Source organism: Streptomyces sp. NPDC048254 (genome assembly GCF_043201895.1).
Taxonomy (GTDB): Bacteria; Actinomycetota; Actinomycetes; order Streptomycetales; family Streptomycetaceae; genus Streptomyces.
The window spans coordinates 57672-283530 of sequence record NZ_JBICZJ010000001.1 but is presented as its reverse complement, the minus strand read 5'-3'; the positions used below and the strand labels follow the sequence as shown (position 1 = coordinate 283530).

Genomic DNA, 225859 nt, shown 5'->3' with positions numbered 1-225859 from the left:
CCGCTCGCCATCTGCTACCGCAAGGACCTCTTCCAGAAGGCCGGTCTGCCCACCGACCGCGACGCGGTGGGCAAGCTCTGGGCGGGCAGCTGGGACAAGTTCGTCCAGGTCGGCGAGAACTACAAGAAGAAGGCGCCCTCCGGAACCACCTTCATGGACTCCCCCGGTGGTCTCCTGAACGCGATCCTGTCCAGTGAGAGCACCAAGTTCTACGACTCCTCCGGCAAGATCATCTACAAGACGAACCCGGCCGTGAAGACCGCGTTCGACCAGACCGCGAAGGCCGCGCAGGACGGGCTGGTCCAGGCGCAGACCCAGTTCCAGCCGTCGTGGAACACCACAATCGCCAAAAGCAAGTTCGCGGCGATGTCCTGCCCGCCGTGGATGCTCGGCTACATCAAGGGCCAGTCGAAGGCGGACGCGGCCGGCAAGTGGGACGTGGCCCAGGCGCCGAAGGCCGGCAACTGGGGCGGCTCCTTCCTGACCGTGCCCAAGAGCGGCAAGAACGTCACGGAGGCCGAGAAGCTGGTCGCCTGGCTGACCGCGCCCGAACAGCAGGCCAAGCTCTTCAGCGTGCAGGGCTCCTTCCCGAGCGCGCCGTCGACGTACACCTCGGCGGCGGTGACCGGCGCCAAGAACGACATGACCGGTGACGCCCCGATCGGCACGATCTTCGCCGCGGCCGCCAAGAGCAGCCCGGTGCAGGTCATCGGCGCGAAGGACCAGATCATCCAGGACAGTCTGACCAACAACGGCGTCATCTTGGTGACCAAGGGCAAGTCCCCTGAGGAGGCCTGGACCACGGCCACCAAGACGATCGACAACAGCCTGGACAATTGAGCCCTCCCCCTGCCGAAGCAAGGGGATTCCTGGCTCACGCCGCTCGGCCGCTCAGCAAGCGAGCGAGTCTTACGCGATCAACACCAGCCGGGTTGGAACCAGCCCGGTTCACATCGAGATCAAGGATCCAGCCGCATGCCTGGTTCTCGCAGCGCATCGAGCACAGTTCACCCGATCGTGTGGACGGCGCCCGGACTCCGGCCAGAAGGTCGGCGCCTCCCCGGAGGCCTCAGGTGACCGGAACGGCGCCTCAGCACGACATCGCCGCGCCCCCCGAAAAGGAGGGGGGCGCGGCCCCGGTCCACCCGCCCGCCGCTCCCACGGAGGCGGAGCTGCGGCGCCGCACCCGTCTCTCGCGCCGCTGGCAGCGGGACATCAAGTGGAGCCCGTACGGCTTCATCTCGCCGTTCTTCCTGCTCTTCGTCGCCTTCGGGCTCTTCCCGCTGATCTACACGGGCTGGGCCTCGCTGCACACGGTGGAGCTGACCGCGCCCACCGACATGCAGTGGGCCGGGCTGCACAACTACACCCGGATCTTCGGCGACGACTTCTTCTGGAACGCGGCCCGGAACACCCTGACCATCGGGATCATCTCGACGGTTCCGCAGCTGCTGATGGCGATGGGGCTCGCCCACATCCTCAACTACCGGCTGCGCGCCTCGATCTTCTACCGGGTCGTGATGCTGGCGCCGTACGCCACGTCGATCGCGGCCGCCTCGCTGGTCTTCGTGCTGCTGTTCGGCCGCGACTACGGCATGATCAACTGGGCGCTGCACTTCTTCGGCGTCGGCCACATCGACTGGCAGAACGACAAGTGGCCGTCCCAGATAGCGGTGTCGACGATCGTGATCTGGCGCTGGACCGGCTACAACGCGCTGATCTACCTGGCCGCGATGCAGGCGATCCCGCAGGACCTGTACGAGTCGGCGGCCCTGGACGGCGCCTCGCGCTGGCAGCAGTTCTTCCATGTGACGCTGCCGCAGCTGCGCCCGACGATCCTGTTCACCTGTGTCGTCTCCACCATCGGGGCAAGCCAGGTGTTCGGCGAGCCGCTGATCTTCGACGCGAACAAGGGGGCGTCGGGCGGTGCGGAGCACCAGTTCCAGACGCTCGGCCTGTACCTGTACGAGCAGGGCTGGGTGAACCAGCACCTGGGCCGTGCCTCCGCCATCGCCTGGACGATGTTCCTGATCCTCATCGTGATCGGGCTCGTCAACTACGTCATCTCGCGCCGGCTGCGCGCCAGTAGTTAGGAGACCGGCCGTGACGACGACAACCCTGACCACCACCCCGTCCGACGCCGAACCCAAGCGCGCGCGGCGCTCGAAGTCCGCGCGCGCCGGCGGCACCATGCACGCGGGCCCGATCGCCTACACGGTCCTCGTGCTGTTCTCCATCGGCTCGCTGTTCCCGCTGGTGTGGACGGCGATCGCCGCCTCCCGGAACAACAACCGGCTGGCGGAGACCCCGCCGCCGTTCTGGTTCGGCGGGAACCTCTTCCACAACCTCGACGTCGCCTGGACCGAGGCCAATCTCGGCAAGGCGTTCCTCAACACCACGATCGTGGCCGGGACCTCGGCGGTGACCATCGTCGCGCTGTCGACGATCGCCGGGTTCGCCTTCGCCAAGCTGCGCTTCCGGGGCCGTAACATCCTGATGCTGATGGTGATCGGCACGATGATGGTGCCGCCGCAGCTCAGCATCATCCCGCTCTACATGATGGTCGCCAAGCTGAACTGGGCGGACCAGTTGCAGGCGGTCATCTTCCCGTCCCTGGTGAGTGCGTTCGGCGTGTTCTTCATGCGGCAGTACCTCATCCAGGCGCTGCCGGACGAGCTGATCGAGGCGGCCCGAGTGGACGGCGCGAGCAGCTGGCGGGTGGTGTGGCACGTGGTGTTCCCGGCGGCGCGCCCGGCGATGGCGGTGCTCGGCATGCTGACGTTCGTCCAGGCCTGGAACGACTTCCTGTGGCCGTTCCTGGTGCTGACGCAGACCGGCAACCCGACCGTGCAGGTCGCCCTGGCGGGCCTGGGCCGCGGTTACACCCCCGACCAGTCCCTGATCATGGCGGGCGCGCTGCTGGGCACGCTGCCGTTGCTGCTCGTCTTCGCGATCTTCGGCAAGCAGATCGTGGGCGGCATCATGCAGGGCGCGGTGAAGGGCTGACCGCCCGCGGAACGACGGGGGCCGGGTCACCGCCGTCCCGGCCCCTCCCGTCTCTCCCGCCCCTTCTTCTCTCCTCATCTACCCGTCGGTCTCCACGACCTCCTATGGGAGCGCTTCCATGCCTGAACCCATGACTTCCGTGACCTTTCCTCCCGCCTTCCTCTGGGGCGCCGCGACCTCCGCGTACCAGATCGAGGGGGCGGTGCGGGAGGACGGCCGCACCCCCTCGATCTGGGACACCTTCAGTCATACGCCGGGCAGGACGGCCGGCGGCGAGACCGGTGACATCGCTGTCGACCACTACCACCGCTATCGCGACGACGTGGCGCTGATGGCGGACCTCGGCCTGAACGCCTACCGGTTCTCGGTCTCCTGGTCGCGCGTCCAGCCGACCGGACGCGGCCCGGCGGTCCAGGTCGGCCTGGACTTCTACCGCCGACTGGTCGACGAGCTGCTGGCCAAGGGCATCAAGCCCGCCGTCACCCTCTACCACTGGGACCTGCCGCAGGAGCTGGAGGACGCGGGCGGCTGGCCGGAGCGGGACACGGCGTATCGGTTCGCCGAGTACGCCCAGATCCTCGGCGAGGCGCTCGGCGACCGTGTCGAGCAGTGGATCACCCTCAACGAGCCCTGGTGCAGCGCCTTTCTGGGCTACGGCTCCGGGGTGCACGCCCCCGGCCGTACCGACCCGGCGGCCACCCTGCGCGCCGCACACCACCTCAACCTCGCGCACGGCCTGGCCACTTCGGCGCTGCGCACGGCGATGCCGGCCCGCAACCAGATCGCGATCAGCCTCAACTCCTCTGTCGTACGGCCGCTTTCGCAGGACCCGGCCGACCTGGCGGCGGTCCGGACCATCGACGACCTGGCCAACGGCGTCTTCCACGGCCCGATCCTGCACGGCTCCTACCCCCGGTCGCTGTTCGCGGCGACGGCGTCGGTGACCGACTGGTCGCACGTCCTGGACGGTGACCTCGCCGCCATCCAGCAGCCGCTGGACGCCCTCGGGCTGAACTACTACACGCCCACCCTGGTGTCGGCGGGGTCCGGCGCGGTGGCCGGCCCGCGGTCGGACGGCCACGGGGCGAGCGCCCACTCCCCCTGGCCGGGCGCCGACGACATCGCCTTCCACCAGACCCCCGGCGAGCGCACCGAGATGGGCTGGACCATCGACCCGACGGGCCTGCACGACCTGATCATGCGGTACACCGCCGAGGCCCCGGGTCTGCCCCTCTACATCACCGAGAACGGCGCGGCCTACGACGACAAGCCCGACCCGGACGGCCGGGTCCACGACCCGGAGCGCATCGCCTACCTGCACGGCCACCTCTCGGCGGTGCGCCGCGCGATCACCGACGGCGCGGACGTGCGGGGCTACTACCTGTGGTCCCTGATGGACAACTTCGAGTGGGCGTACGGCTACGGCAAGAGGTTCGGGGCGGTGTACGTCGACTACGCGACCCTCGCCCGCACCCCGAAGTCGAGCGCCCACTGGTACGCGGAGGCGGCGCGCACGGGAACACTCCCGCCGGCCCGGCCGGCGGCCTGAGACCGGGGGGCCTGAGACCGGGGGCGCGGTCCAGGGGTACCGCGCCCCCCTTCGCTTTCGCAGAAGCCGCTCAGTCAGTGATCAGCGGCCCGGCGGCTTCTGAGCCGGGCTTCAGAGGACCTTCACTCGTCCGCGAACAACTCTTGTCCGCTCGCGGCGGTGACGGCCCGGTCGAACCAGGTACCCAAGGTTTCGAGGTCCGCACAGGCCGTGATGCGCTCACGGTCCACATCGGCCACCTCGATGCCCCGGAGATCGAGGATGCGCAGGATGTCCTCGGCACGCCCCTCGGCACGCCCCTTGGCCTCGCCTTCGATGAGGGTCTCCTCGATGAGCGTGCCGCTGCCCGGGAACCGGGGAGTGTACGTGGCCATCAGGTGCCTCCACAGTGCACGGGCCCGGGTGTCTCCCAGACCGATCTCGGTAAACTCCGCCCAGCGTTTCCCGGCCTCGTCGCCGGCGTTGACCACTGCCGCCGCCAGTGCGTCCAGTATCGCAGGGAGTACTGGATCCTTGGCGTGGGCGAGCGCGGTGAAGACGGCAAGCGGCAGGTCTTCGGCGGCCTCGTCCGGGTCGGTGACGGCGGGAACGTTGCCCGGGCCCAGGACGAGCGGGAAGACCACCATGCTGGTGTGGACGGACACTCCGACCCGGATCGGCTCCGCCGCCCAGGACTCGGTGGCCTTGTCCTTGCAGACGACCAACAGGATCGGTGGCAGCGCGTACTTGGCGTGGAGGTGCGCGAGGTAGTACGTCCAACTGCTCCACTTGTCCTGGTCCGGCTTGCCCTGGGCTTCGACAGCGAGGAGGAAACTGCCCTCCTCCGCGGTGTCGACGCGCAGCAGGGTGTCCACGCGGCGGTCCAGTGGTCTGATCTCGTTGAATCCTCCCCTCCCTGAAGGGAGGGGATTCCTGGCTCAGGCCGCCTCCTGGAGCAGCGCTCCCGGAGGTCTTGCGCCATCGGCACCAGCCGGGTTGAGACCAGCCCGGACGAGCATCACGTGTGCGGAGTTCTTGTCCCGTGGGGAGAGGGTCTTGCACACGGTGCAGGTGTAGGTGCGCTCACCCAGCGGCTGGGGGTCCCCCCACGCCTTTAAGGCAGTGGGGGAGCGTGCTTGGCTCTCGCTCCGCAGTGCGCGCAGTCCATCGTGGTGTACGCGGGGTGTACGAGGCGGATGTCCCGCCCGTGTTTGCGGCCCATCTCGATCAGAGCCGTCCTGGTGGCGCCGATGGCGGCGTCAGCGGCCTTGCGGGCCATGGTGGTCCTGGCCAGGAACTTCGGCTTGAAGTCCTCGACGGCGACAGCGTCATGGTCGCGGACAACCTTCCTGGCCCACTTACGGCCAGTGTCCTGCCTCTGCCGGGCAACCTTCTTGTACGCCTTCGCACGCAGTCTCCTCGCCTCGCGGTAGCCCTTCGAGGCGGGCCGGCCCTTGTCCGGCCTGCGGCGGGCCATCATACGGTCGTACCGGGTCAGCTTTGTCTGAGCCTTCCTGCCATGCCCGGCGTGAGGCAGATCATGGTCGTCGGACGTGGTGGTGGCAGTCTCCTTCACGCCCCAGTCCACGCCGACCACGCGGCCGGTCTCCGGCAGCGGCTGCTCCTGGGCGGAGACGACGAACGAGGCGTACCAGTGCCCCAGGCTGTCCTGGTACACGCGCACCGAGGACGGCCCGGCCGGCAGCTCCCGCGACCACACCACCCTCACCACGATGCCACCCGCCAGATGCAGACAGCCGTCCTTCAGCCGGAAGCCACGCTTGGTGTAGTTGAGGCTCGCCGGCGCCTCGCGCTTCTTCTTGTGCTTGGGCATCCCGGCCCGGCGCGCCATCGGCAACCGCTCCCGGATGTCCTTGTGCGCCTTGGCGCGGGAGCGGCCGAAGTCGCGGATGATCTGCTGCTGGGGAACCGACGAGCCCTCACGCAGCCACGGCGTGCGAGCGCGGGCTTGGGTCAGCATCCTGTCGAGCTGGGCCGGGCCGCACGTGGCCTTCTGCCCGGTGGCCTTGTTGTGCAGGTGTACGGCCCTGGACTTGGCGACGCATTCGTTCCAGGTCCACCGGCACCGGTCCCACTCCGCCGACAGGGCACTGCGGGCAGCAGACGACACACGCAGCCGGTAGGTGCACCGGGCATGGCCCACGCCATCAGTCCCCGCCGCTTCCGCCACGCCGACACCCCGCTCTCGTTCCCGTCACCCGCCCTGCCCCCGCACGACCGTACGGGCGAGATTCGCACACTCACACCCAACTCCCGCCACGATCACCCCCATCAGCGAACGCAGGCACACACGTTCGCCTTCACCCGGCTCCGCCGGGCGAGCGCGGTGGCGCTCCGCGCCCACGGGCCGGATACGGCGACGCTCCGCGTCGCTGTCACGGGATGCGGTTCCTCCCCGGCGTGAACGCCGGGGCCTCCTCACAAGGCACCAGGTGAGATCGGTGTCCAGATGCTCGATCGCCACGGGCTCGGGGAAGGGGATTCCCGCCCGTGGCAGGGCCCGGGCGAACAGGCCCGGGTCCTCGCGGAAGATCTGATGCATCGCCTCATGCGGTGAACTGACCATGTGCCGGAACGTAGCCGGATGGCGGCGTCCGGGGAGGCCGGAGGCGGTGGGTTCAGCCGTGTGGGTGAACATGCCTCCGGCCTATGCCCCCTGGCGCAGGCGGAGCAGACGCCCGGTCGAGCGACAGGTCAGCCGATCGTCGCGAATGCCTTCGAGAAGGCGTACTTGTCCTGGGCGATCGAGCTGCACGTGGCGTCGGCGGTGGGCTTGGTGCCGCCCGCGCACTGCTGGTCGCGGGTGGCGGACCACATCGACAGGCCGCCGAGGCCCGTGGACTTGGCGAAGTCGACGAGCTGGGTGGCGTCGTCCACCTTGAAGACCTCGGCGGAGACGTCGTTGACGCCGATCATCGGGGTGACGGCGACCGTCTTCCAGGCGGCCTGCTCGGAGAGCCCGAGCACGCTCTTTACCTGGGCCTGGGTGGCGGTGGCGGCCTGGGTGGCGTAGGTGCCCATGTCGCCGTTGTACGAGGGGCCGTAGTCCATCGCCATGATGTTGACGGTGCTGATCTTCACGCCGTTGGCCTTGGCGTCGGAGAGCAGGTTCACGCCGTCCTGGGTGAGGCCCTCCGGCATGACCGGGAGGGTGAAGGAGACGTCCAGGTCCGGGTGGCTCGCCTGGAGCTTGGCGATGGCCTTCGCGCGGTTGGTGTTCGCCGTGGTGTTGGGCAGCGCGCCGCCCTCCACGTCGAAGTCGACCTTGGTCAGGTCGTAGGCGTCCACGGCCTTGCCGTATGCCGTCGCCAGCGCGTCCGCCGAGGAGCAGGTGGTCGCGAGTTCCGAGCCGGAGGCGCCGCCGAAGGAGACCCGGACGTCACCGCCCTTTGCGCGCAGGGCGCCGATCTGGGCTGCCACGCCGTCACTGGCCAGGTCCGTCACGCCGCCCCACTTGGGCGTGCAGCCGCCACCGTCGGTGACGAAGGCGAGGTTGTAGTTCTTCACTCCGGTCGCGTCGGCGGCCGCGAGGAGGTCGAACGCCGGGTAGAGGGAGGTGTCGACGTACGGGGCGAAGCCGGCGGCGATGGTGGTGCCGCTGCTCTGGGTGGGGGACGCGGTGGGGGTGGCCGTCGCGGTGGGGGTGGAGGTGGCCGTGGCCGTCGGGGCCGTCGGGGTCGCGGTCGGCGTGGTGGACTGCGTCGGGCGGCCGCTGGGCTCCGGGGTCGCCGTGCCGTCCGCCGAACAGCTCGCGTTGTCGATACGGCAACCGGTCGGGTCCCCGCTGCCGTTGACCACGAAGCCGACGGTGACCGACTCGTCGGCCGCGAGGCCGTCCGTGTCCCACTTCGGCGGCTTCACGGTGACGTGCTGCCCGCTGACCGTGGACTCGGCGTTCCACAGCGAGCTGAGCTTCGCACCGGCCGGCAGGTCGAACTCCAGCGTCCAGTCCTTCTCCGTGGCACCGCTGTTGTTCGTGACGACGTACTGCGCGGTGTACCCGCTCGACCAGTCGCTGGTCTTGGTGTACGCGGCGCCGACCCCGGCCGCCTGCGCGATACCGGTGAACAGGATCGCCCCGCCACCGACCACGGCCGCCGCGACCAGACCGCCTATCGCCTTGTTCCTGCCACTGATGCTGCGCCGGTGCGTGCTCATGCGCGTGCCTGCCTTCGCCTGCCGAATGGGGGGTGCGGCAGCACGCTAGCGACCAGGAATCGGACAAACGGCCTGATAGGGACGGGTGTTGGGGATCTTAGGGTGCGCTTAAGGAAGGGATCGGGACCGATTAAAGGTCGAGACCAATTTTCTTGGTCTCCCCGGTTCCCCTCCTGCCCGGCTCCCCCGACTGCCTGCGCGAACGGCGTCTGCGCACCGACCCCCGATGCCCCTTCCGCTCCGGTTTCCCGCCGTCCAGCTGGATCCAGATCCGCACCTCGGTGCCGCCCAGCACCGACGAGCCGATCCGCACGTCCCCGCCGGTCGACTCGGCGAGCCGGCGCACGATGTCCAGGCCGAGCCCGGTCGACCCGGCCGCCCCCGAACCCCGCCCCCGGGCCATCGCCGCCTCCGGGTCCCGGATGCCCTGCCCGGCGTCGGAGACCAGCACGATGACCGCGTCGTCCCCGTTGTGCACGTCGACCGCGAAGGCGGTGCCCTCGGCGGTGTGCCGGAACACGTTGCCGAGCAGCGCGTCCAGCGCGGCGGCCAGATCGGCGCGGGCCACGGGTATGCGTACCGGCCGGTCGACGCCGGCCACCCGCCACTTGCGGCCCTCGTCCTCCGCGAGCGCCGACCAGAACCCCATCCGCTCCCGCACCACCTCGGCCGCGTCGCACCCGGCGCCCGGCCCGGCGGCCGCCGTCTGCGGCTTGGCCTCCCGGGCGGTCCGGATGATGGTGTCGACCTCGCGCTCCAGCTGGGCGACGGCGGCCCGGGTCTGCTCGGCGGCGGGCCCGTCCCCGAGCGAGGCCGCGTTGAGCCGCAGCACGGTGAGCGGGGTGCGCAGCCGATGTGACAGATCGGCGGCCAGCTCCCTCTCGTTCGCCAGGAGTTGTACGACCTGATCGGCCATCGAGTTGAACGCGGCGGCCGCCAGCCGCAGTTCGGTCGGCCCTTCCTCGGGCACCCGCGACCCCAGCTTGCCCTCCCCCAGTTCGTGCGCGCCCTCGACCAGCCGCTGGGCGGGCTGCACCATCCGTACGCCCAGCCGGTCGGCGACGGCGACCGAGCCGACGATCAGCGCCAGGCCGACGGCGGCGAGCACCGCCCAGGCCGTGGAGAGGCCGTTGGTCACCTCGGACTCGGGGACGTACACCTCGACGACCGCGATGGCACCGGAGCCGAGCGCCACGGGCTGCAACAGGGTCGAGCCGCCCGCCACCCCGGTCGTGGAGGCACGCCCCAGCTTCCGCACGGTCGCGATGTCCCGGTCGGCGGCGCGCTGCCGCCCGATGTCGACGGCGGCGCCGTCTCCGGAGGCGGGTATGTGCACGGCCATGCCCCGGTCGGCGCCGGCCGAGGCCACCACCCGCTCCAGCTTGTCCCGGTCGGTGGTGATGGACAGGGCGGGGGCGACGGCGGCCGCCTCCCGCTCGGCGTTGGAGAAGGCGCGGTCCCGGGCCATCTCCTTGACGACCAGGCCGAGCGGGACCGCGAAGGCGACCACGACCATCGCGGTGACCGCCAGACAGACCTTGACCAGTGCCCATCTCATCCGACCGGCCTCGCTTCCCCGCCCGGCGGCTCCAGCTTCACACCGACCCCCCGAAGTGTGTGCAGATAACGCGGCCGGGCCGCCGTCTCCCCCAACTTCCGCCGCAGCCACGACAGATGCACGTCGATGGTCTGGTCGTCCCCGTAGGACTGCTGCCACACCTCCGCCAGCAGCTCCCTGCGCGGTACGACGACCCCGGGCCGCCCGGCCAGAAACGCCAGCAGATCGAACTCGCGCCGGGTGAGATCCAGCCGCACCCCGTCCAACTCGGCCTGCCGGCGCAGCGGATCGACGGTCAGCCCGCCGACCCGCAGCACACTGGACGGCGCCACCTCGCCCCCGGCCGACCGCGCCCGGCGCAGCACGGCGGACATCCGTGCCGACAGATGCTCGACGGAGAACGGCTTGGTCAGATAGTCGTCCGCACCGGCGTTGAGCAGCCGGACGATCTCCGTCTCGTCGTCCCGGGCGGTGGCGATGATCACCGGCACGTCGGTGATCCCGCGCAGCATCTTCAGGGCCTCGGAGCCGTCCAGGTCCGGCAGACCGAGGTCCAGGACGACCACGTCGAAACGGAAATGGGCGACCTCGCGCAGCGCCTCCAGTGCCGTACCGACGCTGCGCACGGTGTGCGAGGCGTCGGTGAGATGCCGGATCAGCGCCGAGCGTACGAACTGGTCGTCCTCGACCACGAGCACACTTGCCATGCGCCGCACCGTACGCCATGCGGCAGGCGCCGGCCGGAGCCTGTGGATAACTCGGGTCGAGTGCGCACCGCGGTGCCCCTGAGGCAGTATGGCCCGCGATGCGCAGAGGACTCGTACACGTACTGGCTTGGCTGCTCGCCACGAGCGCGGCGGTCACGCTGTCGTGGTGGGGTGTCCACACGGTGATGGCGGGCACGGCCTACGACCCGCCGCGCGCCCTGCCCATCACGGCGGCGGACGACGACCCGACGACGCAGGGTTCCAAGCCGCTGGCGTCGGCCACGTCCCGCCCGCCGAGCCCCTCGCCCACCGCCTTCCCACGCCCGTCGGCGACTGCCGCCCCGACGCCCTCCCGCACCCCGACGCCCACCCCGACCCCGTCCGCCGCCGCGACCGGCGCGGTCAAGGCCTACGACACCGACGGCGGCCGGGCGGTCTTCGACCTGGGCGACACGAGCGCGACCCTCGTCTCGGCGACACCGGGCACGGGCTGGTCGATGCAGGTCTGGAAGACGGAGTCCTGGATCCGCATCGAGTTCAGCAGGAGCACGGACCGGGTGTCGGTCTTCTGCACCTGGCACGACGGCCCGCCGCAGGTGCAGGTCGAGACTTACTGAAGGCTTCAGCGAAATACAGACGGCGGCGGAGAAGGCGAAGCCACAGCCACCGCGTCCGTCACGGCGACCGCCCCACCGGTGAAGTCCCGCAACGCCCGCCCATACTCAACCCGCCCAGGGTGAGAGTCGGATGCACAGCGTCGGGTCAGCTCTGCGACAGGCAGCTGTACGTCGGCCGCCACCAGCACCGCGTTGCCGAACCGCCTCCCCCGCCACACCCCCGCGTCCGCCACCACCGCGACCTCCGCGAACCGCGCCGCCGCCGTGGCGATCTGCCCCCTGAGGTGCGCGAGCGGAGGCCCGTCCGCGAGGTTCGCCGCGTAGGCACCGCCCGGCCGCAGGACTCTCCGGACCTCGTCCAGGAACTCCGTGGACGTCAGGTGCGCCGGCGTGCGCGCCCCGCTGAACACATCCGCTATGACCAGGTCCGCCCATCCCTCCGGCACCTTGGCCAGCCCTTCCCGGGCGTCCAGGGACCGCACCCGTATTCGCGCGTTCGGATCCAGCGGCAGCTCCCGCCGGACCAGTTGGACGAGGGCCGCGTCCCGTTCGACGATCTGCTGCGTGGACCGGGGCCGGGTCGCCGCGACGTACCGCGCCAGCGTGAACGCCCCGCCCCCGAGGTGCAGCACCTGCACCGGCCTGCCCGGTGGTGCGACCAGGTCGATCACATGGCCGAGGCGGCGCTGGTACTCGAAGGAGAGGTACGCGGGATCGTCGAGGTCGACGTGTGACTGCGGGGCGCCGTCGATGAGCAGGGTCCAGGCGCGGTCGCGCTCGGGGTCGGGTATGAGCTGGGCGAGGCCGCCGTCGACGGCCTCGACAACGGCAGCCGACCGGCGCCGTGAGTTCCTGGACTTGCCCATTCCGCCATTTTCGCAGGCGGCGGCCGTACCGGGAATTCAGCAGCAGCTGTCCGCTGCCTTGATCAGCCTCGCCGCCTCCCCGAGCGCCCGGCGCAGCACCGCCGGGTCCGTCGCGAGATCGGCCTCGCCGGGCGGCAGCAGCCAGTCGGAGCCCTCGACCGGCGGCTCGGGGTTGAGCCGCAGTCCGCGCCCGTCGGTGCCGGTGCAGGTGCTGCCGGGGACGTCCCAGCCCTCCGCCGTACCGGCCGGCACCACGAAGCCGAGGGTGTCGCCCCCGTCGTCGTGGAGCACCGGCCCCACCGCCTCCCCGGCCCCCCGGCGCAGGATGTCGACCGCCTCCAGGCCCTGCCGGGCCGGCACCGTCACGAGATCGCATCCCGCATCGTCTGCCGCCGAAGTCGTCGACGGCGTACAAGGATCGTTGCTCTGGCTGGTCTCCATCCCGGCCTCCACCGCGCAGCCCTCTTGCAGTCCATGACGTCCAACGCGCCACCGCGTCAACGGCTACGGCGGAAGTCAGCCGCAAAGGATGGCAGTTCATGGCAGATCGTGCATGAGATATCCGGTTTGTAGCCAAACCCAGCGTCACGAGTCCGACACAGCAGGTACGTTCTTGCCCGCCGGAATCAAGGGTCCACTCGGACAACTCACCACGAGTCCGGCATGGTTCGACGGTTCGCACGAGAGGACCCGGCCATGGCGTCGTCAACCACGACCCCGTCGCAGCCCGATCGGCCGGTACGGCCGAACCTCGCCTTCCGGCAACTGCGCGGCCGGCACTCGCCGGCCGAGTTCGCCGCGCTGGTTCGGCGTGCCGCCCGCGAGATCGGCGAGCGGGTGAGCTGTGACGCGCGCTACATCGGCCGGGTCGAGGCGGGTGAGATCCGCTGCCCGAACTACGCGTACGAACGGGTGTTCCTGCACATGTTCCCCGGTCGCACGCTCGCCGACCTCGGCTTCGCGCCCCGCTCGTCCGTCCGCGGACGCGGGGCACGGCCGGCCGAGGACACGCCCCTCGCACTCGTGAGTTGTGAGGCGCAGGGGGCCGTAGAGCCGTATGACCCGCCGGACGGGTTTCAACCGCCGGACATGAATCACCCGCAGGACACGTACGAGACGCACGACAACTACGAGGAGAGCGACGTGCTGCGTCGCCTATTCATGACCGGCGGAGGCGCCACGGTGGCCGCCGCCACGCTGGGCCCGCTGGGGTCCACCATCGACGCCGTGGCGGCGGACCGGCCGGTACGCCGTGCCGGGTCCTCGCACGCGGCCGCCCTGGAGGAGGCCGTACGCCGGATCCGCCTGCTCGACGACCGGCACGGCGCGGACGGACTGTACCGGCGCGCGGCGGCTCCGCTGCGCGCGGCGTACGCGCTGCTGGACGCCGGCGCGACCCGGCAGACGACCGCCGACCGCCTGCACTCGGGCGCCGGTGAACTGGCCATCTCGGTGGGCTGGCTGGCCCACGACTCCGGCCGCTTCGACGACGCCCGCTCGCACTACGCGGAGGCACTGGCGACGGCGCGGATGACCGGGGACCCGGGGCTGGAGGCGCACGCCTTCTGCAACACGGCGTTCCTCGCCCGGGACGCGGGGCGGCCGAGGGAGGCGGTGCGCGCGGCGCAGGCCGCACAGCGGGTCGGCCGGCCGCTGGGCTCGGCCCGCCTGATGTCCCTGCTCGCGCTGCGCGAGGCGGGCGGCTGGGCGGGGCTCGCCGACCGGACCGGCTGCGAGCAGGCCCTGGTCCGGGCGCAGGCCCTCTTCGAGCGAGGCCACTCGGACGCCGACCCCGAGTGGATGAGCTTCTACGGAGAGGCCGAGCTGGAGGGCCTGGAGGCGCAGTGCTGGTCCACGCTGGGCGACTGGCGGCGGGCCTCGCGGCATGCGCGCCGGGCCGCCGAGCTGCAGGATCCGCACTTCACGAGGAACATCGCGCTGTACACGGCGGAGCTCGCGGACGACCTCGCACGTGGGGGGCGTCCCGACGAGGCGGCGATGGCGGGACTGCGGGTGCTGGACCTGCTGGGCCAGGTCCAGTCGTCCCGGATCCAGGGGATGCTGGCGGGCACGGCGCGGGTGCTGTTGCCGCATCGGCGGGCGAGCGGGGTCCAGGAGTTCCTGGACCGGCACGCGTCGACTCCGCGGGTTGTGTAGGGCCGAGGGGGGCCACAGGTGGTCGTGCGGCTGCGGGTGCGTGGGGGCTGGTCGCGCCCGCGCGGCGGAGCCGCACATCGACACAGCCCCGCGCCCCTGACGGGGCGCTGCCCTCACGCCGGCTACCCAGCCGCGTAACGGCAGCCCCCGCCGGTCAGCCGGCCAGGTGCCCCAAGTCGTTCCAGCTCTCGATCGCGGGCTCCCCGTAGGCCCACCCGAGCACCGACAGCGACGTCGGGTTCAGCCGGATCCGTGCCGCGAAGTCCAGCGGCAGGCCCAGCCACCGCGCCCCGATCGACCGCAGGATGTGCCCGTGGGCGAACACCAGTACGTCCCGGTCGGCCGAGCGGGCCCAGGCGACGGTCTCGTCCGCCCGCGCGGTCACCTCCGCCAGGGACTCGCCCCCGGGCACGCCGTCCCGCCAGATCAACCAGCCGGGGCGGACGGACTGGATCTCGGCGGGGGTCAGGCCCTCGTACGCCCCGTAGTCCCACTCCATCAGCGTGTCCCACCGCTCGGCCCGCTCGCCGAACCCGGCGAGTTCGCACGTCTCACGCGCGCGTGCCAGCGGGCTGGTGCGTATCTCGGCGTCCGCGAGACCGTCGTACGGCGGCCGGTGCAGACGCTCGCCCAGCAGCTTGGCGCCCCGCCGGCCCTCCTCCAGGAGCGGTACGTCGGTCCTGCCGGTGTGCTTGCCGGACAGCGACCACTCCGTCTGTCCGTGCCGGGCCAGCAGGATGCGCGGTGCCATGACGGGTGAACCTTTCGGGAGAAATTCGGAAGCGGGACACCTCCATCATCACCCACCCTGGGAACGCGCCGGGAACGGGCAACCCGGCGGGCGGTCTCCGCGTCTTTGAGGGCTGAGCGCCCTGCATGGGCGGGATTGCGCGCAACGTAAAGTGTCACGGTCGGCCAGCCGGGTGCCGCGCAGACAGGGACGAGAAGGGGGAGGCAGTCGGATGCCGCAGACCGAGAAAACGGGCACCGAGGTGGCTGCGCCAACCCGACTGCGCTGGTGGACCGAGTTGCCGCTGATCCTGCTGGTGTACGGCTGCTACACGGCCGGCCGCCTGCTCGCGCGCGGCGACACCTCGACCGCCGTCGACCACGGCCTGGCGATCCTGCGCATCGAGAAGGCCCTGCACCTCAACGCCGAGCACCCGCTCAACCGCCTGTTCACCCGCGAGGCATGGCTCGGCGTGCCGGCCGACTTCTGGTACGCCTCGCTGCACTACCTGGTCACCCCGCTGATCCTGGTGTTCCTGTTCCGCAAGCGCGCCGAGGTCTACCGGCGGGCCCGCACCTGGCTGATGACATCCACGTTCATAGGCCTGATCGGCTTCACCCTGCTGCCCACCTGCCCGCCCCGGCTGCTCGACGCGAAGTACGGCTTCGTCGACACGATGGCGCAGTACAGCTCGTACGGCTGGTGGGGCGGCGACGCCAGCGCCCCGCGCGGTCTCGGCGGCATGACCAACCAGTACGCGGCGATGCCGAGCCTGCACTGCGGCTGGGCGCTGTGGTGCGGGGTCATGCTCTGGCGCCACGGCGGCAACCGCCTGACCAGGGTCCTCGGCGTGGCCTACCCGCTGCTGACCGCGATCGTGGTCATGGGTACCGCCAACCACTACTTCCTGGACGCGGTCGCGGGCGTGTTCGTGATGGGCGTCGGCTACCTGGTCGCGCCGTACGTGACGCGGGCCGCGGACTTCGTCCGGGTCCGGGTGACCCGGGGCACCTCACTGGTCGCAGCACGCTCCGGCGGCGCAGTTTCCCCGATTGTCAGTGGCGGATGCCAGACTTCGCCGGGTGAGCGCATTCCATCGCAGCGCGAGTCCCGGCTCGCCTCCGGAGCCGAACCGGACGCCTCCCCCAGCGACGCGGGGGACGGCGCTCCGGCACCAGCTCGCTGAGCTGCGCGGCCCCGACGTCCCCGCCAAGGCCCTCGACGCGCGCGCCCTCGCGGCGCTCGCCGCCAACCCGGGGTGCCGAAGGCGGGCGATCCTGGACGGCGCCGGGGTGGACAAGACCGCGCTGGCCAGCGCCCTCGGCGCACCGTCGGCCTTCGGCCAGTCCCAGTTCGCGCTGACCCGGGGCAACGCCTTCGAGGCCAAGGTGAAGGCGGACGGCGGGGCGGAGTTGCTGCGGCTGGTGCGCAAGCACCTCGATCCGGGCGCCGAGCCGGCCGAGCGGGCCGCCGTGCCCGACCTGTCCGCGATCGGCCCCGAGGGGCGGACGGCCCGTACGGCACTGGCACTGCGCGAGACGGGCGAGGCGGGCGGCTGGGTTCTTCTCGACCATCCGATGCTGGCCCTCCAGGTGGCCGGTTCCCCGGCGTTCCTGGAGCCGGACGCGGTGGTCGTGCACCCCGACGGCAGCTGGACGGTCGTGGAGATCAAGTCCTTCCCGATGCTGGACGGTTCGGCGGACCCGGCGAAGGTGGGGGCGGCGGCCCGGCAGGCGGCGGTGTACGTACTGGCCCTCGAGGAGGTCGCGGCCCGGCTCGACCCCGCCCCGCGGGTGCGGCACGACGTGCTGCTGGTCTGCCCCAAGGACTTCTCCAACCTGCCCACCGCCGCCGCCGTCGACGTCCGCAAGCAGCGCGCGGTCACCGCCCGCCAGCTGACCCGGCTCACCCGCATCCAGGACATCGCCGACACCCTCCCGGAAGGCACCTGCTTCGCCCCCGGCCTGCCCGCCGAGCAGCTGACGGCGGCCGTCGAGGCGGTCCCGGCGGCCTACGCGCCCGAGTGCCTGTCCGCCTGCGAACTCGCCTTCCACTGCCGGCAGCGCTCCCGCGCGGCCGACGAGGTCACCACGCTCGGCCGCGCGGTCCGGGCCGAGCTGGGCGGGCTGACCACCGTCGAGGACGTGCTGTCGGCGGCGCGCGGCGAGAGCGGCGACCCGGACGATCCGGCGGTGGCGGCCCTGCGCCGTGCGGCGGCCCTGCGCGCCGAAGCGCTGAGCGCCCAGGGGGCCAGGTGTCCCTGATCACCACCCTGGCCCGTCTCGAAGCCGTGAGCACGGGCACCGCCCAGCCCGCCGCGACCGTCCGCCACCGGCACCTGTCCGGGCACCCCCTCGTCTTCGTGCCGCTCACCACCTCGGGTGAGGCGGGTGCGCCCCTCGGCGCCCTGGTCGGCACCGACCGGGACGCCCCGCGCCTGCTGGTCGTACCGCAGCCGCGCGACCGTGACCTGCGGTTCGCGTTCCTCGCCGAGCTCGCCGACGTCGTCCTGCCGTACCTGGACTCCTACGCCGGCTCGGTCGAGGCCGCCGAGCGCACCGAGACCGACCCGGAGACCGGCAAGCGGGTCAAGGTCGAGGTGGAACTGTGCGCGGACGCACCCCAGTTGATCGTCCCGGGCCGCACCGGCATCGAGTACGTACGGCTGCTGGGGCGGTCGATGCGTTTCCGCCGCACGGCGGAGCAGGACCCGGAGGCGCCCTATCCGGCCCTGCCCCGGGTGCCGTTGCTCGGCCGCTGGCTCACCCACTTCGGCGAGCGCGCCCGCGTCCCCGGCTCCTCCCTCCTCCTCGCCATGACGGACCTGCTCTCCCGGCACTGGGCGACCGGACAGTCCGGCGTCGAGGACCAGCACCTGGGCGCACTGCTCGCCTGGATCAGCCCTCCGGACGGCAGCACGGGCGCGGCGGCGGCGCGCGTGGCCGAGCTGGCCCGGGACGGCGAGGGGCAGTTGCTGTGCCCGCCGGCCGGCCCGGCCACCGACCCGGCGTTCGACAACAAGCTGCTGGCCCCCGCCTTCGAGCGGTACGACCGTGCCCGCACCGCCCTGGCCGGCGCCCAGGACGGCCTCCAGGCCGACACCCGGCTGGCGATCCTCACCGCCGCCGAGCAGGAGATCCGCGACCTCGTCGCGAGCCGGACCCGGCCCGCCTGGGACGCGGTCTGGCGCGGGCTCGACCTGCTGCACGGGCTGCCGGAGGGCGCCCGGGTCGAGGAGCGGTGGACCCGCGACCGCTGGTCGTTCACCGGCCACCGGGACCGGGTGCTGGCCGGTGAGCCGCCACAGCCGCGCCGCGACGACGCGGTCACCGCCGCCAACAAACTGGCCACCCGCGAGCGCGAACAGGCCCGGCTGGACGCCCAGGAGGCACTCGACGACCCGCTGGTGATGGCGGGGCGGCGGCTGACCGGGGAGGCGTTCGCGGGCGAGGTCCTCGATGTCGTCATGGCGTACAGCGAGGGCAAGCGGCCCAGCCCGCGCCCGCTGGTGACCCTGCGAACAGAGGACCGGCCGCATCTCGGGGAGCGCGCGAAGGCGTACCGCTCGCTGGGCGGCAAGCCGCAGTCCATGGAGTTCGTCGGGCACGAGGCCGAGGGGGTCCTGGTGCTCCGGGTCCTGGACAAGATGGGCCGGGGCAAGGAGCCGGAGACGGGGTCGGTCCCGGAGAAGGGCGACCTGCTCACGTTCACCCTGTTCGAACACGAGCAGCGCGGCGGGGCGAAGCTGCCCGACCCGGAGGCGACCCCGTGGACCCACGGCGGCCCGCCCGGCGAGGCCGCGTCGGAGGCGGCCGACACGGTGACCGAGGAGGACGTGCTGTGACGGCCGACGTCGACTTCGACCCGGGTGCGGCCGCCACCCGCGCCACCGACGCGATCCTCCACGACACCCTGCACGGCACCGACCGGGGCGTGGTCGTGGACTCCCCGCCGGGCGCGGGCAAGTCCACGCTGGTGGTCCGCGCGGCCCTCGAACTCGCCGCCGCGGGCCGCCCGCTGATGGTGGTCGCGCAGACGAACGCGCAGGTCGACGACCTGGTCCTCAGACTCGCCGAGCAGAACCCGGAGCTGCCCGTCGGCCGACTGCACAGCAGTGACGCCGACCCGTACGACAAGGCGCTGGACGACCTGCCGAACGTCCGCAAGTCGGCGAAGGCGGCCGACCTGCGGGAGGCGCCGGTGGTGCTGTCCACCGCCGCGAAGTGGGCGCATGTCACGGTGGACGAGCCCTGGCGGCACGCGATCGTCGACGAGGCGTACCAGATGCGCTCGGACTCGCTGCTCGCCGTGGCCGGGCTGTTCGAACGGGCGCTGTTCGTGGGCGACCCCGGCCAGCTGGACCCGTTCGCGACGGTGGGCAGCGAGCAGTGGGCGGGCCTGTCGTACGACCCCTCGGCGTCGGCGGTCTCCACCCTCCTCGCCCACAACCCGGGCCTCCCGCAGCACCGCCTCCCGGTCTCCTGGCGCCTCCCCGCGTCCGCCGCCCCGCTCGTCTCGGGCGCGTTCTACCCGTACACCCCGTTCCGCAGCGGCACCGACCACGGCGACCGCCGGCTGGCCTTCGCCGTGCCCTCCGACGGCTCCGGACCCGACCGGGTGATCGACGAGGCGGCGGAGTCCGGCTGGGGCCTGCTGGAACTGCCCGCCGGGCACACCCCGCGCACCGACCCGGAGGCGGTCCGGGCGGTGGCGACGGTGGTACGACGACTCCTCGACCGGGGCGGAGCGGCTCTCTCCGAGCGCTCGCCCGATCCGTCCCCCCTCACCGCCGACCGGATCGCCGTCGGCACGGCCCACCGGGACCAGGCGGCGGCGGTCCGCGCGGCCCTGGCGGAGCTGGGCGTGACGGACATCACCGTCGACACCGCGAATCGCCTCCAGGGCCGCGAGTACGACGTGACGGTCGTCCTCCACCCGCTCTCCGGCCGCCCCGACGCCACCGCCTTCCACCTGGAGACGGGCCGCCTGTGCGTCCTGGCCTCCCGGCACCGCCAGGCCTGCATCGTGATCTGCCGAGCCGGCGTGACCGACCTCCTGGACGACTACCCGTCGACAGAACCGGTCCAGCTGGGCACACTCGTCAAATTTCCCGACGGCTGGGAGGCGAACCACGCGGTACTGGCCCACCTGGCCGAACACCGGATCAGCTGGCGGCCCTGACGAGAACCCCGCCCACCGCCCCACCCGCCGCACGGAGCCCGGCACGCCGCCGCAGGCGGCCGATGACCACAGCCCGGACGACTGGGGGGCGAGCCACGAGGTACTGGCCCACCTGGCCGAACACCGGGTCAGCCGGTGGCCCTGACGGAGGTGCCGGTGAGCGCAGCGTCATCCGGCGGCCTTGGGGTGGGCTTGCGCGGGCGCGAGAGAATGGACGGTGGCCATCGAACCGTAGGCACCGAACCGTACGAGGAGGACCAGACATGGCGGAGCCCACGCCGCGTCGGAACGAACCGCGGCTACGCCCCGCGCACCTGCTCTTCGAGCCGGTCGCAGCGGTCGCCGACCCGGAGCACTTCTTCGGCCTGGAGTCGATCGACGACCCCGCGGCGCTGCTGGCGCGCGCGACCGAGCTGACCCAGGCGTTCCGTGTGGCCACCGACCGCGCGGTGGAGTTCCAGGCCATGGCCGCCGCCCAGCTCGCCGACCCGCGCCGCTTCGACCGTCTGACCCCGGCCGACATCGCCGCGCGGGCCGAGTGGACCGAGGACTACGCGAAGAAGATGGTCGAGTTCGGCCGGGACCTGCTGAAGGGCAGCGAGGACGCGGAGCCGGCGGAGCCCCTCTAGCGGTCTCCGCGGAGCGGGGTACCGCACGCGGCATATGCCAGGCGGGTGCCAGGCGGGCAAGATACCCCCTCCGCTCCCTCCCGTCCCGGTTTTCCGCAACTCACGGCGAGCGTCGGCTCACGATAGGTATCAATTCCCTATGAGCAGCACACCGCACGAGACGCCCCTCCACGGCCCCGGCGACCGTTCCGACGCCGCCGGGGTCACCTCCGACGGAGCCGCCTGGCTCGCCTCCGCAGGAACGTATCCGCGGAGCACGCTCGCCCTGTGGGAGGAGCGGCCGGACGCCCCGGTCGTCCTGCCCTGCGGCTCGGTGTTCGACGTGGTGAACGCCCCGGCGGTGTTCGGCCGCCGCATGCTGGACCGGTTGTGGGACGAGGGGCCGGGCTCCGGGCCGGTCGCGGCGTTCCGGGGCCGGATGCTCCTGTTCGCCGCCCCCGGCACCGCCGCCCGGCTGCCGTCGCTGCTGGGCTGGGAGGAGTGGGGCGGCCGTGGCCAGGCCGTTCCGCCGCTGCTGTGCCACGGCACCGGCGACGCGGTGACCGTCCCCGCGCTCAACGGCGACCACTCCCCGGCCCCGGCCGGCGCGCGCTGGCTGGTCGGCCCGGACACCCGGCAGCCCTGGCTCCCCGGACCGGAAATCCTGCTCTGGGCGGCGGTGCGGGCGGCCCGCTCGGCCGTGCGGATATCGATTTTTCCTCCCGCCGATCAGGGTGCTAAGGTCTACGACGTCAGCAGGCGCCGCTAGCTCAGTTGGTTAGAGCAGCTGACTCTTAATCAGCGGGTCCGGGGTTCGAGTCCCTGGCGGCGCACGCGAAGTAGGCGAAAGGCCAAGCTCCTGTGAGCTTGGCCTTTCGTGTTTCCGACCCGCCACCTTCCGGCTCCGCCGCCCGCGTGTCAGTCCAGCTCCCCCGGCGTGATCTTCACGTTCCACGCGCCGGACGCCGTCCGCCCCTCCACCTCGACCCGCACGCCGTCCCCCGGGACGGTGAAGCTCTCGCCGAGGGCGACCGGGGCGTCGGCGAGCGGCGGGTAGACGGAGTTCTCCCAGCAGGCCTCGGTGCGCGGATGGGCGTCGACCACCTCGATCGGGCCGCCGCCGGAGGCCGTCTCGTCGCGGACCCGGTAGACGAGGATGCCCTGCCGGCAGGCCGCGCTGTCGTTCCCGGACGCGCCCCGCGCCTCGAAGGCCAGCACGCTGTCGGGCCCGGTGCGGACCACCGCCAGCTTGGTGCCGTCGCCGAGCCCGAAGGCCGGCGCGCCCGCGGCGCCCACCTCCGGCACCCCCGGCCCGGCCGACAGCGGCTCCAGGGTCAACCGGGTCGGCCGGGTCCCCCGTACGCACACCACCTGGCGCGGATTCAGCCACCCGAGCTTCCACTTGTGCCAGGCGAAGAGGTCCGGGGACAGACCGAACTGGCTGCCCATCAGATCCCAGTCGCCGACATAGGTGTCCCAGTCGCCCTTGCCGTCCACCGGGCGGTGGTAGAGGTCGGGGAGGTCGAAGACATGCCCGGTCTCATGGGCGAGAACCAGCCGGTCCGGCGGATGCCTCTCGAAGACGGTGACGACCCGGCGGAGGTCCGTGCCGTCGACGTGCACCGGGACGTCCAGGTTGACCACCTTCGTGGCGTCGGAGTCGACGCCCGGCGCGTCCGGATCGGCCACCAGGTACACGACGTCGTAGCGCGAGAAGTCGACCTGGGGATCGGCCGCCGCGAACGCGTCCCGCAGGTAGGCGGCCCGCAGCAGCAGGTTCCAGTCGCGCTTCATGCCGTAGGCGACCGAGGGCCGGGGCATCCGCAGCCAGTGCGTCAGCGGGTGCGGCCGGATGGTGAACTTCCCGTAGGAGGCCTGCTCGAAGTAGCGGCTGGTGGCCGGGAAGTGGTCGGCGGCCAGCTCCGCGGGGGTGGTGCGCGGGGGCGCGTCCGGGAAGGACAGGAACACCATCACGGCCGAGAGCGGGTGGGTGGGGCGGGTGTAGCCGGCGTTCCAGGTGTCGACGCCCTCGGAGTGGTGCGCGTCGGTGCGGTGCAGGGCACAGGGAGCCGTGGAGAACGGCTCGGCGGCCGACGGTCCGGTCAGGATCGTCGTCGCGACGAGCGCCGACATCGTGGTGAACACGGCGGCGGTGCTGCGCAGCAGGAGACGCGGCACGGAAGGACCTCCGGGGCGGTTCGCGGGACACCGCCACCCAGCCTGTGCGAGTTTGCCACCATATGACCTGTTTACCTGCACCAGAAGGGTGAGGTACCCGAACGGCCGACACCCCGGGAAACTCACGGAACGTCACAAGTGGCCAGGTGGCTCAAGAACCCGTCCAGGTGCGGGCAGAAACGATCTGTCAGAACCGGTGCTTCATCGTGGACACTGGACAGTGGCTGGAAGGCCCTTGGGCCAGCCTCTATGATCGGCACACTTTCCTGCACGGACAGAGATCGAGTGCACTGCGGGAGCGAGCGGTGAGCGGAACGTCCGAAGGGCCGACGCCCGCGGCAGACCTCGACCGGTCCGCCGTCACAGAGAGTGACAATATCTGTCGGAAGTCGTACAACGAGACGGCCGACACGAAGACAGGCGAGACAGCAGACACAACACAGACCACACAACCGGTACAGCTGACACAGCCGGCACAGCCGACAGGCCGGACGCCGGATCCGAACACGTACGAGCACGCCTTCACGGCCGCCGCGCTGCCCCTGGCCGTCGTCGACCGCGAAGGCCTGGTCAGCACCGCCAACGCGGCGTTCGGCACCCTGATCGGCGCCGACCCGGCCGGCCTGACCGGGCGGATCGCCGCGGATCTGGTGGACCTGGCCTCCGACGCCCGTACCTGGCACGCCTATCGCGAGGTACTGCGCGGCCGGCAGGCCAAGTTGCGCTGCACCCGCCGGCTCAAGCACCCCGACGGGCACTCGCTCTGGGTCCAGGTCACCGTCTCCCCGCTGGCGAGGGACACCCCGGGCGTGCTGCTGTCGGTCTCCGACATCAGTGCGCGCCGCGAACTCCAGGCCCGGCTACGGCACTTGCAGATGCATGACCCGGTGACCCGGCTGCCCAACCGGTCGTTGTTCTTCGAGCGCCTCTCGGCCGCGCTGGAGGCGGAGTCGTACGAGCAGGGCGGTACCGGCCGAATCGGCCTGTGCTACCTGGACCTTGACGGTTTCAAGGCGGTCAACGACACCCTCGGCCACCGGGTGGGCGACCGGCTGCTGGCCGCCGTCGCCGAACGGCTGACCCGGGTCGCCGGCGAGGCCGGCTTCGCGCGGGCCGGGGCGCCGCTGGTGGCCCGGCTCGGCGGCGACGAGTTCGCCCTGCTGGTCGAGGACTCGACGGGCACGGAACAGCTGGCCGATCTGGCCGAGTCGGCGCTGGCGGCTCTCCAGGCGCCGTTCGACCTGGCCGGCCAGCGGCTCTCCCTGTCGGCCTCGATCGGGGTGGTGGAGCGCCATGCGGCGGGTACGACGGCCACCGGTCTGATGCAGGCCGCCGACACGACCCTCTACTGGGCGAAGGCCGACGGCAAGTCCCGCTGGACGCTCTTCGACCCGGAGCGCAACGCCCACCTGGTCACCCGCCAGGCGCTCTCCTCCACCCTCCGCCCGGCCATCGAGCGCGGCGAGTTCGTGCTCGAGTACCAGCCGCTGGTGGGCATGGAGGACGGGCGGCTGAGCGGGGTCGAAGCCCTGGTCCGATGGAATCATCCGCAGTTCGGCACACTAGCGCCGAATCGGTTCATCGGATTGGCGGAGGAGGACGGTTCCATCGTCCCGCTCGGCCGCTGGGCCCTGACCACCGCCTGCCGGCAGGCCCGCCGGTGGCAGCTGGACCACCCCGGCGAGCCGCCGATCTTCGTGAGCGTGAACGTGGCCGTGCGCCAGGTCTGGGACTCCGACCTGGTCGCGGACGTGGCACAGACCCTCGCCGAGACTGGCCTGGCGCCGCATCTGCTCCAACTGGAGCTGACCGAGTCGGCGGTGATGGGCTCGGCGGGCCGTCCGCTGCAGGCCCTTCAGGCCCTGAGCGACATGGGGGTCCGCATCGCCATCGACGACTTCGGCACCGGCTACTCCAACCTCGCCTACCTCAGCCGGCTCCCGGTCTCGGTCCTCAAGCTGGACGGTTCCTTCGTCCGGGGCTTCCAGTACGACGACCCGGGCGACCGCCCGAACCCGGCCGACGAGGTCGTCGTGGAGGCGATGATCCAGCTGGCCCACCGGCTCGGCCTCACCGTCACCGCCGAATGCGTCGAGACCTCGGCGCAGGCCTCCCGGCTGCGTCACATCGGCTGCGACACCGGCCAGGGGTGGCTGTACTCCAGGCCGGTGACGCCGGACCGTATCTCCGAGCTGCTGTGCACCCGGACCTACGCGGACACCCCGGTCGGCAAACCGTAGGCGTCGGCGATCAGTTCGTAGGAGCGCAGGCGCAGCTCGCCGCGGTGGGCGTGGGTGGTGAGCATCAGCTCGTCGGCGCCGGTGCGCTTCTGGAGGTCGTCGAGACCCGCGCGCACCTCGTCGGCGGTGCCGTGCACGATGTTGGCGGTCCAGGAGTGCACGAACTCCTCCTCCATCGGGGAGAACTCGTGCTTCTCGACGTCGTCCGGGTCCGGGAACAGACCGGGCCGCCCGGTGCGCAGCCGCAGCATGTTCACCGCGCCGGCCCGCACCTGGCGCCGTGCCTCGCGCTCCTCGTCCACGGCGAGCGTGGAGACGCCGATGAGGGCGTACGGCTCGTCGAGGACGGCGGAGGGGCTGAAGGACTCGCGGTAGAGGTCGAGGGCCGGGACGGTGTTCTGCGCGGAGAAGTGGTGCGCGAAGGCGAACGGCAGCCCGAGCATGCCGGCGAGCCGGGCGCTGAAGCCGGAGGAGCCGAGCAGCCAGACGACCGGCCGGTGCGGGGACTGCACACCGCCGGGGCTGGTGCTCTGGACGGGGCCGGGGATGGCGTGGATCCGGCGGTACGGGTGGCCGTCGGGGAAGTCGTCGTCCAGGAACCGGGTGAGCTCGGCGAGCTGCTGGGGGAAGTCGTCGGCGCCCTCGTTGAGGGTCTGGGTTCGGCGGAGGGCGGCCGCGGTGGCCCCGTCCGTGCCCGGCGCCCGGCCGAGGCCCAGGTCGATCCGCCCCGGGGCCATGGCCTCCAGCGTGCCGAACTGCTCCGCGATGACGAGCGGGGCGTGGTTGGGCAGCATGACACCGCCCGAACCCAGCCGGATGCGCTCCGTGTGGGCGGCGAGGTGGGCGAGGATCACGGCGGGCGACGAGGAGGCCACCCCGGGCATGGAGTGGTGCTCGGCGACCCAGAACCGCTGGAAACCGCGGGCCTCGGTGAGCCGCGCGAGCTCCACGCTGGTGCGCAGGGCGTCGGTGGCGGTACTGCCGGTGCCCACGGTCACCAGGTCCAGTACGGAGAGGGGGACGGGGGCGGTCCCGTGCGTGATGCCCCGGATCTCGTCTGCCGACACGGTGAGAGCCTCCTGTTTGCGACCATGAGCTGTACTAGTGGGCGGTAACAGGAGGATGGCTCCGCTTATTCCTGACGCCGCTGGGCGGGAGCCCCCTGGTGCGGGGGGTCAGGCCTGGATGATCGGTTGGCGGGTGAACAGGGTGCCCAGCGCCGGCTCGTTCACCCGGCGGTCGGCCAGCCTCAGGCCCTCCCACACGGTCACCTGGTTCGCCGTGAGCACCGGCTTGGACAGCGCCTTCTCCAGGAGCGGAAGATGCGCCGCCGTGTGCAGCGCCGTGTCCGGGAGGAGTACCGCCTCCGCGCCGGAGGCGTCCGCGGTCCGCGCCAGGGTGAGCACCTCCTCCTCCCCCCACGTCCCCACCTCCGCCGCCGTGACGATCCCCGACGCGCGGACCCCGGTGACCTCCAGGCCCCCGGCCCGCAGGAAGTCCGCGAAGAGCTGCGCCACGTCGTCCGGGTAGGTCGCGCCGACCGCCACCCGCCGTACCCCGAGCTCCCGCGCCGCGTGCACGAACGCGAAGGACGCGGACGACGCCGGCAGCCCGGCCGCCTGGGCGAGGTCCCGGATCTGCTGGTGGGCGCCCTCCCAGCCGTACACGAAGCTGCCGCTGGTGCACGCCCACACCACCGCGTCCGCGCCCGCGAGCCGTAGTTCGTCCACCGCGGCCGCCAGCCGCCGGGCCGATCCCATCTCCAGCAGCGCGTCCACCCGGTGCGCGTCCTCGCCGATGTCGGTGTGGACGACGTCCACCCGGATGTCGCTGCCGAGGAGCTGTTCCATGCGCGGGTAGTCGTCTTCCGCGGAGTGCCCCGGATAGAGGATTCCGAGCGCTGTCATGTCCACCCTTCCTGCTGTTCTTCCGGCAGTACGGGCCACTCCCGCGGCGCCGATCCGTCCGGATGACCGATCAGCGTCTGATAGGGCCCAACGGCTCGGGTACCCAGCCTGCGCAGCGCCGCCCACATCGTGACCTGGTTGGCCGACAGAACGGGGACGCGCAGTTCGGCCTCCAGCTGGGGGATGACGTCGTAGGTGGGCAGGTTGGTGCAGGAGATGAACAGGGCGTCGGCGGCCCCGGGCCGTACCGCCTGCCGGGCCATGGCGACCACGTCCCGGTACGGCACCTGCCAGATGTGCCGGGTCAGCCCCATGAACGCGACCCCGGCGACCTGGACGCCCGCCTCCGCGACGTACTCCTCGAGCACCCGCGTCACCGAGACCGTGTACGGCGTGACCAGCGCGAGCCGCCGTACGCCCAGCTCGGTCAGCGCGTCGAGCAGCGCACCGGAGGTGGTGAGCGCGGGCAGCGCGCCGGAGCGGGTCATCGCCTCGCACATCGCGCGCTCCCCGGCGATGCCGCCGACGAAGCTGCCGGAGGTGCAGGCGTAGGCGACCACCTCGGGTGCGACGGCGGTCAGCGCGCGCACCGCCTCGCCGAGTGTCTCGTGCTCGCTGACCAGCCGGGCCAGGTCGAGGCTGACCTCGACCGGCACGAACGGCGTCCTGGTCAGGTGCAGGGACACGTCGTCGGGCACCCAGCGCCACAGTTCGCGGTCCAGAGCGAAGTCGAAGGGCGCCACGACTCCGACACCGCGCTGGGGACGGGGTCCGCCCAGAAAGGAGACGTCCATGGGGAGTCACCGGCCTCACGCTGGAAGTCGAGGGGCAACGGTCGGGTCACGCCCGTGTTGACGAAGGTAGGTTCGGGTGCGAGCGTGGTCAATCCGCGCATCTCAGACGCTCGATCCGCCCATGTCAGACGCTGCCGGACGCCGGGAGACCGCCCCGAATGACGCCGCCCGTCCCCACCCTGCTGGTCCTCGACGCCGACCCGCCCCCGCGGCTCGGCCGGCTCACCGGCCGCGCCCGGATCGTGCACACGGACGCGGCGGGTCTGGCGGCCCGGCTGCCTGCGGCCGACGCCCTCCTGATCTGGGACTTCGCCTCGCACGCCGTCCGCGACGCCTGGCCGGGCGAGGGGCCGCGGCCGCGCTGGGTGCACACGGCGAGCGCGGGCGTCGACCATCTGATGTGCCCCGAACTGGCCGCGTCCGACACGGTCGTCACCAACGCGCGCGGGGTCTTCGACCGGCCCATCGCCGAGTACGTGGCCGCGCTGGTCCTCGCGATCGCCAAGGACCTGCCGGAAACCCTCGGCCTCCAGCGGGAGCGGACCTGGCGGCACCGCGAGGCGCGCCGGGTCGGCGGCACCCGCGCGTGCGTGGTGGGCTCCGGCCCGATCGGCCGGGCCATCGTCCGCACCCTCAAGGCGCTCGACATCACCACCGCGCTGGTCGGCCGCGTCCCGCGCACCGGCATCCACGGCCCCGACGACCTCGATCGGCTGATGTCCCGCGCGGACTGGGTGATCGCGGCCGCGCCGCTGACCGAGCAGACGCGGGGCATGTTCGACGCGCACCGTTTCGACGTGATGCAGCCGTCGGCCTGCTTCATCAACGTCGGCCGGGGCCAGCTGGTCGACGAGGACGCGCTGGTGCGGGCGCTGACCCGGCGCTGGATCGCCGCCGCGGCCCTGGACGTCTTCACCACCGAGCCGCTCCCTGCCGACAGCCCGTTGTGGGACGTGCCCGGCCTCATCGTCTCGCCGCACATGAGCGGGGACACGATCGGCTGGCGGGACGAACTGGGCACTCAGTTCGTGGAGTTGTACGAGCGGTGGGCGGCGGGCAGATCTCTGCTGAACGTGGTCGACAAGAAGCGCGGTTACGTGCCCGGTCACTGACTCCCGGGAGGGTGCCCCTCATGCAGCTCACCGACCTCACCGGCCTCACCGCCCGACAGCTCCTCGACGGCTACCGCACGGGCGGGTTCGGCCCGGTGGAGGCCACCCGGGCGGTCCTGGAACGGGCGGCCCGGATCCAGCCGGAGGTCAACGCCTTCGTCCGCCTCACCGAGGAGGACGCACTGGCCCAGGCACGGGAGTCGGCGGAACGGTGGCGGCGGGGCGAGCCGAAGGGCCTGCTCGACGGCGTCCCGGTGACGGTGAAGGACATCTTGCTGATGCGCGGTCATCCGACCCTGCGCGGCTCCAGGACGGTGTCCGCCGACGGGAGTTGGGACGAGGACGCGCCCTCCGTCGCCCGGCTGCGCGAGCACGGCGCGGTGTTCATCGGCAAGACCACCACCCCCGAGCACGGCTGGAAGGGCGTGACCGACTCCCCGCTCTCCGGGATCACCCGCAACCCGTACGACCCGTCCCGCACCGCGGGCGGTTCGAGCGGCGGCAGCGCGGCGGCCGTCGCCCTGGGCGCCGGGCCCCTGTCGCTGGGCACGGACGGCGGCGGCAGCGTGCGCATCCCGGCGGCCTTCTGCGGGATCTTCGCCCTGAAACCGACGTACGGCCGCGTCCCGCTCTACCCCGCGAGCGCCTTCGGCACGCTGTCGCACGTGGGCCCGATGACCCGGGACGCGGCCGACGCGGCACTGCTGCTGGACGTGATCGGCACCCCGGACGCCCGGGACTGGTCGGCGCTGGGTCCCGCCCCGGGGTCTTTCACGGCCGGCCTCTCCGGGGGCGTGCGCGGACTGCGGGTGGCGTTCTCACCGACGCTGGGCGGCCAGGTGGCGGTCCGGCCGGGGGTCGCGGCGGCGGTACGGCGGGCGGTGACGCGGCTGGCCGGGCTGGGCGCGTACGTCGAGGAGACCGACCCGGACTTCAGCGATCCGGTGGAGGCGTTCCACGCGCTGTGGTTCGCGGGGGCGGCCCGGGTGACCCAGCGTCTCTCCCCGGAGCAGCGGGCGTCGCTCGACCCGGGGCTGCGGGAGATCTGCGGGCGGGGGGCCGGGCTGAGCGCGCTGGAGTATCTGGCGGCGGTGGACGTCCGGATGGACCTGGGGCGCCGCATGGGCCTCTTCCACGAGCGGTACGACCTGCTGGTCACGCCGACGCTGCCGCTCACCGCGTTCGAGGCGGGGGCGGAGATGCCGAGGAACTCGGGTTTCCGTCGCTGGACGGGGTGGACGCCGTTCACGTACCCCTTCAACCTGACCCAGCAGCCGGCCGCGACCGTGCCGGTGGGGCTGGACGGGGACGGGCTGCCGGTGGGGTTGCAGCTCGTGGCCGCCCGCCACCGGGACGATCTGGTGCTGCGGGCGGCCCATGCGCTGTACGAGGCGGGGGCGGCTTCGGTACCGCCGGTCAGCGCCGTCGCGGTCTGACGCGTCAGCCGGTCACCTGGACCACCGCCGTCCGTCCCGCCCGTACCGTCGGAGTCGCGTACGTGTACGTCACGCCGTCGACCTTCTTGGTGCGGACCCGCTGGGGGACGCCGTCGACCTCGATCCGCTTGTGCACGCCGGGGAAGCGGGCCTCCCAACGGTAGGAAGTCTCACGGGAGTTGTTCGTCAGCGTGGTCTTCGTCGCGCCGTCGTGCCGCACGGTGACGGTGGCCGTGCCGATGGGGACGTCCGCCGCCTGGAGCCACTTCATGCCGGACGGCAGCCGCGACTGGGTGGTCACCTTGTGGTCCGGGGCGTCCGGCGTGATGCCCATCAGGCCCTGGACGGTCTGGCTGACCAGGGTGAACGACACCTCGGGGTAGTCGCCGTCGGGCCCCTGGCTGGAGTTGACGTGCTGGGTCTCCCGCTCGCCGTAGATCTTCTGCATCCACTGCCAGGCGGTGTCGTTGCGGTTGTTCTTGAAGAACATGTCGGGCAGGTAGGTCGTCGACTCGATGTTGGGCGACCCCTCCGGCCCCAGCTCCTGCTGCTCGATGTAGTCGAGGTAGGCGTCGTTGCGCGGGCCGGGGTCGATGATCTGCTTCATCGGCATGAAGACGCTGTTCTCCTTGCCCCAGCCGGTGACCGGGGTGCCGGAGAGGGTGTAGGCGCGGACCATGTCGGCGCCGGTTCCGGTGCCGCTCCACTCGTCGTTGAAGTACGTCTTCAGGTCCGCGGCCTTCTTGTCGTACGTCTTGGCGAGTTTGGTGTCGCCCTTGCCGCGGGCGAGGACCGCCATCGCCAGGTACGCCTGGTACTCGGAGGCGATGCCGTCCCCGGCCTCGGCGAGGCCGTCGCCGTCCTGCTCGTTGTAGCTGGCGGCGCCCTGGAAGATGCCGTTGCCGGTGCCCTCGGCGACCTTGACCTTGCCGTTGTCCTTGGCGGAGTTGTGCAGGTCGATGAACTGCTCGGTGGCGTGCCGGTAGAAGTCCCACAGCACCGGGTCGTCGACGTATCTGCGGTCGCCGGTCCAGAGGTAGGCCTGGGCCGCCTTCTCGACGAGTTCGAAGGTGGCCGGCACCTCGCGCACGAAGTTGTCCGGGCTCTTGTAGTCGATGCTCAGGTACGTCCTGGCGTCGAAGTTGAGGGACCACACCGGGAAGTACTTGTGTTCGGCGGTGGCCGACTGCGCGTAGGAGCGGAGCATGGTCTCGTTCTCGGCGTCGAGGCCGATGAGGTGGGCGCCGGCGAGCTGGTGGGTCATGTCGCGGGAGTAGTAGGCGCTGCGGTTGGCGTATCCGGCCCAGTAGGTGGGCTCGTACGACGCGGTGCCGGTGCCGCCGGTCTGGTTCTCGTCGACGTTGACGGGGCCTGTCGTGCCGGGCAGTTGGACCCAGCTGTTGGCCTTCTTCTGGGCCCACGCGAACATCTCGGCGATCTCGGGGTCGGACGAGGTGACCTTGGGGTCGGCGGGCGCGGCGGGCGAGATCATCAGGTCGTCGGCGTTGACCCAGGCGGTGCCGGAGCCGAAGGCGATCCCCAGCCGGTCGCCGGTCCTCAACGTGACGCCGCTGATGGTGTACCGGGCGTAGCCGGGGTGCTGCGGCAGAGTGATCGTTTCGACGGTCTCGCCGTTGCGCCGGACCGTGTACGTGCCGCCGGTGCCGGCGCTGCCGATCCACGCGGAGAAGTCGTAACTGCCGTCGCGGGGCGCGACGACGGTGAGTTCCGCGCTCTTGCCGGCTCCGGCGTCGAGGTAGAGGAAGCGCTCGCCGCCGTGCCTGTTGCCGGTGCCGACGCCGGCGCCCGAGGTGAAGGTCCAGCCCGTGCCGCCGTTCTCGAAGCCGGGGTCGGGGATGGTGAGTTGGGGGCGGGGGCCCGGTGCCGCCTCGGCCGACACGGCGGGGGCCATCGGTGCGAGCAGGGCAACGGCGGTGAGCAGCATGAGCCTTGAGGGCTTCATCGGGTCTCCGGTCTCGATCACTGCGGTCGGGCGGGTGGGGCGGCCGAGCGGTGGCCGCAAGCTAACAGGGCCCGGAGAGGCGCTTCAATGGTCATGCAGAAGAAACATGCAAGACACGCAGAGCCATTGCCGTTTTCCATGGCATGATGCGCTGAAAGTTTTCATCGTTTTCGTGCAAGCGAGGTAGGGCGGGAACCGCTATGAAGGTCGGCATCACCGAGGTCGCGGAGCGGGCGCAGGTGAGCGAGGCCACCGTCAGCCGGGTCATCAACCGGCGTCAGGGTGTGGCGCGCAAGACCCGCGAGGCGGTCGAGCAGGCGATGGCCGACCTCGGGTACGAGCGGCAGACCCGGGGGCAGCTCATCGCGGTCATCACCGAGTTCGTCTCCAACCCGTTCTTCGCCGACGTCTGCGAACGGATCGAGTCCACGCTCGCCCCGCACGGCCTGAAGACGGTCCTGTGCCCGTGTTTCCCCGGCGGGGTGCAGGAGCTGGACTTCGTGACCTCCCTCGCCGACCGGGGCGTCGCCGCCGTGGTCTTCCTGTCGGCCAGCAACACGATCGAGGGCGCGGACCCGGCGGCGTACGAACTGCTGCGCTCCCGCCGGATCCCGTTCGTCGGGGTCAACGGCGAGTTCGAGGGCGTGGGCGATGTGCCGGTCTTCTCCACCGACGACCTGCTGGCCGCCGAACTCGCCGTGGACCACCTGCACCGCCTCGGCCACCGCCGGATCGGGATGGCGTCGGGCCCGGTCGGCAACCGCCCGGCGGACCGCCGGGTCAGCGGCTTCGTCTCCTCGCTCGCCCGGCGCGGGGTCGAGGATCCGGAGCAGTGGGTGGTCCGGCAGTCCTACACCGTCGAGGGCGGCCAGTCCGCCGCGATCTCGCTGCTCGGCCGGGGCGCCACGGCCATCGTGGCCGCCAGCGACTACATGGCCCTGGGCGCGATCCGCGGCGCGCGCCGCCAGGGGTACGACGTCCCGGGCGACGTGTCGGTCGTCGGCTACGACGGCGCCATGATCATGGACTTCGTCGACCCTCCGCTCACCACCGTCCGCCAGCCGGCCGACCGCCTGGCCGCGGAGGTGGCCCGCAGCGTCCTCGCCCTGGTGGGCAACCGCGAGGTCCCGGTCGGCGAGCTCCTCTTCGACCCCGAGCTGGTGATCCGCGCCAGCACGGCGGCGGTGGCACCTGGTCGACCGGACCATTGACCTAGACATCGGATCTATGCAGACTCTGCACGGAGATCCGGCCGGATCATCGGCGGTAACTCCCGCTATTCATCGGGTATTTCATCGCTCATGCATGCTCCGGAGGGACTATGCCCATGTCTCGGTTCGCGTTTCTCGGGGTGGCGCTCGCGCTGCTCGGCGGCGGGGCGGCCGCTCCTGTCGCCGCGGCGCCGAAGGCGGCACCGGTGGTGGTCGACGTGGACGACTACGGAGCCGACCCCACCGGCCGGACGGACTCGGCGCCCGCCGTCACCGCGGCGCTGCGGCACGCCAGGAGCCTCGACCGGCCGGTCAGGATCGTCTTCTCGAAGGGGACCTACCAGCTCTATCCCGAGCGGGCCGAGACACGTGAGCTGTACGTGTCCAACACCGTGGGCGCCGACCAGCGTTACCGGGACAAGAAGATCGGACTGCTCGTCGAGGACATGCACGACGTCACCGTCGACGGCGGCGGGGCCAAGCTCGAATACCACGGCCTCCAGACGGCGTTCGCGTCGATCCGCTCGACGAACGTGACCTTCACGAACTTCTCCTTCGACTACGCGGCCCCCGAGGTCATCGACGCGACCGTCGCCGAGACCGGCGTGCGCGACGGTCGCGCCTACCGCGTCCTGTCGATCCCGGCCGGCAGCCCGTACCGGGTGGACGGCACGCACATCACCTGGCTCGGCGAGACCAGTCCGGCCACCGGGCAGCCGTACTGGTCGGGGGTCGACGGACTCCAGTACACCCAGATCCACGACCCCGAGGCGCAACGGACCTGGCGCGGAGACAACCCTCTCTTCAACGACGTCGGCGCGGTCACCGACCTCGGCGGCCGCCGGATCCGCATCGACTACACCACCGCGTCGCAGCCGGCGGACGCCGGGCTCGTCTACCAGATGCGGCTCATCGAGCGGACCGAGCCGGGCGCCTTCATCTGGGAGTCCAAGAACGTCACGATGCGCTCGATGAACGCCTACTACCTGCAGTCCTTCGGTGTGGTGGGGCAGTTCAGCGAGAACATCTCCATCGACAAGGTGAACTTCGCCCCCGATCCGAAGTCCGGCCGCTCCACGGCCTCGTTCGCGGACTTCGTGCAGATGTCCGGCGTCAAGGGGAAGGTATCGATCACCCGGAGTCTCTTCGACGGCCCGCACGACGACCCGATCAACATCCACGGCACCTACCTGGAAGTCGTCGGGAAACCCGGGCCGAACACCCTCACCCTCGCCTACGAGCACCCGCAGACCGCCGGATTCCCGCAGTTCGCCCCGGGCGACGAGGTCGAGTTCACCGCCAAGCGCACGATGACCCGGCTGACCCCGGCGCACGCGAAGGTCACCGCGGTCGACGGGCCGAGCGGGACGGACCACGAGAAGCCGCTGACCACGATGACCGTCAGCTTCGACCGGCCGGTCCCCGCCGGGACCGAGATCGGCGGCACGGTCGTCGAGAACATCACGGCCACCCCGTCGGTCGTCATCTCCGGCAACGTGTTCCGCAACGTGCCGACCCGCGGCATCCTGGTCACCACCCGCAAGCCCGTCCTGATCACCGGCAACCGGTTCGACGCGATGTCCATGGCCAGCATCTACGTCTCCGCGGACGCCTACCAGTGGTACGAGTCCGGGCCGGTCTCCCACCTCACCATCCGCGACAACTCGTTCACGCGGCCCAGCGGCCCGGTCATCTTCGTGGAGCCGACCAACCAGGTCGTCGACCCGGCGAACCCGGTGCATCACAACATCTCGGTCGAGCACAACTCGTTCGACATCGGTGACGTGACCGTGGTCAACGCCAAGAGCGTCGGCGGGTTCACCTTCACCGGCAACACCGTCCGCCGGCTGGACGGGTCGGACCAACCGCCGTACACCTCACCGCTGTTCGTCTTCCACGGCAGCTCGGACATCCGGATCGCTCACAACCACTACGCCAAGGGCCTCAACACGTCCGTGGTCGCCGACTGAAACAGGGCGTCCGGGGTGGCTAGGCCCTGCGGAAAGCCAGGGACTCCCCCGCCGCTCCCGTCCGCCACAGGTCGTTGCAGGCCTCGGCCAGGTCCGGCAGGCCCCGCACCACCTCGCCCCACACGATCCCCGGCACCCAGCCCACATCGCCGTTGAGCAGCAGGTTGTTGCGTTCGTAGAAGAGGGCCAGGTCGACGACCGTGGTGCCGGGGCGCACCTCGCGGTCGTAGCCGTAGGCCTTCGTGCCCAACTCCGCGCCGGCGAAGGAGAAGTAGCAGAGGTCGCCGGGGATGGGGGTGACGGTCGGGTTCTCCAGGGGCGGTTCCGTCGCCGCGAATGGCGGGAAAAGAGCGTAGATCTCGTTGCGGGCGTACTTCGCGTGGTAGACGTCGCCGGCGAGCGGCAGGGCGCCCCAGACGGCGGCACAGGTCACCGGGGCCCGGTCGTCCAGCAGCCGGGCCGTGGCACTGACCCCGCGGGTGACCAGCGAGACTTCGATGAATCGATCGGCCATGCCTTCCATGATGCATAAGTCGATTGGCCCCGGGTAGCCGCGCCGCCATGGCTCCACCACTTGGGAACGAGACAGACACATCTGGGTATGAATCCAGACAAACTCGGCGTGCGGTGCTCGCGGGTGCCGCCGCCATCGGCGCGCTCGCCGCCGCCGGCTGCACCCGCGTGGCCACCGCGGCCGGCACCGACGGCGGTGACCTGCTGCAACGGCTGCGCGCCCAGGGTGTCGTACGGCTCGGGATCGCCGGTGAGATCCCCTTCGGGTACATCGACAAGGACGGGCAGCTCACCGGTGAGGCACCGGAGCTGGCGAAGGCGATCTTCAAGCGGCTCGGGGTCGACAAGGTGCAGCCGGTGCCGACCGAGTTCGGTTCGCTGATCCCGGGGCTGAACTCGCAGCAGTTCGACGTCGTGGCCGCCGGGATGTACGTCAACCCCGAGCGCTGCGAGCAGGTGATCTTCGCCGATCCCGACTACCAGATGCTCGACTCGTTCGTCGTACGCAAGGGGAACCCCAAGGGGCTGCACGACTACAAGGACGTCGTCGCCAAGAAGGCCAAGTTCGCCACCGGGACCGGGTACGCGGAGATCCAGTACGCGGTCGAGGCAGGGTACAAGGAGAGCGACATCCTGATCGTGCCGGACCAGGTCGCGGGGCTGAACGCCGTGGAGGCCGGGCGCGTGGACGTCTTCGCCGGGACCGCGGTCACCGTCCGCGAGGTGGTCAAGAAGTCCGCCAAGGCCGAGGCCACCAAGCCCTTCGCACCGCTCGTCGACGGCAAGCCGCACGTGGACGGGGGCGCGTTCGCGTTCCGGTCGGCCGAGACGAAGCTGCGGGACGCCTTCAACGTGGAGCTGCGCAAGCTCAGGAAGAGCGGCGAACTGCTCCGGATCCTGCGGCCGTTCGGCTTCACCCAGGCCGAGATGACCGACCTGACGGCCAAGGAGCTGTGCGGGGGAGGCAAGAGCGGATGACCTCGGGACTGTGGGACCTCGTACTCAAGGGCGTCTGGACCACCGTCCAGCTGCTCGTGCTGAGCGGGCTGCTGATGACCGCGGTGGCCTTCGTGGTGGGCGTGGCACGGACGAGCCGGCACTGGTTCGTCCGGTTCCTCGCCGGCTTCTACACCGAGGTGTTCCGTGGCACCTCGGCGCTGGTGATGATCTTCTGGGTGTTCTTCGTGCTGCCGGTCGCCTTCGGCTGGCAGCTGGTGCCGCTGTGGGCGGGCACCCTCGCACTCGGGCTGACCTACGGCGCGTACGGCACGGAGATCGTGCGCGGGGCGCTGAACGCGGTCGACCCGGCACAGCAGGAGGGCGGAATCGCGCTCAGCTTCACGCCCTGGCAGCGGCTGCGGCTGATCCTGCTGCCGCAGGCGGTACCGGAGATGATCCCCTCCTTCTGCAACCTGCTGGTCGAACTGCTCAAGGGCACCGCGCTGGTGTCGATCACCGGCATGGGCGACCTGGCGTTCAGCGGGAACCTGGTGCGCCTGGCATTGCAGGAGAGCGCGCACATCTACACGTACCTGCTGCTGATCTACTTCGTGATCGCGTTCGTCATCACCCGGCTGATGCGCGGCCTGGAGAAGCGCCTGCGGGCCGGAATCGGCAAGGCTCCGGGGACGGAGCAGGAGGCGCGTACGCGTAAGCGCGCCGAGGCGACCGGGGTCGGTGGTGTCGCGTGAAGTGGGACTGGAGTGCCGTCAGCGAGTTCATGCCGCACTTCTGGGACGGCCTGCTGGTCACCCTTGAGGCGCTGGTCCTCGGCTCGCTGATCTCGTTCTCGCTGGGGCTGGTGTGGACGCTGCTGATGCGGACGCCGACCAGGTGGGTGCGCTGGCCGGTGGGCGTGGTGACCGAGTTCGTCCGCAACACCCCGCTGCTGGTGCAGCTGTTCTTCCTGTTCTACGTGCTGCCCGAGTGGGGACTGACGTTCTCCGCGCTGACCACCGGTGTCCTCGCGATCGGCCTGCACTACTCGACGTACACCATGCAGGTCTACCGGGCCGGCATCGAGGCCGTGCCGGTCGGCCAGTGGGAGGCGGCGACGGCGCTGAACCTGCCGGCGCGGCGGACCTGGACGGTGGTGATCCTGCCGCAGGCGCTGCGCCGGGTCGTGCCGCCGCTCGGCAACTACGTGATCTCGATGCTCAAGGACACACCGATCCTGATGTCGATCACCGTCCTGGAGATGCTCGGGCAGGCGCGGCTCTTCTCCCAGCAGCACTTCCAGTTCACCGAGCCGGTGACGGTGATCGGCGTCGCCTTCATCGTCATCTCCTACCTCGCCTCCCTTCTTCTGCGCACCCTGGAGCGTCGCCTTGTCCGTTGAGACCAGCAAGCAGCCGAGTACCGCCGATACGACGCCCACCGAGCTGATCCGCATCGAGGGGGTGACCAAGCGGTTCGGGGACAACACCGTCCTCGACGGGCTCGACCTCACCGTGCAGGCCGGCCGGCACGTCACCCTGATCGGGCCCTCCGGCTCCGGCAAGACCACGATCCTGCGGATGCTGATGACCCTGACCAAGCCGGACGCCGGCACCATCACCGTCGACGGGCAGCGGCTCTTCCCGGCGCCGGAGAAGGAGCTGCGGGAGGTCCGCAAGCAGATCGGGATGGTCTTCCAGCAGTTCAACCTGTTCCCGAACATGACCGTGCTGCGCAACCTCACCGAGGCCCCGGTGACCGTGCTCGGCCTCTCCAAGGACGAGGCGGAGGCGCGCGCCCGGGAGCTGCTCGACCTGGTGGGCCTCGCCGACAAGTGCGACGCCCGGCCGACCCAGCTCTCCGGCGGCCAGCAGCAGCGGGTGGCGATCGCCCGGGCCCTGGCCATGCGGCCGAAGGTGCTGCTCCTCGACGAGGTGACCTCGGCGCTCGACCCCGAGCTGGTCGCGGGCGTCCTCGACCTGCTCAGGGACATCGCCCGCACCACCGACATCACGATGCTCTGTGTGACCCACGAGATGAACTTCGCCCGGGACATCTCCGACCAGGTCCTGATGTTCGACGCGGGCCGGATCATCGAGGCGGGCCCGCCGGAGCGGATCTTCAGCGAGCCCGAGCACGAGCGGACCCGGGAGTTCCTCAGCGCGGTGCTGTAAGCGTCTCCGCGCAAACCGTCGTAAAAGATTCCCCGCGCGATGTCATGATTACATGAAGTGAACGCTCGATCACCCGAGGTCCGGCGCTCAGCTCATTCCGCTGACATATGCCAACGGGTCTTCGTCGCAGCTGGGAGGGCCGGAATCTCGCCAACACCCCCTCCGTTTCCGGCTGCTGCCCGTTATCGTGGAGAGGATCCGTTGCCCGGATCACGGCCCAAGCAGTGCTGCCGAAGGCAGCGTCGCCGAGCGAGCGCAGGGGGATTCACCGTGGCGCTGAAGCACGAGCCGACCGCCCCGTACCACTCCGCCCAGGACGCGCTGCGCGTCCTGGAGACGGTGGCGGGGCACGCCGACGGCGTCACCGACACCGAACTGGCCCGCCGGACCGGTCTCGAACCCGAGCGGCTGACCACGCTGCTGCGCATGCTGCGCCGCGAGGGCTATGTCGAGCAGGTCGCCGACGGCGCCTACGTCACCGGCGAGACCCTGCGCCGCCTCGGCTCCGCGCACGACCGGGAGCGCGCCCTCGGCGAGCAGCTCCAGCTGGTCCTCGACCGGCTGCGCGACTCGGTCGGCGCGGCGGTCTACCTCAGCCGGTACGTCGACGGCGAGGTGCGGATCGGCCCGTACGCGGCCGGCCCGGGCACCCCCGCGGTCAACGAGTGGGTGGACTTCCGGTCCTCCGCGCACGCCACCGCGATCGGCAAGAGCCTGCTCACCCAGCTCGACCACAACGGCCGCCGCGACCATCTCTCCCGGCACAAGATGGCCCGCCTCACCTCGCGCACCATCACCAGCGACAAGCTGCTGCTCTCCCGGCTGGCCGCCCAGCCGCCGACGGTGCCGGTCCTGGACCTCCAGGAATACGCGATCGGCACGGTGTGCGCGGCGGTGCCGATCACCGCGGGCTCGTCGGTGGGCTGCCTGGCCCTGTCCCTGCCGGTCGAGCACGCGCACCGGCTCCGGCAGGCCGCCGACGCGCTGAACCGCAGCGCGGCCCCGGTACTGCTCTCCCTCGCCATCTGAGCCGGCGGCTTCCCTCCGAGGCTGGTCGGAAGCACCCCCGCGGACCAGGTAGTATTTTCTTCGTCGCCAGCCGCGAGACAGAGATCGGACGGTTCGGCGAGAGTCATGCGCCGCTAGCTCAGTTGGTTAGAGCAGCTGACTCTTAATCAGCGGGTCCGGGGTTCGAGTCCCTGGCGGCGCACGATGACGAGGGCGAGCCTTGTCCGCGGAAAGCGCGGACGCTGCTCGCCCTCTCTTTATTGCGCGTCCTCGGCGGTCAGTCTGCGGTAGGTCTGCTCGCCCGGCGGCCGCCACCACACCGGGTCGGCGCACCGCACCCCTTCCCTGCGCAGTGCGGCCCGCTGGATCTTGTTGGTCGCCGTCACCGGCATCCGCTCCACCACCCGCACGAACCGGGGCGCCATCTTCGTCCCCAGGTCGGGCTGGGCCAGCAGGAACTCGGCGAAGTCCAACGGCTCGAATCGCCCGGCGACGGTCGCCATCACCTGGTCCCCGGTCACCGGGTCCGGCACCCCGTAGACGGCGACGGCATCCGCGCCCTCGTACCGTGCCACGATGTTCTCGATCATCGCGGCGGCCAGGTTCTCCCCGTCCACCCGGATCCGGTCATCGGTGCGGCCCGCGAAGTACAGAAAGCCGTCTTCGTCCCGGTAGAAGAGATCCCCGGTCCAGTACCACCCTCCGCGGCGCCGCTCGGCCTCCGCCTCCGGGTTGCGCCAGTACCCCTCGAAGGGGTTCGGCGCCCGGTTCACCAGCTCTCCTATGGCCTGCTCCCCGTTGAGCAGCCGACCCCCGGCGTCGAAGACCGCGGCCGGGCACTCCGCCCCCGTCTCCTGGTCGAGTACGACGAGACCGGGCGCCGCCCGCCCCACCGCCCCGCCGGGCGTCCCCGGCGACCACTGGATCGCGGCCCCGCCCTCCGACGAGCCGTACCCCTCGACCAGCCGCACCCCGAACCGCTCCTCGAAGGCGGCCGCGTCCACCGCGCCGGCCTCCGTGCCGAAGCCGAGCCGCAGCGGATTGTCCCGGTCGTGGGCGCGCGGCTCGGTGGCCAGGATGTACTGCACGGCACGGCCGACATAGGTGAAGTAGGTCGCCCGGTAGCGCCGGACGTCCGGGAGGAATCCCGACGCCGAGAACCGCCGCCGCAGCGCCACCCCGGCGCCCGCCGTCAGCGCGGGCGCCCAGTCGGCGATCACCGCGTTGCCGTGGAACATCGGCATGCAGATGTAGTGCACGTCCTCGGGTCCGACCCCGAACTGCCCGGCGAGCGACCGCCCGGCCGCCGCGAGCCTGCCCTGGGAGCAGAGGGCGGCCTTGGGGGCGCCGGTGGAACCGGAGGTGAAGTAGAGCAGGATCCGGTCACCGGGGGCGGCCCGCGAGGCGTCCGGGAAGGCGCCGAGATAGGGCGCGAGCAGCGCGCCGTACGCCGGATCGTCGGTGACGAGGACGCGCACTCCGGGCAGCTCCAGCCCGTCGAGCAACGGCAGATGGGCCCGCTCGGTGACGAGGACCGGGCACTCGGCATGCCGGATGTCCCGCGCGAGCTCGGCCCCGCGCCGGGTCGGATTGACCCCGGCGACGGCCGCCCCGGCGAGCGCGGCGGCCCCCAGCCAGAGCGGGAACTCCGGGGTGTTGTCGAGCAGCACGCCCACATGGGGCACGGCACCGGACGGCAGCAGATCCCTCAGCAGAGCCGCACGGGCGGCGGCCCCGCCGGCCACCTCGTGATGCGTCAGCACCTGCTCCTCGAACCACAGTCCCGGCCGGTGGTCACCCCACCGGGCGGCGACGGCTTCAGCGACGGTGCGCACTTCGAAGGCCATGAAGAGGCAGATTAATTGACACCCCGTCAGATAAATACCCAAGGGGCGCGGGGAACTGCGCGATCAACCACGACGAACCCGCAGCGCCTCGCTCACAGATCGCGGCACTCACGGAGCAAACCCGTCCGCCACCGAGAAGAAGGAGTGCACCACCCCCATGAAGGTCAGGGCGAACCCGATGAACACCGCGAAGAACGCCACCGTGCACCCGGTCCCCGCGGCCAGCTTCCCCGGGGCGGGCGGCCGCGCCGTGGCCCCCTCCGGGTTCTCCGGCAGGTAGTACACCGTGACGAAGTCACCCTCGACGACGGTGGACCGCCCGTTGCTCTCGTCGATGCGGACAGTCCGCCCCTCGGCCGTCGTGAACTCGTACACATGGTGCAGCGTGGTCGTCACGGACGTGTCCCCGCCGCCGCTGGTCGTGGTGTACGACCGCAGACAGCGCGCCTCGGCCGTACGGCCGTGCCGCCACGTCCGGCTGATCTGGCGGGACCGCTTCACCGTTCTGATCACCCCGTACACCCCGCCGACGACGAAGATGCCGGGAATGATGTAGAAGAACGCTTGCAGCAGGCCCATGGCAGTCCCCCGGATGACGAACACCGGTCCGACTGACCGATGTGGCGGGAACGTACCCCTGCGACCTGCCGCAGGTCCTCAAGCGAAGCTCAGATCAGCCGGATGTTACCCAGTCGTCGAACGGCGCCGGTCAGAACGTGACGTCTGAGCAGGCGTAGAACGCGTTGCCCGTGTCGGCGATCGTCCAGACCGCCAGGATCACGTGGTGACCGCTCAGCCCCGACGGCAGGGTGCCGCTGTGGCTGACGGTGCTCGGCGGGCGCTGGCCGTTGTAGGGGACGGTGAGGAAGGGGGTGGTGTTGAGGTCCGAACGGGCGAGGGCGTGGTTCTGGTTCCAGCCCGACTTGGTGACGTAGTACTTGAAGTCGGTCGTGGCGTGCATCGCCGTGAACTGCCAGCGGAAGGTGTACGACTGGCCGCCCGTCACCTTCGTCGTCGGCCAGGCGCCGCCGGACGGCGTGGTGGGCGAGCTGAGCTGGGCGAACCGGCTCAGCCCGCCGTTGCAGAGCTGGCCGTCGGCGGGGCCGGCCGCCGGGAAGCCCTTCGGGCCCTCGACGCTCTGCGGTTCCCACTGGATGTCACCGCAGTTGGTCACGGTGCCGTTGGCGCAGAGCTTCTGCCTGCTGATGGGGAGGTCGGTGTAGCCGTGCCCGCTGGCGCCGCCGGTGGAGAGCGCGAAGGCTCCGGCGGTCGCCACACCGAGCACGACGGCCGAGATCTTGGTCCGTTTACGCATGCTGCCGCTCCTGGAGAACGTGGGGAGGTTCTGTGAGCCGTGCAGGTCTAGACCAAGTCCCAGATTATTGCCATCAGTTGACCGTGTCCATATCAACGACCCATCACCTCCCGTCAGGGTGCGGAGTCGGAGCGCCCCGAGCAGAACGCCACCGTCAGGTCCCGCACCAGCACCTTGCGCTCGTAGTCGTCGAGTTCGACCAGGCCGCGCATGGTCAGCCGGGTCACCGTGTCCTCGACGGAGTCCACGACGGAGGCGAGCATCCCGGCCCGCTGCTGGGCGTCGAGCGCGGCGATCCGGCGGCGGTGCATGGCCGCGGCGACCTCCGGGGCGTACTCCACCCGGACCGGCTGCACGGAGAACACCTCCAGGCCGATCCCGGCCGCGTCCGTCGCCACCAGCCGGGTCAGCGCGTCGGTGGCCATCTCGACCGAACCCCGCATCCGGCCCGGCACCTCCACCGGAACCCGGGCTAGCGCGGCCTCCACGCACTCGCGCAGGTACGTCTCGTGGTCGTCGACACCGAGCACCGCCCGCGCGGTGTCCCGCATCCGCCACACCACCAGGACGACGACCCGCAGCGCGACCCCGTTGCCGTCCGCCGCCGGCATCTCCTCGCTGCGCCAGTGCCGCAGCCGGACGTCGACGCGGCGGCGCAGCAGCAGCGGGTTGACCCAGAGCAGGCCGGTGCGCCGTACCGTCCCCCGGTAGCGGCCGAACAGGCCGAGCACCCAGGCCCGTCCGGTCGCCCCGCGCGCGAGCCCGGCGAAGCCGAACAGGCCGAGCGCGCCGGCTCCGGCGTACGCGGCCCACTGCGCCGGGCCGAGTCCCGCGCCCGCGTACGCCGGAAGGCGCAGCGCGTGCACCGCGAGCGGGGGCAGCACTCCAGCCCACCAGGAAGTGGCGAGGCCTCCGGCCATCCCGCCCAGCCCGGCGGCCACCCCGGCCGCGCCGGGCAGCACCCGGGCGGGGCGCTCCACCAGTTCGGGGTCGACGGCGGCGACGGGCCGGGGCTTGGCCGGGGCCGGGCGGCGCAGCCGGGGCTGTTCGCCGGTGCCCTGCCGGCGGCCGACCACGGCGGGCCGCAGCGGGACCGACACCGGGTCGGGGTCGTCGCGGAACAGCAGATGGACGGGGATCTCGGTGGTGGCCTCGTTCTGGATCAGCCGGGGGACCGGACGGGAGGGCGGCCCGCCGTCCGGGGGGTCGTCCGATTCAGGGGTGTGTGCGGTCGTCGTACTCATGCCTGCCTCCAGCCTCCGCGCCAGATGCGTCACGTGATCGTCGGGTCGTTACAGGAACAGGCGGCGCCAGGTCTCCGGCCCCGGGTAGCCGTCGGCCGCGCCGCCGCGCCAGCCCTGGGTGCGCTGGAACGCCTCGACGGCCCTGCGGTCCGCCTCGCCCCAGGCCCGGCCCGGACCGTCGGTGTAGAAACGGCCGAAGCCCTTCTTGACCAGCTGCCTGCCGAGCTGAGCGACGTAGTCGTTGGTGGCGCCCGGACGGAAGTGGTTCTTGCCGGGGTAGCCCGCGACCCCGTGCGAGGCGGGGGCGGGCGTGGCCGTGGTGGCGGGCTTGATGTTCCTGCCCTTGCCGGTGGCGAGGAGTTCCCAGGTACGCGGGCCGGGCAGACCGTCGGCGGCGGCGCCGGTCCAGCCCTGGGCGAGCTGGAAGGCCCGGGTGGCCCGCTGGTCCGAGGTGTCCCAGACCGGGCCCGCGCCCTTGGGGTAGTGGCCGGCACCGCCCCGGGCGATCAGCAGCCGGCCGAGCAGGGTGACGTACTTGTTGTCGGCGCCGGGACCGAAGTAGGCCGCGCCGGGGAACGGCACCGCCGTCCTCCCGGCCTGGGCGCCGGCCGCGCCCGGGTCCGCGATCAGGCCCTTGTAGCGGTAGGGGACGTACTTGGCGGAGTTGCTCCAGTAGGCGTAGGGCGTGGACTGGCGGCGGGCATGCGGGGGTGTCTGCTCGTACGCCGTGTAAGCGGTCTGCGTGTAGTCCGTCCAGCCCCCGAAGATCACGACGTGCGAGCCCTTCTCCGGGTTGTCCGGGTTGTGGAAGAGCAGGATGTCGCCGGGCTGGAGCTCCGCCTTGGTGATCTTCGTGCCGAACTGGTCGAGGCTGCCCGTCCACTCGTTCCCGGTCAGCCCCCAGGCCATCGAGACATAGCCGGAGCAGTCCTGCCGGTACCCGTCGGTCCAGTAGAGGGACATGCTGTACGGCACCTGGGCGGCGACCCAGATCTTCGCCCGGTTGATGATCTCCGTACGGGTGATGGGGGGCGTGGTGACCGGGCCGTGGACGGGTTTGCCGCCGGGGCCGTGCAGGGGCGACTTGGCGCCCTGCGGGGTGTCGGGCTCGCCGTCCGCGGGGACGGCGGGCCGGTGGGGGGCGGGCGGGGTGCTGTGGGCGGCGGCCGTCGGGGCGCTCGTGGCGAGGGCGGCGGACGCGGCGGCGGCCACGACCAGGACGCCCCGGGCGGCCGGGTGCCCGCCGAAACGCCCGGGCAGCGGGTACGGGCCGACCCGCCGCCAGTGGACGCAGCCGGGGCATTCGCAGTCGTTCGCGGGGTCGAATTCCTCGAATACCGGGGCCGGCATGCGATTCCCCTCACGCTTCGGGTGGATATGTCCGGGACTGTGCACATTGATCAGTTTCCCAACTGTCGCCTCGGTGCGCATGCTGACGGTCCGAATGATGTACAGCAGGGGTTGGACGGGGGTCCCCCCGGTGGCCGCAGGTCGGGAGCACCGCCCTCCGTCGGGTAGAGTTCTCGCTGTCAGCACGCGCCGCTAGCTCAGTTGGTTAGAGCAGCTGACTCTTAATCAGCGGGTCCGGGGTTCGAGTCCCTGGCGGCGCACAGACACCCAGAAGGCCCTCCGCAGCAGCGGGGGGCCTTCTGGCGTACACCCCACCGGCCACACCAGGGCGCTTCGGCACCATGTGCCCCTTTATGTCAACTACCGACACGGTCGATCCACACAATCACCACAGGTTCCACAATGAACAGCTATGACCGGTAAACACCGCGTTTCGCTCTTGCGATCATGCTCGGCACCGTAGAACCCTGGATGTCCAAAGTGCTGATGATTCGGGGCACTTGGGGGGTAGGTAACCGGTTGCCAGATCTGCGGGGTGAGGGACCCCGGTCATGAATCGATGCCGAGGGGGGCATCATGCAACCGGACGGTCACGGTCCGTGTCCATATCTGTGGAACGACCGTGCCCCGCCATTGACGCGCCCGGCCTGATCGAGGGGGATCCGACCGGGCGGTGGGACCGACAGACACGCGCCGATCTGCGCGTGTGGGGGGATGACTCATGACGTCGACGCCGACGGGCGCCCGGCAGGAACAGGACCACGACCCGTCACAGACATACGACCCGTCACAGACCACACAGCTCCGCGTACCCGCACACCGAAGCACCACCGGCGCCCTGCGCCGGATCAAGAAGACACTCCCGAGATACGACTACGAGCACTACAGCAGGCTCGCGGGCCCCCTCACCCAGCCCGATCCGAGCAAGCCCTACAAGGTGCAGTACCGCTCACTGCTCTCCCAGGAACCGCACCGCCTGCGCGCCGCCCTGATGCTGGGCGCGGCCCCGCTGCTCTCGCTGGTGCTGCTGACCTGGCTGCTGCAGCCCGAGCACTGGACCCAGCGCGACTACCCGGCCTACGACTTCCTGCCGGCCCTCGACATCGTGATGCTGGTGTCGATCGGCCTGATCGAGTTCTTCCGCTGCATGAACGTGCTGTCCAACGCGCACGCCACCCTGGTGGCCCGCGACCCGGTCCCGGTGGTCCCGGAGACCGGCACCCGGGTCGCGTTCATCACCACGTTCGTGCCCGGCAAGGAACCCCTCGACATGGTCACCCGGACCCTGGAGGCGGCGGTCCGGCTGCGCCATCGCGGCCTGCTGCACATCTGGCTGCTCGACGAGGGCGACGATCCGGAGGTGAAGCAGGTCTGCGCGCGCCTGGGCGTGCACCACTTCACCCGCAAGGGCGTCGAGAAGTGGAACCAGCCCAAGGGCCCGCACCGCGCCAAGACCAAGCACGGCAACTACAACGCCTGGCTGGAGGCGCACGGCGACGAGTACGACTTCTTCGCCTCCGTCGACACCGACCACGTCCCGCTGCCCAACTACCTGGAGCGGATGCTGGGTTACTTCCGTGACCCGGACGTCGGCTTCGTCATCGGCCCGCAGGTGTACGGCAACTACGACAACCCCATCACCAAGGCCGCCGAGTCCCAGCAGTTCCTCTTCCACGCCCTGATCCAGCGCGCCGGCAACCGCTACGGCGCCCCGATGTTCGTCGGCACGTCCAACGCCGTACGCATCAGGGCGATCAAGCAGATCGGCGGCCTGTACGACTCGATCACCGAGGACATGGCGACCGGCTTCGAGATCCACCGGGCGAAGAACCCGGCCACGGGGCGGAAGTGGCGCTCGGTGTACACCCCGGACGTGCTCGCGGTCGGCGAGGGCCCCAACGCCTGGACCGACTTCTTCACCCAGCAGCTGCGCTGGTCCCGGGGGACCTACGAGACGATCCTCAAGCAGTACTGGAGAGGCCTGTTCACGCTGTCGCCGGGCAAGTTCTTCAACTACACGATGATGATCATCTTCTACCCGATGTCCGCCCTCAACTGGATCCTGGCCGCGCTGAGTTGTGCGCTGTTCCTGGGCCTGGGCGCCTCGGGTGTGAACATCGACCCCACCGTGTGGCTGATGCTCTACGGCAACGCCTCCGCGCTCCAGATCGGCCTGTACATCTGGAACCGGCGGCACAACGTCTCCCCGCACGAACCGGAGGGCTCCGGCGGGGTGGCCGGCATGGTGATGTCGGCGCTGTCCGCGCCGATCTACGCCCGCTCGCTGATGGACGCCGTGCTGCGCCGCAAGAGCAAGTTCGTGGTCACGCCCAAGGGCGAGTCGGCCAGCCCGGACACGCTGTTCGGCACGTTCCGGATCCACTGGTTCTTCATCCTGGTCTTCGGCGGCTCGCTCGCCGCCGGCTTCGCCGGCGGCCACTCGCACCCGGCGATGCTCACCTGGGCGACGCTGGCGCTGCTCATCACGGCGGCCCCGATCCTCGCCTGGCGGTACACGCTGCGCAAGGAGAGCAGGACGCCCGTGGTCGCCGCCGAGCCGGAGGACGCGGTGCCGCCCGGATACACCCGCGCGGCGCACGCCCCGCAGCAGCGGCCCAGCTGGACGCCCGCGGGCAGCGGCGGGAACCCGGAGGAGACCATGCGGATCGCGCTCGGCGGGCTGGGGGGACGTAAGGAATGACCGACAGCGCCGGCGGCCGCCGGGCTCGTCGTCTCGCGATCGGCACGGCGGTCGTTCTCGTCCTGGCCGGGATGAACGGGCCATGGGTGTACCGCTTCGGGACCGAGCAATACCACCAGTACAAGATCAACAGACCCGAGTACAAGGCGGAGAACGGCCACTGGGACGTCATCGAGTTCCCGAAGGAGTACCGCCAGGACACCATCCACGCGGCACTCCTGCACACCGGAAAGGTGCTGCTGGTCGCGGGCTCGGGCAACAACCAGGACAACTTCGACGCGAAGATCTACGACAGCCGGATCTGGGACCCGGTCAAGGGCACCGTCAAGAAGGTGCCCACCCCGGCCGACCTGTTCTGCACCGGGCACACCCAGCTCGCCGACGGCAACATCCTGATCGCCGGCGGCACCAAGCAGTACGAGAAGCTCAAGGGTGACGTCAAGAAGGCCGGCGGCGTCATGATCCTCTACAACGAGAACCCCGACAAACCGATGACCCTGCCCAAGGGCACCCGGTTCACCGGCAAGGGGAACGGCAAGTCGTTCCTCTCCGACGACTCGGTGCTGATCCCGCGTGCGACGAAGGTCTTCGACAAGAAGACCGGCAAGTTCCTGCGGAACAACCCCGGTTACGCACGGATCGTCGTCGAGGCCCCGAAGGAGGGCACCCAGTACGAGACCGGCACCCAGGACAACTACGGCATCGAGGGACTGACCGGCGCCGACGCCCGCAACACCTACGGCATCGCCAACAAACTCGGCATGGACAAGCGGGACTTCGAAGGCATCAAGAACGCCTACGAATTCGATCCGGTCGCCGAGAAGTACATCAAGGTCGACCCGATGAACGAGGCCCGCTGGTATCCGACGCTCACCACGCTGTCGGACGGCAAGGTCCTCAGTGTCTCCGGGCTCGACGACATCGGGCAGCTGGTGCCGGGCAAGAACGAGGTCTTCGACCCGGCGACGAAGAAATGGACGTACACCAAGTACAAGCGCCAGTTCCCGACCTATCCCGCGCTGTTCCTCCTGCAGAACGGCAAGCTCTTCTACTCGGGCTCCAACGCCGGGTACGGGCCGGACGACGTCGGGCGCGACCCCGGGATCTGGGACGTGGACACCAACCGGTTCACCAAGCTGCCCGGGCTCAGCGACCCGAACATTCTGGAGACCTCGGGGACCGTGCTGTTGCCTCCGGCGCAGGACGAGAAGTACCTGGTCGTCGGCGGCGGCGGGGTCGGCGAGTCCAAGCTGTCGACGAACAGGACACGGCTCATCGACCTGAAGGACGCCGCGCCGAAGTTCGTGGACGGGCCCTCGCTGGAGAAGGGGACGCGGTATCCGCAGATCTCGGTACTGCCGGACGACTCCGTACTGGTGTCGGGCGGCTCCGAGGACTACCGGGGACGCGGCGACTCCGACATCCGACAGGCGCGGATCTACGACACCGCCACGAACTCCTTCCGGAAGGTGGCCGATCCGCTGGTGGGGCGGAACTACCACTCCGGGTCGATCCTGCTGCCCGACGGCCGGGTCATGTTCTTCGGGTCAAACCCGCTGTACGCGGACAAGGCCAACACCAAACCGGGGGTTTTCGAGCAGCGGATCGAGATCTACACGCCGCCGTATCTCTACCGGGACTCACGGCCGTCCCTGAGCGGCGGGCCGGCGACCATCGCCCGGGGCGGGTCGGGGACGTTCACGTCCCAGCACGCTTCGACGATCAAGAAGGTGCGGTTGATCCGGCCGAGTGCGACCACGCATGTCACGGACGTGGACCAGCGCTCGGTCGCGCTGGACTTCAGGACGTCCGGGAACCGGATCACGGTGACGGTACCGAAGAACCGGAACCTGGTGCCGTCGGGGTGGTACATGGTGTTCGTGGACGACGATCAGGGGACGCCGAGTGAGGCTCGGTGGGTGAAGGTGCCGTAGTTTTTGTGCCACAACGCTCCCGCATGCAGTTCTTTGCGTGCGGGAGCGTTGCGGCTGGTCGCGCCCACGCGGCGGAGCCGCATATGGACAACGCCTCGCGCCCCTAGGTTTTTGACCCTTGCGCCAGTTTCAGAGCGTAGGTCGGCCACCAATTGCCCGCCTGGGGCCCGCCCTTGCAGGTGCCGTCTGATTCGCCGGGGCGTTTGACCCACAGGTAGGCGTCCACCAGGGCGTCTGCCGTCTTCTTCGTCGGCGTTTCTCCCAAGGCCCGGCCCGGTGGGTTGCACCAGCGTTCGTCCGGGTCGCCGCCCGCGTAGGGGCCGTTGCCGTTTCTGCTGGTGTCGATGACGAAGTGTTTGTCGCCCACCTTCTCCGAGAGCTGCTTGCCGTAGGTGATGGAGTCCTCGGTGGAGTAGAAGTTGGAGACGTTGACCGCGAAGCCGTCCGCCTCGGTGATGCCCGCCTGTCGGAGGGGCTGGTAGATCTGGTCGGGGTGGCCCCAGCCGGCGTTCCCGGCGTCCAGGTACACCTTCGTGTTCTTCAGGGACCCGAGCTTGGTGATCGCGTCGCGCAGCAGGTCGTAGCGTTCCTCGGCGAACTGGGCCTGGGTGCAGCCGTCGACGAGGTGCAGTACGGCGTCCGGTTCCAGGATCACCGTGGCGGGGCGGTCCTGGATGCCCCGGGCGACCCCGTCGATCCACGCCCGGTACGCGTCGCCGTCGGCCGCGCCGCCCTGGCTGTACTGACCGCAGTCGCGGTGCGGGATGTTGTAGAGGACCAGCAGGGCCGTACGGTCGGACTTCTGCGCGGCCTCGGTGAATCCGCGCGCCTCCTGCTCCGGGTTCTCCGGGCCGATCCACTCGCCGGTCGGCTGCTGCGCTATCTTGCGGATCTGCTCGGCGTCGGTGTCCTTGCCGGCCTTCGCGTAGGCCTTCACCTGGCGGGCCGCGTTGGAGTCGGGGTTCACCCAGAACGGGTCCGCCCCCTTGGGCTGTTGGGTGATCGCCGCGCCCGGATCCGCGGTGTCCGGCCGGTCGTCGCCGCCCCCGCCCGAGGAGCAGCCGGCGAGCAGCAGTGCCGCTCCCAGTGCCCACGTCCAGGCCGGCGGCCGGGCCCCCCTGCTGTCGTACATCCAATTCCCCCCTGGGTGCACTTGGCCAGGCCCCAATCGTGACATACCCACCGCACTCGCCACGAGATCGCCCGGTCTTGTCGGTGAGCTGTTACAGCCCGGGTTGACGGCGCGGAGGAGGCCGGGCGAGCGCGAACCTAGGCCCGGGCGCGGGTTCCCCTCTAGAGTCGCTTGCGGGCGGCCCGGCCCCCGGCCGTGCCTTCCCAGCCTCCCGCGCCCGTCCCCGGGTTACTCCCGCAGCCCGAGCGCGCGCGGTCGAGGACCGGCCCGGCCGGCGGTCTCAGGGGAGCGGACCGTCGACCGGGCCAGGTGAGTCCGGTACGGCTTCTACACGGCGGTTCCGGTGAGGTACGCGGAGACGACCACGTTCGCCGTGTAGCTGTGGGTGCTCCGGTCGAAGGTGCCGCCGCAGGTGATCAGCCGGAGTTCGGCGCGGCCCGACTCGCGGGTGCCGTAGGCCTGTTGGGCGTCGAAGTGGTCGCGGGGCAGGACCTGTACGTCGTCGATGGTGAACTCGGCGACCGTGCCGTCGGTACGGACCACGCGGATCGTCTCGCCCGGGCGCAGGGCGCTGATCTTGTAGAAGACCGCGGGCCGGGTCTCGGTGTCGACGTGTCCGACCAGGATCGCGGTGCCGGCGGCTCCCGGTTCGGTCCCGGAGCCGTACCAGCCGACCACGCCGGGCTGGTCGAAGGGCGGTGGGTCGATCCCGCCCTTGCCGTCGAGGCCGCGGGCGACCACGGGGGCCTGCACGCCCAGGTCCGGGATGTCGATGCGCTCGGGCGGGGCCGAGTCCAACGGCTTGGCGGCGGGCGGGAGTTCGGCGTCGGCAGGGCGGCCGACGGCGGCCACGTCACCCGTGGTGGGGCCGGATATGCCGTCGGGTACCTCGGTCACCCCGCGGCCCCACAGCCACAGCCCGAGCAGCAGGATCGCCCAGGCCACGCCGGTCAGCAGCCGCCCGGTGCCGGCGGATCGTTCGGTTTCGTCGTCGGACATCGTCGTGCTGTCTCCTCAGCGTGGGCCGCGGCTCCGCCGGGCGCCGAGCAGCCCGACGGCGGCCGCGGCGAATCCGGCGAGGACGAGACCGGTGACCGCCTGCGCGGTGTCGGGACCGGTCGAGCGGGGCTCGACCGAGGCGAGCGGGGTGGTGCCGCCGCCGCCCGCGTGCACGGGTGCGACCGGCGTGGCGGGCAGGACGCCGGATCCGTCCGGCTGCCCGGCCCCCGACTGCGCGAGGGGCGACTGTCCTACGACGGTGACGGTGCCGCCGACGACGGAGCCGGCGCAGGTGACCTTCACGTCGTAGGTGCCGGCGCCGATCGTGGAGCGGACCTGGCTCTGGCCGGTCAGGGTGCCGTCGTAGCCGCTGAGGCGGGTGTCCGAGACGAAGGCCGCCGAGGAGGCGGCGCCGGTCGTGCCGGAGCAACCGCTCACCCGCAGCGCCACGACCGAGCCCGGGGCCGGGGAGGCCGGGGTCACGGTGACCCCCTGGCCGTCCGCCGCGTGGGCGGCCGCCGGGGAGAGGCCGGCGGCGCAGGCCAGCAGTCCGGAACAGAGAGTGAGGCGAAGTGAGCCCATCGTGAACCTCCAGATATCTGGAGGCTCCCCCGCACCCGGCGCCCCCGCATCCTCGGGGGGCGCCTTGTTGCTCCGTACGAGTGAGATCAGGTTTGGTGCCGGACCGCTGGGACGCCGTTCGGTCCGCGGTTCGGTCCGTGGTTCAGATCCGGTCGACGAGGTCCGCGATCGAGTCCACGACCTGGGAGGGTCGGAACGGGTAGCGGTCGACGTCGTCCGGCTGGGTGACGCCGGACAGCACCAGGAAGGTGCGCATCCCGGCCTCCAGGCCGGCGAGGACGTCGGTGTCCATCCGGTCGCCGATCATCGCGGAGGTCTCCGAGTGGCCGCCGATCGCGTTCAGCCCGGCCCGCATCATCAGCGGGTTGGGCTTGCCGACGAAGTACGGCTCCTTGCCGGTCGCGGCGGTGATCAGCGCGGCGACCGAGCCGGTCGCGGGCAGGTCGCCCTCGACGGACGGGCCGACGTTGTCGGGGTTGGTGGCGATGAACCGGGCGCCGTCGTTGATCAGGCGCACGGCCTTGGTGAGCGCCTCGAAGGAGTAGGTGCGGGTCTCGCCGAGGATCACGAAGTCGGGTTCGTGGTCGGTGAGGATGTACCCGATGTCGTGCAGCGCGGTGGTCAGGCCGGCCTCGCCGATGACGTAGGCGCTGCCGCCGGGCCGCTGGTCGTCAAGGAACTGGGCGGTGGCCAGGGCCGAGGTCCAGATGTTGTCCACCGGCACGTCCAGGCCCATCCGGCGCAGCCGTGCGTGCAGGTCACGGGCGGTGTAGATGGAGTTGTTGGTGAGGACCAGGAAGGGCTTCTCGGAGTCCCGCAGCTTCTTCAGGAACGCGTCCGCTCCGGGGATCGGGACGCCCTCGTGGATGAGAACCCCGTCCATGTCGGTGAGCCATGACTCGATGGGCTTGCGGTCTGCCATGTGGTGCGTCTCCTGGCGTGCGGATGGCGTACATGCGGTCATGTGCGAGCGGGGGGCGCCGGAACCACGGCGTACCGACGCCCCCAGCCTAGTCAGGACTGCGTGCACGCGACCCCGTCCGTCACCTCGGACGGGGTGGCTCAGCTGCCGGTGGCGGACTGGGCGTAGTTCATCTGCACGTCGCCGTTGGCGACCAGCAGTTCGCCCTTGTCCACCTTGGGGGCGAGCTTGCCGGTCGAGGCGGACGGGCCGACGTTGTTGGCCTGGAGCTTGCCGAGGTAGTCCAGCGCCTGCTTCTCCCCGCCGAAGTCGTGGATCGCCTTGATCAGTACGGCGGTTCCGTCACCGGCGACACCGGGCGTGGAGTACTGGAGCTTGTTCTTGTACGAGCCGTCGAGCAGTTCCTCCCACGTCGTCGGCGCCTGCGAGCGCGAGCAGACTCGCGGTGACGGCGGTGACGAGGCTGGTGGTGAGCGCCTGGAGGGCGTCACCGCGGGTGGCGGAACGGAAGTTGCCGGTGGTCGGCCCCGAGGGCAGGGCGCCGGACCCGTGGGTGGCGAAGGAGGCGCCGAGGACGAGGGACACCGCCCACCTGCCAGACGGGCTCGCCGCGTTCGAGGCCGGTCTCGTCGGCGAGGGCGGCCGGGCAGGGGAAGCGGTCGAGGGTGACCAGACTGCGGCCGGGGGTGCACCCCTGGCGTCGTACGCCTTCGGTGTAGCTGGCGAGGGAGAGCGGCTGCGCCAGTTTGGGCCCGGCGACGACCGTGCCGCGGCCCTGCCGGCGCAGCTTGCCCTCCAGCACCAGCTCGCGCAGCGCCTGCCGGACGGTCTCGCGGGCGACGCCGTACGCCTCCGACAGATCGCGCTCGGTGGGGATGACGTTGCCCTCCCCCAGATCGCCGACGAGATCATCGATCCGCGCCTTCACCGCGTAGTACTTCGGGATGCGGCCGTGCTCCGGGATGCCGGAGCGGACGGGGGCGCCGGGGGCCTGGTCGTTCGGGTAGTCCACGCAGGGATGTTCGCAGACGGCGCCTCCGTCGTCGGGCAGGGCCGTGGGCACCGCTCAGCGCCGTCTGCGGGCCAGCAGGAACACGCTGCCGCCCACGGCGAGCAGGGCGACGGCGGCCGCGAGCAGCCCGTGGGCCAGGCCGAGGCCGGTGCCGGCGAGTTCGCGGGCGCGTTCTCCGGCCTCCTCAGCCGCCTCTGCGAAGGGCAGGGCAATGCCCGGGGAGGCGGTGGGGGTGCCCTCAGGGGTGACCTCGGGGGTCGCCTTCGGACTGACGCCGGAGCCGGTGCCGGAGCTGGTGCCGGGGCTGGCGTGCGGGCCGGTCCCCGCGGAGGTCCCGGGGGAGATCCCGGGGGAGGTCCCGGGGCCGACCTCCGCGCCGATGGAGGGGACGGCGGGGGCGGCGCTCGCGGGCGGCGGTTCGCCGCCGATGCCGAAACGGTAGTCGTCCGACTCCCCCACCCAGTCGCCGTCCGACCCACGCCGCTGTACGACGGCCGCGTTGGCCGTGACCGCGTTCGGTACGGCGTCGGAGGCGACGGCGAGTCTGACCTTCACCGAGACGGTCGCCCCGGGTGCCACGGTGAGCCCCGGGAAGCCGTCCCCGTCGAACACGCCGACCAGCTCGGACTCGTCGGTCTCCGTGAGCTGCACCGGGCGGGTGCGCGGGCCGTCGTAGAACTCCAGCTCGGCCTGGGACGGCTTGAGGGCCCGCTTGTCGTCGACGAGGACGACGACCGGGTGGACGTCGGTGCAGGTGCGGTCGGTGGTGTTGGTGAGGTCCAGGTACCAGGTGCCGTAACCGCCGCCGGCCTCGTAGGACGAGGGGCCGTCGTGGATGCGGGTGGCGAGGGGGAAGCCCTGCTCGTCGGCGCCCGCGCAGGACGCGTCGGCGGGGGCGGTGGTCTCCGACGACGACAGGGGCGCGACGGTCGCCGACGGCACGGGGGCGAGAACGGCGGCTGCGGCCACGCAGAGGGACAGGGACGTGCTCAGTCGCATGATCATGTGATCATGCCGGGCACCGCCGGGATCGGACCGGTGCCACTCCGCGAGGGCACACCAACTCCGCTCGATCAGCCCCCTGCGCCGCCCTGCCGTCAGCCGTCAGCCGTCAGCCGTCAGCCGTCAGCCGTCAGCCGTCCGCGCGGCCGAACAGCGGAGCGAGCAGCAGCTGGGCCGCGCCCTCCGCGACCCGCCGGTCGCTGCCGGGGGCGAGCCGGACGGGGACGGTCGTACCGAGGCTGCCCTCCCGGCGGGCGCGGGCGTCGAGGACGGCGGCGACGCCGTGGACGAAGGTCTCCGGGGCGGCCGCGATCGTGCGGCCGCCGAGCAGCACGAGGTCGATGTCGAGCAGCGCGGCCAGGTTCGCGGCCCCGGCGCCCAGCACCCGCGCCGCCTCGTCCGGATCCGCGCGGCCCACCGCCGCCAGGCACAGCGCCTCGATGCAGCCCCGGTTGCCGCAGTGGCACAGGGGGCCGTCCAGCTGGATGACCTGATGCCCGAACTCCCCCGCCCCGGTCCGCGCCCCCCGGTGCACGCTGCCGCCGATCACCAGTCCGGCGCCGAGCCCCGTACCGAGGTGCAGATAGGCGAAGGAGCCGCCCTCGCCGCCGACGGCGAGTCCGAGGGCGGCCGCGTTGCTGTCCTTGTCGACGACGACCGGCACCCCGAGCCGCTCCGCGAGCGCGTCCCGCAGCGGGAAGCCGTCCCACTCGGGGAACCCGGTGACCCGGTGCAGCACACCGTGGATGTGGTCGAGCGGCCCGGGCGCCGCGACGCCGACCCCGAGGACCTCTCCGGGCGCCTCCGCGCGCAGCTCCCCGACCAGCTCGGCGGCGGCCCCCAGCACGGCCGCCGCCCCCGCCCCCAGGTCCAGCTCCCCGTGCCGTGCGCCGACGACCGTGCCGTCGAGGTCGACCAGGACGGCACGCAGTTCGTCCCGGTCGAGCTGCAGCCCGACCGCGTGCCCGGCCTCCGGCACCAGCCGCAGTACGGTGGCCGGCTTGCCCCCCGTGGACGCGCGCCGCCCGGCCTCCGCCGCGAGGCCCTCCTCGCGCAGCCGGGCGGTGATCTTGCTGACCGCCTGCGGGGTGAGGCCCGTCCGCTCGGCCAGTTCGAGCCGGCTGATGCCGTCCTCCCCCGCCGTGCGCAGCAGATCCAGCACCAGCGCGGTGTTGTGACTGCGCATGGCCGGCAGATTCGCTCCGGCCGCACCCGGTCGCCCGCTCCTCGTCCTGTTCACGCCACCCATTCTCCCCACCGCTTGCGCTTTGGCAACAGCGTTGCCAAAGTGGGAGGCATGACAGCTGCCACTCCCCTCCGCGTCGGCCTCATCGGCTACGGCCTCGCCGGATCCGTCTTCCACGCCCCCCTGATCGCCGCCACCGAGGGCCTCGCCCTGGACACGGTGGTCACCTCGAACCCCGAGCGGCAGGCGCAGGCGAAGGCCGAGTTCCCCGAGGTCCGGACCGTCGCCGCCCCCGACGAGCTGTTCGACCGCGCCGACGCCCTCGACCTGGTCGTCATCGCCTCCCCGAACAGGACGCATGTCCCGCTGGCGACGACCGCCCTCAAGGCGGGACTGCCGGTCGTGGTCGACAAGCCGGTGGCCGGCACCGCGGCCGAGGCCCGCGAGCTGGCCGCCCTGGCCGAGGAGCGCGGCCTGCTGCTCTCGGTCTTCCAGAACCGCCGCTGGGACAACGACTTCCTCACCCTGCGCGGCCTCCTCGAGCAGGGCGAACTCGGCGACCCCTGGCGCTTCGAGTCCCGCTTCGAACGCTGGCGCCCGGAGCCCAAGGGCGGCTGGCGCGAGTCCGGCGACCCGGCAGAGATCGGAGGTCTCCTGTACGACCTCGGCAGCCATGTCGTCGACCAGGCCCTGGTCCTCTTCGGCCCGGCCACCGAGGTGTACGCGGAGTCGGTCATCCGCCGGGACGGTGCCGAGACCGACGACGACACCTTCATCGCCGTCACCCACGCGAGCGGCGTCCGCTCCCACCTCTACGCCTCGGCGACGGCGGCCCAGCTCGGCCCGCGTTTCCGGGTGCTGGGCTCGAAGGCGGGCTACGTCAAGTACGGCCTGGACCCGCAGGAGGCCGCGCTGCGCGAGGGCGAGCGCCCGGGCCCCGGATGGGGCGTCGAGCCGGAGTCCCTGTACGGCAGGATCGGCGCCGGGGAGTCCCCGGTGACCGGCGCCGGCCGTGCCGTTCCCACCCTGCCCGGCGACTACCCCGCGTACTACGCGGCCGTGGCCCGGGCCCTGCGGGGCGCAGGCCCCAACCCGGTGACCGCGCTGGAGGCGGCCGCCGCCCTGGACGTACTGGAAGCAGCCCGCCGCTCGGCGCGAGACAAGGTGACGGTGGCCCTCTGATGCACCACCCGCAGATCACCCCCCGGTCCACTCCCGAACTCACCCCGTCGGTGGAGGAGCTGGAGAAGCAGGAACGCCTCCTGGTCTTCCGGCAGTTCACCAACGACGACGCATGGGCCCTCGGCTCCCTGCTGGTGGAGATGGCACGGGAGCGGCAGGCCCCGGTGGCCATCGACATCCACCGCGCCGGCCAGCAGCTCTTCCACGCGGCCCTGCCCGGCTCCGCCCCCGACAACGACGCCTGGATCACCCGCAAGCGCCGGGTGGTGGAGCGGTACGGCTCCGCGTCCTACCTGGTGGGAGCCCGCTTCCGGGCCAAGGGCACGACGTTCGAGGAGTCCTCCCGCCTGGACCCCGACGCGTACGCGGCCCACGGCGGCTCCTTCCCGCTCACCGTGGAGAACGTGGGCGTGATCGGCTCGGTGACGGTCTCCGGCCTCCCCCAACTCCAGGACCACCGCTTCGTGGTGGAAGCGCTGGAGCGATTTCTGGAGGCGTAGCCGACAGAAAAGGGGCGCGGGGAACTGCGCGAGCAACCACCACGAAGCCGCACCCGCCCGCGCAGAGCACCCCTCGCCCCTTAGGCGTCTTTGAACTCCTGGCGCTGACGACCAAGCCCGCCGATCTCCAGCTCCACCACGTCCCCGCCCCGCAGGAACGGCTTCGGCTCGGGCGCCCCCAGCGCGACCCCCGCCGGCGTCCCCGTGTTGATGACGTCACCGGGGTAGAGGACCATGAACCGGCTGACGTACCGCACGACTTCCGCGACCGAGAAGATCTGCTCGCCGGTGGTCCCGTCCTGCTTCAGCTCCCCGTTGACCCAGAGCTTCAGCGACAGTGCCTGCGGATCCCCGACCTCGTCCGCCGTGACCAGCCACGGCCCGAGCGGGTTGAACGTCTCGCAGTTCTTCCCCTTGTCCCAGGTCCCGCCCCGCTCGATCTGGAACTCCCGCTCGGACACGTCGTGCGCGACCGCGTACCCGGCGACGTACGCCAGCGGATCCTCGTCGTCGGCCAGATAACGCGCCGTACGCCCGATGACGACCGCCAGCTCCACCTCCCAGTCGGTCTTCACGGACCCGCGGGGGACCAGCACCGTGTCGTGCGGCCCCACGACCGTGTCCGCGGCCTTGAAGAAGATGACCGGCTCGGCCGGCGGCTCGGCGCCCGTCTCGCGGGCGTGGTCGTGGTAGTTGAGCCCGATGCACACGATCTTGCCGATCCGCCCCAGCGGCGGCCCGACCCGCAGCCCGGTCGCGTCGAGCGCGGGCAGTTCCCCGGCCTCGGCGGCGGCGCGGACCCGGCCGAGCGCGCCCTCGTCGGCGAGCAGGGCGCCGTCGATGTCGTCGACGATCCCCGACAGGTCCCGCAGGACCCCCTCGGCGTCGAGCAGCGCGGGCCGCTCCGCCCCCGCCGTACCGACTCGCAGCAGCTTCATGGTCGTCACCATCTCCCTTGATAGCGGGCGCCCGGCCGATGGGTGCAGCCATCGGAGGACTGGTCGATCCTCCGAGAAGAACTTGCAGCGGGCAATACCCTGTTCACGTACTGGACCGTACCCCCGGCCTCATCGGTACAGCACGGCACGCTCGACGGCACTCCACGCCGTACTGGTCACCACGTACAGCGCGGCGGCCAGCGGCACCACGGCCACCGTGAACAGAGTGAAGTACGACAGGTAGGGCGTGACCTTGGTGACCGCGCCAAGACCCGGCACCTGCTCGCCTTCCACGCCGCTCACGACCGCCGCGGCCGTCGTCCGCCTGGTGCGCAGGAAGGTGAAGGTGGCGACCGCGGCCACAAGGACGAACAGCCCCAGGTAGACAAGGCCGGCGCCCCCGGCCCCGCTGCCGAGCACGTCGACCCCCCGCCCGCCGAGCGGGGCGCCCAGCAGCGAATGGTTCAGCAGGCTGTTGTCCTGGCCGCCGATCGTGGAGCTGGAGAAGAGGTGGTACAGCAGGAAGAACGCGGGCAGTTGCAGCAGCCCGGGCAGACAGCCGGACAGCGGTGACACCTTCTCCTCCGCGTGCAGCTCCAGCACGGCCTTCTGCAGCGCCTCCTGGTCCTTGCCGTGCTTCTTCCTCAGCTCGGCGATTCTCGGCTGGAGCGCGGCCCGGGCACGCTGGCCACGGGCGGCGGCGCGGGACAGGGGATGCACGAGCAGTCGTACGAGCGCGGTGAACAGGACGATCGCGGCGGCGGCCGCCGAGGCGTGGAAGAACGGCTGGAGCAGGTCGGCGAGTTGCTCGACCAGGGCAGCGAAAACGGACATGGGTGGGAGCCCTCCGGGGGTCTCGTCGTGCCGTGGATGAAGAGGTGAAACGGCATGACGACCCGCGCGGGGTCACCCGGAACGGACTCTCGGGTGCCTTACGCGGTGGTCGCCGGGAGGGCGTGTCCGGGGGCTCGGGGGCGGCTGCGGCCCTTGGCGTCCGGGTCGCGCTGCGGCAGGAAGGCCGTACGCCGGGCCCGGTCGCGGATCGCCGTACGGATCCGGGTGGGCGGCACGGCGGGCGCGGAGCGGGCGGCGAGCACGGAGGAGACCGCGAGGGCCGAGCCGACGGCGGCGGTCGCGGCGAGCGCGACGGTGGTGAAGAGGCTGCCGGAGTCGAGCAGCAGGAGATCGAGCAGCACGAGCAGCAGGAAGGCGACGGGACGCGACAGCACGGCCGACCAGCGATTCACGCGCGCCCCTCCCCCTTCGCTACTGCTTTGACTGCTGCTTATTGCTGTTTATACATGATCGGTTTCCAGCGGCTCCAGGAGCCTCTTGGGCTTCAGGAGCGCCCGGCTGACCGGATCCGCCGGGTCGGGGTCGAGTCCCGGTCCCGGCGTAATAACAACGTCGGCGACGGGCACGACGGTTCCGCACGCGGGACATTCGCCGTACGACCCGAGTTCGGTGCCGCAGTCCACGTGCCGGAAGTAGCGCAGCCGGCAGTCCATGAGGTTCTCGCGCCCCCAGACGGCGAGGGCGCGCAGGGTGGGCCACAGTTCGGTCCCGCGCTCGGTGATGACGTACTCGTCCCGGGGCGGCGACTCCTGGTACCGGCGCTTCTCCAGGATGCCCTCCTCGGTGAGCGTCTTGAGGCGGGCCGACAGGACGGCGCGCGGGATGCCGAGATGGACGAGGAAGTCGTTGTAGCGCCGGACGCCGTAGAGCGCGTCGCGGATGACGAGCAGCGTCCAGCGCTCGCCGACGACCTCCAGCGCGCGGGCGATGGAGCACTCCTGCGTCACATAGTCCTTGCCCAGTGCCATGGGGACCACCTTAGCCAATTTCCCTGTCTCAGGTTCAATGAACGAACCAATGCTGCTACGGTACTGCCATGACTAGGTTCAATGAAAGAACCATGAAGCGGGCGAGCCCGTCGCCGACGACTGCGCCCCCGGCCCCGAGCGGCCGCCCCACCCTGGCGCTGACCAGCGCCGCGACCGCCGTGGCCCTGATGACGTACACGGCCCCGATGATCACGCTCCCGGACACGGCCGCCGCCCTGCACACCCCTCTCTCCACACAGGCCTGGCTGCTGAACGGCACCCCGCTCGGCCTCGCCGCGCTGCTGCTGGTGGCGGGCAGCCTGGCCGACGACTACGGCCGCCGCCGGATCTTCGTCGCCGACACCCTCGCCCTCGGCCTGACCACCGTCCTCGGCGGCCTCACGACCTCCACCTGGGCCTTCACCCTCGCCCGGGTGGCGCAGGGCGCGGCCAGCGCGGCGATCCTGGCGAGCAGCCTGGGCCTGCTGGTCGCCGCGTTCCCGACCCCGCGCGGCCGGCTGCACGCGACGGGCGTGTGGGGCGCATTCGTGAGCGGCGGCATCGCGCTCGGCCCGCTGGTCGCCGGGGCGATACCCAACTGGCGGGCGGCGTACGGCGTCCTGGGCGTGGCCGCGCTGCTGGTGGCCGGACTCTCCTCCCGCGCGCTCACGGAGTCCCGCTCACCGCGAGGCGGCCGTCCGGACGTGGCCGGAGCCCTGGCCTTCGGCCTGGCCCTGGTGGCGCTGGTGGCGGCGCTGACCCTGGGCCGGGACGGCTGGCTGCGCGCACCGGTGGGCCTGCTGCTGGCGGCGACGGTGGTCCTGCTGGCGGCCTTCGCCCTCATCGAGCGCCGCTTCTCGTCCACCCCGATGATCGACCTGTCCCTCCTGCGCAGCCCCCGCTTCCTGTCCTCCTCCGCCGGCGGCCTGTTCACGGGCCTGGCGGTGATAGGCCTGTTCAGCTACCTGCCGGCGCTGCTCCAGCGGACACTGGGGATGTCCGCGATGGACACGGCGTGGCTGGTCCTGCTCTGGTCCGGCCTGTCGTTCACGGTGGCGTTGCAGGCGAAGCGGCTCGCGGGCCGGGTGTCACCGCGCTGGCAGCTCGCCGCCGGTTTCCTGCTGCACGCGGGCGGAGTACTGACGATGCTGGGCGCCCTGGACGCGGGCTCGTGGCCCCGCCTGCTGCCCGGCCTGATCCTCAGCGGCGTGGGCAGCGGCCTCCTGAACGCCGCGCTCCCGCTCCTCGCGGTGGAGTCGGTCCCACCCGCCCGCGCGGCGATGGGCTCGGGCGCCCAACAGACGTTCCGCTACATCGGCTCCTGCGCGGGCGTGGCCCTGACGATCGCCCTGGCCACCTCGTCCGGCGCCGGCCTGGCGCACGGGGCGGACGTGGCGATGGCCGTGTCGGCGGGGGTGGCGGTGCTGGGGGCGGCGAGCGTGGTGGCGCTGCGGGAGCGGGGGTGAGCGGTCCGCCCTGCCGTCAGTGAAGACTGACGCGCTGTTCATGGGCCACAGAAACGGACCGCCGACGGACCTCCGGCCGGCCCGGGAGGCGCACGCCTTTCCACCCGTTCGCAGCGATATCCATAAAGGCGCGAAAACGCACATCTACGACTTTTCCTATTCACCCGCCGCCGGAGAGTAGAAGCCCGATCGGAACCGCAACCACCTCCCGTCGAAGCCCTTGACAGCCTTCTCGAACCAATAAGATGATGTTGCGTACACGGAAGATTCAGAAACACCACAGAGAATTCACAGAATCAAAGGGCGAACCGTCCGTCCGAAATAGCGTCTTGAGTAAGTAAAAGATTGCCGATCCATCGGTAAAATCTCTCCGCAGTCCGGCCTGTCAGTACGTAGCCCTTCTCCTCCTCTTCCGCCATGTCGACCTGGGCATATCGGTCAATGACGTCGCTCTCCTGGGCCTTTCCGTGTTCTGCTCCGCCACGCCCTGCCGCTTTTCCTTTTCCCGGGGCCCCGTCGGCCTGCCCTCCTGCCGCTGCCGCGCGGCCGGGCCGGCCCGGCGGGCCCGTCGTACCCGCGTGAAAGAAGGGGCTCCATGGACCAGAAGGTCCTCGAAGCGCAGCAATGGGTGAACGCGACCTACGGCAGCCTGTCCGGCTACGTCGCCTGCCCGGAAGACGGCAACACCGGCTGGTCCACCATGTACTCCCTGACCATGGGGCTACAGCACGAGCTGGGCATCACGACACTGTCCGCCAACTTCGGGCCCACCACTCTGGCCGACCTGGCCCTGCACGGCGACATCGGGCCGTCCGAGACCAACAAGAACCTGGTCGACATCGTCCAGTACGGCCTGTTCTGCAAGGGCTACTGGGGTGGTGACGGAGACGGGGTCTACGGCACGCTCACCACCGAGGGCGTCCTCAGCCTCAAGTCGGACGCCGGCCTGGGCGGGGACGGGTCCGTACAGCCGAAGGTGCTCAAGGCGATCCTCACCATGGACGCCTACGTGCTCCTGGCGGGCGGATCGAGCACCGTCCGCAGTATCCAGCAGTGGCTGAACGGCAGGTACTTCGCGAGCCGCGACAACTTCTACCTGATCCCCTGCGACGGCCACTTCTCGCGGGGCGTCCAGACCGCGCTCATGCAGGCCATCCAGTACGAGCTGGGCGTCCCCACCGACTCGGCCACCGGCAACTTCGGCCCGACCACCCAGGCCGGACTGCGGGCCACACCCCTGGCGAACGGCTCGACGGGGGTGTTCGTCCAGCTGTTCTCCGCGGCCATGGTGTGCAACGGCGCCAGCTCCGATTTCACCAGCACCTTCGGCTCCGGCCTGGCAGACGACGTCCGCAGCTTCCAGAAGTTCTCCGGTCTCGACCAGAACGGAACCGCCGACTACGAGACCTGGTGCCAACTCCTCGTCTCCATGGGCGACGCCGACCGTCCGGGAACCGCCTGCGACTGCATCACCACGATCACCGACGACCGCGCCCAGGCACTGAAGGCCGCCGGATACAGCATCGTCGGGCGCTATCTCGACGAGAGACCCTCGGACAAATACCTGAACAAGCGGATACAACCCGGCGAACTGGACACCATATTCCAGAACGGAATGCGGGTTTTCCCGATCTCGCAGTACAACGGCGGCTCGGCCGGCTACTTCACCTACCCGCAGGGATACACCGACGCGCTGGGGGCCCATACGGCGGCCGTCGGCTACGGATTCGACCCCGGCACCGTCATCTATTTCTCCGTCGACTTCGACGCCACCGACGACGATATCTCCAACCATGTCATCGACTACTTCCTCGGGGTGTCCAGCGGTCTGGCATCGCAGGGAAAGCGTTACATATACGGGGTCTACGGCTCCCGCAACGTCTGCTCCCGGGTGACCGACGAGGCATACGCGGCGCACTCGTTCGTCTCCGGAATGTCCTGGGGATACTCCGGGAACCTGGGCTACCCGCTGCCGGCGAACTGGGCCTTCAACCAGATCCAGACGCTCTCCGTCGGATCCGGCACGGGCGCGATCGGCATCGACAAGGACGTGCACCGCGCGGGCGCCGACAGCGGGGTCAACAAGGTCAACTCGCCCGACAGCCCGCTCGACACCTACCTGCAATACGTCTCCGACCTCTACGAGACGGCCGTCGCCTGGGGTCAGGGAGACCCGAACATCCGGGTTCTGGAGTACATGCGGTACCCGACGTACGCGGGGGTGACCTCCGGCTGGACGCAGATCATCTCCGACCCTGACGACGACTGGATCGCTTACGCCGACGCCAACGGCCCGGCGCGGGTGCCCACCTACACGGACCCGGTGGCCGGCATCTCCATCAACGTGAACCACTTCGCCGCCACCGCGAACGGCGTCGCCGTACGGGGCCAGGGCTCCGGCTCCACCACCAACCTCGGCGACTTCGCCGGCTGGGGCGGCGACCTGAGCACCTTCTACGGGGAGTGGCGGCGGGACTCCGACACCACCGCGTCGGGCTACACCTACTGCATGGACCGCCTGGCGAAGATCAACACGACGTCGACCTTCATGATGGACGACCTGATCGAGGACGCGGACGGCTATCTCATCGGCATGCAGCTCAGCGACGGCAGCGGGACCACTGTCGTGGACGCCGTCAAGAACATGCTCCAGGGCGGGGGCGCCCTCAGCAGGTTCCGGCGCTTCTTCGACGCCCGCTACGGCGGCAACGGCAGCACCGTCTACGACACCGCCCTGGACATGCTCACCAACCCTGGGATCATGGCCGACCTGCGGATCGCCGCCATCGTGAAGATGGCGGGGGTGGATACCCTCCAGCCCGCCATGCTCCCCGACGACCTGCTCGACCCGTTCGTGCAGGGCTACGTGGACACCCTGGTCGCGATCGTGGGCCAGGAGAACGCCTGACCCAGCCGGCCTGACCCTCGGACCGCACCTGCCGGAACCTGGAACGACATGACACAGACACCGCGCCACCCCGGCAGTCCCGTTCCCCGTCCGGCCTCTCCCGGGCCGGCATGGCGAGGGGCGACGGGCAGGGCCCGGCATTGGCTCACCCGCGACCACACCGCGCTGGGGATCTGGACCTGCCTGCTGGGCATGTGCGGCAGTCTGGTCGCCGCCGCCCGGGCCGCGCTCGCGTTCAGCGGCGTGCCCGATCCCGGCGACCAGTGCGGGGCGCTCGGCGCCGACACCGACTTCGTACGGGTCGCCATCCGCGTCTTCCCCCCGTCGGCCCGCTGTGTCTTCCGGCAGCACCCGTCCTTCGAACTCGTCCCCCCGTGGGTGTCCCCCGTACTGATCGTCTGCTTGGTGGCGACGGTGTTGGGGGGAGTCGCTGCGATCCACAGCGCCCTGCGCACCTGGATGTCCACCCGACGGCGGACCCGTCGGCGGACCTGAAAACGCACCCGAGAACGCACCTGGCAACGGACCTGAAAACGGAGAGTGCCCGACGATGCGTGAAGACACGACCGAAGCAGGACCGAGCGGTACCCGGCCGACCCGCCGCGCGGTCCTGGCCACCGGCGTCGGCCTGGCCGGCGCACTCTGGATCACCGGCACCGCCGCCGGTACGGCGCAGGCGGCGACGGACTCCGGTACCTGGGACCGCTCCACCTCGCAGAACGGCTGGAAGGTGGCCCCCTCCGCCGGATCCGGGATCAAGACCCTTCGGATCGAGGGCAGCGACGTCTCGGTGGCCCTGCGGGAGGGCGCCTCCGCGGCCCTCCTGCTGCACGTGGCCCGGCGCTTCCACTACGAGATCCACCCCTTGTCGAGCGGTGATGTGACCGGGCACTCGACCCACCGGAAGGTCGGTGCGGCCTTCGAGAGCAACTACCTCTCCGGCACTGCCCTCGCCATCCGTCCCCTGCTCTACCCGGCCGGCGTCAAGGGCGGCTTCTTCCCCAACGAACTGATCGTCCTGCGGGACATCCTCGCCGACTGCGAGGGCGCGGTCCGCTGGGGAGGCGACGAACGCGGGGTGGTCAAGGAGAGCCACTTCCAGATAGACGTCAAGCCCGGCAACGCACTACTCCGGAAGGTCGCCGCGAAGATCGACACCTGGGCAGTCACCCCGGGCGCCGGCGCCGGAGCCATCGACCCCTTCGTCTCGGCCAGGCGCAAGGCCGCCCGCGCGCTGGAACGCCGCCAGGCAGCCTGACGGAACTGCCCCGCCCGTCGGAAGACGGCCTCGATGTCCAGGGGGCGGGGAGGAGTGGTGTGGGGCATGAGCGTCCTTGGCAGCGAAAGCGGTGTCAGCGGGGAAGTGCCGGGATGCGGCTGCGGATGCGGCTGCGGGTGCGGCTGCGGGTGCGGCTGCGGGTGCGGCTGCGGGTGCGCCAAGAGGTTGTTTCCTATGGTGCGTCTGAACATGCACGCTGGAGGGAAGCGAAAGCCGCGTCCGCGGAGTCGGCAGGGAACAGCAGCAGGAGGGTGGCCCGGTCCGGCGTCGTGATGACGTAGTACCGCGCCAGGTAGGAGAGATGTCCCCTGCACGAGATGCGGCCACGTCCTTATGCGCGCCCATGCCCGAGAAAGCTAGTCATAGCCCTTGTCACCGTGCAGCTTGGCAGGCCGCCGACGGCGCGGTCATCCATGCCGCCCACCCCCGAACTTCACTCTGTGCACATGCCAACCCAAGAGGCTGTGGAGAGCGGTTACGCTGGAGGTATGGGCGAGCCCAAAGACCGGCGAAAACCGGCACGGGCGCACCGGCAACAGGACGGCGCCAGGACCGAAGTCATCGAAGTCCCGGACACGGCGGCTACGCCCGCGGCCGCATCGACACCAGCTTCCCCCACACCACCATCCGGTACCGCGAGGTGAACTCGGGCGTGCAGGTGGTGAGGGTGATGTAGTAGCCGGGCTCCTTGTACCCGTACGACGGCTTCACGATCGACCGCGGTACGGCCCGGATGACCCCGGAGTCACGGGAGGAGGTCTGCGGCAGGATCTGGTCCACGGTGTACGTGTAGGTCGCCGACCTGGTCTCGACCTCGACGGTGTCCTCGCGCCGGAGCCGGGGAAGATACCGGAACGGCTCCCCGTGGGTGTTCCGGTGCCCGGCGAGTGCGAAGTTGCCCGCCTGGCCCGGCTGTTGGGTGCCGGGGTAGTGACCGACGTACCCGTGGTTGAGCACGTTCGGCTTGCTGACGCCCTCCGCGACCGGGACACGGAGGCCGAGCCGGGGAATGACGAGGATCGCGTAGGCCTGGGAGGCGACGACCCGGGTGGTGTACGACGTCTGCTGCCGCCCGGCGCCGGAACGGGCGGACGGCGCGGACGGGGCGGAGCCGGTGGCACCGGAACCGCTCTTCGCCTCACCGCTCGAGTCCCCGGACCCGCCGGAGTCGCCCCACTCCCGCTCCAGCGCCTCCACCTTCCGCTCGGCCCCCTGCCTGGCCTCCCGGTTGGTCCACCACAGTTGGTGCACGACGAGGAGCATCAGCACCACACCCACGGTGACGAGGAGTTCACCCCCGCTCCACAGGACCCGCCGGCGCCGGGCCCGCCACCGCCGGTCGCCGTGCCCCACCACTCGCACCGCGCACACACCTCCCGCCGACCCGGCCGGTGCCGCACGCCGGCCGGTGCCGCACGATAAGGCGAACACCGCCAAGTCACCAGAGCCGTAGGGATTCCCGCCCCTCCCCTCTCCACGACCCCTCACCACGACCCCCCGCCGCGCCCCTTCCCCGCGCCCCTCCCCACAATCACTTCCTACACGGGTTTTAGAAACCGCTGTCGCAACCCTCGACAACCTCACACGCCACACCCGATGCTTCGTGTGGCATGCGGGGGGACGAGTCAACGCCGGTCCGGGAACCGGTGCTTGAGCCGCAACGGAGAGGTTGAGAAGCAGCCATGATCCGACGCAGAACACTCCTGGCCGCCGCGGGAGGCGGCCTCCTGGGCAGCGCCCTGGCCACCGGCACGGCACGCGCCGACGCCACCATCGCCGTCAGCCCGTCGACGTCGTACGGCACCTGGGAGGGCTGGGGCACCTCGCTGGCCTGGTGGGGCAACGTCTTCGGCACCCGCGACGACTTCGCCGACATCTTCTTCACCACCAAGTCGACGACGTACAACAGCACTTCGCTCCCCGGCCTCGGCCTGAACATCGCCCGCTACAACCTGGGCGGGTGCAGCTGGAACACCGTGAACGGCGAGAGCATGGTGGCCTCGGCCAACATCCCCGCGTACAAGCAGATCGAGGGCTACTGGCAGGACTGGAACAACGAGGACCCCACCTCCTCGGCCTGGGACTGGACCGCGGACGCCACCCAGCGCGCGATGCTCGTGAAGGCGGTGAACCGCGGCGCGACGGCCGAGCTCTTCGCCAACTCCCCCATGTGGTGGATGTGCCTCAACCACAACCCGTCCGGCGCGTCCGGCGGCGGCAACAACCTCCAGTCCTGGAACTACCGCCAGCACGCCTCCCACCTGGCCGCCGTCGCCCTCTACGCCAAGAACAACTGGGGCGTGAACTTCGCGACGGTCGAGGCCTTCAACGAGCCCTCGTCCTCCTGGTGGACGGCGACCGGCACCCAGGAGGGCTGCCACATGGACGCCACCGTCCAGTCGGCCGTACTCCCCTACCTGCGCAGCGAGTTGAACACCCGAGGCCTGACAAGCACCAAGATCTCGGCCTCGGACGAGACCAGCTACGACCTGGCCCGCACCACCTGGAGTGCCTTCTCCTCCACCACGAAGGGCTACGTGGACCGCGTGAACGTCCACGGCTACCAGGGCTCGGGCGGCCGTAGGGACCTGCTCTACACGGACGTCGTGACGACGGCCGGCAAGGCCCTCTGGAACTCCGAGACCGGCGACAACGACGGCACCGGCTACACCCTCGCCTTCAACCTCCTCTACGACTTCCGCTGGCTGCACCCCACCGCCTGGGTCTACTGGCAGGTCATGGACCCGTCCTCGAACTGGGCGATGATCGCGTACGACGCGAACACCCTGGCGGCGGGCGCCGTCACCACCAAGTACTACGTGATGGCGCAGTTCAGCCGTCACATCCGCCCCGGGATGAAGATCCTGGACACGGGCGTGAGCAACGCGGTCGCCGCCTACGACTCGTCGGCGAAGCGCCTGGTGATAGTCGCCCTCAACACCGCCACCGCCGCCCAGACCTTCACCTTCAACCTCTCCGGCTTCACCACGGTGACCGGCGGCTCCGGCGGCCTGGTCCCGCGCTGGAACACGGTGACGACGGGCGGCGACCTGTACAAGTCCTACTCGGACACGTACGTCTCAGGGAAGACGGTGGCGGTGTCGGTCCCGGCGAAGGCGGTACAGACGCTGCAGATCGACGGGGTGACGATCTAGGAGCCCCCGGCGCCGGGGGCAGGCAGCCCACTTTCCCCCTCCCCCGGCGCCACTACCGCAACCGAACCCGCATCTCCACACCCACCTCATCCCCCGCCCCCAGCCCCTGCGGCTTGCGCACGGCGTTCTTGAGCGGCAGCAGATACCCGCCGTCCCGGGGAAACAGGGAGGTCTCGAAGGCCACCCCGCCGACCGCCGCCCGGACGGGAATGACGCCCCACCCGTACGAGGCCATGGCGGCCACCTCCCGAATCTCCCCGGACTCCTCCTCCGGTACGGGAACGAAGTAGTACGGCGCGGGCCCCCGCCACTCGACGACGCGCCCTCGGAACGCGAACTCCACGGAACGACTCCCCTCGCAACCGACTGCCCCCCATCTCTATCTCTTCTTTGACACCGACGGGCAGTACGGTGTCGTTCATGCGCCCCGACACGCCTGCCGAGAACGTCGACCACTCCGCCGAAGCGGCACGCCTGGAGCGGACCGCCGGCCTCTACCCCGAGGACGCCGAGGCCCTGCTGCTCCAGGCCGCGGCCCACCTGGAACTGTCCGACGCCCGCCCCGCCGCGACCGCGCTCTACGACCGCCTGCTGTCCACGCCGGACAGCCTGGAGAACGCGCCGCTGGTCCGAGCCCTCAAAGCCTCGAACCTGTGGGAGTACGACCACGAGGCAGAGGCCCGCGCGATCATCGACGGCATCCGCACCACGGCTCCCCGGGACCCGGCCCCCTGGGTGATCGTGGCCGAATCCCTCGAATCCCACGACGAGCTGGAAGCGGCGCACGACACGTTCACGGAGGCGGCCACCCTCCTCCTCACGGACGTGACGGAACCCCCCTACGCCACGCACCCCCTTCTCTTCGGCCGCCACCGGGTCCGCCGCATGCTGGGCCTCCCCCACGACGACTGGGACGCCCAGGCCGACACCCTGCACTCGTCCTCGGTCTCCCTGGACGAACTCCACGACCCCAAGCGCGTGTGGTCCCTCGGCTCCGACAACCCTGCGGAACTGGAAGCGGAAATCTCCCGCCTCCGAGCAGAACTGGGCACCTACCGCGAGGCCCTCTCCCGCCCCTTCCCGGTAGCGGTCCTGCACTGGCCGGCGGGCGAACTGACGGAACTCCTGTCGGCGTACCCGGACCTGTCGACGGAGTACCCGTCCCACCCCGAGCACCTCGCGACCATAGAGTCCTCACTCCGCGAACTGTCGGCATCGGGCACCCCTAACCTGGGAATCGTGACGGGCACGGTCCCGTCGTACGAGGCCTTCGCGGCCTCGGAGGGCTCATCGCCGGGCGACACGACGCTGCTCCCGCAGTACGCGACGACGCTGGCGGCGCGGGGGCGGGCGGTGGTTTGGCCGCCGCAGCGAACATCGGAGTGCTGGTGCGGCGAGACACAGCCGTACGACGCGTGCCACGGCTCGTAACCCACCCACCACCACGCACGCCGCCGAACCATCCCGGCGTGCCCCCACCCACCCGACGCGCCCCAACCCCGGCCGCGATCGCAACCCACCCAGGACCCACCCCGGCAAGCCGCCCACTTTCCCCGGGCCGCCCGCTCGCTTCTACCCCGTGCTGGAGCGGCCCGGGTCAAGGGTGGCCCGAAGGGCCATCGGCGCAGCCGACGCGGACGCGCAGCGCAGCGGAGCGGGAGCGCCCTTGAGGCGGGGCGCGGAGGCACGAGACTGACCTGGAAGCGGGCGGCCCAACTACACCGTCCCAACATCGTTTAGAAAACGAACTCTCGGAGGGATTGTGTCTCGCGGCCAACCCCTCGCCACCGGAACGCTCCGACGGAGGCTTCTCTACGGGGACAACGTCGGCCAGAAGGCGTTGTGTCGCTCACTTCGGGACTTTCGCAGGTGGTCAAACGATGGGTTGCTCGCATTCAACACAGGCGAGATTCGGCATGCCATACAAATACAGACACACACCCCAAGTTAGGATAAACTCGGCTAAATTGGCGTGACCGTCCGTCAACCGACATCGGCTTCTAACAAACCCACAAGTCGACCTCCCGACTGGAGCGCCACTCAGCATGGGAGGCTTCACGCGAATGCCTCCTAAGATGTAGCTTCTACCGTAACGTCAACCGCGTGAGGCGGGATGGCTACACCTGAATGATGCCTATAAACAAGGCTTTTACTGTTGCGCAAGATTGCCGACGTGGTCGATTGAACGAGGTGGCCCCTATTGAGCCCCGCAAACGATAGCGAGCTCGAAATCTCGATCGGGCGCGCGCTAGTCGATTTCCGGGAAGGACTCAAGAGACACGATAACCCCCTGGCCGTGGTTCGCGAGTTCATAACACACGGGCCTTGTGTGGCAATCGACCGCACAGCACATGCTGCACTACGCGAGGCAGTAGCGAGCGCCCTTGACGTTCACCCCAATCGAGATGTTTACACGGTGGGATCGGCGAAGCTGGGATTCAGCATAAAGCCGAAAGCGCGATATCGCCCTTTCACTGACACCTCGGACGTTGATATCGCAGTGGTTTCACCGGAGATTTACAGCAATCTCTGGCGGCAGGTGCGATCATTTCAATCGGCAAAGGGGATATGGAGGCCTGATCAGGAGCACATGTTCAAACTGCGCCACTTCTGGGGGTCTCTCCATCTTTCCGATATCCCCCGATCGCCCATTATCCCAATTCAGGAAAATCTATGGGAGCTCGGGAGGTCACTGCAACGAAGCAGACTTGCCGGCCCTTATCGAGTTACCTTCGCAATCTGGAATGAGATGGAATCTCTAGAGACTTATCAGAGTCGCGCGGTAGCAGCATGTCAGGAGAATAACCGACTATGAAAACCACTGCAACGAACAAAAAAATTCGCCAACTCTTGACAGCAATAAGCGACGGAAGCCTGATTCTTAGGCCCGAGTTTCAGCGTCGACTCGTATGGACCGACAAGCACAAGCAGGAGTTCGTTCGGACAGTTATTGACGGGCTCCCGTTTCCTGAGATCTTCTTGTGTGACGGCGATGTCGACTTGACTACCGGCCGAGGAAACCAGCAGGTTGTCGACGGCCAGCAGCGACTCACGACGCTATATCAATACTTCAACGCTTCGAGGGATTTGAAGCTGGGCTCTCTCGCCCCTTATGAAAGTCTCGATGATAGCGTGAAGCTTTCTTTTCTTAACTATGATGTCGTCGTTCGAGATCTCGGCGAACTGACGGAGCAAGAGGTTCGCAACGTCTTCACCCGGATGAACTCTACGAATTATGGCCTCAATGCAATGGAGGTGAACAACGCCCGTTTCGACGGGGCCCTCAAACGTGCCGCACAGAAGGTGAGCGAGTGGGAATTCTTTGATGCACATCGTGTCTTCAACGCCGTCGATATTCGACGAATGAACGATATCAGATGGTGCTTGACTCTCATCATTACCATGATCTCCGGCTATTTTAGCCGCGATGTCGAACATGAGACATATCTTGAGCAGTACAATGATGAGTTCCCGGAGTGGGATGAAGTCAAGGGGAGGTTGGAACTAACATCCAACCTGATCGAAAGCCTTAGTGTCGACGGTTCAAGTCGCATGTGGCAGAAGAACGACCTCTTCACACTCATGGTGGAACTCTCTGATCTGGGGTCAGAGAACTGCACCGACGTTGCCGCTCTCGGCAGCAAGCTAGCTACCTTCTATGCAGAGGTAGACGGAATCTCTGAAGGTACGAGCCCGAGGGAATTCGGCCAAAGTGCCGAGCAGTATCGCGTTGATGTCATCTCAGGAACGAACGAACGAGCCCGCAGGATTAGACGAGGGGGCGTTATTCGCGACATCGCCAAGCCATTCTTCTCTTCCACCAGCTCATCCTGACTGGGTTGGCATCGATCCCGGAGGAAAATGGCGAGACTGTCCGGGCCATCACCAGCGAGGTCCACTCCGAACTCTCCAACAAGGAGACTCTCGAAAATCCGCGCGACTAACGAGTTCAGGATTGGTGTACAAACCGTCCCGGAAAAGCACCAGTGTCAAGCTTGGCAGTAGCAGAGCAAACGGCGTGACGCATAAAAGGGATCCTCAGCATCGTCATGGAGCACGGTCCCGAGCCCTGGACCTATCACTTAACATCGCCGAGGACGCTTGGGGCCGCACACCCGACAGCCCGTCGCTATCGGAGGAATCACCATGGTGGTGTCCAAGCATTCCGATGAGCTGAGCTTCAAAGAGTTAGTGCAGAAGCTCAAGCGCCAAGGCCAGCCACTTCTTTCAAGGCCAAGATCCTGGCCATCGCTCGCCGCCAAGAATACTCACGCCGGCGACGCCAAGGGCCGCCTCAAGGCTGCTCACTTGGCGATTCCCTCCACCTTGAACGCTAACCGCCGCGTCAATCGAGCTCCCGTCCCAAACGCCATCGAGTAGCCCCAGCTGGAACGGTCTCCCGATTCTTACCACGCTACGAGGCACCACGCCTCCTCACGCCCAGCTGGCAAAGCCGGGCAGAGTGGGCATCCGACTATTAACGCCCCCACCAATCCCGGTGGTACTCGATAAAATGCATGTGCACTTTGTGCTTCCTATGCATTTTGAGCTTCACTCGCAGATTCTCTTCGAACATGCCGGCGCGCGCGACGATCGACCAATCCTCTTCGATGAGCACTGCCCCGATATCCAATCGAACGTGGCAGTTAGGGCACAGACAGAGGATGTTGCGCTCCACGTCGGGGCCGTGGTGCGGCTTACCCAGAGGCTTGATGTGAGCACCCTCGCTGTATGGCTTCCCATCGGGGCCAACCAAGCGTAGGCCGCACATCTGACATTCATGGTCATATAGCACCTTGATCCGCTGCACGGTGGCTGGGTCACGCACAATGCGCTGTACGCGGGTGACCCGTGTAGCGGGAGGCTTTGCTTCCCCATCCTTGACAGCGGTCTGTCCGTTGCTCTCCCCATCGACAACCGCCGCCTCGATGTCCAGCAGTTCCTCCTGCTGCACAAGCACTTCAGCGATCTGGCGCTCAGCAGGGGTGAGTTCCTGCTCCGGGTCAGACAAGCGTTCCAAAATAAACTGACAAATCTTGATCGGCGCACCGTCGGGAGCCAGCGACTTTGCTGTCGCGTCACGGGCGGCCGTGATCTTGTACAGGCCGTCGTACCGGTAGCTGTTGGGTAGCGAGTATCGTCGGTCACCCTTGGGTCCTCGGAAGATTCGAACCGGATGCCCACGGTCAAAGCTCAGCTTCAGCGCCGCATTGTCCCGATATTCCCAGGACTGACTCTTCAGGAGCTTGGTGCCGTCCTTTTCATCGTCCGGTGACGCCCCTGTGTATCGGACCGTCGTCCAGTCATCGTCGTCGTCTTCGTACCCTCCGTTGAGCACGATGGCGTCAGCGATGTAGCTGCCGTCCGAGTCCTTCAATCGCGAGATGCCCCGTCTCACGTCACTGTGCAGATTGGCGTGCTTCATATCCACGCGTGAGGCGAAGGCTTCACCAGGTATGACGCCGTCTATGTGACCGATGGCCTGCTGTCCCATCGCACCATACTGACCGAAGGCGATCGCTTGTGTCACATCACTTTCACCATCGGATCGTTCCGATGGCGTCCTAGGACTCCACCTTCGCTTGTACGCGGCCCCTGTTAGAACTGTGCGCAGCGAAGCGAGCGAACGAGGGGGGCTGACGTGAGTCAGTCAGGGGACCTGTCACAGCCTGTCGCAGGTGTGTACGAGGAGCTCATCACCGAAGGCATGCAGGCGCAGATCAATCAGCTGAACGCTGCCGGTTGGAAGCCGATCCAGACGGAGGTGAGCGCCGAGTCGTCTCCGCATGTACTGGCTCGCTTCATTGGCGAGGCCGTTGGGCGCAGGCTGAGTCAACTACCCCATGACAAGCAGGTCGCCGCGGCCAACCACATCATGCGGTCGCTCATCAGCAGCGTGCCGGATCCGGATGTAGACGAGTCGATGACGGCCATCGCCGATGGTCCCCGCCAACTCCTTGCCTTGGCGGAACAGGAAGCTCCCGGCGTCTACGCCATCCGCCCCTTGACCCCCCTGTCAGAGACCGCGCTCATCACGAACGCACCCGATGACCCGAGTCTAGGAGCGGAGCTGCGGGCAGAGCTCGCCACCGCCGACCGCGTCGACCTGCTGTGCGCCTTCGTAAAGTGGTACGGGATAAGGATCCTTGAGGACTCCCTCCGCTCAGCGAAGGAACGCCGCATTCCGATCCGAGTCATCACGACCACCTACATCGGTGCCACAGACCGCAATGCCTTGGACCGACTGGTGCGCGAGTTCGGCGCTGAAGTGAAGGTCAACTACGAGATCAGGTCAACCCGTTTGCACGCGAAGGCGTGGCTGTTCCGCCGGAACACCGGCTTCGACACCGCGTACGTGGGCAGCTCCAACCTGTCCAAGGCTGCCTTGCTCGACGGCTTGGAGTGGAACGTACGGCTGTCCTCGGTCACCACCCCCAGGGTGCTCGACAAATTCGAGACGACCTTCGACGCCTACTGGGCCGACGCGGCATTCGAGTCGTACGACCCCGATCACGACGGTGAGCGTCTCGCCAATGCCCTCGCCCAGGCCGGCGGCACCGCGACAACTGATGACCTCAAGATCAGCCTCTCCGGTCTTGAGGTGCACCCCCTCCCGCACCAGAAGGACATGCTGGAACGCCTCCACGTCGAACGGGAGATCCGCGGGCGTACCCGAAATCTCCTCGTATCGGCTACGGGCACGGGCAAGACTGTCATGGCTGCCTTGGACTACCGAGGGATGCGTGATCAGCAGCGCGGCGAGCTTCCCCGTCTTCTCTTCGTTGCCCACCGAAAGGAGATCCTGAAGCAGTCGCTACGGACGTACCGAGAAGTACTCGACAACGCCTCATTCGGGGAGCTGCTTCACCACGGCAAGGAGCCTCGCGAGTGGACGCACGTATTCGCCAGCGTCCAATCGCTCAACCTTCAGCGGCTGGAGCAGCTCGCCCCAGGACACTTCGACGTCATCGTCATCGATGAGTTCCATCACGCTACGGCCGAGACGTATCGACGCATCATCGAGCGCTTCAAGCCGGCCCAGCTGTTGGGGCTCACCGCAACTCCGGAGCGGATGGACGGTCGCAATGTGCAGGACGAGTTCTTCGGAGGGCGGATTGCGGCCGAGCTCCGGCTGTGGGAGGCGTTGGAAAACGACCTACTGTGTCCGTTCCACTACTTCGGGCTCCCCGACGGGACGGATCTGACCCGTCTTGACTGGCGCTCGGGCACCTACGACCGCGATCAGCTCGGGCACCTCTACACAGGTGACGAGGCCCGCGCACGCATTGTCATCAAGCAGGTCAAGGACAAGATCTCTTCTCCAGCCACCATGCGGGCCCTCGGATTCTGCGTGTCCAAGGACCATGCCCACTTCATGGCGGAGTGCTTCCGGGGAGTAGGGTTCCAAGCCGCAGCCCTCGATAGCGACTCCAGGCCTGAGGTGCGCGAGCAGACACTGGGTGATCTGAAAGCAGGTCGTATCCAGGTGATCTTCTCTGTCGATCTCTTCAACGAGGGGCTGGACATCCCCGACGTCGACACGCTGCTCCTGCTTCGCCCCACCAACAGCGCGACGATCTTCCTTCAGCAACTAGGCCGCGGCCTGCGCCGTACACCGAACAAACCCGTCCTCACCGTGCTCGACTTCATCGGTCAGCACCGAGCCGAGTTCCGCTTCGAAGAGCAGTTCCGGGCTTTGACCAATCTCTCTCGCAACCGCCTCGTAGACAGCATCGAGCAAGGCTTCCCCCAGTTGCCGTCCGGCTGCCAGATCATCCTGGAGGGCAAGTCCAAAGACCTAATCCTCGACAACATTCGCACTCAACTCAAAGCTACCATCACCACACTGGCCAAGGAGGCCAAGGACTACAGCACACCGCGGCTGGCGGACTACCTCCGCGAGAGCCGACGCAACATCCAAGAGCTCTACAAGAGCGACAATTCATGGACCAAGGTGCTGCGCAGGGCCGGCCTCGTCCATGAGGAGACACCTTCGGGCGAGGCCGATCTCCTCAAGCGCGTGCACGCCTTTCTGCACGTCGACGATCCGGACCGCATCCAGTCGTATCTCCGACTGCTCGTAGACGATGCCCCCGACTACGATGCGCTGCCCCCGAAAGAGCAGGGGTATGCACGCATGCTCTTCTTTAACCTCTGGGACAACGCAGGCGGTTTCGCTAGCTACCGCGAGGGTCTCGCGTCACTGCACAGCCAGCGCATGTTCCGTGACGAACTCCAGCAGGTCCTTTCGTACGCCTTCGAAGAGGCTGACCACTTCCCCCTCCCCCTGGAAGGCCCACTCACGCATGTGCCCTTGAAGATCCACAGCTCTTACAACCGCTCCGAGATCCTCTCGGCTCTGGGGATTGCCCAGTTGGGCGGCCAGATGCCGAGGGATTTCGGCCAGGGTGTGCGCTGGGTAGAAGAACTCAAGACGGACGCCTTGCTCATCACCCTGGAGAAGAATGAGCGGGACTTCTCCCCCACCATCCGATATCGGGACTACGCCCTCAGCCCTACTCTGTTCCATTGGGAGTCCCAAAGCACCACCCCGGAGAACTCCGCGACCGGGTTGCGCTACCAACAGCATGCGGAGCAGGGAAGCCATGTTCTGCTCTTCCTTCGCCGCTACAAGCGCAACAGCATCGGCAAGTCCGAGCCTTGGATGTTTCTGGGTCCGGCGACCTACGCGAAGCACACCGGCAGCAAGCCCATGGCGATCACTTGGGATCTCCAGCACGAGCTTCCCGCCGATGTGTGGTCGTATGCGGCGGCGATCACCAGCGGGTGACGTTCTCAGTCTCGGCTTCAAAGTGCGTCTGGGCTCGGTCGAGCACGTCATCCGCGTTGCGGCCACATGCATGCATCCAGCGGAGGAGGTCAGCAATGATGTCGATCACGGCTTCCTCCGCCACGGTCAGAGCCAGCTGTTCAGATTCCGAGCACGTGGCGTGCGGCGTCTTCCTCGCTCTGTAGCTGTTGAATAGTTCTTCGACTCCAGTGACTGGGGAGCGCGCCATGTGAATACAGGCAGACGGCAAGCCCGTGTCCAGCTCGCACCACGTCACCTTCCGATCGGCGTGAAGCACGACACCCCAACGGTCGGCCGTTGCATCGATGAGTGCCATGCCCCGACCGACTTCACTTTCCGGATCTGCACGGAGCAGAGTCGGCAGAGCTCGTGCGTCAGGGTCGTGGACTTCGAGACGCAGATGGCCGCCGTTCATGGAAACGGCCAGGGTGGTGGGGGTTCCGTAGCCAACGTGAGTGATCACGTTCGAGACGAGCTCGCTGACACAGAGCTGAGCAGCAGGGGCGATGCCGGGCAACCCCCACACGTCCAGATGGATGCGTAGGACGCGCCGTAGAGCCGCTACTTCCTGGGGCTCCGCCAGGAACGGAAGGTCCCAGGGCTTCCTCGGCATGCACGTAGTGCACTCCATACCTCAACTCCTCCCACGAGGCACCTAGTTGCAGTGCGCGATTGAATGCACACCCAGAGTTGCATTGGAACTCTCAAAATGGAACTCTCATCTCATGTCAGTGGGAGCGCGCACGGTGATCGCACGCCCCCGGCGCACCCTGCCTTGCTGTCACAGCCGAGCGACCAGGACGATCTGATGGATCGACACGAAGGGGTCATCACATGCCAGTCGGGCCCACTACACGCCGGCGCCAACTCGGCGCCGACCTACGGCGACTTCGCGAACTCAAGGGGCTAACTCTTGAGGAAGCAGGCACCCGCGTCGGAATTTCGAAGGCGACGCTCAGTCGTTACGAAACAAAGGAGGGCACGGTCAAGTGGCCTGCGGTTGACGCACTATGCCGTGAGTACGGCGCGTCTGACGAGGAACGGCTTGCTCTGGTCGAACTGGCGAAGGGAGCAAGGATTCAGGGCTGGTGGAGGTCGCTTGCAGACCCCATCCCTGAGTCCATGAACCTGATGCTCACCCTTGAGGACGAGGTCGTACGCGAAGACCATTACGCGTCCGTATACATCCCTGGACTCCTACAGACACGGGCTTACGCGGAGGCCGTCCACCGCGCCTCCGAGGTGCAGTGCGGGGAACGGGAAGTACAACATATGGTCGACATTCGCATGAAGAGGCAGGAACTGCTCCAGCGAGACGAGCCACCGCACATCTGGTGCGTGATCGACGAGGCGGCCCTACGCCGCACGGTCGGTGGGAGCGGCGTCATGCGAGAACAACTCCAACATCTGCTCGCCACATCACAGCTACCCCACGTCACCGTGCAAGTGCTGCCGTTCTCAACGGGCGCGCACTCGGCAGCCGTTGGCAGCTTCTCCATCCTTCGAGGTCCGAGTCCCGAGCTGGACGTGATCTACATGGATCTCCTCGGTGGCGGCCTGTTCATGGAGAAGCGGCCCGAGTTGGAGCGTTATAGGTTGGCGTTCGAATACCTAAGCGCACAAGCACTCGATCTTGAGTCCTCAGCGGAGCTTGTCGACCGTATAAGCAGGGAGCTGTGATGACCGCTTTCTCGGCACGGCCGTGGTTCAAGTCCTCCTACAGTGGGGGAAGTGGCACTGAGTGCGTCGAGTGCGCGTATAACTGCGGTTCCACGCTCATACGTGATTCCAAGCATGTCCACGGGCCCATCCTGGCTGTTCAAGGCAGTACTTGGGGGGCCTTCATAGGTGCGCTACGTCAACACGGTGATCTCAAATCTAGACGTTCCGAAGAGTAGGTCAGTGGCCCTGGCCGCTTGGTCCGGTATCCGACCACGGCTGGAGGCCCCTACCGCCTCACCTCCATGGTGGTGGGACTCGTCCTCCAGCCGTAGGGCTCGGCCGTCCAGCATTGGTGCGCTGTTGGCAACCCCCTTGCTCCCTGCGAGAGTTAGACGCGTCGGCTGAGGCGCGGGGGAATGAGCGGGGCTGTGGTGCAGAGGCGGCGGCAGGTCGTGCTGTGCGTGTGTGCTGTCGTACTCGCGCTTCTCGCCGTCGGCTATCCACGCAGCGCCGATGACGTCGTGGCTGCGACCCAGTTCAGCATCGCCTTCTTCGCCACGCTGCTGACCGGCGAGGCCGTGATCTTCGCGCTCACCTTCTCCGCGGCCAGCTCCTGGCCGTCGCTGCGGGCTATAGACAGCCACATCGCCTTCCGGGAGTGGGTGCTCATCGGCTGGGCCGCCGCCCTCTTCACGGCCTGTGGCCTGCTGGGTGACAACAGGATCAGCGCCACCTACGGCGCGTTACTGTTCCTGCTGGCCAATATCTTCGGGATCTTCTCGTTCATACGGCTCTTCGGTCTGGCCAGCGTCGGCGGTCGTAACCGGCTGCTGTGCCGCACGCTCGCCGAGGCGCTCGGCCGGCCGGACATGGGTTCGGCGGCCCATGACTTCGAGAACGGCCCGGTCGTCAACGCCTACCTCGGCGCCATCGGCCAGGCCGTGACCAGCAACGATCCGACCGCTGTCCGGAACCTCGTGGACCAACTGGTCGAGGCCGAGGTCGCGGTGGAGGCGGCCGAGAACGCGATTGCCCTCCATGTCGACGTCCTGCACCGGCTCGCCCGCGCGGCCTTGGTCAGCGAGGCCGATCCGATCCAGGCGACGTCTTGTGCGCACGCCTTAGTCGATTCCGTCGTACGGCTGTGCCGGACTCTGCCCGAGCCCGCCCCGCCACTCGGCGCCCTCAGCCGCTATCTGGCATGGCTGGCCGACGCCGCGCTGCTGATGTCCGTACGAGGCGTCGCGTCGAATCGGTCCGCGCGTGAGCTGGTCGCTCTGAGCACCGACGCCCGGCTGAAGATCCTGCGCTGTGTGGACCCGGACCCCAAGTCCGCCACTGATCACGAAGAGCTCGGCACCCTTCTCAGCGAGCCGCGCCAAGTCCTGCTGTGGAGCTCCGACTTCGCCGAGTTCCACGGTGCGCACCAGGCCAGCGCCATGTACGGCGTGTACGAGATCCTCACCGGCACGAAGTTCATGGGGAACTACTGGGACGGCGCGTCCATCCTCACCCAGTTACGTCAGTCGCTGTTCGGTGGCGATGACGCCGTGACCACCCCGGCGGCTGACGCCACTCGTTCCGTGTTCGGCGGCGTCGAGGAGTACGACCACTTCTGGGCGCTGGCCTCGGTGACCGCGCTGGCCACCTTGCGGGACTGCCGCGTCGCTCACCCGCCGGAGCTGGTACGTCCCGAGTTCACCCCTGACCATCAACTGCTGGGCGCCTACCTGCGGACATTCGCCACTCACCGCTACTTCGCCACGGCCGAACAGGCACGTACGGCCCTGCTCGGACTCCTCTCCCGGACGGCCCCGGCAGGGTCGGTGAGCGACCGGGTACACCACAGCCGGGTCAGTCGCACGTACCGCGTTCCCGCCCCGCACGTGGAGCCGCATCAGCGGCCCGCTGCGGTGATCCTCGCCGTCGCGTGCCGACTGGCTCCGCTCGCGCCCGGTCAGGAAGACACAGAACTGCGCGGCTTCCTCGCCGCGCTTCCCTCCGCCGGGCTTAAGGCCACCGCCGGTCTGGCTGCCCGCGTCCTTCCTGGTGCGGCCGAGGAGAACGAGCCGATCGAGGCAATCGTCGTCGGTCTCAAGGTCCTGACCCTGGTCGGGGCGCACACCCGGGAGGGGGCATGACTGAACCGGTCATAGACATGGCCATCTGGCGCGAGCGTATCGCCGCGCTCCAGTCGAGCGAGGTGACAGCGACCGTCCTCGTGCAGTGCGGTCTCCTGTGGCTCCAGCCGGGCCTCGTCGGCCTCCGTAACGAGATCGATCAGGCCGTCATGAACGCCCAGTTGCGTCGCGGGGCAGGCCTCACCGTCGATCGCGTGATCCTGCACAACCTGCCTGTCGTTTCCAGTGCCGCTGCCCGGCCCGCCTCTGTTGACCGGGCGTTCGACGAATGGCACCACCGGCTGTCGGCCACCAGCCTCCTGCTCTGTGCGTCCGAACGGCCTGCGCCCAGGATCCACCGTCTCATCCTCAACGGTGACCAGTCGTCCGCCCCTATCCCGGATATGGTCGAAGTGCTGGACAACGGCGACTGGACCGACCACCAGCGGGCCGGGCTGGCGCTGGACATCATCCATACGGTCGGCGCAACCACGCCCCTCACGGGCTACGACATGGACCTGGACGGCCCCTTCGGCGACGCCGACCCCTCCATCTACATGTGAGCGTGGCCGCGAGCGGCCCACCAGAAACTTGGAGACCAGGTGCCCTTCTCCCCCGAGACCCCCGAGGACCACGTCTTTCTCGCCCAGGCCATCGAGCTGTCCCGCCATGCCCTGGAGGACGAAGGCAAGACTCCGTTCGGTGCCCTGGTCGTCATCGGCGGGGAGGTCGTGGCCACCGGCACCAGCTCGGTCGTCGAACTGCGCGACCCGACGGCACACGCCGAGGTCATGGCCCTCCGTGCCGCCGGCGGCAAACTCGGCCGCCATCTCATGGAAGACGCCGTGATGTACTCCAGCAGCGAGCCGTGCCCCATGTGCCTGGTGGCCTGCTACTGGGCCCGCGTCTCACGCCTCGTCTACGCCGCCACCAGCCATGATGTCGGGGTCAACGGCTTCGAGGACCTCCAGTACTACCGCGAACTCTCCGTCCCCAACGCGGAACGCACCCTTCTCGCCGAAACCCCCGTCGACGGCGACTCCCGGGAGATCGCGGCGGCAGCGCTGGCCAGTTGGGCCGACAAGCTGGCGTTCCCGGTGGAGCCGAAGCTCTGAAGTACCTACTGACAAGGCTTGTTGGACCAGGTGCTGGGCTGTGGCATCTGAGTAGGCAGAGGGCGGCCCTTCTTGAAGTCTGTGAGAGACACCAAGGCCGGGTTCGCAGCTGTCAGTCAAAAGGGAGCCCCCCAGCCGCCCGCTTCTTTCGCAGTGTCGTGCTTCCGTGAACTGAGTAAAGGGCGCTCCCGCTCCGCTGCGCTGCGCGTCCGCGTCGGCTGGCGCCGATCGGCCTTCGGCCGGCCCTTGACTCAGCTCACTCCAGCACGGGGAAGAAGCGAGCGGGCGGCCGGGAGGGATACGGGGGGCTTGCGTTGGATGGCCCTTGTGTGGGTTGCGAGGGACCGTTGGGCGGGGAGGGGCACGGCTCACGGGGTTGGCGGTGTCCACGACCGGCGGGCGCCCGGCGTGGTTCGTGCGGAGGCAGGCGGCCGGGCCGTGGAGGAGTTGGTTCAGAACACGAAGGGGCCCGGGGACAGCGGGGTGGCTGCCCGGCAGGAGAACGTGATGCCGAACATCACGAAACTCAGGCCGTACACGCCGCCGATGGTGTCCAGGCTCTGCCCGAGTTCGACCGTGCCCTCGAGCGGGCCGGAGTCGAGCGGGTCGCCTGCGAAGAGGGTCGGGTTGGAGAGAGTTCCGGTGAAGGTGGTCGGCTCACCGGTGGTGGTGTCGTAGAGCACCAGGGTGGTGGTCATGGTGTACGCCGGGATCGTGACGGCGGCGGTGATCCCGGGCAACTCGACGGTGATCGTCGCGTCGGTGCCGTTCTGGGTGGCCGTGAAATCGGCGGTGGTCCACCCCAGGGTTCCGCAGTCGTACTGGGCCGTGGCCCACGTCGGTGTCACGGCACCCGCCCCGGGGGCCAGTGCCACCGTGCCGGCCAGCAGCGCGGCGGAGGCGGCAGCGATCACTGCGGCGCGTAACTTCCGCTTCGTGCGTCTCATGGCTCACTCCTCCTACGGAGTCCTACGGAGATTTCGTCTGACGTCACGTCAGGCGGTGGCCACATTGACGCGCAGGGAGCGTGAGAAGACAAGCGGCACGGGCGCCTGCCGCGGGGGATGCCGCTCGGGGGGCCGTCGCCGCGTGCGGATCTCGCTTCCGCCCAAGTCCAAGTCCCCTTTTCCCGAGCGAGGTTGACGCGCCTTCGTGCCGAGAGGGATCATCCACTGCCAGGCGCCGACGGACGAAGCCCCGTGTAGGTCGCGGAGTTGCGCATACCGGCCCGGTCGATGGACCGATGAACCGATGTCCCGTCGCGTGCATCCTCCATTCCGTCACTTGATCCTCCGAGGTCCGAGGACCCTTTCATGAGCCCAAGCAATCCCCGACGTCAAGACGCGTCGAAGTCCCGCCGTCCGGCCCTGCTGACCGCCGTCGCCGCGCTCGCCGTTGCGGGTGGGGCGGCCGTGCCGGTGCCGGCGCTGGCCGACGGCGGGACCGCGGACACCGGGGCCACGCTGCAGCAGGAGTTCGCGGCCGCCGCCGACGCGTACCACGTGCCGCGTCAGGTGCTGCTGGCGGTGGCGTACCAGGAGTCGGCCTGGGACACGCACGCCGGGCAGCACAGCACGGACGGCGGCTACGGGCCGATGAATCTCACAGACGTCACCCCGGCGATGATGGCCGGTGGCGACGCGGGCGCGGCGGGCCGCCACGAGCTGAAGCAGATGTCCGCGGATCCGGCCCTGCACACCGTCCAGGCCGCCGCGAAGCTGACCGGGCTGTCGGTGGAGGAGTTGCGTAGCGATCCGGCGGCCAACATCCGCGGTGGTGCGGCGCTGCTCGCCTCGTACCAGAAGGCCGTGACCGGGTCCGGTTCGAAGGACTCCGCGGACTCGGCGGATCCCGGCAACTGGTATGCGGCCGTGGCCCGTTACAGCCAGTCCACCGAGCGGCAGGGCGCCGCGGCCTTCGCCGACCGTGTCTTCGGCACCGTGCGGAAGGGCGCCCAGCGCACCACGGCCGACGGCGAGCACGTGAAACTGGCGGCTGACAGCGTTGTCGCACCGGCCACCGGCCAGTTGGCGTCGTTGGAGCTGAAGTCCGCGGCGGACACGGGCACCGAGTGCCCGACCACCGTCGCGTGCACGTTCGTGGCGGCGGCGCCGTCCAACGGCCAGGTCTCCGACCGTCCCGCCAACGGCATCCGGATCGACAGCATCGTCATCCACGACACCGAGACGTCGTACGACACCGCCATCAGCCTCTTCCAGAAGCCGGGCGGCTCCGCCTCGCACTACGTCATGCGGTCCTCCGACGGTGCGGTGACGCAGATGGTGCCCACGAAGGACCTCGCCTTCCACGCGGGCAACTACTCCACCAACATGCACTCGATCGGCATCGAGCACGAGGGCTACGCCGCGCACGGTGCCACCTGGTACACCGAGGCGCAGTACGAGGCCACGGCCGAGCTGGTGAAGTACCTCGCCGGCCGTTTCGGCATACCGCTGGACCGCGAGCACATCGTCGGCCACGACAACGTCGCGGGGCCGAACTCGTCCCTCGTGTCCGGCATGCACTGGGACCCGGGCCCGTCCTGGGACTGGAACCACTTCATGAGCCTGGTCGGTGTGCACACCGGGCGGCACGGCGTCGGCCCGGTCGGCTCGGTGGTGACCATCGCCCCCCGTTTCGCCGACAACCTGCAGACCGTGCAGATCTGCCCCTCCGACGACCCGACCGGCGCCACCACCGCGTGCACCGAGACGCAGCAGCCGTCGGACTTCGTGTACCTGCGTACTGAGCCCAGTGACACCGCTCCCCTGTTCGGGGACCAGGCGCTGCATCCGGGCGCGGCCGGTACCGACCGGATCAACGACTGGGGCAGCACGGCGGTGGCGGGACAGCAGTTCGTGGTCGCCGGGCGGGACGGCGACTGGACGGCGGTCTGGTACAGCGGCGCGAAGGTGTGGTTCCACAACCCGCACGGCTGCAACACCGCGCCGGCCCACGGCGTGAAGGTGATCACGGCGGCCGGCAGCTCCCCGGTGGCGGTGTACGGCTCCAGCTACCCGGACGCCGCCGAGTACCCGGCGGGCCTGTCGCCGTCAACGCAGGCCCCGTTGAGCATGTACTCCGTCCCGGCCGGTCAGGCCTACGTGGCCACCGTGGCGCCGTCCCTCACGGACGACTTCTTCCCGTCCAGCGGCAGGGTCGTCACCGGCGCCAAGGCGATGTACACCATCCAGTACAACCACCGGGTCGGCCTCGTGTACGCCTCGGACGTCACGGCCACGGACGGATGACAGTCCTCTGACCGCATCCCGAAGGGGGTCGGGGGTGTCCAGGGGCTCCGGCCTCCTGGACACCCCCTGGCTGTATAAGGCATGGACTTGCACGGCCGTGGTGCCAGGATGAGGGCATGACGACAATCAACGGGGAAGTCGCGGCCGGGTTCGAGGGCGTGCGGGAGGCGTTCGCCGCCAACTTCGAGCAGCGCGGGGATGTCGGGGCCGCCGTATGCGTGTACCGGGACGGGCGGCCCGTGGTGGATCTGTGGGGCGGGGTCGCCGATCCCGACACCGGGCGGCCCTGGGAGCGGGACACCCTGCAGCTCGTGTACTCCGCGACCAAGGGAGTCACCGCCACCGTCGCGCATCTGCTCGCCCAGCGTGGGGAGTTGGATCTCGACGCGCCGGTGGCCGCCTACTGGCCGGAGTTCGCGGTGAACGGCAAGGCGGAGATCCCGGTGCGGTGGTTGCTGTCGCATCGGGCCGGGGTGGTGACCGTGGAACCGCCGGTGCCGTTGGAGGCGGCGTTGGGGTGGGAGGCGATGGTGGAGGCGCTCGCCGTTCAGCGGCCCGCGTGGGAGCCGGGGACCGCGCACGGGTATCACGGGCGGACCTTCGGGTGGCTGGTCGGGGAGGTGGTCCGGCGGGTGTCCGGGCGTACGCCGGGGCGGTTCTTCGCCGAGGAGGTCGCGGGGCCGCTCGGGCTCGACTTCTTCATCGGGCTGCCGGCGGCCGAGCGCGGCCGGGTGAGCCGGATGGTGTATCCGAAGCCGGAGATCGATCTGAGCACCGTACCGCTGGATCTGGTGCCGCCGGAGGCGCGGGAGTTGGTCGCCGCGTTGCAGGATCCGGACTCGCTGAGCAACAGGGCGTTCGCCGTCACCGATCCCGCCGAGATCGACTTCAACTCGGCCGAGGTGCAGGCCGCGGAGCTGCCCGCGTCCAACGGGATCGGTACGGCGCGGGGGCTGGCGCGGATGTACGCCGCGCTGATCGGGGAGGTGGACGGGGTGCGGCTGTTCACGCCGGAGACGCTCGCGTCCGCGACCGCGGAGCAGGCCGCCGGGGTGGACAAGGTCATCATGATGCCGATCCGGTACGGGTCCGGGTACATGCTGCCCGTCGAGACCAGCCCGCTGACCGGTCCTCGCGCGTTCGGGCATCCCGGGCGCGGCGGGTCGCTGGCCTTCGCCGACCCCGAGCACGGCATCGCCTTCGGTTACGTCATGAACAGCATCGTGGAAGGGGCGGAGGACCCGCGTGCGTCGGCGCTCGTCGACGCGGTGCGGGAGGCGCTGGCCCGGTGACCGGGGGACGGGAAGGGGAGAACGGGAAGCAGTGAGCCGCCCCTGGGAATTCTTTGAAACATTTTCCCCGGCCCACCGCATCAATGAGGTGGACCGGCAGAGCGCCGGGGACGGGGGAGGTTCTGGATGGGGCAGGGGCCTGGAGAGGACTTCGCCGAGTTCGCCGCGGCGCGGGCCGGGCATATGTACCGGTCCGCCTGCCTGCTCACGGCCGGGGACACCCATCTCGCGGAGGACCTGGTGCAGGAGGCCCTCGGGCGGATCTACCTCCGGTGGGGCCGGGTCTCCCGGGTCGGGAATCCCGCCGGGTACGCGCAGACCGTGCTCACCCGGACCTTCCTCGCGCACCGGCGCCGGTTCAGCAGCAGTGAGCGGGCCAGGGACTCGTTCCCCGAGCTCGCCGACACCGGCGCCGATCCCTCGCTCCGGCTGACCCTCCTCGACGCGCTCGCGCGGCTGCCCGCCAAGGACCGGGCCGTCGTCGTCCTGCGGTACTGGGAGGACCGGTCGATACACGAGACCGCGGACACGCTCAACATGAGTTCGGCCGCCGTCCGTACCCGGTGTGTGCGCGCCCTCGCGCGGTTGCGGGAGCTGCTGGGCGAGGACCTCGCCGAGTACGCCCGTTCCTGACCTCGATCTTGTGGAAACGGTGGTTCGTCATGCCCGTGGAGCAGCAGCACAGCGACGGCAACAGCAGCAGCGATCCTTTCGAACTCCGGCTCTCCGCCGCCCTGCACGAGGCCGGGGACACCTTCGACACCGACCGGGGCGCGCTCGCCGCCGCCGGTACGGTGCGGGGCCGGCGGCTACGGCTGCGGCGGCGGACCACCGTGCTGGGCGGCGCCGCCGGTGTCGCGCTGGCCGGCGTGGGCGGTGCGCTGCTGGTGCCCTGGGGCGGGTCGTCGTCCGGGCGGCCGCTCGCCGCCGTGAGCACCACCCCGCGCGTCACCCAGTCCCCCACCGCCCCCGCCACCCGCGCCGTCACCTCGGACGACATGATCCGCACGCTGGAGAAGCTGCTGCCGAAGGGCGACTTCAGCAAGGCGCAGGGGCGGGGCGTCGACAAGAACGCGCCGCTCGTGGCGCCGTACGCGCAGCTCGTGTACGACGACGGTCGCGGCGCCGCCGCCATCAGTGTCTCCGTGAACCGGGTGCTGCCGGGCGGGTCCGACGCCCGGCAGGCCGTCCAGTGCCCCGACAAGGTCTACATCCCGTACGACAGTTGTGTCACCAGCCATCTGCCCGACGCTTCCGTCGTCACCGTCCTGAAGGGGTACGAGTATCCCGACCGGCGGGTGGACACCAAGCTGTGGACCGCGAACCTCGTCACCCCGGACGGCCATCACGTCACCGTGAGCGAGTGGAACGCCGCCGCCGAGAAGGACGCGCCGATCAGCCGGGACCAACCTCCGCTGTCCGCCGCCCAGTTGAAGACGCTCGCGGCCGCAGGGGACTGGCGTGGGGTCGTCGACGCGATTCCGGAGGATCCCCGGCAGACCCAGGAGCCGCCCACGGGGCAGGACGACGGTGACGGCGGCAAGGCGATCCGGGGGACCCTCACCTCGCTGATCCCCAAGGGGCTCAAGGTCGTGGCGCACGCGCAGGATGACGACGGCCAGTTCACCTACCTCGTCGTCGACGACGGCAAGGGCAGGAGTCTCGTCCAGATCAATGTGCAGCCGGACATGTCCGACGTCGCGGGGGATCTGTTCGGGGCCGGGTCCGAGACCCTCCCCGACGGCACCCAGGTCGCCGAGCGGAAGGCGCCCGGGGAGAAGGGGGGCGACGGGGTCGTCATGTGGACCGTCGACACCATGCGCACCGACGGCTTCCGCGTGGTGATCAGCGCCTTCAACTCCGGCTCCCAGCAGACCGCCGCGACCCGCTCCGCCCCGGCGCTGACCATGAAGCAGCTGCGCGCCATCGCCCTCAGCCCCAAGTGGCGGTCCTGACGGCCGCGGTCGTCTCCTTGGCGGAGCAGGGTTGACACGGGTCGACTCATGTTCGGTCCGTGCCGCCGCCTCCGAGTTAGCCTCGGGGAATCCAGCCAGAAGCTGGCAGAAGGTGGCAGAAGGAGACAGGCATGGCCAGGGTTCCCAGTTCGGTGATCGCCGCGAGCGGGCTTGTCGGAGGGTACGGCGTGGCCCGGTGGACGAGGAAGCGGCCGCTGGGCGGGGCCGTGCTGGCCGTCGCCGGGGCCGCCGCCGCGCAGCAGTGGCGGCAGCGGGCGGGCGGGAAGGCCGCCGGGGCGCTGTCCGTCGCGTATGTCGCCGCGTTCGCCGGGTCGCATCCGCTGGCCAAGAAGGTCGGCGCCTGGCCGTCCGTCTTCGGCGTGGCGGGCGCGGTGGCACTGGCGTCCTGGGCAGTCGCCGACCGACGCGCCTGAGCGGCATCCGCACCGGCGAGCATCCACGCCGGGAAGCGTGCGCGCCGCGGAAGACCCGGCGGAACGTCCAGGGAGCATCCGCCCTGCGGAGCACTCAGCGGCACGCCTAGGAGGTATCCGCCCCGGAACACCCGGCGGTACCCGGCGGAACGCCTAAGACGCGTCCGCGCTGCGGAACGCCCGGCGGTATGCCTGTGGGCTCGTGCCGACCACCCTGCGGAAGCGTTCCCGGAAGGCTGTCGGGGAGCCGAAGCCCGACTGGGTCGCGATGCGTTCGACGGGGTGCGCGGTGGTCTCCAGCAGGTGCTGCGCCCTGCGTACCCGCGCCCGGTGCAGCCACTGCAGCGGGGTCGTGCCGGTCTGGTCGCGGAAGCGGCGGTTGAGGGTACGGGTACTCATGCCGGCCCGCGCCGCCACCTCCTCCAGGGTCAAGTCCCGGTCGCAGTTGTCCTCCAGCCAGCTCAGCAGCGGCTCCAGGGTGGCACCGGCCGGGGCCGGCGGCTGGTCGTGGACGATGAACTGGGCCTGGCCGCCCTCCCGTTCCAGCGGCATGACCGACATCCGGGCCGCGTGGGCGGCGACCGCCGAGCCGTAGTCCCTGCGGATCAGGTGCAGGCACATGTCCATGGCCGCCGCCGCGCCCGCCGAGGTCAGGAACTGGCCGTTGTCGACGTACAGGACGTTCGGGTCGACGTCGATGTCCGGGTGCAGCGCGGCCAGGGTGTCGGCCGCGACCCAGTGCGTGGTGGCGCGCAGGCCGTCCAGCAGGCCGGTGGCCGCGAGGACGAACGCCCCGACGCAGACCGACGCGATCCGCGTGCCGTCCGCCGCCGCCGCGCGCAGGGCCTCGGCGACCTCGGCCGGCAGGGCGCAGGCGGGATCCGCGACGCCCGGCACGATGATCGTGTCCGCGTCGGCCAGCGCGTCCAGCCCGTACGGCGCCCTGACGGTGAACGCGCCGCCCGCCGCCGTCACCTCGTCCGCCGGCCCGCACACCCGCACCCGGTAGGCGTCCCGGCCGTCGGGCAGCCGGGCCCAGCCGAAGGTGTCGATCGGCACGGTGAAGTCGGACGGGATGACCTGGTCCAGGACCAGTACGGCGACGGTGTGCATGGCAGGAACGTACCTCTTCGACGGGTTGCCGCCAATCCAGGGCGCATGTCCGTACCTCTGGAGACGTATGGCTGGCGAGAATCCGTCGAGTAGTGGCAGTATCGCCGCTTCTGCAAGATCCTCCGGCCGCCTACGGTCGAGGCCGTGACCAAGTTCCTCCTCGCCGTCCATGTCCTCGCGGCGATCGTCGCGATCGGTCCCGTCACCGTCGCCGCCAGCATGTTCCCGCCGGCCGCCCGGCGCGCCATCGAGGCACCGGACGACGTCCGGGCCGCCGAGACCCTCCGGCTGCTGTACCGGATCTGCCGGGTGTACGCCGTCGTCGGCGTCGCCGTCCCCGTGTTCGGGTTCGCCACCGCGAGCAACATGCATGTGCTGGGCAGCGCCTGGCTGATCACGTCGATCGCGCTCACCGCCCTCGCGGCCGTCGTCCTCGCCGCGCTGGTGCTGCCCCGGCAGAGCGCGCTGGTGGAGGGGGTCGCGGAGGACGGCGCGAAGGGTGCCACGCGGCAGGCGACGGCCCGACTCGCCATGTTCACCGGGGTGTTCAATCTGCTGTGGGCCGTCGTGACGGTCCTGATGATCGTGCGGCCGGGGTCGACGACCGGCGCCTGAGCAACCGGCTCCGGGTTTCTGTTATCGGGACCGTGCCGGTCCGTCTCCCAGGGCATGCACATGACTCGACAGATCAGCCGCCGGAGTCTGCTGAAGTCCTCGGGAGTGGCGGTGGGGGCCGCCGCGGGGATCGCCGCGGCGGGCCGTCCCGCCGCGGCGGCCGACGGGGCCTTCGCACATCCCGGCCTGCTGCACACCCGTACCGATCTCGGCCGCATGGCCGCCAGGGTGAAGGCGGGCGCCGCGCCCTACTCGGCCGGGTTCGCCCGCCTCACCGCCAACCGGCACGCGCAGAGCGGCTGGCAGGCACGGCCGCAGGCCGTCGTGTACCGGGGCTCGGGCACCCCGGAGAACTACGCGCTCCTCTACAACGACATCCACGCCGCGTACCAGAACGCCCTGCGCTACCACGTCACCGGCGAGAGCGAGTACGCCGACACCGCCGTCGCCGTCCTCAACGCCTGGTCGTCCACCCTCACCGCGGTCAACGGGTCGGCCGACCGGTTCCTGGCCGCCGGGCTGTACGGCTACCAGTTCGCGAACGCCGCCGAACTCGTCCGTGACCACGGGGACTTCGAACTCGCCCGCTTCCAGGAGATGCTGAGCAAGCTCTTCGGCGCGGTCAGCGACGACTTCCTCGTCCGGCACAACGGCGCCGTCGTCTCCAACTACTGGACCAACTGGGACCTCGCCAACATGGCCTGCGTCCTCGCCACCGGCATCTTCTGCGACGACCGCGCCCAGGTCGCCCGTGCGGTCGACTACTTCAAGCACGGCGACGGGCTCGGGGCGATCAAGAACGCCATTCCCGTGGTGTACGACGAGGAGGCGGACGGCGGACTGGGCGAGTGGCTGGAGGCCGGGCGCGACCAGGGGCACGCGCTGCTCGGGGTCGGGCTCATGGGCACGTTCTGCGAGATGGCCTGGAACCAGGGGATCGACCTGTACGGGTACGACGACAGCCGGTTCCTCAAGGGGGCGCAGTACGTCGCCAAGTGGAGCATGGGCGGGCAGGTGCCGTTCACCGCGAGCACGCGGCGCAAGGGAGCGATCGGGGGGTGGTCGGGGAGTGAGACGGTGACGGCCGCGGCGGGCGTCGATCCGTCGATGACGCGGCCCATCTGGGCGCTGATCGCCAACCACTACACCAGGCGGCGGGGCCTGCCGGCGACGTACGTCACCCGGATCGCGGCGAAGGCCGCGCCGGAGGGCGGCGGCGGGGACTACGGGCCGAACAGCGGGGGGTACGACCAACTGGGCTTCGGGACTCTGACGTTCACGCGGGACCGGACGGAGGCGGCAGGGGGTGCGGCGTCCTCCCCGAGTCCGACGGCACCGGCATCGGCACCGGCTTCCGCGCCCGCTTCGGCGTCCGCGTCCGCGTCGTCCTCCCCGTCGGTCATGGGCAAGGGCGGCGACCTCGCCGCCACCGGCTCCGGTGACGTCGTCGGATGGACCGCGGCCACGGGGATCACCGCGCTGGCGGGCGGGCTGCTGTTGCTGCGCAGGCGAGGGCGGGAGCGCGGGCGCCGGGCCGGCTAGGGGCCGTCCGCCGGGGCCGGGCCGGCGCCGGGCTTGCTCCACTCGTGGGTCCTGACCGCCCGTTCGGCCGTACGGCGGGCGGCTCAGGGCTTCTCTCCCCGCTCCGAACGGCCAGGATGGCCGGAGAGTCAGCCATGGTGCGGGGGAACCGCGAGCGTCTGGAGACACACACAGGTGACCGTTCTCAACGACCCCGAGCACTCGGCCGTCCCGCATTACGACAGCGAGGTGCCGCTGCGAGGCCGACAGCCCGGCAACGTGGTCATCAAGTGGCTCACCACCACCGACCACAAGACGATCGGCACGCTGTATCTGATCACGTCGTTCGCGTTCTTCCTGATCGGCGGTGTGATGGCGCTGCTGATGCGCGCCGAACTCGCCCGGCCGGGCCTGCAGATCGTCTCGAACGAGCAGTTCAACCAGGCGTTCACGATGCACGGCACGGTGATGCTGCTGATGTTCGCGACGCCGCTGTTCGCCGGCTTCACGAACTGGATCATGCCGCTCCAGATCGGTGCGCCGGACGTCGCGTTCCCGCGGCTGAACATGTTCGCCTACTGGCTCTACCTGTTCGGCTCGACCATCGCGGTGGGCGGCTTCATCACCCCGCAGGGCGCGGCCGACTTCGGCTGGTTCGCCTACACCCCGCTGTCGGACGCGGTCCGCTCACCGGGCCTCGGCTCCGACATGTGGATCATGGGTCTGGCCTTCTCCGGCTTCGGCACCATCCTCGGCGCGGTCAACTTCATCACCACGATCATCTGCATGCGCGCCCCCGGCATGACCATGTTCCGGATGCCGATCTTCACCTGGAACGTGCTGCTGACCGCCGTCCTGGTCCTCTTCGCCTTCCCGGTCCTCGCCGCCGCGCTGTTCGCGCTGGAGGCGGACCGCAAGTTCGGCGCCCACGTCTTCGACGCGGCCAACGGCGGCGCGCTCCTGTGGCAGAACCTCTTCTGGTTCTTCGGCCACCCCGAGGTGTACATCATCGCCCTGCCGTTCTTCGGCATCGTGACCGAGGTGTTCCCGGTCTTCTCGCGCAAGCCGGTCTTCGGCTACATGGGCCTGGTCGCGGCCACCATCTCGATCGCCGGGCTCTCCATCACCGTGTGGGCCCACCACATGTACGTCACCGGCGGCGTCCTGCTCCCCTTCTTCGCTTTCATGACCTTCCTGATCGCGGTGCCCACCGGGGTGAAGTTCTTCAACTGGATCGGCACCATGTGGAAGGGCTCGGTGTCGTTCGAGACCCCGATGCTGTGGGCGACGGGCTTCCTCGTGACGTTCCTGTTCGGCGGTCTGACCGGGGTCATCCTGGCCTCGCCGCCGATGGACTTCCACGTCTCCGACTCGTACTTCGTGGTGGCCCACTTCCACTACGTGGTCTTCGGCACGGTCGTCTTCGCGATGTTCTCCGGCTTCCACTTCTGGTGGCCGAAGATGACGGGCAAGATGCTCGACGAGCGCCTCGGCAAGATCACCTTCTGGACGCTGTTCATCGGCTTCCACACCACGTTCCTGGTCCAGCACTGGCTGGGCGCCGAGGGCATGCCGCGCCGGTACGCCGACTACCTGGCGACCGACGGCTTCACCACCCTGAACACGGTCTCGTCGATCGGTTCGTTCCTGCTCGGCCTGTCGATGCTGCCGTTCCTCTACAACGTGTGGAAGACGGCCAGGTACGGCAAGCCGGTCGGCGTCGACGACCCGTGGGGCTACGGCCGTTCGCTGGAGTGGGCGACCTCCTGCCCGCCGCCGCGGCACAACTTCGTCACCCTGCCGCGGATCCGCAGCGAATCCCCGGCGTTCGACCTGCACCACCCGGACATCGCCCTCGCCGAGGCCGAGGCCCACGGCGTCCACTCATGACCGACGCGGGACACCGGGTGGGCGGCAGGCCGCAGCAGGGATCCGACGGAGACCTCGCCAACGAGGTGGAGGGATACCTGCTGTGGCAGGCCAGGATCGCGGAGGCCGAACAGCGGGCCCGGGAGTTCACCGGGCGCCTGGACTGGCTGACCACGGCCCAGCGTGACGAGGTCGAACGCCACTACGTCGAGGACAGCCTCAAGCGCGCCCGGCAGGACCTCGAACGGATCGCCGCCCGGTGTGTCTCCCTGCGGGGCGAGTACGAGCGGCGGTACCGCGGGCTGCGGGCACGCTGCGCGGGATGGGCACTGGCCGTGTGCACGGGCGTCGCCTTCCTGGCGGCGGCCGTGTCACTGGGCCGCTGACAGCCCGCCCCTTCGGCCACGCGGCCGGGCCACTGGGCGGCCGTGCCGCTGCGCCACCGGGCCGCTGCGCCACCGGGCCGCTGCGCCACCGGGCCACCGCGGCGCCGCGCCGCCCTGCCGCCAGGCCGCGGGCCGCCGAGCCAGCCGTGCGGCCGCAGGCGCCGCCGCGCCGCCCTGCCACCGTGTCGCCGCGCCGCGGGCCGCGGGCCGCCGCGCCGCCCTGCCACCGTGTCGCCGCGGCGCCCTGCCGCCGGGCCGCGGGGCCGCGGGCCGCCGAGCCAGCCGTGCGGCCGCAGGCGCCGCCGCGCCGCCCTGCCACTGTGTCGCCGTGTCGCCGCGCCGCGGGCCGCCGCGCCGCCCTGCCACCGCGCCACCGCGCCACCGCGCCGCGGGCCGCCGGGCCAGCCGTCCGGCCGGAGGCCCCTGTCCCCCGCCCCCACCACCCGTACCGCCTCCACCGCCCCTACGCGGACGCCTTCGCCGCTCCGCCCGGTGGCGCCGCCGTCAGCGGGGTCGCGATGTCCTCCAGCGACCGCCGCTCCGCGTTCACCGCGCACACCGCCGCCACCAGCCCCGCCGCGCACATCAGCCCCGCCCCGATCTGGAAGGCCAGCACCGTGTCGGCCACCTTCCCCGTCCCCGTCAGGTCGGCGAACAGCAGAGGCCCGCTGATGCCGCCCGCCGCCGTGCCCAGCGCGTAGAAGAACGCGATCGACATGGCCCGCGTCTCCATCGGGAAGATCTCGGACACCGTCAGGTACGCGCTGGACGCTCCCGCCGACGCGAAGAAGAGGACCGCGCACCAGCACGCCGTCAGCGTGCCCGCCGTCAGCACGCCCCGGCCGAACAGCCAGGCCGTGAGGAAGAGGAGCAGCCCCGACCCGAGGTAGGTCGAGGAGATCATCACCTTCCTCCCCACCGTGTCGAAGAGCTTGCCCAGCAGCAGGGGGCCGAGGAAGTTGCCGACCGCGATGACCGCGAAGTAGTAGCCGGTGTCCCCCGTCGGCACGTCGAAGAACTTGGTGAGGATCACGCCGAAGCCGAAGGTGATCGCGTTGTAGAGGAACGCCTGGCCGACGAAGAGGGAGAAGCCGAGGACGGCCCGGCGACGGTAGTCGTGGAAGACCGTGCGGGCGATCTCCCGGAAGCTGACACCGGACCGCTGGTGGATCACCAGCTCGCTCGCCGGTTCGGGGAGCGGCTCGCCCTTCTCGGCCTCCACCTGACGCTCGATGGAGGAGACGATCTCCTCCGCCTCCCGCTCCCTGCCGTGGATCAGCAGCCAGCGCGGGCTCTCCGGGACGTTCCGTCGTACCAGCAGGATGACCAGGCCCAGGACCACCCCCAGCGCGAAGGTCAGGCGCCAGCCCACGTCCTTCGCCAGGAAGTCCGTGTTCAGGGCGACGATCGAGAGCAGCGAGCCGCCGACCGCACCCACCCAGAAGCTGCCGTTGATGATCAGGTCGACGCGGCCGCGGTAGTACGCCGGGATCAGTTCGTCGATCGCGGAGTTGATCGCCGCGTACTCGCCGCCGATGCCGAAGCCGGTCAGGAAGCGGAAGGTGAAGAACCACCAGGGAGCGAAGGAGACCGAGGTCAGGGCGGTGGCGGCCAGATAGACCACCAGGGTGATCATGAAGAGCTTCTTGCGGCCGTGGCGGTCGGTCAGGCGGCCCCAGAAGAGGGCCCCGGAGCAGGCGCCGGCCACGTACAGCGCGGCCGCCATACCGGTGACCTGGGACGACGAGATCGCGAGCCCGCTGCCCGGTTCCGACAGGCGGCTCGCGATGTTGCCTACGACCGTGACCTCCAGGCCGTCCAGGATCCAGACCGTGCCCAGGCCGATGACGATCGTCCAGTGCCAGCGGGACCAGGGCAGGCGGTCCAGGCGGGCCGGGATGCGGGTGGTGATCGTCCGGCCGCTGCCGCCCACCCCTTCCACGCCCACGTCCGCACCCGTAGCCATCCGCGCCTCCTCGGCCGGGAAGGGAACCGAAACCCCCGGCCGAGTGCCCAGCCCCGGGCCGCTGAAGCTCCCTACGCGCCCAGCGCCCGCGACACCGTGAAGATCAGCACTCCGGCCAGCGACCCCACCACCGTGCCATTGATCCGGATGAACTGCAGATCACGCCCGATGTGCGCCTCGATCTTCCGGGTGGTGTGCTCGGCGTCCCAGCCCGCGACGGTGTCGGTGATCAGGGAGGTGATCTCCTTGCGGTAGGTCGACACGACGTGCACGGCCGCGCCCTCCACCCAGCTGTCCACCTTGTCCTGGACCTTGGCTTCGTCGGCCATCCGGGCGCCCAGGGAGATCAGGGAGGCGCGGACGCGCAGCCGCAGTTCGCTGCGTTCGTCCTCGGCCGCCGAGACGATCATGGACCGTACGGCCGTCCAGGCGGACGCGATCAGGTCCTGCACCTCGCCCCGGCCCAGGACCTCGCCCTTGAGCCGCTCGACCCGGGCCCGGGTGTCGGTGTCGGACTGGAGGTCGTTCGCGAAGTCCGTGAGGAAACGGTCGAGGGCGCCGCGCGCCGGGTGCGACGGCATGTCCCGCATCTCGGAGCAGAAACGCAGCAGCTCCTTGTAGACGCGCTCGCCGACCCGCCGGTCCACGAACCGGGGCGTCCAGCCGGGCGCCCCGCCCTGGACGGCGTCCATGACGGAGTCCCCGTGCTGCACCAGCCAGTCGTACGCCCGGGAGACGACCAGGTCCACGACCCGCTTGTGACCGCCGTCGGCGACGACCCGGTCCAGCATCTTGCCGATGCCGGGGGCGATCTCCTGGGCGTCGGCCCGCCGAGTGATCGCCTCGCCGACCACGGCCTGCACGTCGGAGTCCCGCAGCACGGTCAGGGCGCCGCGCAGCGCGGTCGCCAGCTCGGCCGTCACCCGGTCGGCGTTCTTCGGCTCCGCCAGCCACGCGCCGAGCCGGCCGGCGATGCCGACGGCGTGCAACCGCTGTCGTACGACGTCCTGGGAGAGGAAGTTCTCGCCGACGAACTCGCCCAGCGAGACGCCGAGCTGGTCCTTCTTGTTGGGGATGATCGCGGTGTGCGGGATGGGCACACCGAGGGGGTGCCGGAAGATCGCGGTGACCGCGAACCAGTCGGCCATCGCGCCGACCATGCCCGCTTCTGCGGCCGCGGCGACGTAGTCCGCCCAGACTCCCGCGCCCTCGCCGGACGCCCACTTGGCCAGCGCGTACACCAGCGCGACGAACAGCAGCAGGCCGGTCGCCATGCGCTTCATTTGCCGTACGCCGCGCTGGCGCTCCTCGTCGGCGGGCGTGAACGCGTTCATGGACTTGTAGGACGGGGCCGGCGGGGCCGGGGTGCCCCCCGTCCGGGCGCCCGCCCGGCGGTCGCCGTCCGGCGCTTCCGTACGTTCCTCCATCTGCTCCACCCGTTCGCAGCCGGTCTCACCCTCATGGTGATCCCGCACATATTGTCCCTTCCTGACCTACTCCCGGAACGGAACAAGAGTTCCCGTCGTCTGTCTGTTCGGGAAATTCCGGCAGGCCCGCCCGTCAGACGCCTGCCCTCGGTCGAGGAGAACTGAACACGCATGACCCGGCGTCACCACGGTTACGCCCTGCTCGGTGCGATCGTCGCGCTGATCGTGGCCCTGTCCGCCGCGCTCTACACCGGCGTCGCCGCCGACGGCACGTCCCGGAGCACCGCCGACGCGGACGGAGCCGGCCGCCACCACGGCGCCTCGGCGGCACCCGTGTCGGCCGGTACCTGGGTCGGCGCCTGGTCGGCGTCCCCGGTGGGCGGCGAGCCGGGCACCGAGACGAACGGGCTGGCGGGCCGGTCGGTACGCAACGTCGTGCACACGACCGCGTCCGGTACGAGCGCCCGGATCACGCTCTCCAACCTGTACGGGCAGTCGGCGCTCACCCTCACCCACGCCTCGATCGCCCTCGCGGCCGGCCACGACACGGCGGAGGCCGACGCCGGGACGATGCGGCGGCTCACCTTCGGCGGCTCCGCGTCCGTCGTCGTACCGGCGGGCGGGCAGGTGGTCAGCGACGTGGTGGCGATCCGGGTGCCGCGCGGCGCGGACGTGCTGGTCACCACGTACTCCCCGACGCCGTCCGGGCCGGTGACCTATCACCCGCGGGCCCGTCAGGTGTCGTACGTCGCGGACGGCGACCGTACGGAGGACGCGGGCGCGTCCGCGTACACCGGGCAGACGCCGTACTGGCGGTATCTCACCGCGCTGGACGTGCTGAGCGACGACTCCGACGGCACGGTGGTGATGTTCGGGGACTCGCTGACCGACGGGATCACCTCGACGCAGGGGGCCAACCGGCGCTGGCCGGACGTGCTGGCGGGGCGGCTGCGGCGGGCCGTGGCCGGGGGTTCCGACGTGCCGCGCTACAGCGTGGTCAACGCGGGGATCAGCGGCAACCAGGTCCTCACGGACGGGCTCGGGCGGCCGGCGGAGAACGAGAGCGGTGTCGGCCGCTTCGGCCGTGACGTCCTGTCCCGTCCGGACGTCAGGGTCGTCGTCATCGATCTCGGGATCAACGACATCCTGCGCGACCGTCGGCTCGCCGACCCCGACGCGGTCGTCGCCGGGCTGCGCTCGCTCGTCCGCGCGGCCCATGCGCGCGGGTTGAAGGTGGTGGGGGCGACGCTGATGCCCTTCCAGGGCCACCGGGGCTGGACACCAGCGAGGGAAACGGTTCGCCAGGAGATCAACGAGCGGATCCGGTCGGGGCGGGTGTACGACGCGGTGACCGACTTCGACAAGGCGCTGCGGGACCCTTACGCCCCGAACCGCCTCCGTCCCTACTACGACTCCGGCGACCACCTCCACCCGAACGACAGCGGCTTCGCGAAGATGGCCGACGAGTTCGACCTGACCGACCTGAGGGGCGCCGGCTCGACGGAACTGTAGGCAAGCCACCCCCGCGGGCCGGTGGGGGCCGTTCGCGCAGTTCCCCGCGCCCCTGGGTCGGCTGGGCCGCCGCCGGTCGACAGTCCCGACACCCACTGCCTCGCCCCCCAACTCCCGCCGCAACGGCGACCAGCCGCGACGGCGGTATCCGGCGGTGCCGGACCGGCCGACGGCCGGTGGTTCACCGCGGGCCGGTGGGGGCTGATCGCGCAGTTCCCCGCGCCCCTCGGGTGGCTGCCCCGACGCCGGTCGACAGGCAGCGTGCGCCGGTGGGCTGTGGCGACGCCGAACTAGTGGTGGCCGTGCCTTCGGCGGTCGCGTTCCTCGCGGCGGTCCTGCCGTTCGGCTCTGCGGTCCTCGCGCCACTCGTGGCGGGCCGCGTGGAGTTCGTGGCGGGAGGATCCGCGGTCCAGTTTCTCCTGGCGGCGTTCCTCCTTGAGGCGTTGGCGCTCTGCCCTGGTGACCTTGTGCTCCACCTGGACGCCGCCCCAGAAGGCGAAGCCCGTCACGATCACCCTCGGTGCGGCCGGATCCGGCGGGGTGCCCTCCTCGCGGTGGTCGAAGCCGCCCATGATGCCGATGCCCCGCATCACGACCTCGACGCCCGGCGGCACGATCACGCTCATCCCGCCCATGATCGCGACGCAGTTGATCTCGATCTCCCGGTCCGCGAAGTTCGCCTCACGCAGGTCGATCTCGCCGCCGCCCCAGAACACGAGGCTGTTGAAGCGTTTGGGCGCCGTCCAGCGGCCCTTGCGCTGGAAGCCGGACATCACGGCCACCGCCCAGGAGGACGAGCCCTCGCCGCCGACTATCCGGCTTCCCCAACTGCCGCTCTCCGCCGGCGGCTTGCTCAGCGACACCGGCACCGCCGGCGAACCGCCCGTCGCGGGGAGGTCCCTCGTGATCGGCGTCAGCTCACCGTATGTGCGGGCCTTGTACGTCGCCTCCAGCCGCTCCTCGAACTCGTCCATGTCGAGCCGCCCCTCCGCGAGGGCGTCCCTGAGGATCTCGCTGACTCGTTCGCGATCGGCGTCGGAGGCGCGCAGCTCCGGGGCATCCTCGGTCATACGTGCAGACTACGAGTTCCGGTCGCCGGGCACTATGCCGTCGTGCGCTCCGAAGGGGGTTGAGAGGCGTCCCCCGGTGCCCCCGATGCCCCGGGTGCCCCCGGCGTCTCCAAGGAACGCAGCATCTTCGCGATGACCGTCTCGATGTCCGGTTCCCGGACGGAGAGGTCCGCCAAGGGATAGTCCGCCGCGATCCGCGCCACCAGCGGCGCCGCCGACTCCGACGCCGGGAACGCCAGCCACTGCCGCGGCCCCTCCACCTTCACCACCCGCGCCGACCCGCCCGCCTCGACCGGCGGCAGCTCCCGCTCCAGGTCCACCACCAGGGTCCGTTCGCTCTCCCCCGCCTCGTGCAGGCCGGCGAGCGGACCGTCGTACACCAGCCGCCCGTGGTCGATGACCATCACGCGCGAGCACAACTGCTCGATGTCCTGGAGGTCGTGGGTGGTGAGCAGGACCGTGGTGCCGCGTTCGGTGTTCAACTCCCGGAGGAAGTCGCGGACCTTGGCCTTGGAGATGACGTCCAGGCCGATCGTCGGCTCGTCCAGGTACAGCACGTCCGGGTCGTGCAGCAGCGCCGCCACGATGTCGCCGCGCATCCGCTGGCCGAGGGAGAGCTGCCGTACCGGGACGTCCAGCAGGCTCTCCAGCGAGAGGAGTTCGACCAGGCGGTCCAGGTTCTCCCGGTAACGCGCGTCGGGGATGCGGTACATGCGGTGCATCAGGCGGTAGGAGTCGATGAGCGGGAGGTCCCACCACAGGGTCGTGCGCTGGCCGAAGACGACGCCGATGCGGTGGGCCAGTTTCGTACGCTCGCGGGATGGGTCGATGCCGGCCACCCGGAGCCGGCCGCCGCTCGGGGTCAGGATGCCCGTCAGCATCTTGATCGTGGTCGACTTCCCGGCGCCGTTCGGGCCGATGTAGCCGACCATCTCGCCGCGCGCCACCGTGAACGAGAGCGAGTCGACCGCCCGTACCTGCCGGCGTTCCCGTTTCAGGAACCCGGCCTTCTTGCGGACCTCGAAGACCTTCTCCACCCCGTCGACCTCGATGAACACCTCGCCGGCCCCGACGGACATGTCCGACATAAGATCAGCTCTCCCCACTCCGGTCATCGGATCAGCTGCCAGTGCTTCGATACGCCCTGAGGCCCGCCCGCCATGCCAGCCCCGCCAGCACGCAGCACACCACCGCCACCAGCGGCGACGACCACGCCGTCCACGCCGGCAGCCGCAGCGGATACGGCCGCCCCAGCACATACGCGGCCGGCACCCAGTTGACGAAGGCCAGCGGCAGCATGAACGTCACCCCGCGCACGAAGTCCTTCCCGAACACCGTCGGCGGGTACTGGAGCAGCGTCGTACCGCCGTACGTGAACGCGTTCTGCACCTCCGCCGCGTCCTGCGCCAGGAACTGGAAGGCCGCGCCCGCCACGAACAGGGCGCAGAAGATCGCCGCGCCGGCGGCCAGCATCAGCGGGATCAGCAGCACCTTCGCCGGCGTCCAGGCGATGCCGGCGGAGACCAGCGCCCAGCCCAGCACCACCGCGCCCTGGGTGATCCGGCCGAGGCGGCGCAGCGCGAAGTGGTCCGCGCCGATCTGGGCCAGCACCGGGGCCGGCCGGACCAGCAGCGTGTCGAAGGAGCCGTCGCGGATCCGGGTGCCCAGCACGTCCATCGAGCCCAGCACCAGGTCGGCGACGCCGAACGCGGTCGCCGACAGGCCGTACAGGAAGGCCACCTCGGGCAGCGACCAGCCGCCGAGCGAGTCGACCTGCGAGAACATCAGCAGGATCGTGGCGAAGTCCAGGCCGGTCACCAGCAGGTTCCCGGCGACCGTGATGGCGAAGGAGGTCCGGTAGATCATCGTGGAACGGATCCACATCCCGGCGATCAACAGGTACGCCCGAAGGCCCTCCCGGACACGCTCACCCACCCTGCACCACCACCCGTCGCGTCGCCGCCGACTGCAGCAGCCGCCCCGCCGCCAGCAGCGCCACCGCCCACGCGGCCTGGAAGGCGAACGCCCCCGCCACACCGGTCTCCCCCATCAGCACGTCCGCCGGCATCTGGATCTGCGCCGCCCACGGCAGGACGCGGACGACCTCGCCGAAGGCGCCCGGGAAGACGTTCAGCGGCAGGGTCATGCCCGAGAAGAAGATCCCCGTGATCATCAGGACCTGGTTGACGCCCATCCCGTCCATCAGCCAGAACGCGCTCAGCGCGACCAGGTAGCGGATGCCGAAGCTGACGAGCATCGCGAGGAGCAGCGCGACCAGGAAGGCGGCCCAGGTACCGGCGTCCGTGGGCAGCGCCATCGGGAAGAACACCGCGCCGACCAGGAAGGGAATCACGCCCCGTCCCAGCAGCTGGAACAGCGAGCGACCCAAATCGGTCGCGAGCCACCACAGTTGAAGATCGGCCGGACGGTACAGGTCAATCGCGATCGCGCCCGTACGGATACGCTCCATCAGGTCTTTTTCCACGCCCCCGCCCTGGATCGCGAGGGTCGCGTAAAGGCACTGTCCGAGCCACACATAGGTCACCGCCTGCGCCTGGCCATAGCCTCCGAGGTGCGGTTTCTCGTCCCACAGCGCCAAGTACGTGTAGACGAGGATGATCCCGAAGGCCGTATTGGTGAACACCCCGGCCGCCGTGGCCGCCCGATACGTCGCGTACCGTCTGAAACCCCCCGCCGCGACGGCCGTGTACAACCGTCCAGCGCCCACGCCAACCGACCTCCCGGATCGCCCGACACCGAAGCGCAGGAGCCTACTGCGCTGACGACATCGCAGGCCACGCAATTTCCGTGACCGAAGCGTGCCGGAATCCGGGAACGGAACGCACGGTGCGAGAGTCTTCAACAGGGGGCGCAGAAGCGTACGAGGTCGTACGGGAACGAACGTACGACGCGAAACAGGAGTCCGTGCACTACATGAGCGACGAGCCGCAGCCGCAACAGCCGAGCCAGGGCGGCGGAGGCCCGACGGTGCCGCCGGCCGCGGCCGAGGAGAAGCAGACCCCACCGCAGCCGGCGACCGAGGCGAAGCAGCCGGAGCCGCCCGCGGCGGCCGGGCAGGCGAGGACGGAGCAGCCGCCGGAGGACAGCGGGCAGGACACGCAGACGCGTCAGCTCACGGCGGTCACGGTGCCGAGGGCGCGCCCGCCCGCGGCGGCCGAGAACAGACAGGACGCGCAGGACACACAGGACCGGCAGGACACACAGGACCGGCAGGACACACAGGACAGCCAGGACACGCAGACACGGCAGCTCGCGGCGGTCAGGGCGCCGAAGGCGGAAACGCCCACGGCGGTCACCGCGGTCACCGCTCCCAACGCGCCCACGGCGCCCGGGGCGGAGCCGCCCGCGGCCGACGTGCCGACGAACGGGGGCAAGAAGAAGATGAAGCGACCCAAGCGGACCGGATTGCGGCGGATCCTCCCCACCTGGCGCATGCTGCTCGGCACCTTCGTGATCGGGGTACTCCTGCTCATCGGCCTGTTCTTCCTCGGCTACTCGATGGTGAAGATCCCGGCCGCCAACGCGTTCGCCACCAAGCAGTCCAACGTGTACCTGTACGCCGACGGCTCCCAGCTCGCCCGCGACGGCGAGGTCAACCGGGAGAACGTGGACCTCTCCCAGGTCTCCGCGGACGCCCAGCACGCCGTGCTCGCCGCCGAGGACCGCGACTTCTACACCGAGTCCGCCGTCGACCCCAAGGCGATGCTGCGCGCCGCCTGGAACACCGCGACCGGCAAGGGCACCCAGTCCGGCTCGACGATCACCCAGCAGTACGTGAAGAACTACTACCTCGCCCAGGAACAGACCGTCACCCGAAAGGTGAAGGAGTTCTTCATCTCGATCAAGCTGGACCGCAGCGAGTCCAAGGACGAGATCCTCGAGGGCTACCTCAACACCAGCTACTTCGGCCGCAACGCCTACGGCATCCAGGCCGCCGCCCAGGCCTACTACGGCATGGACGCCACCGACCTCGACCCGGCCCGCGCCGCCTACCTCGCCGCCCTCGTCAACGCACCCAGCGAGTACGACGTCGTCGCCCACCCCGAGAACAAGGCGGCGGCCGTCGCCCGCTGGAACTACGTCCTGGACGGCATGGTCAAGAAGGGCTGGCTCGACGCCTCCAAGCGGCAGGGGATGAAGTTCCCGATGCCCAAGGAGCAGACCGCCTCCACCGGCATGTCCGGACAGCGCGGCTACCTCGTCGAGGCCGTCAAGAGCTACCTGATCAAGAACAAGATCGTCGACTCCGACGCCCTGGAGGCCGGCGGCTACCGCATCACCACCACCATCGAGAAGGACAAGCAGAACGCCTTCGTCAAGGCGGTCGACGACAAGCTGATCTCCCAGCTGGACAAGAAGAACAACAAGGCCGATAACTACGTGCGCGCCGGCGGCGCCTCGGTCGACCCGAAGACCGGCAAGGTCGTCGCCATGTACGGCGGCATCGACTACGTGAAGCAGTACACCAACGGCGCGACCCGCGGTGACTTCCAGGTCGGCTCCACCTTCAAGCCCTTCGTCTTCGCCTCCGCCGTCGACAACGGCTCCACCACCCAGTCCGGCCAGACCATCACCCCGAACACCTACTACGACGGCACCGACAAGCGCCCCGTCCAGGGCTGGTCCGGTGGCACCTACGCGCCGGAGAACGAGGACGAGAAGTCCTACGGCCAGATCACCGTCCGCAAGGCCACCGACCTGTCGGTGAACGCGGTGTACGCGCAGATGGCCGTCGACGTCGGCCCGTCCAAGGTCAAGGAGACCGCCGTCGACCTGGGCATCCCGTCCGACACCAAGGACCTCCAGCCGTACCCGTCCATCGCCCTCGGCACCGCCACCGCCAGCGTCCTGGACATGGCGGAGGCCTACGCCACGCTCGCCAACCACGGCAGGCACGGCACGTACACGATGGTCGAGAAGGTCACCAAGGACGGCACGGAGGAGATCAAGCTGCCCCGGTCGGTGACCAAGCAGGCCATCAGCCGGCAGGCCGCCGACACCACCACCTCGATCCTGCAGAGCGTCGTCGAGAACGGCACCGCCACCGCCGCCCAGGCCGCGGGCCGCCCCGCGGCCGGCAAGACCGGCACCGCCGAGGAGGACACCGCCGCCTGGTTCGCGGGCTACACCCCCGACCTCGCCACCGTCGTCTCCGTGATGGGCCAGGACCCGGTCACCGCCGCCCACAAGTCGCTCTACGGCGCGCTCGGCCTCGCCCGTATCAACGGCGGCGGCGCCCCGACCGAGATCTGGTCGCAGTACACCAAGGCCGCCCTGGAAGGCGTCACCGCCTCCGCCTTCGACCTCGACCTCCAGCCCGGCGCCGAGACCGTGGCCCCGGCCACCCAGAACCCGGCCACCCCGGGCACCGGCGGCCAGGACAACGGCGGCACCACCGGCGAGAACCAGGACAACGGCGGCACCACCGGCGGCGACCAGGACAACGGCGGCACGACGGACGGCTCCACCACCGACGGCACCACCGACGGCTCCACGACGGACGGCTCCACCACCGACGGCTCGACCACGTCCGGTACGACGACCTCCGGCACCGACTCCGGCACGACGACCTCGGGCACCGACGCCGGCACCTCCACCGGCACCACGACCGACGGCACCAGTACGGGTACGACGTCCGGAAACACCGACGCCGGCACCAACACCGGGACCACGGCGGGCGACGACGGCGGCGGCCTCGGCTTCCAGTAGCCGACCGGCGTCATGCCCGGTCAGTGACCGCTGGTCGCCTTGAGTCCCACCACGGCGACCAGCAGCAGGCACACGAAGAAGATCCGCGCGGCGGTGGCCGGCTCCCCCGGCACCACCATCCCGAACACCGCCGCCCCGGCCGCCCCGATCCCCACCCAGACGCCGTACGCGGTACCGATGGGCAGGGTCCGGGCGGCGTACGAGAGCAGCAGCATGCCGGCGACGATCCCGCCGCCGGTGAGCAGGCTGGGCACGAGCCGGGTGAACCCGTCGGTGTACGGGGGTCTGGGGGTGTCCCCCAGAAATCACAGCATGCCGATGGACCACCCGACTTCGAGCAGACCGGCGACGACAAGCAGAACCCAGGCCATGACAGGCACCTCCGAGACGTTTCACTGAACGGGGGGTGCGTCGTCTTTGCCTCAGCGGTCCCGGTACGGCGCGTCTCGTCGGGCTGGCTCCTTCGAAGGTAGCAAAGAAACACCAAAGGGGCCCGGTGACCACAGCCACCAGACCCCTCTCAGCCTCTGAATCAGAGATACAGGCCGGTCGAGTCCTCCGAGCCCTCGAACCGGTCGGCGGCCACCGCGTGCAGATCCCGCTCCCGCATCAGGACATAGGCCACCCCGCGCACCTCGACCTCGGCACGGTCCTCCGGGTCGTACAGCACCCGGTCACCGGGCTCCACCGTCCGCACGTTCTGCCCGACCGCGACCACCTCGGCCCAGGCCAGCCGGCGCCCGACGGCCGCCGTCGCGGGAATGAGAATCCCTCCGCCCGACCGTCGCTCACCCTCACCGGTGTCCTGCTTGACCAGGACCCGGTCGTGCAGCATGCGGATGGGCAGCTTGTCGTGATGGGTGTCGTTTCTGTTGGCGCTCACGCCTTTGAACCTACCTGTTTCCGCTCAGCTCTTACGCCGCCGGCTACCGAACACGAGCAGACCGACCACGCCCACGGCCACCAGGGCGACCGGCACCACACGTTCGAGCCGCGGCGCGCCCTCCTCGTCCACGAACTGGGCCCGCACATCGCTCACGACCCGGTTGACCTGGACGTAGGCCCGCCCGAGGGTGTGATCGACGTTGGCCGCGACCTTGGCCTTCGCATCGCCGACGATGGTCTTCGGATGCACCCGCACCCCGATCTCGTCCAGCGTCTCGGCCAGCACATCGCGGCGGAGCTTGATGTCCGCCTCGATCTGCGCCGGGGTTCTGGTGTCCGACGTGTCCGCCACCGTGGGCCCTCCGAAGTCTCCCGTGCTCCCTGTCCTGGACAGTCTGTCAGTTCTCGCGGCCCCCGCACTGTCAGGACCCCCCGTTACGCTGGACCGATGAGCGAGCGACTCCAGCCCGGGGACGTAGCCCCCGACTTCACCCTCCCCGACGCCGACGGCAACGAGGTGTCCCTCTCCGCCCACAAGGGCCGCAAGGTCATCGTCTACTTCTACCCGGCCGCGCTGACGCCCGGCTGCACGAAGCAGGCCTGCGACTTCACGGACAACCTCGACCTGCTGGCCGGCGCGGGCTACGACGTCATCGGCGTCTCCCCCGACCAGCCGGAGAAACTCGGCAAGTTCCGCGACAAGGAGAACCTCAAGGTCACCCTCGTCGCCGACCCCGACAAGAAGGTCCTGGACACGTACGGCGCGTACGGCGAAAAAATGAACTACGGCAAGACCTACATGGGCGTCATCCGCTCCACGATCATCGTGGACGAGGAGGGCAAGGTGGAACGAGCCCTCTACAACGTCCGAGCCACCGGCCACGTAGCCAAGATCATCAAGGACCTGGGCATCTGACTGCCGCATCTGCCACCGACGGCCCGCACCAGGAGCGACCTGGCGCGGGCCGTTCTCTCTTCTCCGAGCGTGACTGTCCGATAACCGGTTCGTTACTCCGTACGGGCTGCGAACGCGCGGCCGGAGACGGAGGAGACGTGACCGTTCGGTACACCCGCGAGCTGCTGGAGGAGGCGGCTCGCCGAACGAAGCACATCGACGACGCGGTACGTTGGTGCGGCGGCCGCCCCACACCTGGCAGCAGGCGCTACCTGCGGCAGAAAATGGCTGAAGAAGGCATCGACGTCTCACACTTCGAGACAAAGCACATTCGGCACACCGAAGCACGGTTACGCGAGGCCGTGGCGGCGTCGACAAGCATCAAGGACGTCGTACGCCACCTTGGGATCAGCCAGGTAGGCGGCAACCAGACGCATATCAGCCGCCGCATCGCCAAGTTCGGGATCGACACGAGCCATTTCTGCCCGGCACGGCCAGGTCGCGCGAAGGGTTCACTCGGGGGCCCTCTCTGCCTCCGCCACCCTGAGGACGGGCGAGTCCCCGGAGAACGTCTGCACCGCGCGTTACTCCGCCTTGGAGTCGAGGAGCGTTGCGCGATGTGCCACACAGGCCCGGAACGCAACGGTCAGCCCCTCAGACTCGAAGTGGATCACATCAACGGAGACTGGTGGGACAACCGGCCTGAGAACCTCCAGTTACTCTGCCCCAACTGCCATGCGGTTACGGATACTTACCGAGGCCGCAGAAAGAGGGCCAGGGTATGAGCGCCCCGAAGTACACACACGCACTGCTCGTCCGCGCCGCCGCAGCCTCCACCAGCCTGGTCGACCTGATGCGCAGGCTGAACGCGCCGTTGGGGAGTGGACCGCGCCATTACCTGCTCAAGCGTCTTGAGTACTACGGCATCGACACCTCGCACTTCCTTGATGAACCGCTGCCCGCACGAGAACGGCGAAACTACTCAAAGGAGGTTCTGCAGGCGGCAGCAGCACGTTCGCACAGCATCCGAGAGATGCTGGAGCATATGGGCCTCGATCCGCGCGACAGCCCGTACGGCCACATTCGCAAAAAACTCGATCAGTTCGGGATCGACACTTCGCACTTCACGAGCGGGCGCAGGTACGGGCCGGGCATCCTGCCCTTCGACCGACTCGCTCCTGCAGTCGCCTCCTCCCGGAGCATCGCGGATCTCCTGAAGCAGCTCGGTATCGTGGACAACGGGGCGGCACGGGAACGCATCAAGCGCAGCGTGGAATCTCACGGCCTGTCGATCGACCATTTCGTAGGCCAAGGACATCGCCTCGGCGTTCCCTGCGAGAACCGCAAGTCAGCAGCCGAAACCCTGGTGCGGCTTGAGCCGGGCGCCCCCCGTATCAAAACGGTGCGGTTGAGACGCGCACTCGATGACCTCGACGTCCCCCATGCTTGTGACACCTGCGGTGTCGGGGACATCTGGCAAGGCAAACGCCTCGTCCTGGAGATCGACCACGTCAATGGAGACCGACTGGACAACCGCCGGGAGAACCTGCGGTACCTGTGCCCTTCGTGCCACAGCCAGACGAAAACCTTCGCGAATCGATCTCCCCGTACGACCCCATCGCCGGGCACAGTACAGTAAGCACGACGGGTCCGTACCCCAGCTGGCCAAGAGGGCGCCGGTTTAGGTCCGGTGTGTCGTGGGTTCGAGTCCCACCGGGCCCACAGGAAGATTCGACCCCGCACCTTGGATTCAAAGGTGCGGGGTCTTTTCGTCGACTCAGCCCAACAGCTCCCGAACCACCGGCACCAACCCCCGGAACGCCTTCCCCCGGTGGCTGATCGCGTTCTTCTCGTCGGGGGTCAGCTCGGCGCAGGTCCGGGTCTCCCCCTCCGGCTGGAGGATCGGGTCGTAGCCGAAGCCGTTCGTGCCGGACGGGGTGTGGCGGAGGGTGCCTCGCAGTTGACCCTCGACCACCCGCTCCGTGCCGTCCGGCAACGCCAGTGCCGCCGCGCAGGCGAAGTGGGCGCCCCTGTGTTCCTCGGCGATGTCCGAGAGCTGGGCCAGGAGGAGGTCCAGGTTGGCCTTGTCGTCGCCGTGGCGGCCGGCCCAGCGGGCGGAGAAGATGCCGGGGGCGCCGTTGAGGACGTCCACGCAGAGGCCGGAGTCGTCGGCCACCGCGGGGAGGCCGGTGGCCTGGGCGAGGGCGTGGGCCTTGAGCAACGCGTTCTCGGCGAAGGTGACGCCCGTCTCCTTGACGTCGGGGATGTCGGGATACGCGTCGGCGCCCACCAGCTCGTGGGGCAGCCCCGCCTCGGCGAGGATGCCGCGGAGTTCGGTGATTTTTCCGGCGTTGCGGGTGGCGAGGATCAGGCGGGTCGTCATGACACGCAGTATCCCAAGGGCCCGGCCGGCGGGTTACGGCGTGCAGACCTTGGTCAGTTCGCCGGCCGCGTCGGTGACGGGGGTGACGTCGGGGGTCGAGTCGCCGTTCCTGATGGCCGTGCGGACGTTGTCCACGGCCTTGTCGAGGTCGTCGACGGCCTTGTTGACGTCGGCGTCGTCGGTCTTGTCGCCGATCTTCTTCAGGTTGCTCTGGATGGAGTCGAGGGAGGCGTCGGCCTGGGTGGGGTCGTTCGCGGCGTTCTCCACGGCCTGCTGGAGGTCGGTGACGCTGTCGGCGATGGAGTCGGCGGTCTGGACGCAGTCCAGGGCCTTGTTCACGGCGTCGCAGCCGGTGAGGCCGATGGTGAGTGCGGTGGTCGCGGCCACGGCGGCGATGGCGATGATGCGACGGCCTCGGCGTCGGCTGGCGGCCATGACGGTGTTCCCCTCCCGTTGTGTACGACTGGCCGGGCGCACGGCTGTTCAGGCCGTGCGCCCGTACCTATGGGGACGCGGTGTCGCCCGCTCTGGTTGCCCCGTCGTACCTCTGCTTTTTGGGTTCCCTTTACTTTGCCGGGAGGGCGGCTTCGAGGGCCGCGCGCTGGATGGCGGCCAGGTCGGTGCAGCCGGCGACGGCGAGGTCGAGGAGGGCGTTGAGTTCGTCGCGGGCGAAGGGTTCGGCCTCGGCGGTGCCCTGGACCTCGACGAAGCGGCCGTCGCCGGTGCAGACGACGTTCATGTCGGTCTCGGCCCTGACGTCCTCCTCGTAGCAGAGGTCGAGGAGGGGGACCTTGCCGACGATGCCGACGGAGACGGCCGAGACGGTGCCGGTCAGGGGCTGGCGGCCGGCCTTGACGAGCTTGCGTTCCTTCGCCCAGGTGACGGCGTCGGCGAGTGCCACGTACGCGCCGGTGATCGCCGCGGTGCGGGTGCCGCCGTCGGCCTGGAGGACGTCGCAGTCCAGGACGATGGTGTTCTCGCCGAGGGCCTTGTAGTCGATGACCGCGCGCAGGGAGCGGCCGATGAGGCGGGAGATCTCGTGGGTGCGGCCGCCGATCTTGCCCTTGACGGACTCGCGGTCGCCGCGGGTGTTGGTGGCGCGGGGCAGCATGGAGTACTCCGCGGTGACCCAGCCCTCGCCGCTGCCCTTGCGCCAGCGGGGGACGCCTTCGGTGACGGAGGCGGTGCAGAAGACCTTGGTGTCGCCGAAGGAGACGAGGACGGAGCCCTCGGCGTGCTTGCTCCAGCCGCGTTCGATGGTGACCGGGCGGAGTTGTTCGGGGGTGCGGCCGTCGATTCGAGACATGGCCGTGAGCCTATCGGGAGCTGCGGAAGGGGCTCGTCCCGAGGCGGGAGGAGCCCCTTCGAGGTGAGCGGGGAGGCTTACATCATGTCCTCGATCTCCGCGGCGATCGGGTCGGCGTCGGTACCGATGACGACCTGGATGGCGTTGCCCATCTTGACGACGCCGTGGGCTCCAGCGGCTTTCAGGGCGGCGTCGTCGACCTTCGAGGCGTCGTGGACCTCGGTGCGCAGCCGGGTGATGCAGCCTTCGATCTCGTCGATGTTCTCGATTCCGCCGAGGCCGGCGACGATCTTCTCAGCCTTGCTGGCCATGTTCTTTCTCCCTGATCCGAACCGCTTTGTCGCAGTAACCCACAGTTGGCCCAACTTTTCGAGCGGCCGTGCCGCGCCTGCCGAATGATGGCGAGCACTGCGGCGGAACCGTCGTCAACTGGTCTACACCAGCGGGCGGGCGGCCGCCAAACCCCTGCGGTGGAGCCGAGCGGCCCGGAGGACGTGCCCATGAGTGCCGAGAGCGCCGACAGCACGGCGGGTCCCGCGCGGGAGCGGTGGAACGCCCTTTTCCAGGGGTTGCAGAAGATGGGCCGGAGTCTGCAGCTGCCGATCGCGGTGCTGCCGGCGGCGGGGATCCTCAACCGGCTGGGGCAGCCTGATGTGTTCGGCGACCAGGGACTTGGCTGGACGGTTGTCTCCCAGGTGATGAAGGGCGCGGGTGGCGCGCTGCTGGACGGCTCGGTCGGGCTTCCGCTGTTGTTCTGTGTCGGGGTTGCGATCGGGATGGCGAGGAAGGCGGACGGTTCGACGGCGCTGGCGGCGGTGGCGGGGTTCCTCGTCTACTACGGGGTGCTGCACCAGTTCCCGGAGGACTGTCCGGGTGGGTCCAGGACCCTGCCGGGGATCGGCTGCCAGGTGCGCGACGGGTCGGTGTCGACGTTCACGTTCCAGAATCCGGGCGTGTTCGGCGGTATCGCCCTCGGGTTGCTGTCGGCCTTCTTCTGGGCTCGTTACCACCGCACGAGGCTGGTGGACTGGCTGGGGTTCTTCAACGGGCGGCGGCTGGTGCCGATCATCATGTCGTTCGTGGCGATCGTGTTCGCGGTGCTGTGTCTGTGGGTGTGGCCGCCGGTGGGGAGCGCGCTGGAGAGTTTCAGCCACTGGCTGCGGGACGCGGGTGCGTGGGGTGCGGGGGTGTTCGGGGTCGCGAACCGGGCGTTGCTGGTGATCGGTCTGCACCAGTTCCTGAACGTGCCCATCTGGTTCCAGTTCGGCAGTTACACCACGCCCGACGGCCAGACGGTGCACGGGGACATCAACATGTTCCTGGCGGGCGATCCGCATGCGGGCCAGTTCACCTCGGGGTTCTTCCCGATCATGATGTTCGCGCTGCCGGCGGCGGCGCTGGCCATGACGCACTGTGCGAAGCCGCATCGGCGCAAGGAGATCGGTGGTCTGATGCTGTCGGTGGCGCTGACGTCGTTCGTCACGGGGATCACCGAGCCACTGGAGTACTCGTTCCTGTTCATCGCGCCCGTCCTGTACGCGGTGCACGCGGTGCTGACGGGGGTGTCGATGGCGGTGACCTGGGGGCTGGGGGTGCACGACGGGTTCAGCTTCTCGGCGGGACTGATCGACTACGTCATCAACTGGAGCCTGGCGACCAGGCCTTGGGCCATCATCCCGATCGGGCTGTGCTTCGCGGCCGTCTACTACGTGATCTTCCGGTTCGCCATCACGAGGTTCGATCTGAAGACGCCGGGAAGGGAGCCGGAGGACGAAGTGGAGGATGTCACCAAGGTCTGAGCGGAGGGTCCACGCTCGGCATACAAAGCGTAGTTCTCCGGTTGCGGAATTGACGGGTTCCTTATAACGCCCCCATCGTGTACAACAGGTCTACACCACTGAGTGGTGTAGACCACCACCGATGGAGGAAGTATGACAACCGCCACCGCGACGGCGGCTCCCACAAAGAAGTGGGGATCCGGTCTGTTCCAGGGCCTGCAGAAGGTCGGCCGCAGCCTTCAGCTCCCGATCGCCGTGCTGCCGGCGGCGGGTCTGATGGTCCGGCTCGGTCAGCCGGACGTGTTCGGGGCCGACGGTCTCGGCTGGGACAAGGTTGCCTCGGTCTTCGCGAACGCCGGCGGCGCCATCACAGGCAGCCTTCCGCTGCTCTTCTGTGTGGGCGTCGCCATCGGCTTCGCGAAGAAGTCCGATGGTTCGACTGCCCTAGCCGCGCTCGTGGGCTTCCTGGTGTACAGCAAGGTCCTGGAGTCCTTCCCGGTCACCGACGCCAAAATCACCAAGGGCGCGGACATAGCCGCGACTTACAACAACCCCGGTGTCCTCGGCGGCATCATCATGGGTCTCCTGTCGGCGGTCCTGTGGCAGCGATACCACCGCAAGAAGCTCGTGGACTGGCTCGGCTTCTTCAACGGCCGCCGTCTCGTCCCGATCATCATGGCCTTCGTCGGCACGGCCGTCGGCGTCTTCTTCGGGCTCGTCTGGGAGCCGATCGGTGACGCGATCACGAACTTCGGCGAGTGGATGACCGGCCTGGGCGCGTTCGGTGCCGCCCTGTTCGGTGGCATCAACCGCGCGCTCATCCCGATCGGCATGCACCAGTTCGTGAACACGGTGGCGTGGTTCCAGCTCGGCGAGTTCAAGGACGCCGCGGGCCAGGTCTTCACGGGTGACTACAACCGCTTCCTGCACGGCGACCCCACCGCCGGAATGTTCATGCCCGGCTTCTTCCCGATCATGATGTTCGGTCTGCCCGCCGCCGCCCTGGCCATGGCACACACCGCCCGCCCGGAGCGTCGCAAGGCCGTCACGGGCATGATGGTCTCGCTCGCGCTCACGTCCTTCGTGACCGGTGTGACCGAACCGATCGAGTTCTCCTTCATGTTCATCGCCCCGCTCCTCTACGTCATCCACGCGGTGCTGACCGCCGTGTCCATGGCGGTCACCTGGGGCCTCGGAGTCCACGACGGCTTCAACTTCTCCGCGGGCTTCATCGACTACGCCCTGAACTGGAACCTGGCGACCAAGCCCTGGCTGATCATCCCGATCGGCCTGGTGTTCGCGGTGATCTACTACACGGTCTTCCGCTTCGCCATCGTCCGCTTCAACCTCCCCACCCCGGGCCGCGAGCCCGAGGAGGAGATCGAGGACCTCACGAAGGCGTAACCATCCGAGGCGAGACCCAACGAGTGAGGCTCGGAACCCCTGGGGTTCCGAGCCTCACTCGTCACCTTGGTTCACCGAAGCCCACCACTGGCGGTTCGGTCACACCATCAGACGCAGCCGGGCCCCACGCTCGTGGTGCCCGCGTCGTACTTGTCCCAGCCGGCGGTTCCGCCGCTCATGTAGTGCCACATGTGAAAGCTGCAGTGATAGCCGGCCGACGGACCTGCGTCCACCCTGACCTTCTTCAGGAAATCGAACTGCCGCCAGGCGCCCGAAGGGCACTGCTTGGTGTGAGACTCCGAGATCTTCTTCGGTACCAGACACGTGGTGTTCGTCCACGCGGGCACCTGCTCGGTCACCGAAGCGGACGCGGTCGGGGCCGCAAGCCCCGTACCGGCCAGCAGCCCCACCGTGGCGACCGCTATTGCCGCGTACTGACGTACTCCAGCCATGGCATCCCCCTCATTTACTTGTTCGCATGGCGCGACGGATGGTCATTCCGCCGCGATCAAGGGATGATGGTATAGACCTTTCGAATCGTCGGTCAATGGATTGCATGCTTCATCGGAGGACTGCGTCAGCCACGCCTCAGATCTCGTACGTCACCCTGGGCGCCGCCAGGTCCACCGGGCCGTCGAAGACCTCGCGGGCGTCGGCGAGGTTGACGGCGGGGTCGGTCCACGGGGGGATGTGGGTGAGGAGCAGCCGGCGGGCGCCGGCGCGGGCGGCGGTCTCGCCGGCCTCGCGGCCGTTGAGGTGCAGGTCCGGGATGTTCTCCTTGCCGTGCGTGAAGGCCGCCTCGCACAGGAACAGGTCGGTGTCCCGGGCCAGCGATTCGAGCGCGTCCGTGACGCCCGTGTCGCCGGAGTACGTCAGGGACTTCCCGGCGTGTTCGATGCGGATGCCGTAGGCCTCCACGGGATGGCGGACCCGCTCGGTGTGGACCGTGAAGGGGCCGAGGTCGAACGTGGACGGCTTGACCGTGTGGAAGTCGAAGACCTCGCTCATCGAGGAGGCGGTGGGGGTGTCGGCGTAGGCCGTGGTGAGGCGGTGCTCGGTGCCCTCGGGGCCGAAGACCGGGATCGGGGGGCACGGGCCGCCGTCGTGGCGGTAGTAGCGCGCCACGAAGTAGGCGCACATGTCGATGCAGTGGTCGGCGTGCAGATGGCTCAGGAAGATCGCGTCGAGGTCGTAGAGACCGCAGTGGCGCTGCAGCTCGCCAAGGGCGCCGTTGCCCATGTCGAGAAGCAGCCGGTAGCCGTCGGCCTCGACGAGGTAGCTCGAACAGGCCGATTCCGCGGACGGGAACGACCCCGAGCAGCCGACGACGGTGAGCTTCATGAAGCAGAAACCTCCGTTGGCGGAACACCCGGAACAACCGGGAACTGAGTCGGAGAACAGAGAGGTGAGCGGGGGTCGTGCGGTTTGTCGAGGGTAAGGCGCAAAAGGGCCGGTCGCTCCTCCGCCAGGGGCCGTTGTGGGCGAACTCACCTGTGCTGTCACCGGTTCGGCTGGACCAGGGGCGCGTAAGGATCGCGCAAGGGCGCGCGTCGATTATCTCGCGCCGGTAACGTCGTCGTATGGACACGTCATGGTGGCTCGCGCTCGCGGCAGTCGTCCTGCTGGCGCTGGTCGCCACGCTCGTGGACGGGTGGGGCCGGGGGCACCGTCCGCGCGGGCACCGCACCCGCCCGCCGGGGTATCCGCGCGGCCCGCGCGTGCAGGCGGGCCGGCCCCATCCGGGGGACATCTGGTGGGCCAACGTGCCCTACGAGGACGGCCCGGGCACCAAGGACCGGCCCTGTCTGGTGCTGGCGGTGCGCGGCAACCGGGCGACCGTCGCCAAGATCACCAGCAAGTACCACGACGAGCGGGCCGGGGTGATCCCGCTGCCGCCGGGCGCGGTCGGGGACACCCAGGGCCGGCCGAGCTTCCTGGAGACGGACGAGCTGCGCGAGGTCTCGGTGTGGGAGTTCCGGCGCCGGGTGGGCGTGGTCGACCCGGTGCTGTGGGACCAGGTGCGGCACCTGGCCCCCTGAGGGTCACTTCACCCTTACGGTGACCTGCCATTCCTGGATGCCCTTGCAGGAGACCTCGCCGGGCGCGGTGGGCTCGGCGCACAGCGGGCGGGACGAGGTGAGGGTGACGGTGCCGGAGGCCACGGCGGTGTAGGCGGCGGAGGCGTCCCCGGGCTGGAGGACGATCCCGGCGTTGGTGGCCCGCAGCGCGGAGCCGCTCACCGTGACCGCCTTCCAGGGTCGTTGCCGGGTGCCGTCGAGGGTGAGCCGGAGCTGCCCTCCGACCGCCACGCAGACCGTGTCGCGGTTGTCGGCGGCGGTGAGTTCGGAGGTCAGGGGCGTGCAAGCGCCGGAGGAGCCGCTCGCACCGGGGCTCGTGGCGGGGCTCGTACCGGGGCTGGAGGGGGACGGCGAGGGGGACACCGCGCCGCTGCCCTTGTCGGTGCTCCCGCTCTGCGAACCGCAGCCCGCCAGCAGGAGGAGGGTCGCCGCGGCGAGCGACGCGCGGTGGACCGTCGTACGGCGCATGGGGTGTCCGCCTTTCCGTGGGGGATCGGAACCCTTGGTGCCGATGTGACGTATTCCCCGGACATACGGATCCCGCCCCCGGACGGCTTCCGGGGGCGGGATCCGGTCACTCGACGGGCGGGGTCAGCTGGTCGTGACGGCGGTGTCGTCGACGACGAAGCTGGTCTGCAGGGAGGAGTCCTCGACACCGCTGAACTTCAGGGTGACGGTCGAGCCCGCGTACGACGACAGGTCGAAGGACTTCTGGGTGTAGCCGGTGGCGGCGTTGAGGTTCGAGTACGTCGCCAGGGTGGTCGAACCGGCGGTCACCGTCAGCTTGTCGTACTGGGTGCTGGTGGTGGTCTCGGCGGTGTCGACGTGCAGGTAGAAGGTGAAGGTCGCCTTGCAGCCGGACGGGACGGTCACCGACTGGGAGAGCGTGTCGGTGTGGGTGGAGCCGTAGCCGTCGAGCCAGGCCTTGTAGGAGCCGGCGTGCGCCGCCTCGCCGGTGTCGTTGGTGATGACCCCGCTGGAGGCGGTCCAGGTGGTGTTGCCCGACTCGAAGCCGGGGTTGCCGAGCAGCTGGGCGGAGGTGCAGGTGCCGCCGCCGCTGGTGCTGACGGTCCAAGTGAAGGAGGCGGAGCCGGAGGCGCCGGTGGAGTCGGTCGCGGTGACGGTGGCGCTGTAGGTGCCCGCGGTGGACGCCGTGCCGGAGATCAGGCCGGTGGAGCTGGAGATGGACAGGCCGGTGGGCAGGCCGCTGGCGCTGTAGGTGAGGGTCGCGCCCGCGCTGTCGGAGGCCGAGATCTGCAGGCTGACCGAGCTGCCGGTGACGGTGGACTGGCTGCCGGGGTTGGTGACGGTCACCGTGTTGCCGGTGCTGGTGCCGGAGGTGAAGGCGGCGGTGCCGTTGGGGGTGCCCCAGCCGGTCGGGCCGTCGTAGCCGGTGCCGGCGGTGCAGAAGTACGACGTCGAGCAGGAGCCGTTGTTGCCGCTGGTGACGTCGTACAGGTTGCCGGTGTGGGAGTACGGGTACTTCGCCGGGTAGTCGCTCGAACCCGGGGTGCCCGCGAGGGCGTAGACGCCGGCGATGATCGGCGAGGAGGCACTGGTACCGCCGTAGACGGCCCAGCCGGAGCCGCCGTAGGTGTCGTAGACCGCCACGCCGGTGGCCGGGTCGGCGACCGCGGAGACGTCGGACTCCATGCGCTTGGTGCAGCCGGTGTCGGTCTGCCAGCTCGGCTTGGCGTCGTAGGCGGAGCAGCCGGAGCCGGTGCCTTCCGAGGAGCTGGTCTTCCACACGGACTCGGTCCAGCCGCGGGTGCTGGAGGAGGTGGAGAGCGCGGTGCCGCCGACGGCGGTCACGTACTGGGAGGTCGCCGGGTACTCGGCGCCGTAGTCCTCGTCACCGGAGGAGACGGTGATCGCGACACCCGGGTGCTTGAAGTAGGAGGTGTCCTCGCTGGTCTGCGAGGAGGACTCGGAGCCGCCCCAGCTGTTGGAGACGAACTTGGCGCCGAGCGTGACGGCTTCGTTCTCGGCGGTGCCGAGGTCGGAGTCGGTGGCGGAGTTGGCCTCGACGAGGATGATGTTGCAGTTGGGGCAGACCGCGCTGACCATGTCGATGTCGAGCGCTTCCTCACCGGCCCAGCCGGAGTCGTTCGACGGCAGCGAGGTCGTCGAACCGGTCTGACTGACCTGCTTGAAGCAGCCGTTGGCGACGGTGCACGCGGACAGGCCGTAGGTGGAGCGGTAAGTGGCGAGGTCGGAGGCCGCGTTGGGGTCGTTGTAGGCGTCGACCACGGCAACGGTCAGGCCGGAGCCGCCCGTTGAGGGCAGGTTGTAGGCGCTGTGCAGGTTCGAGGGGCTCAGGCCGGAGGGGGCGGCGGCGAGCGCGGAGGCCAGCTGCTGCTTGATGTCGGTCCGGCGCTGCGCGAAGCAGGAGACCTGGCCGGCCTTGGTGGCGGTGGCGCACAGGTGCTTGGTGGGCACCTTCTGGCCGGCCTTGCCGGTGCTGTGCACGGCCTGGCGGGCGGGGTCGGTGAGGGCCTTGGCGTTCTGGGTGACCTTGGTGGTGGCGTGGGGTGTCACGGCCGCGGGCTGGGCGGCCCCGGCGGTGGGTGCCGCGACGAATCCGGAGACGGCGAGGGCTAGGGCGGGGAAGGCGACGGCCAGGAGTCTTCGCAGGCTCCGTCGTGATTCACGCATGGGGGTACTGCCTCCATCGGTGGGGTTACAGGCAGGCCCGTGACGCGCGTAGCGGCGGCAGAGTGCGCGCAGTCATGAGCATGACACTCCGAACACCCTGCGATGCCGACGTGCATGGCATGAACAGGACGGAGGAGAAGCTAGTCGGGTTCGGTCGGGCCCGGTCCCCCCGGAGGAAGATCTTTGCTCCGGCATGGACAGCGCTTAGCCCCCTCATTGGAGGGGGTTGGCGCGTCCATGATGAGCGCTATGCCCAGAGCTGACCCTGGAGGGTCTCGATGGCTTCCTCGGTCGTGGCGGCCGTGTAGACCCCGGTCGACAGGTACTTCCAGCCGCCGTCGGCGACGACGAACACGATGTCGGCGCTCTCGCCGGCCTGTACGGCCTTCCTGCCGACGCCGATCGCGGCGTGCAGCGCGGCGCCGGTGGAGACGCCCGCGAAGATGCCCTCCTGCTGGAGGAGTTCCCGGGTCCGGGTCACGGCGTCCGCCGAGCCCACCGAGTAGCGGGTGGTGAGCACGGAGGCGTCGTACAGCTCGGGTACGAAGCCCTCGTCGAGGTTCCTGAGCCCGTACACGAGGTCGTCGTACCGGGGTTCGGCGGCGACGATCTTCACGTCCGGCTTCTGCTCGCGCAGATACCGGCCGACGCCCATGAGGGTGCCGGTGGTGCCGAGTCCGGCGACGAAGTGCGTGACGGAGGGGAGGTCGGCGAGGATCTCCGGGCCGGTCGTCGCGTAGTGCGCCCCCGCGTTGTCCGGGTTGCCGTACTGGTAGAGCATCACCCAGTCCGGGTGCTCGGCGGCGATCTCCTTGGCCACCCGCACGGCGGTGTTGGACCCGCCGGCGGCCGGGCTGGAGATGATCTCCGCGCCCCACATGCCCAGCAGGTCCCGGCGCTCCTGCGAGGTGTTCTCGGGCATCACGCAGACCATGCGGTAGCCCTTGAGCTTCGCCGCCATGGCGAGGGAGATGCCGGTGTTGCCGGAGGTCGGCTCCAGGATGGTGCAGCCCGGGGTGAGCCGGCCGTCCTTCTCGGCCTGCTCGATCATGTGCAGGGCGGGACGGTCCTTGACCGAGCCGGTCGGGTTGCGGTCCTCCAGCTTGGCCCAGATCCGGACGTCGGCGGACGGCGAGAGCCGCGGCAGGCGCACCAGGGGGGTGTTGCCGACCGCGGCCAACGGGGAGTCGTAGCGCATGCCGATCTCAGGCCATGCCGCCGGCGACCGCCGGCAGGATCGTCACGGTGTCGCCGTCGGTCAGCTTGGTCTCGATGCCGTCGACGAAACGGACGTCCTCGTCGTTCAGGTACACGTTGACGAAGCGGCGCAGCTTGCCGTCGTCCACGATGCGGGCGTGGATGCCGGCGTGCCGGGTCTCGAGGTCGTTGAAGAGGTCGGCGATGGTCTCACCGCTGCCCTCCACCGCCTTCTGACCGTCGGTGTACTGGCGGAGGATGGTCGGGATGCGGACCTCGATGGCCATGGTTGCGGGCTCCTGTCGGAAAGTCTGGGTGGTTGGGCGCGCACAGCAGCACGCCGCGGCTCATGGCCGTACGGCGGCAGGGAAACGTCAACAGATGGCGCTGTTCATCCTGCACAGGTCGACGTGCAGCCGCGCCACGAGCAGGGTGCCCGCCGCCTTGTCGCTCACGTCGTAGGAAACCATGGGGTCATCGTATCGATTCCCGGTGCGTGTTCCGGAGTGTGATCCCGGATGCTGGACGGATTCTGACCGCACTTTGAGATAGAAGAAAACCGGGTCAGTACGTCTCGACGATCCGGATCTCCTCCTCCGTGACCTCGCCCTCCACGATGCGGAAGGAGCGGAACTGGAAGTCGCCGCCGCCGTCCGTGTCGGCTGTCGAGACCAGGACGTAGTGGGCGCCGGGCTCGTTCGCGTAGCTGATGTCCGTCCGGGACGGGTACGCCTCCGTCGCCGTGTGGGAGTGGTAGACGACCACCGGCTCCTCGTCACGGTCGTCCATCTCGCGGTAGAGCCTGAGGAGGTCGCCGGAGTCGAACTCGTAGAACGTCGGGGACATCGCCGCGTTCAGCATCGGGATGAACCGCTCGGGCCGGTCCGAGCCCGCCGCCCCCGCGACGACGCCGCACGCCTCGTCGGGGTGGTCCTTGCGCGCGTGGGCGACGATCTGGTCGACGAGGGCCTGGGTGATGGTCAGCATGTCGGCCAGGATAAGCAGAGGGCCACCCCGTACCGAAGGCTGGTACGGGGCGGCCCATATGCCGGACGCCCTGAGCGGCTGCCGCGGGGGGCACCACGAGTGCTCCCTGCGACGGGACGTCCTCGGGGGTTGGTCAGCTCGCCTTCTCCAGCGGCGCCGGCTCGCGCCGCTCGGCGATCTCCGGGTTGCGGGACTTGAGGACCAGCCAGCCGATGCCGAGCGCGGCGGCCCAGCCGGCCATCACGTACAGGCAGACCCGGGAGTCGCCGTCGTACGCGATCAGGCAGGTCACGAAGAGCAGGAAGGCGATGGCGATCCAGCTGCACGCCGCCCCGCCCGGCGCCGGGAAGGAGGACGCCGGCAGCCGGCCGGCGTCGACCGCGCGGCGGTAGAGGACGTGGCTGATCAGGATCATCAGCCAGGTCCAGATGCCGGCCGCGGTGGCGACGGAGGTGACGTAGCCGAACGCCTTCTCCGGGACGACGTAGTTGAGGACCACGCCGATGCCCATGAAGACCACCGAGACGGCGACACCGAGCGCCGGGGTCTTCGACGCGGACAGCTTCCGGAACGCGGCCGGGGCCTCGCCGCTGTCGGCCAGGTTCCGCAGCATCCGGCCCGTGGAGTACATGCCGGAGTTGCAGGAGGACAGCGCGGCGGTCAGGACGACGAAGTTGACGATGCCGGCGCCGGCCGGGATGCCGATCTTCGCGAAGGCCGCGACGAACGGGGAGACGCCCGGGGCGAACTCGGTCCACTTGACGACACACAGGATGACGGTGAGCGCGCCGACGTAGAACAGCGCGATGCGCCAGGGGAGCGTGTTGATCGCCTTGGGGAGGGTCTTCTCCGGGTTCTCGGACTCGCCGGCGGTGACGCCGACCAGCTCGACCGCGAGGTAGGCGAACATGACGCCCTGGAGGGTCATCAGGGAGGAGCCGACGCCCTTGGGGAAGAAGCCGTCGAACTGGTAGAGGTTCGCGACCGAGGCCGTGTCACCGGCGCTGCTGAAGCCGAAGGTGAGCACGCCGAGACCGATCACGATCATGCCGATCAGGGCGGTGACCTTGACCATGGAGAACCAGAACTCCAGCTCTCCGAAGACCTTCACGGAGATCAGGTTGACCCCGAAGAGGATCACCAGGAAGACCAGCGCGGTCACCCACTGGGGGATGGACGGGAACCAGTAGTTGACGTAGATCGCGGCGGCCGTCAGTTCGGCCATGCCGGTGACGACCCACATCAGCCAGTACGTCCAGCCGGTGAAGTAGCCGAAGAACGGGCCGAGGAACTCCCGGGAGTACTCGGCGAAGGAGCCGGAGACCGGGCGGTACAGGAGCAGCTCGCCGAGCGCCCGCATGATGAAGAAGATGATGCCGCCCGCGAGGGCGTACATGAGGATGAGGCTGGGGCCGGCCTTGGCGATGTTCGCCCCGGCACCCAGGAAGAGGCCGACGCCGATGGCGCCGCCGATGGCGATCATCTGGACCTGGCGGCTGCCGAGTCCGCGCTCGTACCCCTCTTCCGAGGCTTCGGAGGACTGCTCCGACGTGTCGACCTGAGCGGAGGTCATGTGTGGTGTGCGCCTTTCTCCATGCCGACCCGGGCCTCTGGTCGGCCGCGGATCGGGTTTCGATCCCCCCGGATTGCTGGAGTGGTGCCTGGCCGACGATGGTCGGCTCGGTGGCGCACCCGGACGGACACATGGGTGGTGTCGCCGGGCGGTCGTGAAGATTTATCACGGCCGCAATATTGATCACCGGGTTCCACCGAGAGGGATTGTGGCGCACACCACTGGAAGAACCGGACAAAGTGCGGCCGAAAAGGCCATAACCGGCCGCAACGGTGACTGGATCGTTATCCGGATTTGAGCGCCCTCTGAGCGAACGCGAAATCTGGACGGATTACGACATAAGGGTGGCGACCAGGGTCTCCTGGAGGCCGCCGAGCCACAGATAGGCCATCACCATCGGCTTGCGCGCGTCCTCGTCGGGGAGCCGGTAGAGGAGGTCCGTGTCGTCCTCGTCGGTGATGTCGAGGCGGGAGCCGATGGCGAGGCGCAGGTCGTTGAGGGCGCCGAGCCACTGCCGGGACTCCCCGGGCGCCAGCTTGAGGACCGCGCCGCCCTCCCCCACCGGGGCCAGCGCGTCCAGGGAACGGATCACCGCGAGGGCGCTCTCCCGCTTGCCGGCCCTGAGGTCGTTCTCGGTGTAGCGGCGGAACTCGGCCGAGTGGGCCTGCTGCTCCTCGGCCTCCTGCGTGGAGTCGGGCAGCCGCTCCGGGTCGCCGTAGGCGTCCGGGAAGAGCCGGCGCAGCACCGGGTCGGTGGGCGCCTCGCTCGGGCCTTCGGCGAACAGCTCGGCGAGCGGGTCGTCGGGGGCGTCCTCGGCGGGGCCGGGGCCGATGAGCTCCAGGAGCTGGACGGCCAGCGTCCGGATGATGGAGATCTCGACGTCGTCGAGCGCGACGGCCGCGCCGCCGCCGGGGAGCGGTTCGAAGATTCCTGGCATGGAGAGGGTTCGCTGCTTCCGGTGCTGGTCGAGGAGTCTGACTACGTCCGGTCCGACCGGCGAGGGGTCATTTCCGGTCCTGCTGGAGAGTGGCCCACAGGCCGTAGCCGTGCATCGCCTGTACGTCGCGCTCCATCTCCTCACGGCTGCCGCTGGAGACGACCGCCCGGCCCTTGTGATGGACGTCCAGCATGAGTTTGGTGGCCTTGTCCTTGGGATAGCCGAAGTACGTCTGGAAGACGTACGTCACATAGCTCATGAGGTTGACGGGGTCGTTGTGCACGATCGTCACCCAGGGGACGTCGGGCTCGGGTACGGCGAAGACCTCCTCCGCCGACTCGGTGCGTTCGATCTCTACGGGAGCGGGTGACGTCACATGGCCCATGCTGCCACGCGCCCCACAAATCGTCACACTGACGAGATGGGGGTAGCATCTTCAGCCATGCCGCATACCCCGGGGGACGACCCCCGGACCCCCGGCAAGCCCGGGGTACCCGGAGATTCATAGCGTAGGAGAGCTGTCGTGGATGTAGCGGACCTTGGGCTGCCGGTGGACGTTCCCTCGACGGCGCTCTTCACGGACCAGTACGAACTGACGATGCTGCAGGCCGCGCTCAAAGCCGGTACGGCCGAGCGGCGCAGCGTCTTCGAGGTCTTCACCCGGCGGCTGCCGGAGGGACGCCGCTACGGCGTCGTGGCGGGCACCGGGCGCGTCCTGGACGCGGTGGAGAACTTCCGGTTCGACGCGGACGTCCTCGGCTTCCTGGAGGAACAGGGCATCGTCGACGGCCCGACCCTGAAATGGCTCGCCGGCTACCGCTTCAGCGGTGACGTCTGGGGCTACCCCGAGGGCGAGGTCTACTTCCCCGGCTCGCCGATCCTGCGAGTGGAGGGCTCCTTCGCCGAGTGCGTGCTCCTCGAGACCGTGATCCTCTCCATCCTCAACCACGACTCGGCGATCGCGGCCGCCGCCTCCCGGATGGCCTCGGCCGCGGGCGACCGCCCGCTGATCGAGATGGGCGCCCGACGCACCCACGAGCTGGCCGCCGTCGCCGCCTCCCGCGCCGCCTACGTCGGCGGTTTCGCCACGACCTCCGACCTCGCCGCCGGCTTCCGCTACGGCATCCCCACCGTCGGCACCTCCGCCCACGCCTTCACCCTGCTCCACGACCACGAGCGCGACGCCTTCCGGGCCCAGGTCGACTCGCTCGGCCGGGGGACCACCCTGCTGGTCGACACCTACGACGTGGCCGAGGCGGTCCGTACGGCCGTCGAGGTGGCCGGCCCCGAGCTCGGCGCGGTCCGCATCGACTCCGGCGACCTGCTGCTGGTCGCCCACCGGGTCCGGCAGCAGCTGGACGAGCTGGGCGCGCGGGACACCAGGATCATCGTCACCTCCGACCTCGACGAGTACGCCATCGCCTCGCTGGCCGCGGCGCCCGTGGACGCGTACGGCGTCGGCACCCAGCTGGTGACCGGCTCCGGGCATCCCACCTGCTCCATGGTCTACAAGCTGGTCGCCCGCGCCGGGTCCGCCGATCCGAAGGCACCGCTGGTGTCGGTGGCGAAGAAGTCGACGGGCGGCAAGACGTCCGTGGGCGGCCGCAAGTGGGCGGCGCGGCGGCTGGACGCCGACGGGGTGGCGGAGGCGGAGGTCGTCGGCACCGGGGAGGTGCCGGCCGGCCTGGTCGACCAGCAGCTGCTCGTCGAACTGGTGAAGTCCGGCCAGGTGGTCGCCCGCGAGCCCCTGGATGCGCCCCGCGCACGCCATATGGCGGCCAAGGCCAATCTGCCCCTCTCCGCGACCCAGCTCTCCCGAGGTGAGGCGGTCATTCCGACGGAGTACGTCCAGGGGCGCCCGGGTAGCTAGAGCGGGTGCCCGCGTACGCGCCCCGCGAAGCCCCCTCCCCTACGCCCCCGTAAGTCTCTACGCTCGGAGGTTCAGGCCGGGCCCGCACCCCGTTTTTCCGCGTCTCCCCCCTCGACAGGCCCGCTACCGACTGCGAAGGACACCGACCATGCGCCGCGCCTTGATCGTCGTTGATGTGCAGAACGACTTCTGTGAGGGGGGCAGCCTCGCGGTGGCGGGCGGCGCCGACGTGGCCGCCGCGGTCACGGAGCTGATCGGGCAGGCGCCCGCCGGCTACCGCCACGTGGTGGCGACCCGCGACCACCACATCGCGCCGGGCGGCCACTTCGCGGACAACCCCGACTACGTGCACAGCTGGCCGGCGCACTGCGTGGCCGGCACGGAGGGCGTCGGCTTCCATCCGAACTTCGCCCCGGCGGTCGCCTCCGGCGCGGTGGACGCGGTGTTCAGCAAGGGCGCGTACTCGGCGGCCTACAGCGGCTTCGAGGGCACGGACGAGAACGGGGTCCCGCTGGCCGACTGGCTCCGCGCCCGGGAGATCACCGAGGTGGACGTCGTCGGGATCGCCACGGACCACTGCGTGCGGGCCACCGCGCTGGACGCCGCGAAGGAGGGCTTCCGCACGCAGGTCCTGCTCGACCTGACCGCCGGGGTCGCCGAGGAGACCACCGCCGCGGCGCTCCAGGAACTGCGCGAGGCAGGCGTGGAGCTGACCGGGAAGCCCGTCGTCTGAACCGGCTTCGCACGGTCCGTGAGGGGGCTGGGACGTCAGGCCTGCGCGGCCGGCCGGCGCAGCAGGGCCCGGATCGGATGCCACAGCTCCATCACGGTGACACCGTTGTCAGGGGCCGTTCGCCATATCAGGCCGTCGGGGTGGTGGAGGACGGCGGTGATCTCGTCCGGGGTCGGCGGGGCGGCGTTGCCCCGCAGGTAGACCGCTCGCATGCCCAGGTTCCGGAGCCTGGTCAGGGCGCGGGCGCGGTTCTGGGCGAGGACCAGGACCCGCACCCCGGCGGTGCCCCCGGCAGGGGCGGGGCTGGGCAGGTTCAGTGCCACCACCACGCTGCCGTTCGGCAGCTTGCAGAACCCTCCTGCGGCCATGCGGTCATACCCCCGTACGAGTCGGTGTCAATAAGAAATCCACAGGACGCACCTAAACACGATCGGCGGCGACCCGCCAGGGGGTCGCCGCCGATACGTCTCTGACCTGCGAAGATGCGTGTTACTTCACCGCAGGGCCGACCTGGAGGGAGATCGTCGAGCCGTCTCGGGCCTCCGTGACAATGTTGATCTTCGTGTTGGTGTCAGTGATCTTGACACCGGCGGCCGGGTTCGAGGCGTCGTAGTAGGTGCTCTTGTGGTCGTTGAAGACCGACACCCCGGACGACTGCTTGATCTTGGTCGCCACGTCCGCCTTGTGGAGGGTGATGCCGTCCGTCGCGTAGAGGCTGAACGGCGAGTCGTAGGCCTGGATGCGGTTGCGCATCAGCGTGCCGTCCGACCACTTGAGCGGCGTCGGGTGGGAGTCGATCGGGAGGATCAGACCGGTGCCCGGGTGGACGCTGGTGTTGTCGTCGGCCTCGGAGAGGTCCCACTTCCAGATCAACAGGCCGTTCTGGTACGGGTAGTGCTCCACCCAGTCCGGACGGGTCGTCGAGAAGCCGAAGTTGTACGGGCCGGACTTGAGGGTCTTGTCGTACGACACGTACTGGCGGTTCTCCGCGATGTAGTACTGCGCGTAGTCCTTGGTGAAGGACGCGCCGATGCGGGAGAAGCCGGACGCGGTCCAAGCCGGGTCCGCCGACTCGGCGTTGTCGGAGAAGAGGGCCGAGCCGTCGGCCGTCACCGTGATCTCGTCGGCCGCGAAGCCCTTGAGGGCGACCCCGCCGTCGGTCTGGTAGCGGAAGCGCAGCTGGACCTTCTGGCCCGCGTAGGCGTCCAGCGGGTACGACAGCTTGGTGTACGCGTCGACCGATCCGGTGAGCGCCGGCTTGTCGCTGCCGTCGCGCGGGAGGGCCTCGCCGTTGACCGTGCCGTCCAGGGCGGTCCAGTTGGCGCCGCCGTCGGTGGAGACCTCGGCGTAGAGGTAGTCGTAGCCGGACTCGATGTCGTACCAGCCGTCCAGGCTCAGTGCCGCAGAGGACTTGCCGGTCAGGTCGACCTCACGGGTCAGCGTGTTCTTGAGGTTGTCGCCGCTGCCGCTCCACCACTGGGTCGAGCCCTCGGCCGGGGTGACGACGGTGGTCGTGACCTCCTTGTCGGGCAGCGAGACCACCAGGGCCTGCTTGTCCGCGGTGTTGTACTCGGCGACGCCCAGCTTGTGCGAGGACTTCGTGCCGGCCTTGGCCACGTCGTAGTTGAGCCAGCCGAGCTGGAGCTTGTCCCAGGCGTTCATGTCGCCGGGGAGGTCGCCGATGGCTTCCTTGCCGGTGCCCAGCCAGGAGCCGGAGGACATCAGGGTCCAGAAACCGGTGGAGTTCTCGCCGCCGTTGGTGTCGTACTCGTCCGGCAGGCCGAGGTCGTGGCCGTACTCGTGCGCGTAGACGCCGAGGCCGCCGTTCTCCGGCTGCATGGTGTAGTCGCCGACCCAGATACCGGTGTCGCCGACCTGGGTGCCGCCGAGCTTGTTGTCCGTGGGGCCGGTGGCGCCGGCGTCGGTGCCGAAGGCGTACCAGCGGTGCGCCCAGATGGCGTCGGTGCCCTGGGCGCCGCCGCCCGCGGACTCGTCCTCACCGGCGTGCACGATCTGGAAGTGGTCGACGTAGCCGTCGGGCTCGTTGAAGTTGCCGTCGCCGTCGTAGTCGTAGCGGTCCCACTGGTCGTACTGGGCGAGGTCGGCCTTGATGGCGGCGTCGGACTCGCCGGCCGCCTTCTGGCCGGCGACCCAGGACGTCAGGCCGTCGCGGACCAGGTTCCAGACGCTGGAGCAGGTGGTGGAGCCGCAGGCGTTGTTGCCGTAACGGGCCTCGTTGTAGGGGACCTTGACCCAGTCGGTGACCTCGCCGTCGACCGAGTAGCGGCCCGAGGACTGCTTCTCGTAGTACTTCTTCAGCGACTCGGTGTCCTTGCCGGTGCCGAAGTAGAGGTCCTGGAAGTGGGCCTGGTTGTAGTCCGCCTGCCACGCCGTGGAGTTGTCCTTGGTGCGGTCCGGCTCGGCTATCTGGTTGTGCAGCGGGCCGACCGTGCCGCCGTAGCGGGGGTCCGTCTGGTCGCCGAACTCCACCAGGATCGTGAAGATCTTGTCGGTCTTCTCCCGGCCGAGCTCGACGTACTTGCTGTCGCCCTTCGTGCTCTTGAGCTGGACGACCTTGGAGCCGTCCCGGTCCTTGACCTGGGCCTTGCCGGATATGACCTGGTCGAGGGCCTCCTGCCGCTGGGCTTCCTGGGTCTTGCTCAGCGGGCCGTCGAGGTCGTGCTCGTCCTGCTTCGTCGACGGGTCCTTCCGGTCGACGGTGACGCCGGCCGGCTTCGTCGCGGCCTGGGCGGCCGCGAAGGTGGTGAAGCCCGCGGATGCCGTTGCGAGCGTCACCCCGATGGCGAGCGCTCTCAACGTCCAAGATCTGTTGGTCACTTGAGGTCCTCCCCTGCGCCCGCGCGCACGGAAGGGGGGTCCGGATGCATGGAGGGATCCGTGCGCGCACGATCAACGCGTCGATTCAAGTGACGTCATTTGACTACTGGTTTACGAGAAAAGACAGACCTTGACTTGGACAGTTCAACTGCACTATGCGGAGAGGAAGTTCGCTTTACGGACACCGTGATAAAGCGAGCCCTGACGGACCTCGCTCAACCGGCGCGCATATGCCTCCGGTTGCCGTATGCCATGCGACCGTGCGCCCCCTGTGCACCGGTACCGTGGGTTAGGTCACGCTTACCGGCCGTTCCACTCGGGCATGCACGCGAATAGAGTCGAACGGTGGAACGCACGGAAGCCGGTGGAAAGCAAGGCCGGCTCCCCGTCTCACCCCCACATCTTCCGAGGACACGATTGCCATGCCTCGTCCGACCCCGGCACAGCTCGTCTACGGTTCGTGCACCGTGATCTGCTCGACGCTCGCCATGCTGCTGCTGTCACAGACGAGTTCGGGCATCGGGATCGCGGTCATCGCGCTCGCCGCGCTCGGTCTGGGACTGCTGGTCGCCATGACGGTCCCGCTCCCCGGGCCGCGCACGGTCGCACAGTCCGAGCCCGCCCCGACCGCAAGGCCCGAGGTGCGGATCCCCGTGCACCGGGAGACCGTGGCCGCCGCCACGGCCGAACCCGTCCGGGAGCCCACCGCGCCCTGACGCACGCACACACGAGAAGTCGGCGGGTCCGCGAGACTGACGGACCCGCCGACTGCTTGTGCGCCCCCCGGTATCAGTTCCTCGTACTGACCACGACCGTCTTCGCGGCCTTGTCGTGCAGCCCCTGTTTGTACGGCTTGTCGAAGTAGCTCCAGCCACCGCAGATGATCGTCCACACACAGGCGCAGCAGAAGGCGAACGGCAGCCACAGCACCAGGGCGCGCACCAGCGAGGTCTGGGCGGAGGGCGTGGAGCCGTTGTTCAGGTCGGCGACCCGCATGCCGAGCCACTTCTTGCCGAGGGTCTGCCCGGACTTGGCGGTCAGCAGGGTGTCGTACCCGACGAACAGGACGGCGGCGACCAGCGACTGCGCGAAGGACTTGCCGACCTCCATCTTGTCGCCGTTGACCTCGTACTCGCGCACCCCGAAGGCCCAGGTGAGCAGCCAGACCACGATGAGCACTAGGACCATGTCGATGATCCGGGCGAGGGTGCGCCTGCCGCTGTCGGCGAGCGGCGGCATCCCGGCGAGCGGATCGGTGGGATAGCCACCGGCTCCGCCGTAGGGGCCGCCGCCTCCGCCGTAGGGGCCGCCGCCGCCCGCTCCGTAGGGGCCGCCGCCGTAGGAGGGCGGCGGGGGCTGCGCACCGCCGTACGGGGTGTCGTACGGCGAGCCCGGCCCCTGGCCCGCGCCCGGCTCACCGGACGGGGGCTGCTTCTTGAACGGGTCGTCCTCCGGCGGCTGTCCGGAGCCCGGGGGCGGTTCGGTGCTCATGGCCCGAGTGGACCGCGAAGCGGCCGGGTCCGCATCCGGCGAGCGCCCGTACGGGGTACGACGCCCCGTCAGCGACGCCCCGTCAGCCGGCGACGAAGGTGTGCGCCGCCTTGTCGTGCCAGCACTGGTGCCAGGGCCGGTCGAACAGGCACCAGGCGACGCCGACGATCCCGATGCCCAGCAGCCCGGGCACGGTGTACACCAGCCAGCGGCGCAGCGAGGCGCCGAAGGCCGGGGGCTCGTGGCCCTCGATGTCCCGTACCTCCAGGCCGAACAGCTTCTTGCCGAGCGTGCGGCCCCACCTGGCGGTGGGCAGCACCTCGTAGAGGACGCCGACGAGGAGCAGGACGGCGAGCACGATCCCGAGGTAGAGGCCGGTCGTGCCGTCGAGCAGCCAGACGGTCTCGGTACGGCCGGAGAGCTTGGCCGCGTCGATCTTGTCCTGTACGTGGTCGGCCGCCTGGGAGCCGAACGGTACGGCGGCCGCGGCGGTCACCGCGCCGACGACCAGGCTGTCGACGAGCCGCGCGGCGAACCGCTTGCCGAGTCCGGCGGGGCGGGCCGACGCCTGCCGCCGGGCGGCCGCCTGGAAGGGGTCCTCCACCGGCGGCTTCCAGGGCGGGGCCTGCTGGTCACCCGCGAGCTGATGCACCTGCTGCGCCCAGGAGGACTGCCCCCCGCCGGGCCCGGCGGTCATCGGGGCGCCGGACTGCGGGGGTACGGCGGGGGCGACGGCCTGGGGAGCGGCGGGAGCCGGGGCCGCCGCGGCGCGGTCGGCGGCCGCCTTTCCGGCGCCGAAGCCGGGGCGGCCGCCACCGGGGGCGCCGACCGGCCCCTGAGCGCCGAACCCGCCCGCACCGGACGCACCGGCAGGGCCCTGAGCGCCGTAGCCGCCCGGCCCGGACGCACCGGACGCACCGGCCGCTCCCGGACCACCGGGCCCCGGCGCACCGAACCCACCCGGACCCGAACCCGCCGCACCGGCACCCTGCCCCCCGGCACCGGCACCCGTACCGGCCGCCGCGGCCCCCTTGTCAGGTGTGTTCTCGGTGCGGATCGGGCGGAAGGTCATCGTGCCGTCGTCCATGGGCGGTCGGTCGGCCGGCGGGGTGCCCGCGGGGCCCAGCGTGGGCCTGCGGAAGATGAACGTGCCGCCGGAGTCGACGTCGCCCTGGTCCGTCGGCGGGGTCGTCGCCGAGCCGTCCGTGTGGGACGACCGGCCGTCCGGCCGGGGCGGCGAACCCGCCGCCGCCCGGGGGTCGGTGCCCCAGGCACTCCCCTCGGCCGCCCAGCCGGAGGCACCCGGCCGCGGGTCCTCGTCGAAGAAGTGCGGTCCGGTCTCCTCGACCGCGGGGCTCGCGGGGCGGGAACCGGGCGGCGGGGCGAGCGGTTCGCCGTCGGACGGGGCCGGGCGGCTGGTGCCCGGCACCCACGCGGCGCCGTTCCAGTAACGGACGTAGCCGGGGATGGACGGGTCCGGGTAGTAGCCCTCGCGGGGCCGTTCGTCACCGGGTGCCGGGGTAGGGGCGGTCATGTCCGTCATCCCGTATCTGCTCGGGGGTCGTGTGGGAGGCTCCACATCTATCAGACGCGCGTGCCCACCACCGCCAGTCCCGCAGGACCCGCCCCTTTCCGGGCATCCCTGTGCGCCCCCTTCACCGCACCGGAAAAAAATTTCCCGGAACCCGCGTAATGCTCGCGGCCCCAGGCCCTCTCCCTCGTACGGGCCCGTCCACAGGCGCCCGTACGACCGACGAGAGGAAACGAACGTCATGCATCACACAGTGGTGGAGCGCGAACTGGAGCTGCGGCTCATCCTGTCCCCCGAGCGGAGCATCCCGGTCCCGGCCCGGCTCGGCTACCGCTCCGACGACCCGTACGCCGTCCATGTCGGCTTCCACATCAACTCGCAGTCCCCGGTGGACTGGACCTTCGCCCGCGACCTGCTGGTGGAGGGGGTGTTCCGGCCGTGCGGGCACGGGGACGTGCGGGTGTGGCCGACGAAGGTGGAGGGCCGCAGCGTCGTACTGATGGCGCTGAGTTCACCCGACGGAGACGCCCTCCTGGAGGCGCCGACCGTCCAGGTGTCCGCCTGGCTGGAGCGGACCCTGCGGGTGGTGCCCCCCGGAACCGAGGGCGGGCAGCTGGGGATCGACGACGCGCTCGACCAGCTGCTCGCCCAGTGAACGCGGATGACCGACCTAGAACAGCTTGCCGGGGTTGAGGATGCCCAGCGGGTCGAAGGCGTCCTTCACGGCCCGCTGCATCTCCACCCCCACCGGTCCGATCTCCCGGGCCAGCCACTCCTTCTTCAGGACGCCGACGCCGTGTTCGCCGGTGATGGTGCCGCCGAGCTCCAGTCCGAGGGCCATGATCTCGTCGAAGGACTCGCGGGCGCGGCGGCACTCGTCGGGGTCCTGGGCGTCGAAGCAGACCGTGGGGTGCGTGTTGCCGTCGCCCGCGTGGGCGACTACCCCGATGGTCAGCCCGTGCTTCTCCGCGATGCGCTCGACCCCTTCGATCAGGTCGGCGAGCCGGGAGCGGGGCACGCACACGTCGTCGATCATCGTGGTGCCCTTGACGGCCTCCAGGGCGACCAGCGAGGACCGCCGGGCCTGGAGGAGGAGTTCGGACTCGGCGGCGTCGTCGGCCGGGACCACCTGGGTGGCGCCCGCTTCCTCGCAGAGCGCGCCGAGGGCGGCGAGGTCGGCGGCCGGGTCCGGGGTGTCGAAGGCGGCCAGCAGCAGCGCCTCGGTCGACTCCGGCAGGCCCATGCGGGTGAGCGCGTTGACCGCCTTCACGGTCGTACGGTCCATCAGTTCGAGGAGGGACGGTACGTGCCCGCCCGCCATGATCCGGCACACCGCGTCGCAGGCGGCGGCCGCGGAACCGAACTCGGCGGCCAGCACCAGCTGCCGCGGCGGCTTGGGCTTCAGGGCCAGGACGGCCCGTACGACGACACCGAGCGAGCCCTCGGAACCGACGAACAGCCGGGTCAGGTCGTACCCGGCGACCCCCTTCGCGGTACGCCGGCCGGTGGACAGCAGCCGCCCGTCGGCGAGGACGACGTCCAGGCCGAGGACGTACTCGGCGGTCACCCCGTACTTCACACAGCACAGCCCGCCCGACGCCGTGCCGATGTTGCCGCCGATCGTGCACATCTCCCAGCTGGAGGGGTCCGGCGGATAGGAGAGGCCGTGTTCCTCGACCGCGCGGGAGAGGGTGGCGTTGATGACGCCGGGTTCGACGACGGCGATGCGGTCGACCGGCGAGATCTCCAGGATGCGGTCCATCCTGGTCAGGGACAGCACGATGCAGCCGTCGACGGCGTTGGCGGCGCCGGACAGGCCGGTGCGGGCGCCCTGCGGGACGACCGGGACCCGCAGCTCGGTGGCGGTGCGCAGGACGTGCTGGACCTGTTCGACCGTGCGCGGCAGTACGACGACGGCCGGGACGCCGGCCGGGCAGAAGCTCGCCATGTCGTTGGCATAGGAGGTGGTCACGTCGGGGTCCACGAGCACCGCGTCGGCCGGCAGGCCCGCCAGAAGCCGGTCGGTGAGGTTGCCGGTGGTCTCGTCCCGGGGGGCTTCGATACGGCTCATGATCACAGCGTCGCACCCGGGGCCATCGGTGTGAACCCCACAGGTGCCCTCCTTGGGCCGCCCGGGCGCGGTCGTCGTATTGACGCACAGTACGGGCATGTGCGCGCTCGATAACCGACCGTCAGGGCCCACCACCTCGCTGCTCGCGGAGCCGTCGCCGCGGCGCCGCCGCCGGGTGCTGCGGCGGCTGCTGGTCGTCGCGCTGGCGGGCGGGGCGGCGGCCGGCGCGGCGCTGATGCTGTGGCCGCACGAGCCGGCGCCGCGGCGCGCCGCCGCCCCGCCCCCGGCGGCCGGGCCGCTGGCCCGGGCGAAGGCCCAGGCCGCGGCCCAGGCGGCGCAGGCGGCGGCGCAGACGGCCGTCCTCAACGGCCTGCCCGCCGCGCTGCCCGACCTCACCTCGCTCATCGGCGCACGCCAGAGCCGGGTGCGGGCGCAGCCGAAGGACGCGCGGGCCTGGGCGGTGCTCGGGGCCGCGTACGTGGAGCGGGCGCGACGGACCGATGACAGCGCCGACTATCCGCGGGCCGAGCGGGCGCTGCAGACCTCTCTCCGGGTGGCCGGCAAGGGCAACACCGACGCGCTGGCCGCTCTCGCCGCGCTGGCGAACGCGCGCCGGGACTTCCCGACGGCCAAGCGGTTCGGCGAGGAGGCGCGGAAGGCGGCGCCGAAGCGGTGGTCCACGTATCCGGCGCTGATCGACGCCTACAACGGGCTCGGCGACTACAAGGCGGCCCGGTCCGCGCTCGACAAGCTGATGGCGCTGAAGGTCGGGGCGGCCGTGAAGCCGGCCGTGATGGCACGGGCCTCGGCCGTGTACCGGGACCGGGGCTGGCGCGAGGACGCGGTGGCGCAGGTGACGGACGCGGCGGCGGCCGCCGGGACCCCGGCCGAGCAGGCCGCGTATCTGGCCCAGGCCGGGCAGCTGGCCTGGGAGCGCGGCGAACGGGACGACGCGCTACGGCACTTCACGGCGGCCGTCCGCCTGGACCCCGACCGGTCGGCGGCGCGGGCCGGGCAGGGGCGGGCGCTGGCCGCGCTGGGCCGCACGCAGGAGGCGCTGACCGCGTACCAGGAGGCGCTCAGGCACCGGGCGGCTCCGCAGGTCTCCCTGGAGCTGGCCGAGTTGTACGAGTCGCTGGGGATGGGGCACCAGGCGGAGACGCAGTACGCGCGGTTGCAGACGCAGGTGCGGCGGGAGCTGGACGCCGGGGTCGACGACGAGTTGCTGATCGGGCAGTACGAGGCGGACCACGGGGATGTCGAGGAGGCGGTGGAGCGGCTGGCGGCCGAGTGGGAGCGGCAGCCGGGCATCGAGGTCGCGGACGCGCTCGGGTGGGCGCTGCACCGGGCCGGCGACGACAAGGAGGCGCTGAACTACGCCTCGATCGCGACGGACTCGACGAAGGGCGGCGGGGTCCGCAGCGCGTCGTACGCCTTCCACCGGGGCATGATCGAACGCGACCTGGACCTGGACGCGTCCGCCCGCCGCCACCTCCAGGACGCCCTGCGCATCAACCCGTACTTCTCCCCGCTGCAGGCCCCGGTGGCCCGAGCCACCCTGACCACCCTGGGCGACCAGCCACCGAACGAGGAGGCCCCCCAGTGACCCACCGGCCCCCGGGCACCGCCACCGTGGCTGCCCGCCGCCGCGGCGGAGCCAACTGACCGACGTCAATCTCCCTCCGCCACACCGGCCGCAGCCGGGCACCACCGGAATACGCCGTCGCGGCGGCTGACCGCCACCGCGGCTGAGCCAACTGACCGACGTCAATCTCCCACCGCCACACCGGCCGCAGCCGGGCACCACCGGAAAACGCCGTCGCGGCTGACCGCCACCGCGGCGGAGAGAACTGACCGTCGTCGGTTTCGGTCCACCGCCACGACGGCGCAGCCGGGCACCGCCGGGATATGCCGTCGTGGCTGATCGCCGCCGCGGCGGAAAGAAGAGACCGGCACCAAATCCGCTCCGCCGCAACGGCGTCGGCCACGACGGTGGTCTCCGGCGGTGCCGAGCCCGACCGGCCCCCGGTTCACAGGTTGCCGCGGCGCTCCTGCTCTCGTTCGATCGCCTCGAAGAGGGCCTTGAAGTTGCCCTTGCCGAAGCCCATGGAGCCGTGGCGTTCGATGATCTCGAAGAAGACCGTCGGGCGGTCCTGGACCGGCTTGGTGAAGATCTGGAGGAGGTAGCCGTCCTCGTCACGGTCGGCGAGGATCTTCAGCTCGCGCAGGGTGTCCAGCGGGACGCGGGTGTCGCCGACCCACTCGCCCAGGGTGTCGTAGTAGGAGTCGGGGGTGCCGAGGAACTCGACGCCGGCCGCGCGCATGGTCCGTACGGTCTCGACGATGTCGTTGGTGTTGAGCGCGATGTGCTGGACGCCCGCCCCGCCGTAGAACTCCAGATACTCGTCGATCTGGGACTTCTTCTTGGCGACGGCGGGCTCGTTGATCGGGAACTTGACCTTCAGGGTGCCGTCGGCGACGACCTTGGACATCAGCGCGCTGTACTCGGTGGCGATGTCGTCGCCCACGAACTCCTTCATGTTCGTGAAGCCCATGACCTTGTTGTAGAAGCCGACCCATTCGTTCATCCGGCCGAGCTCGACGTTGCCGACGCAGTGGTCGATCGCCTGGAAGGTGCGGCGGGAGGGCGGCTCGACGACCGGGGACGCGGCGACGAAACCCGGGAGGTACGGGCCGTCGTAGCCGGTCCGCTCGACGAGGGTGTGGCGGGTCTCGCCGTACGTGGCGATCGCGGCGAGGACGACGGTGCCGTGCTCGTCCTTGAGCTCGTACGGCTCGGCCACCGACCGCGCGCCGTGCTCGACGGCGTACGCGTACGCGGCCCGCACGTCCGGGACCTCGATGGCCAGGTCGACGACCCCGTCGCCGTGCTCGGCCACGTGCCGGGACAGGAACGTGCCCCACTCGGTCTCCGGCCTGACGACGGAGGTCAGGACGAACCGCGCCGAGCCGTTCTCCAGGACGTAGCTCGCGGTCTCGCGGCTGCCGTTCTCCGGTCCGGAGTACGCGACCAGCCGCATGCCGAAGGCGCTGGAGTAGTAGTGCGCCGCCTGCTTGGCGTTGCCGACGGCGAAGACGACCGCGTCCATTCCCTTGACCGGGAAGGGGTCGGCCTGCCGGGCGGTCACGTCGGGAGTGTGCTGTGTGGTCTGCGTCATGGTCGAAGGGTGACCCTGGCCCACAAGGTGCGCAATAGTTCCCGTTTTCACTGGGCAATATGTTCAGTGGTACGGCCGTATCGGCGGCCTTTCTGTGCAGGATGACCATCCGGAGGCGGGCATGGCGATCGATCATCTGGACGGCCGGATCCTGGTGCTGCTGGCCCGGGAGCCGCGGATCGGCGTGCTGGAGATGTCCCGCCGGCTGGGGGTGGCGCGCGGGACCGTGCAGGCGCGGCTCGACCGGCTTCAGTCGAATGGAGTGATCCAGGGATTCGGCCCGCAGGTGGATCCGGCGGCCCTCGGCTATCCGGTCACCGCGTTCGCCACGCTCCAGATCCGGCAGGGCCAAGGCCCGGACGTGCGGGCCCACTTGGCGACCGTGCCGGAGGTGCTGGAGCTGCTCACCACCACCGGCACCGGGGACATGCTGTGCCGCCTGGTGGCCCGCTCCAACGCCGATCTCCAGCGGGTGATCGACCGGGTCGTCGGTTTTGATGGCATTGTCCGGGCCTCCACGGCGATCGTCATGGAGAACCCCGTTCCGCTGCGGATCATCCCGCTGGTGGAACAGGCCGCGGCGGACAGCGAAGGGACGACCTGACCGGTTCGGAGTTCGGAGTGAGCGCGCGTGAGCTTCTGGGAGTACCTGGGCAACCGGCACCAGACCCTGCTCACGGACGCCTACCAACACGCCAGCGCGGTCTTCCAGTGCATGGTCGCGGCGACGCTCATCGGCGTGGTGATCGGTGTGGTCACCTACCGCAGCGAGTGGGCGGGCAACCTCGCCACCACCGCGACCGCCACCATCCTCACCGTCCCCTCCCTCGCCATGATCGGTCTGCTGATCCCGATCGTGGGCCTCGGCGTCCCGCCGACGGTGATCTCCCTGACGCTGTACGGACTGCTGCCGATCGTGCGGAACTCGATCGTGGGCCTGCGCGGGGTCGACCCGATGCTGGTGGACGCGGCCCGGGGCATCGGCATGTCCCGGCTGACGCGGCTGCTGCGGGTCGAACTGCCGCTGGCCTGGCCGCCGATCCTGACCGGCATCCGGGTCTCCACGCAGATGCTGATGGGCATCGCCGCGATCGCCGCGTACGCCTCCGGTCCCGGGCTCGGCAACGAGATCTTCCGCGGACTGGCCTCCCTGGGCAGCAGGAACGCGCTGAACCAGGTGCTCGCGGGCACCGTCGGGATCATCATCCTCGCGCTGCTGTTCGACGCCGCGTACGTCCTGATCGGACGGCTGACCATTCCGAGGGGGATCCGTGGCTGAATCCCATGGGGCCCCGATCGAGCTGGAGAACCTGACCAAGCGCTACCCGGGCAGCCCGCAGCCGGCCGTGGACAACGTGAACATGGAGATCGGGGCGGGCGAGACGGTGATCTTCGTCGGGCCGTCCGGCTGCGGCAAGTCGACCACCCTGAAGATGATCAACCGGCTGATCGAGCCGACCGGCGGCCGGATCCGGATCGGCGGCGAGGACGTCACGGACATCGACGCGGTGAAGCTGCGCCGCAAGGTCGGCTACGCCATCCAGTCCGCCGGGCTGTTCCCGCACATGACGGTCGCCCAGAACATCGCCCTGGTCCCGAAGATGCTCCGCTGGCCGAAGGCCCGGATCCGCGCCCGCGTCGAGGAACTGCTCGACCTGGTCGGCCTGGACCCCGGCGAGTTCCACGGCCGCTATCCGCGCCAGCTCTCCGGCGGCCAGCAGCAGCGGGTGGGCGTGGCCCGGGCGCTGGCCGCCGATCCGCCGGTGCTGCTGATGGACGAGCCGTTCGGCGCCGTGGACCCGATCACCCGTGACCATCTCCAGGACGAGCTGATCCGCCTCCAGCGCGAACTGCACAAGACGATCGTCTTCGTCACCCACGACTTCGACGAGGCGATCAAGCTCGGCGACCGGATCGCCGTACTCCGCGAACGCTCGCACATCGCCCAGTTCGACACCCCGGAGGCGATCCTCACCAACCCGGCGGACGACTTCGTCTCCGGTTTCGTCGGCGCGGGCGCGGCCCTGAAGCGGCTGAACCTCACCCGGGTCCGGGACGTCGAGATGGGGGACTATCCGACGGTCACCCTGGACACCCCGCTCCAGGAGATCTTCAACAAGCTGCGCGGCAGCGGTACGAACGAGATCCTGCTGCTCGACAAGCGCGGCCGCCCCTACAAGTGGCTGCGGCGCGGCGACCTGATGCGGGCCAGGGGCTCGCTGGCCCGCGCCGGCACGCTGGTGCACGACACGGTGACCCGGGACGCGACCCTGCGGGACGCGCTGGAGGCGGTGCTCACGGACAACGCGGGCCGGGTCGCGGTGACCGGGCGGCGCGGCGAGTTCATCGGCGTGGTCGACATGGAGACCCTGATGAACTCGGTGCACGAACTCCTGGAGGCCGACCGCCTCGAAGCGATGGAGCACCAGCACGAACTCGAGGAGGCCCGGGCCGCCCAGACCCATGCCGAACAGGAGGGCGAGGGAGGGGAGCAGAAGGCGTGAGCACGTCCCCCGACGCCCGTCCCGAGGGCGAGCACGAGGTCAAGGGCCTCGCCTTCCGTGACGAGGGCGAGGCGGAGCAGGAGGCCCCGCCGCCGCGGCAGGGCCCGCAGGCCCGCCGTATCACCTGGCGGAAGCTGACGTTCCTGCCGGCGTTCCTGGTGGCGCTGCTGCTGGCCACCTGGCTGTGGTTCCAGCAGGCCCACCTGGACACGATCTCCGCGAACGCCCTCTCCCACGGCCAGGTCTCCAAGTGCCTGTGGCAGCAGGTGAAACTGACCGTGATCTCGACGTTCTTCGTGCTGATCATCGCGATCCCGCTGGGCATCCTGCTGACCCGCAAGGCCTTCCGGAAGGCCACCCCGGTGGCGATGGCCTTCGCCAACATGGGCCAGGCGACCCCGGCGATCGGCCTGCTGGCCCTGCTGGTCATCTGGCTGGGCGTCGGCGAGAAACCGGCCCTGATCGGCATCATCATCTACGCGATCCTCCCGGTCCTCTCCAACACCATCACGGGCCTGAAGGCGAACGACCCCACCCTCCTGGAGGCGGCGCGCGGCATCGGCATGTCCCCGCTGGGCGTACTGCGGAAGGTGGAGCTGCCGCTGGCCGTCCCGCTGATCCTCGCGGGCGTCCGTACGGCCCTGGTCCTCAACGTCGGTACGGCGACGCTGGCCACCTTCGGCGGAGGCGGCGGCCTGGGCGTCCTGATCACCACCGGCATCACGAACCAGCGCATGCCGGTCCTGGTCCTCGGCTCGGTCCTCACGGTGGCCCTGGCCCTGCTGGTGGACTGGCTGGCCTCGCTGGCGGAGATCCTGCTCCGGCCGCGGGGCCTGGAGGTGGGCCGGTGAGAAGGCTCTGCGTACCGCCGGCGCTGCTGCTGGCGCTGCTGCTGGCCCTGCTGCCGGCCGCCGGCTGCGGTCTGACGAGCGGCTCCCCCATGGTCGACGACGTGACACCGGGCTCGATCGGAGCCGGTGAGCCCCTCAAGGGCGCCCATCTCACCGTCACCTCCAAGGAGTTCACGGAACAGCTGATCCTCGGCGCGATCATGGGCATCGCCTTCGAGGCGGCGGGCGCGGAGGTCCTCGACCGCACCGGCATCCAGGGCTCGATCGGCGCCCGCGAGGCGGTCAGATCCGGGGAGGCCGACGGGATGTACGAGTACACGGGCACGGCGTGGATCACCTACCTGGGCAACAGCCACCCCATCCCCGACCCGCAGCGGCAGTGGCAGGCGGTCCACGACGCCGACCTGCGCAACGGCCTGACCTGGCTGCCGCCCTCCCGGCTCAACAACACCTACGCCCTGGCCATGAACCAGGCCAACTTCAAGAAGTACGGCACGAAGACCCTGTCGGACGTGGCCGCGCTGGCGAAGTCGGACCCGGGCGCGGTGACGCTGTGCGTGGAGGGCGAGTTCGCCAACCGCGCCGACGGTCTGCCCGGCATGGAGAAGGCGTACGGCATGAACGTGCCGGCGAAGAACATCACGCAGATGGACACCGGGATCATCTACACCCAGGTGCAGAAGGGCAGTTGCACCTACGGCGAGGTCTTCACGACCGACGGCCGCATCAGGTCCATGAACCTGGTGGTGATGCAGGACGACCGGAAGTTCTTCCCCAACTACAACGCGGCGCCCGTGATCAACACCAAGGCCCTGAAGAAGTGGCCGGCGATCGCGACGGTCCTGGACCCGGTGACGGCGAAGCTGGACAACACGGTGGCCCAGACGCTGAACGCGAAGGTGGACGTGGCCGGGGAGGACCCGCACCAGGTGGCGCTCGACTGGATGAAGGCGGAGGGGTTCGTGAAGTAGGCGGGCGTCGGGGGGAGTTACAAAGAAGTCGATGCAAAAGATGCGTTGCAAAGGAGTCTTTGCATAGCTATCTTTGTACGCGTGCCGGAGCCAGAGCCCAAGGAACGCCAGATCCACCATCTCGACGCCCGCTCCCTGCGCGGGCTCGCTCACCCGCTGCGGATGCAGTTGCTGGACGCGCTGCGCTTCGGCGGTCCGGCGACCGCGTCCCAACTCGCCGAGAAACTGGGCGAGTCCAGCGGGGCCACCAGCTACCACCTGCGCCAGCTGGCGACCTACGGCTTCGTCGAGGACGCTCCGGAACACGGCAAGGGACGGGAGCGCTGGTGGCGGGCAGCCCATGAAGGCCTGTACTTCGACGACGCACTGTTCACGGACTCCAGCCCGGCCGTCCGCGGCGCCCTCGACATGGTCATGCACGGGGTGGCCACCAAGCACGCCCAGCAGGTGTCCACCTGGCTCGGCAACCGGCAGACCTGGCCCGAGGAATGGGTGCAGGGCTCAGACATGAGCGACATGACGCTCCGGCTCACGCCCCGGCTCGCCAACGAACTCATCGAGAAGATGCACGCTCTCGTCGAGAGCTACCGCGACCTGCCCGAGGCAGCGGACGCCCCCGACGCCGAGCACGTACGCATCCACACGCACACCTTCCCGTTCACCACGGACTGACCGCAGAGAGGCAACACCCCATGCATCCCGAGACCCACCTCGCGCTGCACCACACCCGCACCGCCGAGCTCCGCGCCGCGGCTGCGGCCCACCGCCTCGCCACCGAGGCCAGGCCACCCCGGCGGGAACTCCGCATCCGCCTCGGCTGGACCCTGGTGGAAGTCGGCCTGCGCCTGGCAGCGCCGACCCCGGCAGTCGCCCCGTAAGGGGCGCGGGGAACTGCGCGACCAGCCCCCACCGGCGGGTCAGCCGAAACTCAGCAGCCAGGAACGCTCTTCCCGTTCTCCAACGCGACCAAGTCGGATACAGCCCCCTTGAGACTGGTCACCGGCACCAACCGCAACCCCTTCGGCAACTCCGCCTTGGCGTCCGCGCACTCGTCCTTCGGCACCAGGAACACCGTCGCTCCGTCCCGCCGCGCGGCCTGCGTCTTCAGCGCGACCCCGCCCACGGCCCCCACCGTGCCGTCGGCGCTGATGGTTCCGGTACCGGCGATGTTCTTCCCCCCGGTGAGGTCTCCCCCGCTGCCGTTCCCGTCCAGCTTGTCGACGATCCCGAGCGAGAACAGCAACCCCGCACTCGGCCCGCCCACATCCGCCAGCTTCAAGGTCACCTTGACCTTGCCGGCGCCGAGATCCAGGTACTTCAGCGCGGCCTGCGTCGCCGCGTCCTGCGACTGCTCCATCTGCTCGGTGTTGTGCTGCTCGATCTCCTTGACGTTGTCGCCGCTCGGATACACCGAGTCGCGCGGCATCACCGCCCGGTCCGTACGGAACCAGTTGCCGATGACGTCGCCCAGCGACACCCGGGTGTCCGGCCCGGTCGCCTCGATCGTCGTCATCCGCAGCTGCCCGCTGGTCGTCCGGGTGGGCGCCCCGGAGACAGTGATCACCGGGGTGCCCTGGTTGTCGCCGAGCACGTTCGCCGTCATCCCGGGCTGGGCCACCGAGAACGGCAACGGCGCGAAGACGGCCGTACCGATCAGAGCCACGACGGGAACCGCACAGACGGCGACGGCCTGGAGACGCGTGAGACGTGAGAGCACGGAGTCAATCTAACGCGGCAACGTGGCAACCACTTCAGGCCACCGCCCCCGGCTCCTTGCCGACCCCGCGCCGCCCCCTCAGCGCAACGCCTCCGCGACCTCCCGCGCCGCATCCATGACCCGCGCCCCCACCCGCTCGGGCACGGCGTCGGCCAGCATCACGACCCCGACGCTCCCCTCCACCCCGGTGACCCCGAGCAGGGGCGCGGCCGCACCGCTCGCACCGGCCTCCAGTTCGCCGTGGGTCAGCGTGTACCCGGGGTCGCCCTTCGGCGAGTGCCGCGCGGACAGGATCGCCTTCCCGGCGGCCCCCCGCTCCAGCGGGTGCCGGAACCCGGCCCGGTACGCCACGTGATAGTCGGTCCAGGTCGGTTCGACGACCGCGACGGCGAGCGCCTCGGTCCCGTCGACCAGGGTCAGATGTGCCGTCGCCCCGATGTCCTCGGCGAGCGACCGCAGGGCCGGCAGCGCGGCCTCCCGTACGAGCGGATGCACCTGCCGTCCCAGACGCAGTACGCCGAGGCCGACCCGGGCTCGGCCGCCCAGGTCGCGCCGTACCAGCGCATGCTGTTCAAGCGTGGCGAGCAACCGGTACACCACGGTCCGGTTCACGCCCAGTTTGGTGGATAGCTCGGTGACGGTCAGCCCGTGGTCCGTGTCGGCCAGCAGCTTGAGGACCCTGAGGCCCCGGTCGAGCGTCTGAGAGGTCTCCGCGGTCACGACGCCCACTCCTTAAGTGGTGAGGTCGGCAGCCTCCGACGCGGCGGATGCGTCGCCGAGTCCCGTCAACGACGCGCTTCAGAGGCCGCCGATCGGCAGGACGGCCCGGCGGCTCCGGGCCCAGTCGCTTCACGGCTGCGCTCCGCGGCGGCGCTGCCACGGGGCGTGTGCGTAGCCGGACAGTAGCGAAGGGGGTTCGCTGAGCGGAAGTCTCCGTCCAGAATCCGGTCACGCTCAGGTACGGACTACTTCGGTATGTGGTGGTATATACGCTGCGCATTCCCGAGGTCACCACAGCGTCGCCACGGTGTCACCGCATGCGGGTGGCCCACTCCTGCACCTTGGCGATCCGCTGCCGGAGCTGTCCCGCCGTGGCCTCCGCGCTCGGCGGCCCCCCGCACACCCGGCGCAGCTCGGTGTGGATCACCCCGTGCGGCTTGCCGCTCTGGTGCACATACGCGCTGACCATCGTGTTCAGCTGCTTCCGCAGCTCCATCATCTCCTTGTGGGAGACGACGGGCCGCCGTTCCGCGGGCAGTTCCAGCAGGTCGGCCTCGTCGTCCGGCTTCTTGCGGCTGTGCGCGATCTGCCGGGCCTGCCGCTTCTGCAACAGCAGCTGCACCTGGTCGGGTTCGAGGAGTCCCGGGATGCCGAGGTAGTCCTGTTCCTCCTCGCTCCCGGGATGCGCCTGCATGCCGAACTCGGCGCCGTCGTACAGCACCCGGTCGAAGACGGCCTCGGACTCCAGCGCCTCGAAGGCGAACTGCTCCTGCTCGCCGGTGTCCTCGTCCTGCTCCTTGTTCGCCTCCTCCATCTCCTTCTCGGACTCGGCGTACGGGTCCTCCTCGCCGTCCTTCTTCGGCTTGTCGAGGGCGTGGTCGCGCTCGACCTCCATCTCGTTGGCGAAGGTCAGCAGGTCGGGGACGGTCGGCAGGAACACGGACGCGGTCTCGCCGCGCCGCCGGGACCGCACGAAACGGCCGACGGCCTGGGCGAAGAAGAGAGGAGTCGAGATGGTCGTCGCATACACCCCGACGGCGAGCCGGGGGACGTCGACGCCCTCGGACACCATCCGCACCGCGACCATCCACCGGTCGTCGCTCGCGCTGAAGTCGTCGATGCGCTTGGACGCACCGGTGTCGTCGGAGAGGACGAGGGTGGCCTTGTTCCCGGTGATCTCGCGGATGAGCTTGGCGTAGGCGCGGGCGGATTCCTGGTCCGAGGCGATGACCAGGGCCCCGGCGTCCGGAATCCCCTTCCGCACTTCCGTCAGCCGCTGGTCGGCGGCGCGCAGCACGGCCGGCATCCACTCACCGCGCGCATCGAGCGCCGTACGCCAGGCCTGGCTGACGGCGTCCTTGGTCATCGGCTCGCCGAGCCTGGCGGCGATCTCGTCCCCGGCCTTGGTGCGCCAGCGCATGTTGCCGCTGTAGGAGAGGAAGATGACGGGCCGCACGACATGGTCGGCGAGCGCGTTGCCGTAGCCGTAGGTGTAGTCGGCGGCGGACCGCCGGATCCCGTCCTGCCCCTCCTCGTACGTCACGAAGGGGATGGGGTTGGTGTCGGACCGGAAGGGCGTACCGGTCAGCGCCAGCCGCCGGGTCGCCGGCTCGAACGCCTCCAGGCAGGCCTCGCCCCAGGACTTGGAGTCACCGGCGTGATGGATCTCGTCGAGGATGACGAGCGTCTTGCGCTGCTCGACGCGGTTGCGGTGCAGCATCGGCCGGACCCCGACACCGGCGTACGTGACGGCGACCCCGTCGTACTCCCGGCTGAGCGGTCCGGCGCTGTACTCGGGGTCGAGCTTGATCCCTATCCTCGCCGCGGCCTCCGCCCACTGCTTCTTCAGATGCTCGGTGGGGGCGACGACGGTGACCTGCTGCACGACATGGTGGTGCAGCAGCCAGGACGCGAGGGTCAGCGCGAACGTCGTCTTGCCGGCGCCGGGCGTGGCGACGGCCAGAAAGTCACGCGGCTGCTCCTGGACGTACTTCTCCATGGCCCCCTGCTGCCAGGCACGCAGCTTGCTGGCGGTACCCCAGGGCGCCCGGCCGGGGAAGGCCGGCGAAAGGTGGTGGGAGGAGGAAGCGGTGGAGGAAGCGGCGGTGGTAGTCACGGTCTCCGTAGTAAGGGGGTCGGGCGGCTACGTATGGGTATGACAACCGGGCCACCCTACCGGCGCCCCGCGGCGGTCAACGCGCGGACAACGCCGCCTCACCCTCGGGTGGGACTCACGTCACAGATCACGAAGCCGGGTCGTCACCCAGACCCCGACGAGTGCCACGGCGGCCATCGGCAGGAACACGACGGCGAAGGCGACCGGATGGGAACCGGAACCGGCCGTCCCCGTCATGCTGCCGCCGCCGAGGGAGGCGAAGGCGGCGCCGGCCACGGCGAGCAGCACGACGTTCGACAGGGCGTCGGAGATCTGCAGGGCGGCCGAGTTGGCGCCGGCCTCCTGCGGGGCGGAGAGCCGGAGCATCAGCACGCTGGACGAGGCGATCACCAGGCCCATCCCGAAGCAGCCGACCCCCCAGGCGACGGCGACGATCCACACGGGCACGCCGGGCACGAGCACGCCGGGCGCGGTGGCGATCGCCGCGGCGACCAGCACCATCCCGAGGGTCATCAGCCGTTCCCGGTACGGCGCCACACGCGGCCGCGCCTGCACCCACGAACCCAACGCCCAGGTCACCCCGCCCGCCGCCAGCGAGAACCCGGCGAGGGTGGGCGACAGGCCCCGCTGGGTGACGAGCATCAGCGGCACGAAGGACTCGGCGGAGACGAACGCGCCGGCCGCGACCCCGCGCAGCAGGACCACCGACGGCAGCCCGCGGGCCGCACGGTAGGTCCCGCGCGGCAGCAGCCCGAGCACGGCCGGGACCAGCAAGGCACCCCCGACGACCCCCGGCAGCAGGGACACCCACCGCAGGTCCTGAGCCGCGTACTGCAGCAGCCCCGCACCGAGAGAGATACCGAACGCGAGCCGGATCCGCCGCCGTTCGAAGGTCTCCCGCGCCCGTTCCGCGACCGGCCCGCCGGCCCGCCGGCGTATCTGGGGAAGGGCGAGCGCCACCGGGAAGACCACGAGCACAGGTATGCCGAGGAACACCCACCGCCACCCGAGATGCTCGGTCACCGCCCCGGCGGCCAGCGGCCCGACGATGGACGGCACCACCCAGCCGGCGGCGAAGGCGGCCATGATCGCGGGCCGCAACCGCTCCGGATAGGCCCGGCCCACGACCACGTACAACGCGACGATGACCAGCCCGCCCCCGAACCCCTGCACGGCCCGCCCCAGGATGAACACCCACATGACCTGAGCGGTCCCGGCGACGACCAGCCCCGCGGCGAAGGCCCCGATCCCCGTCGTCAGCGCCCCGAGCGGCCCGCTCCGGTCCGACCACTGCCCGGCCAGCACCATCGCGAACAGACTGGTCGTGAAGTACCCGGAGAAGGCGAACGCGTACAGCGGCACCCCGTGCAGCTCCCGGGCGGCCACGGGCATCGCCGTCCCGACGGCGGTCGCCTCGAAGGCGATCAGCAGCACCACGGACACGATCCCGACGCTCAGCGCCCGGTACGGCCGCCCCAGCACACCCTCACCACGGGAGGCGTCACGGGTCGTCTCATCTGCGACAACGGCGTCGCCGGGCTCAAGGGCGGTCATGCTCACCAAGGTAAGGCCCAAGCCCCACTTTGGCCCCTGTCGCGAGCCCCACCCCGCCTCCGACCTTGGTCGTAGACCCCTCCGTTCGCCCCCCATTCATGACGCCACATGGCAGTCCCGTTGCAGCCCCACCGCCTCCCTTGAGTCCCTTGCTCACTCCCCCGTACCTTCGAATCACCGACCCGGCCGAGAGGCCCGAAGTCGGAAACGGCCGTGTGCCCGAGTGGTTTAGGGACTCGCCTGCAAAGCGAGTTACACCGGTTCAATTCCGGTCACGGCCTCCGACTGCCTGACCAGGCAAAACGAAGGGGCGGCACCCTGCGAGGGGTGCCGCCCTTTTGGTCGTCCTTGATGGCGGAGCCTCGTCCGCAGCGGCGCCGCCTTCCTGATCCAGGGCCTCCCCCGTCCCCCGTGCGAGCTACGTGCAGGTGTCCACCGTGTGGTGACGATTCCGCGGGCCGCGATCCGTAGCGTTCGGGCCAGTTCCGCGGCGGTTGGGCTGCGGGTTCTGTGGAGGAGTCGTCATGAGGCTGGTCTGGCAGTTGTTGGCGGTGTCGGCGGTCGCCTTCGTCGGTGGGCAGGCGCTTGCCGCGGTGGAGGGGAACTGGTTTCTCACCCTGGTTCTCGGTGTGCTGACGGCCGTGGCCGCGGTGGTCGTCTACCGGTGGGTGGTGCGAAGGACCGAGCACCGGCCGAGCACCGAGGTGGGGCGGGACGGCGCCCGGGCGGCGTTCGGGCGCGGTGCGCTGATAGGTGCGGTGACGTTCGCGTGCGTGATCGCGAACATCGCCTTTCTCGGGGACTACACGGTCCACGGGTCGGGGTCGGTGACGGGCGCGGTGGGGTTGGTCGGGTTCATGGCCGCCGCCGCCACGACCGAGGAACTGCTGTTCAGGGGCGTTCTGTTCCGGATCGTCGAAGAACGCACCGGGACCTGGATCGCGCTGACGTCGACCGGCCTGCTGTTCGGGATGATGCATCTGCTCAACAAGGACGCGACCCTGTGGGGCGCCCTCGCCATCGCGATCGAGGCCGGCGGCATGCTCGGCGCCGCGTACGCCGCCACCCGCACCCTCTGGCTGCCGATCGGCCTGCACTTCGGCTGGAACTTCGCCGAGTCGGCGATCTTCGGCACCGAGGTCTCCGGCAATGGCGCGCAGAAGGGGCTGCTGGACGCCTCCACCTCGGGGGCGCAGCTGATCACCGGCGGCGAGTTCGGGCCGGAGGCGAGCGTGTACTCGGTGCTGCTCGGGGTGCTGGTGACGCTCGCGTTCCTGCGCCTGGCCAGGCGGCGGGGGCACCTGGTGCCGCGCCGGCGCCGGGACGTCCCGGCCGGCTCCGTCGCTACACTGCCCCGGTGATCGGTCCTCGGCAGATGTCCGGGTGGTGGCACCGGCTCGACGTGACGGTCCGGGATCTGCCGCTCGGGCTGCTGGTCCTGGCCGGTGCCTTCCTGCCGACGCTGCACGGCAACGGGACCCAGGTCGGCGACCTGCCCACCCGCCCCTTCGACGCGCTGGCCGGGCTGGCGCTCGGCCTGGAGTGCCTGCCGCTCGCCCTGCGCCGGCGGTGGCCGGCCGTCTCCCTCGCCCTGGTGTCGCTCGGCTTCGCCGTCGACCAGATCCGCGCCTACCACTCGGTCGCCGGGGTCGCGCTGCCCCTCGCCCTGCTGAACACCGGCGCCCATCTGGACCGGCACCGGCGGGCCGCCGCGCTCCTGTTCTCCGCGGCCTACGTGCCGTTCGCGGTCGTGCTGCACCGGCTGGGGTCGGGGGGCGAGACGGCGAGCGAGTTCGTGACGTTCTATCTGGCGCTGGTGCTGGCGTGGGGTGCCGGGGCGTGGCTGCGGGCCACCCGGACCGCGGAGGCCGAACGCCGGCGGCGGGTCGCCGAGGACACCCGCACCGCCGAACGCACCCGGATCGCCCGCGAACTGCACGACGTGGTGACCCACCATGTGACGGCGATGGTGGTGCAGGCGGAGGCGGCCCGGTATCTGACCGCCGCGCCGGACCGGCTCGACCAGACGCTGACCGCCGTCACCGACACCGGGCGGCGGGCCATCTCCGACCTGCGCCATCTGCTCGACCTGCTCAACCCCGACCACGGTGTCGGCACCGGTGTCAGGACGCCGCCCGCCGACCGGCTGCTCACCCTGGTGGAGCAGACGCGCCGGGCCGGGCAGCCGGTGGAGTTCACCGAGGAGGGCGCCCCCACGCAGTCGGCGGGCAGCGCCGACCTGGTGGCCTACCGGGTGGTGCAGGAGGCTCTGACGAACGCTCTCAAGTACGCCCATGGCAGCCGCACTTCGGTGCTGGTGCACCATGGTGAGAAGGAGATCACCGTGGAGGTCGGCACGGACGGGTCGGGTTCGGCCGCCGCGTCCCCCGGCGGGAGCGGGCGGGGCCTGGCCGGCCTCCGGGAACGCGTGGACGTGCTGGGCGGCGAGTTCAGCGCGGGGCGCGCGGCCGACGGCGGCTTCGTCGTACGGGCCCGGATACCCGCCGGGAACCCGTCGTGACCCCGGCCCGCGGGGAGGCCGTCGTGAGCGCCGCGGGCGGGGCGCCGATCCGGGTCCTGGTCTGTGACGACCAGGTGCTGATCCGCACCGGCCTTGCGACGATCATCGGCGCCCAGCCCGACCTGGAGGTGGCCGGGGAGTGCGGGGACGGGCAGGCCGCGGTCGACCTCGCCGGCCGGCTGCGCCCGGACGTCGTCGTCATGGACGTCCGTATGCCGGTGCTCGACGGCATCGAGGCCACCCGGCTGCTGGCCGGGGCCGGGGTGCCGCATCCCGTGAAGGTGCTCGTGGTGACGACGTTCAACCTGGACGAGTACGTCTACGAGGCCCTGCGCGCGGGCGCGAGCGGCTTTCTGCTCAAGGACGCGCCGCCGGACCGGCTGCTGCACGGCATCCGGACCGTGGCCACCGGCGCGGCCCTGCTGGATCCCGAGGTGACCCGCCGGCTGGTCGGCCGGTACGCCGCCCGGATCCGGCCCGCCGACGGTGGCACCCCTGACGACATCCCGCTGACCCCGCGCGAACTGGAGGTCCTGCGGCTGATCGCGGACGGCCTCTCCAACGGCGAGATCGCCGCGGCCCTCGTGATCAGCCCGGAGACCGTCAAGACCTTCGTCTCCCGCATCCTCACCAAGCTCGGCCTGCGCGACCGCGTCCAGGCGGTCGTCTACGCCTACCGCCAGGGGCTGGTGGTCTGACCTCCCCCGGTCCCCGCTTGCCCCGGGCCGCTCAGAGCACCCCGCCCGCCTCGTCCTGGAACAGTTCCGTCCAGTAGTGCCAGTCGGCGTCCATCGTCGTGGGGGTCGGGTCGATCGTCGCCAGGGTGTGGAGCATGGTCGCGGCGAGCTGGTCGTAGGCCTCCGTGGTGAGTTCGTGGCCCAGGTGCTCGTCGATGGTGCGCTCGTGGTGGAGGAGCCACAGGGTGAAGGCGAGCGTGGAGATGTCCGTGTTGAGGGGGTAGAGGGTCGCCTCGGGCTGGGAGAAGTTGAGGATCGCACCCGTGGTGCCGTCCACGACCAGGCTGTTCTCCTCGACCAGGTGGCCGAGGCGTATGAGGTGGTCGGCGTGGGGCGGCAGGGCGTCCAGGGGGAAGCGGCCCGGCTGTATGTCGGTGAAGTACTCCTTGAGGGTGGGCAGCGGGGCGTCCGGGTCGAGGTGGAACAGCACCGCGTCCTCCGGCAGTCCCGTCTCGCGCAGGAAGCGGCGGGTCGGCTCGTGGGTGAGCGTCGGCGGGAAGTCGACCTCCTCGAAGCGGGCCACCCGGCCCTGCCCGAACTCCTGGTCCAGCAGCCGGGCCGGCAGGTCGACGGCGAGCCCGGAGTCCGTGCCGGGGCCCGCGACCAGGCTGAGCGGGCGGATCAGCGCCGTCGCCTTCCAGTACGGCGGGACCCGGCCGGCCGTGCCCTCCTCGAAGAGCTCCAGGAGCTTGCGGGAGGCCTCGGTCGCCACCTTGGTGCCGTAGGTGCCGGCGAGGGAGGCGAAACGGCCGCGCAGGCCGGTCAGTTCCTCGGTGACCGCGGCGAAGCGCAGCAGCGTCTCCAGCGAGGGCGCCAGCGGGCGCGGCTCGGCCGGGTCGACCAGGTAGGCCGTGGTGATCTCGCCGGTGCCGCCGTCGAGGAGGATCGACTCCGTGTCCAGGCCGGCCGGGGCCAGCAGCTCGCCTATCACCAGGCGGTCCCGGAGTTCCTCCGCGAGCCGGGACGGGCCGGCCGTGATGTCCGCGACGTCGGCGAGCGTGCGCAGGCCGGTCGTGCGCAGCGGTTCGAACGTCAACAGGCCGCCGGTGTCGGGGAGTCCGGGGCCGGAGAGCCACATGCGGGTCGGTTCGTGCGTGATGTAACGGTCCAGTTCTGCCTCGGTCAGCGTGATCGCCGCCGCACCGCTGCCGGTCGTGCTGGTCGTGCTCATCGCTGCCCCCGCGATCAAAGAGTTCAGGAAATGCAAGTGGGTCGGAGTGGTGTGCCGTAGGTCGTCCTGAGCAGGGCATGGTCCCCCGTCCGGGCTTCCCCTCCGAAACGGCCGTCCCCACTGCCCAGAACACTACGCCGCGCCACTGACAACGCTCCGTGGAGAAAAGACGTCAGACGATCCTCGCCCGTTCCGTCCCGGTGAGAATCGCCGCCACCGTCTGTTCCACGGTCATCTCCGAGGTGTCCAGCCACAGCCCCAACGCCTCGGTGCGCAGACGTAGTTCCGCGTCCAGGCCGGCGATCGTCCACGCGGGTCCGTAGCCGGTCTTGGGCCGCCCTGCCTCCCGCTCCGCCACCGCCTCGGGGCTGGGGGCGAGGACGACGACGTACAGCGGGCGGGTGCGGATCCGTTCGACGTACGAGGTCAGTTCGGGGCCCAGCAGCACGTCCTGGACGATCGCCGTGAAGCCGGCCGCCGCGTAGGCGTCCGCGGTCGCCGCCGACAGGTCGTAGCGGAGGTGGAGCTGGGCCGTCGCCTCCGCGGAGGCCGCGGGCGTGTACTCCGCCCGGCCGGAGACGATCATCCGGCGGAAGACGTCACCGCGCACGTGGGCCGCCCGCGGCAGCCTCTCGGCGAGCGCCTGGGCGAGGGTCGACTTGCCCGACGCCATGATCCCCGCGATCACGACGACCCCGGACAGGCTCACTGGCCCGTGACGACCGCCGCCTGCGGGCGGATCGGGAGGCGGTTGACCGGGCGGCCGGTCGCCGCGCGGACGGCGGAGGCGATGGCCGCGGGGGAGGTCACGACCGGTACCGCGCTGACCGACTTGGCGCCGAAGGGGGCGACCACGTCCCGTTCCTCGACGAGCTTGACGATCCGGATGTCCGGCGCGTCGAGGGCGGTCGGCAGCGCGTATCCGGTGAGGTCGGGGTGGCGGATCAGCCCGCGCGGGGTGCGCAGGTTCTCCGTGAGCGCGATACCGACGCCCTGGGTGACACCGGCCTCGATCCGTGCGTTGAGCTGCGCCGGGTTGAGGATCCGGCCCACGTCCTGGGCGACGGCCAGCTCCACGACCCGCACCGAGCCGAGTTCGATGTCGACGTCGACGACCGCGCGGATCGCGCAGAAGGCGAGGCCGACGAAGGCGTCGCCCTGGCCCTCCGCGTTCAGCGGCTCGGTCGGGTGCGGGCGGCACTGTGCGGTGGCCCACAGTTCCTTGCCGTCCATCGCCTCGGTGACGGTGGTCGACAGGACGCCGTCGTACGACGTGATCTTGCCGTCGGTGATCTGGAGCAGCTCGGTGGACATGCCGAACTTGTGGGCGAGGGGCTGCAGGAGCTGGGTGCGGACCATCTTGGCCGCGCGTTCGACGGCGCCGCCGGAGACCCAGGTGTGGCGGCCGCGGCAGCCGGGGCCGGCCGGCGGCTGGTCGGTGTCGACGGGGGCCACGTGGACCTCGTCGATGCCGAGCGTGTCCTGGACGATCTGGCGGGCCAGCGTGGTGAAGCCCTGGCCGGTCTCCACGGCCGCGCAGAGCACGGTCGCGATGCCGTCGTGGACCTTGACGGTGGCCGTCGAGACCTCGTCGGCGCCCTCGGCGCCGAGCATGTGGACCATGCCGAGGCCGTAGCCGACGCCCCGGCGCACCGCGCCCGGCTCGCCCGCGCCCTCGGGGCCGCCGGGCAGCAGCCACTCGTCCTCGGGGGTGTCCTTGGGGAGCGCGGGGAGAGGGAAGTCCCGTACCGCCTGGAGCAGCTCGGCGACGGGGGCCGGGCAGGTCACCGTCTGGCCGATGGGCAGGACGTCGCCGGTCGCGAGGGCGTTGCGCAGGCGGACCTCGGCGGGGTCGATGCCGAGCTTCTTCGCCAGCTTGTCCATCTGCGCCTCGTAGGCGGCGCACACCTGCATGGCGCCCTCGCCGCGGACGTGGCCGGAGGGCGGGTTGTTGGTGCGCACGGCCCAGCCCTCGATGAAGGCGTTCGGGACGACGTAAGGGCCGCAGGCGAAGGAGACGGCGGCGGCCAGGGACTCGGCGGAGGTGTCGGCGTAGGCGCCCGCGTCGAGCAGGATCTGGGCCTCGACCTTGACCAGCTTGCCGTCGGCGTCGGCGTGGTGCCGGTAGCGGAGCAGGGTGGGGTGGCGGTGGGCGTGGCCGAGGAAGGACTCCTCGCGCGTGGCGGTGAGTTTGACCGGGCAGCCGGTCTTCAGGGCGAGCAGGCCTAGCGGCAGCTGGAAGCCCTGGTCCTCGCGGTCGGCGGTGGCGCCCGGCACGCCGGTGACGACGATCTTCACCTGTTCGAGCGACAGGCCGTAGCAGGCGGCGGCCGTGTTGCGGTCGGTGTGCGGGTCGGTGGAGGCCAGGTACAGCTCGACCCCGCCGTCGGGGCGGGGCACGGCGAGTCCGGCCTCGGCGCCGATGGGGGCCGGGTCGGCGCGGCCGATGCGGTACTGGCCCTCGACGACGATCTCGCCGGCCGCGTCCGGGTCGCCGTGGCGTAGCGGGATGTGCCGGATCAGGTTGCCGTCGGGGTGCAGCGGCTCGGCCTCGAAGGACTGCTCGGGGTCGATGACCGGGTCGAGCACCTCGTACTCGACGATGACGGCGGCGGCGGCCATCCGGGCGGTGTCGGGGTGGTCGGCGGCGACGGCGGCGATGGGCTCGCCGTGGTGCCGTACGACTTCGGAGGCGAACACCGGGCGGTCCGGTGTGCCCCGGCCGTGGCGGGGGGTGCCGGGCACGTCCTCGTGGGTGATGACGGCCCGTACGCCGGGCATCTCGCGCGCGTGGCTGGTGTCGATCGACACGATGCGCGCGTGCGGGTGCGGGGAGCGCAGCACGGCCGCCCACAGCAGGCCCTCGGCCCACAGGTCGGCGGCGTACGGGAAGGTGCCCTCGGTCTTCGCGCGCGCGTCGGCGGGCGGCAGCGACACGCCGAGGCCGTGCGGCAGCGGCTCGGGGACGGGGTCGGCGCTCTCCGCGGCGGTGGTCGTGGTGACGGTCTCGTTGGTCACGCCTGGCCTCCGTCCGAGCCGTAGGGCTGGTCGCCGTAGCTCTGACTCTGGTCGCCGAACGTCTGGTCACCGCCGTACGTCTGGTCGTACGACTGCTCGCGCCGGGCGTCGTACGACGACTGCTCGCGCTGGGCGGGGGACGCGAAGGTGCCGGGGGAGTCGAACGCCGACGCGTTGACGCCGCCGGCTCCCGGTCCCGCCTGATGCGGAATACGGGCCTCGTCGCCGTCCGTCTCAGCGTCGGCGGCGGCGTGTGCCTCGCGTTCGGCGACGACCTCCTGGACGGCGTCCAGGACGCCCTGGTAACCCGAGCAGCGGCAGAGGTTGCCGCACAGGGCCTGGCGGGTCTCCATCTCGGTGGGGGCCGGGTTGCCTTCCAGCAGGTCGTGGACGGTCATGGCCATGCCCGGGACGCAGAAGCCGCACTGGACCGCTCCGCGGAGGGCGAGCGCGCGTTGCACGTCGGAGGGCCGGCCGTCCTGGGCGAGGCCCTCGACCGTGCGGACCTCGCTGCCGGCGGCGGTGACCGCGGGGACCAGGCAGGAGGCGACCAGGCGGCCGTCGACCTGGACGTTGCAGGCGCCGCATTCGCCCTGGGAGCAGCCGTCCTTGGCGCCGGCCAGGCCCAGGCGTTCGCGGAGGACGTAGAGGAGGGACTCGCCGATCCAGGCGTCGGTGACGGGGCGGTCGGTGGCGTTGACGCGGAGGACGTAGGAGGCGAGGGGATGGTCGTCGACCGTCTCGGCTTCGCCTTCGGCGTGTTCGTCGCCGTCCGCGGCACCCGTGCGGCCTTCGTCGTCGGGTGCGGGTGGCGCCTGCGGGGCCGCCTCGGCTTCGGCCGGGCGGGCGGGGGCATCGGCCGCGTCTCCGGCCGAGGTCTGTTCACCGGTGCCCCGCGCGGGGTGGGGCGACTCGCCGACCGCGCGGCGTGCGGCGGTGTCAAGTGACTCGCCGACCGCCCGGAGTTCGCCGGTATCGACCTGTTCGCCCGGTTCGTTCGCCGCGACCGCGCCGGGCGCAGGCGCCGCACCGGCGGCCTCAAGGGGGGAACCCGGGGCCAGAGTGCCACCGCGGCCCGCCGAGGCGCCTGGGGGCGCCCCAGGGGCCTCCGTGGAGTGCTCCCAGGCCTGGACCTCGGTGGCCCAGGGTGCGGCCGCGCCGCCCGGCAGGGTCGCCGGCGGCGTGCCGCCCCACTGCTCCATGAGCGCGGATGTGGTGAACTCGCCCGATTCGTCCGGAACATCACCGCTCGCGACCGGGATGGACCACTGCCCGGTCACATCGTGACCGGGCGCGGGCGGCGGCTCCTCGTACGTCCACTGCTGGGTCGCCGCCGGGTGGTACGTGAACCGGTCGTCGGCGGGCCGCTCCTGGGGGACCGCGTTCGGGTCGGGCCACTGGGCGCCGTCGGCGGGCGTGCCCCAGGTCTCGGTGCCGGGGGCGACCGCTATCTGCGGCGGCACGTAGCCGTGCCCGGGCGCGGCCAGGGGGCTGTCACGGGCCAGCAGGGCCTCGATGCCGCCCTCGGGGAGTTTCACGAAGGCGGTCGCGCCGTCGTCGTAGTCGCCCTGGGGCAGCGGGTCCCAGCGGCCGCCACCCGAGGGCGCGCCCTCTTCGTGCTGTTCGTCGGTCATGACAGCGCCCTCCCCAGTGCTCGTCGGGCCAGCGCGGCGACGGTGCGCCGCAGGTGCAGTACGGCAGGCGGAAGCGGGGGCACCGAGCCGTCCGGCTCGGGTGCCGGGTCGGGGATGCAGGCGGCCGCGACGTACTCGCCGAAGGCGTGCAGCGCCTCCGGGACGAGGGCGCGGTCGTTGTCCCAGTCGATCAGCCGGGCCACCCACTGCTCGGCCTCCAGCGGCCGCAGCGGCATAGGCGCTATGGCTCCGACGGCGCATCTGACCCCGCGCCGGGCCGGGTCGAGGACGAGCGCCACGGAGGCCACCGAGCGGCCGGGTCCGGTGCGGCCCGTGGCCTTCAGGAAGACCTGCGGGGCGTGCAGCAGCGGCACGCGTACGAAGCCGATCAGCTCGCCGCCGCGGAGCATCTCCACGCCGGCCAGCAGGTGCGACACCGGGATCTCCCGGCGGGATCCGCCCGGGCCCGCGATGATCAGCGTCGCCTCCAGGGCGGCGAGCACCGGCAGCGCGTCGCCGGTGGGCGCGGCCGTGGCGATGTTGCCGCCCAGGGTGCCCGCGTTGCGGATGTGCGGCGGACCGGCGGCCCGCGCGGCGGCGGCGAGCGCCGGGATCAGGGCCGCGAAGTCGGGGCGGCCCATACGGGCGTGCGTGAGTCCGGCGCCGAGCAGTGCGTTGCCGTCCTGGTACTGCCAGCCGCGGATCTCGCTGATCCGGCCGAGGCCGACCAGGGCGGCGGGCCGGAGCTGCCCGGAGTTGACGGCGGCCATCAGGTCGGTGCCGCCCGCCACGGGGACCGCGGTGGGCATGGCGGTGAGGGCCGCCACGGCTTCGTTCAGCGTCGTGGGCAGCGTGACGGCCTGCGCCGCCTGCGGTGCGTGCGTGGTCAAAACCGGCTGCCCCTTCCCGCTGCCCCCACCTGGTCCCACCTGTGTGGCCGTACGGTACGTGCTCACAGGGCGGACGTGGCAACTCTGGCACATCTTCGCAAGCCTCGAACGCACGGGTCCGCTAGGAGGCATTCACCCACCTCACCGGCGACTTGATCCGTTTTCGTACGCCATCACCAGTGCGTACCGATTGACACTCTTCGGTGATCCTTGGGGTCTTTTTCCATTTCGCGTTCGGAGCGAGGAGAAGGGCGGAGAGGGGCTGGGAGGAGCCGCGAGAAGGGCAGCCGGGGAGGGGGCTAGCGGTTCGGGGGCGGACCGTCGAGCGGGCGGCCCGGCACCCCGGGGCGCCGCTGCCACGGCAGCGGTCCGGCCGGCGGGCGGTAGGCGACCCCCAGGGCGTCCAGCCGCCGGTAGTGCGCGGCCATACGGTGCTCGAACCCGGCGAAGTCCCGCTCCTCCGGGGCCGGCAGAGCGCTCCAGGCGACCTCGGCGAAGGCGGCCAGCCTGGGGAAGACCTGGTAGTCCACGCGCGCGTGGTCCTCCATCACCTCGGTCCAGACGTTGGCCTGGGTGCCCAGCACCTGACCCGCCTCGGACGCGTCGAGCTCCGGTGGAACGGGCTCGAACCGGTACACGTCCTCCAGGGTGCGGACGTATCCGATCGGCACGGGCTCGTCGGCGCCGTCGGCCTGCCGGTGGTCCAGGTACACATGCTGCTCGGGGCACATGACGACGTCGTGGCCGGCCCGCGCGGCCGCGATCCCGCCGCCGTAACCGCGCCACGACGACACGGCCGCGCCCTCGGCGAGCCCGCCCTCCAGGATCTCGTCCCAGCCGATCAGTCTGCGCCCGCGCGCGGAAAGCCACTTGGCGAAGTGACGGATGAACCACGACTGCAACTCGTCCTCGTCGGCGAGCCCGAGTTCCTTCATCCGCGCCTGCGCGGCCGGCGAGGCCCGCCACTGGTCCTTGGGGCATTCGTCGCCGCCGACGTGAATGAACTCCGAAGGGAACAGTGCGAGCACTTCCTCGAACACCCCCTCGTAGAAGCGCAGGGTGTTGTCAGTGGGGGCGAGTACGTTCGGAGAGATCCCCCAGGTGTCCCAGACCGAGAGGGCGGAGGTGTCCATGACGTCGGTGTTGCCGAGTTCCGGATACGCGGCGATGGCGGCCTGCGAGTGGCCGGGCACGTCGATTTCGGGGACGACCGTGATATGCCGCGCGGCCGCGTAGGCGACGATCTCCCGGATGTCGTCCTGGGTGTAGTAGCCGCCGCGCGGCTTCTCCTCCCACAGCGGTGAGGCCCGGTGGCCGAATTTCGTGCGGGCCCGCCAGGAGCCGACCTCGGTGAGCCGGGGGTGGCGCTCGATCTGGATGCGCCAGCCCTGGTCGTCCGTCAGATGGAAGTGGAAGACGTTGAGTTTGTGCGCCGCCATGAGATCCAGGTAGCGCAGGACGCCTTCCTTCGGCATGAAGTGCCGGGCGACGTCGAGCATGAGGCCGCGCCAGCGGAATCGGGGGGCGTCCTCGATGATCTGGTGCGGGATTCCGTACCGGATCCCGGGGCGCACGGGCGCACGGCGGAAGGCCTCCGGCCCCAGCAGTTGGCGCAGGGTCTGGGCGCCCCAGAAGACCCCGGCCGGACCGCCGCCGCGGATCTCGACCCCCCAAGTCGCGATCACGCTCAGCCGGTACGCCTCGGGCTCCAGCGAGTCGTCCAGGCACAGTCGTACGCAGTCGCGGGCGTCCTCGGTGCCGGGCCGCAGCGGCAGCCCGAGGGCCGCGCCGAGAGTCGAGCGCAGCCAGCGTTCGGTCCCCTCGGTACCCGGGGCGGCCCACAGGGTGGTGTCCTCGTCGAACAGGACGCCGCATCGCATCGGCCCCTCGATCGCGCGCGGCGCCGGAATCAGATCCACTTCGGAAGTCATGTCAGTCCTTGACCGCTCCGGCCAGTCCGGAGACCAGCCGTCGCTGTACGAGTACGAAGAACACCAGCACCGGAACCGTCATCACCGTGGACGCCGCCATGACCCCGCCCCAGTCCGGGTCGTCCGGCTTGAAGAACACCAGCAGCGCCATCGGCAGCGTGGACTGCGAAGTGTCGCTGATGATGAAGGACTTGGCGAAGAGGAAGTCGTTCCAGGCGGAGATGAAGGAAAACACGCTCGTGGCCACCAGACCCGGCAGCACGAGCGGGAAAAGGATCTGCCAGAGAAAGCGCGACCGGCTGGCCCCGTCGATGTACGCGGCCTCCTCCAGCGCCTCCGGCACCCCTTTCACGAACCCCCGCAGCATCCAGATCGCGAAGGGCAGCGAGAAGGCGATGTGGGGCAGGATCAGCGAGCCCAGCGTGTTCAGCAGACCGAAGTCCCGCATCTGGAAGAACAAGGGGATGGTGAGGGCCTCCACGGGCACCATCTGGGCCACCAGAAACATGATCAGCAGGGTGGTCCGGAAGCGGAACCGGAATCGTGTCACGGCGGTCGCGGCGAGAAAGGCGATCAGCGCCGAGACGATGACCACACTGCCCGCGACGACAAGGCTGTTGACGAAGTAGCGGCCGAATTCCTGCTGCCCGAAGACCCTCCGGAAGGAGTCCAGAGAGGGCGCGAGAGTCCATGGCCGGGGCCGGTCGGACTCGATCTCACCGGCCGGTTTGAAGGCGCCCAGCACCATCCAGTACAGCGGAAAGGCGACCACGACGGCGATCGCCAGCGCCGCCGCCTCGGCGGCCAGCCGCCCCGGCCGCCGGACCAGCCCGCGCACAAGATTCACGACGGTCACAGCTCCTCCCCCTGCCGGCGCAGCAGCCGCAGGTAGCCGAGGGTCACGGCGAGCAGGATCAGCAGCGTGACGACACCGATGGCGGCGCCGAGCCCGTACTGCGAGGACGCGAAGGCCTGCTGATAGGCGTAGACGTTGAGCACCAGGTTCTGCCCGGCGATCCCGCCCCCGCCGGTCATCACGTAGATCTGCGTGAAGATCTTGAAGTCCCAGATCACCGACTGGATGGTGACGACCGTCAGGATCGGCCGGAGCATCGGCGCCAGCACCGACCGCCAGATCCGCCACTGCGAGGCACCGTCCAGCGCGGCGGCCTCCAGCACCTCGGACGGTACGGCACGGATCCCGGCGTACACGGTGACCATCACGAACGGGAAGGAGCACCAGACCACTTCGAGCAGGACGAGGAAAAAGGCGCTGTACCGCCCGTACGTCCAGGAGTGGTCACCGAGCCCGAGGACACGGTCGACGGGCCCGAAGTCCGGGTCGAAGAGGAACAGCCAGACGGTCGACCCGGTGACCGCCGGGGTCGCCCAGGCCCCGAGCGCGGCCAGCATCAACGCCAGCCGGGGCACCGCCCGCACCCGCGTGAGCAACACGGCGAGCGCACACCCGACGGCGAGCGTCGACACGACACAGGCGGCGGCGAACAGAACGGTGGCCAGCAGGACCGACCAGAACTGGTCGTCGGAGAAGACGTCCGAGTAGTTGCCCAGTCCCACGAAGGCAGTCGGTTCCCCACCACTGACCTGGGCCTGTGTGTACCGGAAGACCGAGATCAGCCCGAGCTGATAGAGGGGGTAGACCAGCAGCCCGCCGAGGACGACGAGAGCGGGCGCGAGATACAACCAGGGGCTCCACCCAGCGCCCCCGAAGGGGCGCGGGGAACTGCGCGAACGACCCCCACGGACCCGCACTCGCGAACGCACCGCGACGCCCACCCCGTTCGGCGTCATCCGGCGGAGCCAAACGCCGCGTCCATCTTCTCCGCCGCCTCCCCCGAAGCCGCCGCCACACTCTTCTTGCCGCTGATGACCTCCTGGAACATCGTCGGCAGCACCAGCGAGGAGTCGATCCCCGACCACCCGGCAGAGGCCGGCACGAACTTCGTCCCCGCGGCCAGCGTCTGTACGAACGGCTTCACGAACGGCTCCTTGGCCGCCGCCTGGTCACGGACGTCCTTGAACGTCGGCAGAAAACCCATCGCGTCGAACATCGCCGCCTGCGTCTTCTTGGCGGTCAGCTCCTCCATCAGCTGGACGGCCAGCGTCCGGTGCGTCGTGCTCTTCAGCACCCCGATGTTGTTGCCGCCCGCGAAGGCCGGCGCTACGGATCCGGCCGTGGCCCCCGGCAGCGGCACCACCGCGTACTTGCCCTTGACGGTCCCCGCCTCCACGGCCGCATGGCTGAAGTCGCCGCCGATCGCCATGCCCGCCTTGCCGGCCGCGAACGCGGTGACCGTGTCGTTGCCGCCGAAGCCCGCGCACTTGGCGGCCGGACAGTTGTCGTCGCCGAAGAGTGACGTGTACTCCTTGATGCCCTTCTGGGCGGCCGCGCTGTCGATCGCCGAGGTGTACGACGTGCCCTTGGCCGTGGCGAGTTCGCCGCCGGCGGCCCAGATGAAGGGCATCGCGCCGTAGGTGTAGGCGCCGCCGACGACCAGGCCGTACAGGTCGGGCTTCGCCTTGCGGACGGCACGGGCCGTGGACGCCAGCTCGGCCAGGGTCGCCGGCGGCTTCAGGCCGAGTTCCCTGAAGACGTCCGTGCGGTAGTAGAGGGCGCGGACGCCGACGTAGAAGGGGGCGCCGTAGACCTTGCCGGCGACGGTGACCGACTGGCGGGCGGTCGGGTCGGTGTCCTTGGCCTCGGACCACGCCCCGAAGTCCCTGGTGACGTCGAGCAGTCCGCCGTCCCGTACGTAACCGGCGGTGTCGGTGTTGCCGTACTCCATCACGTCCGGAGCCGACTCCGGGTCGTTGAACGCGGCCTTGACCCGCTGCGCTCGGGTGTCGACCGGGATGTACTCCACGTCGACCTTGGTGCCGGAGTGCGCCTTCTCGAAGTCGGCGACGACCGAGTCGACGACCTTCTGCTTGGGGTCGTTGCCGACCTCCTGGAAGAGCCACACCCGCAGGGTGCCGCTCTTGTCGTCCTTGTCGGAGGCGGAGTTGGAGGAGGTCTGCGGGGCGCAGGCCGCCAGGAACAGGGCGGCGACGAGGAATGCGGGGGCGGGGAGCTTCATGGAGTGACCCTCCGGGGCGCGCTGAAGCGTAAGCGTTCAAGACACTGCTGGCACTGCACACACTGCACTCGTTGCAACATATGCAACGGTGGTTTCGCTCTGCACAACACCACGGAGGGTAGGGACAACATGAACATGCCGACAAGAGGTCTCGACCACTCTGTGACCGGCGGACGCACCCTGTGCAACGCACGGGTACGACAAAGGCCCCGGAGCACGCCAAAGCGCGCCCGGGGCCTCGGAAGATCCGGGGGTGTTACTTGTCCTTGCCGCCCTCGCCGTCGCCGCCGCTGCCCATGGACTCGTAGATCTCCTTGCACATGGGACACACGGGGTACTTCTTCGGGTCGCGGCCCGGCACCCACACCTTGCCGCACAGCGCAACGACGGGAGTGCCGTCGAGGGCGCTCGCCATGATCTTGTCCTTCTGGACGTAGTGGGCGAAGCGCTCGTGGTCGCCGTCGCCGTGGGACACCTGTGGCGTCGGCTCTACGAGGGTCCCCGTACCAGTCCCGCGCTCGGGCTCAAGAGTGCTCATAAGGCCCAAGGGTAATCAACCGCCGAGAACTATGGCTCCCAAGCTTGCACAACGGGCACCACTGGCTGCGGCACTGCGTTTGCGTCCAGCCTCGCCACGCTGACGCGGTGACGGGGCAGGGGCCGTTGACCGGGCCCCGCGTCGCCACAACTCCCACGCTCGGGCGCGGATGTTGCGGGAGCTGTTCCGGTCTGCGTGATCAACGAATCCGCAAGACCGGCACACGAACCGAGCCTGGGAGACCCGGTTCGCCCTGTCGATGCACCCGCACTCGGCGCAGGTGCGTGACGTGAACGCCGGATCGACGTACATCACCGGCACCCCTGCCCTGCGGGCCTTGTACGCGATGAACGCCCCCAGCTGGGCAAATGCCCAGCTGGAGTGGGTGGCCCGTTGGGGCTTTCTCAGCCGTACCCGCTCGCGGATGCCCGTCAGATCCTCCAGGGCAATCCCACGACCGGTGCGTTCAGCCTCTGCCACCACACGCTTCGCGATCTTGTGATTGATGTCCGTCGCCCGGCGCGCTTCCTTGCGGCGCCGTTTCTTCAAGCGGCGCTTGGTGGACGCGGTGTTCTTATGGTGAAGTTTGGCACGTAGTTTCCGCTCACGTACCCGGCTTCGGCTGAGTTCGCGTCCGGCCATGACCTCGCCGTCCGACGTCGTGGCGATGTTCACGATGCCCAGATCGACGCCGACGAAGTCCACCGGGTCGGCGTTCGGCTCGACGTCGGGAATCTCGCAGGTGGCGTACAGAAACCACATCCCGTCCCGCCGCACCAGATCCGACTCGCCCTTGCGATACAGGCTCAGGACCGCCAGTTGATCAGGCCCGGCAGTGATCGCCACGTCCTTCAGCCGACCGGCAACCGTCCAGATGGATACTCGCCGCTCCTCGATCTGCCAGGACAGCATCCGGTCGTCAAACGGTTGCGCACCCTCCGACCGAAAGACGATCGGCTTCCCCACTGCCTTTCGGTGCCGCTTCGAGCCCGGCTTCCCCAGGTTCCCGGCCTTCAGGCTCGCCCCGAGCACGGCGTAGGCATCACACGTCTTCTTGATCACATGCTGCGCCGCTTGTGAGCCAAGACCCCACCGCGTCCTCATCTCGCCATAGACGAGCTTGCGCAGCGGGAAGTTTCTTCTCGTGTCTTTCTCGAAGGCGATGCCGCTGGCCCAGGTCGCCGCTTCGTTGCACCGCCGCAGGGTCACGTCCAGCGCAGCCGCCTGCTCCGGCGTCGGCAGGAGTCTGATCTGCGTCACGAGCTTCACGTCTAGGACGCTATGCCGTGAGCAAGGGCGCCGATCCCGAACAGCCACACCGGCACTCGAAAGAGTGAGCTATCAGTTGAGCGAGGCGTCGTCCGGGTAGGTGGCCACCATCGCCAGCTCGTTGCGCTGGCGGCGGAGCACCTCGCGCCAGAGTCTCTCGGGTGACGGCGAGGAGACGTCGCCGGGCTCCGACTCGACGACGTACCAGGCGCCCTCGACCAGTTCGTCCTCCAGCTGGCCGGGGCCCCAGCCGGCGTAACCGGCGAAGATCCGCAGCGAGCCGAGGGCCGAGGCGAGCAACTCCGGCGGGGCCTCCAGGTCGACCAGGCCGATCGCGCCGTGCACCCGGCGCCAGCCGAGCGGGGCCCGGTCGCCGTTGCCGCCGCCCGGGATGACCGCGACGCCGAGCGCGGAGTCCAGCGACACCGGGCCGCCCTGGAAGACGACCCCGGGCTCGCCGGCGAGAGCGGCCCAGCCCTCCAGGATGTCCCGGACGTCCACCGGGGTGGGACGGTTGAGGACGACACCGAGGGAGCCCTCCTCGTCGTGGTCGAGAAGGAGCACCACCGCACGGTCGAAGTTCGGGTCCGCCAGGGCGGGCGTGGCCACGAGCAGCCGCCCTGTGAGCGAGGACACCTCGGTCATGCCTGACATGATCCCGCATCTTCCCCTCGCATGGGGAGCCAACTGGGGTGTGGGAGTGAATGCAGCTCAGGGAGGAAGGAAGCACTCCCGGCGCACGGTGACGGGCGGTGACCCCATGTGCCCGATTAGGAACCGTTCGTGTTGTGACACAGCTATGACGTAGCTGGGCGGTCCTTGGGCTTACGGCAGGGGGCCGATGGGCGATTACTCTGTCTTTCCGGCCCTGCCCCACTCCACGGAACGCGAGATTCATGACCGTCAACGACGATGTCCTGCTTGTCCACGGCGGCACCCCGCTGGAGGGCGAGATCCGTGTCCGCGGTGCGAAGAACCTCGTACCGAAGGCCATGGTCGCCGCCCTGCTGGGCAGTGCGCCGAGTCGGCTGCGCAACGTTCCGGACATCCGTGACGTGCGTGTCGTACGCGGCCTGCTCCAGCTGCACGGGGTGACGGTCCGTCCGGGTGAGGAGCCCGGGGAGCTGGTGCTGGATCCGACGTACGTGGAGAGCGCGAACGTCGCTGACATCGATGCCCACGCGGGTTCGAGCCGCATCCCGATCCTGTTCTGCGGCCCGCTGCTGCACCGCCTCGGGCACGCGTTCATCCCGGGCCTGGGCGGCTGTGACATCGGCGGCCGCCCGATCGACTTCCACTTCGACGTGCTGCGGCAGTTCGGCGCGACCATCGAGAAGCGCGCCGACGGCCAGTACCTGGAGGCGCCGAAGGGCCTGCGCGGCACCAAGATCCGGCTGCCGTACCCGTCCGTCGGCGCGACCGAGCAGGTGCTGCTGACGGCCGTACTCGCCGAGGGTGTCACGGAGTTGTCCAACGCGGCCGTCGAGCCGGAGATCGAGGACCTCATCTGCGTGCTGCAGAAGATGGGCGCGATCATCGCGATGGACACCGACCGGACCATCCGCATCACCGGCGTGGACGAACTCGGCGGCTACAACCACCGCGCCCTGTCGGACCGTCTGGAGGCCGCCTCCTGGGCGTCGGCGGCGCTGGCGACCGAGGGCAACATCTACGTCCGGGGCGCCCAGCAGCGCTCGATGATGACGTTCCTGAACACCTACCGCAAGGTGGGCGGTGCCTTCGAGATCGACGACGAGGGCATCCGCTTCTGGCACCCGGGCGGCCAGCTGAAGTCGATCGCCCTGGAGACGGACGTGCACCCCGGCTTCCAGACCGACTGGCAGCAGCCGCTGGTGGTCGCCCTGACCCAGGCGACGGGTCTGTCGATCGTGCACGAGACGGTGTACGAGTCCCGCCTCGGCTTCACCTCGGCGCTGAACCAGATGGGTGCGCACATCCAGCTCTACCGCGAGTGCCTGGGCGGCGCGGCCTGCCGCTTCGGGCAGCGCAACTTCCTGCACTCCGCGGTCGTCTCCGGGCCGACCAAGCTCCAGGGCGCCGACCTGGTCATCCCCGACCTGCGCGGCGGCTTCTCGTACCTGATCGCGGCCCTGGCGGCCCAGGGCACGTCCCGGGTCCACGGCATCGACCTCATCAACCGCGGCTACGAGAACTTCATGGAGAAGCTCGTGGAACTGGGCGCGAAGGTCGAACTGCCGGGCAAGGCGCTCGGCTGACCGCTATCTCCCGGCCCCGGCCCGGAGCAGCGCCCCTGGGCTGGGGGTCCGGGGGTAATCCCCCGGGCAGACACAGCATGGAGAAGCTCGTGGAACTGGGCGCGAAGGTCGAACTGCCGGGCAAGGCGCTGGGCTGACCGCTATCTCCCGGCCCCGGCCCGGAGCAGCGCCCCTGGGCTGGGGGTCCGGGGGTTATCCCCCGGGCAGACACAGCATGGAGAAGCTCGTGGAACTGGGCGCGAAGGTCGAACTGCCGGGCAAGGCGCTCGGCTGACGCCCGCACAGCTGGTACGACGATGGGGCGGCCCCTGGTGGAGGGGCCGCCCCATCGTCGTGTTACACGCCGTACGCCGTCCCGTGGCCTACGGAAGGCAAGGTCACTTGCCCTTCGCGGATTCCTTCAGCTTCGAGCCCGCGGAGACCTTCACGCTGAAGCCGGCGGGGATGTTGATCGGCTCGCCGGTCTGCGGGTTGCGCGCGGTGCGAGCGGCACGGTGGGTCCGCTCGAAGGTCAGGAAGCCGGGGATGGTGACCTTCTCGTCGCCCTTGGAGACGATGTCACCGACGACGTCGGCGAACGCGGCCAGCACGGCGTCGGCGTCCTTGCGAGTCACCTCGGCACGGTCGGCCAGCGCGGCCACCAGCTCACTGCGGTTCATGTTGTTACTCCCGTGTTCTTCTTGCCATTGAGGCGTGCCACGCGGCGGAGCCGCATGTTGGGCCGGGACGCATCCTGCCCCCACCTGCGGCGGGAACGCCAATCCGTTGCCGCCCATACCCTACGGGGGGGCCGAAGGGGGGGTTTCACGACGCGCCGATTGGATGGCGTGGCAAGTTTCACAGACGTTTACTGGGGGCTGCTGCCCCCAGACCCCTGCATCATGCGGGCGCGTCGCGTCGTTTCGGGTGCCGGCCCGGTGGGGGTTGCTCGCGCCCCTTACGGGGCGCTCCTGGCGAGGGCGTTCTCAGGCGCCCTTCGCGGCCTCCCGCACCGCGCCCGCCACCGCTCCCGCGACCTTCTCGTTGAAGACGCTCGGGATGATGTAGTTCGGGTTCAGCTCGTCCTGGGTGACCACGTCGGCCAGCGCCTTCGCGGCCGCGAGCATCATGTCCGTGTTCACCGTGCGGGACTGGGCGTCCAGGAGGCCGCGGAAGACGCCCGGGAAGACCAGCACGTTGTTGATCTGGTTGGGGAAGTCGGAGCGGCCGGTGGCCACCACGGCGGCCGTCTGGCGGGCGATCGCCGGGTCCACCTCGGGGTCCGGGTTCGCGAGTGCGAACACGATCGCGTCGTCGGCCATGGCGGCCACGTCGTCGCCGTCGAGGACGTTCGGGGCCGAGACGCCGATGAAGACGTCCGCGCCCCGCACGGCCTCCTTCAGCGTGCCGGTGAGGCCCTCGTGGTTGGTGTTGTCGGCGATCCAGCGCAGCGGCGAATCGGCCGGGGCCTCCACCAGGTCCTCGCGGGCGGAGTGCACGACACCGCGGATGTCGGCGACGACGGCGTTCTTCAGGCCGGCCGCGATCAGCAGCTTGAGGATGGCCGTACCGGCCGCGCCGGCGCCGGACATGACGACCCGGATGTTCTCAATCGCCTTGCCGGTGCAGCGAAGTGCGTTGGTCAGGGCGGCGAGGACGACGATCGCGGTGCCGTGCTGGTCGTCGTGGAAGACGGGGATGTCGAGGGCCTCACGCAGGCGCGCCTCGATCTCGAAGCAGCGCGGGGCGGAGATGTCCTCCAGGTTGATGCCGGCGAACCCGGGGGCGATCGCCTTGACGATCTCGACGATCGCGTCGGTGTCCTGGGTGTCCAGGCACAGCGGCCAGGCGTCGATGCCGGCGAACCGCTTGAAGAGGGCCGCCTTGCCCTCCATGACGGGCAGCGCGGCCATCGGGCCGATGTTGCCGAGGCCCAGGACCGCGGAGCCGTCCGTCACGACCGCAACGGAGTTGCGCTTGATGGTGAGGCGGCGCGCGTCCTCGGGGTTCTCCGCGATCGCCATGCACACGCGGGCCACGCCCGGGGTGTAGATCATGGAGAGGTCGTCACGGTTGCGGATGGGGTGCTTGGACTGCATCTCGATCTTGCCGCCGAGGTGCATGAGGAACGTACGGTCCGAGACCTTGCCGAGGGTGACGCCCTCGATCTCGCGGAGCTGCCCGACGATCTGGTCGGCGTGGGCGGTCGAGCTGGCCGCGATGGTGACGTCGATGCGGAGCTTCTCGTGACCCGACGCGGTGACGTCGAGGCCGGTCACCGAGCCTCCGGAGGACTCCACGGCGGTGGTGAGCTGCGAGACGGCGGTTCCGCTCGCGGGCACCTCCAGCCGGATGGTCATCGAGTAGGAGACGCTGGGCGCCGTTGCCATGGCCGACTTCCTTCGTTTCACCGTGTAGCGATTTCTGCCGTCCGATCGTCGCACCTACCGCCGGGTAGGCGTTAGCGGGGCCTGGTTTCGTGCCTATTGTTCGCGCGAAAAAGAGGCCCACATCACACTGTGATGTGGGCCTCTTCGACGTTCATGACACCGACCCGCCATGCTCGCCTCGCGGCAAGTGGTCGCTCGTAGCGACGAAGGTTGGGCCCGGGGGCTTGGATCGAGCCGGTGTCACGACAAGGCTAACAAACGGATCCCGTAAGGCCATTCCCGTCCGGGGACTTCACAGGAAACCTCCAGCCGAACGGCCCCGCGCTCACTCCCTGAGGAGGTCCGGCACCCCGGCCGCGTCCGGCTCGTCCCGCTCCGCGGAGACCACCGTCAGCTGCTGGGTCGCCCGGGTGAGGGCCACGTACAGCACGCGTAGCCCGGCCGGGGACTCGTCGGCGATCTCGGCGGGCGACACGACGACCGTCGCGTCGTACTCCAGGCCCTTGGCCTCCAGGCTGCCCAGGGCCACCACCCGGTCGCCGAGCCCGGCGAGCCAGCGGGCGGCCTCGGCGCGCCGGTCCATGGCGACGACCACGCCGACCGTGCCGTCGACCTGGTCGAGAAGCCGCTCGGCCGCCGCCCGCACGGTCTTCTCCAGCGAGTCGCGGACAACCGTGAAGCTGGGCTCGACGCCGGTGGAGCGGACCGCCGACGGGGACTTGGAGCCGGGCATGGCGAGGGCCAGCACCCGGGCCGCGAGTTCGGCGATCTCCGCCGGGTTGCGGTAGTTCACGGTGAGCTCGAAGCGGCGGCGCGGGCGGCTGCCGAGGGCCTCGTCCCGCGCCTCGGCCGCCTCGTCCGGGTCGGACCAGGAGGACTGGGCGGGGTCGCCGACCACCGTCCAGGTGGCGTGCCGGCCGCGGCGGCCGACCATCCGCCACTGCATGGGGGTGAGGTCCTGCGCCTCGTCGACGATGACGTGGGCGTACTCGACGCGCTCCTGGGCGAGCCGTTCGGCGCGCTCGCGCTGGGACTCCTCGCGCGTCGGCATCAGCTCCTCCAGGCCGGTGAGCTGGTCCAGCGGGTCCAGTTCGCGCTTCTTCCGGGGGCGGACCGGGGCGCCGAGGATGGCCTGGAGTTCGTCGAGCATGGCGATGTCGTGCACGGTGTGGCCGTCCCGGCGCAGGGAGCGGGCGACCCTGCGGATCTCGCCGGGGTTGAGGATGCGGCGGGCCCAGCGGCCGAGGCGGCGCTCGTCGGCCATCGCGGTGAGGACGGACCGCGGGGTCAGCTCGGGCCACCAGGCGTCGAGGAACTCGATGAAGGAGTCCTCCGTGACGATGTCCTCGTCGAAGGAGGAGCGCAGTTCGGCGGCCAGCTCCGGGTCGCTGTGCCGGCCGGCCGCGCCGGAGCGGGTCCACAGGGCGTCCAGGAGGAGCTTGCGGGCACGCGGCCGCAGCAGGTTGACGGGGGCCGTGCCGCTGAGCGCGTTGTGTCTGACGCGGTCGAGTTCCTCGGCCTCCAGCTCCAGGCGACGGCCGAAGGCGACGACTCTGAGCCGGGTCGGTGAATCGTTCAGCTCCAGGGCTCCGCGGGCGGCCTTGCGCAGCACCCGGAGCATCCGGGAGGAGCCCTTGGCGCGGGCGGTGGCCGGCGTGTCGTACAGGGTCGCCTCGGCGCCGTCGACGAGGGAGCCGATGGCGCGGATGGCGACCTGGCCCTCCTCGCCGAGGGACGGGAGGACCCCTTCGGTGTAGGCGACCAGCAGCGGGGTCGGGGAGACGATCAGGATGCCGCCCGCGTACCGGCGCCGGTCCTGGTAGAGCAGGTAGGCGGCGCGGTGCAGCGCCACGGCCGTCTTGCCCGTTCCCGGGCCGCCCTCGACGTAGGTGACGGAGGCGGCGGGGGCGCGGATGACCAGGTCCTGCTCGGCCTGGATGGAGGCGACGATGTCCCGCATGGAGTGGGTGCGGGCCTGGCCGAGGGCGGCCATCAGGGCGCCGTCGCCGATGACGGGCAGGGTGCCGCCGTCGAGGAAGGCGGTCAGCTCCGGGCGCATCAGGTCGTCCTCGACCCCGAGGACCCGGCGGCCCTTGGAGCGGATCACCCGGCGTCGTACGACACGCCCGGGATCCACCGGAGTGGACCTGTAGAACGGCGCGGCGGCCGGGGCCCGCCAGTCGATGACCAGCGGGGAGTAGTCCTGGTCGAGGACGCCGATCCGGCCGATGTGCAGGGTCTCGGCGATGTCGGCGGTGTTGTCCGCGCGGACCGCGCCCTCGGCGGGCTCCACGGCGGTGTAGGCGCCGTCCGGGCCCTTCTTGCCGTCCTTGCCGAGGAGCAGGTCGATCCGGCCGAAGAGGAAGTCCTCGAACTCGTTGTTGAGCCGGTTGAGGTGGACCCCCGCCCGGAACACCTGCGCGTCCCGCTCGGCGAGGGCACCGGGGGTGCCCACCTGGCCGCGCTTGGCCGCGTCGGTCATGAGGAATTCCGCCTCGTGGATCTTCTCCTCGAGGCGCTGGTACACCCGGTCGAGGTGTTCCTGTTCGACGCTGATCTCACGGTCCCGAACGGAGTCCTGACTGGAGTCCTGTTCCGAGCCGTGAGGGCCGACCGCGGATTGTTGAGCCTGAGCGGCCACCGGGCCCCCTTCTGACGTGCTGGGCAGCCGTCAACCGTACGCGAAGGGGGCCCGCTGAAGCTACGCGCTGACCGAGACCAGCTTCTTGCCGTCGAACGTCATGACTTCGAAGTGGTCGATCTGGTTGGGGGTGAAGGCCGCGCCGCCGTGTACGTAGAGAGGCTCCTTGGCCTTCTCCGACTTGGCGTCCGTGATGCCGTATCCCCAGGTCGGGACGGACCAGGAGGTCACCGTCTCGCGCTCGCCGTTCTTGCCGACGGCGATCAGTGAGCACTTCTTCGGGCCGGTGACGTTCTTGAGCTGGAGGACCGCGTGGGTGCCCCAGTCCTTCTTCTCGACGGCGACGGTCGCGGAGACGTGGGTCGTCGGGTCCGTCGCCGACTTCTTGTCGGACATCGTCTGGAAGGCCGTCTGAGCCGGCCCCATGGCCATGTCCGTGCCGCCGCCGCTGTCCGAGCCGGTCAGCGCCACGCCGGCCGCGGTGCCGCCGGCGATCAGCACGACCGAGGCCGCCAGTCCGAAGAGGCTGCGCCGGGTGCGGACCTTCCGCTTGTCGGCTACCTCCACGACCAGCTTCTCGACCATCCGGGGGCTGGGTTTGGCGGACAGCGACTCGCCGATGGACGGCGTGGATCCGGAACCCGGCAGATCGGCCAGGGCCGCTAGCATGGGCTCCATTCCGGCCAGCTCGTCGAGCTGCTGGGCGCACCATTCGCACCCGGCCAGATGGGCCTCGAAAGCGGTTGCCTCGGCGTCGTCGAGAATCCCCAGCGCATACGCGCCGACGGTCTCGTGCTCATTGGGAACCGGAGATTCCTGCATAGCACCAGACATACCCGAACCACCTGTGCCGAACCCGCCGTGTCCCCCGTACACACTCATCACGCCGTCACCCCCCGCTCCTCCAGTGCCAGCTTCATGGACCGCAGGGCATAGAACACCCGTGAGCGCACGGTGCCGCTGGGTATACCCAGCGTTTCGGCCGCCTCGTTGACGGTACGCCCCTTGAAGTACGTCTCGACGAGCACCTCCCGGTGGGCCGGGGTCAGGTCGTCGAGCGCGTCAGACAGCGTCATCAGCCACAGCGCCTTGTCGATCTCGTCCTCCGCGGGGATGACCTCCAGCGGCGACGGATCGACCTCCTGCGGCCGGGCCTGCCGGCTGCGGTGACCGTCGATGACGATGCGGCGAGCGACCGTCACCAGCCAGGGGCGTACCGATCCGGTCGCTCGATTGAGCTGGCCGGCGTTCTTCCAGGCACGGATGAGTGTCTCTTGCACGACGTCCTCGGCGCGTTGCCGATCACCGGCGACCAGCCGAAGGACATACGCAAGGAGAGGTCCGGCGTGCTCTCGGTAGAGAGCACGCATCAGCTCCTCATCGGGCTCCGAGGGCTGGGACATGCGATGTCGGGCCCTCGATCCACGTTCATTGGCCACGGCCGCATCCTTGCGCACGCCCACCTCCGGTGTCCGGGGGTTCCCCCAGTCGGTCGCTCCCCCACCGGTACGGAAGTGGCCCGCGGTGTGTTCAACAAGACCTCACATTTTTCTGCGGGGTGACATGACGAGCGGGACATGACCGCACATTCCCACCGCGTGATCTTTACATTTCCGACACATCGCCGAACGCCCGAGCGATGCCCTGGGGTTGCCGCCGACAAACTGAATGTTGTCGAAATCACTTCCGAGGAGCTTCGATGAAGATCCGACAGATACCGTAAAAGGGGCGGGGGTTGAGGAGAGCGGTTCGGGCGAGGGCCGGTCGGTGGTCAGGCTTGGGCGAGTGCCGCGCGGCGGCGGTGGCGGGCCACCCGCTCGCGGTTGCCGCAGATCTCGCTGGAGCACCAGCGGCGTCTGCGCCCGCGGGAGGTGTCCAGGTAGACGATGGGGCAGTTGTCGCCCTCGCACTCCCGGACGGCCGCCCGCGCCACGGGGTCGGTGAGCAGCTCCACGGTGTCCCGGGCGACGGCCGCGAGCAGCGCGGCGCACTCCGGCGGACCGGCCAGCTCCCGGACCAGGAACCCGTCCGCGCCGGGTACGGCACGCGGGGCCGGGGGTGCGGCGGCTCGCGCGAGGTCGTTGACGCCGGCGAGTGCGAGGTCGTACGACCGGGGGCGGGGGTTGTTCCGGACGCCGTTATGGCCGCTTTTGCGGCTACCGTCCCGTTCGCGCACCAATTGCTCCACATATTCCCGTAGTTCACGGAATGCGACGAGCCAGCCGGTGTCGGCGTGCGTCAGCGGGGTGCCCGGCGGGACGAGTCCGGAACCGGTGATCCAGGCCCGCAACGGTTCGAGCGCGTCGAGCCGTTCGCCGGGATGCGTGGTCGCCAGCAGATCCAGACAGATCCGCCCCGCGTCGAAGCGCAGTTCGTACGGGGCCGTCGCCGTACCCAGTGCCATGTGCCTGTCACCGCCTAGGACAGGGAACCGTGTCCACTCACAGTGCCCGGCCCGGCGGGCGGCCGGAACCCCTCGCACCCGTGTTCCGCGAGGTTCCCGTCCGACCCGCACCCGGCGGGGACGCCGGTGCGTGCGGCGCGGGCCGTCCCCGTTCGGTCCGGATACCCCGGCAGGCCTCGCCGCGGCGCCCCGCGGCCGTAACCCTTTGTCCTGCGAACGCACGGCGAGCCGCCCCAGGGGGACCACGGGGGACGGCGGTTCAGAGAGGACACGTTCATGAGCATGCGCATCCGGGTCGTCGCGATGGCGACGGCCGTACTGCTGGGCGCCGGCGGCCTGGCCCTGGCACCCGCGGCGAGTGCCGCCGCGCCGTACCACGGCATCGACGGCGGCGGCGCGGTCACCGACGACTGGCAGGACGAGGAGAACCTCGGCGTCGACGACTACGCCACGAGCAACGCCACCGCCCTGTGGGAGACCGTCCTGTGGGCGGACGGCGCCCAGTGGCAGGACGACGACGGCGACTGGCACCCCTTCACCAGGAACCAGATCGACGGCTCGTTCGGCCCCGAGACCGAGTCGGCCACCCAGTGGTGGCAGGAGCACTTCGGTCTTTCGGACAACGACGGCGTCGTCACCGACCAGACGTGGACCTTCGCCCAGCAGCGGCTCACCGGCCCGACCTCGCTCCAGACCGTCACGTACCACGGCACCGCGCACAACACCCCGCTCAAGCGGATCAGCGGCAAGTACCGGGTGCGGATCAAGGGCACCGGCTCCTACAAGATCGCGTACTACGACAAGCTCGGCTGAGCACCCCGCGGGGCAGCGCCCACAGCAGCCCCGCGGTCAGCAGCACGATGACACCGAACGCGGCGAGGGCGGCAGTCCGCCACCGCCGCGTTCGCGGTTCCGGTACCGGGAGCGGCTCCGCCGCGGGCAGCGGTTCCGGTATGGGCACCGGTTCCTCCGGTGGCTCCGACGCCCCCTGCGGCCACGCCTGTTCGGCCAGCTCCCACAGTGCCAGCAGCCGCGTCTGGTCCCCGCCGCCCAGCCGGCACAGCACCTGGGCCGCACTCCTCGGCGGCAGTCTGTCCCCGCTGAGATAGCGCTGCCACGACGACTTGCTGTACGCGGTACGCCGGGCCAGTTCGGCCAGGCTGAGCCCGGTACGGCCCTTCAGGACCCGCAGTTGCTCGACCAGCTGCCGGGCCTCACCCGGCAGTGTGGCCGGCAACGGCTGCCAGCGTGTCATGTCCCGTTCCCCCCGTGTGCCTCGGTCCGGCGTCAGCGTGCCGCCCGCCCGGGGGGATCCGGCAGAGCGCACGCCCGCGGACCGGGGCACACGCGGTCCCGCGTGCGCGTCCGCGCGGGACGCCCCGGCGCGGACGGGGAGGGACGGACCCGAGTGACGGCCCGAGTGGCGGCCCGGGAGCCGCCGGTTACGGCCGGTTGCCGGGAGACGGTCCCCAGAACGTCGTACGACGGTCAGCCGGACCGCTCATCCCCCGTGGCGAAGAACCGCCGTACGTACTCCCCCGAAGGCAGCGCGCTCTCCCGCATGAGGGAGAAGACCTCGGCCCCTTCGCCCGGCACGTCGTCCATCCGGAACGCCTCGGCGAAATCGACGTGGTCGACGTCGTCCAGCGCGTCGCAGTACGCACGTGCCTCGGTCTCCGCACGGTCGATCGCCTCGTCCGGTACCACTCCGTGGCCGCCATGACCGGAGTCTCACACGTCGGCGTACTTGGCGTCCGCAGCCGGGTCCAGGGCCAGCCGGTAGCCACGCTTGACCACCGTCTGGATCAGCTTCGGCGCGCCCAGGGCCGTACGCAGCCGGGCCATCGCCGTCTCCACCGCGTGTTCGTCGCGGCCCGCGCCCGGCAGGGCCCGGAGGAGTTCGGCGCGGGCGACCACCCAGCCCGGCCGCCGTGCGAGCGCCCGCAGCAGGGACATCCCGGCCGGCGGTACCGGCCGCAGCGCGCCGTCGACGAGGACCGCATGCCCGCGGATCTCCACCCGGTGGCCGGCGACGGGCAACGCCCGTGCGCGCGAGGGGAGTTCCTGACAGAGCAGCTGTACGAGAGGTCCGAGCCGGAAGCGTTCGGGCTGGATGGTGTCGACGCCGAGGGCCTGGAGCGGGAGCGCGGTGACCGGGCCGACGCAGGCCGGGACGACGTCGTGGTGGAGGGCGGCGAGCAGGTCGTCGTGGAGCCCCCGTTTCCCGGCGCGGGACAGCAGGGAGGCCGCGGCGGGAGCGCTGGTGAAGGTGACCGCGTCGACCGAGCGGGAGACGACGGCGTCCAGGAGCCGGTCCACCGGCCCGAGGTCCTCCGGCGGCATCCACCGGTACACCGGCACCGGCAGCACCTCCGCTCCCGCGGCCCGCAGCGACTCCACGAACCCCGGCAACGGCTCCCCGTGCAGCTGTACGGCGATCCGGCGGCCCTCGACACCCTCCTCCAGGAGCCGGTCGAGCACCTCGGCCATGGACTCGGAGGTCGGCGACCACTGCTCGGTGAGCCCGGCGGCCCGGACCGCCCCCTTGACCTTGGGACCGCGGGCCAGCAGCTCGACATGGCGCAGCCGGTCCAGCAGCTGCTCGCCGAAGCCCCAGCCGTCCGCGGCCTCGATCCACCCCCGGAACCCGATCGCGGTGGTCGCCACGGCCACGTCCGGCGCCTGGTCGATGATCTCCTTCGTGGCGGCGAGGAGTTCCCCGTCGTCGGCGAGCGGCACGATACGCAGGGCGGGCGCGTGCAGCACGGCGGCACCGCGCCGCTGGAGCAGCGCCCCGAGCTCGTCGGCCCGGCGCGCGGCCGTGACCCCCACGGTGAACCCCGCGAGAGGGCCGGGCCGGCCGGGGTCCGGCCGCTGCTGTTCCTCGTCCATGGCTGCTCTCCTAGCTGACCTGCATGCCGACCGAGCCTGTCAACGGTGCGTGACAGGCTCGGTTCGGCTCCATGTCACCCGTGTTACGTCACACCTCGGCGTAGCTGAGCTGTGCCTTTGTCTCGGTGGCGGCTGTGGGACGCCCCTGCGCGGCGGGCCGCCGAAGGTATACGGCCCAGGTGACGGCGAAGCACAGGCCGTAGAAGACCAGGAAGGCGACGAAGGCACCGGTGCCGGAGCCGAAGGAGAGGTAGGACTGCCGGAAGGCGAGGTTGATACCGACGCCGCCGAGCGCGCCGACCGCCCCGATGAGTCCCATGGAGGCCCCGGACAGCCGCCGCCCGTAGGCCACGGCCTCCTCACCGGCGAGCCCCTTGGCGAGGGCCTTGGCCTGGAAGATGCCGGGGATCATCTTGTACGTCGACCCGTTGCCGAGGCCGCTGAGCACGAACAGCACGACGAAGAACGTGACGAACAGCGGCAGTGACTTCTGCATGCTGGCGACGACGAGGAGGGCGGTGGCGGCGGCCATGCCGACGTAGTTCCAGAGCGTGATCCGCGCCCCGCCGTACCTGTCGGCGAGCCATCCGCCGACGGGCCGGATGAGGGAGCCGAGCAGCGGACCGATGAAGGTGAGGTACGCGGCCTGGAGCGGCGTACGGCCGAACTGGACCTGGAGCACCTGGCCGAAGGCGAACGCGTACCCGATGAACGACCCGAACGTCCCGACGTAGAGGAAGGACATGATCCAGGTGTGGGCGTCCTTCGCGGCGTCGATCGCGGCGCCGGTGTCGTTCTTCACGGTGGCGAGGTTGTCCATGAAGACCGCGGCGAGGACGGCGGCCAGCAGGATCAGCGGGATGTAGATGCCGAGCAGCACGCGCGGCCCGCCCCCGGCCCCGATGATCGCGAGGGTGACCAGCTGGATGACGGGCACCCCGATGTTGCCGCCGCCCGCGTTGAGCCCGAGCGCCCACCCCTTCTTCTTCAACGGGAAGAAGGCGTTGATGTTGGTCATGGAGGAGGCGAAGTTGCCGCCGCCGATGCCGGCCAGCAGGCCGATGAGGAGGAAGGTGTCGAAGGACGTCCCCGGCTTCATCACCGCGAAGGCGGCGACGGTCGGGACGAGCAGCAGCCCGGCGGAGATGATCGTCCAGTTCCGGCCGCCGAAGAGCGCGACGGCGAAGGTGTACGGCACCCGGACGACGGCGCCGACCAGGGTGACCACGGAGGTCAGCAGGAACTTGTCGGCCGGGGTCAGGCCGTACTCGGGGCCCATGAACAGCACCAGCACGGACCACATGGTCCAGATCGAGAACCCGATGTGCTCGGACAGGACCGAGAAGATCAGGTTCCGCCGTGCGACCTTCTCACCGGTCGCGTTCCAGAACGCCTCGTCCTCCGGATCCCACTCCTGGATCCAGCGACTGCGTGAGGTAGGGGCTGGGGCTGTCATGACGCCTCCACGGTGCTCCGCGTGCTCGGTCTTCCGACTTCGGATGAGTGACTGAGCCCGAAGGTAGGGAGACGGAGTTTCCGCACTGTGGCTGTGGGTGACCGGAAGGGAACGTTGCTCTCACCCTGGGGGGAGGGCGGGTGAGAGGTCGGGGGAGGAGGCGCCGCGGAGGAGGACTCAGCGGGACGAGGGGTAGGGAGGCTGCTGGGGCGGGGTGTAGGGCCCGTAGGGGCCGGGGGGCGGGGCGTAGGGGCCGGGGGCGGGCGGGGCGGGCGGCTGCTGGCCGTAACCGGCGGGGGCGGGCTGGGTGCCGTACGGGGGCTGGGTGCCGTACTGGGGCTGCGTGCTGTACGGACCGTAGGGACCGGGCTGCTGCGGCCATGGCTGCTGGTACTGAGGCTGCTGGTAGGGGGCCTGCTGCCCGTGCTGCTGTACCGGGGTCGACTGCATCGGCATCGGCATCGGTGTGCCCGGCGGCAGATACCGCACCCGGCCGTTCTGCTCCGTCACCGGCATGAACCCGGCGGCCTGGAGGCGCTGCGCGAACTTGGCGTTGCGTCCGCGCGTGACGAAGACACCAAGCCCCATGACGGCCATGACGACGACCCACACGACACCGGAGACGAAGAAGGCTCCGGCGCTCCCGCCGGCCCGCGCCGCGGCCAGCACCAGCCCGAGGGTGATGCCGCCGGCCGCGAACAGCATCCGCTTCTCGGCGTTCTTGCCGGTGAGGTCGAACTGGATCCGGGCCTTGAGGAGTTCGACGGCGTCGGGAACGAGGGGCGGCAGGGAGACCCCGTCGGCGGCGTTCGGGTACTGCGCCCAGTTCTGCGCGGCGCGGGCCCGGCCCTGCGGGCTGTGGTCGGGGACGATCAGCATCTTGAGCACGTTGTTGCGGGAGCCGGTGTAGCGGGCGTCGGCGTACTCGTACCCGAACTGCTGGGCGATGAAGGCCAGCCGGGCCAGCTTCTTCACGGAGGACCAGGCGTTGGTGAGCTCGACGGGCTCGCCGCCGGCCATCAACCGGAACATCTTCCGCACCTGCCGCGTACTCACAGCATCCACTCCCCGTCGGCTGAGTCATCTTTTCACTTCCGCAACCGGGAAAGTTTTCCATGCGGCAGGCCACGAGGGGACGGCTACCGAGTGGATTGACTGGAGCTTGACCTGTCCACCTCGAACCACAACAGCTTCCCGGCACCACGGTCCAGCGGGCCGCCGTCCCCGATGGACCAGCCGCCCCACGAGTCGGCGTACTCCTGCACGAGACGCAGCCCGCGCCCCTCTTCGGCATCCACCGGGGCGAGCGGGACACGGTCCGACGGCGGTGCACCGAAGGGGGCCGGGACGCGCGGATGACTGTCCCAGACACCGACCCGCAACCGGCCGTCGGGCAGGGCGGTCAGCCGGAGGGAGGCGGGGCCGTCCGTGTGCCGGTAGGCGTTGGTGACCAGTTCGGACGTCAACAGCTCGACCAGGTCGAGGATTTCGTGCCTTCCATGGCCTCCGAGTGCCGCCCGTACGGTCATACGTGCGACGCGTGCCGCGCGCGGATCATGGGGCAGGCGAAGGGCGTACGCCCAGGTGTCGGGCAGGGATACGGTTCCCATGGTGACCTCCAGCGAGAGAAGGGGAGGCGGATCGGGCTCAACGACCGCGCCGGGCGGTGGCTCTGCCGTGGGGGGTGCGCTTCCGGCTTAGGGCGGGGGGAGTTGAGCGGTACAGGCACTACAGTAGGCCCCGAATGGGAGATATATCTCCACAATCGGGGAGATGTGCCTGCACTTACCTCATGTGGGTTACGAGAGCGCCGCACATCGACCGGAAAGGACATGCCGTGCCGCCCACCAGCAACCCCACTCTGCGGCAACGGCGTCTCGGCACCGAGCTGCGCAAACTCCGTGAACGATCCGGTCTCACGGTCACCCAGGCCGGCGCACTTCTGGGCGTCAACCAGGGGCGCGTCAGCATGATCGAGACAGGTCGCAGCTCCCTCAGCGCCGACCGCGTCCGTTCACTGGCATCGGCGTATGACTGCTCGGACGGGGCCATGGTCGACGCCTTGGCGACGATGACCGGACGCCGGACGCGCGGCTGGTGGGAGGAGTACCGCGAACACCTCCCGGCCGCGTTGGTCGATCTGGCCGAGCTTGAGCACCACGCAACCGGGCTGCGGGTGGCCCTCGCGATGCACATTCCCGCATTGCTGCAGACCGCTGACCACGCCCGCGCCCTGTTCCGGGCTGTGGTACCGCCCATGAGGCAGTACGAGATCGAGCACCGCCTCACGCACCGCATGAAACGACAGGGCATCCTGCACCGAGAGGAGCCGCTGCCGTATACGGCGATCATTCATGAATCGGCTCTTCGTATCCGGTTCGGCGGCCCCGATGTCAGGCATGGTCAGCTCAAGCATCTTCTCGACATGAGCGAGCTGCCGAACGTGATCGTCCGGGTGATCCCGTTCGACGCGGAGTACTACCCGAGCACAGGTCAGTCCTTCGACTACGTCGTGGGCCCGGTCCCCCAGCTCGACACAGTGCAGCTCGACACCCACCACGGCGGGTGCGGATTCCTCGACGGCGAGGCACAGTTGAGCAAGTACCGTGCCGTGCTGGATCACATGGAGTCCTGCGCACTCGGCCCCGCCGAATCACGCGACTTCGTCCAGAGCCTCATCCAGGACATCTGAGAGAGCGATCGTGCACATACTCCACTGGCGGAAGTCCACTCACAGCGGCGACAGCTCGAACTGCGTCGAGATAGCCACCGCCCCCTCGGCCGTCCACATCCGCGACTCGAAGACCACCCCCGCCCCCCACCTCACCGTCACCGTCACCGTCACCGACGGCGCATGGGCCAGCTTCCTCGCGTACGCACGCCGGCCCGATACGAGGGCAGTGATTGGCGGACTTGTGCCGCGCCGGGAACCCGACAACCGATCTGACCTGCTGAAATAGGCAGTCGCCTGCCCATCCAGACGGCACAGATCCACCAATCACCTCACCCCGCCAGGACCGTGCGGCGACGCGCCTCGCTTCGGCAACAGCTTCGGGGCAGGGTCACGCCCTCCGCCTGAGCCCACTTCACCCCCGGGCACAATCAGCGCATGGGAACGGACATCCACGGCTGGGTCGAGTGCCGCACCTGGCGGGAGGGCCTGAACCACGACGGGACCGCATGGTCTGCGGCGATCAGCTTGTCGATGCTGGGCATGCCGAGGGACTACGACGCCTTCGCCTGCCTCTTCGGCGTACGCGACTTCCACGGCACGTGGCGCCCGGTGGCGGCGGACCGGGGTCTCCCGGCGGACCTGTCCCCGAGGTCAGAGAGGATCACGCCACGTGGGCCGGTTCGGCCTTCGCGGAGACCGGCTCACCTGGCCGGAGGCGAGGTCGATCGACTGGACGGAACCGGCACTCCCCCGCGTCACTCACATCGCCCGCTACCACCGCGCCGAGGACGGCACCCTCCGTCTGCTCCACACCCACGACTGGAGCCAGGCCTTCGCCCGAGCAAGCGGAATCAACACACTGACGACATCACCGACCGACCTGGCGGGCCTCTGCCCTGAAGGCACGGAATTGACCACGGACACCACCGTCTACCGAGCCGAACGCTCCCGCCGCCGTGACGCGGTCCCGGCGGACGGCCCGTGGGCCCCGGTGTGGACGGTCATGGAGACGCTGGCCGGGATGCACGGCGAGGAGAACGTACGGCTGGTGGCGTGGTTCGACGAATAACCACGCCTACCGACGGTCTCCACTACGGCTGGCACGCCTTGTCGCCCCTGTTCGAAAGGATGTCGGTGGTCTGCCAGACGCCGTCGGCGTTCTTGGCGAGTTTGGTGTGGTAGAGCACGTAGGAGTTCGCGGTGGTCGGCGTTTCGTCGACCTTTCCCGTCGTCCTGTTCTTGATGAACGACGGACTTCAGTCGTGCGATGCCGGGCTCGACCGGTGCCCGCGCCGCCGACAGCGCACGGTTGACGGTCTGATTCACGGCCGCCACGTGGGCTTCCAGCACCTGACGTCGGATGCCGGCGAACACCCGGCCGCACACAAGACTTGTGAGTCTGTTGAGGAGCACGTCCTCGCGCACCCAGATACTGGCCGGATGCCCATTGGTCCGGTTCTCGGCCTTCGGCGCGAACCCGACGTCGGTGGTGGCCAAGGGTGCGACGCGTACGTGGCGAGCGGTACGTACGTCACGCCCACGGACCCAGATCTGCTGCTCGCGCACATCAGCTGAATCCGCCGGCCCGAGCGGGCGGCGCGGTTGGCACGGCGATAAGAGGGTTTCTCATGCGAATCCTGGGCTGTTCTCAGACAAGGTTGCGAGCATCAGGCCCGTCAACTGCTCGCATCGGTCCGCCAACGACCCGGGGAGCCCTCATTTCCATTCGCCTTCGCCGCTATCGCCGCTCCCTCCTGCTGAGCGCGGTCACGCTCGCCGGACTGGCCGTCGGCACACAAACCACAGGTACCGCTTTCGGTGCCACCGCGCCGCTGAGCGGTGCGCGCGAGGTCGTCCATTTCGACATCGCCACCCTGCAGCAGCCGGAGAACATCACGCTGGAGCCGGGCGGGGCCGCCGATGTGACGTTCCAGAAGTCCCGGCAGGTGGCCCAGGTGGCCACGAGCGGGACGATCACCGTACTGGCGACCCTTCCCGCGCCGCCCACCGGCAGCGCGACGGCGACGGCGTCCGGCATCGTACGTACCGCCGACGGCACGCTCTACGTCAACTACAACGCGGGCACCAATTCCGGCATCTATCGGATCCCGGCGGGCGGTGGCACTCCCGTGCTGGTGGTGGCGATGCCCGAAGTGAAGGTGCTGAACGGCCTGGCGATCGACGCGAGCCGTGACACCTTGTACGCGACCGACTCCTCGTCCGGCACCGTGTGGAAGGTGTCGCTGAGGACGAGGGTCGCCTCCCTGTGGACACAGGGAGGCGACTTCCAACCCGGTTCGACCTCGACGTCCTCGTTGGGGGCCAACGGTGTCAAGGTGCACAACGGCGCCGTGTGGGTGACCAACACCGGCAACGGTACGTTGCTTCGGGTACCGATCAACAAGGACGGCACGGCAGGTACGGACACCGTCAAGGCGACCGGCCTGTCCGGGATCGACGACTTCACCTTCACCGGCCGCGGCGACCAGGTGCTGGCCGCCCAGAACGGCACCAACCAGGCCAGCATCGTCAGCTCGGACGGCATGGTTCAGACGGTACTGACGGCGGCGGACGGGATCGAGAACCCGACCTCGGTGGCGGTCAAGGGCTCGACCGTGTACGTGGCGAGCGGGGCGTACCTCACGCGCACGGATCCGAATCTGCTGCTCGCGCGGCTGCGCTGAATGCGGGCGGGCCGGGGACGGGGAGCTCTTTCACCACTGAGCTTCTTCAGCGTTGCCGCTCCAGGGTGAGGACAGCCTTGGCGATTCGCGTCATGCGGTTCGGACTGCATCGGGACCTGCGGAAGATCCGCCAGGACTTCAGGCGGGCGACGCCGCGTTCAACGGGTGCCCTTGCCGCAGCCAGGGCCCTGTTCACGGTCTTCTCGGTGAGGGTGAGGTCCTGCAGGGGCCTGCGTTTGATGCCCGTGGTCAGCCAGGGTCCGCGCCCTGGTAGGCGAGATCGGCCAGGATGGGGACGCCCTGGCGCTCACAGATGCGGATGATCCTGTGGGTGCGAGCGGCGGTCAGGTCGTGAGTGCGGCCCGGCAGCGCGGGTGAGAGCCACAGCAGCCGGCCATCCGGATCGGTGACCACCTGCACGTTCACTCCGTGCCGGCGGTGCTCGTGGGAGTAGTCTGCGCGTGAGTCGCCGACCGGGTGCACTCTGCCAGGGTGCCGTCCAGCAGGGCGAAGTCGGGGTCGGCCTCGCGCAAGACCTTCAACGTGACACCGGGCCGATGGAGGTCGTCGAGATGTAGAGTTCGACGCCGCCGTTCTCGTAGCCTTCTTCCGCGCGCGCACCTACGGTTTCGGTGAATTCCCGCTTGAGGAGCACCGCGTCGTCCTGGCCGTCGAATACCCGCTCGGCCAGGGCGCGAATGGGCGCTTTCCAGCCGTCGGGCTCGAGTGGAATCCTGAACCAGCCGTCCGGAACGAGCAGACCGTAGTCACCCGGAGGGTGAATCTCACGGTCGGTGCGATCGTCGGCGACGGCGTCCGGCATTCCTCATCCTTCCTTGATCTCGGCGAGTTCCAGCGACTCGGCCAGCGTCTGCGCCAACTCCAGGAGCGCTTCGCTGAAGACGAGATTCGTCCATGACATCCGGAGGACAAGGATGTTGTCGACCTGCGGCGGAAGCAGCGCATAGGTGACCGTCTCCATCATCGTCTTCTTCTTGAAGAGCGAACCGGTCTCGACCGAGAGGAGTTCCTGGACGCGTACACCGGGGCCCGCCGACAGGTTCACCTCGGTCACGCTGCGACGTTCGGGGGAGGTGGGCAGCACGGCTTCCAGGAGATCCGGAAGACTGTCCGTGGACCGGTAGCCGTCCCCGTCGAAGTCGTGCACCTCGTAAACGGCGGTCAACGCCTTGGCCGCGTCGATCACATAGGCATAGGCGAAGGTGGGGTCGCCCAGATCAGCCGTGGCCGCCACCCGAGCCAGTACCGAGGCCAGTTCGCGGATTTCACCCCGGGGAGCATCTGTGGCCAGGTACTCCCGGGCAGCCCGCTTGGCCCATTTCTCGAACTCCGCGTTCTCTCCCACGGGAAGTCTGATACTGCCCTCGGGTTCGGAGATCAGGCACTGCCACATCACGTCGTCGCTCACGTGGCATTTCTTCTGGCCGTCACGAGCCCGTGGTCCAAGCGGTCTTCCACCTGTTGTGCGGATTATCCCACTCCGTGAGGTCGTGGAGTTTGTCATTCCCATCGATGGCGGTCGCCGTGGCAGTGTAACCGAGCCACCTCTGCCCGGCGGATCGTACATAGTCGGTGAACTTCACGCCGCCCATGCTTTCGAACTTACCGAGAATCGGCACTTCTTTGAGTGCCTTGCTGGACTCGACCCACTCCGGATTACCGAACGGCCGGGCTCCCCGCCAAGCATCCCTTCCGAAGAGTTTCCCGACGTCCCTGAAGTCCTTGAGGCCCTTCACGGCGTCGGCCGTGACCTGATAGATCACCTTGGGATTCAGGACGTGCTTGAACTCTCCGAGCTTCCCGAAGCCTCCCGGCAGGTCACCCGCAAGCCTCCGTGACGCGTCTTCGGCGGCCTGGTTGGCGAGCTTGGTGGCCTTGCCCTTCAGTGTGTTGGCGGCCTTCGCCGATCTGCCGGTCAGCGAGTTGGCGGCGAGGAAGTCCGCGCGCGCGGAGCGGCTCGCCGTCTGCACACCCCGCACGCCCGCCGCAGCCGCCTTGCCCGCGCTCAGCGCGGCACGGCCCAGGCCGAGTGTGAGCAGGGCCACGCCGTCCAGGACCAGGTCGGCGATGCTCGCGTCTCCCGAGAAGACGAGTACCAAATGACAGGCGAGGGACACCACAGTCGCGAGCAGAGCGATCGCGTCCAGTACACCTGCCAGCGCCCAGCCGATCACCGGGATCCAGCCCACCAACAGTGAGGCGAGGGCGCAGGCCGTCGCCACCCAGCCGGCGATGTCCGCGATGCTCTTGAGCGCTCCCTTGATGTTCTCCCAGGTGGAATCCTTCAGCTTGTCGTGGTCGATGAGCGCCTCAAGAGCGCGGGCCGCCTTATCCCCTGCCCGGTTGCGGGCGTTCTTGGCGGCGTGCACCCGTTTGACGGCGTCGTTGATACGACCGTCGACCTCGTCCCGCTTCGTGGTCAGGTCGTGCTTCTGCTGCTCGTAGTCGCCCGCGGACTTGTCCAGGGCGTCGAGCGACTTGTCGAGACGGTCCCGCTCCTCGCGGTCGCGCTCGGCGTCGTTGCGGGCCTTGTCCGCCGCCTGCTGGGAGGAGGCCAGGACGGAGGCGTACTTCTCGTCCGGCCGGTCGGTCTGCTCACCCAGGAGGTGGCAGCCGTCTCGAAACGGTCCAGGACCTTCTTCAGCCGTCCGACGGCTCCCTCGGCGGTCTTGCGGAACTCGTCAGCAGCGTCACTCTGCCAGCCGTCCACACCGCAGAGGGCCTCGATGTTGCCCGTCTGCCTTCTGATGGCATCGGCCACGGAGCGGAATCGCCGGCCCAGCTTCGCCACGGCATCGGGGTCCCCGGACACCGGGTCGGAGTCCAGCTCGACCGGTGTCCAGTCCTTCGGTCGGGACATCATCCCCCTTGCCGCTGGGGCTGCTTCTCCTGTTTGCGGACCGCGTTGGCAAGGTCGGTGTCTATCTGCTCGTAGGCCTGGGCCGCGGCCTTGGTGATTCCCGCGAGCTTGAACAACTCCCCTTCGAGCTTCCCCCGCTTGTAGTCCCAGTTGTCGGCGAAGTCGTCGAGCCGGTCCGTGAGCTCCTCATGACCGACGACCTCCCGGCTCCAGCCGTACTTGTCCTTGTCGTCGAGCCCCTGCAGCTCCTCGACGATCTTCTCGATGCCCGTGGCAACGCTCTTGAGCACGTCGAGATCGTCGATCCTGGTCCTGTCACCCACGGCGCCCCCTACGGCCGGAGGGCTCCGGCCGGCCATTGCTCACCTGTTGACGGACTGGATCTCCTGCACGACGACATCCTGAGTGGCCCCGAAGGTGCCGTCAGGCAGGTTTCCGCCTGGCGTGCCGGTACCCGTCCAGTGGATCTTCCAGGTGATCGTGGCCTTGAGCGGGTACGAACCCGTGCCAGAGGAGTGCAGGTACTTCACCCCACAGGGTGGCGTCTCGTCGGCCTTCCCCTTGGCGTAGGCCTCACCGATGCTGCCGTTCTTGAACTCGCAGACGCCCGAGGCTGGGTACGTCACGGCGTCCGACGTACCGGGGTCGATCTTGAGGGAGTACGGGGTGGCGGTGGTCGTGGCGCTGATGCCCAGCACGGGAACCGACGCGGTGACGGAGACCGGCTTGAACTCGGCACCGTCCAGCCAGGCCCAGGTGGGAAGGTTGACCTTCGTCTTGTCCGCCGGGGCCAGGGTCACCTTCGTACTGGGGACGCGGATCTCGTTGTAGGCAAGTTGCGCCAAGATCTCCGGGGTGACCGCCTGGGGTACGTCCGCCGGAGGGTCGTCACCCGTGTCCACCCAGAAAATGGGCTTCGTGCAGTCGAGCGCGCCGGGGTCTCCCTCACGGCCCTTCGTGACGTACGAGTCCCACCAGTAGCCCTTGCCGGCCTTGTCCTTGTTGAAGTCCTTGTACGGCTTCCCGTTGACGTAGCGGTCGCGCTGCTGCGCATCCCACTCGTAGCCCGTCGAGTCGGCCCCCCAGATCGGTGTCAGGTAGGCCTCAAGCGCAGCAGGTGAGTACTTGGGCGCGTAGTAACAGGCCGGCGGGGTCCACGTCGTGGTCGACGTCACCGCACCGGCCGACGGCCCGGAACCGTTCTTGGAGAGGTCGTAGACGACGGCACCGGCGGTCGCGGAAACCTTGCCGTCCTTCTGGTCGCCGTTCACCTGGGAGTTGGTGCCGGAACCCCCTCCAGGGGTGATGGTGGCCCAAGCCGCCGGACCGGAGGTCCACAACACGATGCCGACCACGAAAGCACATGCGGTTCCTCTGGCTACGGCTGACACTGAGCTGCCCCCCTGATGGAAATAATCTGCGATGTCTGCCAGACGCCGTCGGAGTTCTTGTCGAGCCTGGTGTTGTACGAGACGTAGCTGTCCTTGGTAACAGGCGTTTTGTTGATCTTATTGGTCTTCTTGTTCTTGCTGAAGCCCTTACTCTCATCACCACAGAACGTGAGGATGGCCGACGTCTTGCTCTTGAGCGTCACCTTGCGGTCGTAGTACCGGACAACGCCGGTGATCGTGACGTTGGCCTTCTTGAACTGGGCGACCCAGGACAGCGTGGCCTCAAGAGCCTTACCCGTGTTGTAGTAGGCGAGTCCCTCGCCCTTGGGGTCTGTCCCGGTGATAGCGGCGTCCTCCGCCCGCGCCCTTTCGGCGCCGTCCGCGAGCACCGCGTCCTTCACCGCGTCCCCAGTCTGGCCGCCCTCGAAGGTCAACGTCATATCCGACGGCAGGGTGATCTTCGGGCGGCCGCCGGTCACCGCCGAAGCCGAAGCACTCGGCGAAGCCGAAGTCGAAGCCGACGCCCCCGTGTCCGCGCCCGTGATCTTGTCATTCGAGTCGGACTTGTCGCCGTCGCCTCCGCCGCAGCCGGCGAGCAGGAGCGCGGCCGTCACACCGGCGGTGGCTGTCGTGAGCAGGCGGGAACGGCGGGTCACGGTGGGCTCCTGGTGGGGCGGTTGGGGTCTGCGAAGCAGCGAATACGGTATCGGGGTCCATCCGGAACGCACCAGAGCGATTTGCCGCGATCGGACCGCGCGAAACGCGCACAGCAGATCATAGTCGGGCAACTCGGCGTCCTCGCCTCAGCTTTGGTGCCGTCCCGTGACATCGCGGCGCCTCTCAGTTGGTCCACGCAAAGGGCAACCAAGCCCAGACAAACCCTTCCTCGGCGCGACAACACGCGCCTTAAAGGCAATGACAGCTCCAGCCGGCCGATCGCGGGACAGCCTTCGCCTCAAGCCGGCAGGCCCTGTAACTTCACGTGTGCACAGATTTGTTGACGGGGCGTACGCGACGGGGGTTGCGGGTTATGGCGGGGTATCGGCCGGCGGACTGGCATCCACTCGACCTCGACAGGGACCCGACCCCGGGTGACCCGCAACGCGTCCGCTCGCTCGCCACACAGCTCCACGACTTCGCCGACGACGTCTCCGACGCCCTGCGCCTGGTCAAGGGCATGGCCGGCGAGGACACACTCCTGCAGTGGGCGGGCAAGTCCGCGGACGTCTTCAAGGAGCAGTTCAAGGACGTCCCGAAGAACCTGAAGAAGCTGAAGAAGTCGTACGAGATGTGCGGCGACGCCCTCGCGGACTACTGGCCCAAGCTGGAGCGGGCCCAGGCCCTCGCGGACAAGGCCCTCGCCAAGGCCAAGGAAGCCCAGTCGGATCTCTCCTCCGCCAAGTCCAGGCTGTCCTCGGCCGATTCCTGGGTCACCCGGGCCGGCAAGGAAGCCGACAAGTACAAGGACGATCCCACCGGCAGCAAGTCGGACGGTGACAAGCCGGACGAGGCGAAGGTGCGGGCCGCCACCCGGGACGTGCAGAGCGCCAAGTCGGCCCACACCAAGGCGCAGTCGGACGTCACCACCGCGCAGAACGCCCTCGACGCCGCGAAGAAGATGGCCGAGGACGCCCGGAAGATGCGGGACGACGCGGCGGGTGAGGCGAAGCGGAAGATCGACGAGGCCTCCGACGCGGGGATCCCCAACCGGCACTGGTGGCAGGACGTCGGCCACTGGTTCGAGGACAACTGGGACACCATCGTCACCGTCTGCAAGGTCGTCGTCGCGGTCGTCGGGATCATCGCGCTGATCATCGGCGGGCCCATCCTCGGCGCCATCGTGCTGGTCGCAGCGCTCGTCGTCCTCGCGGACACCCTCTACAAATACTCCAAGGGCCAAGCCTCCTTGTGGGACGTGGCCTTTGCCGCCCTGGACTGCATACCCGGCGGCAAGGGCATCACCAGCCTCGGCAAACTCGCCAAGGGGCTCAAGGAGATGAAGAACCTCCGCGGCGGCATGAAGGCCATGAGCCTCGCCCTCCGCGGGCTGGGCAAGAACGCCCGCGGCATGCTCGCCGACGGAGCCGAGGGTGCGTTCAACCGGCTCAAGAGCGTCGTACGGTCCAAAGGCAGCGACCCCGTCGACATGGCCACCGGCGCCATGTATCTCCCGCAGAGCGACATCGAGCTGCCCGGCCTGCTCCCGCTGACCTTCACCCGCCGCGTCGCCTCCGACTACCGCTGCGGCTGGTGGTTCGGCCCGAGTTGGGCGTCGACGCTTGACGAACGCCTGGAGGTGGACGAGCAGGGCGTCGTCCACGTCACCGAGGACGGCCTGCTGCTCGCATACCCCCATCCCACCGCACCCCAGACCCCGGCCATGCCGGAGGCCGGCCCCCGCCGCCCCCTGACCCGCCAGGACGACGGCGGCTACCGCATCGAAGACCCCCTCACCGGCCACACCCGGCACTTCGCCCGCCCCACCCCCGATGGCACCGCCCTGCTCACCCGGATATCCGACCGGAACCAGCACGCCATCACCTTCGACCACGACGAGCACGGCACCCCGCTCGCCATCCGCCACTCCGGCGGCTACCACCTGCGCATCACCATCGACGAGGGCCGGGTCACCGCCCTTTCCCTGGCCGGCGCCGCCGACGACGGCACCGACGTCGTCGTCAAGCGCTACGGCTACACCGACGGCAACCTCACCGAGACGGTCAACTCCTCCGGTCTGCCCCTGCGCTTCACCTACGACGACCGGCTGCGCGTCACCTCCTGGACCGACACCAACAACAGCCGCTACGCCTACACCTACGACGACCACGACCGCTGCATCGCCGAGGGCGGCGAAGCCGGCCACATCGCCATCGCCCTCGACTACGACGGCACCGACCCCGCCTGGCCCGGCACCCGCGTCACCACCCTCACCACCGCCCAGGGCGCCGTCACTCGCTTCGTCGTCAACGACAACAGCCAGGTCATCGCCGAGATCGACCCCCTCGGCAACACCACGCGCACCGAGTACGACGAGCGCCACCACGAGATCGCCGTCACCGACCCACTCGGCCACTCCACCCGCTACGTCCGCGACGGGTTCGGCAGGCCGCTGGTCATCACGTATCCGGACGGCGCGACCGCCCGTTTCGCCTACGACCGCCTGGGCCGGCAGACCGAGGCGGTCCAGGCCGACGGCAGCACCTGGCGGCGGACCTACGACGAACGAGGCAACTGCACCACGGTCACCGGTCCCACGGGCGTCACCGTGGGGTACTCCTACGACGACTCCGGCCGGCTCACGTCGGTCATCGACGCCCTCGGCAACGTGACCCGGCTGGAAACCAACGCGGCCGGCCTCACCACCGCTCTCGTCGACCCCCGTGGAAACCACGAACGGCGTCGGTACGACGCGTTCGGCCGCGTCCGCGCGGTCGGCGACTCGGCGGGCGGCGAGGCGCGGCTGTCGTGGACCGTGGAGGGTCGTATCGCCCACTGGACGGGCCCGGACGGAACGGCGGAGAGCTGGGAGTACGACGGGGAGGGCAACTGCGTCCGGCACACCGACCCCTGCGGTGGGGTCACGTCGTACGAGTACACGCACTTCGACCTCCTCTCGGCCACGACAGGTCCGGACGGAGCGCGTTACACCTATGATCACGACGCGTCGCTGCGCCTGACCCGGGTCACGAACCCACGGGGGCTGACCTGGACGTACACATACGATCCGGCGGGTCGCGTCGTGTCCGAGCGCGACTTCGACGGCCGTGTGCTGCGCTACGAGTACGACGCCTCGGGCCGGGTCACCGCCCGCGAGAACGCGCTCGGGGAGCGGATCGCCTATGAGCGCGACATGCTCGGCCAGGTCGCCGTCAAGACGGCCGGGGGTGTCGTCACGCGCTACGAGCACGACGCCATGGGCCGCCTGCTGAGCGCGGGTACCGACGAGTCCTCCGTACGCCTCGAGAGGGACGACTGGGGAAGAATCGTCGCCGAGTCCGTCGGTGGCCGTGCGATCACCTTCGCCTACGACCCGCTCGGCCGACGGACCCGGCGGACCACGCCGTCCGGGCTGGTGACGGAGTACGTCTACGACGCCCACGGCCGTCGCTCCTCGCTGAGCACGGCGGATCACACCCTCCGGTTCGGTTACGACGTCGCCGGACGTGAGATCACCCGCGAGGTGAACACCGCACTGACCGTGCGCAGCGGCTGGGACCCGTCCGGACTGCTGGCCGAGCAGGTCGCGGACACGGCACGCGGTACGGTGCAGCACCGTTGCTACAGCCGCCGTCCCGACGGCCAGGTGGTCGGGGTGGAGGAGCTGACGGGGGGTCGGCGCCGTATCGAGCTGGATGCGGTGGGCCGGGTCACCTCGGTCAGCGCGCAGGACTGGGCCGAGTCGTATGCCTACGACACGGCCGGCGACCAGACCGAAGCCGACTGGCCCGACACGCATCCCGGCGAGGAGGCGCGCGGGCCTCGCGGCTACGAGGGCACTCGCGTCACCAGGGCCGGACGTGTCCGCTACGAGTACGACGCGGCCGGCCGGCTGGTGACCCGGCGCCGGGCCCGGCTCTCCGGACAGACGGAGACCTGGCGCTACACCTGGGACGTCGAGGACCGTCTCACCTCCGTGGTCACTCCCGACGGGACGCTCTGGCGCTACCGGTACGACGTCTTCGGGCGCCGTATAGCGAAGCAGCGGGCGGCGGCCGACGGCAACGGCGCCCGGGTCGTCGAGGAGACCCGCTTCACCTGGGACGGGGACACCCTTGTGGAGCAGACGACCACGGGAGAGGCGCTCGCGCACGCCGCCACCGTGACCTGGGACCACGACGGTCTCCACCCGGTCGCCCAGACCGAGCGTCTGACGGACACTGTGACCCAGCGGGAGATCGACTCCCGATTCTTCGCCATCATCACCGACCTGGTGGGCACCCCGACCGAGTTGGTGGACGAGCGGGGCGACATCGCGTGGCGCACCCGCTCGACACTGTTCGGCGCGACGGCGTGGCCGAAGCCGAGCACCGCGTACACACCGCTCCGCTTCCCCGGGCAGTATCACGACAGCGAAACCGGACTCCACTACAACCGGCACCGCTACTACGCCCCGGAGACGGGGCACTACATCAGCCCCGACCCGCTGGGGCTGACCGCCGCACCGCACCCCACGGCGTATGTGCCCAACCCCTGGACGGGCACGGACCCACTGGGGCTGTCGCCCTATGAGCCCTTCTACCGCGTGATGTCGGAGAAGGAGTTCTCCCGGCTCGGCCCGAAGGGCGAGATCACGCCGCGTGGCGAGAACTTCGTGACGCAGGAGGAGGACTACGTCCGGGGCATCGCGGAACGCTTCGGCCGACGCGGCGGCAGGAACGCCCAGAAGTACACGCACCTCGTCCGCTACGAGATGGAGCCGGGCACCAGAGAGGCTCTCATCGCCGCGGGGCGCGGCTCGGGCGACAATATCGCGGCGATCAAGGAAGCGTTCGGTCTGCATCTGGACGAGATCGGGGAGAGCACCCAGTTCGTGCACGTGAAGATGGAACGGGGAGGGCTGAACTTCGGGCTCCGCGAGGGCTCGGCGGGTGTGTTCAACTCGAACATCCTGAGAATGACGTACGAACGGATCTGACCCGGTGCGTGCGTCAGCAGCACCCGGGCCTGGAAGGTGGAACGACACACATGTCAGCTGGATCAGCGGCCGACCGCGCTCTCCTGGAGCGGGTGGACTCCCTCGTCATCGGCGGGTACGTCAGCGCCGAGCGGGCCGAGGAGACCGCAGCCGCGGTGCCTGCGGCACGGCAGCGCGTCCTGGACTGGCTGCGGATCACGTCCGCCGAGGGCGACTGGCGGCGCTTCGAACGGCTCGCGGCGCTGGCGCTGCACCTCCATCCCGAAGGGCTCGGGCCGCTCCTGGCGACGGTGCTGGCCACGCGGCCTGCCGGCGTGAACACGGAGGACCTGGTCGACCTGCTCGGAGAGCTGCGGGCCCCGGAGGGAGTCGAGCCGGTCGCCGCCCTGGTGCGGGAACGGAAGTCGACCGACGGCCCTTACTTCACGTTCTGCGTCAAGGCCCTCCAGACACTGGGTGAGATCGGCACCCCCGAAGCCGTCGACTTCCTGCGCGGCATCGCCACCGGAGATCCCGCGGTCTGGCCCGACCCACTGCGCTGGCACGCCGCGGAGGAACTGGGTATCGAGGACGAGCTCGGTTTCGACGAGGACCGGATGCTGGGCGGATCGTGACCGAAGAGCATCGGCCGGGTGGCGAGGACGAGGACCCGAGACGGCTGAAAGCTCCCTCGCGTCCACGCATTCACGGGATGATCCGGTTCGAGTTCTCCGTGGACGAGAACGAGGCACCCCCGCCGTCGGGATTCGACCTGGGGCACATGGACGTCCGGGGCGACCGGGGAGAGGCGAGTTCACGGGACCGCACCCCGGACCAGGCGATGATGATCTATCTCTCGCTGCCCCTCCTCATGGACGGCTTGCGCCGGTTCCTGCCGGGCCGGGACCGGTCCTTCACGACGTCCGCCGTCGACTCGTCCTTCTCGCTGACGTTCCGGCGCGGAAGGGACGGTTCGATCGAGACCCTCCACGACGGTACGGTGTTCGACCGCTCGTCCGCGGCGGACCTGGCGAGCGCCGTGCACACAGGAGCCGAGCGCTTCGCGCGACCCCGGCTCCCGCTGCTGCCCGAGGACGACGCGGGGCGAGAGGACCTGGAGAATTCCCTGGCCGCATTCGGCACCTTCGTGACGCAACTGGCCTCGACCGAGCGCCGGTGAGTGACGTGTTCCGGCCCGCTCCGCAGAGCAGTGGCCCTTGTCGGGCCCCAGGTGCCTGCGGCCCCTGGGTGGTACTTGTCCCGGAGGAGTCCGCAGGATCCGACGGCATCTGTCGCAACTGACGGCGAACGGCGCCCTCGTGCACCACTTCGACGCCCGCGATCTGATGACCGAACAGGGGGTCTACCGCTCCTTCGCGGAAGTCCTCCGTTTCCCCGGCTACTTCGGACGGAACTGGGACGCCCTGATGGACTGCCTGGGCGATCTGTGCGGCGTGATCAACTGGGTGTGAGAACGGTGGTGTGAGGGGAGAACGACCTGACCTGGTCCCCTGAGACCGACGGTGTGCTTCGCCGGGCGGGCTGGCGGCCGGATCGTGCGGTGCCGACGGACACCTGGGAGTGGATCCTGCGGGAGCGCGGCTCCTTCGTGCCCCACGAGGCCGCCCGACGCTTCCTCCGCGCCTTCGGCGGGCTGGTGACGTACGGATGGCCGACCGACTCGGTCACAACGCGGTCGGCCATCCGGTTCGACCCCCTCCAGGCCGAGTGGGAGAACGAGACGTACGCCTGGATGAGCCGGCAGGCCGGGACTCCTCTGTACCCCGTGGGCAGCGCGGACGAAGGGAGCAGCCGCCTGGGTATCGCCGAAGACGGGCAGCTCTACATCGCTGCCGGGAACCACCTGGAACTGCTCGGCACGACCGTGGACCAGGCTCTGGACCGGCTGGTCACGACGCAGGGTGCCCGGACCGTCCCCCGGACCGCCGACGTGTCCCCGGGTGGCGGCGCGGCGTTCTGGACACGGTTGGACGCCGTGTCGCCCGATGACCGCGCGGCTGAGCGGCGCTGGCCCGCCCTGACGGATCGGGTGCTGCGGGCGGGTGGCTGGTTCCCGGGACGGTCCGTCCCCGTGACGACCTGGGAGAGCATCCTGCTGGAGACCGGCGAGTACGAGATCCACGATGCCGCGCGCCGGTTCCTCGCGGAGTTCGGTCAGGTCGGGATTCCCTACCGCTCCCCCCTGAACACCATGCCGTGGACGGACTTCCGGCTGGACCCGCTCCTGGCGATGTGGGACGCCGAGATCCTCGACGACCTCGGTGAACAGGCCGGAACCGATCTCTACCCGCTCGGCATGGTCGACCGCCGGAACCGGTACCTGGCCATGGCGGAGGACGGCGCGGTCTACATGGGCATGGACACGGTCTCGCTGTGGGCCGCCACGCCCGACGAAGCCGTCGAAAGGCTCACCAGGCCGGTCCGCCCGGAAGCTCTGCACTGATCACGGGCCGGGCGGGGCCTCGGGCCCCTGCACAGAGTCAGGGGGGTTCCTTCACGATCGACGGCGAGGTCTTCCCCGCCGTCCCCCGTCCGGCCACACCCGCGCCCGCCGTCCCGCCGCCACGTCCTCCACCCATCCGAACGCCACCACCGCCACCGCGATCAGCGGCCACACCACCACGAACGTCCAGAAGCCGTACGTCGAGTCCAGCAGGGACGCCGCCCGGTCCGACTCCATGAACGGGAGGTTGTACGCCTCGTCGATGATCGGGAACGTTGCCATGATCAGCATGTTGTGCCAGAGGTAGATGGTCACCGCACGGTTGTTGGCGAGGGTGATCGGTCTGTCCCAGCGGCGCAGGCGGCCCGGCAGCTCCCGCCATGACGGGGAGTACTGCAACAGCAGCACCACGGCCCCGAACGACCAGCAGGCCTGTGCCAGGGGAATGTCGTTCAGGTCCCAGCCGTCGGGGCCCTGGTGGCCCGACGCCCACCACAGGCCCAGCGCCATCACCAGGCAGGACAGCGAGACCGCCGCATACCGCGGGACCCGCGCCAGGGCGCCCTCGTGGTGGGCGAAGCCCAGGATCCAGCAGCCGCCGTACACCGCGAAGTCGGTCACCGCGTTGCCCGTTTCGCCGGGGAGGGACACCAGCCCCGTGCCCACCACCGCCGTCAGTGCCAGCGGCGCCAGCACCGTCGGCAGCGGCGCCCTGCGGAACGCCCACAGGAGAAACGGGGACAGGAGCACGAACCAGAGGTAGGCGCGCAGGTACCACAGCGGGCCCGCCGCCTGTTCCGCCCACGTGTCGTCCAGCAGACCCGTGGCCGAGCCGAGGTGTTCGGGGTACGGCGGGGCGCCGATCGGCAGGAAGTAGTCGATCAGCCTGCCCCAGCCAGCCCAACCGCTCCCCACGTCCGGGTCGTTCAACGGATGCCAGCCCGCAATGAGCATCAGGGTCAGCAGGACCGCGCTGAACAGCCAGAGCGGGGGCAGCAGGCGGCGCAGCCTGCCCCGGATCACGTGCGCCGCCGGGCGGTCCAGGCTGCGGGCCATCAGCGAGCCCGCCAGCGCGAACATCACGCCCATGGAGGGGAAGAGGATGGTCAGCCAGGGCCAGCCGAAGAGGTGGTAGACCACCACGCGGAACAGGGCCAGGGAGCGGAGCAGGTCCAGGTAGCGGTCCCGGCCGCCGGTTCCGGACCGCTTCCCCGTTCCGACCGGGGTCGTCTCGGCCTGTGTCATGCCGCCTGCCTCCCCTTCGTCCGGCCGCCGGCGCCTCCGCCCGGCGCCTCCACCACCCCCGTGCGCCGCAGCTTCTGCCAGCGCAGCCGGCCGCCGGTGAGGGCCGTGATCCAGGACTGGAGGAGTACGACGTACATCAGCTGGCGGTAGAGGATCTGCTGGAGAGGGAGCGAGATGAGATGGGTCATGCGTTCGCGGTCCAGGCGGAAGGCGTAGGCCGCACAGACCGCCTGCACGGCCAGCACGCCCAGCCAGGCGCCGATCGTCTTCTGCGTCGGGCCGAAGACGATGCCGTAGAGGAGGAACGCGTCGATCAGGGGGGCCAGGAGGGGGGCCACCACCATGAAGAGCGAGACCAGGGGGAGGCCCACGCGGCCGAAGCGGCCCGACGGGCCCCGGTCGAGGAACGCGCCGCGGTGTTTCCAGATCGCCTGCATGGTGCCGTACGACCAGCGGTAGCGCTGGGACCAGAGCTGGGAGACGGACTCCGGGGCCTCCGTCCAGGCCCGTGCCCGCTCCGCGTACACCACCCGCCAGCCGTCCCGGTGCATGGCCATCGTGATGTCGGTGTCCTCGGCGAGGGTGTCGTCGCTCATGCCGCCGACCCGTTCCAGGGCGGTACGGCGGAAGGCGCCCACCGCGCCCGGGATCGTCGGCATGCAGCGCAGCACGTCGTACATCCGGCGGTCCAGGTTGAAGCCCATCACGTACTCGATGTGCTGCCAGGCGCCGATCAGCGAGTCCCGGTTGCCGACCTTGGCGTTGCCGGCGACGGCGCCGACCCGGGGATCGCCGAAGGGCTGGACCAGCTCCCGTACCGTGGCCGGTTCGAAGACCGTGTCGCCGTCCATCATCACGACGATGTCGTGACGGGCGTTGGCCAGGCCCCTGTTGAGGGCGGCGGGCTTGCCCGCGTTCACCTGGCGGATCACCCGGACGTCCGGCAGGTCCAGGTCCGCCACGATCCCCGCCGTGCCGTCCGTCGAACCGTCGTCGACGACGAGGATCTCGATCGGGTGCTCGCTCGCGGTCAGTGAACGGACCGTGTTCTCGATGCACTTGGCCTCGTTGTAGGCGGGGACCAGGACGGAGACCGGCTCCGTCACCGGCCGGCCCCAGCTGAAGCCCCTGCGGCGGACCCTGCGGGTGTGCACGAAGGAGAGCCAGAGCATCAGGGCGAACCGGGCCAGCACCGCCGCGCCGACCACCGCCAGGCCGGCCACCAGCACGTTCGTGATGCCGTCCGCCGCCTGGACCAGGGAGATCCACGCCCTGCCCTGCCAGAGGTCGGGGCCGGTGACCTGGGTGTGGGCGCTCGGTGCTTTCAGGGCCTCGGTGAGGTTGCCGAAGGTGTAGCCGCGGTGCCGGAGTTGCGGAATGAGGCGGTCCAGGGCCTGGACCGTCTGGTGGCGGTCGCCGCCCGAGTCGTGCATCAGGACGATCGCGCCCTTGCCGGCGCCCGGGGTCGCGTTGCGGACGATGGCGTCGACGCCCGGTTTGCGCCAGTCCTCGCTGTCCGTGTTGTTGACGACCGTGATGTAGCCGCGGCTGCCGATGTACCGCGTCACCGGCCAGGAACTGTTGTCCATCGCGTCGGCGAAGGAGGAGTACGGCGGCCGGAACAGGGACGTCCGGATGCCGGCCGCGCCGGTGATCGCCAGCTGGGTCTGGGACAGCTCCCAGTCGATGCGCTTCTTCGACTGGTACGACAGGTCGGGGTGGCTGAAGGTGTGCACGCCGACCTCGTGGCCCTCGGCCACCATGCGCCGGACCAGCTGCGGATAGCGGGAGGTCATGGTGCCGGTGACGAAGAAGACGGCGTGCGCGTGGTGCTTCTTCAGGACGTCCAGGACCTTCGGGGTCCAGGCGGGGTCGGGGCCGTCGTCGAAGGTGAGGACCAGGTGGTGGTCGGGGATGCGCAGCGACGTCGTACGGCCGCCCCGGGTGTCGATGACCGGGCCGCCGTCCAGGATCTTCTCCGGGACCTTGTCGGTGGCGGCCTCGGGGCGGACGCGGTGGTCGGCGAGGATCTCGCTGTGGACGTAGCCGCGCAGCATCAGCATCGCCATCACGGCGCCGAGCACCAGCACGGGCAGCGTCAGGCGCATGGACAGGCGGCGGCGCCGGGGACCGCCGGCGGGCGGTGCGGGAGTGTTCCCATGACGACGGGCACGGGTGCCGGTACGCGTGCCGGTACGGGTACGGCCGCGGGTGCGGGGCGCCATCACAGGACAGGGGCGGGAGAGGTGCCGGTCCCGGTCCGGGGGGCCGCGCCCTCCGCGACCGGGCCGCCGGTCGGGGCGGCCGAGTCGCTGGGCGAGGGCGGCGGCGACGACGCGGGCGGGGTCGGGGTGTCCGACGTGGGCGCCGGCGAGGACGGCGAGGGCGCCACGGACGACGACCCGGGCTTCGGCGAGGAACCCGCCGTCCCGGCGGACGACGTCGGCTGCGCGGACGTCGACGCGGTCGGCCGGCCGGCCCCCGTCCTCCCCGCCCCGGGTGCCCGGGAAGAGGCACGGGCCGACGGGGTCGTGCCGTCGCTCACGACCGGACCGGCCACCGAGGCGCCGTCGTCCGAGGACCGGGCGGACCGCGCGGGCCGCGGCGAGTCGTCGACCTTGCCGGCCGGCCGGTCGTGGTTCTGCCCGGGCACCGGCAGCCAGGGCGCGTCGGAGCTGCCGGACAGCAGCGTGACGACGATGACCAGCGCGTAGACCGCGCAGGCGAGGCCGACGGCCATCCCGATCCTGCGGAAGCGGCGGCTGCGGCGCCCCGACGCGTCGACGAAGACCGGTGCGTCGGACACCTCCGCCGCACCGGTCGGGCGTATCCGCACCGCACCGACGTCGTCCGGGGCGGGCACCAGGTCCGGGTCCCGGACGGCGAACGGGTCCTCCGCATCGGCCGGGACCGCGCGCGCCGCATCGCCATGGACCACGCCCCACGGATCCCGCAGCGCACCGAACCGCAGCACCTCGGTCGCCCCGGTCGTCCCGGTCACGCCTGTCGTCCCGGTCACCCCGGTCGTCGCCGAGCCGTCGGCGCCCTGGGCGGCCGCCCCTGGCTCGTCTCCTCCCGCCAGTGGCACATCCCGGGCGTCCAAGGCCACCTGGGGCAATTCCGGTTGGGTTTCTTCTCGCCAATTTTTCACGCGCGTACATCCCCCCACGGGACTGTTCCGGGCGCGCTGACGAACCCGAGCACACGTCACCGGATCCGGGCCCCCACCCGGTTCCGAACGCCCCCTTCTAGCTCTCCGCGCTCGGGGCCATGAAGCTAGCGCACGAGGGGGTGCCGCGTTCTCGATGTGTCATTTGTGGTCGTCCATCACATCTTGATCACTGGCTGGAATCCATCCACCGGCCGGCCGCTGAAGCCAGCCCTCCGCCCGCCCGATCTCGGCGGCCGCCCGGCGCAGCGCGTCCACTCCCGAATGGACCAGCCCCTTTCGCCACACGAGCGACACGGGCGACAACGGGACGGGATCGACCAGGGGCCGCGAGACCGTCCCAGGTATGGCCGGAAATCCCACTACCCCGAGGATCGAATTCCGGTTCTTGGCCATGATGCGCTCGAATTCCTCCTCCCCCACGGCCAGCGGCAGGGGCGGCGCGACCGCGATGCCTCGCCCGTCGAAGAGGTGAAAGGCCAGGTCAGTCCATTCCAGGGTGCGCTCGTTCCCGGCGCCGGCGTACACCGCCTCGCCCGCCAGCGCGGCCAGCGGCACCTCCTCCAGGCCCGCCAGCCGGTGATCGGAGGGAATGATTACGGCCATGCGTTCGAACCGTACGGGCTGTTGTTCGAGCCCGGAGCGCAGCGCCGGATCCAGTCCCGCGAACCGTCCGAAGGACGCGTCGAGCCGCCCGGCCAGGAGTTCGGCCGCCGCTCCGGTGAGCCCGCTCTCGTAGCGGGCCATCAGCTCGCAGTCGGGGGCGAGTTCGCGGGCGCGGTGCAGTACGCGTCGGCCGGTTTCCAGGCCCGGCGAGTTGAGGTCCACCAGCAGCGGCCGGGCCTGCCCGAACGCGGCGAGCAGCGCGTCCTGGGCGGCCAGCACCCGGCGGGCGTACGGCAGCAGCCGGGCGCCGTCGGCGGTCAGGGCGACCTGCCGGGTGGTCCGGAGGAACAGCTCGGCGCCCAGCTCCCGCTCCAGTCGCCGTACATCACGGCTCAGGGCCTGCTGGGCGACGTACAGCCGGGCGGCGGCGCGGGTGAAGTGCAGTTCCTCGGCGACGGCGACGAAGACACGCAGGAGCCGGGGGTCGATGTGGGCGGGAGAGGCGGCCATCGGGCGAACTTACCGGTACCGCACCGGGCACCTGGCCGATGCCCCGTCGGGCAGTCGCCACTGCGCCGGCGTAGACCGCCTCGCCCCCCGGCGGCCGGCGGCACCTCCTCCTGCACCTCGGCCGCGGGCGCCGGCGCCATCACCGACCACTCTGTCTGCGTGTCGTCCGGGACGGTCACCTTCCAGGTCACCCTGCAGCGGCCCGAAGCGGACCGAAGCGGCCCGACACACCCTACGGCCCGGCCCTCGCCGGACTCACAACAACAGTGCGTGAATCGGCGCCCAGCAGGTGTTGGACCCCTCGATCGGCTCCGGGCGACGGTGGTGTCCATGCCGCAACCGACCGAGCCGGCTCCCCGGCAGCCCCTGTACACCGTCACCGCCGACTCCCTCGTCGCCGTCGACTTCGCGCCCCGCGACCTCGCTCCCCGCCTCCACCGCCGCCCGCCCGGCCCCTACCGCCGTCTCTTCGCCCTCCCCGGCACCCGTGCCTTCACCGCCGGGAATCTGCTGGCCCGGCTGCCCATGGGCATGTTCAGCGTCAGCGCGGTCGTGATGATCGCCGGTGCCCGTGGCTCGTACGCCCTCGCCGGTGCCGTCACCGCGACCGGCCTGGCGGCGACCGGGGTGGCCGGGCCCTGGGTGGCACGGCTCGTCGACCGGTACGGCCAGGCGCGGGTCGCCGTACCCGCCACCGTCACCGCCGTGCTCGGCAGCCTCGCCCTGCTGCTCTGCGTCCGCTTCGGCGCCCCGGACTGGACCCTGTTCGCCGCCTACGCGGCCACCGCCACCACCCCCAACCTCGGCGGCATGTCCCGCGCCCGCTGGGCCCACCTGCTGCGCGACGACCCGGACGGGCTGCACACCGCGAACTCCTACGAACAGGCCGCCGACGAGCTGTGCTTCATGCTCGGCCCGGTGCTGGCGTCCTTCCTGACCGGCACGTTCTTCCCGGAGGCCGGCACACTCGTCGGCGCGGTCCTGCTGCTGACCGGCATGCTGCTGTTCACCGCCCAGCGGGCCACCGAGCCGCCGCCCCGGGCCGGAGGCGGCACCGCGAGAACTCCGCTGCGCATCCCCTCTCTCCTGGCGTGCTTCGTCGCGACCGGCGCGGTGTTCGGCTCGATGGAGGTCGTCACCATCGCCTACGCCGACGCCCAGGGCCACCGTTCGGCGGCCGGTGCCGTCCTCGCCCTCCAGGCGGCCGGCTCCTGCGCGGCGGGGCTGGTGTACGGGGCGGTCAAGCCACGGGGACCGGCCGGACGACGGTTCCCCGTCTGCCTGTCGGCGATGGCGGTCCTGATGTCCCTTCCCCTCCTCGCGGCCCGCACGGCCGACAGCCTCTGGGCCCTGGCGCCCGCTCTGCTCGTGGCCGGCATGGCGACCGCGCCCACGATGGTGACCGCGATGACCCTGGTCCAGGACCGCACCCCCGCGGACCGCCTCAACGAGGGGATGAGTCTGGTCGTGACCGCCCTCCTGACCGGCGTCGCCGCGGGCTCCGCGCTGGGCGGCTGGGCGGCGGAGCACGTCTCACCGACCGCCGGTTTCACCGCGCCCGTCGCCGCGGCCGTCACAGCCCTTCTGCTCAACACCATCAGTCGAATCGCTTCCTCTGATTCCCGCCGCACCCATTGACGCCCACACAGCCCGCACCTACCTTCCTCCGTCGAAGCGCTTCGACGTCCCGCATCGAACCGATTCGACGCGGGACGAGCACCATCCATCCGACTCCCCTGGAGGCACTGGATGTCGACGGCACGAAGGCGGACGGCGGCCGCGGCGGTGATCCTCTCCGGATCGCTGCTGCTGACCTCCTGCGGCGGCTCCGGCGGCAGCACGTCCGACGGGAAGACGCTGCGGCTGTGGCACTACGAGGGTCCGACCAGCGCGATGGGCGTCGCCTGGAACGAGGCCATCAAGGAGTTCGAGGCGTCCCACCCGGGCGTGAAGGTGAAGTACGAGGAGAAGAGCTTCGAACAGATCCAGAAGACCGCCCAGATGGTCCTGAACTCCTCCGACGCCCCCGACATCATGGAGTACAACAAGGGCAACGCGACGGCGGGACTCCTCTCCAAGCAGGGACTCCTCACCGATCTGACCGCCGAGGCGGCGAAGCGCGGCTGGGACAAGAAGCTCAGCGCGGGCGTGCGCACCACCAGCCGGTACGACGCCGACGGCGTGATGGGCTCCGGCAAGTGGTACGGAGTGCCCAACTACGCCGAGTACACGATGGTCTACTACAACAAGGAGCTGTTCGAGAAGTACGGGATCGCCGAGCCGAAGACGTTCGACGACCTGACGGCGGCGATGGACAGGTTCGTCGAGAACAAGGTCACCCCGCTGGCGAACGCGGGCTCCGAGTACCTGGCCCAGCAGTACCTCTACCAGCTGGCGCTGTCGAAGGCCGACCGCTCCTGGGTGGACAGCTACGAGCTGTACAAGGGCAAGGTCGACTTCCACGACACCGCCTGGACCTACGCGGCCGACACCTTCGCCGGCTGGGTGAAGAAGGGCTACATCGCGAAGACGTCCAGCGGTACGACCGCCGAGCAGGCCGGGGTCTCCTTCATCCAGGGCAAGGCGCCGATCCTGTTCTCGGGCAGCTGGTGGTACGGCCGCTTCCAGTCGGAGGCCAAGTTCGACTGGGGCAGCTTCCTGTGGCCCGGCTCGAACCTCACCCTCGGCTCCGGCGGCAACCTCTGGGTCGTCCCGAAGAACTCCGAGAACAAGGATCTCGCCTACGACTTCATCGACATCACCATGTCGAAGAAGATCCAGAACCTGCTCGGCAACAAGGGCGGAGTCCCGGTCGCGGCCGACGCGAGCGCCGTCACCGACCCCAAGGCCAAGGAGCTCATCGCCAACTTCAACACCCTCAGCAAGCGCGACGGCCTGGCCTTCTACCCGGACTGGCCGATCGCCGGCTTCTACGACACCCTCGTCTCCGAGACCCAGAAACTGATCACCGGGAGCGAGAAACCGGACGCCTACCTGAGCAACCTCCAGACGGCGTACGACAAGGGCTCGAAGTGACGGTGACCTTCGAGGGGCGGCGCGCCACGGGTCACGCGCGCCGCCCCCGCCCCACAGCCAACCCGCGCCGCCCCCGGGACTCCTACGCCCTCTTCCTCCTCCCCGGCGCCCTCGCCTTCCTCGCGGTCGTCGTCGTCCCGTTCCTGATGAACACGGGCGTGAGCTTCACCGACTGGCAGGGCGTGGGCAGTCCGAAGTGGTCCGGGCTCGCCAACTACCGTGAGCTGCTGCACGATGCCGAGTTCTGGGCGTCCTTCCGGCACAGCCTCTTCATGGTCGTCGCGATGGCCGTGCTCCCGACGGCGCTCGGACTGGTCCTGGCCGCCACCCTGTTCGACTACGTCGGCAAGCACTTCGGCACCCGGATCGCCGCCGTCCTGCGCGCCTGCTTCTACCTCCCCCAGGTGCTGCCGGTGGCGGTGGCCGGCATCGTCTGGAGCTGGATCCTGGCCCCGGACAACGGCACCCTCAACGCCCTGCTGAAGGCGGTCGGGCTCGGCTCCTGGCAGCAGGACTGGCTCGGCGACCCGGACCTCGCCCTCTACACCGTGATGGGCGTGCTGGTCTGGGTGCAGATCGGCTTCCCGCTGGTCGTCTTCATGGCCGGGCTCGGGCGCGTCGACCCGCAGCTGTACGAGGCGGCCGAACTGGACGGCGCCGGCTGGTGGCGCCGCTTCCGGCACATCACGCTGCCGCAGCTGCGGCCCGAGGTGTACGTCGTCCTGACCTGGTGCACGATCGCCGCGCTCAAGGTCTTCGGCGCCGTGTACGTCCTGACGAAGGGCGGCCCGGGCGGCGCCACCGACGTCCCCTCCTACTTCTCCTTCACCACGTTCTTCGAGAAGACCCAGGTCGGCTACGGCTCGGCGATCTCCACGGTCCTCACCGTGATCATCCTGGCCCTGTCCCTGACCGGCCTGAAGCTGCAGAACCGCGCGGAGGACGGAGATCTCTGAATGACCGCTCTACGCCGTTACCCCGTCCTCGTCGCCCTCTGTCTCGCCGCGCTCTTCATGATCGTCCCGTTTCTGATCGTGACGATGAACGCGATCAAGTCCCCGGCGGAGTACTCGCAGAACGGCCCGCTGAGCCCCCCGCACGGTCTCTACCTGGACGGCCTCAAGGACTTCTGGCAGCGCGTCGACTACAGCCGGAAGCTGGTCAACTCCGTCGTCATCAGCGGCTCGGTCGCCGTGCTCGCGACCGCGCTCTCCGTCCTCAACGCGTACGCGATCGGCATCGGCCGGATCAGGGGCCGCACCTGGGTCCTGGCCTTCTTCGTCCTCGCCAACATGCTGCCGCAGGAGGCGCTGGTCTATCCGCTCTACTACCTGAGCAAGCAGGCGGGTCTGTACGACACCAGGCTCAGCGTGATCATCGTGTTCACGGTGATCCAGTCGGCGTTCGGGACGTATCTCCTCTCCGCCGTCCTCGGCCGATTCCCGCGCGAGATCGTCGAGGCGGCCCGGATCGACGGCGCGAACAAGTGGCAGATCCTGGTCCGGATCGTCGTCCCGGTCAGCCGCCCGACCCTGGGCGTGCTCCTGGTCTTCTTCTTCATCTGGACCTGGAACGAGTTCCTGCTGCCGCTGGTCATGCTGATCTCCAACGACAACCAGACGGTGTCCGTCGCCCTCGGCGTCCTCCAGGGCCAGCGCCTGATGGACGCCACGATGACCAACGCGGCCGCCCTGCTCGGCGTGCTCCCGGCCATCGTCTTCTTCCTCGTCTTCCAGCGCACGCTCACCCGGGGCATCGCCGTGGGCGCCGTCAAGTAGGAGGTTCCTGCGTGAAGTTCACCGACGGCTACTGGCTGCTGCGCGAGGGCGTCACCGCGGCCCATCCGGTCGAGGTCCTCGACGTCACCGCCGCGGACTCCGGTCTGGAGATCCACGCGCCGACGCAGCCCATCCGGCACCGCGGCGACCTGCTGAAGGGACCGGTCGTGACGATCAGCGCGCACACCCCGATGCCCGACGTCATCGGCGTCACCTTCACCCACTTCGAGGGCGAGCGCCCGCGCGGCCCCCAGTTCGAACTCCAGCGCGCGGACTTCGCCGCGCAGGTGTCGTACGACGACGAGTACGCGACCCTGACCTCCGGATCGCTGACCCTGCGGCTGAGCCGGACCGCGCCCTGGCGGCTCGACTTCCTCGCGGGCGGCCGCATCCTCACCTCCAGCGGCCCCAAGGGCATGGGCATCATGCGGGACACGGCCACCGGCGCCCACTATCTGCGGGAGCAGCTGGGCCTCGGGGTCGGCACCTCGGTGTACGGCCTCGGCGAACGCTTCGGCCCGCTGGTCAAGAACGGCCAGGTCGTCGACGTCTGGAACGCCGACGGCGGCACGGCCACCGAACAGGCCTACAAGAACACCCCCTTCTATCTGACCGACGCGGGCTACGGCGTCTTCGTCGACCACCCGGGAAAGGTCTCCTTCGAGGTCGGTTCGGAGGCCGTGTCCCGGGTTCAGTTCAGCGTGGAGTCACAGCAGTTGACGTACTACGTCATCCACGGCCCGACCCCGAAGGACATCCTCCGCACGTACACGGCCCTGACCGGCCGCCCGGCGCTCCCGCCCGCCTGGTCCTTCGGCCTGTGGCTCTCCACCTCCTTCACGACGTCGTACGACGAGAAGACGGTCACGTCCTTCATCGAGGGCATGCGGGAGCGTGAACTCCCGCTCTCTGTTTTCCACTTCGACTGTTTCTGGATGCGGGAGTTCAACTGGTGCGACTTCCGGTGGGATCCCCGGGTGTTCTCGGATCCGGAGGGGATGCTGGGGCGACTGCACGAGCGCGGACTGCGGGTGTGCGTCTGGATCAACCCGTACATCGCGCAGCGCTCGCCGCTGTTCGCCGAGGGGAAGGAGCTGGGACACCTGCTGCGGCGACCGGACGGGAGCGTGTGGCAGTGGGATCTGTGGCAACCGGGGATGGCGCTGGTGGACTTCACGTCGGCGGCGGCCCGCGACTGGTACGCGGGCAAGCTGGAGGCGCTGCTGGCGCAGGGGGTCGACTGCTTCAAGACCGACTTCGGGGAACGGGTACCGGTCGACGTGGCCTGGTCCGACGGCTCGGACCCCGAGCGGATGCACAACTACTACACCTACCTGTACAACCGGACCGTCTTCGAGGTGCTGCGCAAGCACCGGGGCGAGGGCGAGGCGGTCGTCTTCGCCCGGTCGGCGACGGCGGGGAGCCAGAAGTTCCCGGTGCACTGGGGCGGCGACTGCGAGGCGACGTACGAGTCGATGGCAGAGTCGCTGCGCGGCGGCCTCTCGCTGGGCCTGTCGGGCTTCGGCTACTGGAGCCACGACATCGGCGGTTTCGAGGGCACACCGACTCCGGCGCTGTTCAAGCGGTGGCTGGCCTTCGGGCTGCTCTCCTCCCACAGCCGGCTGCACGGCAGCTCGTCGTACCGCGTCCCCTGGCTCTTCGACGACGAATCCGTGGACGTGCTGCGGCACTTCACCCGGCTGAAGCTGAGCCTGATGCCCTACCTGTACGAGGCCGCGCGCACCGCCTCCGCCGAGGGCCTGCCGATGATGCGGGCGATGGTCCTGGAGTTCCCGGACGATCCCGGGTGCGCGCACCTGGAACGGCAGTACATGCTCGGCCCGGATCTGCTGGTGGCGCCCGTCTTCAGCGACGAGGGGGAGGTCTCGTACTACGTGCCCGAGGGGACGTGGACGCATTTCGTGACCGGTACGCGGGTGACCGGGCCGCGCTGGGTGCGTGAGCGGCACGGCTTCCTGAGTGTGCCGCTGCTGGTCAGGCCGGGTGCGGTGATCCCGGTCGGCGCGGTGGCGGACCGCCCGGACTACGACCACGCGGACGGGGTGACGCTGCGGGCGTACGGCCTGGAGCACGGCGCGCAGGTCACGGTCCCGGTCGGGGACGTCACGTTCACCGTCGTACGCGAAGGGGACACCCTGCGGGCCTCGTGCAACGACCCGGCGGCGGCGTGGCACCTGGCGGCCGGGGAGCGCACGGCGCGGGCGGCGGCCGGCACCGGGTTCCTCTCCCTGGAGCTGGGCCGATGGTGAAGATCACCGACGTGGCCCGGCACGCCGGGGTCTCCCCCAGCACGGTGTCCTACGCGCTGAGCGGCAAGCGCCCGATCTCGGAGGAGACCCGGCGGCGGGTCGAGGCGTCCATCCGCGAGCTGGGCTACCGCCCGCACGCCGGCGCCCGCGCCCTGGCCAGCAGCCGCTCCAACGTCCTCGCCCTGGTGATCCCGCTGCGCACCGGCATCCACGTCCCGGTCGTCATGCAGTTCGCGGTGTCGGTGGTGACCACGGCCCGCCGCCACGACCATGACGTGCTGCTCCTGACCCAGGAGGAGGGCGAGGAGGGGCTGCACCGGGTCGCCGACACGGCCCTGGTGGACGCGCTGATCGTGATGGACGTCCAGCTGCACGACCCCCGGCTGCCGCTGCTGCGCGCGCTGGAACGGCCGTCGGTACTGATCGGCTTCCCGGCCTCCCCCGACGGCCTGACCTGCGTCGACCTGGACTTCCGTGCGGCCGGTGAGCTGTGTGTGGAGCGGCTGGCGGGGCTCGGCCACCGGGTGGTGGCGCTGGTCGGCTCGCCGCCCGAGGTGTATGTGCGGGAGACGGCGTTCGCCCAGCGGGTGGTCCAGGGCTTCACGGCCGCCGCGGACCGCAACGGCATGGCGTCCTCCGTCCACCCCTGTGAGGCCACGCCGGCGGCGGCACGCCGGGCGGCCGAGCGGCTGCTGCGCGAACAGCCGGCGCTGACCGGGGTCGTCGTCCACAACGAGGCGGTCCTGGAACCCCTCGTCGACGCCTTCGAGCAGCTCGGCCTCCGTGTCCCCACCGACCTGTCGATCACCGCGATCTGCCCGGACGAACTCGCCGCCGGACTCCGCGTCCCGGTCACCTCGGTCGCCCTGCCGGCCGCGGAACTCGGTGAACGGGCGGCGGAGTTGCTGATGCGCAAGCTGGGCGGGGACCCGGACGTTCCGGAGGCGACCCTGCTGGCGCCCCGGCTGACCGACCGCGCCAGCACCGCACCGCGCACGCTGACCCCCTGAGCGGTCATGACCTGGGGAAAGGCGGTCGAGAGCGGTCAGCCGGCGTCGATCAGGTACTCCACGTCGGAGACGTGGTACTCGCCGTACCCGATGCGCTCGCCGATCGCCTCGTAGCGGCCGTACTGCTCCCGGGTGAGCGGTACGGCCAGCGTGCTCAGGACGCGGAGGAACAGCCGGAACCCGAGATCGGGATCGATCCGGGTGACCACGTGTTCCAGCGCGTTCATGACGTCCGGGGCGGGAACGGGACGCCCGTGGGGACCAAGGACCTTGTCCGCCACGACGGCCGCCGTCTCCCGGACTTCCCGCAGCACCGTGCCGGCGAGTTCCGTACGGGCGGGCGCCACCACGGGTGTGTACGCGGGGGCGGCCTCCGCCAGCCGCTCCCGGCACACGTCGCCGATCAGCCGCAACCAGTCCCGGCCTTCGACGCGCCTCGGTGTGCCCGAGGCTCCGACCCACAGCGCGGAGACCGCGGTGTCGGGCAGTGCGGACCGCAGCAGACGGAGTGTGTCCTCCAGGAGGACGGCCGCCGCGGAGCCCGGGGTCTGCCCGATGCCGTCGCCGTCGGCCGCATCACGGATCTCCTCCCGGCTTCCGGACCAGTCCTGGTGGGCCGCGCCGGCGAGGTGGGAGAGCCCGAAGTCCCAGGTGGCGTCGCGCCGGGCGGTGTCGATCGGCGGCCACGCGATGTCGAGACCGGAATCGACGAGCGCGGAGTGGTGCTCGAACCTCTCGGCGAGCGCCTGGAACCGGTCGTACCACTCCTTGTCGATCCGTACGGAGTGGGCCTTCAAAGCCCGCAGGAAGAGCCGGAACGCGAGTTCGGGACTGGCGTGGGCGGCCACCTCTTCGAGGGCCGCGAGGGTGTCGGCGGAAGGCGGGGCAGCCGCCGTCCGCTCGCGGCAGAACCGTATCTCCGCGACGACGTCGTCACGCACCTCGTCGGGCTTCGGCGGCCGGGCGTCCCAGATCGGGGAGGGCGCCGGGCGCCGCCCGGGCACCTTCCGGGGCGGACGGGCGGCGCAGGTCTCTTCGACGTGCCGCAGCCAGTCACGTGCGCTCATGCCGTGCGCCGCGGGATCCCAGCGGCCCCCGGCGGCCGCTCGCCACACCGTCCGGATCGTCTCGTCCGCCAGCGGCGAGGCCAGGAGAGCGCGCACGTCCTCGCGCAGATCGTCGGCGTACCCCCACTCGTCGTGGCTGGTGTCGTAGCCGAAGCTGCTGCGCTCTTCCGCGCTGAGGTGGCCGACGCCGTGCACCGGGTACGCGAGGTCGTAGGCATCGAGCTTCGCCGTGACGAGACCGAGCGCCGTACCGGTGTCCCGCGGCGCGGGCGCGAGGGCGAACGCCTCGGTCAGCCCACTGAGCCCGAAGTCCCCGATGTAGTCCACGTAATAAGGTTCCTGACGTCCCGTCATGGCCGTCGCCTCCCCTTCCCGGTCAGACCGCCGGCGCCGCGGTCGGCACGGCACGGCGCCGGCGTTCGCGCAGCAGGTTCCTGACGGTACGGACCCGCCAGGCGGTGAAGCCGAGGATGACGACGCCGGTGAGGGTCGGGATCTTCCAACTGCCGGAGCCGTCACGGGTGGCGGTGTGGTCGCCGGGGCCGTCGACGAGGGCGGGCAGGGTCCCGTCGGCGGGACGGGCGTCGACCACCCCGTCGACGGTGACGCCGCTGACGCTGACGGTGCGGTCGGTGGCGGCGAACGAGCCCTCGCAGGCCCAGCCGTCCTGCCACAGGTCGCTCAGGCCGCCGGTCGCGGGCGTGCAGTCGGCGACGGTGACCGTGCCGCGGACGCCGGTCGCCTCGGCGTAGGCCTGCTGGACACCGTGCACGGTCAGGAACAGCCCGAAGACGAACCCGACGAGGCCGAGGGATATCTCGCGGGGCAACGGAGGGAGGAGACGGAGCAGGAACATGAACGGACGGGTCCTTCACGGAGTCGGTCGACGGGGGCAGTGGGAAGGCCACCGGACCGCGGACTCGTACCGGTGCTGGGACAAGGTAAGGCCCCCACCCGGGTGCGCGCCCCCCTCTCGCCTACAACTTCCTTTCGCCCTGCCAGGTGAGGGACGTCATCATGGCCAGGCCGCCATGGGCCAGGCCCCGGTAGGTCACCCTCCGAGCGGGGCCGACCTCGTGGGCGAGGCGTGCGGCCAGCTCCTTCCCGTCGCAAAACAGCCGCTGCCACACCTCGTCGTACCTGCCCTCCTCCCGGTCCCGCAGGTACAGGTTCAGCGTGGTGTCGATGGTCTCCGCCCACACGTACAAGGCGGCGACGAGCTCTGGGGACAGGTCCAGCCCGGCGGCCGGATCGTCGGGGAAGAAGTCCCCGAACCCCTCGGCGCGCAGCGGGCCGAACCGGAACTCGCCCTCGACCGTGAGGTCGACCGGGTACGCGGGTGCGCCGTGGCTGTCGCGTTCCCAGTGCAGGCGGTCGCAGTTCCAGCACACCCACTTCGCGGTCCGGTGGCGCTCGTCCCAGAAGCGCACCGGCCACGACGGCCCGAGCCGCACGGCCAGTCGCCGGGCGTTCACCAGACCCCGCGCGACGTGCCTGCGCAGATCCGGGCGAGAGGCGAAGCCCTCCGGCGGGCGGGACAGCGACCACCGGCGCAGAGAGTCCGCCAGCTCCGGCGGAAGTGCCGGCCGGCCGTCGTCCAGCGGGACGTTGCGGGTGAAGGCGGCCAGACCCTCGGAGGTCCCGGACTCCTGCGGCCGGTACAGCGGCGAGGGCTCGCCCCGGGCCTGCACGAGCAGGTCCCGCGGTTCTTCGTGGGTCATGCGGGATTCACTCCGATCACGTGTCCGCCACCGGCCGCGGTCCTGCGCGGTCGCCCGGCGTATCCGGTGGCGGCATGACGAAGGCCCCGCCGCTCGGAAGCGTCGGGGCCTTCGCCCACATGGGATGTGGAGGTCCGGGGACCTCCTGATCGTGGAGATGGCGGGAATCGAACCCGCGTCCAACGGTGCAAAAGCAGGGCTTCTCCGTGTGCAGTTCGCTGTGATTTTCTCGGCCCCGGCGATCACGCGAACAAGTCGCCGACGGGCCCAGTCACTGTTTGGTTTCCCATCGAACCCCGTGACCGGGCTCGATGGTTTAGTCCCCTAGATTATGCCAGGGTCCGGGTCGGGAACACCCCCGGGCTGACACCCGTTAAGGGCCTTCACTCACTGCTTATTAGGCAGCGAGGGCGAAGGCGCGGGAATCGCTCTTGGAATTGGCGATTATTGGTTGCGACATATGGTTAACGAGATCATTGCCGCTTCCTCGACACGCTTCCCCTGTTTCAACATCCGCTGTCGAAACCGATCATCCCCATGTTGATTTTTCAATGCGCACACCTGGGCTTCCCCTGGTGTTGGTGCCATCGTACGTGACCAACGCACACCGATGCCACCGTATTCCCGGCGGCTTCGCCCTACTGGCCCCGCTGCTTCCGCTTCGCCGCCGCGATCGCCCGGTCCGACTCCCGCCGGTCCTGCTGCTCACGCAGGGTCTGCCGCTTGTCGTACTCCTTCTTGCCACGCGCCAGCGCGATCTCCGCCTTCGCACGGCCGTCCTTGAAGTAGATGGCGAGCGGCACGATCGTGTGGCCCGTCTCCTGGGACTTGGCCTCCAGCTTGTCGATCTCCTCCCGGTGCAGCAGCAGCTTGCGCTTGCGGCGCACCGAGTGGTTGGTCCAGGTGCCCTGGCTGTACTCGGGGATGTGGGCGTTGTGCAGCCACGCCTCGTTCCCGTCGATCTGCACGAAGCCGTCGGTCAGCGAGGTGCGGCCCTGACGCAGCGACTTCACCTCGGTGCCGGACAGCACGATGCCGGCCTCGTAGGTGTCGATGATCGCGTAGTCGTGCCGCGCCTTCTTGTTCTGCGCGACGATCTTGCGCTTGCCGCCCTTCTCGCCGTCCCTGGCTTTGGCGGCCGTCCCCTGCTGCTTCTGCTGGGACTCTTTCGGTACGTACATTCCCTTGCCCATAGTGCCGTCCATTTTCGCACCACGGAGGGGGTGCGGGGGAAGCGGATTACGCTACGACGGGTCGCCGAGGCCGCTGAGGACCGTCTCGGCCCGCGCCAGCGCCCCGGAGCCCACTTCCAGGTCGGGAGTGATGCCCCGGCCGTCGACGGTGTGGCCCGACGGGGTGCGGTAGTGGCCGACGGTGAGCTCGGCGACCGAGCCGTCGGGGAGCCGGGTGGGCATCTGGATGGAGCCCTTGCCGAAGGTGCGGGAGCCGAGGACGACCGCACGGCCGCGGTCCTGGAGGGCGCCGGTGAGCATCTCGGCCGCGCTCATCGTGCCGCCGTCGACGAGCGCGACCAGGGGTCTCGCGGTGTCGCCGCCGGCGTCGGCGTGCAGGGCGCGCTGGGCGCCGTCGACGTCGTAGGTGGCGACCAGGCCGCCGTCGAGGAAGGCGGAGGCGGCGGTGACGGCCTCGCTGACCAGGCCGCCGGAGTTGCCCCGCAGGTCGAGCACGATCCCGCCGTCGGCGGGGGCCTGCCGTACGGCGTCGCGGACGAGGTCCCCCGAGCCCTTGGTGAAGGCGGAGATCCTGATGACGGTGATACCGGCGGACAGCTTGCGGACGGTCACCGAGTCGGTGGACAGCAGCGCCCGGCGCAGGGTCTCGCGCCACGTGTGCGTGCCGCGTTCGAGGCCGAGGGTGACGGTCGTACCGGCGCGGGCGTCGGTGGCGTCACCGCGCAGTAAAGAGACGACGTCGGTGACGGGCCGCCCGTCGACGTCCGCCCCGTCGACGCTGCGCAGCCGGTCGCCCTTCCTGATGCCGGCGGTGGCCGCGGGCGACCCGGCCTGCACCTTGGTCACCTCGATCCGGCCGTCCCGCTCCCGCCGGGCCCACAGTCCGACCCCGGTGTACTGGCCGTCGAGCGCTTCCTCGAACTCCTGGTACTCACCCTCGGAGTAGACCGCGGCCCACCGGTCCCCGCTGCGGCTCACGGCCCGTTCGGCGGCCTCCATGGGGGACTTGCCGTCGGCCATCGCGTCGGCGGCGGCCTTGGCGACGTCCTCGTGCCGGTCGGCCGCACGGGCGGCTCCGGTGGGCGTCTTCCGGTCGGACTGCCCCGGGTGGGGAAACGCCCCGGTGGCCGCCCCGGTCACCAACAGCCCTGCGAACACCAACGTCAGAGCCGCCCCCCGGCGAACCCGGCGGGGCTGACAGAACAGCTCTCGGCCTGACATGCCGGTGAGTCTAGGACAACCCGAAGGGCCGTAAGGGAGGTTGCCCGTACGGCCCTCGTGGCATCCGTCACGCGTCGCCGCCCCATGGGCAACACGGCGTCCACCGGACGATCAGGCATTCACTCGTGAGAGTTGCAGCGACTCAACTACGCCCAGTTGTTCGGATATCGCCCATACGGTCCGATGACAAGAGCAGGTGACCGAGCAGAGGGGATGACGAAGTGGCCACGGCAGGGCGGAAGGCCAACGGGGCGGCCGGGCAAGTCCGGTACACGTATCGCCTGCGGGTGTCGTCCTGCACCCGAAAGGCGCTGCTGGCCGAGTGGGGGCGATGCCGGTGGGTCTGGAACGAGTGCGTGACCCGCTCCAAGAAGGCTCACCTGAGGGGCGAAAAGTGCGGACCGGCACGACTGGACCGCATGCTGACCGCGGCCAGGGCGGCCACACCCTGGCCGGCCGACGGCGCCAGCGTGCCGCAGCAGCAGACCGTCCGCGACTTCGGAACGTCCCGCGCGAAGGCCCTCAAGGACATCAGGAATCGCCTGCCTGTATCGCAGCGAGCGGGAATGCCCAGTCACAAGAAGAAACACGAGGCACGCCCGACGCTGAACTACACCCGTCGTGGCTTCCGCTTGCAGGACGGGCGGTTGCGTCTCGCGGGAGGTGTCGTACTCAGCGTGGTGTGGTCACGGCAACTGCCCGCCGCGCCCTCGTCCGTGCGGGTGTTCAGGGACGGCGTCGGCGACTGGTACGCCTCGTTCGTCGTCCCCGCCCAGGCCGAACCGCTGCCGGACGCCAACGCGGTGTTGGGTGTGGACTGGGGTGTGCGGGAAATCGCCACCACCCCGTCCGACGGCCATGACCTCCCCCACGCCGAGTACGGCAGGAAAGCTCAGGCGAGGCTGACGCGGTACGACCGGATGATGGCCCGTCGCAAGCCCAAGAGGGGGCAGGCCACGTCGAAGGGATACCGGGAGGCGCAGAAGTGGCGGTCGAAGACGTGCCGGAAGATCGCGCGGCAACGCCAGGACCGCGCACGCAAGTGGGCGAAAAAGGCCGTCCGGGATCATGACGTGATCGCGGTCGAGGACTTTCGGCCGAAGTTCCTCACGCGGACCAGCATGGCGCGCAAGGCGGCCGACGCCGCGATCGGCGCCACGAAAAATGCCCTGCTCGAGATGGGCCGTAAGCACGGGCGGGAGGTACGCCTGGTACATCCCGCGTACACCACCATGGACTGCGGAAGGTGCGGTGCGAGAACCAAGCCCGGCTGGTGTCGACGGCACAAGACCTCCTGGAGCGCTGCTCCAGGAGGCGGCCTGAGCCAGGAATCCCCTCCCTCCCGGGAGGGGAGCGGTCAAACCTTCAGGTACTTGCGCAGCGCGAAGAACGCCGCAAGCGCGGGCATCAGGAGGCTCGTTGCGAGGATGAGCGGGAGCTTGGTCAACACCGCGTCCCAGCCGATGAAGTTGATCAGGTTCAGCTTCTGGGAGAGGGCCAGGCCGTGGTCGATGATGAAGTAGCGGGCGATCACCAGGAATCCGCAGGCGACCGTGCCGCCGATCAGGCCGGCGACCGCGGCCTCCGCGATGAACGGGGCCTGGATGTAGAAGCCGGAGGCGCCGACCAGGCGCATGATGCCGGTCTCGCGCCTACGGCTGAACGCGGAGACGCGCACCGTGTTGACGATCAGCATCAGGGCGACGACCAGCATCATCGCCATGACCGCGCGGGCCGCCCAGTTCATACCGTTCAGCAGCCCGAAGAGGTTGTCCAGGATGCCCTTCTGGTCCTGAACGGACTGGACACCGTCACGCCCGTCGAACGCCGTCGCGACCACCTGGTACTTCTGCGGGTCCTTCAGCTTGATCCGGTACGACTCCTGCATCTGGTCCGGCGTGAGGGAGTCGGCCAGGGGCGAGTCGCCGAACTGCTCCTTGTAGTGCTTGTACGCGTCGTCCTGCGACTCGTAGGTGACCTTCTCGACGATCGAGGTCATCTTGCCGAGGTCCGCCTGGATCTGCTTCTTCTGGTCCTCGGTGACCGCGCCCTTGGCACAGTTGGGGTCGGACTCGGCGTCGCTCTTGTTGCAGAGGAAGATCGAGACGTTGACCTTGTCGTACCAGTAGCCCTTCATGGTGGTGACCTGGTCGCTCATGAGGAGCGAGCCACCGAAGAGCGCCAGGGACAGGGCGACCGAGACGACGACCGCGAAGGTCATCGTCAGATTGCGGCGGAGACCGACTCCGATCTCCGACAGTACGAACTGGGCGCGCATGGCGTCGGGTTATGCCTTTCCGTCGTGGAGCGCGTGATGCGTCGGGAACGTGTGGATCGGTGTCAGTGCTGGTAGCCGTAGACGCCGCGGGCCTGGTCGCGGACGAGTCGGCCCTTCTCCAGCTCGATGACGCGCTTGCGCATCTGGTCCACGATGTTCTGGTCGTGCGTCGCCATCACCACAGTGGTGCCCGTCCGGTTGATCCGGTCGAGCAGCTTCATGATGCCGACGGAGGTCTGCGGGTCGAGGTTGCCGGTCGGCTCGTCGGCGATCAGCAGCTTGGGCCGGTTGACGAAGGCCCGCGCGATGGCCACGCGCTGCTGCTCACCACCGGAGAGCTCGCCCGGTCTGCGGTCCTCCTTGCCGCCGAGCCCGACGAGGTCGAGCACCTGCGGCACCGACTTGCGGATCTCGCCCTTGGACTTGCCGATGACCTCCTGGGCGAAGGCCACGTTCTCGGCGACCGTCTTGTTGGGCAGCAGCCGGAAGTCCTGGAAGACCGTCCCGAGCTGGCGGCGCATCTGCGGCACCTTCCAGTTGGAGAGACGGGCGAGGTCCTTGCCCAGGACGTGCACCTGGCCGTGACTGCACCGCTCCTCGCGGAGGATCAGCCGCAGGAAGGTGGACTTTCCGGAGCCGGAGGATCCCACGAGGAAGACGAACTCACCCTTCTCCACTTCCAGGGAGACATCCCTGAGTGCGGGGTGGGTCTGCTTGGGGTAGACCTTGGAGACATTGTCGAATCGGATCACGGATGCACCACGGGTCGCCGGGGGTAGATGAGCGTGACCATACGCGAGTCGGGTGAGTCAGCGCAGGCGCCGGTCACGGTTGGGTGAGGCTTGTGCGGTTTTGTTCCGGGGCAGTCTTTCCGGAACGCCGGGGCGAGGTCCCCGGACGGCCGCGCCCTTTCCGGGGGAACCTGGCACAGTGGAGGGGGAACGTTCTCGTTCCGCTGAGCGTTGTGTGGGTAATGGCCGGTGCAAGGAGGGCGAGCGCATGACGTACGACCGGTTGGTATGCGCGAACTGCGCGGCGCCCGTGAGCGAAGGCCGGTGCCCCGTGTGCCGCGCCAACCGCCAGCGTCTTCAGCAGGAGAACTTCTTCGGCGGGCTGAACCCGATGGCTCTGATCGGGCTGCTGGCGGTGCTGATCGCCGCGATGGCGCTGCTGGCGCATCAGACCGCGTAGCGCGAACGTAGCGAAGGTCACATAAAGGCGCACGGCGAAGCCGGCGGAAAACGATCGAAGGGCCCGGAGCCACCGCTCCGGGCCCTTCGCCGTGTGTGAGGCATTCGCTCTGTGAGCGAACGGCTACCGTCAGGCGGTGGCGCCGCCGCGGCCGCTCATGAGGCGCGGCAGGATGCGGAAACCGATACCGCCGGCGATCATCGTGGCGGCACCGACGACCAGGAAGGTCGTCTGCGCGGCACCGGTCTCGGCGAGCTGGTCGCCGCCGCCCTGGGCCTGGGCGTTCGAGGTGTCCGAACCGGTGTCGGTGAGGGCGGAGGAGCCCTCCTCCTGCGCGGAGGTGCCCGAGTTGCCGTCGGTGCCGGTGTTGTTGCCGCTGCCGCCGTCGCCGGTGCCCGTGCCGCTGCCGTCGGTCGGGTTGTCGCTGGTCGGCTCGTCCGTGGGCTCGGTGGGCTCATCGGTCGGCTCGGTGGGCTCGTCCGTGGGCTCGGTGGGCAGGTCGGTCGGCTCACCGGTGGGCTCGGTGGGCACGTCCGTCGGCTCACTGCTCGGCGGCTCGCTGGTGGCCGGGCCGGTCGGGATCCCGGTGGGGTCCTCGCTCGGATCGTCGTCGGTGCTGACGGTGGCGGTCAGGCCGTCCTCGTTGGCCTCGACGCCGATGGAGAGGGCGGAGGCCGCGCCGGCTGCGGTCAGCGAGGCACCGGCGGCGATCACGGCGCAGGCGGCTATCCGCGCGACCCGGATCCGTGTCTTCTTGGTCATCTGGTTGCTACCCCCAGTAGCTGAATGTCAGGTTGGCGGCGCTGGGGCTGTGCTCTACGGAGATAGCTACGGATGCGCAAGCCCCCCGGTTCTCATGCGCCCCAAAGATACGCACGCCACGCTTCACCCTTCCCATTTTTCAAAGCAACGTCAAGGCCGTTGCGGGCGCGATGTCCAGTTGCGCGCCGAATGCGGGGAGTTGAAGCCTGTGAGTGTGACGTAAAACCCAGACATAGCCCCGGCGTAGCCCGGAAATACGGGAACTGCCGCCACGGGGGCGGCAGTTCCGGATCGGCCGACTCGCCATGGGCTAGTCGACAAAGTTACTTCTCCTGCTGCTTGCGCCAGCGAATTCCGGCCTCCAGGAAGCCGTCGATCTCGCCGTTGAAGACGGCCTCGGGGTTGCCGACCTCGTAGTCCGTACGCAGGTCCTTGACCATCTGGTACGGGTGCAGGACGTACGAACGCATCTGGTTGCCCCAGGAGTTGCCGCCGTCGCCCTTGAGGGCGTCCATCCTGGCCTGCTCCTCCTGCCGGCGCCGCTCGAGCAGCTTGGCCTGGAGGACGTTCATCGCGGTCGCCTTGTTCTGGATCTGCGACCGCTCGTTCTGGCAGGAGACGACGATGCCGGTGGGGATGTGGGTGAGGCGCACCGCGGAGTCGGTGGTGTTGACGCCCTGCCCGCCGGGCCCGGAGGACCGGTACACGTCCACCCTCAGCTCGGACTCGTCGATCTCGATGTGGTCGGTCGTCTCGACGACGGGGAGGACTTCCACCCCCGCGAAGGAGGTCTGGCGGCGCCCCTGGTTGTCGTACGGCGAGATCCGCACCAGGCGGTGGGTGCCCTGCTCGACCGAGAGCGTCCCGTAGGCGTACGGCACCTGCACGGCGAAGGTGGTCGACTTGATGCCGGCCTCTTCCGCGTACGACGTCTCGTAGACCTCGGTCTTGTAGCCCTTCTGCTCCGCCCAGCGCAGGTACATCCGCTGCAGCTTCTCGGCGAAGTCGGCGGCGTCGACGCCACCGGCCTCGGCGCGGATGTTCACGAGCGCCTCGCGGGAGTCGTACTCCCCGCTGAGCAGCGTCCGCACTTCCATCTCGTCCAGCGCCTTCTTGACGGCGGCGAGCTCGGAGTCGGCCTCGGCGCGGGTGTCCGGGTCGTCCTCCTCCTCGGCCATCTCGAACAGCACGGCAAGATCGTCGATCCGCCCGCGCAGCGTCTCCGCCTTCCTGACCTCGGCCTGGAGGTGGGAGAGCTTGCTGGTGATCTTCTGCGCCTCGTCCGGGTTGTCCCACAGGGACGGCGCGGCCGCCTGCTCCTCGAGCACGGCGATGTCTGCCCTCAGCTTGTCGAGGTCCAGAACGGCCTCGATCGACTCCATGGTCGAGGAGAGGGACTTGAGCTCTTCGGATACATCGACGACTGCCACGCCTCCCAGCGTAACGGCTCCGCCAAGCGCACAGCGCCCGGCCACCGGTGCCCGGCCCACCGGCCTGGTGGGGCGGGGTGCCCGGGGACCGCGGTCGCCGGGTCAGACGGGCGGGCGGAGGGTCACGGGGTCGACGTGCTGTGGGTGTCCTGGGGCGGGGAGTCGTCGCCGGAGGACGCCAGCCACGCGCCGACACCCACCGCCGCCGCCAGTACGACGCCGGCCACTCCCAGCGTCACCCTGCGCCGCCGTGCCACCGCCTTGTGCCGGGCCGAGCCCGGTCGCGGCGCCCCGGACGCCCTCGGCGCCCTGGCCGTGCCCCGCGCGCCGCCCGCCAGCTCGTCGGGACCCGGCACCCGCATCGACGTGTGCGTGTCCCGGTTGGAGTCCGGCTTCGCGCCCGGCACCAGGGAGACGGCCCCCCGTCGCCGTACCCGCTGCTCCTCCGTCGCCGGAGCGGCGGCCGTCTCCTCGGCGGCCTCCTCCGACGCCTCCGTCTCCGGCTCGTCGACGTCCAGCGGCGGCATCCCCGCCAGCGTCGGCAGCTGCTCCCGCAGCCGCGCGGCCAGCTCGGACGCCCGCAGCCGGGAGGCCGGCGCCTTCGCCAGGCACTGCACGAGCAGCTGCCACAGCTCCTCGGGGATACCGGGGAGGGGGACGACGGTCTCGGTGACGTGACGGCGCAGGACCGCGCCGGGGTGGCCGCCGCCGAACGGGGTGAAGCCCGCAAGGAGCTCGTACAGAACGGTCGCCAGGGCGTAGATGTCCACCGACGCCCGGGGCGGCAGGCCCTCCACGATCTCCGGGGCCAGGTAGTCCGGCGTACCGATGATCTTCGTGGCGCGGGTCCGCTTCGGGGAGTCGATCAGCTTCGCCACGCCGAAGTCGGTCAGCAGGGCGGGGTGGGCTCCGCCGGGGCCGAGCGGGCCCTGCATGTCGAGCAGGACGTTCTCCGGCTTCACGTCCCGGTGGACCACGCCCGCCGCGTGCGCCGCCGCCAGCCCGTCCGCGACGTCAGCGACGATCGCGACGGCCGCCTCGGGCGCGAGGCGCCGCTCCCGCTCCAGGCGGGTGCGCAGATCGGTACCGCGGACCAGGTCCATGACGAGGGCGAGGTCGTTGCCGTCGACGACGAGGTCGCGGACGGACACCACGTTCGGGTGCTCAAGGCCCAGCAGGGCCGTGCGCTCCTGCACGAAGCGGCCCACCAGCTCCTCGTCGGAAGCGAGGTCCTCGCGCAGCAGCTTGATGGCGACGGGCCCTTCCGGCCCCTCGCCCAGCCACACCGTGCCGGCGCTGCCCCGCCCCAGGATCTGGTTGGCGGTGTACCGGCTGCCGATCTTCCGTGCCAAGACTGCTCCTACAGACGCGTGTTGCCGACAAAAGTACGCGTCCGAAGAGCCAACCTTCACCACGGAGGCGGAAATCACCCGCCAGATGTCGACAAATCCCCAGACTCGCGGTCAGTTGCCGTTGCCCACGCTGTCGAAGAAGTCACCGACCGCCTTCGTCCAGTCCTTCAACTGGTGCCAGTAGCCCTTGCCCTCCCCGACCCACGTGTGCAGCGGGGTCAGGTCCCAGATCAGCCAGCCCGCGACGAACAGGATGACGACCATGAACAGGCAGCCCTTGAGGCAGCCGAGCCCGGGGATCTTCATCGGGTTGGCGCTGCGCTGCCGCGGCTCGCGCGGGGCCCGCTGCGGCTCGGCGGGGGCGGCCGGGGGCGCG

Annotated in this window: 203 protein-coding genes, 5 tRNA genes, 1 other RNA gene, 7 pseudogenes and 1 riboswitch (2 of these 217 only partly in view); of the genes and pseudogenes, 97 read left to right on the top strand and 119 right to left on the bottom strand. The window is 70.0% G+C overall.

Annotated elements, in window-relative coordinates; translation table 11 throughout:
* The 4 genes from ACGFZQ_RS01275 to ACGFZQ_RS01260 form a co-directional block, all read left to right on the top strand.
* Positions 1-840, top strand: partial view of an ABC transporter substrate-binding protein gene (locus ACGFZQ_RS01275; RefSeq protein WP_393838630.1) — the 3' portion only. Its footprint begins 486 nt before the window's first position; only the last 840 of its 1326 coding nucleotides appear in the window; its start codon lies beyond the left edge, outside the window; it ends in the stop codon at positions 838-840.
* Between the two features lie 233 nt (positions 841-1073).
* Complete coding sequence (locus ACGFZQ_RS01270) at positions 1074-2093, top strand: carbohydrate ABC transporter permease (RefSeq protein ID WP_393838629.1); 1020 nt, start codon at positions 1074-1076, stop codon at positions 2091-2093.
* 10 nt (positions 2094-2103) lie between these two features.
* Entirely contained in the window at positions 2104-3006 is a 903-nt protein-coding gene (locus ACGFZQ_RS01265; protein WP_393838628.1) for a carbohydrate ABC transporter permease, read from the top strand.
* Positions 3007-3136: 130 nt separating this feature from the next.
* Positions 3137-4555: a GH1 family beta-glucosidase gene (locus ACGFZQ_RS01260; protein WP_393838627.1), complete on the top strand. Its 1419-nt coding sequence runs from the start codon at positions 3137-3139 to the stop codon at positions 4553-4555.
* A 122-nt stretch (positions 4556-4677) separates the two neighbouring features.
* On the opposite strand, the gene ACGFZQ_RS01255 is transcribed toward ACGFZQ_RS01260, so the two are convergent.
* From ACGFZQ_RS01255 to ACGFZQ_RS01235, 5 genes and pseudogenes are all read right to left on the bottom strand, one after another.
* The gene (locus ACGFZQ_RS01255; RefSeq protein WP_393838626.1) at positions 4678-5409 is read right to left on the bottom strand and encodes a hypothetical protein; all 732 of its coding nucleotides are present in this window, start codon (positions 5407-5409) and stop codon (positions 4678-4680) included.
* A 63-nt stretch (positions 5410-5472) separates the two neighbouring features.
* A pseudogene (locus ACGFZQ_RS01250) lies at positions 5473-6725 on the bottom strand (RNA-guided endonuclease InsQ/TnpB family protein).
* Positions 6726-7249: 524 nt separating this feature from the next.
* On the bottom strand, positions 7250-8713 hold the full coding sequence (locus tag ACGFZQ_RS01245; RefSeq protein ID WP_393838625.1) for a cellulose binding domain-containing protein: 1464 nt from the start codon (positions 8711-8713) through the stop codon (positions 7250-7252).
* Positions 8714-8843: 130 nt separating this feature from the next.
* The gene (locus ACGFZQ_RS01240; protein WP_351745126.1) at positions 8844-10271 is read right to left on the bottom strand and encodes a HAMP domain-containing sensor histidine kinase; all 1428 of its coding nucleotides are present in this window, start codon (positions 10269-10271) and stop codon (positions 8844-8846) included.
* Positions 10268-10978 (bottom strand): response regulator transcription factor, encoded by a 711-nt coding sequence (locus tag ACGFZQ_RS01235; protein ID WP_351745129.1) that lies wholly within the window; start codon positions 10976-10978, stop codon positions 10268-10270. The genes ACGFZQ_RS01240 and ACGFZQ_RS01235 overlap by 4 nt, the downstream gene beginning before the upstream one ends.
* 98 nt (positions 10979-11076) lie before the next feature.
* On the opposite strand from ACGFZQ_RS01235, the gene ACGFZQ_RS01230 reads away from it, so the two are divergent.
* Positions 11077-11595: a hypothetical protein gene (locus ACGFZQ_RS01230; RefSeq protein WP_393838624.1), complete on the top strand. Its 519-nt coding sequence runs from the start codon at positions 11077-11079 to the stop codon at positions 11593-11595.
* Between the two features lie 5 nt (positions 11596-11600).
* On the opposite strand, the gene ACGFZQ_RS01225 is transcribed toward ACGFZQ_RS01230, so the two are convergent.
* Together ACGFZQ_RS01225 and ACGFZQ_RS01220 are read right to left on the bottom strand one after the other, a co-directional pair.
* Positions 11601-12461 carry a spermidine synthase gene (locus ACGFZQ_RS01225; RefSeq protein WP_393838623.1) on the bottom strand — a complete coding sequence of 287 codons (861 nt, stop codon included), beginning with the start codon at positions 12459-12461 and terminating at the stop codon, positions 11601-11603.
* 36 nt (positions 12462-12497) lie between these two features.
* A complete protein-coding gene (locus tag ACGFZQ_RS01220; protein WP_351745137.1) occupies positions 12498-12902 on the bottom strand; it encodes a hypothetical protein in 405 nt (134 codons plus the stop codon).
* Between the two features lie 255 nt (positions 12903-13157).
* Between ACGFZQ_RS01220 and ACGFZQ_RS01215 the strand changes: the two genes are divergently transcribed.
* Positions 13158-14618, top strand: a complete 1461-nt coding sequence (locus tag ACGFZQ_RS01215; protein WP_393838622.1) for a hypothetical protein — start codon at positions 13158-13160, stop codon at positions 14616-14618.
* A gap of 154 nt (positions 14619-14772) precedes the next feature.
* Here the strand turns inward: ACGFZQ_RS01215 and ACGFZQ_RS01210 are convergent, their stop codons facing one another.
* Positions 14773-15369: a histidine phosphatase family protein gene (locus tag ACGFZQ_RS01210; protein WP_382532945.1), complete on the bottom strand. Its 597-nt coding sequence runs from the start codon at positions 15367-15369 to the stop codon at positions 14773-14775.
* A 211-nt stretch (positions 15370-15580) separates the two neighbouring features.
* On the opposite strand from ACGFZQ_RS01210, the gene ACGFZQ_RS01205 reads away from it, so the two are divergent.
* The 7 genes from ACGFZQ_RS01205 (at position 15581) to ACGFZQ_RS01175 (ending at position 21970) form a co-directional block, all read left to right on the top strand.
* A complete protein-coding gene (locus tag ACGFZQ_RS01205; protein WP_393838621.1) occupies positions 15581-16534 on the top strand; it encodes a phosphatase PAP2 family protein in 954 nt (317 codons plus the stop codon).
* Positions 16431-17612 carry a hypothetical protein gene (locus ACGFZQ_RS01200; protein ID WP_393838620.1) on the top strand — a complete coding sequence of 394 codons (1182 nt, stop codon included), beginning with the start codon at positions 16431-16433 and terminating at the stop codon, positions 17610-17612. The genes ACGFZQ_RS01205 and ACGFZQ_RS01200 overlap by 104 nt, the downstream gene beginning before the upstream one ends.
* Positions 17603-19192 (top strand): hypothetical protein, encoded by a 1590-nt coding sequence (locus ACGFZQ_RS01195; protein WP_393838619.1) that lies wholly within the window; start codon positions 17603-17605, stop codon positions 19190-19192. The genes ACGFZQ_RS01200 and ACGFZQ_RS01195 overlap by 10 nt, the downstream gene beginning before the upstream one ends.
* On the top strand, positions 19189-20529 hold the full coding sequence (locus ACGFZQ_RS01190) for an AAA domain-containing protein (protein ID WP_393838618.1): 1341 nt from the start codon (positions 19189-19191) through the stop codon (positions 20527-20529). The genes ACGFZQ_RS01195 and ACGFZQ_RS01190 overlap by 4 nt, the downstream gene beginning before the upstream one ends.
* A 263-nt stretch (positions 20530-20792) precedes the next feature.
* Complete coding sequence (locus ACGFZQ_RS01185) at positions 20793-21158, top strand: hypothetical protein (protein ID WP_351745155.1); 366 nt, start codon at positions 20793-20795, stop codon at positions 21156-21158.
* A 139-nt stretch (positions 21159-21297) separates the two neighbouring features.
* Complete coding sequence (locus ACGFZQ_RS01180; protein WP_393838617.1) at positions 21298-21906, top strand: bifunctional DNA primase/polymerase; 609 nt, start codon at positions 21298-21300, stop codon at positions 21904-21906.
* Positions 21897-21970 (top strand) — tRNA-Lys (locus tag ACGFZQ_RS01175). Before ACGFZQ_RS01180 ends, ACGFZQ_RS01175 begins: the two co-directional genes overlap by 10 nt.
* Positions 21971-22055: 85 nt before the next feature.
* On the opposite strand, the gene ACGFZQ_RS01170 is transcribed toward ACGFZQ_RS01175, so the two are convergent.
* Complete coding sequence (locus tag ACGFZQ_RS01170; RefSeq protein ID WP_393839219.1) at positions 22056-23270, bottom strand: M6 family metalloprotease domain-containing protein; 1215 nt, start codon at positions 23268-23270, stop codon at positions 22056-22058.
* 350 nt (positions 23271-23620) lie between these two features.
* On the opposite strand from ACGFZQ_RS01170, the gene ACGFZQ_RS01165 reads away from it, so the two are divergent.
* Complete coding sequence (locus ACGFZQ_RS01165) at positions 23621-25555, top strand: putative bifunctional diguanylate cyclase/phosphodiesterase (RefSeq protein WP_393838616.1); 1935 nt, start codon at positions 23621-23623, stop codon at positions 25553-25555.
* Here ACGFZQ_RS01165 and ACGFZQ_RS01160 read toward each other — a convergent pair.
* The 3 genes from ACGFZQ_RS01160 to ACGFZQ_RS01150 all read right to left on the bottom strand — a co-directional run bounded on the left by ACGFZQ_RS01160 (position 25525) and on the right by ACGFZQ_RS01150 (position 28256).
* A complete protein-coding gene (locus ACGFZQ_RS01160; RefSeq protein WP_393838615.1) occupies positions 25525-26622 on the bottom strand; it encodes an LLM class flavin-dependent oxidoreductase in 1098 nt (365 codons plus the stop codon). The two genes, ACGFZQ_RS01165 and ACGFZQ_RS01160, sit on opposite strands and share 31 nt — an antisense overlap.
* A 108-nt stretch (positions 26623-26730) precedes the next feature.
* Positions 26731-27462 (bottom strand): aspartate/glutamate racemase family protein, encoded by a 732-nt coding sequence (locus tag ACGFZQ_RS01155; RefSeq protein ID WP_393838614.1) that lies wholly within the window; start codon positions 27460-27462, stop codon positions 26731-26733.
* Complete coding sequence (locus ACGFZQ_RS01150; RefSeq protein ID WP_351745167.1) at positions 27459-28256, bottom strand: aspartate/glutamate racemase family protein; 798 nt, start codon at positions 28254-28256, stop codon at positions 27459-27461. The genes ACGFZQ_RS01155 and ACGFZQ_RS01150 overlap by 4 nt, the downstream gene beginning before the upstream one ends.
* 158 nt (positions 28257-28414) lie before the next feature.
* Here ACGFZQ_RS01150 and ACGFZQ_RS01145 point away from each other — a divergent pair, with 158 nt between their 5' ends.
* Together ACGFZQ_RS01145 and ACGFZQ_RS01140 are read left to right on the top strand one after the other, a co-directional pair.
* On the top strand, positions 28415-29368 hold the full coding sequence (locus tag ACGFZQ_RS01145) for a D-2-hydroxyacid dehydrogenase (RefSeq protein WP_393838613.1): 954 nt from the start codon (positions 28415-28417) through the stop codon (positions 29366-29368).
* A gap of 20 nt (positions 29369-29388) precedes the next feature.
* Positions 29389-30804, top strand: a complete 1416-nt coding sequence (locus ACGFZQ_RS01140) for an amidase (protein WP_393838612.1) — start codon at positions 29389-29391, stop codon at positions 30802-30804.
* Positions 30805-30808: 4 nt separating this feature from the next.
* Here the strand turns inward: ACGFZQ_RS01140 and ACGFZQ_RS01135 are convergent, their stop codons facing one another.
* The gene (locus tag ACGFZQ_RS01135) at positions 30809-32767 is read right to left on the bottom strand and encodes a hypothetical protein (RefSeq protein ID WP_393838611.1); all 1959 of its coding nucleotides are present in this window, start codon (positions 32765-32767) and stop codon (positions 30809-30811) included.
* Positions 32768-32967: 200 nt separating this feature from the next.
* Here ACGFZQ_RS01135 and ACGFZQ_RS01130 point away from each other — a divergent pair, with 200 nt between their 5' ends.
* Together ACGFZQ_RS01130 and ACGFZQ_RS01125 are read left to right on the top strand one after the other, a co-directional pair.
* On the top strand, positions 32968-33978 hold the full coding sequence (locus ACGFZQ_RS01130; RefSeq protein ID WP_382532971.1) for a LacI family DNA-binding transcriptional regulator: 1011 nt from the start codon (positions 32968-32970) through the stop codon (positions 33976-33978).
* A 116-nt stretch (positions 33979-34094) separates the two neighbouring features.
* Positions 34095-35948, top strand: a complete 1854-nt coding sequence (locus tag ACGFZQ_RS01125) for a right-handed parallel beta-helix repeat-containing protein (RefSeq protein WP_393838610.1) — start codon at positions 34095-34097, stop codon at positions 35946-35948.
* Between the two features lie 19 nt (positions 35949-35967).
* Here the strand turns inward: ACGFZQ_RS01125 and ACGFZQ_RS01120 are convergent, their stop codons facing one another.
* Positions 35968-36462 (bottom strand): DUF3830 family protein, encoded by a 495-nt coding sequence (locus ACGFZQ_RS01120; protein ID WP_393838609.1) that lies wholly within the window; start codon positions 36460-36462, stop codon positions 35968-35970.
* Positions 36463-36509: 47 nt separating this feature from the next.
* On the opposite strand from ACGFZQ_RS01120, the gene ehuB reads away from it, so the two are divergent.
* From ehuB to ACGFZQ_RS01090, 6 genes are all read left to right on the top strand, one after another.
* On the top strand, positions 36510-37439 hold the full coding sequence (gene ehuB, locus ACGFZQ_RS01115) for an ectoine/hydroxyectoine ABC transporter substrate-binding protein EhuB (protein ID WP_351745184.1): 930 nt from the start codon (positions 36510-36512) through the stop codon (positions 37437-37439).
* Entirely contained in the window at positions 37436-38152 is a 717-nt protein-coding gene (gene ehuC / locus ACGFZQ_RS01110) for an ectoine/hydroxyectoine ABC transporter permease subunit EhuC (RefSeq protein ID WP_393838608.1), read from the top strand. Before ehuB ends, ehuC begins: the two co-directional genes overlap by 4 nt.
* On the top strand, positions 38149-38799 hold the full coding sequence (gene ehuD / locus ACGFZQ_RS01105; RefSeq protein WP_351700944.1) for an ectoine/hydroxyectoine ABC transporter permease subunit EhuD: 651 nt from the start codon (positions 38149-38151) through the stop codon (positions 38797-38799). The genes ehuC and ehuD overlap by 4 nt, the downstream gene beginning before the upstream one ends.
* Positions 38789-39571, top strand: a complete 783-nt coding sequence (gene ehuA, locus ACGFZQ_RS01100) for an ectoine/hydroxyectoine ABC transporter ATP-binding protein EhuA (protein ID WP_393838607.1) — start codon at positions 38789-38791, stop codon at positions 39569-39571. The genes ehuD and ehuA overlap by 11 nt, the downstream gene beginning before the upstream one ends.
* Before the next feature lie 270 nt (positions 39572-39841).
* A complete protein-coding gene (locus ACGFZQ_RS01095; RefSeq protein WP_393838606.1) occupies positions 39842-40600 on the top strand; it encodes an IclR family transcriptional regulator in 759 nt (252 codons plus the stop codon).
* A gap of 107 nt (positions 40601-40707) precedes the next feature.
* A tRNA-Lys gene (locus ACGFZQ_RS01090) sits at positions 40708-40781 on the top strand.
* A 55-nt stretch (positions 40782-40836) separates the two neighbouring features.
* Here the strand turns inward: ACGFZQ_RS01090 and ACGFZQ_RS01085 are convergent.
* The 5 genes from ACGFZQ_RS01085 to ACGFZQ_RS01065 form a co-directional block, all read right to left on the bottom strand.
* The gene (locus ACGFZQ_RS01085) at positions 40837-42426 is read right to left on the bottom strand and encodes a long-chain-fatty-acid--CoA ligase (protein WP_393838605.1); all 1590 of its coding nucleotides are present in this window, start codon (positions 42424-42426) and stop codon (positions 40837-40839) included.
* 108 nt (positions 42427-42534) lie between these two features.
* On the bottom strand, positions 42535-43005 hold the full coding sequence (locus ACGFZQ_RS01080; RefSeq protein WP_393838604.1) for a DUF3592 domain-containing protein: 471 nt from the start codon (positions 43003-43005) through the stop codon (positions 42535-42537).
* Positions 43006-43135: 130 nt separating this feature from the next.
* Entirely contained in the window at positions 43136-43741 is a 606-nt protein-coding gene (locus ACGFZQ_RS01075) for a lytic polysaccharide monooxygenase (protein WP_393838603.1), read from the bottom strand.
* 113 nt (positions 43742-43854) lie between these two features.
* Positions 43855-44985: an SPFH domain-containing protein gene (locus tag ACGFZQ_RS01070; protein WP_393838602.1), complete on the bottom strand. Its 1131-nt coding sequence runs from the start codon at positions 44983-44985 to the stop codon at positions 43855-43857.
* Positions 44986-45033: 48 nt separating this feature from the next.
* Positions 45034-46335: a peptidoglycan-binding protein gene (locus ACGFZQ_RS01065; protein ID WP_393838601.1), complete on the bottom strand. Its 1302-nt coding sequence runs from the start codon at positions 46333-46335 to the stop codon at positions 45034-45036.
* Between the two features lie 186 nt (positions 46336-46521).
* On the opposite strand from ACGFZQ_RS01065, the gene ACGFZQ_RS01060 reads away from it, so the two are divergent.
* The 3 genes from ACGFZQ_RS01060 to ACGFZQ_RS01050 all read left to right on the top strand — a co-directional run bounded on the left by ACGFZQ_RS01060 (position 46522) and on the right by ACGFZQ_RS01050 (position 50970).
* Positions 46522-46595 (top strand) — tRNA-Lys (locus ACGFZQ_RS01060).
* A gap of 461 nt (positions 46596-47056) precedes the next feature.
* Positions 47057-49036, top strand: coding sequence for a glycosyltransferase family 2 protein (locus ACGFZQ_RS01055; protein ID WP_393838600.1), 1980 nt, complete (start codon positions 47057-47059; stop codon positions 49034-49036).
* Positions 49033-50970: a galactose oxidase-like domain-containing protein gene (locus ACGFZQ_RS01050; RefSeq protein WP_393838599.1), complete on the top strand. Its 1938-nt coding sequence runs from the start codon at positions 49033-49035 to the stop codon at positions 50968-50970. The genes ACGFZQ_RS01055 and ACGFZQ_RS01050 overlap by 4 nt, the downstream gene beginning before the upstream one ends.
* Positions 50971-51073: 103 nt before the next feature.
* Here the strand turns inward: ACGFZQ_RS01050 and ACGFZQ_RS01045 are convergent, their stop codons facing one another.
* From ACGFZQ_RS01045 to ACGFZQ_RS01005, 9 genes and pseudogenes are all read right to left on the bottom strand, one after another.
* The gene (locus ACGFZQ_RS01045; protein ID WP_393838598.1) at positions 51074-52102 is read right to left on the bottom strand and encodes a glycoside hydrolase family 6 protein; all 1029 of its coding nucleotides are present in this window, start codon (positions 52100-52102) and stop codon (positions 51074-51076) included.
* 327 nt (positions 52103-52429) lie between these two features.
* Complete coding sequence (locus ACGFZQ_RS01040) at positions 52430-53101, bottom strand: class F sortase (protein ID WP_393838597.1); 672 nt, start codon at positions 53099-53101, stop codon at positions 52430-52432.
* Between the two features lie 15 nt (positions 53102-53116).
* Entirely contained in the window at positions 53117-53683 is a 567-nt protein-coding gene (locus ACGFZQ_RS01035; protein WP_393838596.1) for a hypothetical protein, read from the bottom strand.
* A gap of 142 nt (positions 53684-53825) precedes the next feature.
* Positions 53826-54605 (bottom strand): HAD-IIA family hydrolase, encoded by a 780-nt coding sequence (locus ACGFZQ_RS01030; RefSeq protein ID WP_351745215.1) that lies wholly within the window; start codon positions 54603-54605, stop codon positions 53826-53828.
* A gap of 149 nt (positions 54606-54754) precedes the next feature.
* Positions 54755-55030: pseudogene (locus tag ACGFZQ_RS01025) on the bottom strand (ABC transporter substrate-binding protein); the annotation flags it as partial.
* Positions 55029-55190, bottom strand: a pseudogene (locus ACGFZQ_RS01020) (ABC transporter permease); the annotation flags it as partial. The pseudogenes ACGFZQ_RS01025 and ACGFZQ_RS01020, both read right to left, overlap by 2 nt.
* Positions 55191-55194: 4 nt before the next feature.
* Positions 55195-55617: pseudogene (locus tag ACGFZQ_RS01015) on the bottom strand (GntR family transcriptional regulator); the annotation flags it as partial.
* A gap of 54 nt (positions 55618-55671) precedes the next feature.
* The gene (locus tag ACGFZQ_RS01010) at positions 55672-56616 is read right to left on the bottom strand and encodes a hypothetical protein (protein WP_393838595.1); all 945 of its coding nucleotides are present in this window, start codon (positions 56614-56616) and stop codon (positions 55672-55674) included.
* 133 nt (positions 56617-56749) lie between these two features.
* Positions 56750-57868: an ROK family protein gene (locus tag ACGFZQ_RS01005; protein WP_393838594.1), complete on the bottom strand. Its 1119-nt coding sequence runs from the start codon at positions 57866-57868 to the stop codon at positions 56750-56752.
* A 48-nt stretch (positions 57869-57916) separates the two neighbouring features.
* Here ACGFZQ_RS01005 and ACGFZQ_RS01000 point away from each other — a divergent pair, with 48 nt between their 5' ends.
* Entirely contained in the window at positions 57917-58987 is a 1071-nt protein-coding gene (locus ACGFZQ_RS01000; RefSeq protein ID WP_393838593.1) for a Gfo/Idh/MocA family oxidoreductase, read from the top strand.
* Positions 58987-59487, top strand: coding sequence for a heme-degrading domain-containing protein (locus tag ACGFZQ_RS00995; protein ID WP_393838592.1), 501 nt, complete (start codon positions 58987-58989; stop codon positions 59485-59487). Before ACGFZQ_RS01000 ends, ACGFZQ_RS00995 begins: the two co-directional genes overlap by 1 nt.
* A gap of 80 nt (positions 59488-59567) precedes the next feature.
* On the opposite strand, the gene ACGFZQ_RS00990 is transcribed toward ACGFZQ_RS00995, so the two are convergent.
* The 4 genes from ACGFZQ_RS00990 to ACGFZQ_RS00975 form a co-directional block, all read right to left on the bottom strand.
* A complete protein-coding gene (locus ACGFZQ_RS00990) occupies positions 59568-60425 on the bottom strand; it encodes a fumarylacetoacetate hydrolase family protein (protein WP_393838591.1) in 858 nt (285 codons plus the stop codon).
* 129 nt (positions 60426-60554) lie between these two features.
* A complete protein-coding gene (locus ACGFZQ_RS00985; RefSeq protein WP_393838590.1) occupies positions 60555-61259 on the bottom strand; it encodes a YidC/Oxa1 family membrane protein insertase in 705 nt (234 codons plus the stop codon).
* 98 nt (positions 61260-61357) lie between these two features.
* Complete coding sequence (locus ACGFZQ_RS00980) at positions 61358-61672, bottom strand: DUF6412 domain-containing protein (protein WP_393838589.1); 315 nt, start codon at positions 61670-61672, stop codon at positions 61358-61360.
* Positions 61673-61720: 48 nt separating this feature from the next.
* Positions 61721-62248 carry a helix-turn-helix domain-containing protein gene (locus ACGFZQ_RS00975; RefSeq protein WP_351745255.1) on the bottom strand — a complete coding sequence of 176 codons (528 nt, stop codon included), beginning with the start codon at positions 62246-62248 and terminating at the stop codon, positions 61721-61723.
* Between the two features lie 68 nt (positions 62249-62316).
* Here ACGFZQ_RS00975 and ACGFZQ_RS00970 point away from each other — a divergent pair, with 68 nt between their 5' ends.
* The 4 genes from ACGFZQ_RS00970 (at position 62317) to ACGFZQ_RS00955 (ending at position 67880) form a co-directional block, all read left to right on the top strand.
* On the top strand, positions 62317-63714 hold the full coding sequence (locus ACGFZQ_RS00970; protein WP_393838588.1) for an MFS transporter: 1398 nt from the start codon (positions 62317-62319) through the stop codon (positions 63712-63714).
* A 595-nt stretch (positions 63715-64309) separates the two neighbouring features.
* Positions 64310-66622, top strand: coding sequence for a glycoside hydrolase domain-containing protein (locus ACGFZQ_RS00965; protein WP_393838587.1), 2313 nt, complete (start codon positions 64310-64312; stop codon positions 66620-66622).
* A 48-nt stretch (positions 66623-66670) separates the two neighbouring features.
* On the top strand, positions 66671-67117 hold the full coding sequence (locus tag ACGFZQ_RS00960) for a hypothetical protein (RefSeq protein WP_393838586.1): 447 nt from the start codon (positions 66671-66673) through the stop codon (positions 67115-67117).
* 55 nt (positions 67118-67172) lie between these two features.
* Positions 67173-67880 (top strand): hypothetical protein, encoded by a 708-nt coding sequence (locus tag ACGFZQ_RS00955; protein ID WP_393838585.1) that lies wholly within the window; start codon positions 67173-67175, stop codon positions 67878-67880.
* Positions 67881-68483: 603 nt separating this feature from the next.
* Here ACGFZQ_RS00955 and ACGFZQ_RS00950 read toward each other — a convergent pair.
* The gene (locus tag ACGFZQ_RS00950) at positions 68484-69272 is read right to left on the bottom strand and encodes a class E sortase (RefSeq protein WP_393838584.1); all 789 of its coding nucleotides are present in this window, start codon (positions 69270-69272) and stop codon (positions 68484-68486) included.
* 311 nt (positions 69273-69583) lie between these two features.
* Between ACGFZQ_RS00950 and ACGFZQ_RS00945 the strand changes: the two genes are divergently transcribed.
* A complete protein-coding gene (locus tag ACGFZQ_RS00945; RefSeq protein WP_393838583.1) occupies positions 69584-71056 on the top strand; it encodes a beta-1,6-galactanase in 1473 nt (490 codons plus the stop codon).
* A gap of 52 nt (positions 71057-71108) precedes the next feature.
* Here the strand turns inward: ACGFZQ_RS00945 and ACGFZQ_RS00940 are convergent, their stop codons facing one another.
* Positions 71109-71399, bottom strand: a complete 291-nt coding sequence (locus ACGFZQ_RS00940) for a DUF1905 domain-containing protein (RefSeq protein ID WP_393838582.1) — start codon at positions 71397-71399, stop codon at positions 71109-71111.
* A 77-nt stretch (positions 71400-71476) separates the two neighbouring features.
* On the opposite strand from ACGFZQ_RS00940, the gene ACGFZQ_RS00935 reads away from it, so the two are divergent.
* The 3 genes from ACGFZQ_RS00935 (at position 71477) to ACGFZQ_RS00925 (ending at position 75436) form a co-directional block, all read left to right on the top strand.
* Positions 71477-72487, top strand: a complete 1011-nt coding sequence (locus ACGFZQ_RS00935; RefSeq protein WP_393838581.1) for a hypothetical protein — start codon at positions 71477-71479, stop codon at positions 72485-72487.
* Between the two features lie 1380 nt (positions 72488-73867).
* Complete coding sequence (locus ACGFZQ_RS00930; protein ID WP_393838580.1) at positions 73868-74890, top strand: DUF262 domain-containing protein; 1023 nt, start codon at positions 73868-73870, stop codon at positions 74888-74890.
* A gap of 312 nt (positions 74891-75202) precedes the next feature.
* Entirely contained in the window at positions 75203-75436 is a 234-nt protein-coding gene (locus ACGFZQ_RS00925; protein WP_393838579.1) for a hypothetical protein, read from the top strand.
* 97 nt (positions 75437-75533) lie between these two features.
* Here the strand turns inward: ACGFZQ_RS00925 and ACGFZQ_RS00920 are convergent, their stop codons facing one another.
* On the bottom strand, positions 75534-76586 hold the full coding sequence (locus ACGFZQ_RS00920) for a YDG/SRA domain-containing protein (protein WP_393838578.1): 1053 nt from the start codon (positions 76584-76586) through the stop codon (positions 75534-75536).
* A 177-nt stretch (positions 76587-76763) separates the two neighbouring features.
* Here ACGFZQ_RS00920 and ACGFZQ_RS00915 point away from each other — a divergent pair, with 177 nt between their 5' ends.
* Complete coding sequence (locus tag ACGFZQ_RS00915; RefSeq protein ID WP_393839218.1) at positions 76764-79847, top strand: DUF3427 domain-containing protein; 3084 nt, start codon at positions 76764-76766, stop codon at positions 79845-79847.
* On the opposite strand, the gene ACGFZQ_RS00910 is transcribed toward ACGFZQ_RS00915, so the two are convergent.
* Positions 79834-80481, bottom strand: a complete 648-nt coding sequence (locus tag ACGFZQ_RS00910; RefSeq protein ID WP_393838577.1) for an ATP-binding protein — start codon at positions 80479-80481, stop codon at positions 79834-79836. The two genes, ACGFZQ_RS00915 and ACGFZQ_RS00910, sit on opposite strands and share 14 nt — an antisense overlap.
* A gap of 221 nt (positions 80482-80702) precedes the next feature.
* On the opposite strand from ACGFZQ_RS00910, the gene ACGFZQ_RS00905 reads away from it, so the two are divergent.
* From ACGFZQ_RS00905 to ACGFZQ_RS00885, 5 genes are all read left to right on the top strand, one after another.
* A complete protein-coding gene (locus tag ACGFZQ_RS00905) occupies positions 80703-81548 on the top strand; it encodes a helix-turn-helix domain-containing protein (RefSeq protein ID WP_393838576.1) in 846 nt (281 codons plus the stop codon).
* Complete coding sequence (locus ACGFZQ_RS00900) at positions 81548-81766, top strand: DUF397 domain-containing protein (protein WP_393838575.1); 219 nt, start codon at positions 81548-81550, stop codon at positions 81764-81766. The genes ACGFZQ_RS00905 and ACGFZQ_RS00900 overlap by 1 nt, the downstream gene beginning before the upstream one ends.
* A gap of 180 nt (positions 81767-81946) precedes the next feature.
* Complete coding sequence (locus ACGFZQ_RS00895; RefSeq protein ID WP_393838574.1) at positions 81947-83671, top strand: hypothetical protein; 1725 nt, start codon at positions 81947-81949, stop codon at positions 83669-83671.
* Entirely contained in the window at positions 83668-84213 is a 546-nt protein-coding gene (locus ACGFZQ_RS00890) for a hypothetical protein (protein ID WP_393838573.1), read from the top strand. Before ACGFZQ_RS00895 ends, ACGFZQ_RS00890 begins: the two co-directional genes overlap by 4 nt.
* Positions 84214-84252: 39 nt before the next feature.
* Positions 84253-84765 (top strand): nucleoside deaminase, encoded by a 513-nt coding sequence (locus tag ACGFZQ_RS00885; protein ID WP_393838572.1) that lies wholly within the window; start codon positions 84253-84255, stop codon positions 84763-84765.
* Between the two features lie 452 nt (positions 84766-85217).
* Here the strand turns inward: ACGFZQ_RS00885 and ACGFZQ_RS00880 are convergent, their stop codons facing one another.
* The gene (locus ACGFZQ_RS00880; protein ID WP_393838571.1) at positions 85218-85712 is read right to left on the bottom strand and encodes a hypothetical protein; all 495 of its coding nucleotides are present in this window, start codon (positions 85710-85712) and stop codon (positions 85218-85220) included.
* Between the two features lie 366 nt (positions 85713-86078).
* On the opposite strand from ACGFZQ_RS00880, the gene ACGFZQ_RS00875 reads away from it, so the two are divergent.
* From ACGFZQ_RS00875 to ACGFZQ_RS00855, 5 genes are all read left to right on the top strand, one after another.
* On the top strand, positions 86079-88016 hold the full coding sequence (locus tag ACGFZQ_RS00875) for an N-acetylmuramoyl-L-alanine amidase (RefSeq protein ID WP_393838570.1): 1938 nt from the start codon (positions 86079-86081) through the stop codon (positions 88014-88016).
* Between the two features lie 116 nt (positions 88017-88132).
* Positions 88133-89308 (top strand): serine hydrolase domain-containing protein, encoded by a 1176-nt coding sequence (locus tag ACGFZQ_RS00870; protein WP_393838569.1) that lies wholly within the window; start codon positions 88133-88135, stop codon positions 89306-89308.
* A 126-nt stretch (positions 89309-89434) separates the two neighbouring features.
* Complete coding sequence (locus tag ACGFZQ_RS00865) at positions 89435-89941, top strand: SigE family RNA polymerase sigma factor (protein WP_351701139.1); 507 nt, start codon at positions 89435-89437, stop codon at positions 89939-89941.
* Between the two features lie 29 nt (positions 89942-89970).
* Positions 89971-91263, top strand: a complete 1293-nt coding sequence (locus tag ACGFZQ_RS00860; RefSeq protein ID WP_393838568.1) for a hypothetical protein — start codon at positions 89971-89973, stop codon at positions 91261-91263.
* Between the two features lie 131 nt (positions 91264-91394).
* Positions 91395-91697: a hypothetical protein gene (locus ACGFZQ_RS00855; protein WP_393838567.1), complete on the top strand. Its 303-nt coding sequence runs from the start codon at positions 91395-91397 to the stop codon at positions 91695-91697.
* A gap of 153 nt (positions 91698-91850) precedes the next feature.
* On the opposite strand, the gene ACGFZQ_RS00850 is transcribed toward ACGFZQ_RS00855, so the two are convergent.
* Positions 91851-92810 carry a helix-turn-helix domain-containing protein gene (locus tag ACGFZQ_RS00850; protein ID WP_351745345.1) on the bottom strand — a complete coding sequence of 320 codons (960 nt, stop codon included), beginning with the start codon at positions 92808-92810 and terminating at the stop codon, positions 91851-91853.
* Positions 92811-92954: 144 nt separating this feature from the next.
* On the opposite strand from ACGFZQ_RS00850, the gene ACGFZQ_RS00845 reads away from it, so the two are divergent.
* The 4 genes from ACGFZQ_RS00845 to ACGFZQ_RS00830 all read left to right on the top strand — a co-directional run bounded on the left by ACGFZQ_RS00845 (position 92955) and on the right by ACGFZQ_RS00830 (position 97201).
* On the top strand, positions 92955-93425 hold the full coding sequence (locus ACGFZQ_RS00845) for a DUF2269 family protein (RefSeq protein WP_393838566.1): 471 nt from the start codon (positions 92955-92957) through the stop codon (positions 93423-93425).
* A gap of 60 nt (positions 93426-93485) precedes the next feature.
* A complete protein-coding gene (locus tag ACGFZQ_RS00840) occupies positions 93486-94967 on the top strand; it encodes an alginate lyase family protein (protein WP_393838565.1) in 1482 nt (493 codons plus the stop codon).
* Between the two features lie 174 nt (positions 94968-95141).
* Entirely contained in the window at positions 95142-96836 is a 1695-nt protein-coding gene (gene ctaD / locus ACGFZQ_RS00835; protein WP_393838564.1) for a cytochrome c oxidase subunit I, read from the top strand.
* Positions 96833-97201: a cytochrome C oxidase subunit I gene (locus ACGFZQ_RS00830; protein WP_351745358.1), complete on the top strand. Its 369-nt coding sequence runs from the start codon at positions 96833-96835 to the stop codon at positions 97199-97201. The genes ctaD and ACGFZQ_RS00830 overlap by 4 nt, the downstream gene beginning before the upstream one ends.
* Positions 97202-97664: 463 nt before the next feature.
* Here ACGFZQ_RS00830 and ACGFZQ_RS00825 read toward each other — a convergent pair whose 3' ends face one another.
* Together ACGFZQ_RS00825 and ACGFZQ_RS00820 are read right to left on the bottom strand one after the other, a co-directional pair.
* Positions 97665-99167 carry an MFS transporter gene (locus ACGFZQ_RS00825; protein ID WP_393838563.1) on the bottom strand — a complete coding sequence of 501 codons (1503 nt, stop codon included), beginning with the start codon at positions 99165-99167 and terminating at the stop codon, positions 97665-97667.
* Positions 99168-99238: 71 nt separating this feature from the next.
* Positions 99239-100594, bottom strand: a complete 1356-nt coding sequence (locus ACGFZQ_RS00820; protein WP_393838562.1) for a DUF445 domain-containing protein — start codon at positions 100592-100594, stop codon at positions 99239-99241.
* A gap of 171 nt (positions 100595-100765) precedes the next feature.
* On the opposite strand from ACGFZQ_RS00820, the gene ACGFZQ_RS00815 reads away from it, so the two are divergent.
* Positions 100766-102106 (top strand): SGNH/GDSL hydrolase family protein, encoded by a 1341-nt coding sequence (locus ACGFZQ_RS00815; protein ID WP_393838561.1) that lies wholly within the window; start codon positions 100766-100768, stop codon positions 102104-102106.
* Positions 102107-102396: 290 nt separating this feature from the next.
* Here ACGFZQ_RS00815 and ACGFZQ_RS00810 read toward each other — a convergent pair whose 3' ends face one another.
* Genes ACGFZQ_RS00810 through ACGFZQ_RS00795 form a run of 4 tightly spaced genes read right to left on the bottom strand, consistent with a single transcriptional unit; the run spans position 102397 to position 105889 of the window.
* Entirely contained in the window at positions 102397-103176 is a 780-nt protein-coding gene (locus ACGFZQ_RS00810; RefSeq protein WP_393838560.1) for a DUF1707 domain-containing protein, read from the bottom strand.
* A 32-nt stretch (positions 103177-103208) separates the two neighbouring features.
* Positions 103209-104255 (bottom strand): ATP-binding cassette domain-containing protein, encoded by a 1047-nt coding sequence (locus ACGFZQ_RS00805; protein WP_393838559.1) that lies wholly within the window; start codon positions 104253-104255, stop codon positions 103209-103211.
* Positions 104256-104295: 40 nt separating this feature from the next.
* Positions 104296-105060 carry an ABC transporter permease gene (locus ACGFZQ_RS00800; RefSeq protein WP_393839217.1) on the bottom strand — a complete coding sequence of 255 codons (765 nt, stop codon included), beginning with the start codon at positions 105058-105060 and terminating at the stop codon, positions 104296-104298.
* Between the two features lie 43 nt (positions 105061-105103).
* On the bottom strand, positions 105104-105889 hold the full coding sequence (locus tag ACGFZQ_RS00795; protein WP_393838558.1) for an ABC transporter permease: 786 nt from the start codon (positions 105887-105889) through the stop codon (positions 105104-105106).
* A 689-nt stretch (positions 105890-106578) separates the two neighbouring features.
* Here ACGFZQ_RS00795 and ACGFZQ_RS00790 point away from each other — a divergent pair.
* Positions 106579-108906 carry a transglycosylase domain-containing protein gene (locus tag ACGFZQ_RS00790; protein ID WP_393839216.1) on the top strand — a complete coding sequence of 776 codons (2328 nt, stop codon included), beginning with the start codon at positions 106579-106581 and terminating at the stop codon, positions 108904-108906.
* A gap of 20 nt (positions 108907-108926) precedes the next feature.
* On the opposite strand, the pseudogene ACGFZQ_RS00785 reads toward ACGFZQ_RS00790, so the two are convergent.
* The 3 genes and pseudogenes from ACGFZQ_RS00785 to ACGFZQ_RS00775 form a co-directional block, all read right to left on the bottom strand.
* Positions 108927-109277 (bottom strand): annotated as a pseudogene (locus ACGFZQ_RS00785) (DMT family transporter).
* 34 nt (positions 109278-109311) lie between these two features.
* Positions 109312-109385: riboswitch (guanidine-III (ykkC-III) riboswitch) on the bottom strand.
* A 53-nt stretch (positions 109386-109438) separates the two neighbouring features.
* Positions 109439-109741, bottom strand: coding sequence for a co-chaperone GroES (locus ACGFZQ_RS00780; RefSeq protein WP_076089203.1), 303 nt, complete (start codon positions 109739-109741; stop codon positions 109439-109441).
* Positions 109742-109813: 72 nt separating this feature from the next.
* Positions 109814-110143 carry a DUF3618 domain-containing protein gene (locus ACGFZQ_RS00775; protein ID WP_351748295.1) on the bottom strand — a complete coding sequence of 110 codons (330 nt, stop codon included), beginning with the start codon at positions 110141-110143 and terminating at the stop codon, positions 109814-109816.
* Positions 110144-110239: 96 nt separating this feature from the next.
* Here ACGFZQ_RS00775 and bcp point away from each other — a divergent pair, with 96 nt between their 5' ends.
* The 4 genes from bcp to ACGFZQ_RS00755 all read left to right on the top strand — a co-directional run bounded on the left by bcp (position 110240) and on the right by ACGFZQ_RS00755 (position 112408).
* A complete protein-coding gene (bcp, locus tag ACGFZQ_RS00770) occupies positions 110240-110707 on the top strand; it encodes a thioredoxin-dependent thiol peroxidase (RefSeq protein WP_393838557.1) in 468 nt (155 codons plus the stop codon).
* 137 nt (positions 110708-110844) lie between these two features.
* Positions 110845-111471: an HNH endonuclease signature motif containing protein gene (locus ACGFZQ_RS00765; RefSeq protein ID WP_393838556.1), complete on the top strand. Its 627-nt coding sequence runs from the start codon at positions 110845-110847 to the stop codon at positions 111469-111471.
* Positions 111468-112325, top strand: coding sequence for an HNH endonuclease (locus ACGFZQ_RS00760; protein ID WP_393838555.1), 858 nt, complete (start codon positions 111468-111470; stop codon positions 112323-112325). Before ACGFZQ_RS00765 ends, ACGFZQ_RS00760 begins: the two co-directional genes overlap by 4 nt.
* 7 nt (positions 112326-112332) lie before the next feature.
* Positions 112333-112408 (top strand) — tRNA-Leu (locus ACGFZQ_RS00755).
* A 55-nt stretch (positions 112409-112463) separates the two neighbouring features.
* Here the strand turns inward: ACGFZQ_RS00755 and rdgB are convergent.
* The 4 genes from rdgB to ACGFZQ_RS00735 form a co-directional block, all read right to left on the bottom strand.
* Positions 112464-113069, bottom strand: a complete 606-nt coding sequence (gene rdgB / locus ACGFZQ_RS00750; RefSeq protein WP_393838554.1) for an RdgB/HAM1 family non-canonical purine NTP pyrophosphatase — start codon at positions 113067-113069, stop codon at positions 112464-112466.
* A 33-nt stretch (positions 113070-113102) separates the two neighbouring features.
* Positions 113103-113504: a hypothetical protein gene (locus ACGFZQ_RS00745; RefSeq protein ID WP_393838553.1), complete on the bottom strand. Its 402-nt coding sequence runs from the start codon at positions 113502-113504 to the stop codon at positions 113103-113105.
* 130 nt (positions 113505-113634) lie between these two features.
* A complete protein-coding gene (rph, locus tag ACGFZQ_RS00740) occupies positions 113635-114375 on the bottom strand; it encodes a ribonuclease PH (protein WP_393838552.1) in 741 nt (246 codons plus the stop codon).
* Positions 114376-114452: 77 nt separating this feature from the next.
* Positions 114453-114686, bottom strand: a complete 234-nt coding sequence (locus ACGFZQ_RS00735; RefSeq protein ID WP_365802983.1) for a PTS glucose/sucrose transporter subunit IIB — start codon at positions 114684-114686, stop codon at positions 114453-114455.
* 189 nt (positions 114687-114875) lie between these two features.
* On the opposite strand from ACGFZQ_RS00735, the gene ACGFZQ_RS00730 reads away from it, so the two are divergent.
* Complete coding sequence (locus ACGFZQ_RS00730; RefSeq protein ID WP_393838551.1) at positions 114876-116174, top strand: PTS transporter subunit EIIC; 1299 nt, start codon at positions 114876-114878, stop codon at positions 116172-116174.
* Positions 116175-116306: 132 nt separating this feature from the next.
* A complete protein-coding gene (locus ACGFZQ_RS00725; protein ID WP_393838550.1) occupies positions 116307-117557 on the top strand; it encodes a PTS transporter subunit EIIC in 1251 nt (416 codons plus the stop codon).
* 107 nt (positions 117558-117664) lie between these two features.
* Here the strand turns inward: ACGFZQ_RS00725 and ACGFZQ_RS00720 are convergent, their stop codons facing one another.
* Entirely contained in the window at positions 117665-118009 is a 345-nt protein-coding gene (locus ACGFZQ_RS00720) for a hypothetical protein (protein WP_393838549.1), read from the bottom strand.
* A gap of 136 nt (positions 118010-118145) precedes the next feature.
* Positions 118146-118898 (bottom strand): MBL fold metallo-hydrolase, encoded by a 753-nt coding sequence (locus tag ACGFZQ_RS00715; protein WP_393838548.1) that lies wholly within the window; start codon positions 118896-118898, stop codon positions 118146-118148.
* A gap of 239 nt (positions 118899-119137) precedes the next feature.
* Here ACGFZQ_RS00715 and ACGFZQ_RS00710 point away from each other — a divergent pair, with 239 nt between their 5' ends.
* Positions 119138-119596 (top strand): type II toxin-antitoxin system PemK/MazF family toxin, encoded by a 459-nt coding sequence (locus ACGFZQ_RS00710; protein WP_393838547.1) that lies wholly within the window; start codon positions 119138-119140, stop codon positions 119594-119596.
* A 3-nt stretch (positions 119597-119599) separates the two neighbouring features.
* Here the strand turns inward: ACGFZQ_RS00710 and ACGFZQ_RS00705 are convergent, their stop codons facing one another.
* From ACGFZQ_RS00705 to clpS, 9 genes are all read right to left on the bottom strand, one after another.
* Positions 119600-120103 carry a hypothetical protein gene (locus tag ACGFZQ_RS00705; protein ID WP_393838546.1) on the bottom strand — a complete coding sequence of 168 codons (504 nt, stop codon included), beginning with the start codon at positions 120101-120103 and terminating at the stop codon, positions 119600-119602.
* Between the two features lie 123 nt (positions 120104-120226).
* Positions 120227-122290 carry a putative Ig domain-containing protein gene (locus tag ACGFZQ_RS00700; protein ID WP_393838545.1) on the bottom strand — a complete coding sequence of 688 codons (2064 nt, stop codon included), beginning with the start codon at positions 122288-122290 and terminating at the stop codon, positions 120227-120229.
* A gap of 247 nt (positions 122291-122537) precedes the next feature.
* A complete protein-coding gene (locus ACGFZQ_RS00695; RefSeq protein WP_351701218.1) occupies positions 122538-123488 on the bottom strand; it encodes a cysteine synthase in 951 nt (316 codons plus the stop codon).
* A gap of 7 nt (positions 123489-123495) precedes the next feature.
* A complete protein-coding gene (locus ACGFZQ_RS00690; protein ID WP_351701220.1) occupies positions 123496-123774 on the bottom strand; it encodes a MoaD/ThiS family protein in 279 nt (92 codons plus the stop codon).
* 87 nt (positions 123775-123861) lie between these two features.
* Entirely contained in the window at positions 123862-123957 is a 96-nt protein-coding gene (locus tag ACGFZQ_RS00685) for a putative leader peptide (RefSeq protein WP_393838544.1), read from the bottom strand.
* Positions 123958-124051: 94 nt separating this feature from the next.
* On the bottom strand, positions 124052-124474 hold the full coding sequence (locus ACGFZQ_RS00680) for a Mov34/MPN/PAD-1 family protein (protein WP_393838543.1): 423 nt from the start codon (positions 124472-124474) through the stop codon (positions 124052-124054).
* Positions 124475-124607: 133 nt separating this feature from the next.
* Positions 124608-126047, bottom strand: a complete 1440-nt coding sequence (locus ACGFZQ_RS00675) for an amino acid permease (protein WP_393838542.1) — start codon at positions 126045-126047, stop codon at positions 124608-124610.
* 331 nt (positions 126048-126378) lie between these two features.
* On the bottom strand, positions 126379-126984 hold the full coding sequence (locus ACGFZQ_RS00670; RefSeq protein WP_351748266.1) for a DUF2017 domain-containing protein: 606 nt from the start codon (positions 126982-126984) through the stop codon (positions 126379-126381).
* A gap of 67 nt (positions 126985-127051) precedes the next feature.
* Complete coding sequence (gene clpS / locus ACGFZQ_RS00665) at positions 127052-127369, bottom strand: ATP-dependent Clp protease adapter ClpS (RefSeq protein WP_351701234.1); 318 nt, start codon at positions 127367-127369, stop codon at positions 127052-127054.
* 138 nt (positions 127370-127507) lie between these two features.
* On the opposite strand from clpS, the gene ACGFZQ_RS00660 reads away from it, so the two are divergent.
* Together ACGFZQ_RS00660 and ACGFZQ_RS00655 are read left to right on the top strand one after the other, a co-directional pair.
* Positions 127508-128854, top strand: coding sequence for a nicotinate phosphoribosyltransferase (locus ACGFZQ_RS00660; RefSeq protein WP_393838541.1), 1347 nt, complete (start codon positions 127508-127510; stop codon positions 128852-128854).
* 148 nt (positions 128855-129002) lie between these two features.
* Positions 129003-129587: an isochorismatase family protein gene (locus tag ACGFZQ_RS00655; protein ID WP_351748262.1), complete on the top strand. Its 585-nt coding sequence runs from the start codon at positions 129003-129005 to the stop codon at positions 129585-129587.
* 35 nt (positions 129588-129622) lie between these two features.
* Here ACGFZQ_RS00655 and ACGFZQ_RS00650 read toward each other — a convergent pair whose 3' ends face one another.
* Positions 129623-129955 carry a hypothetical protein gene (locus ACGFZQ_RS00650; RefSeq protein ID WP_351748261.1) on the bottom strand — a complete coding sequence of 111 codons (333 nt, stop codon included), beginning with the start codon at positions 129953-129955 and terminating at the stop codon, positions 129623-129625.
* Positions 129956-130076: 121 nt separating this feature from the next.
* Positions 130077-132425: an immune inhibitor A domain-containing protein gene (locus ACGFZQ_RS00645; protein WP_393838540.1), complete on the bottom strand. Its 2349-nt coding sequence runs from the start codon at positions 132423-132425 to the stop codon at positions 130077-130079.
* A gap of 422 nt (positions 132426-132847) precedes the next feature.
* Between ACGFZQ_RS00645 and ACGFZQ_RS00640 the strand changes: the two genes are divergently transcribed.
* A complete protein-coding gene (locus tag ACGFZQ_RS00640; RefSeq protein ID WP_351748257.1) occupies positions 132848-133141 on the top strand; it encodes a hypothetical protein in 294 nt (97 codons plus the stop codon).
* 73 nt (positions 133142-133214) lie between these two features.
* On the opposite strand, the gene ACGFZQ_RS00635 is transcribed toward ACGFZQ_RS00640, so the two are convergent.
* Positions 133215-133916, bottom strand: coding sequence for an RDD family protein (locus ACGFZQ_RS00635; protein ID WP_393838539.1), 702 nt, complete (start codon positions 133914-133916; stop codon positions 133215-133217).
* Between the two features lie 82 nt (positions 133917-133998).
* On the bottom strand, positions 133999-135450 hold the full coding sequence (locus ACGFZQ_RS00630; protein WP_393838538.1) for an RDD family protein: 1452 nt from the start codon (positions 135448-135450) through the stop codon (positions 133999-134001).
* 238 nt (positions 135451-135688) lie between these two features.
* On the opposite strand from ACGFZQ_RS00630, the gene ACGFZQ_RS00625 reads away from it, so the two are divergent.
* A complete protein-coding gene (locus ACGFZQ_RS00625; RefSeq protein WP_393838537.1) occupies positions 135689-136102 on the top strand; it encodes an SsgA family sporulation/cell division regulator in 414 nt (137 codons plus the stop codon).
* Positions 136103-136117: 15 nt separating this feature from the next.
* Here ACGFZQ_RS00625 and ACGFZQ_RS00620 read toward each other — a convergent pair whose 3' ends face one another.
* Complete coding sequence (locus ACGFZQ_RS00620) at positions 136118-137524, bottom strand: FAD-binding oxidoreductase (protein ID WP_382536489.1); 1407 nt, start codon at positions 137522-137524, stop codon at positions 136118-136120.
* 91 nt (positions 137525-137615) lie between these two features.
* Here ACGFZQ_RS00620 and ACGFZQ_RS00615 point away from each other — a divergent pair, with 91 nt between their 5' ends.
* Positions 137616-139124, top strand: a complete 1509-nt coding sequence (locus ACGFZQ_RS00615) for a tetratricopeptide repeat protein (RefSeq protein WP_393838536.1) — start codon at positions 137616-137618, stop codon at positions 139122-139124.
* 424 nt (positions 139125-139548) lie between these two features.
* On the opposite strand, the gene hppD is transcribed toward ACGFZQ_RS00615, so the two are convergent.
* Positions 139549-140697: a 4-hydroxyphenylpyruvate dioxygenase gene (gene hppD / locus ACGFZQ_RS00610; RefSeq protein WP_393838535.1), complete on the bottom strand. Its 1149-nt coding sequence runs from the start codon at positions 140695-140697 to the stop codon at positions 139549-139551.
* 121 nt (positions 140698-140818) lie between these two features.
* On the opposite strand from hppD, the gene ACGFZQ_RS00605 reads away from it, so the two are divergent.
* The 7 genes from ACGFZQ_RS00605 (at position 140819) to ACGFZQ_RS00575 (ending at position 145901) form a co-directional block, all read left to right on the top strand.
* Positions 140819-141301, top strand: coding sequence for an Lrp/AsnC family transcriptional regulator (locus ACGFZQ_RS00605; RefSeq protein ID WP_351748245.1), 483 nt, complete (start codon positions 140819-140821; stop codon positions 141299-141301).
* A 27-nt stretch (positions 141302-141328) separates the two neighbouring features.
* Entirely contained in the window at positions 141329-141976 is a 648-nt protein-coding gene (locus ACGFZQ_RS00600; protein WP_393838534.1) for an ABC transporter permease, read from the top strand.
* Positions 141969-143201, top strand: a complete 1233-nt coding sequence (locus ACGFZQ_RS00595; protein WP_351748243.1) for a betaine/proline/choline family ABC transporter ATP-binding protein — start codon at positions 141969-141971, stop codon at positions 143199-143201. The genes ACGFZQ_RS00600 and ACGFZQ_RS00595 overlap by 8 nt, the downstream gene beginning before the upstream one ends.
* On the top strand, positions 143198-144052 hold the full coding sequence (locus ACGFZQ_RS00590) for an ABC transporter permease (RefSeq protein WP_393838533.1): 855 nt from the start codon (positions 143198-143200) through the stop codon (positions 144050-144052). The genes ACGFZQ_RS00595 and ACGFZQ_RS00590 overlap by 4 nt, the downstream gene beginning before the upstream one ends.
* Positions 144053-144141: 89 nt before the next feature.
* Positions 144142-145023, top strand: coding sequence for a glycine betaine ABC transporter substrate-binding protein (locus ACGFZQ_RS00585; RefSeq protein ID WP_351748314.1), 882 nt, complete (start codon positions 144142-144144; stop codon positions 145021-145023).
* A gap of 81 nt (positions 145024-145104) precedes the next feature.
* Entirely contained in the window at positions 145105-145695 is a 591-nt protein-coding gene (locus ACGFZQ_RS00580; protein WP_393838532.1) for an ArsR/SmtB family transcription factor, read from the top strand.
* Positions 145696-145715: 20 nt separating this feature from the next.
* Positions 145716-145901: a hypothetical protein gene (locus ACGFZQ_RS00575; RefSeq protein WP_393838531.1), complete on the top strand. Its 186-nt coding sequence runs from the start codon at positions 145716-145718 to the stop codon at positions 145899-145901.
* A gap of 50 nt (positions 145902-145951) precedes the next feature.
* Here the strand turns inward: ACGFZQ_RS00575 and ACGFZQ_RS00570 are convergent, their stop codons facing one another.
* The 4 genes from ACGFZQ_RS00570 to ACGFZQ_RS00555 all read right to left on the bottom strand — a co-directional run bounded on the left by ACGFZQ_RS00570 (position 145952) and on the right by ACGFZQ_RS00555 (position 151130).
* Complete coding sequence (locus tag ACGFZQ_RS00570; RefSeq protein ID WP_393838530.1) at positions 145952-146740, bottom strand: S16 family serine protease; 789 nt, start codon at positions 146738-146740, stop codon at positions 145952-145954.
* A 78-nt stretch (positions 146741-146818) separates the two neighbouring features.
* Positions 146819-147460 (bottom strand): IclR family transcriptional regulator, encoded by a 642-nt coding sequence (locus ACGFZQ_RS00565; protein WP_393838529.1) that lies wholly within the window; start codon positions 147458-147460, stop codon positions 146819-146821.
* A 310-nt stretch (positions 147461-147770) separates the two neighbouring features.
* Positions 147771-149576 carry a DEAD/DEAH box helicase gene (locus tag ACGFZQ_RS00560; protein WP_393838528.1) on the bottom strand — a complete coding sequence of 602 codons (1806 nt, stop codon included), beginning with the start codon at positions 149574-149576 and terminating at the stop codon, positions 147771-147773.
* Between the two features lie 120 nt (positions 149577-149696).
* Complete coding sequence (locus ACGFZQ_RS00555) at positions 149697-151130, bottom strand: MFS transporter (protein WP_393838527.1); 1434 nt, start codon at positions 151128-151130, stop codon at positions 149697-149699.
* A 209-nt stretch (positions 151131-151339) separates the two neighbouring features.
* Here ACGFZQ_RS00555 and ACGFZQ_RS00550 point away from each other — a divergent pair.
* From ACGFZQ_RS00550 to ACGFZQ_RS00535, 4 genes are all read left to right on the top strand, one after another.
* Positions 151340-151411, top strand: a tRNA-Cys gene (locus tag ACGFZQ_RS00550).
* Between the two features lie 243 nt (positions 151412-151654).
* Positions 151655-152491 carry a CPBP family intramembrane glutamic endopeptidase gene (locus tag ACGFZQ_RS00545; RefSeq protein WP_393838526.1) on the top strand — a complete coding sequence of 279 codons (837 nt, stop codon included), beginning with the start codon at positions 151655-151657 and terminating at the stop codon, positions 152489-152491.
* A 14-nt stretch (positions 152492-152505) separates the two neighbouring features.
* Positions 152506-153651 carry a sensor histidine kinase gene (locus tag ACGFZQ_RS00540; RefSeq protein WP_393839215.1) on the top strand — a complete coding sequence of 382 codons (1146 nt, stop codon included), beginning with the start codon at positions 152506-152508 and terminating at the stop codon, positions 153649-153651.
* A gap of 23 nt (positions 153652-153674) precedes the next feature.
* The gene (locus ACGFZQ_RS00535) at positions 153675-154349 is read left to right on the top strand and encodes a response regulator (protein ID WP_393838525.1); all 675 of its coding nucleotides are present in this window, start codon (positions 153675-153677) and stop codon (positions 154347-154349) included.
* A gap of 31 nt (positions 154350-154380) precedes the next feature.
* Here the strand turns inward: ACGFZQ_RS00535 and ACGFZQ_RS00530 are convergent, their stop codons facing one another.
* The 12 genes from ACGFZQ_RS00530 to ACGFZQ_RS00475 form a co-directional block, all read right to left on the bottom strand.
* On the bottom strand, positions 154381-155559 hold the full coding sequence (locus ACGFZQ_RS00530; RefSeq protein WP_393838524.1) for an SUKH-4 family immunity protein: 1179 nt from the start codon (positions 155557-155559) through the stop codon (positions 154381-154383).
* Between the two features lie 172 nt (positions 155560-155731).
* Complete coding sequence (locus tag ACGFZQ_RS00525; protein ID WP_393839214.1) at positions 155732-156262, bottom strand: AAA family ATPase; 531 nt, start codon at positions 156260-156262, stop codon at positions 155732-155734.
* A gap of 2 nt (positions 156263-156264) precedes the next feature.
* The gene (locus tag ACGFZQ_RS00520) at positions 156265-158577 is read right to left on the bottom strand and encodes a xanthine dehydrogenase family protein molybdopterin-binding subunit (protein WP_393838523.1); all 2313 of its coding nucleotides are present in this window, start codon (positions 158575-158577) and stop codon (positions 156265-156267) included.
* Complete coding sequence (locus ACGFZQ_RS00515; RefSeq protein ID WP_393838522.1) at positions 158574-160211, bottom strand: (2Fe-2S)-binding protein; 1638 nt, start codon at positions 160209-160211, stop codon at positions 158574-158576. The genes ACGFZQ_RS00520 and ACGFZQ_RS00515 overlap by 4 nt, the downstream gene beginning before the upstream one ends.
* Entirely contained in the window at positions 160208-161101 is an 894-nt protein-coding gene (locus tag ACGFZQ_RS00510) for an FAD binding domain-containing protein (protein WP_351746842.1), read from the bottom strand. The genes ACGFZQ_RS00515 and ACGFZQ_RS00510 overlap by 4 nt, the downstream gene beginning before the upstream one ends.
* Positions 161102-161400: 299 nt before the next feature.
* The gene (locus ACGFZQ_RS00505) at positions 161401-163032 is read right to left on the bottom strand and encodes a beta-N-acetylhexosaminidase (RefSeq protein ID WP_393838521.1); all 1632 of its coding nucleotides are present in this window, start codon (positions 163030-163032) and stop codon (positions 161401-161403) included.
* 1 nt (position 163033) lies between these two features.
* The gene (locus ACGFZQ_RS00500; RefSeq protein WP_351746837.1) at positions 163034-163879 is read right to left on the bottom strand and encodes a carbohydrate ABC transporter permease; all 846 of its coding nucleotides are present in this window, start codon (positions 163877-163879) and stop codon (positions 163034-163036) included.
* Positions 163880-163884: 5 nt separating this feature from the next.
* Positions 163885-164844 (bottom strand): carbohydrate ABC transporter permease, encoded by a 960-nt coding sequence (locus ACGFZQ_RS00495; RefSeq protein ID WP_393838520.1) that lies wholly within the window; start codon positions 164842-164844, stop codon positions 163885-163887.
* Positions 164841-166130 carry an extracellular solute-binding protein gene (locus ACGFZQ_RS00490; RefSeq protein WP_393838519.1) on the bottom strand — a complete coding sequence of 430 codons (1290 nt, stop codon included), beginning with the start codon at positions 166128-166130 and terminating at the stop codon, positions 164841-164843. The genes ACGFZQ_RS00495 and ACGFZQ_RS00490 overlap by 4 nt, the downstream gene beginning before the upstream one ends.
* 256 nt (positions 166131-166386) lie before the next feature.
* On the bottom strand, positions 166387-166668 hold the full coding sequence (locus ACGFZQ_RS00485) for a DUF3039 domain-containing protein (RefSeq protein ID WP_351746829.1): 282 nt from the start codon (positions 166666-166668) through the stop codon (positions 166387-166389).
* Between the two features lie 15 nt (positions 166669-166683).
* Positions 166684-167937, bottom strand: a complete 1254-nt coding sequence (locus tag ACGFZQ_RS00480) for an RNA-guided endonuclease InsQ/TnpB family protein (RefSeq protein WP_393838518.1) — start codon at positions 167935-167937, stop codon at positions 166684-166686.
* A 72-nt stretch (positions 167938-168009) separates the two neighbouring features.
* Positions 168010-168582, bottom strand: a complete 573-nt coding sequence (locus tag ACGFZQ_RS00475) for a YqgE/AlgH family protein (protein ID WP_351701322.1) — start codon at positions 168580-168582, stop codon at positions 168010-168012.
* Positions 168583-168833: 251 nt separating this feature from the next.
* Between ACGFZQ_RS00475 and murA the strand changes: the two genes are divergently transcribed.
* On the top strand, positions 168834-170174 hold the full coding sequence (gene murA / locus ACGFZQ_RS00470; protein ID WP_393838517.1) for a UDP-N-acetylglucosamine 1-carboxyvinyltransferase: 1341 nt from the start codon (positions 168834-168836) through the stop codon (positions 170172-170174).
* A 377-nt stretch (positions 170175-170551) separates the two neighbouring features.
* Here murA and ACGFZQ_RS00465 read toward each other — a convergent pair whose 3' ends face one another.
* From ACGFZQ_RS00465 to ACGFZQ_RS00440, 6 genes are all read right to left on the bottom strand, one after another.
* Complete coding sequence (locus ACGFZQ_RS00465) at positions 170552-170833, bottom strand: HU family DNA-binding protein (protein WP_189268239.1); 282 nt, start codon at positions 170831-170833, stop codon at positions 170552-170554.
* A 306-nt stretch (positions 170834-171139) separates the two neighbouring features.
* Positions 171140-172543 (bottom strand): NAD-dependent malic enzyme, encoded by a 1404-nt coding sequence (locus ACGFZQ_RS00460; protein ID WP_393838516.1) that lies wholly within the window; start codon positions 172541-172543, stop codon positions 171140-171142.
* A 325-nt stretch (positions 172544-172868) separates the two neighbouring features.
* Complete coding sequence (locus tag ACGFZQ_RS00455) at positions 172869-175184, bottom strand: HelD family protein (protein ID WP_393838515.1); 2316 nt, start codon at positions 175182-175184, stop codon at positions 172869-172871.
* Between the two features lie 60 nt (positions 175185-175244).
* A complete protein-coding gene (locus tag ACGFZQ_RS00450; protein ID WP_393838514.1) occupies positions 175245-176006 on the bottom strand; it encodes an anti-sigma factor family protein in 762 nt (253 codons plus the stop codon).
* A 59-nt stretch (positions 176007-176065) separates the two neighbouring features.
* The gene (locus tag ACGFZQ_RS00445; protein ID WP_010039908.1) at positions 176066-176587 is read right to left on the bottom strand and encodes a sigma-70 family RNA polymerase sigma factor; all 522 of its coding nucleotides are present in this window, start codon (positions 176585-176587) and stop codon (positions 176066-176068) included.
* Positions 176588-176955: 368 nt separating this feature from the next.
* On the bottom strand, positions 176956-177588 hold the full coding sequence (locus tag ACGFZQ_RS00440; protein WP_393838513.1) for a CGNR zinc finger domain-containing protein: 633 nt from the start codon (positions 177586-177588) through the stop codon (positions 176956-176958).
* A 276-nt stretch (positions 177589-177864) separates the two neighbouring features.
* Between ACGFZQ_RS00440 and ACGFZQ_RS00435 the strand changes: the two genes are divergently transcribed.
* On the top strand, positions 177865-178401 hold the full coding sequence (locus ACGFZQ_RS00435; protein WP_351746812.1) for a peptidoglycan-binding protein: 537 nt from the start codon (positions 177865-177867) through the stop codon (positions 178399-178401).
* Here ACGFZQ_RS00435 and ACGFZQ_RS00430 read toward each other — a convergent pair.
* The 6 genes from ACGFZQ_RS00430 to ACGFZQ_RS00405 all read right to left on the bottom strand — a co-directional run bounded on the left by ACGFZQ_RS00430 (position 178352) and on the right by ACGFZQ_RS00405 (position 183546).
* Positions 178352-178843, bottom strand: a complete 492-nt coding sequence (locus ACGFZQ_RS00430) for a helix-turn-helix domain-containing protein (protein ID WP_393838512.1) — start codon at positions 178841-178843, stop codon at positions 178352-178354. The genes ACGFZQ_RS00435 and ACGFZQ_RS00430 overlap by 50 nt on opposite strands.
* Before the next feature lie 233 nt (positions 178844-179076).
* Positions 179077-179295: a hypothetical protein gene (locus ACGFZQ_RS00425; RefSeq protein WP_393838511.1), complete on the bottom strand. Its 219-nt coding sequence runs from the start codon at positions 179293-179295 to the stop codon at positions 179077-179079.
* Positions 179296-179319: 24 nt separating this feature from the next.
* A complete protein-coding gene (locus tag ACGFZQ_RS00420) occupies positions 179320-180480 on the bottom strand; it encodes a uroporphyrinogen-III synthase (protein WP_393838510.1) in 1161 nt (386 codons plus the stop codon).
* A gap of 88 nt (positions 180481-180568) precedes the next feature.
* The gene (locus tag ACGFZQ_RS00415; protein WP_393838509.1) at positions 180569-181936 is read right to left on the bottom strand and encodes a nitrate/nitrite transporter; all 1368 of its coding nucleotides are present in this window, start codon (positions 181934-181936) and stop codon (positions 180569-180571) included.
* Positions 181937-182113: 177 nt separating this feature from the next.
* Positions 182114-182992, bottom strand: coding sequence for a hypothetical protein (locus ACGFZQ_RS00410; RefSeq protein WP_393838508.1), 879 nt, complete (start codon positions 182990-182992; stop codon positions 182114-182116).
* 83 nt (positions 182993-183075) lie between these two features.
* Entirely contained in the window at positions 183076-183546 is a 471-nt protein-coding gene (locus ACGFZQ_RS00405; protein ID WP_393838507.1) for an ATP-binding protein, read from the bottom strand.
* Positions 183547-183773: 227 nt separating this feature from the next.
* On the opposite strand from ACGFZQ_RS00405, the gene ACGFZQ_RS00400 reads away from it, so the two are divergent.
* The 5 genes from ACGFZQ_RS00400 to ACGFZQ_RS00380 all read left to right on the top strand — a co-directional run bounded on the left by ACGFZQ_RS00400 (position 183774) and on the right by ACGFZQ_RS00380 (position 187294).
* A complete protein-coding gene (locus ACGFZQ_RS00400; RefSeq protein ID WP_393838506.1) occupies positions 183774-184628 on the top strand; it encodes a helix-turn-helix domain-containing protein in 855 nt (284 codons plus the stop codon).
* 10 nt (positions 184629-184638) lie between these two features.
* On the top strand, positions 184639-184896 hold the full coding sequence (locus ACGFZQ_RS00395) for a DUF397 domain-containing protein (RefSeq protein ID WP_393838505.1): 258 nt from the start codon (positions 184639-184641) through the stop codon (positions 184894-184896).
* 384 nt (positions 184897-185280) lie between these two features.
* Positions 185281-185679: a hypothetical protein gene (locus ACGFZQ_RS00390; protein ID WP_393838504.1), complete on the top strand. Its 399-nt coding sequence runs from the start codon at positions 185281-185283 to the stop codon at positions 185677-185679.
* A 131-nt stretch (positions 185680-185810) separates the two neighbouring features.
* Complete coding sequence (locus ACGFZQ_RS00385; protein WP_393838503.1) at positions 185811-186185, top strand: hypothetical protein; 375 nt, start codon at positions 185811-185813, stop codon at positions 186183-186185.
* A gap of 83 nt (positions 186186-186268) precedes the next feature.
* Complete coding sequence (locus ACGFZQ_RS00380) at positions 186269-187294, top strand: SMP-30/gluconolactonase/LRE family protein (protein ID WP_393838502.1); 1026 nt, start codon at positions 186269-186271, stop codon at positions 187292-187294.
* Between the two features lie 46 nt (positions 187295-187340).
* On the opposite strand, the pseudogene ACGFZQ_RS00375 reads toward ACGFZQ_RS00380, so the two are convergent.
* The 7 genes and pseudogenes from ACGFZQ_RS00375 to ACGFZQ_RS00345 all read right to left on the bottom strand — a co-directional run.
* A pseudogene (locus ACGFZQ_RS00375) lies at positions 187341-187848 on the bottom strand (transposase family protein); the annotation flags it as partial.
* Complete coding sequence (locus tag ACGFZQ_RS00370) at positions 187833-188117, bottom strand: hypothetical protein (protein WP_393838501.1); 285 nt, start codon at positions 188115-188117, stop codon at positions 187833-187835. The gene ACGFZQ_RS00370 and the pseudogene ACGFZQ_RS00375, both read right to left, overlap by 16 nt.
* A 3-nt stretch (positions 188118-188120) precedes the next feature.
* The gene (locus ACGFZQ_RS00365) at positions 188121-188723 is read right to left on the bottom strand and encodes a hypothetical protein (protein ID WP_393838500.1); all 603 of its coding nucleotides are present in this window, start codon (positions 188721-188723) and stop codon (positions 188121-188123) included.
* A 19-nt stretch (positions 188724-188742) separates the two neighbouring features.
* On the bottom strand, positions 188743-189684 hold the full coding sequence (locus tag ACGFZQ_RS00360; protein ID WP_393838499.1) for a hypothetical protein: 942 nt from the start codon (positions 189682-189684) through the stop codon (positions 188743-188745).
* 490 nt (positions 189685-190174) lie between these two features.
* Positions 190175-190498, bottom strand: a complete 324-nt coding sequence (locus ACGFZQ_RS00355; RefSeq protein ID WP_393838498.1) for a hypothetical protein — start codon at positions 190496-190498, stop codon at positions 190175-190177.
* 39 nt (positions 190499-190537) lie between these two features.
* Positions 190538-191530, bottom strand: a complete 993-nt coding sequence (locus ACGFZQ_RS00350) for a hypothetical protein (RefSeq protein WP_393838497.1) — start codon at positions 191528-191530, stop codon at positions 190538-190540.
* A gap of 23 nt (positions 191531-191553) precedes the next feature.
* The gene (locus ACGFZQ_RS00345) at positions 191554-192222 is read right to left on the bottom strand and encodes a hypothetical protein (protein ID WP_393838496.1); all 669 of its coding nucleotides are present in this window, start codon (positions 192220-192222) and stop codon (positions 191554-191556) included.
* Between the two features lie 374 nt (positions 192223-192596).
* On the opposite strand from ACGFZQ_RS00345, the gene ACGFZQ_RS00340 reads away from it, so the two are divergent.
* The 5 genes from ACGFZQ_RS00340 to ACGFZQ_RS00320 all read left to right on the top strand — a co-directional run bounded on the left by ACGFZQ_RS00340 (position 192597) and on the right by ACGFZQ_RS00320 (position 199644).
* Positions 192597-197201 (top strand): RHS repeat-associated core domain-containing protein, encoded by a 4605-nt coding sequence (locus ACGFZQ_RS00340; RefSeq protein ID WP_393838495.1) that lies wholly within the window; start codon positions 192597-192599, stop codon positions 197199-197201.
* Between the two features lie 50 nt (positions 197202-197251).
* Complete coding sequence (locus ACGFZQ_RS00335) at positions 197252-197815, top strand: hypothetical protein (protein ID WP_393838494.1); 564 nt, start codon at positions 197252-197254, stop codon at positions 197813-197815.
* Positions 197816-197892: 77 nt separating this feature from the next.
* Positions 197893-198360 (top strand): hypothetical protein, encoded by a 468-nt coding sequence (locus ACGFZQ_RS00330; RefSeq protein ID WP_393838493.1) that lies wholly within the window; start codon positions 197893-197895, stop codon positions 198358-198360.
* A 139-nt stretch (positions 198361-198499) separates the two neighbouring features.
* The gene (locus ACGFZQ_RS00325; RefSeq protein ID WP_393838492.1) at positions 198500-198652 is read left to right on the top strand and encodes a barstar family protein; all 153 of its coding nucleotides are present in this window, start codon (positions 198500-198502) and stop codon (positions 198650-198652) included.
* A gap of 26 nt (positions 198653-198678) precedes the next feature.
* Positions 198679-199644 (top strand): SUKH-3 domain-containing protein, encoded by a 966-nt coding sequence (locus tag ACGFZQ_RS00320; RefSeq protein WP_393839213.1) that lies wholly within the window; start codon positions 198679-198681, stop codon positions 199642-199644.
* Between the two features lie 51 nt (positions 199645-199695).
* Here the strand turns inward: ACGFZQ_RS00320 and ACGFZQ_RS00315 are convergent, their stop codons facing one another.
* From ACGFZQ_RS00315 to ACGFZQ_RS00300, 4 genes are all read right to left on the bottom strand, one after another.
* On the bottom strand, positions 199696-200889 hold the full coding sequence (locus ACGFZQ_RS00315) for an acyltransferase (protein ID WP_393838491.1): 1194 nt from the start codon (positions 200887-200889) through the stop codon (positions 199696-199698).
* Positions 200886-203114 (bottom strand): glycosyltransferase, encoded by a 2229-nt coding sequence (locus tag ACGFZQ_RS00310; RefSeq protein WP_393838490.1) that lies wholly within the window; start codon positions 203112-203114, stop codon positions 200886-200888. The genes ACGFZQ_RS00315 and ACGFZQ_RS00310 overlap by 4 nt, the downstream gene beginning before the upstream one ends.
* Positions 203114-203998 (bottom strand): hypothetical protein, encoded by an 885-nt coding sequence (locus tag ACGFZQ_RS00305; RefSeq protein WP_393838489.1) that lies wholly within the window; start codon positions 203996-203998, stop codon positions 203114-203116. Before ACGFZQ_RS00305 ends, ACGFZQ_RS00310 begins: the two co-directional genes overlap by 1 nt.
* A 201-nt stretch (positions 203999-204199) precedes the next feature.
* Complete coding sequence (locus ACGFZQ_RS00300; protein ID WP_393838488.1) at positions 204200-205174, bottom strand: LysR family transcriptional regulator; 975 nt, start codon at positions 205172-205174, stop codon at positions 204200-204202.
* A 330-nt stretch (positions 205175-205504) separates the two neighbouring features.
* Between ACGFZQ_RS00300 and ACGFZQ_RS00295 the strand changes: the two genes are divergently transcribed.
* The 6 genes from ACGFZQ_RS00295 (at position 205505) to ACGFZQ_RS00270 (ending at position 213268) form a co-directional block, all read left to right on the top strand.
* The gene (locus ACGFZQ_RS00295; protein WP_393838487.1) at positions 205505-206812 is read left to right on the top strand and encodes an MFS transporter; all 1308 of its coding nucleotides are present in this window, start codon (positions 205505-205507) and stop codon (positions 206810-206812) included.
* Between the two features lie 111 nt (positions 206813-206923).
* On the top strand, positions 206924-208210 hold the full coding sequence (locus ACGFZQ_RS00290) for an ABC transporter substrate-binding protein (RefSeq protein ID WP_393838486.1): 1287 nt from the start codon (positions 206924-206926) through the stop codon (positions 208208-208210).
* Entirely contained in the window at positions 208207-209166 is a 960-nt protein-coding gene (locus ACGFZQ_RS00285; protein WP_393838485.1) for a carbohydrate ABC transporter permease, read from the top strand. The genes ACGFZQ_RS00290 and ACGFZQ_RS00285 overlap by 4 nt, the downstream gene beginning before the upstream one ends.
* A complete protein-coding gene (locus ACGFZQ_RS00280) occupies positions 209167-209988 on the top strand; it encodes a carbohydrate ABC transporter permease (protein ID WP_393838484.1) in 822 nt (273 codons plus the stop codon). It abuts the gene before it with no gap.
* A gap of 11 nt (positions 209989-209999) precedes the next feature.
* Entirely contained in the window at positions 210000-212258 is a 2259-nt protein-coding gene (gene yicI / locus ACGFZQ_RS00275) for an alpha-xylosidase (protein ID WP_393838483.1), read from the top strand.
* On the top strand, positions 212252-213268 hold the full coding sequence (locus ACGFZQ_RS00270; RefSeq protein ID WP_351746751.1) for a LacI family DNA-binding transcriptional regulator: 1017 nt from the start codon (positions 212252-212254) through the stop codon (positions 213266-213268). The genes yicI and ACGFZQ_RS00270 overlap by 7 nt, the downstream gene beginning before the upstream one ends.
* Positions 213269-213303: 35 nt before the next feature.
* On the opposite strand, the gene ACGFZQ_RS00265 is transcribed toward ACGFZQ_RS00270, so the two are convergent.
* The 6 genes from ACGFZQ_RS00265 to ACGFZQ_RS00240 form a co-directional block, all read right to left on the bottom strand.
* Positions 213304-214689, bottom strand: coding sequence for a hypothetical protein (locus tag ACGFZQ_RS00265; RefSeq protein ID WP_393838482.1), 1386 nt, complete (start codon positions 214687-214689; stop codon positions 213304-213306).
* A gap of 22 nt (positions 214690-214711) precedes the next feature.
* Entirely contained in the window at positions 214712-215191 is a 480-nt protein-coding gene (locus ACGFZQ_RS00260; protein ID WP_393838481.1) for a hypothetical protein, read from the bottom strand.
* Between the two features lie 121 nt (positions 215192-215312).
* The gene (locus tag ACGFZQ_RS00255; RefSeq protein WP_393838480.1) at positions 215313-216056 is read right to left on the bottom strand and encodes a hypothetical protein; all 744 of its coding nucleotides are present in this window, start codon (positions 216054-216056) and stop codon (positions 215313-215315) included.
* Positions 216057-216205: 149 nt separating this feature from the next.
* Positions 216206-216593: a transfer-messenger RNA gene (gene ssrA, locus ACGFZQ_RS00250) on the bottom strand.
* 101 nt (positions 216594-216694) lie between these two features.
* Positions 216695-217237 (bottom strand): SsrA-binding protein SmpB, encoded by a 543-nt coding sequence (gene smpB, locus ACGFZQ_RS00245; RefSeq protein WP_351701596.1) that lies wholly within the window; start codon positions 217235-217237, stop codon positions 216695-216697.
* Between the two features lie 63 nt (positions 217238-217300).
* The gene (locus ACGFZQ_RS00240) at positions 217301-218470 is read right to left on the bottom strand and encodes a S41 family peptidase (protein ID WP_393838479.1); all 1170 of its coding nucleotides are present in this window, start codon (positions 218468-218470) and stop codon (positions 217301-217303) included.
* 287 nt (positions 218471-218757) lie between these two features.
* Between ACGFZQ_RS00240 and ACGFZQ_RS00235 the strand changes: the two are divergent.
* Positions 218758-219739: pseudogene (locus ACGFZQ_RS00235) on the top strand (RNA-guided endonuclease InsQ/TnpB family protein); the annotation flags it as partial.
* An 88-nt stretch (positions 219740-219827) separates the two neighbouring features.
* Here ACGFZQ_RS00235 and ftsX read toward each other — a convergent pair.
* Both ftsX and ftsE read right to left on the bottom strand, forming a co-directional pair.
* Complete coding sequence (ftsX, locus tag ACGFZQ_RS00230; protein WP_362576836.1) at positions 219828-220748, bottom strand: permease-like cell division protein FtsX; 921 nt, start codon at positions 220746-220748, stop codon at positions 219828-219830.
* A 62-nt stretch (positions 220749-220810) separates the two neighbouring features.
* Complete coding sequence (ftsE, locus tag ACGFZQ_RS00225) at positions 220811-221500, bottom strand: cell division ATP-binding protein FtsE (protein ID WP_059203505.1); 690 nt, start codon at positions 221498-221500, stop codon at positions 220811-220813.
* 247 nt (positions 221501-221747) lie between these two features.
* Between ftsE and ACGFZQ_RS00220 the strand changes: the two genes are divergently transcribed.
* A complete protein-coding gene (locus tag ACGFZQ_RS00220; RefSeq protein ID WP_351746732.1) occupies positions 221748-221939 on the top strand; it encodes a hypothetical protein in 192 nt (63 codons plus the stop codon).
* A gap of 129 nt (positions 221940-222068) precedes the next feature.
* On the opposite strand, the gene ACGFZQ_RS00215 is transcribed toward ACGFZQ_RS00220, so the two are convergent.
* The 4 genes from ACGFZQ_RS00215 to ACGFZQ_RS00200 form a co-directional block, all read right to left on the bottom strand.
* Positions 222069-222701: a hypothetical protein gene (locus ACGFZQ_RS00215; RefSeq protein WP_393838478.1), complete on the bottom strand. Its 633-nt coding sequence runs from the start codon at positions 222699-222701 to the stop codon at positions 222069-222071.
* Between the two features lie 323 nt (positions 222702-223024).
* On the bottom strand, positions 223025-224131 hold the full coding sequence (prfB, locus tag ACGFZQ_RS00210) for a peptide chain release factor 2 (protein ID WP_351701428.1): 1107 nt from the start codon (positions 224129-224131) through the stop codon (positions 223025-223027).
* A gap of 122 nt (positions 224132-224253) precedes the next feature.
* Positions 224254-225483, bottom strand: coding sequence for a serine/threonine-protein kinase (locus ACGFZQ_RS00205; RefSeq protein WP_351746728.1), 1230 nt, complete (start codon positions 225481-225483; stop codon positions 224254-224256).
* Positions 225484-225594: 111 nt separating this feature from the next.
* Positions 225595-225859, bottom strand: the 3' end of a protein-coding gene (locus ACGFZQ_RS00200; RefSeq protein WP_393838477.1) for a serine/threonine-protein kinase. Its footprint extends 1457 nt past the window's final position; only the last 265 of its 1722 coding nucleotides appear in the window; its start codon lies off the right edge, out of view — the gene reads right to left on this strand; the stop codon is at positions 225595-225597.

Excerpts from the sequence above, each read along its gene's own strand:
- ACGFZQ_RS01260 (WP_393838627.1), top strand. The coding sequence starts at position 3,137 with ATGACTTCCGTGACCTTTCCTCCCGCCTTCCTCTGGGGCGCCGCGACC.
- ACGFZQ_RS01245 (WP_393838625.1), bottom strand. The coding sequence starts at position 8,713 with ATGAGCACGCACCGGCGCAGCATCAGTGGCAGGAACAAGGCGATAGGC.
- ACGFZQ_RS01240 (WP_351745126.1), bottom strand. The coding sequence starts at position 10,271 with ATGAGATGGGCACTGGTCAAGGTCTGTCTGGCGGTCACCGCGATGGTC.
- ACGFZQ_RS01235 (WP_351745129.1), bottom strand. The coding sequence starts at position 10,978 with ATGGCAAGTGTGCTCGTGGTCGAGGACGACCAGTTCGTACGCTCGGCG.
- ACGFZQ_RS01230 (WP_393838624.1), top strand. The coding sequence starts at position 11,077 with ATGCGCAGAGGACTCGTACACGTACTGGCTTGGCTGCTCGCCACGAGC.
- ACGFZQ_RS01225 (WP_393838623.1), bottom strand. The coding sequence starts at position 12,461 with ATGGGCAAGTCCAGGAACTCACGGCGCCGGTCGGCTGCCGTTGTCGAG.
- ACGFZQ_RS01220 (WP_351745137.1), bottom strand. The coding sequence starts at position 12,902 with ATGGAGACCAGCCAGAGCAACGATCCTTGTACGCCGTCGACGACTTCG.
- ACGFZQ_RS01215 (WP_393838622.1), top strand. The coding sequence starts at position 13,158 with ATGGCGTCGTCAACCACGACCCCGTCGCAGCCCGATCGGCCGGTACGG.
- ACGFZQ_RS01210 (WP_382532945.1), bottom strand. The coding sequence starts at position 15,369 with ATGGCACCGCGCATCCTGCTGGCCCGGCACGGACAGACGGAGTGGTCG.
- ACGFZQ_RS01205 (WP_393838621.1), top strand. The coding sequence starts at position 15,581 with ATGCCGCAGACCGAGAAAACGGGCACCGAGGTGGCTGCGCCAACCCGA.
- ACGFZQ_RS01185 (WP_351745155.1), top strand. The coding sequence starts at position 20,793 with ATGGCGGAGCCCACGCCGCGTCGGAACGAACCGCGGCTACGCCCCGCG.
- ACGFZQ_RS01180 (WP_393838617.1), top strand. The coding sequence starts at position 21,298 with ATGAGCAGCACACCGCACGAGACGCCCCTCCACGGCCCCGGCGACCGT.
- ACGFZQ_RS01170 (WP_393839219.1), bottom strand. The coding sequence starts at position 23,270 with ATGTCGGCGCTCGTCGCGACGACGATCCTGACCGGACCGTCGGCCGCC.
- ACGFZQ_RS01155 (WP_393838614.1), bottom strand. The coding sequence starts at position 27,462 with ATGACAGCGCTCGGAATCCTCTATCCGGGGCACTCCGCGGAAGACGAC.
- ACGFZQ_RS01150 (WP_351745167.1), bottom strand. The coding sequence starts at position 28,256 with ATGGACGTCTCCTTTCTGGGCGGACCCCGTCCCCAGCGCGGTGTCGGA.
- ACGFZQ_RS01145 (WP_393838613.1), top strand. The coding sequence starts at position 28,415 with ATGACGCCGCCCGTCCCCACCCTGCTGGTCCTCGACGCCGACCCGCCC.
- ACGFZQ_RS01140 (WP_393838612.1), top strand. The coding sequence starts at position 29,389 with ATGCAGCTCACCGACCTCACCGGCCTCACCGCCCGACAGCTCCTCGAC.
- ACGFZQ_RS01135 (WP_393838611.1), bottom strand. The coding sequence starts at position 32,767 with ATGAAGCCCTCAAGGCTCATGCTGCTCACCGCCGTTGCCCTGCTCGCA.
- ACGFZQ_RS01130 (WP_382532971.1), top strand. The coding sequence starts at position 32,968 with ATGAAGGTCGGCATCACCGAGGTCGCGGAGCGGGCGCAGGTGAGCGAG.
- ACGFZQ_RS01125 (WP_393838610.1), top strand. The coding sequence starts at position 34,095 with ATGTCTCGGTTCGCGTTTCTCGGGGTGGCGCTCGCGCTGCTCGGCGGC.
- ACGFZQ_RS01120 (WP_393838609.1), bottom strand. The coding sequence starts at position 36,462 with ATGGCCGATCGATTCATCGAAGTCTCGCTGGTCACCCGCGGGGTCAGT.
- ehuB (WP_351745184.1), top strand. The coding sequence starts at position 36,510 with ATGGCTCCACCACTTGGGAACGAGACAGACACATCTGGGTATGAATCC.
- ehuC (WP_393838608.1), top strand. The coding sequence starts at position 37,436 with ATGACCTCGGGACTGTGGGACCTCGTACTCAAGGGCGTCTGGACCACC.
- ACGFZQ_RS01085 (WP_393838605.1), bottom strand. The coding sequence starts at position 42,426 with ATGGCCTTCGAAGTGCGCACCGTCGCTGAAGCCGTCGCCGCCCGGTGG.
- ACGFZQ_RS01080 (WP_393838604.1), bottom strand. The coding sequence starts at position 43,005 with ATGGGCCTGCTGCAAGCGTTCTTCTACATCATTCCCGGCATCTTCGTC.
- ACGFZQ_RS01075 (WP_393838603.1), bottom strand. The coding sequence starts at position 43,741 with ATGCGTAAACGGACCAAGATCTCGGCCGTCGTGCTCGGTGTGGCGACC.
- ACGFZQ_RS01070 (WP_393838602.1), bottom strand. The coding sequence starts at position 44,985 with ATGAGTACGACGACCGCACACACCCCTGAATCGGACGACCCCCCGGAC.
- ACGFZQ_RS01065 (WP_393838601.1), bottom strand. The coding sequence starts at position 46,335 with ATGCCGGCCCCGGTATTCGAGGAATTCGACCCCGCGAACGACTGCGAA.
- ACGFZQ_RS01055 (WP_393838600.1), top strand. The coding sequence starts at position 47,057 with ATGACGTCGACGCCGACGGGCGCCCGGCAGGAACAGGACCACGACCCG.
- ACGFZQ_RS01050 (WP_393838599.1), top strand. The coding sequence starts at position 49,033 with ATGACCGACAGCGCCGGCGGCCGCCGGGCTCGTCGTCTCGCGATCGGC.
- ACGFZQ_RS01045 (WP_393838598.1), bottom strand. The coding sequence starts at position 52,102 with ATGTACGACAGCAGGGGGGCCCGGCCGCCGGCCTGGACGTGGGCACTG.
- ACGFZQ_RS01040 (WP_393838597.1), bottom strand. The coding sequence starts at position 53,101 with ATGTCCGACGACGAAACCGAACGATCCGCCGGCACCGGGCGGCTGCTG.
- ACGFZQ_RS01035 (WP_393838596.1), bottom strand. The coding sequence starts at position 53,683 with ATGGGCTCACTTCGCCTCACTCTCTGTTCCGGACTGCTGGCCTGCGCC.
- ACGFZQ_RS01030 (WP_351745215.1), bottom strand. The coding sequence starts at position 54,605 with ATGGCAGACCGCAAGCCCATCGAGTCATGGCTCACCGACATGGACGGG.
- ACGFZQ_RS01010 (WP_393838595.1), bottom strand. The coding sequence starts at position 56,616 with ATGCGACTGAGCACGTCCCTGTCCCTCTGCGTGGCCGCAGCCGCCGTT.
- ACGFZQ_RS01005 (WP_393838594.1), bottom strand. The coding sequence starts at position 57,868 with ATGGGTGGCGTGAACAGGACGAGGAGCGGGCGACCGGGTGCGGCCGGA.
- ACGFZQ_RS01000 (WP_393838593.1), top strand. The coding sequence starts at position 57,917 with ATGACAGCTGCCACTCCCCTCCGCGTCGGCCTCATCGGCTACGGCCTC.
- ACGFZQ_RS00995 (WP_393838592.1), top strand. The coding sequence starts at position 58,987 with ATGCACCACCCGCAGATCACCCCCCGGTCCACTCCCGAACTCACCCCG.
- ACGFZQ_RS00990 (WP_393838591.1), bottom strand. The coding sequence starts at position 60,425 with ATGAAGCTGCTGCGAGTCGGTACGGCGGGGGCGGAGCGGCCCGCGCTG.
- ACGFZQ_RS00985 (WP_393838590.1), bottom strand. The coding sequence starts at position 61,259 with ATGTCCGTTTTCGCTGCCCTGGTCGAGCAACTCGCCGACCTGCTCCAG.
- ACGFZQ_RS00975 (WP_351745255.1), bottom strand. The coding sequence starts at position 62,248 with ATGGCACTGGGCAAGGACTATGTGACGCAGGAGTGCTCCATCGCCCGC.
- ACGFZQ_RS00970 (WP_393838588.1), top strand. The coding sequence starts at position 62,317 with ATGACTAGGTTCAATGAAAGAACCATGAAGCGGGCGAGCCCGTCGCCG.
- ACGFZQ_RS00965 (WP_393838587.1), top strand. The coding sequence starts at position 64,310 with ATGGACCAGAAGGTCCTCGAAGCGCAGCAATGGGTGAACGCGACCTAC.
- ACGFZQ_RS00960 (WP_393838586.1), top strand. The coding sequence starts at position 66,671 with ATGACACAGACACCGCGCCACCCCGGCAGTCCCGTTCCCCGTCCGGCC.
- ACGFZQ_RS00955 (WP_393838585.1), top strand. The coding sequence starts at position 67,173 with ATGCGTGAAGACACGACCGAAGCAGGACCGAGCGGTACCCGGCCGACC.
- ACGFZQ_RS00945 (WP_393838583.1), top strand. The coding sequence starts at position 69,584 with ATGATCCGACGCAGAACACTCCTGGCCGCCGCGGGAGGCGGCCTCCTG.
- ACGFZQ_RS00935 (WP_393838581.1), top strand. The coding sequence starts at position 71,477 with ATGCGCCCCGACACGCCTGCCGAGAACGTCGACCACTCCGCCGAAGCG.
- ACGFZQ_RS00930 (WP_393838580.1), top strand. The coding sequence starts at position 73,868 with ATGAAAACCACTGCAACGAACAAAAAAATTCGCCAACTCTTGACAGCA.
- ACGFZQ_RS00925 (WP_393838579.1), top strand. The coding sequence starts at position 75,203 with ATGGTGGTGTCCAAGCATTCCGATGAGCTGAGCTTCAAAGAGTTAGTG.
- ACGFZQ_RS00915 (WP_393839218.1), top strand. The coding sequence starts at position 76,764 with ATGCAGGCGCAGATCAATCAGCTGAACGCTGCCGGTTGGAAGCCGATC.
- ACGFZQ_RS00910 (WP_393838577.1), bottom strand. The coding sequence starts at position 80,481 with ATGCCGAGGAAGCCCTGGGACCTTCCGTTCCTGGCGGAGCCCCAGGAA.
- ACGFZQ_RS00905 (WP_393838576.1), top strand. The coding sequence starts at position 80,703 with ATGCCAGTCGGGCCCACTACACGCCGGCGCCAACTCGGCGCCGACCTA.
- ACGFZQ_RS00900 (WP_393838575.1), top strand. The coding sequence starts at position 81,548 with ATGACCGCTTTCTCGGCACGGCCGTGGTTCAAGTCCTCCTACAGTGGG.
- ACGFZQ_RS00895 (WP_393838574.1), top strand. The coding sequence starts at position 81,947 with ATGAGCGGGGCTGTGGTGCAGAGGCGGCGGCAGGTCGTGCTGTGCGTG.
- ACGFZQ_RS00890 (WP_393838573.1), top strand. The coding sequence starts at position 83,668 with ATGACTGAACCGGTCATAGACATGGCCATCTGGCGCGAGCGTATCGCC.
- ACGFZQ_RS00880 (WP_393838571.1), bottom strand. The coding sequence starts at position 85,712 with ATGAGACGCACGAAGCGGAAGTTACGCGCCGCAGTGATCGCTGCCGCC.
- ACGFZQ_RS00875 (WP_393838570.1), top strand. The coding sequence starts at position 86,079 with ATGAGCCCAAGCAATCCCCGACGTCAAGACGCGTCGAAGTCCCGCCGT.
- ACGFZQ_RS00870 (WP_393838569.1), top strand. The coding sequence starts at position 88,133 with ATGACGACAATCAACGGGGAAGTCGCGGCCGGGTTCGAGGGCGTGCGG.
- ACGFZQ_RS00865 (WP_351701139.1), top strand. The coding sequence starts at position 89,435 with ATGGGGCAGGGGCCTGGAGAGGACTTCGCCGAGTTCGCCGCGGCGCGG.
- ACGFZQ_RS00860 (WP_393838568.1), top strand. The coding sequence starts at position 89,971 with ATGCCCGTGGAGCAGCAGCACAGCGACGGCAACAGCAGCAGCGATCCT.
- ACGFZQ_RS00855 (WP_393838567.1), top strand. The coding sequence starts at position 91,395 with ATGGCCAGGGTTCCCAGTTCGGTGATCGCCGCGAGCGGGCTTGTCGGA.
- ACGFZQ_RS00850 (WP_351745345.1), bottom strand. The coding sequence starts at position 92,810 with ATGCACACCGTCGCCGTACTGGTCCTGGACCAGGTCATCCCGTCCGAC.
- ACGFZQ_RS00840 (WP_393838565.1), top strand. The coding sequence starts at position 93,486 with ATGACTCGACAGATCAGCCGCCGGAGTCTGCTGAAGTCCTCGGGAGTG.
- ACGFZQ_RS00830 (WP_351745358.1), top strand. The coding sequence starts at position 96,833 with ATGACCGACGCGGGACACCGGGTGGGCGGCAGGCCGCAGCAGGGATCC.
- ACGFZQ_RS00825 (WP_393838563.1), bottom strand. The coding sequence starts at position 99,167 with ATGGCTACGGGTGCGGACGTGGGCGTGGAAGGGGTGGGCGGCAGCGGC.
- ACGFZQ_RS00820 (WP_393838562.1), bottom strand. The coding sequence starts at position 100,594 with ATGGAGGAACGTACGGAAGCGCCGGACGGCGACCGCCGGGCGGGCGCC.
- ACGFZQ_RS00815 (WP_393838561.1), top strand. The coding sequence starts at position 100,766 with ATGACCCGGCGTCACCACGGTTACGCCCTGCTCGGTGCGATCGTCGCG.
- ACGFZQ_RS00810 (WP_393838560.1), bottom strand. The coding sequence starts at position 103,176 with ATGACCGAGGATGCCCCGGAGCTGCGCGCCTCCGACGCCGATCGCGAA.
- ACGFZQ_RS00805 (WP_393838559.1), bottom strand. The coding sequence starts at position 104,255 with ATGTCCGTCGGGGCCGGCGAGGTGTTCATCGAGGTCGACGGGGTGGAG.
- ACGFZQ_RS00800 (WP_393839217.1), bottom strand. The coding sequence starts at position 105,060 with ATGTGGATCCGTTCCACGATGATCTACCGGACCTCCTTCGCCATCACG.
- ACGFZQ_RS00790 (WP_393839216.1), top strand. The coding sequence starts at position 106,579 with ATGAAGCGACCCAAGCGGACCGGATTGCGGCGGATCCTCCCCACCTGG.
- ACGFZQ_RS00780 (WP_076089203.1), bottom strand. The coding sequence starts at position 109,741 with ATGCTGCACGACCGGGTCCTGGTCAAGCAGGACACCGGTGAGGGTGAG.
- bcp (WP_393838557.1), top strand. The coding sequence starts at position 110,240 with ATGAGCGAGCGACTCCAGCCCGGGGACGTAGCCCCCGACTTCACCCTC.
- ACGFZQ_RS00760 (WP_393838555.1), top strand. The coding sequence starts at position 111,468 with ATGAGCGCCCCGAAGTACACACACGCACTGCTCGTCCGCGCCGCCGCA.
- rdgB (WP_393838554.1), bottom strand. The coding sequence starts at position 113,069 with ATGACGACCCGCCTGATCCTCGCCACCCGCAACGCCGGAAAAATCACC.
- ACGFZQ_RS00745 (WP_393838553.1), bottom strand. The coding sequence starts at position 113,504 with ATGGCCGCCAGCCGACGCCGAGGCCGTCGCATCATCGCCATCGCCGCC.
- rph (WP_393838552.1), bottom strand. The coding sequence starts at position 114,375 with ATGTCTCGAATCGACGGCCGCACCCCCGAACAACTCCGCCCGGTCACC.
- ACGFZQ_RS00735 (WP_365802983.1), bottom strand. The coding sequence starts at position 114,686 with ATGGCCAGCAAGGCTGAGAAGATCGTCGCCGGCCTCGGCGGAATCGAG.
- ACGFZQ_RS00730 (WP_393838551.1), top strand. The coding sequence starts at position 114,876 with ATGAGTGCCGAGAGCGCCGACAGCACGGCGGGTCCCGCGCGGGAGCGG.
- ACGFZQ_RS00725 (WP_393838550.1), top strand. The coding sequence starts at position 116,307 with ATGACAACCGCCACCGCGACGGCGGCTCCCACAAAGAAGTGGGGATCC.
- ACGFZQ_RS00720 (WP_393838549.1), bottom strand. The coding sequence starts at position 118,009 with ATGGCTGGAGTACGTCAGTACGCGGCAATAGCGGTCGCCACGGTGGGG.
- ACGFZQ_RS00715 (WP_393838548.1), bottom strand. The coding sequence starts at position 118,898 with ATGAAGCTCACCGTCGTCGGCTGCTCGGGGTCGTTCCCGTCCGCGGAA.
- ACGFZQ_RS00710 (WP_393838547.1), top strand. The coding sequence starts at position 119,138 with ATGGACACGTCATGGTGGCTCGCGCTCGCGGCAGTCGTCCTGCTGGCG.
- ACGFZQ_RS00705 (WP_393838546.1), bottom strand. The coding sequence starts at position 120,103 with ATGCGCCGTACGACGGTCCACCGCGCGTCGCTCGCCGCGGCGACCCTC.
- ACGFZQ_RS00700 (WP_393838545.1), bottom strand. The coding sequence starts at position 122,290 with ATGCGTGAATCACGACGGAGCCTGCGAAGACTCCTGGCCGTCGCCTTC.
- ACGFZQ_RS00695 (WP_351701218.1), bottom strand. The coding sequence starts at position 123,488 with ATGCGCTACGACTCCCCGTTGGCCGCGGTCGGCAACACCCCCCTGGTG.
- ACGFZQ_RS00690 (WP_351701220.1), bottom strand. The coding sequence starts at position 123,774 with ATGGCCATCGAGGTCCGCATCCCGACCATCCTCCGCCAGTACACCGAC.
- ACGFZQ_RS00685 (WP_393838544.1), bottom strand. The coding sequence starts at position 123,957 with ATGGTTTCCTACGACGTGAGCGACAAGGCGGCGGGCACCCTGCTCGTG.
- ACGFZQ_RS00680 (WP_393838543.1), bottom strand. The coding sequence starts at position 124,474 with ATGCTGACCATCACCCAGGCCCTCGTCGACCAGATCGTCGCCCACGCG.
- ACGFZQ_RS00675 (WP_393838542.1), bottom strand. The coding sequence starts at position 126,047 with ATGACCTCCGCTCAGGTCGACACGTCGGAGCAGTCCTCCGAAGCCTCG.
- ACGFZQ_RS00670 (WP_351748266.1), bottom strand. The coding sequence starts at position 126,984 with ATGCCAGGAATCTTCGAACCGCTCCCCGGCGGCGGCGCGGCCGTCGCG.
- clpS (WP_351701234.1), bottom strand. The coding sequence starts at position 127,369 with ATGGGCCATGTGACGTCACCCGCTCCCGTAGAGATCGAACGCACCGAG.
- ACGFZQ_RS00655 (WP_351748262.1), top strand. The coding sequence starts at position 129,003 with ATGCGCCGCGCCTTGATCGTCGTTGATGTGCAGAACGACTTCTGTGAG.
- ACGFZQ_RS00650 (WP_351748261.1), bottom strand. The coding sequence starts at position 129,955 with ATGGCCGCAGGAGGGTTCTGCAAGCTGCCGAACGGCAGCGTGGTGGTG.
- ACGFZQ_RS00640 (WP_351748257.1), top strand. The coding sequence starts at position 132,848 with ATGCCTCGTCCGACCCCGGCACAGCTCGTCTACGGTTCGTGCACCGTG.
- ACGFZQ_RS00635 (WP_393838539.1), bottom strand. The coding sequence starts at position 133,916 with ATGAGCACCGAACCGCCCCCGGGCTCCGGACAGCCGCCGGAGGACGAC.
- ACGFZQ_RS00630 (WP_393838538.1), bottom strand. The coding sequence starts at position 135,450 with ATGACCGCCCCTACCCCGGCACCCGGTGACGAACGGCCCCGCGAGGGC.
- ACGFZQ_RS00625 (WP_393838537.1), top strand. The coding sequence starts at position 135,689 with ATGCATCACACAGTGGTGGAGCGCGAACTGGAGCTGCGGCTCATCCTG.
- ACGFZQ_RS00615 (WP_393838536.1), top strand. The coding sequence starts at position 137,616 with ATGTGCGCGCTCGATAACCGACCGTCAGGGCCCACCACCTCGCTGCTC.
- hppD (WP_393838535.1), bottom strand. The coding sequence starts at position 140,697 with ATGACGCAGACCACACAGCACACTCCCGACGTGACCGCCCGGCAGGCC.
- ACGFZQ_RS00605 (WP_351748245.1), top strand. The coding sequence starts at position 140,819 with ATGGCGATCGATCATCTGGACGGCCGGATCCTGGTGCTGCTGGCCCGG.
- ACGFZQ_RS00585 (WP_351748314.1), top strand. The coding sequence starts at position 144,142 with ATGGTCGACGACGTGACACCGGGCTCGATCGGAGCCGGTGAGCCCCTC.
- ACGFZQ_RS00575 (WP_393838531.1), top strand. The coding sequence starts at position 145,716 with ATGCATCCCGAGACCCACCTCGCGCTGCACCACACCCGCACCGCCGAG.
- ACGFZQ_RS00555 (WP_393838527.1), bottom strand. The coding sequence starts at position 151,130 with ATGACCGCCCTTGAGCCCGGCGACGCCGTTGTCGCAGATGAGACGACC.
- ACGFZQ_RS00545 (WP_393838526.1), top strand. The coding sequence starts at position 151,655 with ATGAGGCTGGTCTGGCAGTTGTTGGCGGTGTCGGCGGTCGCCTTCGTC.
- ACGFZQ_RS00540 (WP_393839215.1), top strand. The coding sequence starts at position 152,506 with ATGTCCGGGTGGTGGCACCGGCTCGACGTGACGGTCCGGGATCTGCCG.
- ACGFZQ_RS00530 (WP_393838524.1), bottom strand. The coding sequence starts at position 155,559 with ATGAGCACGACCAGCACGACCGGCAGCGGTGCGGCGGCGATCACGCTG.
- ACGFZQ_RS00515 (WP_393838522.1), bottom strand. The coding sequence starts at position 160,211 with ATGACCGACGAACAGCACGAAGAGGGCGCGCCCTCGGGTGGCGGCCGC.
- ACGFZQ_RS00505 (WP_393838521.1), bottom strand. The coding sequence starts at position 163,032 with ATGACTTCCGAAGTGGATCTGATTCCGGCGCCGCGCGCGATCGAGGGG.
- ACGFZQ_RS00495 (WP_393838520.1), bottom strand. The coding sequence starts at position 164,844 with ATGACGCCGAACGGGGTGGGCGTCGCGGTGCGTTCGCGAGTGCGGGTC.
- ACGFZQ_RS00490 (WP_393838519.1), bottom strand. The coding sequence starts at position 166,130 with ATGAAGCTCCCCGCCCCCGCATTCCTCGTCGCCGCCCTGTTCCTGGCG.
- ACGFZQ_RS00485 (WP_351746829.1), bottom strand. The coding sequence starts at position 166,668 with ATGAGCACTCTTGAGCCCGAGCGCGGGACTGGTACGGGGACCCTCGTA.
- ACGFZQ_RS00475 (WP_351701322.1), bottom strand. The coding sequence starts at position 168,582 with ATGACCGAGGTGTCCTCGCTCACAGGGCGGCTGCTCGTGGCCACGCCC.
- murA (WP_393838517.1), top strand. The coding sequence starts at position 168,834 with ATGACCGTCAACGACGATGTCCTGCTTGTCCACGGCGGCACCCCGCTG.
- ACGFZQ_RS00465 (WP_189268239.1), bottom strand. The coding sequence starts at position 170,833 with ATGAACCGCAGTGAGCTGGTGGCCGCGCTGGCCGACCGTGCCGAGGTG.
- ACGFZQ_RS00460 (WP_393838516.1), bottom strand. The coding sequence starts at position 172,543 with ATGGCAACGGCGCCCAGCGTCTCCTACTCGATGACCATCCGGCTGGAG.
- ACGFZQ_RS00450 (WP_393838514.1), bottom strand. The coding sequence starts at position 176,006 with ATGCAGGAATCTCCGGTTCCCAATGAGCACGAGACCGTCGGCGCGTAT.
- ACGFZQ_RS00445 (WP_010039908.1), bottom strand. The coding sequence starts at position 176,587 with ATGTCCCAGCCCTCGGAGCCCGATGAGGAGCTGATGCGTGCTCTCTAC.
- ACGFZQ_RS00440 (WP_393838513.1), bottom strand. The coding sequence starts at position 177,588 with ATGGCACTGGGTACGGCGACGGCCCCGTACGAACTGCGCTTCGACGCG.
- ACGFZQ_RS00435 (WP_351746812.1), top strand. The coding sequence starts at position 177,865 with ATGAGCATGCGCATCCGGGTCGTCGCGATGGCGACGGCCGTACTGCTG.
- ACGFZQ_RS00430 (WP_393838512.1), bottom strand. The coding sequence starts at position 178,843 with ATGACACGCTGGCAGCCGTTGCCGGCCACACTGCCGGGTGAGGCCCGG.
- ACGFZQ_RS00420 (WP_393838510.1), bottom strand. The coding sequence starts at position 180,480 with ATGGACGAGGAACAGCAGCGGCCGGACCCCGGCCGGCCCGGCCCTCTC.
- ACGFZQ_RS00415 (WP_393838509.1), bottom strand. The coding sequence starts at position 181,936 with ATGACAGCCCCAGCCCCTACCTCACGCAGTCGCTGGATCCAGGAGTGG.
- ACGFZQ_RS00405 (WP_393838507.1), bottom strand. The coding sequence starts at position 183,546 with ATGGGAACCGTATCCCTGCCCGACACCTGGGCGTACGCCCTTCGCCTG.
- ACGFZQ_RS00370 (WP_393838501.1), bottom strand. The coding sequence starts at position 188,117 with ATGCCGGACGCCGTCGCCGACGATCGCACCGACCGTGAGATTCACCCT.
- ACGFZQ_RS00340 (WP_393838495.1), top strand. The coding sequence starts at position 192,597 with ATGGCGGGGTATCGGCCGGCGGACTGGCATCCACTCGACCTCGACAGG.
- ACGFZQ_RS00335 (WP_393838494.1), top strand. The coding sequence starts at position 197,252 with ATGTCAGCTGGATCAGCGGCCGACCGCGCTCTCCTGGAGCGGGTGGAC.
- ACGFZQ_RS00330 (WP_393838493.1), top strand. The coding sequence starts at position 197,893 with ATGATCCGGTTCGAGTTCTCCGTGGACGAGAACGAGGCACCCCCGCCG.
- ACGFZQ_RS00315 (WP_393838491.1), bottom strand. The coding sequence starts at position 200,889 with ATGACACAGGCCGAGACGACCCCGGTCGGAACGGGGAAGCGGTCCGGA.
- ACGFZQ_RS00310 (WP_393838490.1), bottom strand. The coding sequence starts at position 203,114 with ATGGCGCCCCGCACCCGCGGCCGTACCCGTACCGGCACGCGTACCGGC.
- ACGFZQ_RS00300 (WP_393838488.1), bottom strand. The coding sequence starts at position 205,174 with ATGGCCGCCTCTCCCGCCCACATCGACCCCCGGCTCCTGCGTGTCTTC.
- ACGFZQ_RS00295 (WP_393838487.1), top strand. The coding sequence starts at position 205,505 with ATGCCGCAACCGACCGAGCCGGCTCCCCGGCAGCCCCTGTACACCGTC.
- ACGFZQ_RS00290 (WP_393838486.1), top strand. The coding sequence starts at position 206,924 with ATGTCGACGGCACGAAGGCGGACGGCGGCCGCGGCGGTGATCCTCTCC.
- ACGFZQ_RS00280 (WP_393838484.1), top strand. The coding sequence starts at position 209,167 with ATGACCGCTCTACGCCGTTACCCCGTCCTCGTCGCCCTCTGTCTCGCC.
- ACGFZQ_RS00270 (WP_351746751.1), top strand. The coding sequence starts at position 212,252 with ATGGTGAAGATCACCGACGTGGCCCGGCACGCCGGGGTCTCCCCCAGC.
- ACGFZQ_RS00265 (WP_393838482.1), bottom strand. The coding sequence starts at position 214,689 with ATGACGGGACGTCAGGAACCTTATTACGTGGACTACATCGGGGACTTC.
- ACGFZQ_RS00260 (WP_393838481.1), bottom strand. The coding sequence starts at position 215,191 with ATGTTCCTGCTCCGTCTCCTCCCTCCGTTGCCCCGCGAGATATCCCTC.
- ACGFZQ_RS00255 (WP_393838480.1), bottom strand. The coding sequence starts at position 216,056 with ATGACCCACGAAGAACCGCGGGACCTGCTCGTGCAGGCCCGGGGCGAG.
- smpB (WP_351701596.1), bottom strand. The coding sequence starts at position 217,237 with ATGTACGTACCGAAAGAGTCCCAGCAGAAGCAGCAGGGGACGGCCGCC.
- ACGFZQ_RS00240 (WP_393838479.1), bottom strand. The coding sequence starts at position 218,470 with ATGTCAGGCCGAGAGCTGTTCTGTCAGCCCCGCCGGGTTCGCCGGGGG.
- ftsX (WP_362576836.1), bottom strand. The coding sequence starts at position 220,748 with ATGCGCGCCCAGTTCGTACTGTCGGAGATCGGAGTCGGTCTCCGCCGC.
- ACGFZQ_RS00220 (WP_351746732.1), top strand. The coding sequence starts at position 221,748 with ATGACGTACGACCGGTTGGTATGCGCGAACTGCGCGGCGCCCGTGAGC.
- ACGFZQ_RS00215 (WP_393838478.1), bottom strand. The coding sequence starts at position 222,701 with ATGACCAAGAAGACACGGATCCGGGTCGCGCGGATAGCCGCCTGCGCC.